The sequence below is a fragment of the Roseibium alexandrii DFL-11 genome (assembly GCF_000158095.2).
GTDB classification, from domain to species: domain Bacteria; phylum Pseudomonadota; class Alphaproteobacteria; order Rhizobiales; family Stappiaceae; genus Roseibium; species Roseibium alexandrii.
In genome coordinates this window covers 4,954,418-5,185,103 of the sequence record NZ_CM011002.1, presented here as the reverse complement: position 1 = coordinate 5,185,103, position 230,686 = coordinate 4,954,418, and the positions used below count along the sequence as shown (strand labels likewise).

216 protein-coding genes, 1 tRNA gene, 1 pseudogene and 1 riboswitch (2 of these 219 cut by a window edge) are annotated in these 230,686 nt (G+C 56.0%); of the genes and pseudogenes, 106 read left to right on the top strand and 112 right to left on the bottom strand.

The features are described from left to right. Together SADFL11_RS23935 and SADFL11_RS23930 are read left to right on the top strand one after the other, a co-directional pair. Positions 1–132, top strand: partial view of a trypsin-like serine protease gene (locus SADFL11_RS23935; protein ID WP_008191753.1) — the final stretch only. It extends 1,020 nt beyond the left edge of the window; 132 of the gene's 1,152 nt are visible here — the last part of the coding sequence; the start codon falls outside the window, past its left edge; its stop codon occupies positions 130–132. A 278-nt stretch (positions 133–410) separates the two neighbouring features. Next, complete coding sequence (locus SADFL11_RS23930) at positions 411–1,883, top strand: coiled-coil domain-containing protein (RefSeq protein ID WP_008189393.1); 1,473 nt, start codon at positions 411–413, stop codon at positions 1,881–1,883. Positions 1,884–1,971: 88 nt separating this feature from the next. On the opposite strand, the gene clpS is transcribed toward SADFL11_RS23930, so the two are convergent. Then, a complete protein-coding gene (gene clpS / locus SADFL11_RS23925; RefSeq protein ID WP_040450892.1) occupies positions 1,972–2,274 on the bottom strand; it encodes an ATP-dependent Clp protease adapter ClpS in 303 nt (100 codons plus the stop codon). Positions 2,275–2,565: 291 nt separating this feature from the next. Next, positions 2,566–4,200 (bottom strand): methyl-accepting chemotaxis protein, encoded by a 1,635-nt coding sequence (locus tag SADFL11_RS23920; RefSeq protein WP_008193579.1) that lies wholly within the window; start codon positions 4,198–4,200, stop codon positions 2,566–2,568. A 443-nt stretch (positions 4,201–4,643) separates the two neighbouring features. Between SADFL11_RS23920 and SADFL11_RS23915 the strand changes: the two genes are divergently transcribed. The 4 genes from SADFL11_RS23915 (at position 4,644) to SADFL11_RS23900 (ending at position 8,020) form a co-directional block, all read left to right on the top strand. Further along, positions 4,644–5,045, top strand: a complete 402-nt coding sequence (locus SADFL11_RS23915) for a chalcone isomerase family protein (RefSeq protein WP_209002696.1) — start codon at positions 4,644–4,646, stop codon at positions 5,043–5,045. Next, positions 5,042–6,385, top strand: a complete 1,344-nt coding sequence (locus SADFL11_RS23910) for an MFS transporter (protein ID WP_008190501.1) — start codon at positions 5,042–5,044, stop codon at positions 6,383–6,385. Before SADFL11_RS23915 ends, SADFL11_RS23910 begins: the two co-directional genes overlap by 4 nt. 33 nt (positions 6,386–6,418) lie before the next feature. Then, on the top strand, positions 6,419–6,763 hold the full coding sequence (locus tag SADFL11_RS23905) for a DUF6665 family protein (protein WP_040450893.1): 345 nt from the start codon (positions 6,419–6,421) through the stop codon (positions 6,761–6,763). Positions 6,764–7,015: 252 nt separating this feature from the next. Next, positions 7,016–8,020 (top strand): DUF1402 family protein, encoded by a 1,005-nt coding sequence (locus SADFL11_RS23900; protein ID WP_208981551.1) that lies wholly within the window; start codon positions 7,016–7,018, stop codon positions 8,018–8,020. 17 nt (positions 8,021–8,037) lie between these two features. Here SADFL11_RS23900 and SADFL11_RS23895 read toward each other — a convergent pair whose 3' ends face one another. Further along, positions 8,038–8,676, bottom strand: coding sequence for an MBL fold metallo-hydrolase (locus tag SADFL11_RS23895; RefSeq protein ID WP_040452398.1), 639 nt, complete (start codon positions 8,674–8,676; stop codon positions 8,038–8,040). A gap of 224 nt (positions 8,677–8,900) precedes the next feature. On the opposite strand from SADFL11_RS23895, the gene SADFL11_RS23890 reads away from it, so the two are divergent. The 7 genes from SADFL11_RS23890 to SADFL11_RS23855 all read left to right on the top strand — a co-directional run bounded on the left by SADFL11_RS23890 (position 8,901) and on the right by SADFL11_RS23855 (position 14,548). After that, positions 8,901–9,998, top strand: a complete 1,098-nt coding sequence (locus SADFL11_RS23890) for a DUF1176 domain-containing protein (RefSeq protein ID WP_008194408.1) — start codon at positions 8,901–8,903, stop codon at positions 9,996–9,998. Positions 9,999–10,210: 212 nt separating this feature from the next. Beyond that, entirely contained in the window at positions 10,211–11,134 is a 924-nt protein-coding gene (locus SADFL11_RS25780; RefSeq protein ID WP_008193263.1) for a cold-shock protein, read from the top strand. A gap of 151 nt (positions 11,135–11,285) precedes the next feature. Then, complete coding sequence (locus SADFL11_RS23875; protein WP_040450894.1) at positions 11,286–11,801, top strand: GNAT family N-acetyltransferase; 516 nt, start codon at positions 11,286–11,288, stop codon at positions 11,799–11,801. Further along, positions 11,798–12,646 carry a 23S rRNA (adenine(2030)-N(6))-methyltransferase RlmJ gene (locus SADFL11_RS23870; RefSeq protein WP_008197226.1) on the top strand — a complete coding sequence of 283 codons (849 nt, stop codon included), beginning with the start codon at positions 11,798–11,800 and terminating at the stop codon, positions 12,644–12,646. Before SADFL11_RS23875 ends, SADFL11_RS23870 begins: the two co-directional genes overlap by 4 nt. Before the next feature lie 87 nt (positions 12,647–12,733). Continuing rightward, positions 12,734–13,177, top strand: coding sequence for a hypothetical protein (locus SADFL11_RS23865; RefSeq protein WP_008189936.1), 444 nt, complete (start codon positions 12,734–12,736; stop codon positions 13,175–13,177). A gap of 23 nt (positions 13,178–13,200) precedes the next feature. Continuing rightward, positions 13,201–13,860 (top strand): ribonuclease T2 family protein, encoded by a 660-nt coding sequence (locus SADFL11_RS23860; protein ID WP_040450895.1) that lies wholly within the window; start codon positions 13,201–13,203, stop codon positions 13,858–13,860. A 37-nt stretch (positions 13,861–13,897) separates the two neighbouring features. Then, complete coding sequence (locus SADFL11_RS23855) at positions 13,898–14,548, top strand: glutathione S-transferase family protein (RefSeq protein WP_040450896.1); 651 nt, start codon at positions 13,898–13,900, stop codon at positions 14,546–14,548. 43 nt (positions 14,549–14,591) lie between these two features. On the opposite strand, the gene SADFL11_RS23850 is transcribed toward SADFL11_RS23855, so the two are convergent. From SADFL11_RS23850 to SADFL11_RS23810, 9 genes are all read right to left on the bottom strand, one after another. Then, positions 14,592–15,893: a multidrug effflux MFS transporter gene (locus tag SADFL11_RS23850; RefSeq protein ID WP_008193946.1), complete on the bottom strand. Its 1,302-nt coding sequence runs from the start codon at positions 15,891–15,893 to the stop codon at positions 14,592–14,594. Between the two features lie 92 nt (positions 15,894–15,985). Then, the gene (locus tag SADFL11_RS23845) at positions 15,986–16,453 is read right to left on the bottom strand and encodes a molybdenum cofactor biosynthesis protein MoaE (protein ID WP_008192233.1); all 468 of its coding nucleotides are present in this window, start codon (positions 16,451–16,453) and stop codon (positions 15,986–15,988) included. A gap of 3 nt (positions 16,454–16,456) precedes the next feature. Continuing rightward, positions 16,457–16,708 (bottom strand): molybdopterin converting factor subunit 1, encoded by a 252-nt coding sequence (moaD, locus tag SADFL11_RS23840; RefSeq protein ID WP_040452402.1) that lies wholly within the window; start codon positions 16,706–16,708, stop codon positions 16,457–16,459. Positions 16,709–16,739: 31 nt separating this feature from the next. Further along, the gene (pgsA, locus tag SADFL11_RS23835; protein WP_040452403.1) at positions 16,740–17,312 is read right to left on the bottom strand and encodes a CDP-diacylglycerol--glycerol-3-phosphate 3-phosphatidyltransferase; all 573 of its coding nucleotides are present in this window, start codon (positions 17,310–17,312) and stop codon (positions 16,740–16,742) included. A gap of 138 nt (positions 17,313–17,450) precedes the next feature. After that, positions 17,451–17,786, bottom strand: coding sequence for an HlyU family transcriptional regulator (locus tag SADFL11_RS23830; protein ID WP_008191612.1), 336 nt, complete (start codon positions 17,784–17,786; stop codon positions 17,451–17,453). A 50-nt stretch (positions 17,787–17,836) separates the two neighbouring features. Then, a complete protein-coding gene (locus SADFL11_RS23825; RefSeq protein ID WP_008194119.1) occupies positions 17,837–18,424 on the bottom strand; it encodes a thymidine kinase in 588 nt (195 codons plus the stop codon). A gap of 114 nt (positions 18,425–18,538) precedes the next feature. Then, positions 18,539–19,621, bottom strand: coding sequence for an endonuclease/exonuclease/phosphatase family protein (locus SADFL11_RS23820; protein WP_209002695.1), 1,083 nt, complete (start codon positions 19,619–19,621; stop codon positions 18,539–18,541). A gap of 189 nt (positions 19,622–19,810) precedes the next feature. Then, the gene (gene uvrC, locus SADFL11_RS23815; RefSeq protein WP_407690685.1) at positions 19,811–21,895 is read right to left on the bottom strand and encodes an excinuclease ABC subunit UvrC; all 2,085 of its coding nucleotides are present in this window, start codon (positions 21,893–21,895) and stop codon (positions 19,811–19,813) included. Further along, positions 21,849–22,853 carry a calcium/sodium antiporter gene (locus SADFL11_RS23810; protein ID WP_134853123.1) on the bottom strand — a complete coding sequence of 335 codons (1,005 nt, stop codon included), beginning with the start codon at positions 22,851–22,853 and terminating at the stop codon, positions 21,849–21,851. The genes uvrC and SADFL11_RS23810 overlap by 47 nt, the downstream gene beginning before the upstream one ends. Positions 22,854–23,176: 323 nt before the next feature. On the opposite strand from SADFL11_RS23810, the gene SADFL11_RS23805 reads away from it, so the two are divergent. Then, positions 23,177–23,842, top strand: coding sequence for an outer membrane protein (locus SADFL11_RS23805; RefSeq protein ID WP_008196153.1), 666 nt, complete (start codon positions 23,177–23,179; stop codon positions 23,840–23,842). A gap of 108 nt (positions 23,843–23,950) precedes the next feature. Here the strand turns inward: SADFL11_RS23805 and SADFL11_RS23800 are convergent, their stop codons facing one another. Beyond that, the gene (locus SADFL11_RS23800; protein WP_008190089.1) at positions 23,951–24,856 is read right to left on the bottom strand and encodes a branched-chain amino acid aminotransferase; all 906 of its coding nucleotides are present in this window, start codon (positions 24,854–24,856) and stop codon (positions 23,951–23,953) included. Positions 24,857–25,104: 248 nt separating this feature from the next. Between SADFL11_RS23800 and SADFL11_RS23795 the strand changes: the two genes are divergently transcribed. From SADFL11_RS23795 to SADFL11_RS23785, 3 genes are read left to right on the top strand one after another with little or no spacing between them, the layout of a single operon-like run. Next, complete coding sequence (locus SADFL11_RS23795) at positions 25,105–25,662, top strand: MarR family winged helix-turn-helix transcriptional regulator (protein WP_008188619.1); 558 nt, start codon at positions 25,105–25,107, stop codon at positions 25,660–25,662. Positions 25,663–25,706: 44 nt separating this feature from the next. Beyond that, positions 25,707–26,405 carry a response regulator gene (locus SADFL11_RS23790; protein WP_040450897.1) on the top strand — a complete coding sequence of 233 codons (699 nt, stop codon included), beginning with the start codon at positions 25,707–25,709 and terminating at the stop codon, positions 26,403–26,405. 10 nt (positions 26,406–26,415) lie between these two features. Beyond that, the gene (locus tag SADFL11_RS23785) at positions 26,416–27,810 is read left to right on the top strand and encodes an ATP-binding protein (RefSeq protein ID WP_008193445.1); all 1,395 of its coding nucleotides are present in this window, start codon (positions 26,416–26,418) and stop codon (positions 27,808–27,810) included. 31 nt (positions 27,811–27,841) lie between these two features. On the opposite strand, the gene SADFL11_RS23780 is transcribed toward SADFL11_RS23785, so the two are convergent. The 5 genes from SADFL11_RS23780 to SADFL11_RS23760 all read right to left on the bottom strand — a co-directional run bounded on the left by SADFL11_RS23780 (position 27,842) and on the right by SADFL11_RS23760 (position 30,956). Beyond that, positions 27,842–28,183: a tRNA-binding protein gene (locus tag SADFL11_RS23780; RefSeq protein ID WP_040450898.1), complete on the bottom strand. Its 342-nt coding sequence runs from the start codon at positions 28,181–28,183 to the stop codon at positions 27,842–27,844. 59 nt (positions 28,184–28,242) lie between these two features. Beyond that, positions 28,243–28,947 (bottom strand): TetR/AcrR family transcriptional regulator, encoded by a 705-nt coding sequence (locus tag SADFL11_RS23775; RefSeq protein WP_008196129.1) that lies wholly within the window; start codon positions 28,945–28,947, stop codon positions 28,243–28,245. An 83-nt stretch (positions 28,948–29,030) separates the two neighbouring features. Then, on the bottom strand, positions 29,031–29,849 hold the full coding sequence (proC, locus tag SADFL11_RS23770; protein WP_008193075.1) for a pyrroline-5-carboxylate reductase: 819 nt from the start codon (positions 29,847–29,849) through the stop codon (positions 29,031–29,033). Next, positions 29,846–30,346 carry a type III secretion system chaperone family protein gene (locus SADFL11_RS23765; RefSeq protein WP_008190119.1) on the bottom strand — a complete coding sequence of 167 codons (501 nt, stop codon included), beginning with the start codon at positions 30,344–30,346 and terminating at the stop codon, positions 29,846–29,848. The genes proC and SADFL11_RS23765 overlap by 4 nt, the downstream gene beginning before the upstream one ends. Before the next feature lie 343 nt (positions 30,347–30,689). Next, entirely contained in the window at positions 30,690–30,956 is a 267-nt protein-coding gene (locus tag SADFL11_RS23760) for an accessory factor UbiK family protein (protein WP_008191654.1), read from the bottom strand. Positions 30,957–31,105: 149 nt separating this feature from the next. Here SADFL11_RS23760 and lgt point away from each other — a divergent pair, with 149 nt between their 5' ends. From lgt to SADFL11_RS23735, 5 genes are all read left to right on the top strand, one after another. Continuing rightward, on the top strand, positions 31,106–31,999 hold the full coding sequence (gene lgt, locus SADFL11_RS23755; protein WP_008195434.1) for a prolipoprotein diacylglyceryl transferase: 894 nt from the start codon (positions 31,106–31,108) through the stop codon (positions 31,997–31,999). Continuing rightward, on the top strand, positions 31,996–33,084 hold the full coding sequence (locus tag SADFL11_RS23750; protein WP_008196887.1) for a class I SAM-dependent methyltransferase: 1,089 nt from the start codon (positions 31,996–31,998) through the stop codon (positions 33,082–33,084). Before lgt ends, SADFL11_RS23750 begins: the two co-directional genes overlap by 4 nt. Before the next feature lie 42 nt (positions 33,085–33,126). Beyond that, on the top strand, positions 33,127–33,894 hold the full coding sequence (gene pgeF / locus SADFL11_RS23745) for a peptidoglycan editing factor PgeF (protein ID WP_008192078.1): 768 nt from the start codon (positions 33,127–33,129) through the stop codon (positions 33,892–33,894). 228 nt (positions 33,895–34,122) lie between these two features. Next, positions 34,123–34,644 carry a hypothetical protein gene (locus SADFL11_RS23740; protein ID WP_008196910.1) on the top strand — a complete coding sequence of 174 codons (522 nt, stop codon included), beginning with the start codon at positions 34,123–34,125 and terminating at the stop codon, positions 34,642–34,644. A gap of 243 nt (positions 34,645–34,887) precedes the next feature. Further along, a complete protein-coding gene (locus SADFL11_RS23735; protein WP_040450899.1) occupies positions 34,888–35,820 on the top strand; it encodes a ribose-phosphate pyrophosphokinase in 933 nt (310 codons plus the stop codon). Between the two features lie 70 nt (positions 35,821–35,890). Here the strand turns inward: SADFL11_RS23735 and SADFL11_RS23730 are convergent, their stop codons facing one another. After that, positions 35,891–36,649: a hypothetical protein gene (locus SADFL11_RS23730; RefSeq protein ID WP_008188881.1), complete on the bottom strand. Its 759-nt coding sequence runs from the start codon at positions 36,647–36,649 to the stop codon at positions 35,891–35,893. Positions 36,650–36,736: 87 nt separating this feature from the next. Here SADFL11_RS23730 and SADFL11_RS23725 point away from each other — a divergent pair, with 87 nt between their 5' ends. After that, positions 36,737–37,297 carry a MarR family transcriptional regulator gene (locus SADFL11_RS23725; RefSeq protein ID WP_008194471.1) on the top strand — a complete coding sequence of 187 codons (561 nt, stop codon included), beginning with the start codon at positions 36,737–36,739 and terminating at the stop codon, positions 37,295–37,297. A gap of 9 nt (positions 37,298–37,306) precedes the next feature. Beyond that, the gene (locus SADFL11_RS23720; RefSeq protein ID WP_008195357.1) at positions 37,307–37,993 is read left to right on the top strand and encodes an MOSC domain-containing protein; all 687 of its coding nucleotides are present in this window, start codon (positions 37,307–37,309) and stop codon (positions 37,991–37,993) included. A 21-nt stretch (positions 37,994–38,014) separates the two neighbouring features. Here the strand turns inward: SADFL11_RS23720 and SADFL11_RS23715 are convergent, their stop codons facing one another. Together SADFL11_RS23715 and SADFL11_RS23710 are read right to left on the bottom strand one after the other, a co-directional pair. Beyond that, entirely contained in the window at positions 38,015–40,141 is a 2,127-nt protein-coding gene (locus SADFL11_RS23715; protein WP_008197017.1) for a methyl-accepting chemotaxis protein, read from the bottom strand. Positions 40,142–40,195: 54 nt separating this feature from the next. Then, positions 40,196–40,765, bottom strand: coding sequence for a PDC sensor domain-containing protein (locus SADFL11_RS23710; RefSeq protein ID WP_040450900.1), 570 nt, complete (start codon positions 40,763–40,765; stop codon positions 40,196–40,198). A 368-nt stretch (positions 40,766–41,133) separates the two neighbouring features. Between SADFL11_RS23710 and SADFL11_RS23705 the strand changes: the two genes are divergently transcribed. From SADFL11_RS23705 to SADFL11_RS23685, 5 genes are all read left to right on the top strand, one after another. Next, positions 41,134–41,757, top strand: a complete 624-nt coding sequence (locus tag SADFL11_RS23705) for a 50S ribosomal protein L25/general stress protein Ctc (protein ID WP_040450901.1) — start codon at positions 41,134–41,136, stop codon at positions 41,755–41,757. Between the two features lie 118 nt (positions 41,758–41,875). After that, positions 41,876–42,622 (top strand): aminoacyl-tRNA hydrolase, encoded by a 747-nt coding sequence (pth, locus tag SADFL11_RS23700; RefSeq protein WP_008196041.1) that lies wholly within the window; start codon positions 41,876–41,878, stop codon positions 42,620–42,622. A gap of 94 nt (positions 42,623–42,716) precedes the next feature. Continuing rightward, positions 42,717–43,733 (top strand): ribonuclease T2 family protein, encoded by a 1,017-nt coding sequence (locus SADFL11_RS23695; protein WP_040452412.1) that lies wholly within the window; start codon positions 42,717–42,719, stop codon positions 43,731–43,733. Between the two features lie 202 nt (positions 43,734–43,935). Continuing rightward, positions 43,936–45,036 carry a redox-regulated ATPase YchF gene (gene ychF, locus SADFL11_RS23690; protein ID WP_008195267.1) on the top strand — a complete coding sequence of 367 codons (1,101 nt, stop codon included), beginning with the start codon at positions 43,936–43,938 and terminating at the stop codon, positions 45,034–45,036. Positions 45,037–45,142: 106 nt separating this feature from the next. Beyond that, positions 45,143–45,829, top strand: coding sequence for a fumarylacetoacetate hydrolase family protein (locus SADFL11_RS23685; protein WP_040450902.1), 687 nt, complete (start codon positions 45,143–45,145; stop codon positions 45,827–45,829). Between the two features lie 67 nt (positions 45,830–45,896). Here SADFL11_RS23685 and SADFL11_RS25360 read toward each other — a convergent pair whose 3' ends face one another. Next, positions 45,897–46,058, bottom strand: coding sequence for a hypothetical protein (locus SADFL11_RS25360; RefSeq protein ID WP_167579029.1), 162 nt, complete (start codon positions 46,056–46,058; stop codon positions 45,897–45,899). 223 nt (positions 46,059–46,281) lie between these two features. Here SADFL11_RS25360 and SADFL11_RS23680 point away from each other — a divergent pair, with 223 nt between their 5' ends. Further along, on the top strand, positions 46,282–48,057 hold the full coding sequence (locus SADFL11_RS23680) for an SLC13 family permease (RefSeq protein ID WP_008191906.1): 1,776 nt from the start codon (positions 46,282–46,284) through the stop codon (positions 48,055–48,057). Between the two features lie 12 nt (positions 48,058–48,069). On the opposite strand, the gene SADFL11_RS23675 is transcribed toward SADFL11_RS23680, so the two are convergent. Next, a complete protein-coding gene (locus SADFL11_RS23675; RefSeq protein WP_008193995.1) occupies positions 48,070–49,353 on the bottom strand; it encodes an MFS transporter in 1,284 nt (427 codons plus the stop codon). 304 nt (positions 49,354–49,657) lie between these two features. Here SADFL11_RS23675 and SADFL11_RS23670 point away from each other — a divergent pair, with 304 nt between their 5' ends. The 3 genes from SADFL11_RS23670 to SADFL11_RS23660 all read left to right on the top strand — a co-directional run bounded on the left by SADFL11_RS23670 (position 49,658) and on the right by SADFL11_RS23660 (position 51,026). Continuing rightward, positions 49,658–50,020, top strand: coding sequence for a hypothetical protein (locus SADFL11_RS23670; protein ID WP_134853122.1), 363 nt, complete (start codon positions 49,658–49,660; stop codon positions 50,018–50,020). 71 nt (positions 50,021–50,091) lie between these two features. Continuing rightward, positions 50,092–50,550, top strand: coding sequence for a MaoC family dehydratase (locus tag SADFL11_RS23665; RefSeq protein ID WP_008189691.1), 459 nt, complete (start codon positions 50,092–50,094; stop codon positions 50,548–50,550). Beyond that, positions 50,547–51,026 carry a MaoC family dehydratase gene (locus tag SADFL11_RS23660; protein WP_008192900.1) on the top strand — a complete coding sequence of 160 codons (480 nt, stop codon included), beginning with the start codon at positions 50,547–50,549 and terminating at the stop codon, positions 51,024–51,026. Before SADFL11_RS23665 ends, SADFL11_RS23660 begins: the two co-directional genes overlap by 4 nt. Positions 51,027–51,050: 24 nt before the next feature. Here the strand turns inward: SADFL11_RS23660 and SADFL11_RS23655 are convergent, their stop codons facing one another. The 13 genes from SADFL11_RS23655 to SADFL11_RS23595 form a co-directional block, all read right to left on the bottom strand. Further along, positions 51,051–52,073 (bottom strand): methyltransferase, encoded by a 1,023-nt coding sequence (locus tag SADFL11_RS23655; protein WP_040452415.1) that lies wholly within the window; start codon positions 52,071–52,073, stop codon positions 51,051–51,053. Positions 52,074–52,246: 173 nt separating this feature from the next. Then, positions 52,247–52,726 (bottom strand): GNAT family N-acetyltransferase, encoded by a 480-nt coding sequence (locus SADFL11_RS23650; protein WP_008193891.1) that lies wholly within the window; start codon positions 52,724–52,726, stop codon positions 52,247–52,249. A gap of 60 nt (positions 52,727–52,786) precedes the next feature. After that, positions 52,787–53,449, bottom strand: coding sequence for a 5,6-dimethylbenzimidazole synthase (gene bluB, locus SADFL11_RS23645; protein WP_008191571.1), 663 nt, complete (start codon positions 53,447–53,449; stop codon positions 52,787–52,789). 6 nt (positions 53,450–53,455) lie between these two features. Further along, the gene (locus SADFL11_RS23640) at positions 53,456–54,004 is read right to left on the bottom strand and encodes an adenine phosphoribosyltransferase (protein ID WP_008190496.1); all 549 of its coding nucleotides are present in this window, start codon (positions 54,002–54,004) and stop codon (positions 53,456–53,458) included. A 121-nt stretch (positions 54,005–54,125) separates the two neighbouring features. Then, positions 54,126–55,004 carry an S-methyl-5'-thioadenosine phosphorylase gene (locus SADFL11_RS23635; protein ID WP_008196901.1) on the bottom strand — a complete coding sequence of 293 codons (879 nt, stop codon included), beginning with the start codon at positions 55,002–55,004 and terminating at the stop codon, positions 54,126–54,128. Between the two features lie 131 nt (positions 55,005–55,135). Further along, complete coding sequence (locus SADFL11_RS23630) at positions 55,136–55,975, bottom strand: cytochrome c1 (protein ID WP_008193504.1); 840 nt, start codon at positions 55,973–55,975, stop codon at positions 55,136–55,138. Between the two features lie 30 nt (positions 55,976–56,005). Further along, positions 56,006–57,271: a cytochrome b gene (locus tag SADFL11_RS23625; protein ID WP_008195181.1), complete on the bottom strand. Its 1,266-nt coding sequence runs from the start codon at positions 57,269–57,271 to the stop codon at positions 56,006–56,008. Between the two features lie 26 nt (positions 57,272–57,297). Further along, the gene (gene petA / locus SADFL11_RS23620; RefSeq protein ID WP_008191519.1) at positions 57,298–57,858 is read right to left on the bottom strand and encodes a ubiquinol-cytochrome c reductase iron-sulfur subunit; all 561 of its coding nucleotides are present in this window, start codon (positions 57,856–57,858) and stop codon (positions 57,298–57,300) included. 305 nt (positions 57,859–58,163) lie between these two features. Next, positions 58,164–60,002 (bottom strand): ABC transporter ATP-binding protein, encoded by a 1,839-nt coding sequence (locus SADFL11_RS23615; protein WP_040450904.1) that lies wholly within the window; start codon positions 60,000–60,002, stop codon positions 58,164–58,166. Next, on the bottom strand, positions 59,995–60,465 hold the full coding sequence (locus tag SADFL11_RS23610; protein ID WP_008189947.1) for a hypothetical protein: 471 nt from the start codon (positions 60,463–60,465) through the stop codon (positions 59,995–59,997). Before SADFL11_RS23610 ends, SADFL11_RS23615 begins: the two co-directional genes overlap by 8 nt. Before the next feature lie 453 nt (positions 60,466–60,918). Next, complete coding sequence (locus SADFL11_RS23605; RefSeq protein WP_134853121.1) at positions 60,919–62,238, bottom strand: methyl-accepting chemotaxis protein; 1,320 nt, start codon at positions 62,236–62,238, stop codon at positions 60,919–60,921. Positions 62,239–62,418: 180 nt separating this feature from the next. Next, positions 62,419–62,823 carry a DUF2177 family protein gene (locus SADFL11_RS23600; RefSeq protein WP_008189644.1) on the bottom strand — a complete coding sequence of 135 codons (405 nt, stop codon included), beginning with the start codon at positions 62,821–62,823 and terminating at the stop codon, positions 62,419–62,421. Between the two features lie 51 nt (positions 62,824–62,874). Then, positions 62,875–64,752 carry an ABC transporter ATP-binding protein gene (locus SADFL11_RS23595; protein ID WP_040450906.1) on the bottom strand — a complete coding sequence of 626 codons (1,878 nt, stop codon included), beginning with the start codon at positions 64,750–64,752 and terminating at the stop codon, positions 62,875–62,877. 132 nt (positions 64,753–64,884) lie between these two features. On the opposite strand from SADFL11_RS23595, the gene SADFL11_RS23590 reads away from it, so the two are divergent. Both SADFL11_RS23590 and hemF read left to right on the top strand, forming a co-directional pair. Continuing rightward, a complete protein-coding gene (locus tag SADFL11_RS23590) occupies positions 64,885–65,355 on the top strand; it encodes a tRNA (cytidine(34)-2'-O)-methyltransferase (RefSeq protein WP_008192766.1) in 471 nt (156 codons plus the stop codon). A gap of 51 nt (positions 65,356–65,406) precedes the next feature. Next, entirely contained in the window at positions 65,407–66,333 is a 927-nt protein-coding gene (gene hemF, locus SADFL11_RS23585; protein ID WP_050776136.1) for an oxygen-dependent coproporphyrinogen oxidase, read from the top strand. Between the two features lie 35 nt (positions 66,334–66,368). Here the strand turns inward: hemF and SADFL11_RS23580 are convergent, their stop codons facing one another. From SADFL11_RS23580 to SADFL11_RS23560, 5 genes are all read right to left on the bottom strand, one after another. After that, positions 66,369–67,490 (bottom strand): HD-GYP domain-containing protein, encoded by a 1,122-nt coding sequence (locus SADFL11_RS23580; RefSeq protein ID WP_008192635.1) that lies wholly within the window; start codon positions 67,488–67,490, stop codon positions 66,369–66,371. Between the two features lie 86 nt (positions 67,491–67,576). Beyond that, positions 67,577–68,824: a CCA tRNA nucleotidyltransferase gene (locus tag SADFL11_RS23575; RefSeq protein WP_008194096.1), complete on the bottom strand. Its 1,248-nt coding sequence runs from the start codon at positions 68,822–68,824 to the stop codon at positions 67,577–67,579. A 4-nt stretch (positions 68,825–68,828) separates the two neighbouring features. Beyond that, positions 68,829–69,089, bottom strand: coding sequence for a DUF6111 family protein (locus SADFL11_RS23570; RefSeq protein WP_008194232.1), 261 nt, complete (start codon positions 69,087–69,089; stop codon positions 68,829–68,831). After that, complete coding sequence (locus tag SADFL11_RS23565; protein WP_008193118.1) at positions 69,089–69,739, bottom strand: CoA pyrophosphatase; 651 nt, start codon at positions 69,737–69,739, stop codon at positions 69,089–69,091. Before SADFL11_RS23565 ends, SADFL11_RS23570 begins: the two co-directional genes overlap by 1 nt. Before the next feature lie 54 nt (positions 69,740–69,793). Further along, entirely contained in the window at positions 69,794–70,387 is a 594-nt protein-coding gene (locus SADFL11_RS23560) for a DUF1285 domain-containing protein (protein WP_008197244.1), read from the bottom strand. Positions 70,388–70,662: 275 nt separating this feature from the next. Here SADFL11_RS23560 and SADFL11_RS23555 point away from each other — a divergent pair, with 275 nt between their 5' ends. The 4 genes from SADFL11_RS23555 to SADFL11_RS23540 are packed head-to-tail and all read left to right on the top strand — an operon-like array spanning position 70,663 to position 77,548. After that, positions 70,663–71,682, top strand: a complete 1,020-nt coding sequence (locus SADFL11_RS23555; RefSeq protein ID WP_008192184.1) for an AAA family ATPase — start codon at positions 70,663–70,665, stop codon at positions 71,680–71,682. Positions 71,683–71,717: 35 nt separating this feature from the next. Beyond that, on the top strand, positions 71,718–72,641 hold the full coding sequence (locus tag SADFL11_RS23550) for a DUF58 domain-containing protein (protein WP_008189204.1): 924 nt from the start codon (positions 71,718–71,720) through the stop codon (positions 72,639–72,641). A gap of 3 nt (positions 72,642–72,644) precedes the next feature. Next, positions 72,645–75,464 (top strand): DUF4159 domain-containing protein, encoded by a 2,820-nt coding sequence (locus SADFL11_RS23545; protein ID WP_008195611.1) that lies wholly within the window; start codon positions 72,645–72,647, stop codon positions 75,462–75,464. Positions 75,465–75,472: 8 nt separating this feature from the next. Then, positions 75,473–77,548, top strand: coding sequence for a membrane protein (locus SADFL11_RS23540; protein WP_040450907.1), 2,076 nt, complete (start codon positions 75,473–75,475; stop codon positions 77,546–77,548). Positions 77,549–77,647: 99 nt separating this feature from the next. Here the strand turns inward: SADFL11_RS23540 and SADFL11_RS23535 are convergent, their stop codons facing one another. Next, positions 77,648–78,145, bottom strand: coding sequence for a GNAT family N-acetyltransferase (locus SADFL11_RS23535; protein ID WP_008196967.1), 498 nt, complete (start codon positions 78,143–78,145; stop codon positions 77,648–77,650). A gap of 379 nt (positions 78,146–78,524) precedes the next feature. Between SADFL11_RS23535 and SADFL11_RS23530 the strand changes: the two genes are divergently transcribed. From SADFL11_RS23530 to SADFL11_RS23520, 3 genes are all read left to right on the top strand, one after another. Further along, positions 78,525–79,499 (top strand): glutathione S-transferase family protein, encoded by a 975-nt coding sequence (locus tag SADFL11_RS23530; protein WP_008192238.1) that lies wholly within the window; start codon positions 78,525–78,527, stop codon positions 79,497–79,499. A 596-nt stretch (positions 79,500–80,095) separates the two neighbouring features. Next, the gene (locus tag SADFL11_RS23525) at positions 80,096–81,022 is read left to right on the top strand and encodes a metallophosphoesterase family protein (RefSeq protein ID WP_008189840.1); all 927 of its coding nucleotides are present in this window, start codon (positions 80,096–80,098) and stop codon (positions 81,020–81,022) included. 101 nt (positions 81,023–81,123) lie between these two features. Further along, positions 81,124–81,705, top strand: a complete 582-nt coding sequence (locus tag SADFL11_RS23520) for a hypothetical protein (RefSeq protein WP_040450908.1) — start codon at positions 81,124–81,126, stop codon at positions 81,703–81,705. A gap of 14 nt (positions 81,706–81,719) precedes the next feature. On the opposite strand, the gene SADFL11_RS23515 is transcribed toward SADFL11_RS23520, so the two are convergent. After that, complete coding sequence (locus tag SADFL11_RS23515; RefSeq protein WP_008192007.1) at positions 81,720–82,301, bottom strand: hypothetical protein; 582 nt, start codon at positions 82,299–82,301, stop codon at positions 81,720–81,722. A 227-nt stretch (positions 82,302–82,528) separates the two neighbouring features. Between SADFL11_RS23515 and mtnA the strand changes: the two genes are divergently transcribed. Continuing rightward, positions 82,529–83,635: an S-methyl-5-thioribose-1-phosphate isomerase gene (mtnA, locus tag SADFL11_RS23510; protein WP_040450909.1), complete on the top strand. Its 1,107-nt coding sequence runs from the start codon at positions 82,529–82,531 to the stop codon at positions 83,633–83,635. A 15-nt stretch (positions 83,636–83,650) separates the two neighbouring features. Here mtnA and SADFL11_RS23505 read toward each other — a convergent pair whose 3' ends face one another. Next, positions 83,651–84,271, bottom strand: a complete 621-nt coding sequence (locus tag SADFL11_RS23505; RefSeq protein WP_040450910.1) for a GNAT family N-acetyltransferase — start codon at positions 84,269–84,271, stop codon at positions 83,651–83,653. Positions 84,272–84,416: 145 nt separating this feature from the next. Here SADFL11_RS23505 and SADFL11_RS23500 point away from each other — a divergent pair, with 145 nt between their 5' ends. Next, the gene (locus tag SADFL11_RS23500) at positions 84,417–84,710 is read left to right on the top strand and encodes a hypothetical protein (RefSeq protein ID WP_008190017.1); all 294 of its coding nucleotides are present in this window, start codon (positions 84,417–84,419) and stop codon (positions 84,708–84,710) included. A gap of 408 nt (positions 84,711–85,118) precedes the next feature. On the opposite strand, the gene flhA is transcribed toward SADFL11_RS23500, so the two are convergent. From flhA to SADFL11_RS23455, 9 genes are all read right to left on the bottom strand, one after another. After that, complete coding sequence (flhA, locus tag SADFL11_RS23495) at positions 85,119–87,296, bottom strand: flagellar biosynthesis protein FlhA (RefSeq protein WP_008196663.1); 2,178 nt, start codon at positions 87,294–87,296, stop codon at positions 85,119–85,121. Between the two features lie 66 nt (positions 87,297–87,362). Then, positions 87,363–88,715 carry a sigma-54-dependent transcriptional regulator FlbD gene (gene flbD, locus SADFL11_RS23490; RefSeq protein WP_008190040.1) on the bottom strand — a complete coding sequence of 451 codons (1,353 nt, stop codon included), beginning with the start codon at positions 88,713–88,715 and terminating at the stop codon, positions 87,363–87,365. A gap of 12 nt (positions 88,716–88,727) precedes the next feature. Next, the gene (gene fliN, locus SADFL11_RS23485) at positions 88,728–89,063 is read right to left on the bottom strand and encodes a flagellar motor switch protein FliN (protein ID WP_008192134.1); all 336 of its coding nucleotides are present in this window, start codon (positions 89,061–89,063) and stop codon (positions 88,728–88,730) included. Beyond that, a complete protein-coding gene (locus tag SADFL11_RS23480; RefSeq protein ID WP_209002693.1) occupies positions 89,060–89,752 on the bottom strand; it encodes a FliH/SctL family protein in 693 nt (230 codons plus the stop codon). Before SADFL11_RS23480 ends, fliN begins: the two co-directional genes overlap by 4 nt. A 38-nt stretch (positions 89,753–89,790) precedes the next feature. Then, a complete protein-coding gene (gene fliG / locus SADFL11_RS23475) occupies positions 89,791–90,840 on the bottom strand; it encodes a flagellar motor switch protein FliG (protein ID WP_008195818.1) in 1,050 nt (349 codons plus the stop codon). After that, the gene (fliF, locus tag SADFL11_RS23470) at positions 90,840–92,456 is read right to left on the bottom strand and encodes a flagellar basal-body MS-ring/collar protein FliF (protein WP_008192598.1); all 1,617 of its coding nucleotides are present in this window, start codon (positions 92,454–92,456) and stop codon (positions 90,840–90,842) included. Before fliF ends, fliG begins: the two co-directional genes overlap by 1 nt. A 313-nt stretch (positions 92,457–92,769) precedes the next feature. Continuing rightward, on the bottom strand, positions 92,770–93,045 hold the full coding sequence (sciP, locus tag SADFL11_RS23465) for a CtrA inhibitor SciP (RefSeq protein WP_008194991.1): 276 nt from the start codon (positions 93,043–93,045) through the stop codon (positions 92,770–92,772). A 312-nt stretch (positions 93,046–93,357) separates the two neighbouring features. Continuing rightward, on the bottom strand, positions 93,358–94,053 hold the full coding sequence (locus tag SADFL11_RS23460) for a flagellar hook assembly protein FlgD (RefSeq protein WP_081450490.1): 696 nt from the start codon (positions 94,051–94,053) through the stop codon (positions 93,358–93,360). A 30-nt stretch (positions 94,054–94,083) separates the two neighbouring features. Continuing rightward, a complete protein-coding gene (locus SADFL11_RS23455) occupies positions 94,084–96,234 on the bottom strand; it encodes a flagellar hook-length control protein FliK (RefSeq protein WP_008197197.1) in 2,151 nt (716 codons plus the stop codon). 361 nt (positions 96,235–96,595) lie between these two features. On the opposite strand from SADFL11_RS23455, the gene mnmA reads away from it, so the two are divergent. Beyond that, positions 96,596–97,774: a tRNA 2-thiouridine(34) synthase MnmA gene (mnmA, locus tag SADFL11_RS23450; protein ID WP_040452421.1), complete on the top strand. Its 1,179-nt coding sequence runs from the start codon at positions 96,596–96,598 to the stop codon at positions 97,772–97,774. A 115-nt stretch (positions 97,775–97,889) separates the two neighbouring features. Beyond that, a tRNA-Met gene (locus tag SADFL11_RS23445) sits at positions 97,890–97,966 on the top strand. Positions 97,967–98,199: 233 nt separating this feature from the next. On the opposite strand, the gene SADFL11_RS23440 is transcribed toward SADFL11_RS23445, so the two are convergent. After that, positions 98,200–98,793 (bottom strand): VOC family protein, encoded by a 594-nt coding sequence (locus SADFL11_RS23440; protein WP_040450913.1) that lies wholly within the window; start codon positions 98,791–98,793, stop codon positions 98,200–98,202. Positions 98,794–99,117: 324 nt separating this feature from the next. Between SADFL11_RS23440 and SADFL11_RS23435 the strand changes: the two genes are divergently transcribed. Beyond that, on the top strand, positions 99,118–99,471 hold the full coding sequence (locus tag SADFL11_RS23435) for a cupin domain-containing protein (protein ID WP_081450620.1): 354 nt from the start codon (positions 99,118–99,120) through the stop codon (positions 99,469–99,471). 339 nt (positions 99,472–99,810) lie between these two features. Here the strand turns inward: SADFL11_RS23435 and SADFL11_RS23430 are convergent, their stop codons facing one another. The 5 genes from SADFL11_RS23430 to phnD all read right to left on the bottom strand — a co-directional run bounded on the left by SADFL11_RS23430 (position 99,811) and on the right by phnD (position 104,215). Continuing rightward, the gene (locus SADFL11_RS23430) at positions 99,811–100,707 is read right to left on the bottom strand and encodes a TIGR01459 family HAD-type hydrolase (protein WP_008193104.1); all 897 of its coding nucleotides are present in this window, start codon (positions 100,705–100,707) and stop codon (positions 99,811–99,813) included. 5 nt (positions 100,708–100,712) lie between these two features. Further along, entirely contained in the window at positions 100,713–101,528 is an 816-nt protein-coding gene (phnE, locus tag SADFL11_RS23425) for a phosphonate ABC transporter, permease protein PhnE (RefSeq protein ID WP_008196823.1), read from the bottom strand. Then, positions 101,528–102,340, bottom strand: a complete 813-nt coding sequence (phnE, locus tag SADFL11_RS23420) for a phosphonate ABC transporter, permease protein PhnE (RefSeq protein ID WP_008195865.1) — start codon at positions 102,338–102,340, stop codon at positions 101,528–101,530. The genes phnE (SADFL11_RS23425) and phnE (SADFL11_RS23420) overlap by 1 nt, the downstream gene beginning before the upstream one ends. Further along, a complete protein-coding gene (gene phnC / locus SADFL11_RS23415; protein WP_008188742.1) occupies positions 102,337–103,167 on the bottom strand; it encodes a phosphonate ABC transporter ATP-binding protein in 831 nt (276 codons plus the stop codon). Before phnC ends, phnE (SADFL11_RS23420) begins: the two co-directional genes overlap by 4 nt. Positions 103,168–103,240: 73 nt before the next feature. Then, on the bottom strand, positions 103,241–104,215 hold the full coding sequence (gene phnD, locus SADFL11_RS23410; RefSeq protein WP_008194079.1) for a phosphate/phosphite/phosphonate ABC transporter substrate-binding protein: 975 nt from the start codon (positions 104,213–104,215) through the stop codon (positions 103,241–103,243). A 1,184-nt stretch (positions 104,216–105,399) separates the two neighbouring features. On the opposite strand from phnD, the gene SADFL11_RS23405 reads away from it, so the two are divergent. Genes SADFL11_RS23405 through SADFL11_RS23395 form a run of 3 tightly spaced genes read left to right on the top strand, consistent with a single transcriptional unit; the run spans position 105,400 to position 109,712 of the window. After that, positions 105,400–106,425 carry an ABC transporter substrate-binding protein gene (locus tag SADFL11_RS23405; RefSeq protein WP_040450915.1) on the top strand — a complete coding sequence of 342 codons (1,026 nt, stop codon included), beginning with the start codon at positions 105,400–105,402 and terminating at the stop codon, positions 106,423–106,425. Positions 106,426–106,431: 6 nt separating this feature from the next. Next, positions 106,432–108,642 carry an ABC transporter permease gene (locus SADFL11_RS23400; protein ID WP_008195884.1) on the top strand — a complete coding sequence of 737 codons (2,211 nt, stop codon included), beginning with the start codon at positions 106,432–106,434 and terminating at the stop codon, positions 108,640–108,642. Continuing rightward, positions 108,639–109,712: an ABC transporter ATP-binding protein gene (locus SADFL11_RS23395; protein WP_008194719.1), complete on the top strand. Its 1,074-nt coding sequence runs from the start codon at positions 108,639–108,641 to the stop codon at positions 109,710–109,712. The genes SADFL11_RS23400 and SADFL11_RS23395 overlap by 4 nt, the downstream gene beginning before the upstream one ends. A 426-nt stretch (positions 109,713–110,138) precedes the next feature. On the opposite strand, the gene SADFL11_RS23390 is transcribed toward SADFL11_RS23395, so the two are convergent. From SADFL11_RS23390 to SADFL11_RS23330, 13 genes are all read right to left on the bottom strand, one after another. After that, entirely contained in the window at positions 110,139–110,477 is a 339-nt protein-coding gene (locus SADFL11_RS23390) for a RidA family protein (protein WP_008189327.1), read from the bottom strand. A 9-nt stretch (positions 110,478–110,486) separates the two neighbouring features. Next, entirely contained in the window at positions 110,487–111,431 is a 945-nt protein-coding gene (locus SADFL11_RS23385) for an FAD-dependent oxidoreductase (protein ID WP_209002690.1), read from the bottom strand. Positions 111,432–111,665: 234 nt separating this feature from the next. Then, a protein-coding gene (locus SADFL11_RS23380; RefSeq protein WP_085955866.1) for an IS3 family transposase occupies positions 111,666–112,792 on the bottom strand; the annotation gives its coding sequence in 2 pieces (ribosomal slippage) (positions 111,666–112,528 and positions 112,528–112,792; 1,128 coding nt in all). A 1,542-nt stretch (positions 112,793–114,334) separates the two neighbouring features. Then, positions 114,335–115,492 (bottom strand): Gfo/Idh/MocA family protein, encoded by a 1,158-nt coding sequence (locus SADFL11_RS23375; RefSeq protein WP_008195786.1) that lies wholly within the window; start codon positions 115,490–115,492, stop codon positions 114,335–114,337. Between the two features lie 9 nt (positions 115,493–115,501). Beyond that, on the bottom strand, positions 115,502–116,557 hold the full coding sequence (locus SADFL11_RS23370; RefSeq protein ID WP_040452429.1) for a sugar phosphate isomerase/epimerase family protein: 1,056 nt from the start codon (positions 116,555–116,557) through the stop codon (positions 115,502–115,504). Between the two features lie 50 nt (positions 116,558–116,607). Then, on the bottom strand, positions 116,608–118,245 hold the full coding sequence (locus SADFL11_RS23365) for a dihydroxyacetone kinase subunit DhaK (RefSeq protein ID WP_008193818.1): 1,638 nt from the start codon (positions 118,243–118,245) through the stop codon (positions 116,608–116,610). Positions 118,246–118,256: 11 nt separating this feature from the next. Further along, complete coding sequence (locus SADFL11_RS23360; RefSeq protein ID WP_008191362.1) at positions 118,257–119,252, bottom strand: ABC transporter ATP-binding protein; 996 nt, start codon at positions 119,250–119,252, stop codon at positions 118,257–118,259. Further along, on the bottom strand, positions 119,245–120,342 hold the full coding sequence (locus SADFL11_RS23355) for an ABC transporter ATP-binding protein (RefSeq protein WP_008194930.1): 1,098 nt from the start codon (positions 120,340–120,342) through the stop codon (positions 119,245–119,247). The genes SADFL11_RS23360 and SADFL11_RS23355 overlap by 8 nt, the downstream gene beginning before the upstream one ends. Before the next feature lie 5 nt (positions 120,343–120,347). Then, positions 120,348–120,536, bottom strand: coding sequence for a hypothetical protein (locus SADFL11_RS23350; RefSeq protein ID WP_008192188.1), 189 nt, complete (start codon positions 120,534–120,536; stop codon positions 120,348–120,350). Continuing rightward, positions 120,533–121,474: a carbohydrate ABC transporter permease gene (locus tag SADFL11_RS23345; RefSeq protein ID WP_008196227.1), complete on the bottom strand. Its 942-nt coding sequence runs from the start codon at positions 121,472–121,474 to the stop codon at positions 120,533–120,535. The genes SADFL11_RS23350 and SADFL11_RS23345 overlap by 4 nt, the downstream gene beginning before the upstream one ends. Next, on the bottom strand, positions 121,471–122,418 hold the full coding sequence (locus SADFL11_RS23340; RefSeq protein WP_040452430.1) for a carbohydrate ABC transporter permease: 948 nt from the start codon (positions 122,416–122,418) through the stop codon (positions 121,471–121,473). The genes SADFL11_RS23345 and SADFL11_RS23340 overlap by 4 nt, the downstream gene beginning before the upstream one ends. Positions 122,419–122,539: 121 nt before the next feature. Further along, positions 122,540–123,859 carry an ABC transporter substrate-binding protein gene (locus tag SADFL11_RS23335; RefSeq protein WP_008194494.1) on the bottom strand — a complete coding sequence of 440 codons (1,320 nt, stop codon included), beginning with the start codon at positions 123,857–123,859 and terminating at the stop codon, positions 122,540–122,542. Between the two features lie 218 nt (positions 123,860–124,077). Then, complete coding sequence (locus SADFL11_RS23330) at positions 124,078–125,103, bottom strand: LacI family DNA-binding transcriptional regulator (RefSeq protein ID WP_040450916.1); 1,026 nt, start codon at positions 125,101–125,103, stop codon at positions 124,078–124,080. Between the two features lie 369 nt (positions 125,104–125,472). Here SADFL11_RS23330 and SADFL11_RS23325 point away from each other — a divergent pair. Continuing rightward, positions 125,473–126,599, top strand: a protein-coding gene (locus tag SADFL11_RS23325; RefSeq protein ID WP_085955867.1) for an IS3 family transposase whose coding sequence is annotated in 2 segments (ribosomal slippage) — positions 125,473–125,737 and positions 125,737–126,599 — 1,128 coding nt in all. Because the reading frame shifts where the segments join, the coding sequence is not laid out codon by codon here. A gap of 957 nt (positions 126,600–127,556) precedes the next feature. Here the strand turns inward: SADFL11_RS23325 and SADFL11_RS23320 are convergent. The 5 genes from SADFL11_RS23320 to SADFL11_RS23300 all read right to left on the bottom strand — a co-directional run bounded on the left by SADFL11_RS23320 (position 127,557) and on the right by SADFL11_RS23300 (position 132,434). Next, positions 127,557–128,219, bottom strand: coding sequence for an aspartate/glutamate racemase family protein (locus tag SADFL11_RS23320; protein ID WP_008188811.1), 663 nt, complete (start codon positions 128,217–128,219; stop codon positions 127,557–127,559). A gap of 13 nt (positions 128,220–128,232) precedes the next feature. Further along, the gene (locus SADFL11_RS23315; RefSeq protein WP_008189885.1) at positions 128,233–129,072 is read right to left on the bottom strand and encodes an ABC transporter permease; all 840 of its coding nucleotides are present in this window, start codon (positions 129,070–129,072) and stop codon (positions 128,233–128,235) included. 3 nt (positions 129,073–129,075) lie between these two features. After that, entirely contained in the window at positions 129,076–130,011 is a 936-nt protein-coding gene (locus tag SADFL11_RS23310; RefSeq protein ID WP_008194656.1) for an ABC transporter permease, read from the bottom strand. A gap of 69 nt (positions 130,012–130,080) precedes the next feature. Continuing rightward, positions 130,081–131,373, bottom strand: a complete 1,293-nt coding sequence (locus tag SADFL11_RS23305) for an ABC transporter substrate-binding protein (RefSeq protein ID WP_008196699.1) — start codon at positions 131,371–131,373, stop codon at positions 130,081–130,083. Between the two features lie 68 nt (positions 131,374–131,441). Next, positions 131,442–132,434, bottom strand: a complete 993-nt coding sequence (locus SADFL11_RS23300; protein WP_008192570.1) for an ABC transporter ATP-binding protein — start codon at positions 132,432–132,434, stop codon at positions 131,442–131,444. Between the two features lie 249 nt (positions 132,435–132,683). Between SADFL11_RS23300 and SADFL11_RS23295 the strand changes: the two genes are divergently transcribed. After that, complete coding sequence (locus tag SADFL11_RS23295) at positions 132,684–133,421, top strand: GntR family transcriptional regulator (protein WP_008194833.1); 738 nt, start codon at positions 132,684–132,686, stop codon at positions 133,419–133,421. Positions 133,422–133,971: 550 nt separating this feature from the next. Here SADFL11_RS23295 and SADFL11_RS23290 read toward each other — a convergent pair. From SADFL11_RS23290 to SADFL11_RS23275, 4 genes are all read right to left on the bottom strand, one after another. Further along, complete coding sequence (locus tag SADFL11_RS23290; RefSeq protein ID WP_040450918.1) at positions 133,972–135,168, bottom strand: hydantoinase/carbamoylase family amidase; 1,197 nt, start codon at positions 135,166–135,168, stop codon at positions 133,972–133,974. 482 nt (positions 135,169–135,650) lie between these two features. Then, positions 135,651–137,606, bottom strand: coding sequence for a tripartite tricarboxylate transporter permease (locus SADFL11_RS23285; protein ID WP_008192082.1), 1,956 nt, complete (start codon positions 137,604–137,606; stop codon positions 135,651–135,653). A gap of 75 nt (positions 137,607–137,681) precedes the next feature. After that, positions 137,682–138,632, bottom strand: a complete 951-nt coding sequence (locus SADFL11_RS23280) for a Bug family tripartite tricarboxylate transporter substrate binding protein (protein ID WP_040450919.1) — start codon at positions 138,630–138,632, stop codon at positions 137,682–137,684. A 107-nt stretch (positions 138,633–138,739) separates the two neighbouring features. After that, positions 138,740–139,651, bottom strand: coding sequence for a hydroxyacid dehydrogenase (locus tag SADFL11_RS23275; protein WP_008191944.1), 912 nt, complete (start codon positions 139,649–139,651; stop codon positions 138,740–138,742). 148 nt (positions 139,652–139,799) lie between these two features. Here SADFL11_RS23275 and SADFL11_RS23270 point away from each other — a divergent pair, with 148 nt between their 5' ends. Next, positions 139,800–140,963: a mandelate racemase/muconate lactonizing enzyme family protein gene (locus SADFL11_RS23270; protein WP_008194301.1), complete on the top strand. Its 1,164-nt coding sequence runs from the start codon at positions 139,800–139,802 to the stop codon at positions 140,961–140,963. Positions 140,964–141,049: 86 nt separating this feature from the next. Next, complete coding sequence (locus SADFL11_RS23265) at positions 141,050–142,048, top strand: aldo/keto reductase (RefSeq protein WP_008193494.1); 999 nt, start codon at positions 141,050–141,052, stop codon at positions 142,046–142,048. A gap of 210 nt (positions 142,049–142,258) precedes the next feature. On the opposite strand, the gene SADFL11_RS23260 is transcribed toward SADFL11_RS23265, so the two are convergent. Then, the gene (locus SADFL11_RS23260) at positions 142,259–143,194 is read right to left on the bottom strand and encodes a LysR family transcriptional regulator (protein WP_008192272.1); all 936 of its coding nucleotides are present in this window, start codon (positions 143,192–143,194) and stop codon (positions 142,259–142,261) included. Positions 143,195–143,301: 107 nt separating this feature from the next. On the opposite strand from SADFL11_RS23260, the gene cuyA reads away from it, so the two are divergent. The 9 genes and pseudogenes from cuyA (at position 143,302) to SADFL11_RS25890 (ending at position 151,691) form a co-directional block, all read left to right on the top strand. Continuing rightward, entirely contained in the window at positions 143,302–144,345 is a 1,044-nt protein-coding gene (gene cuyA / locus SADFL11_RS23255) for a D-cysteate sulfo-lyase (protein ID WP_008192535.1), read from the top strand. Between the two features lie 69 nt (positions 144,346–144,414). Then, positions 144,415–145,380 carry an ABC transporter substrate-binding protein gene (locus tag SADFL11_RS23250; RefSeq protein WP_040450920.1) on the top strand — a complete coding sequence of 322 codons (966 nt, stop codon included), beginning with the start codon at positions 144,415–144,417 and terminating at the stop codon, positions 145,378–145,380. A gap of 94 nt (positions 145,381–145,474) precedes the next feature. Then, positions 145,475–146,530 (top strand): quaternary amine ABC transporter ATP-binding protein, encoded by a 1,056-nt coding sequence (locus tag SADFL11_RS23245; RefSeq protein WP_008192038.1) that lies wholly within the window; start codon positions 145,475–145,477, stop codon positions 146,528–146,530. After that, entirely contained in the window at positions 146,527–148,068 is a 1,542-nt protein-coding gene (locus tag SADFL11_RS23240) for an ABC transporter permease (RefSeq protein WP_040450921.1), read from the top strand. Before SADFL11_RS23245 ends, SADFL11_RS23240 begins: the two co-directional genes overlap by 4 nt. Continuing rightward, entirely contained in the window at positions 148,065–148,781 is a 717-nt protein-coding gene (locus SADFL11_RS23235) for an alpha/beta fold hydrolase (protein WP_040450922.1), read from the top strand. Before SADFL11_RS23240 ends, SADFL11_RS23235 begins: the two co-directional genes overlap by 4 nt. Before the next feature lie 350 nt (positions 148,782–149,131). Beyond that, positions 149,132–149,374, top strand: a complete 243-nt coding sequence (locus tag SADFL11_RS25650; protein WP_228198236.1) for a site-specific integrase — start codon at positions 149,132–149,134, stop codon at positions 149,372–149,374. A 24-nt stretch (positions 149,375–149,398) separates the two neighbouring features. After that, positions 149,399–149,893 carry a tyrosine-type recombinase/integrase gene (locus tag SADFL11_RS25645; protein WP_322962263.1) on the top strand — a complete coding sequence of 165 codons (495 nt, stop codon included), beginning with the start codon at positions 149,399–149,401 and terminating at the stop codon, positions 149,891–149,893. A 43-nt stretch (positions 149,894–149,936) separates the two neighbouring features. Next, positions 149,937–151,133, top strand: a pseudogene (locus SADFL11_RS23225) (IS91 family transposase). Positions 151,134–151,430: 297 nt separating this feature from the next. Then, on the top strand, positions 151,431–151,691 hold the full coding sequence (locus SADFL11_RS25890) for an IclR family transcriptional regulator domain-containing protein (RefSeq protein ID WP_040450923.1): 261 nt from the start codon (positions 151,431–151,433) through the stop codon (positions 151,689–151,691). 324 nt (positions 151,692–152,015) lie between these two features. Here the strand turns inward: SADFL11_RS25890 and SADFL11_RS23215 are convergent, their stop codons facing one another. Further along, positions 152,016–152,306: a hypothetical protein gene (locus tag SADFL11_RS23215; protein WP_134853118.1), complete on the bottom strand. Its 291-nt coding sequence runs from the start codon at positions 152,304–152,306 to the stop codon at positions 152,016–152,018. 209 nt (positions 152,307–152,515) lie between these two features. Between SADFL11_RS23215 and SADFL11_RS23210 the strand changes: the two genes are divergently transcribed. From SADFL11_RS23210 to SADFL11_RS23190, 5 genes are all read left to right on the top strand, one after another. Beyond that, the gene (locus SADFL11_RS23210) at positions 152,516–154,564 is read left to right on the top strand and encodes an ABC transporter substrate-binding protein (protein ID WP_008192255.1); all 2,049 of its coding nucleotides are present in this window, start codon (positions 152,516–152,518) and stop codon (positions 154,562–154,564) included. A 176-nt stretch (positions 154,565–154,740) separates the two neighbouring features. Continuing rightward, entirely contained in the window at positions 154,741–155,733 is a 993-nt protein-coding gene (locus SADFL11_RS23205) for an ABC transporter permease (RefSeq protein WP_040450924.1), read from the top strand. A 3-nt stretch (positions 155,734–155,736) separates the two neighbouring features. Continuing rightward, on the top strand, positions 155,737–156,888 hold the full coding sequence (locus SADFL11_RS23200; RefSeq protein WP_008188595.1) for an ABC transporter permease: 1,152 nt from the start codon (positions 155,737–155,739) through the stop codon (positions 156,886–156,888). An 11-nt stretch (positions 156,889–156,899) separates the two neighbouring features. After that, a complete protein-coding gene (locus SADFL11_RS23195; RefSeq protein ID WP_008189276.1) occupies positions 156,900–157,907 on the top strand; it encodes an ABC transporter ATP-binding protein in 1,008 nt (335 codons plus the stop codon). Further along, positions 157,904–158,995: an ABC transporter ATP-binding protein gene (locus tag SADFL11_RS23190; protein ID WP_008197317.1), complete on the top strand. Its 1,092-nt coding sequence runs from the start codon at positions 157,904–157,906 to the stop codon at positions 158,993–158,995. Before SADFL11_RS23195 ends, SADFL11_RS23190 begins: the two co-directional genes overlap by 4 nt. Before the next feature lie 577 nt (positions 158,996–159,572). Here SADFL11_RS23190 and SADFL11_RS23185 read toward each other — a convergent pair. From SADFL11_RS23185 to SADFL11_RS23175, 3 genes are all read right to left on the bottom strand, one after another. Further along, complete coding sequence (locus tag SADFL11_RS23185; RefSeq protein WP_040450925.1) at positions 159,573–160,361, bottom strand: ATP-binding cassette domain-containing protein; 789 nt, start codon at positions 160,359–160,361, stop codon at positions 159,573–159,575. A 1-nt stretch (position 160,362) separates the two neighbouring features. Beyond that, positions 160,363–161,484, bottom strand: a complete 1,122-nt coding sequence (locus SADFL11_RS23180; protein WP_008196292.1) for an ABC transporter permease — start codon at positions 161,482–161,484, stop codon at positions 160,363–160,365. An 81-nt stretch (positions 161,485–161,565) separates the two neighbouring features. Next, positions 161,566–162,516, bottom strand: coding sequence for a sugar ABC transporter substrate-binding protein (locus SADFL11_RS23175; RefSeq protein WP_040452434.1), 951 nt, complete (start codon positions 162,514–162,516; stop codon positions 161,566–161,568). 184 nt (positions 162,517–162,700) lie between these two features. Here SADFL11_RS23175 and SADFL11_RS23170 point away from each other — a divergent pair, with 184 nt between their 5' ends. Further along, a complete protein-coding gene (locus tag SADFL11_RS23170) occupies positions 162,701–163,702 on the top strand; it encodes a LacI family DNA-binding transcriptional regulator (protein WP_134853117.1) in 1,002 nt (333 codons plus the stop codon). 50 nt (positions 163,703–163,752) lie between these two features. Here SADFL11_RS23170 and SADFL11_RS23165 read toward each other — a convergent pair whose 3' ends face one another. Genes SADFL11_RS23165 through SADFL11_RS23155 form a run of 3 tightly spaced genes read right to left on the bottom strand, consistent with a single transcriptional unit; the run spans position 163,753 to position 166,944 of the window. After that, entirely contained in the window at positions 163,753–164,910 is a 1,158-nt protein-coding gene (locus SADFL11_RS23165; RefSeq protein ID WP_008196067.1) for a Gfo/Idh/MocA family protein, read from the bottom strand. Between the two features lie 11 nt (positions 164,911–164,921). Beyond that, a complete protein-coding gene (locus SADFL11_RS23160) occupies positions 164,922–165,815 on the bottom strand; it encodes a TIM barrel protein (RefSeq protein WP_008191034.1) in 894 nt (297 codons plus the stop codon). A 25-nt stretch (positions 165,816–165,840) separates the two neighbouring features. Continuing rightward, the gene (locus SADFL11_RS23155; protein ID WP_008197054.1) at positions 165,841–166,944 is read right to left on the bottom strand and encodes a Gfo/Idh/MocA family protein; all 1,104 of its coding nucleotides are present in this window, start codon (positions 166,942–166,944) and stop codon (positions 165,841–165,843) included. A 143-nt stretch (positions 166,945–167,087) separates the two neighbouring features. Here SADFL11_RS23155 and iolD point away from each other — a divergent pair, with 143 nt between their 5' ends. The 5 genes from iolD (at position 167,088) to iolG (ending at position 172,723) form a co-directional block, all read left to right on the top strand. Next, entirely contained in the window at positions 167,088–168,953 is a 1,866-nt protein-coding gene (gene iolD / locus SADFL11_RS23150; RefSeq protein ID WP_040450927.1) for a 3D-(3,5/4)-trihydroxycyclohexane-1,2-dione acylhydrolase (decyclizing), read from the top strand. Then, a complete protein-coding gene (iolC, locus tag SADFL11_RS23145) occupies positions 168,953–169,939 on the top strand; it encodes a 5-dehydro-2-deoxygluconokinase (protein WP_008196583.1) in 987 nt (328 codons plus the stop codon). The genes iolD and iolC overlap by 1 nt, the downstream gene beginning before the upstream one ends. Positions 169,940–170,042: 103 nt before the next feature. After that, a complete protein-coding gene (locus tag SADFL11_RS23140; RefSeq protein WP_008191223.1) occupies positions 170,043–170,885 on the top strand; it encodes a 5-deoxy-glucuronate isomerase in 843 nt (280 codons plus the stop codon). Next, positions 170,882–171,733, top strand: a complete 852-nt coding sequence (locus SADFL11_RS23135; protein WP_008189189.1) for a class II fructose-bisphosphate aldolase — start codon at positions 170,882–170,884, stop codon at positions 171,731–171,733. Before SADFL11_RS23140 ends, SADFL11_RS23135 begins: the two co-directional genes overlap by 4 nt. 3 nt (positions 171,734–171,736) lie before the next feature. After that, entirely contained in the window at positions 171,737–172,723 is a 987-nt protein-coding gene (iolG, locus tag SADFL11_RS23130) for an inositol 2-dehydrogenase (RefSeq protein WP_008195260.1), read from the top strand. 55 nt (positions 172,724–172,778) lie between these two features. Here iolG and SADFL11_RS23125 read toward each other — a convergent pair whose 3' ends face one another. Genes SADFL11_RS23125 through SADFL11_RS23105 form a run of 5 tightly spaced genes read right to left on the bottom strand, consistent with a single transcriptional unit; the run spans position 172,779 to position 177,564 of the window. Then, complete coding sequence (locus SADFL11_RS23125; protein WP_008196734.1) at positions 172,779–174,248, bottom strand: aldehyde dehydrogenase; 1,470 nt, start codon at positions 174,246–174,248, stop codon at positions 172,779–172,781. A gap of 8 nt (positions 174,249–174,256) precedes the next feature. Then, positions 174,257–175,291 (bottom strand): LLM class flavin-dependent oxidoreductase, encoded by a 1,035-nt coding sequence (locus SADFL11_RS23120; RefSeq protein ID WP_008192475.1) that lies wholly within the window; start codon positions 175,289–175,291, stop codon positions 174,257–174,259. A 2-nt stretch (positions 175,292–175,293) separates the two neighbouring features. Continuing rightward, positions 175,294–176,217 (bottom strand): flavin reductase family protein, encoded by a 924-nt coding sequence (locus SADFL11_RS23115; protein WP_040450928.1) that lies wholly within the window; start codon positions 176,215–176,217, stop codon positions 175,294–175,296. After that, positions 176,214–176,993: an alpha/beta fold hydrolase gene (locus SADFL11_RS23110; RefSeq protein WP_008196893.1), complete on the bottom strand. Its 780-nt coding sequence runs from the start codon at positions 176,991–176,993 to the stop codon at positions 176,214–176,216. Before SADFL11_RS23110 ends, SADFL11_RS23115 begins: the two co-directional genes overlap by 4 nt. Beyond that, entirely contained in the window at positions 176,965–177,564 is a 600-nt protein-coding gene (locus tag SADFL11_RS23105) for an amino acid synthesis family protein (protein ID WP_008190928.1), read from the bottom strand. Before SADFL11_RS23105 ends, SADFL11_RS23110 begins: the two co-directional genes overlap by 29 nt. Positions 177,565–177,683: 119 nt before the next feature. Between SADFL11_RS23105 and SADFL11_RS23100 the strand changes: the two genes are divergently transcribed. Beyond that, positions 177,684–178,523 (top strand): LysR family transcriptional regulator, encoded by an 840-nt coding sequence (locus SADFL11_RS23100; protein ID WP_008190203.1) that lies wholly within the window; start codon positions 177,684–177,686, stop codon positions 178,521–178,523. Positions 178,524–178,627: 104 nt separating this feature from the next. Here the strand turns inward: SADFL11_RS23100 and SADFL11_RS23095 are convergent, their stop codons facing one another. Both SADFL11_RS23095 and SADFL11_RS23090 read right to left on the bottom strand, forming a co-directional pair. Continuing rightward, positions 178,628–179,302 (bottom strand): GntR family transcriptional regulator, encoded by a 675-nt coding sequence (locus SADFL11_RS23095; protein ID WP_008197155.1) that lies wholly within the window; start codon positions 179,300–179,302, stop codon positions 178,628–178,630. Further along, entirely contained in the window at positions 179,295–180,341 is a 1,047-nt protein-coding gene (locus SADFL11_RS23090) for a Gfo/Idh/MocA family protein (RefSeq protein ID WP_040450929.1), read from the bottom strand. The genes SADFL11_RS23095 and SADFL11_RS23090 overlap by 8 nt, the downstream gene beginning before the upstream one ends. A gap of 174 nt (positions 180,342–180,515) precedes the next feature. On the opposite strand from SADFL11_RS23090, the gene SADFL11_RS23085 reads away from it, so the two are divergent. The 8 genes from SADFL11_RS23085 to SADFL11_RS23050 all read left to right on the top strand — a co-directional run bounded on the left by SADFL11_RS23085 (position 180,516) and on the right by SADFL11_RS23050 (position 187,524). Further along, positions 180,516–181,529 carry a TRAP transporter substrate-binding protein gene (locus SADFL11_RS23085; protein WP_008196134.1) on the top strand — a complete coding sequence of 338 codons (1,014 nt, stop codon included), beginning with the start codon at positions 180,516–180,518 and terminating at the stop codon, positions 181,527–181,529. A gap of 64 nt (positions 181,530–181,593) precedes the next feature. Next, positions 181,594–182,139, top strand: coding sequence for a TRAP transporter small permease (locus tag SADFL11_RS23080; RefSeq protein WP_008192628.1), 546 nt, complete (start codon positions 181,594–181,596; stop codon positions 182,137–182,139). Then, positions 182,136–183,419 (top strand): TRAP transporter large permease, encoded by a 1,284-nt coding sequence (locus tag SADFL11_RS23075; protein WP_008190067.1) that lies wholly within the window; start codon positions 182,136–182,138, stop codon positions 183,417–183,419. Before SADFL11_RS23080 ends, SADFL11_RS23075 begins: the two co-directional genes overlap by 4 nt. A 16-nt stretch (positions 183,420–183,435) precedes the next feature. Beyond that, positions 183,436–183,726 carry a putative quinol monooxygenase gene (locus SADFL11_RS23070; RefSeq protein ID WP_008195368.1) on the top strand — a complete coding sequence of 97 codons (291 nt, stop codon included), beginning with the start codon at positions 183,436–183,438 and terminating at the stop codon, positions 183,724–183,726. Then, positions 183,723–184,517, top strand: a complete 795-nt coding sequence (locus SADFL11_RS23065; protein WP_008195958.1) for an N-acyl homoserine lactonase family protein — start codon at positions 183,723–183,725, stop codon at positions 184,515–184,517. The genes SADFL11_RS23070 and SADFL11_RS23065 overlap by 4 nt, the downstream gene beginning before the upstream one ends. Then, positions 184,517–185,761: a 3-oxo-tetronate kinase gene (gene otnK, locus SADFL11_RS23060; RefSeq protein ID WP_008193785.1), complete on the top strand. Its 1,245-nt coding sequence runs from the start codon at positions 184,517–184,519 to the stop codon at positions 185,759–185,761. Before SADFL11_RS23065 ends, otnK begins: the two co-directional genes overlap by 1 nt. Continuing rightward, positions 185,758–186,405: a 3-oxo-tetronate 4-phosphate decarboxylase gene (otnC, locus tag SADFL11_RS23055; protein WP_008196749.1), complete on the top strand. Its 648-nt coding sequence runs from the start codon at positions 185,758–185,760 to the stop codon at positions 186,403–186,405. The genes otnK and otnC overlap by 4 nt, the downstream gene beginning before the upstream one ends. Before the next feature lie 12 nt (positions 186,406–186,417). Beyond that, complete coding sequence (locus SADFL11_RS23050; RefSeq protein ID WP_008194264.1) at positions 186,418–187,524, top strand: isocitrate/isopropylmalate dehydrogenase family protein; 1,107 nt, start codon at positions 186,418–186,420, stop codon at positions 187,522–187,524. Positions 187,525–187,537: 13 nt separating this feature from the next. Here SADFL11_RS23050 and SADFL11_RS23045 read toward each other — a convergent pair whose 3' ends face one another. Continuing rightward, complete coding sequence (locus SADFL11_RS23045) at positions 187,538–188,188, bottom strand: NAD(P)-dependent oxidoreductase (RefSeq protein ID WP_209002688.1); 651 nt, start codon at positions 188,186–188,188, stop codon at positions 187,538–187,540. Between the two features lie 468 nt (positions 188,189–188,656). On the opposite strand from SADFL11_RS23045, the gene SADFL11_RS23040 reads away from it, so the two are divergent. From SADFL11_RS23040 to SADFL11_RS23010, 7 genes are all read left to right on the top strand, one after another. Further along, positions 188,657–189,688, top strand: a complete 1,032-nt coding sequence (locus SADFL11_RS23040) for a LacI family DNA-binding transcriptional regulator (protein ID WP_008196054.1) — start codon at positions 188,657–188,659, stop codon at positions 189,686–189,688. Between the two features lie 90 nt (positions 189,689–189,778). Then, positions 189,779–191,083 (top strand): ABC transporter substrate-binding protein, encoded by a 1,305-nt coding sequence (locus tag SADFL11_RS23035; protein WP_008192549.1) that lies wholly within the window; start codon positions 189,779–189,781, stop codon positions 191,081–191,083. Positions 191,084–191,203: 120 nt separating this feature from the next. Further along, the gene (locus SADFL11_RS23030; RefSeq protein ID WP_040450931.1) at positions 191,204–192,082 is read left to right on the top strand and encodes a carbohydrate ABC transporter permease; all 879 of its coding nucleotides are present in this window, start codon (positions 191,204–191,206) and stop codon (positions 192,080–192,082) included. An 11-nt stretch (positions 192,083–192,093) separates the two neighbouring features. After that, positions 192,094–192,924 (top strand): carbohydrate ABC transporter permease, encoded by an 831-nt coding sequence (locus SADFL11_RS23025; protein ID WP_040450932.1) that lies wholly within the window; start codon positions 192,094–192,096, stop codon positions 192,922–192,924. 11 nt (positions 192,925–192,935) lie between these two features. Then, complete coding sequence (locus tag SADFL11_RS23020; protein ID WP_008191023.1) at positions 192,936–193,940, top strand: ABC transporter ATP-binding protein; 1,005 nt, start codon at positions 192,936–192,938, stop codon at positions 193,938–193,940. Continuing rightward, positions 193,937–194,710 (top strand): L-iditol 2-dehydrogenase, encoded by a 774-nt coding sequence (locus tag SADFL11_RS23015; protein ID WP_008189910.1) that lies wholly within the window; start codon positions 193,937–193,939, stop codon positions 194,708–194,710. Before SADFL11_RS23020 ends, SADFL11_RS23015 begins: the two co-directional genes overlap by 4 nt. Beyond that, on the top strand, positions 194,698–196,215 hold the full coding sequence (locus tag SADFL11_RS23010) for a mannitol dehydrogenase family protein (protein ID WP_040450933.1): 1,518 nt from the start codon (positions 194,698–194,700) through the stop codon (positions 196,213–196,215). Before SADFL11_RS23015 ends, SADFL11_RS23010 begins: the two co-directional genes overlap by 13 nt. Before the next feature lie 82 nt (positions 196,216–196,297). On the opposite strand, the gene SADFL11_RS23005 is transcribed toward SADFL11_RS23010, so the two are convergent. Further along, positions 196,298–197,329, bottom strand: a complete 1,032-nt coding sequence (locus SADFL11_RS23005) for a LacI family DNA-binding transcriptional regulator (protein WP_008196791.1) — start codon at positions 197,327–197,329, stop codon at positions 196,298–196,300. A gap of 202 nt (positions 197,330–197,531) precedes the next feature. On the opposite strand from SADFL11_RS23005, the gene SADFL11_RS23000 reads away from it, so the two are divergent. The 5 genes from SADFL11_RS23000 (at position 197,532) to SADFL11_RS22980 (ending at position 203,433) form a co-directional block, all read left to right on the top strand. Then, positions 197,532–199,055, top strand: a complete 1,524-nt coding sequence (locus tag SADFL11_RS23000) for a sugar ABC transporter ATP-binding protein (protein ID WP_040452436.1) — start codon at positions 197,532–197,534, stop codon at positions 199,053–199,055. A 2-nt stretch (positions 199,056–199,057) separates the two neighbouring features. Further along, positions 199,058–200,074 (top strand): ABC transporter permease, encoded by a 1,017-nt coding sequence (locus SADFL11_RS22995; protein WP_008197168.1) that lies wholly within the window; start codon positions 199,058–199,060, stop codon positions 200,072–200,074. Between the two features lie 104 nt (positions 200,075–200,178). Continuing rightward, positions 200,179–201,135, top strand: a complete 957-nt coding sequence (locus tag SADFL11_RS22990) for a substrate-binding domain-containing protein (protein ID WP_008192056.1) — start codon at positions 200,179–200,181, stop codon at positions 201,133–201,135. A gap of 75 nt (positions 201,136–201,210) precedes the next feature. Beyond that, positions 201,211–202,266 (top strand): sugar phosphate isomerase/epimerase family protein, encoded by a 1,056-nt coding sequence (locus tag SADFL11_RS22985; RefSeq protein ID WP_008189044.1) that lies wholly within the window; start codon positions 201,211–201,213, stop codon positions 202,264–202,266. Between the two features lie 9 nt (positions 202,267–202,275). Next, positions 202,276–203,433 carry a Gfo/Idh/MocA family protein gene (locus SADFL11_RS22980; RefSeq protein WP_040450934.1) on the top strand — a complete coding sequence of 386 codons (1,158 nt, stop codon included), beginning with the start codon at positions 202,276–202,278 and terminating at the stop codon, positions 203,431–203,433. Here the strand turns inward: SADFL11_RS22980 and SADFL11_RS22975 are convergent. Both SADFL11_RS22975 and SADFL11_RS22970 read right to left on the bottom strand, forming a co-directional pair. Beyond that, entirely contained in the window at positions 203,425–204,840 is a 1,416-nt protein-coding gene (locus SADFL11_RS22975; RefSeq protein WP_008190453.1) for a M20 family metallopeptidase, read from the bottom strand. The genes SADFL11_RS22980 and SADFL11_RS22975 overlap by 9 nt on opposite strands. 58 nt (positions 204,841–204,898) lie before the next feature. Continuing rightward, on the bottom strand, positions 204,899–205,810 hold the full coding sequence (locus tag SADFL11_RS22970) for a LysR family transcriptional regulator (RefSeq protein WP_040450935.1): 912 nt from the start codon (positions 205,808–205,810) through the stop codon (positions 204,899–204,901). 170 nt (positions 205,811–205,980) lie between these two features. Here SADFL11_RS22970 and SADFL11_RS22965 point away from each other — a divergent pair, with 170 nt between their 5' ends. The 6 genes from SADFL11_RS22965 to SADFL11_RS22940 all read left to right on the top strand — a co-directional run bounded on the left by SADFL11_RS22965 (position 205,981) and on the right by SADFL11_RS22940 (position 213,000). Beyond that, positions 205,981–207,564 (top strand): ABC transporter substrate-binding protein, encoded by a 1,584-nt coding sequence (locus tag SADFL11_RS22965; RefSeq protein ID WP_008191172.1) that lies wholly within the window; start codon positions 205,981–205,983, stop codon positions 207,562–207,564. Between the two features lie 61 nt (positions 207,565–207,625). Further along, on the top strand, positions 207,626–208,603 hold the full coding sequence (locus tag SADFL11_RS22960; RefSeq protein WP_008189665.1) for an ABC transporter permease: 978 nt from the start codon (positions 207,626–207,628) through the stop codon (positions 208,601–208,603). Continuing rightward, entirely contained in the window at positions 208,600–209,517 is a 918-nt protein-coding gene (locus SADFL11_RS22955) for an ABC transporter permease (protein ID WP_040450936.1), read from the top strand. The genes SADFL11_RS22960 and SADFL11_RS22955 overlap by 4 nt, the downstream gene beginning before the upstream one ends. After that, the gene (locus SADFL11_RS22950) at positions 209,514–210,488 is read left to right on the top strand and encodes an ABC transporter ATP-binding protein (protein ID WP_008194437.1); all 975 of its coding nucleotides are present in this window, start codon (positions 209,514–209,516) and stop codon (positions 210,486–210,488) included. The genes SADFL11_RS22955 and SADFL11_RS22950 overlap by 4 nt, the downstream gene beginning before the upstream one ends. Beyond that, complete coding sequence (locus tag SADFL11_RS22945) at positions 210,485–211,483, top strand: ABC transporter ATP-binding protein (RefSeq protein WP_008188746.1); 999 nt, start codon at positions 210,485–210,487, stop codon at positions 211,481–211,483. Before SADFL11_RS22950 ends, SADFL11_RS22945 begins: the two co-directional genes overlap by 4 nt. 92 nt (positions 211,484–211,575) lie before the next feature. After that, on the top strand, positions 211,576–213,000 hold the full coding sequence (locus tag SADFL11_RS22940; protein ID WP_008190517.1) for a M20 family metallopeptidase: 1,425 nt from the start codon (positions 211,576–211,578) through the stop codon (positions 212,998–213,000). A 200-nt stretch (positions 213,001–213,200) separates the two neighbouring features. Here SADFL11_RS22940 and phnE (SADFL11_RS22935) read toward each other — a convergent pair whose 3' ends face one another. The 3 genes from phnE (SADFL11_RS22935) to SADFL11_RS22925 all read right to left on the bottom strand — a co-directional run bounded on the left by phnE (SADFL11_RS22935) (position 213,201) and on the right by SADFL11_RS22925 (position 215,730). Further along, a complete protein-coding gene (gene phnE / locus SADFL11_RS22935) occupies positions 213,201–214,001 on the bottom strand; it encodes a phosphonate ABC transporter, permease protein PhnE (RefSeq protein ID WP_040450937.1) in 801 nt (266 codons plus the stop codon). Next, positions 213,998–214,774 (bottom strand): phosphonate ABC transporter ATP-binding protein, encoded by a 777-nt coding sequence (locus SADFL11_RS22930; protein ID WP_008196667.1) that lies wholly within the window; start codon positions 214,772–214,774, stop codon positions 213,998–214,000. The genes phnE (SADFL11_RS22935) and SADFL11_RS22930 overlap by 4 nt, the downstream gene beginning before the upstream one ends. Positions 214,775–214,878: 104 nt before the next feature. After that, positions 214,879–215,730, bottom strand: coding sequence for a PhnD/SsuA/transferrin family substrate-binding protein (locus SADFL11_RS22925; protein ID WP_008196855.1), 852 nt, complete (start codon positions 215,728–215,730; stop codon positions 214,879–214,881). Between the two features lie 123 nt (positions 215,731–215,853). Here SADFL11_RS22925 and SADFL11_RS22920 point away from each other — a divergent pair, with 123 nt between their 5' ends. After that, a complete protein-coding gene (locus tag SADFL11_RS22920) occupies positions 215,854–216,999 on the top strand; it encodes an alpha-D-ribose 1-methylphosphonate 5-triphosphate diphosphatase (RefSeq protein ID WP_008192989.1) in 1,146 nt (381 codons plus the stop codon). Position 217,000: 1 nt separating this feature from the next. Next, positions 217,001–217,777: a phosphonate metabolism transcriptional regulator PhnF gene (gene phnF / locus SADFL11_RS22915; RefSeq protein ID WP_008196873.1), complete on the top strand. Its 777-nt coding sequence runs from the start codon at positions 217,001–217,003 to the stop codon at positions 217,775–217,777. 56 nt (positions 217,778–217,833) lie between these two features. Here phnF and SADFL11_RS22910 read toward each other — a convergent pair whose 3' ends face one another. From SADFL11_RS22910 to SADFL11_RS22870, 9 genes are all read right to left on the bottom strand, one after another. Further along, positions 217,834–219,735, bottom strand: coding sequence for a beta-galactosidase (locus tag SADFL11_RS22910; RefSeq protein WP_040450938.1), 1,902 nt, complete (start codon positions 219,733–219,735; stop codon positions 217,834–217,836). Positions 219,736–219,743: 8 nt separating this feature from the next. Then, positions 219,744–220,586, bottom strand: a complete 843-nt coding sequence (locus SADFL11_RS22905) for an SMP-30/gluconolactonase/LRE family protein (RefSeq protein WP_008191181.1) — start codon at positions 220,584–220,586, stop codon at positions 219,744–219,746. Between the two features lie 4 nt (positions 220,587–220,590). Further along, complete coding sequence (locus SADFL11_RS22900) at positions 220,591–221,205, bottom strand: 2-dehydro-3-deoxy-6-phosphogalactonate aldolase (RefSeq protein WP_008196703.1); 615 nt, start codon at positions 221,203–221,205, stop codon at positions 220,591–220,593. After that, complete coding sequence (locus SADFL11_RS22895; RefSeq protein ID WP_008189376.1) at positions 221,202–222,122, bottom strand: 2-dehydro-3-deoxygalactonokinase; 921 nt, start codon at positions 222,120–222,122, stop codon at positions 221,202–221,204. Before SADFL11_RS22895 ends, SADFL11_RS22900 begins: the two co-directional genes overlap by 4 nt. Next, entirely contained in the window at positions 222,119–222,883 is a 765-nt protein-coding gene (locus SADFL11_RS22890; RefSeq protein ID WP_008191665.1) for an SDR family NAD(P)-dependent oxidoreductase, read from the bottom strand. The genes SADFL11_RS22895 and SADFL11_RS22890 overlap by 4 nt, the downstream gene beginning before the upstream one ends. A 46-nt stretch (positions 222,884–222,929) precedes the next feature. Then, entirely contained in the window at positions 222,930–225,011 is a 2,082-nt protein-coding gene (locus SADFL11_RS22885; RefSeq protein WP_008194734.1) for an alpha-galactosidase, read from the bottom strand. Then, positions 225,008–225,856: a carbohydrate ABC transporter permease gene (locus SADFL11_RS22880; protein WP_008195769.1), complete on the bottom strand. Its 849-nt coding sequence runs from the start codon at positions 225,854–225,856 to the stop codon at positions 225,008–225,010. Before SADFL11_RS22880 ends, SADFL11_RS22885 begins: the two co-directional genes overlap by 4 nt. A gap of 1 nt (position 225,857) precedes the next feature. Further along, the gene (locus SADFL11_RS22875) at positions 225,858–226,769 is read right to left on the bottom strand and encodes a carbohydrate ABC transporter permease (protein WP_008194045.1); all 912 of its coding nucleotides are present in this window, start codon (positions 226,767–226,769) and stop codon (positions 225,858–225,860) included. Between the two features lie 102 nt (positions 226,770–226,871). Further along, positions 226,872–228,134 (bottom strand): ABC transporter substrate-binding protein, encoded by a 1,263-nt coding sequence (locus tag SADFL11_RS22870; protein WP_008197115.1) that lies wholly within the window; start codon positions 228,132–228,134, stop codon positions 226,872–226,874. Between the two features lie 120 nt (positions 228,135–228,254). On the opposite strand from SADFL11_RS22870, the gene SADFL11_RS22865 reads away from it, so the two are divergent. From SADFL11_RS22865 to SADFL11_RS22855, 3 genes are all read left to right on the top strand, one after another. Further along, entirely contained in the window at positions 228,255–229,034 is a 780-nt protein-coding gene (locus SADFL11_RS22865; RefSeq protein WP_008195074.1) for an IclR family transcriptional regulator, read from the top strand. Between the two features lie 28 nt (positions 229,035–229,062). Beyond that, positions 229,063–230,124, top strand: a complete 1,062-nt coding sequence (locus tag SADFL11_RS22860; protein WP_008196446.1) for an ABC transporter ATP-binding protein — start codon at positions 229,063–229,065, stop codon at positions 230,122–230,124. Positions 230,125–230,267: 143 nt separating this feature from the next. After that, positions 230,268–230,481: riboswitch (cobalamin riboswitch) on the top strand. Between the two features lie 122 nt (positions 230,482–230,603). Then, a protein-coding gene (locus SADFL11_RS22855; protein WP_081450622.1) for a DUF1636 family protein crosses the window boundary here: on the top strand, positions 230,604–230,686 show its 5' end (the start). 313 nt of this gene lie beyond the right edge of the window; the window shows 83 of its 396 coding nt (coding positions 1–83); it begins with the start codon at positions 230,604–230,606; its stop codon lies off the right edge, out of view.

The following is a 230,686-nucleotide window of genomic DNA, read 5'->3' as shown; positions in this document are numbered from 1 at the left end:
GCGCTGTACCGGTTCTTCAACACCGAGACCGGCAACCATTTCTACACTGCGGTTGATGCAGAAAGAGACAGCGTCCAGACGATGGGTCAGTTCAGTTACGAAGGCATCGCCTACTACGTCGACATTGCCTGACGATCGGCGGCCTATGTAACTCTCCTTTATTTTGGCGGTGGCCTCTCGCGCTTTTCGCCCGAAATGCAAGGCGCAGCCTTGTGCGTTCGCATGTTAACCATTCGAGAACTTTGGCTAAAATGCCGGGGATATCCTTCTTTTTAAGGTAACACTGACCGGTGTAATGTGGGCTTCACCGTCTGAGTCGTTGTACGGCCCCTCCAATTGGGTTAAAAAAGGCTTAATGTATTGCGTATCCCGCGAGACCAATGACGTTCGCGGCACTTCAGGAGCACGGAATGGGCATTTTCTCGAAATCCTCGCGCCCCGGCGAAGGCCTGGACCAGAAGATCGAGACCGTAACGGAACAGATATCGGAGCAGGACACGTCTTCCAACGTGGAACAGCTGTCGCCGTTCGCCTTGAGAATGCAGGAAAAGATGAACCAGCTGGATGGCCTGAAAGGCCGTGTTGGCGGGCTCACCCAGACCTTTGACCAGATGGCCGCGTTCGCTGCGGAAAGCCAGACCAGCATCCGCATGATGGCTGAATACATCGAGAGCTCACGCGCCAGCGTTGAGACCGAGGTCCGGCTGAAATCCGAAAACGCCAAAATTTCTACCGACCTTCTGGACGCTGAGCACAAGGTGAAGACGCTCACCACCCAGCTGGAGGACGCACAGGCGGAGGTCCACTCGCTGCGCAAGCGCTCGACGGAGACCCGCACGGCGCTGGAAACGGCTCGGAACGACATCGTCACGATCCGTGACAACAACAAAAAGATCAACGAAGAGTACCGCCAGCAGAGCGCGAAACTGGTCGACGCCAATGCTCAAATTGCGGACCTCTCTGGCAAGCTGAACGATCTCAAAGCCAAGTTTGAGACCCTGGAGAAGCACTCGGAAAGCCTGAGTTCGGATCTTGAGGCCGTCAAGCACCGCGAGAAGGAACTGCAGCAGAATCTCTCCGAGAGCGCCAAGCTGTTGGAAGAGGAAATCCGCAAAAACAACCAGGCATCCAGCGAACTTGAAGCTGCCAAGCGCGAACTGATTGACTTCCGAAACGACAACATAGATCTGAAGTCGCATCTTGATGTCGCCAATCAGGAGCTTGTCTACGCCAAGTCCCGTTTGGAAGAAGAACAGCGCAAACACGACAATGAAGTCTACGCACTGAACGCCGAGATTGAGAACCTCTCCTCGCAGCGCCGGATTGGCGCCCAGTCCTTGCAGGAAATGGCCCGCGAGAATTCGACAATCAAGGAGCGCAACCGCGAACTCGTCAAGCGGATGCAGGAGATCGAGCACCTACTCGACAGTGCTCAGAAAAACCACGAAAAGGACCGCAACGAGCTTATGGCGACAACAGCCAAGCTGCGTGAGGTCAACCTGCGCTACAACTCCACGCTGACCGATTTGAACCACCAGCGGAACCAGAACCAGAAATTCGCCGACAATCTGGAAGATCTGGTCGATGAAAATAAACGCCTGCAGCGGTACAAGATACAGGTCGACACGGCCAATGAACAGATCGCGCAGCTGAAGACCGTTATTGCCAACTACCAGATGGCGATGGAGGGCCGCGGGCCAGCTGAAGAACTTGGTTTGACCGAGAGTTTTGACCCTGCAGCCGACCTTGGAATTACCGACCCGCTTCCCGTCACGGATGAGGACGATGACCTCCTTGAAAGTGCTGCAAAACCGGACGACGGGAATCCCGATGACGACGGCCCGAGCGGCGGCAACGACAAGGTTGTTAAGCTACGGGACTGATAAACAAGACTACTATCGAAAAACCCGGCATTGAGCCGGGTTTTTTGTTGATTTATTTGAAGCAACCCAGCGATCTTGCCGAAGCACTTTACTCGGGTTCAACGCTAAACTGTAGGGGATATCCAAGACGGCCAGCAGCGTCGATCGCACGGGTGGCTTTTGTTTCGGCCACGTCTTTTGGATAAACTGACACGACACACGCGCCTTTCTGATGCGCTGTCAGCATGACGACATCCGCCTGGGCGCTGTCCAACCGGAATTCACCTTTCAAGATGAGCACAACAAACTCACGGGGGGTGTAGTCGTCATTCAGCAAGACCACTTTATAGAGCTTCGGCTTCTCTGTTTTGGTCCGCTTGCTAAGGCGCAACTTCACATCAGAGTCACTCATGAAATTACCTTTTGGATAGTGTCCACCACCGCATCATATGACCGTCAGACCAGTCCAGGCAGAAGGCATGATCTCGCCCGTGTGCACGGAAGACCAAAATCTGGAACTGCTGCGTGCCCAACACACCGCATTCCACAAACTGTCAACAGTCGCGTTTTTTGCTGTCCAAGCACTATAGAACAGTACTTGCAAAAAACAATTGTGAAGCCGAACCCAGCAATCAGGCCACCAAAGAAAAAGGGCCCCACGCGAACCACGTGGGACCCTTGCCTCTGGTCTGGTTGGCGACCTTTAGGCTGCTGCCACTGTTTTCAGAAAATCGTCAATCCGGGTCGCCAATTGGCGTGTATTTTCAGCAACCTCAGAAGATGTAACAGACACCTCAGATGCCGACTCGGTGGTATCGTCAACGGCAGCTTTCACACCAGTCATGTTTTCACTGATTTCCCTGGTGCCGGAAGCAACTTCCTGGATCGAACTGCTAATTTCTTCAGTCGCAGCCCCCTGCTGTTCCAATGCTTCGGTGATGGAGTTGGTAAATTCGTTCACACGCTCCATGATGGTCGCAATCTCTTCAATTGCTGCTACCGAGTCTGCCGATGCGCCCTGGATAGCGTTGATCTGAGCAGAGATTTCTTCCGTCGCTTTCGAGGTCTGCGTTGCCAGCTCTTTGACTTCGGCCGCAACGACTGCGAAGCCCTTGCCCGCTTCACCTGCACGTGCTGCCTCAATGGTAGCATTCAATGCCAGAAGGTTTGTCTGTTCAGCAATTTCCTGGATCAGCTGCAAAACCGCGCCAATTTTCTGGGCCGACGCCGCAAGACTTGCAACCTGCTCATTGGCAGAAGTCGCTTTGTCATTGGCCGTCGAGACAACTTCGCTCGTCTCGCCGATCTGCCGGGAAATCTCCCCGATGGAGGCGGACAGTTCTTCGGAAGCCGATGCGACCGTTTGAACACTCGCGTAAGCCTGTTCGGTTGCCGCAGCGACTGAAGCTGTCCGTTCGGTATTGGTGGTCGAAAGGTCCATCAAAATCCCGGAAATATTGGCCATGCTGTCGGTGGAATGCGAGACGGGCTCCAACAGGCGCTGACTGTCGTCACGGAAGCTTGAAATCATCTCATCGAGCGCGGTCTGGCGGCGGCGCTCATTCTCGATGTTCAGTTGCTGCTCCTGTTCCAGCTCGCGCTGACGAAGGCCGTTATCCCGGAAAATCTCGACCGTACGGGCCATCTGACCCATTTCATCGACACGCTCGACATAGGGGATGGCAATATCGTAGTTGCCGCTCGAAAGCGTTCCCATTGTGTCGGACAAAGTTCCAATCTGACCGGTAATCCGGCGAATCAAAGCAACCAGCACCAAGGACACAGCAAGGATCGCAATCACTGTAATAACCAGCGCTGTCATCAACGCTTCGCTGCGTGCAGTGTTGATCGCAGAGATGTCGAACGCCACGTACATCATACCGAGCTTTTCGACGGAATCACCATCTCCGCGCGTAATCGGCTTGATACCTATTTCATAGTTGTAGTCGGAGAAGAAAGTTGTCGTTGCTGCCGCGTCTTCACCACGCAGTTCCTCAGGGATGAGACCAATCAGTTCTTCATTGACCGCCTTCTCATCTCGGATCAGTGAGGCAAAAACGTCGCCATTTTTTTCCTGCACAATAGCCCAGGAAAAATTCGGATTATCGAGGAAAGGCGAAAGCAGCGTATTGGCGAGGTCCTGATCAAAATCCCAAATCGCATTGCCCAGAGCCTGGTTGGTCAGGTTGGCACTCATGCTGATTTGCTGTTCAAAAGCTTGCTGCACAGCTGCAACACGTTGAGAGGATGTGATGTAGGCGAAGGCGATAAACGCCACCGCTACCACGGCCACGATTGGTACAGTCGTGGTGAATTTCACTGATTGCCAGAACTTCATAATCTTCCCCTATAAGGTTCGGAAGAGATATAACGGAAGACTGCAAATTTTCTCTTAATCGAACGCAGCCAAACACTCCTTCAACAAGACAAAACTCCTGCGAATATTGGGAAAATATGCAAGGGTATTGGTGGACATTGTATTGTTCTGAAGAAAAAGCTAACGGATCAAAACTACGGTCACTTCAGCAATCACCCAGCCAATTTCAGCGAATAGCCGGCAGCGGCCGGCAATCCATAATCCTACGTACTTCGTACACCGGGGGATCCAACAAGGAGGCCGGTGTGCAAATTCAGCAAAGATATCCCTGGACCAAACGTATCCTTATTGCGGTGGCTTTGTGTACCGCAATCATGTTTTCCTTCGGTTCGGGCCCAGCTCATGCAGATTTGGGCGCTGCCGCAAGGTCTGTCCCTTCGGCGAGCCTAGTTGGAGAAGGCCGCATGAAGTTTCTTGGCTTCAACGTCTTCGATGCTGAGCTTTACGCACCAAACGGGGTGTATTCTTCGTCCAATCCATTTGCTCTGCGGCTCACCTATCTGCGCAATTTCAAAGGCAAAGCAATTGCCGAAAAATCCGCAGAGGAAATGGCCAAACAGGGGGTTTCCAAGGCTCAACTGGACGGCTGGACCAAGCAGATGACAGCGATTTTCCCCAATGTGTCTTCCGGTCAGTCCATAACTGGGGTCCGCACCGCGTCTGGAAGCAGTGTTTTCTATCTCGGCAACAAAGAGATCGGCACAATCGCGGACCCAGCTTTCACAAAACATTTTTTTGACATTTGGCTTGGCAGCAACACCCAAAACCCGCGGTTGCGCGCGAAATTGGTCGGCGCCGGCTCTTGACGATCTCCGAGCAGACAGCAACCGAGACCGGGCGAACTGTGAACCTGGCGACTAGCGGACAGACTTCTGGCCGGATTACGACGCGGTCCATCCTGGTCTATGGCGCATTGGCATTCCCTCTGTCCTTCGCCGGTCTGCCGATTTATCTGCATGCGCCTGACTTCTATGCCGTCACACTGGGTCAGTCCCTTGCAAGCCTTGGCGTCGTCCTCCTGGCCCTACGGTTGATTGACGCGTTTCAAGATCCGTTCATCGGCAGCATAAGTGACCGGCTCCACTCGCACCGGCCAAAAATCCTGGCTGTGGGAACTGTAATGTTGGGCATTGGTTTCTGGATGCTGTTTCATCCACTAACCTCTGCACCACTCCCATGGTTTGCGTTATCGGTTCTTATCTGCACCACCGGATTTTCGATCGTCACGATCAACCTTCAAACCCTGGGTGGCTTATGGGAGTCGCGCCCTCAAGACCGTACACGGATCACCGGCGGGCGCGAGGCCCTTGGTCTTCTTGGATTGCTTGCAGCCGCCATCACACCAACCCTGCTGACACAATGGGCCGGGCAGGAACAGGCGTTTCATTACCTAACGGTCGCTTACTTGCCGCTTCTTGTTGTCGGCTTGTTGCTTCTGCTTTCATGGATGAAGTCGGCTGAGCTCTCCGCCCCCAAGCAAGCGCATCACCGGCCAAACTGGCTGAGCCTTCTGAAGGACCGCTGGCGGTCAGTATTCTTTTCCCTCGTTCTTTTGAATACCTTCGCCAGCGCAATTCCCGCGGTTCTTGTTCTCTTTTATGTGCGGGACCGGCTCGGCGCGGAGCCTTATACAGGACTGTTTTTGCTAATCTATTTCCTGTCCGGCACCGCATCCATGCCGCTTTGGATCAAATTGGCATCGAAGTTTGGGAAAATCCGAGCTTGGCAACTCTCGCTCGGGCTCGCGATCGTTACGTTCATATGGGCCGTTTTTCTTGGTCGCGGAGATATTGCCGCCTATGCGATTGTGTGCACGCTGTCGGGCCTGGCTCTCGGGGCAGACCTGGCCTTGCCACCTGCCATTCTTGCAGACCACATCGACGCTGATGACCGCCAGACTGATGCATCGCGCCTCTTTTCACTGATGGCGCTGCTTTCCAAGACGTCTCTTGCGGCTGCGACTGGATTGGCCCTGCCGATCCTTGGTGTTTTAGGCTATGTACCGGGGGGAGACATGACGCCGAGACTGGATTGGGTCCTAAGCCTCACATATGCAGCCCTCCCCTGCGCCTTGAAACTGGCTGCCCTCGGGGGTTTAATTTGGGCACAGGACATACTGACAAAAAACAAGTCCGCTGTGTCTTGAACCGTTCCTTGCCCCTGCTCTCAGGATTGAAACATGTCCGTACGGCCACCGCAGATCCTTCACAAACCGAAGAATGATGAAGATCCGCTGTCACAGGCCCTACAGAACGAGATTCTCAACGAGAAAGCCGCAACGCTGTTCCGGCTGCAGAAGCGGCTCGAGACTGCCTTACGAAAGCTCGACGCCGCAAGGGCGGACGCAGAATCCACAGAGGAAACAATCTCTCCCCACCTTGCCGAAGCGTGCGAGGCGCTCTGGTATGTCTCGATACAACGGGAGATGTGTGGATTGAGGAACAGCAGGGCTTATTATGATGAACTGTGCGTTCCGCCTGATGTCCGGTTACACATGGGACCAAACATTCGCAAAGGGTCTTGAGGCGGCGGCGCATGCATTACGTACGGGGGCGGACAAGCCTTTGTGATTTGTATCACTTCCTTGTTGATGGCTTGGATGTATGAGGTTCGCAGAGTTGCATCACGCCGGGAAGAGTGTTTTTTTCGCAGCCATAAAACAAAATAATATGCCGCTTTGTAACGTTGCGTAATATACACGGTTACGGACCATTGAAATCCACCACCCGCAATTCGAGGGTGCGATACATTAAGAGCGTTGGCCCCGAGCAAAAACATGAAACGCACCACTGTCGTCCATAGGGTCACCGCTCCCATTGCCATGTTCGCAGTGTTTTTCTGCCTGGGGCATTTACTACCGATCGGTAGTAACCATGGGCTAACAACTTCCGCTCATGCCCAATCGGTGCGGGTGGTCCCGGAAGGCAACCGGTACCGCTCTCAACCGAAGATCCCCTTCGCCTCATCCCGCAGGACCTCAGCCTCCAATTCGTCATACGACGCCAAATTCGAAAAGGTGCTAAGCGTTTTAAGGCGTGACCGGCGGCTCATGTCATCCATCAAACGCGTCGCGAGCCGGTATGGCATTGATCCGATTCACATTGTCGGGGCGATCGTCGGCGAACATACCTACAACTATGACACTCTCGACAGCGCACAGTCCTACTACGTGAAGGCGATGGCTTACGCCGGCATCCGGTTCGACTTTGAGCTCAATGGCGAGCAAGTCGAAACTTTTGTGGAGCGCCCGCAATTTGACAGGTGCCGCAAGGAGCACGTGCAAAAAGCGAGCGACCGGCGCTGGTCCTGTTACGAACAGGTCTGGAACAGCCGCTTTCGCGGCAAAAGCGTCGATGGCGTCCGCTATCCCCGGAAGAACTTCAACGAGGCGTTCTTCCAACCGCTCTATGCAGGCCAAAGCTTCGGTCTCGGTCAGCTGAGCCCGCTGACGGTTCTGAAGATGACCGATCGGGTGGCACGCACCAGCAATTTCCGCAAGTTGAAGTCCACAAATCCGGAAGGCGTCTACAAGGCGACCATGGATCCAAATCAGTCTTTGCACTACATGGCCGCGATCATCCGGGACGCAATCGACGCCTACAAGTCTGTCGGCAAAGTGGACATTTCAAAAAACCCCGGATTGACCGCAACGCTCTACAATCTCGGGGACCCATGGAGCCGTGCCGCCAAGTTCCGCCGCAGCGGCAACTCGTGGCCGCGCGAAAACTATTATGGCTGGCTGGTGAATGACCGGATCGATGAGCTGGAATCATTGCTCTGATCGATCCGGCCGGATGCTCAGGTCAAGAATGGATTGGTCTGGCGCTCGTGGCCGAACGTCGATGCCGGCCCATGCCCTGGCAAGAACGAGATATCGTCTCCAAGCGGAAGAAGCTTTTCAGTGATCGACTTGATCAGCGTCTCGTGACTTCCCCCCGGTAGATCGGTCCGTCCTATGGACCCGGCAAAGAGAACATCACCTGAAATCGCCAGCCGCAACTCCTTGTCGATGAAAACCAGATGGCCTGGTGAATGGCCTGGGCAATGGAGGACGTCGAATTCACGCCCCGCCATTGTCAGGACGTCCCCTTCTTGCATCCATTTGTCGGGTGACACCGGCTTGGCTTCCCCCATTCCAAACTGGGCCGCCTGGTCGGCAACCCGGTCGATCAGGGGTTGATCGGCCTCATGCGGTCCCTCGACAGGAACTGAAAGGCGTTCGGCAAGATCAGCAGCGCCGCCGATGTGATCTATGTGGCCGTGGGTCAGAACAATCTTCTCGACTTTCACGCCTTTCTCTTTGACTGCGGCCATGATGGTGTCGACATCGCCGCCCGGATCAACGACGGCGCCCACCATGGTCGCCGGGTTCCAGATCACGGAGCAGTTCTGCTGGAACCCCGTGACAGGCACAATCATGATCTGGATCGGCGGCATCTCCTCACCCTGGCCAGTCTCTCCTGCCCCGGAATCCGAATTCGACATGTCTTGCGCCACTGTTATCTCCTGGATGAAAGTTATCCTGCCCCTTGTAACAAATACGGGACAAATCGCCAGAGCTGCATGTTTGTAATGGTCCATGGGTTCACCTTGCGGCGTTGATTTCGTAAAAGGTGAGAGGCTCTTGTTGGAAGAGCTAAAGAAATCAGGTTCGGCACCGAATGACGTTACGACTGTTCAGCGCTGTCACGGCAACTCTTCTGGCCCTTGGAATTGCCGGAAGCGCCCAAGCTCAGCCAGGGCGCACAGCGCCGGTGTTCGATACTTGGCTTGTCGATTGCGCAAGCACCGGGGCCTGCTTCTCCTCATCTTTCACCCGGAACCAGTCCGTCTGGGTTGATTTGCGGATTGTCCGGGATTGGCGTGCGGATGCCCAACCGCTGCTGCGGCTGACCACAAACACTGTCCTCCCCCAGACCGGCACACTGCGCTTCGATGTCGACGGGACAACGATAGAATCCCTGCCCATCGAACAATTGCGGGAAATTCAGGCTGCAGTTACATCACCACCCGGTTTCCGGCCGCTGGGCGGCGAAGGCTTCTGGTACCCAACGGGTGCAGTCACATCCACACTGCTTACGGCACTGCAAACAGGGCAAGAACTGACCGTGCACATGCCCAGAGAAGGCAGTGCGGAAACAGTATCCGTTTCCATTCCTCTACAGGGTTTGAAGTCGGGCCTTCTCTGGCTGGACAACCGGCAAAACAGGACAGGAACGGCCTCGGCCATTGTCTCGCCCGGATCTGAGCCTCCGATCAACGCACCGCATGCGCTTCCCATTCTGGCTCCGGAGGAGCTCCCAGCCGAAGTTTCCGCGATTTGGCACGCCAACCGCCTGTGTTCTTCGATCGACCCGACCATTTTTGCCAGCCTGAATGCAGTTCGCGTTCCGCTGGAGGACGGCGCATCCCTTTATATCGTGCCGTGTGGTGCTCCGACGGCCTACAACAGCCCTTATGTCGCGATTTATGCGGGCAAGGATGGGGCTGCACGTCAGGTTCATGTCGCAAGGATGTCTGAAAGCGGTCCAATCGCCACCGATTTGATTTACAATGCCCGTTGGGTGCCAGCCGATCGTCAGTTGATCAGCTACTTTAAAGGGTCCGGCGTTGGCGAATGCGGACTGTGGAACAGATGGGTCTGGAACGGCACCGGATTGGTGTTACTCGAGGAAGCTTCGCGCAAAACGTGTGACAACACGGAGCCAGACTTGTCCAAATGGTCAAACACTTGGCCTCTAAAAAACGCGTCTAAATAACCTTTCCCCTAAGGATTTTCTTGCGATTTTCACAATCGCGCCCTTATGATGTTTCCGCAGCGGATGGAATGGGGTGCGGCAGCTCTACTTCACCCCGATCCTTGAGTTTGGTGAGTGCATCTCGATGTGCTCTCCGATTTAGGCTCGGCCGAAAAGGCGGGTGAGAATTGGCGTTAGTGCCGGAACGGCACGGAAATTAAGGTGATTACGTAATGCACGATGGGGATTCGGACCGGCGGTCGCGTGGTCGGCGCGGCGGCAAGCGCGAGTTTGGCGGTCCGCAAGACTTCGGCAGTGACTTTGGCGGAAGCGACTTCGGTGGTGATTATGGCGGCGGCCGTGATGGCGGTCACCGGGGTGGGCGCGATAATGACTTTGGCGGCGGCAGTGGCCGTGGCGGTTATGGTGGCGGCGGTGGCGGCGACCGCGGTGGTTACGGCGGCGGCCGTGATGGTGGCTATGGCGGCGGAGACCGCGGTGGTTACGGCGGCGGCGGTGGCGGCCGTGATGGCGGCGGATACGGCGGTGGTGGCCGTGGCGGCTATGGCGGCGGCGGTGGTCGTGAAGGTGGCTATGGCGGCGGAGACCGCGGTGGTTACGGCGGCGGCGGCGGCGGTGGCGGCCGTGATGGCGGCGGATACGGCGGTGGTGGCCGTGGCGGTTATGGCGGCGGCGGTAGTCGTGAAGGTGGCTATGGCGGCGGAGACCGCGGTGGTTACGGCGGCGGTGGCGGTGGTCGTGACGGTGGTTACGGCGGCGGCGGTGGCGGCCGGGGCGGATTCGGCGGTGGAAACCGTGAAGGGGGAGATCGTCCTCCACGGCGGGACTATCCGCCGGTCGAACGTGGGCCACGCCAATCCGGTGTTGTGAAATTCTTCAAGTCCGACAAAGGCTTCGGATTTATTACCCCGGATGATGGCGAGACAGATGTTTTCGTCCATATTTCTGCAGTTGAGCGGTCAGGACTCGCCTCCTTGGACAGCGGGCAACGCATTTCTTTCGAGACCGAACCGGATCGCCGGGGCAAGGGCCCAAAAGCGGTGAACCTGCAAATGCTCGAAGAAGACGGTTCGAGCGGCGGCGCTGACGACCAGCCGGTCAACGACGGCACAGGCGAGCAGCCAGATTACGAATAAGCTGCACTCTTCCGGCCTCGGCCGGAAGCCCTGCATCACACAATTCCGGGCGCATCACTGGTGCGCCCGTTGTTTTAGGTATCCAGCCTGCTTTTATTGCCGCACGCCACGCACTATAAGGCTGCCATCATGCGCATGAGAAAGGCAGCAGATGACGACAACTTCAAATCCGACCGCAAATGTCCGGCCGTTCCGCCCAGGGGATTTGAGCTGCTTGCTGCCCCTGAACAACGCTGCCGTGCCGGCTGTGAACGAGTTGTCTGCAGAAGAACTTCTGGATCTGATCGGCCAATCGCTTGTTTGCCTGGTTGCGGAGATCGACGAGGAGCCCGTGGGTTTTCTATTGTCGATCAGCGACGGTGCGGATTATGCCAGCGCGAATTATCGCTGGCTGAGCAAAAACGTCTCCAACTTTTCCTATACAGACCGCATTTGTGTCGATGAAACTCGGCGCGGTTTGAGAATTGGCGAGAAACTCTACAAGGCGCTGTTCGATCACCTGAAAGACACAGGCCGCAGCTTCGTCTGCGAGGTGAACTCGAGGCCACCAAACCCAGGCTCTTTGAGGTTCCATCAGCGGCTCGGCTTTGAAGAAATCGGCACGGCGGATCACGGCGAAAAAGCCGTTGTTTTCCTACGCAAAGACCCACTGGGCGTTGCGGAATGAACTATCGGCACGCCTACCACGCTGGCAACATTGGTGACGTTCTGAAGCATGCCGTTTTGGCGCGTCTGATCAAGTATTTCCAGCGCAAGGAAAAGGGTTTCCGGATCATCGATACCCATGCGGGCATCGGGCGCTACGATCTGATGTCGGAAGAAACCCAAAAGACGGGAGAGTGGCAACAGGGCATCGGTAAGGTGCTCGCCAGTGATATACCGGAGAGTGTTTCGGAGCTTCTGGCTCCCTGGCTTGATGTCGTGCGCGGTGAAAATGGCGACAGCACGCTGAAAACGTACCCAGGCTCTCCACTGCTTGCCCGGCGCATGCTGCGAAAACAGGACAGGTTGACCCTTACCGAGCTTCATCCGGCGGATTTTGAAACCCTTTCAAATCTGTTCGCAGGCGATCATCAGGTGAAAACGATCCATCTGGACGGCTGGCTGGCGCTTGGCAGTTTCCTTCCACCCAAGGAAAAACGCGGGCTTGTCCTGATTGACCCGGCCTTTGAAAAAACGAGCGAATTCGGCGACATGACCACAGCGGTCATCAAAAGCTGGCGGAAATGGCAAACAGGCACCTTTGCCCTTTGGTATCCGATGAAGGATGCACGGGCCATTTCACGAATGCACAAGGACTTCGAGGAGGCAGGGCTGCGCGACATCCTGGCACTGGAACTAAATGCGGGCAAAAGCGGCCCGGATACCCGTATGTTGGGTTCAGGCATGACTATGGTTAACCCGCCCTTTACCCTTTCAAGCGAAATGAATGTAGTGCTTCCGTGGCTCTGTGAAACGGTTCGGCAAGGGCCGGGAGCCGATTGGAATGTTCATCAGATTGTCGGCGAATGAGCCCATGAGCCGATTTTAACGATCCCTGCTTGACCTGCTCCTGGATGTCCCCCATCGTCAGAGCCAAGCGTTTTTGGAGGTTCGGCTATGAGTTTGTTTCGTGTTGCCCGCTTTGCCCTTCCTGTGCTGGCCCTGTCCGGTTTTATGACAGCCACTGCTGCAGCTGACGATCACCGGCTTTATTTCTCCAGTGAGCGGTCCAATCAGCTGCCTGGCTGCGACGCCTCCTCTGTTCAACGCGCCGTGCAGAATACGGTGAGCCGCGCACCGAGCTACTTCAATGGGGTCCGCATCATCCAGCTCGACAAAATCCGGGACACAACGTATCGATCAAGTATCTCCAGCGCTGTGACCCGCCGGTATTGCAGTGGGACTGCAAGCCTGTCTGACGGCAGCAGGGTCGCGGTCAAATATCTGCTGGAAGCCCACGCGGGCGCATTCGGGATCAGCTGGAATGTCGAGACATGCCTGAATCATCGCGATAAGTGGTATGTTTATGGCGGCTCATGCCGTACGCTAACAGCGCAATAATTTACACTCGGATAGATCAAATCATGAGATTGGCGAAATTTCTACAGCACGTTGCTGTGGCGGCCATCGTTGCCTTTGGATTTTCGCCAACTGTCCAAGCCGACACACCCGGTGATTTTGACTTCTATGTCCTGGCACTGTCCTGGTCCCCCGCCTACTGCCGGGAAGCTGGACCGAATGCCAGTCCCCACCAGTGTGATGCGCGGACACCGTTCCGCTTTATTGTTCATGGTCTTTGGCCACAATACGACCGCGGCTATCCGGAAAGCTGCGATACGAGCCAACGCCGCATTGATCGGCAGATCGCCTTTGATATGGACGACATCATGCCGAGTCACGGCCTGATTTTTCATCAATGGCGCAAACACGGCACTTGCTCGGGACTGACACCTGAGGATTATTTTGATCTGACCCGCGACGCATTCGAAAAGGTCCAGATCCCCAAAGCCTTCCGGACGATCAACAAACGCGGACAGGCTGCCCCCTCCAAGATCGAAGCGGCATTCTCAAGCGTCAATCCGGGACTTTCCAAGGACGGCATCGCGGTTGTTTGCGAACGCGGCGAACTTCAAGAAGTCCGTATCTGCATGTCGAAGGATCTGGAATTCCGCTCCTGTCCTTCTGTCGATCGAAACGGCTGCCGCTCCGGTACGCTCACCGTCGTCCCGCCGCTCGCCCGATAGCATCATTCATTCCCGTCTTCATGTAAGGAGTTTCACCATGATGAAATTGCGCTCGTCCCCGCCATCACCGTTTGGACGCAAAGTCAAACTGGCTATGGCAATTCTGGGTCTCAAAGACCGGATCGAAATTGTCGAGGCGAACACGGCCGATCCCTCGGATGATCTGCGCAGCCAAAACCCACTCGGAAAGATCCCGGCGCTCGTTTTGGAAAACGGCGACGTCATTTACGACAGTTCGGTTATCCTGGAGTATCTCGATTTCCTGGCGGGTGGCGGCAAGCTGTTTCCGCAAGGCGAAGCACGTTATCTGGTCCTTCGGGATCAAGCCCTTGCAAACGGAATGATGGATGCGGCGATCCTGAGGGTCTACGAGAAACGTTTCAAGGAGCCCAAATTCCGCGATCCGGCCTGGGACACCTATCAGGCTGCGAAGATGGACCGCACCCTGGCGCATTTCGAAGCCAATGCTCCAGCTGCTCCGAAATCGGCTGACGATATTGATGCGGGTACGCTCACACTGGCTTGCGCTCTCGGATATCTGGACATTCGCTACAATGGCGACTGGCGATCTGATCATCCAAAGTTGGTGGCCTGGCTGGACGCTTTCGAAACAGCCGTCCCTGCATTTGCGGACACCAAAATGCCTGCAGCTCCGGTTCCGGACAACGATCCGGCGCCCCTGCGCTGATGCAAGAAGCCGGGTACCCGCCCGGCTTTTTTCTTTCAGTGTATTATTGGTCGCCGCGCTCCAATGCGTGGAACATACGGCCACCTTCAGCAAACAAGATGCAGGCAATTGCACTTAAGCCATAACAGGCAAATGCAAGCCCAAGCGGCATTGTCGACCCGTCAAAGAGCTGGCCCATCACATAACCCAGAATAGCCCCGCCCAGCGTGCTCACAAACCCAATCACTGAAGATGCGGTGCCCGCGATATCGCCGAGCGGTTCCATCGCCATCGTGTTGAAATTCGCGCCCAAAAACCCGAAAGTCGTCATGATCAGGGTCGTCAGGATGAGGAAGAGCCACAGGCTTTCAAATCCCAACGCGGCAACGGCTGCCAAGAGTGCCCCCAACCCTGTGAAGATCAGCGCGGCGGTATGAGACAAGCGCCGCATACCGATGGCTTCCACCAGACGTGAGTTCATGAAGGATGAGATAGCCATCGCTATGGCAATCCCGGCAAAAACCACAGGGAAGTACGCACCCAGCCCGAAGACATCGACAAAAATCTGCTGCGACATGGCCAGGAACGCGAACAAGCCGCCGAAAATGAAGGACAGCCCGATCGTATATCCGAGCGTCACGCGGGTCGTGAGCGCCTTCCAGTAGGCTCCTGCGATGTTTGACATGACCATTGGCCTGCGGTGTTCCGGAGCCAGAGTTTCCGGCAAGCGCATCCAGGTCCAGACCAGCATCCCGACACCCGCTGCCAGCAACATGGTGAAGATCCAGTGCCAGCCGGCAACGAACAGGATCGCCTGCCCGACAGACGGCGCGATGATTGGCACCGCCATGAACACCATCATGACGAGAGACATGACCTTCGCCATGCGCCGCCCGGTAAAGCAGTCCCGCACGATTGAAAGGGCCGTCACCCGTGCCGCAGCGCAGCCAATCCCCTGCAGCACACGTGCCGCCAGAAACTGCGTGAGGTCATTCGTGATAATCGCCGCAATACTGGCAAGGCTATAAAGCACCAAGCCGCCGATCAGAACCTTGCGTCGGCCGAGGGAATCGGCGATCGGGCCGAAGAACAACTGGCCGCCGCCGAACCCTACCAGATAGAGCAACAAAACAGTTTGGCGGTTGTTCTCTTCCTGAATATTGAGCGCCTCCCCAATTGCCGGGAGAGCGGGCAGCATGACGTCAATTGCAAGCGCATTCAGCGCCATTAGCAGAGCGATAATTGTTACAAATTCGGCAAAGGGAATGCCCGGCTCCCGAAGGATCTCCGGTTTTGCAGCTCGGGCTGAGGACTGTGGCCGGCCGGCCGAAGAGCCGTAATCAGCGGACGTATCGTTTTCTTTCACTGGGTATTCCGATCAAACACAAAGAGCTCTCCCGGCCCATTGACCGGCAGAGCACAAAAAATTTGGCGGGCCACCTCAGAGGTAGCAAACCGTTAGGATGCGATCCACCTCTCGGCATCCGCATCGTCATCGGCTTTGGCAGCCACCCAAGTTTCAGATTTCCCGGACACGAAGTGTTCTTTTTTCCAGAACGGTGCGCGGGTCTTAAGAAAATCCATCAAAAAGTCAGCCGCCTCAAAGGCGGCACGGCGGTGGGCAGACGCGGCGACAACAAGCACAATCTGTTCACCCGGTTGTATCTTCCCATACCGATGCACCACTGTCAGACCAGTTAGTGGCCACCGTTTCAGGGCGTCGCTGGCGATCCGTTCCAATTCGGCTTCGGCCATACCAGGATAGTGTTCGAGTTCCAGCGCCGCAAGCGTTCCGGCCTCATTGCGGCATAACCCTGTGAAGGAAACAAGGGCGCCTACATCCTGCCGCCCAGCTGTCAGGGTGTCCATTTCGGATTGCGCACTGAAGTCCTCAGCCTGAACCCGGACCGTTGCCTCCACCGCCACGGCTTAGCCCCCTGTCATCGGCGGAAAAAAAGCCGCTTCCTTGGCATCACCGAGCTCCGCGTCGGCTTCCACATGCATCTGATCCAGGGCCACGCGGATGGCCTCCTCGTCTTCAAATGCAAAAGCGTGATTGTCATCAATAGTCTTGAGATGACCGATCAGGTCCGCCACGGTCACGACACTTGGCGGCAATTCAATCGTCTCTTCTTCAACCCCAACGCGCTCGCGCACCCAAGCAAAATAACGAATGTTCATTGTTCCCTCGACCGTTGACCGGTTCATCCCATTATTCCGTTATGAGGTGCCCTATCCCTGCACGGAAGTAATCGTACCCCGTATATAGGGTCAAAACGGCCGCCACCCAAAGTGCAGTCAAACCAAGCAAGGACGTGTACGTGAAGATCAGATCGCCGGCCGGCCCCGCGAGAAGAAGGCCAATCGCAACCATCTGGACCGTGGTTTTCCACTTCGCCAGTTGGGTCACTGGCACACTGACCTGCAGCTCTGCGAGAAACTCGCGCAGACCGGACACCAGGATTTCGCGGCACAAGATGATCAACGCGGCAATGATAGACCAGCCGCCGATCGTCCCATCCGCGGCAAGCATCAAAAGACATACAGATACCAGCAGCTTATCGGCAATCGGGTCTAGCATCCGGCCAAGAGCAGATTGCTGCTGCCAGGCACGCGCCAGATACCCATCAAAGAAATCGGTGATCGCTGCGAGAACAAACAGTCCCACCGCAATCCAGCGCGGCGTTGTTCCCTCGAAATAAAAACAAAACGCAACAGCCGGTACGGCCAGGATCCGGCCGTAGGTCAAGATATTCGGCAGACTGAAGGCGACGTTGTTTTTCATGTTGGCTTTCTGGTTCACCGTCTGTATCCGGCACATAAGGCCCGCGGCCCAGGACCTCTTAACGTCTCAGGCCCACGAGGATGTCGACACAACGCTGATCCAGAAGGCCATATCCCGTCAAGCGGTCAAATGGAAGGATCAGCTGAAAATGCTGTCGCCCTGCTGGTCGATCATCATCTTGGCTTTCCGGATCATTTCATTCGCGGCTTCTGTTTCCCCCGGCAAGGTGTCTGCCCGGATGAACACATGGCTTTTCAGCTCTTCACCGTCCTGCTTTTCAATCCGCCCCCGAACCTGCCACTGCCCCCCATTTTGCTGAGGCTCAGCGATGATTGTGTAGCTGTCATACTCGACCGACACGCTGTTGCCGGGCTTTTGCGGAGCATCTGATCCGCCGAACAATGACTTCAACACCTTGCCGAACATCTGGCCATCCTTCTCAAGAAGTAGATGCCGTTCTTTTAGGCCGGTCACGCGGGACCTTCAAGGTGCGGATCGGTAGAGTTCGCTCAGGAACATGAAACTTATTGCTTGTTTCCAAGATCACGGCCCGACCAGTGGCGGCGGCAAAGGGAGATGTATTTATCATTTCCGCCTATGACAACCTGATCCCCTTCATCGACGATATTGCCGTCCCCGTCCAACCGGGCAACCATCGTCGCCTTGCGGCCGCACCAGCAGATCGTCTTGATCTCCTTAAGATTGTCGGAGATCGCCAGCAAAGCAGCACTTCCCGGAAATAGTTTGCCCTGAAAATCAGTCCGCAAGCCGAAACACATCACCGGTATGCGAAGGCCATCTGCAACGCGTGCCAGTTGCCAAACCTGTTCCTCGGTCAGGAACTGGGCCTCATCGACCAATACCGCGTGGATCTCGCGCTCTTTTCGAACAGCATCCACATGCGCGTAAACGTCATCGGCGGAGGAAAAAATATCCGCAGCGGCGGCCAGCCCGATTCTGGATGCGATCCGTCCCTTGCCTGCCCGGTCATCCAAAGCCGCGATCAGCAACAGCGTGTTCATGCCACGTTCTTCATAGTTGTAAGCAGCTTGCAGCAAAGACGTGGATTTGCCCGCGTTCATGGACGAGTAGTTGAAATAGAGTTTGGCCATCGGGCTTTCTTCAGGAATCGGTCAAAAGGTTGCCGCAGTCTTTCCAATCCGATGCCTGAGCTCAATTGTTTTCTGACCCGCCGCGCAGGCTATCCCCGCCCTGTTGTGCGGAGATTAGTTTTTAGCCTGCTCAGGGAGTTGAAGCGTAACCAGAAGCGGCCGGTGATCTGACCCGATGTGCGGCCCTAGGGACACATCGACGATGCCAATATCCTTTGAGACAGCGACCTGATCGACCGGGGAGCCCAGGATCCAGCGCAAGCGATAGTCAAAGAAGTATCGCGTCACCTGTGGGATACCGTCTGGATAGGCCGTGGCAAGGTCATTGGCTTCCAGTGACCTTTGGAACCTCGCCGACCACGGAGCACTGTTCCAATCACCAATGGCGATCAGCGGTGTGGCATCACTTTCAAGCCGTTCGGCAATCACCGCGTCCATCTTATCAAAATAAGCGCGCTTGTTTTGCCAGCGACGAGCTGTGCGCGGACTGTCAGAATGGACAGAAACCAGGTCCACGGTCTGGCCTTCAATGTTTATCGAGAATGATAGGATTTCGCGATCTGCGTTGTAATGGACGCTTGCGCCTGGTGGCGTCACACCCGGGATGACCAGTGAAGAAGTGTCTTCAATTGGAAAGCGGGAAAAGATCACCAGCTCTCCAAGGTCGCCAACCAGCAGATGCTCCGGATAAACACTGGTATTTGGTCCGCCGATCGGCAAACCACGCTGATGCCACCGCCACTTTTGAAGGTTCCAGAGCGTTTCCTGAAACACGATGATGTCGGGATCGGCTTCCTTTAGGTAACCGGTCAGCACCAGATCTCCGAGAAACAGAGCTTCCAGGTTGATTGAGACAATCTTGATTTCCCGAGTATCTCCGGAAGAAGTGAGCAACGGCACCGTATTTTCAACAGTCCGCAAACCGGTCAGGACTGCCAAGGCTGTGGTGGCAACGGCCGCAATCACGACCAGCAACCGGTAAACCCCGCGGAAACTCCGGACAAACCAAAAGCCGGCAAACGCACAGAGCGTACCGCCAATCCCTCCATATAAAAACTGCCAGAGGAAAAAGCTCATGTTGTCGGACAACCAGTAGTCCGGCGCAAAAAATGACGACAAACCAAGAGACGCGGCGAACACCGCGCCCAGACCGCAGCACCAAGCCGCCAGAACGAGGAGCGGGCGGCCAAATTTCACCACCCTCTCAAACATCAGTGATCCGGCTTTTTGAGCTGTGTTGGTTCTGCTGGACGCGCAATACGGTTATGCCTTCTCAAGAACGAAGCGTGCCTTTGCCATTTACAGACTTCACCGTCAAAGCACCAGCCAGTTCAACCGTTTTGCCGAACCACTCTGCCGGGACTTATATGCCATTTGGCGGATAAATTACTCATGAAAGTGGTCGTAGACCAGACGGGCGATGGCTTCGGAGATCCCTGGCACGGCAGCAAGATCATCGACCCCGGCTTTGGAGACCGCTTTTGCGGTCCCGAAATGAGAGAGCAACGCCTTCTTTCGGGTGGGTCCAACACCGGCAATCTCGTCTAGCGGGTTCTTAGCGATGTCCTTTTTACGGCGGGCCCTGTGGGAACCGATTGCAAACCGGTGCGCTTCATCCCGAAGGCGCTGAACGAAATAAAGGACAGGATCCCGCTCCGGCAGCATAAACGACGGTTTGCCAGTGATGAAAAACTTCTCCCGGCCCGCGTCCCGGTCCGGCCCTTTTGCAATACCGACAAGCGGCACATCGGTCAGGCCAAGCTCTTCAAGTGTCTCCCGCGCAGCCGTGAGCTGTCCCTGCCCGCCATCTATCAAGACCAGATCCGGCCAAGCTGGCACATCCGTGTTGACCGGTGCATCGGCCTCTTCCGCTTCCGGTGTATCTGTGGGTTTGGACGTTTTACTGCCCTCTGGCCGGGCATGCTCTTTCATAAGCCGTGAAAACCGGCGCGTCAGGACTTCCCGCATCATGCCGTAGTCGTCGCCGGGAACCAGATCTTCCGATTTTATGTTGAACTTCCGGTAGTGCGCTTTTGCAAATCCTTCAGGGCCCGCAACGATCATGCCGCCAACAGCATTGGTCCCCATGATGTGCGAGTTGTCGTACACTTCGATACGGCGCGGAGGGGTTGCCAGGTCGAAAGCTTCCGCCACACCTTTGAGCAACCTTGCCTGACTTGAGGTTTCCGCAAGCCGCCGCCCCAAAGCTTCGCGCGCGTTCGTCATGGCGTGCAGGACGAGTTCTTTCTTCTCGCCGCGCTTGGGAACCGTCACCTCGACCTTGCGACTCATACGCTCACTCAAGGCTTCTCCCAAAAGCTCTTGCTCACCAAGCGGATGGGACAACAGGATCTGTTTGGGCGCTGGCTTGTCGTCGTAGAACTGGGCCAGGAAGCTTTCCAGAATGTCAGCCTCGTCCCAGGACTTGTCGGCCTTCGGAAAATAGGCCCGGTTGCCCCAGTTCTGTCCTGTACGGAAAAAGAACACCTGAACACAAGACTGCCCGCCCTCCTGATGGATTGCAAAGACATCTGCTTCGTCCACCGTCTGAGGATTGATGCCCTGATGCGCCTGAACATGGGAAAGTGCTGCCAAACGATCCCGGTAGATCGCCGCCCGCTCGAATTCCAAATCAGCAGAAGCGGTTTCCATTTGGGAAGCCAACTGTTCCTTGATCAGTTGGCTGCGCCCGGACAAGAACGCTTTGGCTTCTGAGACGAGGCCCGCATAGTCTTCCGGCGCGATTTCCCCCGTACACGGTCCGGCGCAGCGCTTGATCTGGTATTGGAGGCAAGGCCGTGTCCGGTTTTCATAATAGCTGTCCGAACAGGTCCGGATCAAAAAGGCCTTTTGCAGGGCATTGATCGTCCGGTCGACGGCCCCAGCCGACGCGAACGGGCCGAAATAGTCGCCCTTGCGCTTGCGAGCCCCCCGGTGTTTGACGATGGCCGCAGATTCATGATCACCGGTGACTAGAATGTAGGGGAATGACTTGTCGTCCCGCAAAAGCACATTGAAGCGCGGCCTGAACCTTTTGATCAGGTTGGCTTCAAGCAGCAGGGCTTCCGGTTCGGTGTTGGTGACGACAAATTCCATCGCGGTCGTCACAAGGATCATGCGCATGATCCGGTTCGATTGCCCCTGGAGGCGGGTGTAACTGGTCACCCGTTTCTTCAGGCTTCGCGCCTTGCCGACGTAGAGAACCTCTCCGTTTTCATCGAGCATGCGGTAAACACCTGGCCCGTTGGGCAGACGCTTGACCTCGCGGGCGATGACTTCAACACCCTTCAGAACCAGCGCATCCTCAGCGCCTTTCGAGTTTTCTGTTGAAGTATCGGTTTCGGACACGTCGCCCATGCTGGTCCTTTTGTGAGGATCGGAGAGTATTGGTCTGAAGTCATCTGAAAGGCGTGGTTCGCCTGACTCAGCCGGCATAGCCCAGCATGTAAACGCTGGCGATGTAAAGGCCATATGCGGCTGTCATGACGAATCCTGAAATCCGGCCAAGACAGACCTTGAACCCCGCCAGCGCCGTCAGCAGCACCGCACAGGCGAGCATCACCCAGATGTCGAGCTTTAGTACCTTCTTGCGGGACATCGATTGAACAACGACGGCCGTGATCCCGATAATTGCGAGAAGGTTGAAGATATTCGACCCGATGACATTGCCGATCGCCACCGCCCCATGCTGCCGGATCGCGGCCATAACAGTTGTTGCCAATTCAGGAAGGGAGGTTCCAAGCGCAATCACAGTCAGACCGATCACCGCATCGCTCACGCCCCAAGCCGATGCGATGGTGGTTGCTCCGCTGATTGTAAAATGCGCACCAAGCGGCAAACCGACAAGACCCAGGCCAATGTAGATGAGCGCGACCCAGATGGAATCAGGGACGTCATCGACGTCCTCCAGTTCATCACCAGTTTCCATGGCCTCTGCGGTAACGTCCGCGCCGGCAGCCGCAGCTTTTAGATCTTTCCGATGGCGCCTGGCTGCAATCGTAGAGCCACCAAGAAACACGGCCAACAATGCCAAAAGAAGAACGCCGTCCCACAATCCGATCGGAGTAAAAAAACAAAGCGCAATGAAAACAAGCGTCACCGCGACCATGAAGATAGCAGTCCGGGTGGCCCCCTGTTCACCGCACGGTGTTACGGCAATCAGCGCCGGCAAGCCCAAAACCAGAAGGACATTAGCGATGTTGGACCCAACCACATTACCGATTGCAATCCCGCTGGCATTGTCGAGCGCTGCCTTCAGCGAGATGACCAGTTCCGGAGCTGATGTACCGAAAGCAACAATCGTCAGACCAATGACGAGGTTGGGAATGCCAAGCCTCTGCGCGACCCCGACAGAGCCTCTGACCAAGACATCGCCGGCAATGATGAGTGCAACCAATCCACCTGCCAGGCTTAAATAGTCAAACAGCATTCTGAGTTCCGGTTCGGGTCTGAGGGTTGAAATACGGCAGATTTGGGATCGCCGTTCTTCCGACTGGGCGCGTTATACGCAATAGATTGGTGCGGGGAAAGCGTGGAACAAGGATCTTTCTTGTCCAGTCACTGCAAATCGCAACGGCCTTAATCTTCGGTTCACACTGACAGAAATTCGCCACCAATAGTCATCAAAACTCCACAATGTCTGACCCGATCCGCCACAAACAATCGCCATATCTCCAATCAGGGGGAAGGTGTGGACGCGGCATGACGCCCGTCTTGAATTGAATGAGTTAGTGTGGATCTGGAGTATTTTCAATGAACCGTCTTGCACTTGCAGGTTTTGCCCTCACCGCTAGCGCTGCAGGAGCACTGGCTGCCGACCTGCCGCAGTCACCTGCACCGGCGCCGGCATATGATGCCGTCCCGGCAGGGCAGCAAAGTATCGACTGGACCGGATTTTACGTTGGTACTCAGCTTGGCTGGGCTTTCGGTAACTTCGACAACAGCACCGGCGGCGCAAGCAGCAGCTTTAGCAACAATGGTGTCGGTGGCGGCGCTTATGCCGGATACAATTTTCAAGTCACTCCGAACGTTGTCGTCGGTCTGGAATCCGATTTCAGCCTGACTGATCTGGAAAAGAGCGGAACCGTTAACGGTCTGTCCCTCAAATCCAGCTCTGACTGGAACGCAAACTTCCGTGGCCGTCTTGGCTACGCGTTTGACCGCTACATGATCTATGGTGCGGGTGGTTTGGCAATTGCCGACCTGGAAGCAACAGCCAATGGCGTCTCCGACAGCAAAACTGCTCTCGGCTGGACGTTGGGCGCTGGTGCTGAAGCCGCGATCACGCAAAATGTCGTTGCCCGCTTCGACTACAGCTACCAGGATTTCGGCGATCAGGACTTCAACCTCGGTGGAACCGGTGTCAGCACCGAGTTCAATGACCACCAGGTTCGGGCCGGTATTGCCTACAAGTTCTAAACCTGGAATTCAGGCCAACCCAAAAGAAAACCCGGCGCAGGCGCGCCGGGTTTTCTTTGTTGCACATTCCGCGGCTGAACTCGCCGAACTCGATCTCTTTGGGAGCAATCAGCCGGTCGCTGCAGTTTTCATCTCGCCAACTTGCGGACGGACGGCCGCGTCATAGTCCTCCATCAGCGTCTTGATGATGTCACCAACGACATAGCTGTTTCCGGCGATTTCAGACACCGGCGTCACCTCGGCAGCTGTCCCGGTGACAAAACACTGCTCGAAGCTTGAAAGCTCTTCCGGCATGATCACCCGTTCAACCACCTCAATGCCGCGGTCCCTGGCAAGACCGATCACCGTCTGGCGGGTAATCCCGTTCAGGAAGCAATCTGGCGTCGGCGTATGGATCTCGCCATCTTTTACGAAAAACACGTTTGCACCAGTTGCCTCGGCAACCTGGCCGCGCCAGTCGAGCATGAGAGCATCCGTGTAGCCCTTCGCTTCGGCGGCATGTTTGGAAATCGTGCAGATCATGTAAAGACCGGCAGCCTTGGCCTTGAACGGAGCCGTTCTCGGATCCGGACGGCGATAATCCGCCATATCAAGCCGAATACCTTTCAAACGCTCTTCGGGCGCAAAATAGCTCGGCCATTCCCATGCGGCGATCGCAAGGTGAATGGTGTTCTTCTGAGCGGAAATGCCCATCATTTCACTGCCGCGCCAAGCGACGGGGCGAATATAGGCATCCGCGAGGTTCATACGTGCAAGGGTTTCTTCCTTGGCAGAATTGATCTGCTGCGCCGTCCAGGGAATTTCAAACCCAAGCTCACGGGCAGATGCCAGCAGACGCTCGGTATGCTCTTCGGACTTGAAGATACGTCCGCCATAGGCGCGTTCACCTTCGAACACGCTGCTTCCGTAGTGCAACCCGTGGCTCAACACATGCAGCTTGGCATCGGACCAGGGCACAAACGCGCCATCATACCAGATATCACCCGTCAGCTGATCAAAGGGCTGTGCAGCCATGTCTTAAACTCCCGCCCGCTCTCCTGAGCGTGTTTTCATTTTTCAGTCGCGTTTTCAATCGGCTCAGGCGTACAACGGCCCATTGAATGGCTGTATCTTTTGCACAGCACGCCAACTATCGGTATCTTGAGAAGCGCGCCGTTCCTGATTGGATTCGTTTGTCGTTAAATGCTCAAAAAAGCAACAAAACGACCAATCATTTCGCACACCGTGGTCAACAAGTAACAATCGGTCCTAAATAAGTCAATATGACTGACATAAATTTCAAAGCGTCCCTGCCCACCAAATCCAAGCTTGTGAGCCAATCCGAACCGGCAGGAGACAATGACGGAACCGCAAATGCAGTTCCCTACGATCTGATCGAACTTTTGTTTTTTGCCTATCGCGATTTTACCGGCGATCCGGATGATGTTCTGGCAGAGTATGATTTCGGCCGTGCCCATCACCGCGTTCTACATTTTGTGGAACGCAATCCGGGGATCATGGTGACCGACCTGCTGGGCATTTTGAGGATCACCAAACAAAGCCTCGGACGGGTACTGAAACAACTGGTCGACGCAGACATCATCGAGCAGCGTGAGGGGCCACACGACCGCCGCCAGCGCCTCTTGTACACGACTGAACGTGGCCAGGTGCTTGCGGACGACCTTGCCCGCCTGCAGCAAAAACGCCTTGAACGCGCCCTAATTGGACTGCCAGATGGAGCCGATGTGATTGTCCGGCAATTCTTGTTGCAAGTCATTGATCCTGAAGCCAGGAACGACATTCTCGGGCTGATCCGCAGTTCATATGAATTGAAAGACTGATCTGGCCTCCGCCGGGTTCATCGTTGGGAAGGACAAAAGCGCCGATGACTGTGACCGCTCCTGATGACAACGCTCCTCATCTCCTACTGGTCGATGACGACAGCCGGATCCGGGATCTTCTTGGACGGCTGTTGAAAGACAATGGATATCGCGTGTCTGCCGCTGCGAATGCGGCCGAAGCCCGGATTTGCCTGTCCGGGTTGGAGTTTGATCTGATCATTCTCGACGTCATGATGCCGGGTGAGACCGGAACGGAACTGGCAACTTCACTCCGGGAAACGTCACAGGTTCCAATCCTGATGCTGACGGCAAGAACTGATGCTCCCGACAGGATCGCCGGCCTGGAGGCCGGTGTCGACGATTACCTCGGCAAGCCGTTTGAACCGAAAGAATTGTTGCTCCGCATCGGTGCCATTCTGCGCCGAGGCCAATACCAGCCGCCGACGACGGTGACCGAAATCCGCTTCGGGCCGTTTTGCTACAACACGTCCCGGGGGGAACTCAAAAACGGCGACAGCTCGATCCGCCTGACCGACCGCGAGAAACAGATCCTGTCGATATTCGCAGAACAACCCGGCGCCACCGTTCCGCGGCACAAGATTGTCGGCGATGACAGTGGCCTTGGTGAACGCACGGTCGACGTCCAGATCAACAGGTTACGCCGAAAAATCGAAGACGATCCAGGCAACCCGGTCTACCTGCAAACAGTTCGGGGCATCGGCTACCGGCTTGCGTGTGACTAGGGCCTGTTGAATGGCGAGTATTGAAAGCTTTCTTCAGCGGTATGCAGCTTTTCTGCCCGTCAAGGCTGTTCATCGCGGCTATCGCCGCGTCTCCCGGTTTCTTTACCGGGTCATGCCGAAAGGCCTTTACACCCGAACCTTTCTAATCATCGTGATCCCGGTTGTCATACTGCAATCGGTGATCGCCTTCGTCTTTATGGAGCGGCACTACCAACTTGTGTCGCGACGCATGTCCGAAGCCGTGGTTCGTGAGATCGCTGCCGTGGTCTATGTTCTGGAGAACTACCCGCAAGATCCTGAGCATACCAAGATCGAAGAACTCGGCGCCCGGGCGCTTGGCATGTCCATGTCGATCCTGCCGCTGGAGCCCCTTCCGCCTCCGGCTCCAAAACCGTTTTTCGATGTCATTGATCAGGAGCTCAGTAAGGCGATCAGCCAACGGATCGGCCGGCCATTTTGGATCGATACCGTCGGCCGGTCGCGGTTTGTCGAAATCCGTATTCAGCTGCAAAACGAAGTCTTGCGGGTCTTTACGCGCCGCAGCCAGACCTTTGCATCAAACTCCCACATTTTCCTTGTGTGGATGTTTTCAACGGCCCTTGTTCTGATCATCATTGCGCTCTTGTTTTTGCGCAATCAAATGCGCCCGATCATCCGTCTTGCAAACGCGGCCGAGGCTTTCGGTAAGGGCCGCCCGGTCGGCGATTACAAGGCAAGCGGAGCTCTGGAAGTCCGGCGCGCAGGGGTCGCCTTTGCGGACATGCGCCGGCGGATCGAACGGCAGATCGACCAGCGGACAACTATGCTGGCCGGTGTGAGCCATGACCTGCGTACCATCCTGACCCGTATGCGGTTGCAGCTTGCGTTTCTTGGCGACACGCCGGAAAGCGAAGCCATGCGCAAGGACGTGGATGAAATGAGCAACATGCTGGAGGACTATCTGGCGTTTGCCAAAGGCGATGGCGATGAGGAACCGCAAGAAACCGATGTAGCCCTTCTTTTCGAAGAGCTTGAAGAAGAAAGCGAGATTTCCGGCAACGACGTCAAAGCCAGTTTCGATGGCCCCTCTGAAGTTTTGCTTCGCCGGAACTCAATGAAACGGTGCCTCTCAAACCTTGTGACCAACGGCTGCAAATACGGGCAGAGCGTGGAGCTCAATGGAACTATTGAGCATGACTGGTTGATCATCACCGTCGATGATGACGGACCCGGCATTCCCGAAGATCAGCGCGATATGGCGTTTCGCGCTTTTCACCGGCTTGATCTGGCACGCAACCAGGACAAGACCGGAAGCGGCCTTGGCCTTGCTATCGCGCGCGACATCACTCGGTCACACGGCGGCGATCTCTACCTGGAAGATAGCCCGATTGGCGGACTTCGAGCCCGCCTCAGAATCCCGGCTTAAGTAACAATGAGATTTTTTAGGGCCTGAGGACCTAATATAGCCGCCCGCCGATCGGCACGTCCTTGTCGGGGGTCATCAGGACAACTCCCCCATCCGCGTCTGGGACACCGAGCGTCAGGACCTCAGACCTGACAGGTCCAATCTGGCGCGGTGGGAAGTTGACCACCGCCATGACCAAGCGGCCAACAAGCGTATCCGTTGTGTAGTTTTTCGTGATCTGGGCAGAGGTTTTCTTGATCCCGATGTCGGGTCCGAAATCGATTCTGAGTTTATAGGCAGGTTTCCGCGCTTCGGGAAACTCCTCGGCCTCAACAACGCGACCCACTCGGACGTCAACTTTCAAAAAATCATCAAAACTTATTTGGTCACTCACGGTTCACTCCATTTTTGAGCGACCATGATCGCTAAACCAGCAGGAGTAAACCCCGGAGATCAAGCACCCTGCTCAGACGGCATCGGCGTTTCGGTGTCGGCAGCAAAATCATCTTCGTCCCGGGCCCTGTTGCGGCTCTGGCCGCGCCTGGACGCGGACTTGATGAATTTGCGCAAACCCTTTGCCATTCCTTCCAACCGGTTCAGACGCTTCATGAAGGACACGCCATTGTCGAGTTCTTTATCGAGGCGCGACATGGTCCGCGGCATGCCTTCATCCGGTTCGTCCAACCAGGTGGCTACGACCTTTGCAAACGCCATTACAAGCCCTTGGGCAACCACTGTGCCTTTCGCTCCAGACAGATCTATCCCCGCGGCCACAAGCATCCATTTCTGCGAGCGTATGGCAATGCGATTGAATTCAAGTGCCAGGCCCGGGTCTTCATCGGCTGCGGTTTTGAGAGCCCGGACGGCCTCCTTATGATCTGCCAGAGCATCGATGCGGGTCATCAGGATATCGAACAGACGGTCCCGCGCAGGTTGATCATCCATACCCTCGTCGCGCTCGTCCAAAACCGCTGCGTCAATGCTCTCCGCAAATGCTTCGACCAGAGCGAGTTTGGACGTGTACGCGCGCCGCAGGTCCGACAATTTGACTTTGGCGGTCTCGGCAATCAGCTGAAGCGAGACTTCCTCGTAGGGATGCTTTTCAAGCAACTCCAGAAAAACGGTGAGGATCTTCTGCTTTGTTTTCGCAGTTGCCATGCTCTGGTCTCCTGTTTCATTCTTCGAAGATAGGAGACCAGCGATGCGGCGAAAAGGGGTATCTCGCCGCACCCATTCCGGTTTTAGCCCGCCAGTTCCTTTGCCCGTTTCACAGCCGCGGCGACTGCCTCGGTCATGATGGGCTGGATTCCACGTTCAGACATCAGAACATCCAAAGCGGCAGCGGTCGTTCCGTTCGGGCTGGTAACGTTCTTACGCAAAATCGCCGGGTCCTCGCCAGACTGGTGCATCAATTCACCGGCTCCGCAGACCGTGGCAATGGCCAGCTGCTCCGCAAGTTCTTCCGGCAAGCCTGCAGCTGTTCCAGCTTCTTTCAGCGTTTCTGTCATGTAAAAAACATAGGCTGGCCCCGAACCGCTAACGCCGGTTACGAGGTCAATCTGGTCCTCGCTGTCCAGCCAAACGACCTTGCCAACGGCAGAAAGCAGCTGGGAGATCGTGTTCTTTTGCTCGTCGGTAACCTTTTCGGTTGGGTAAACTGCGGTAATGCCGCGTTTCACCATGGCAGGCGTGTTCGGCATGCACCGTGCCGTTGGGATGTCTCCGAAAAACTTCTGAAACTTGCGCACAGGCGTTCCGGCGGCGACGGAGAGAATAAGCGTGCTTGCGTCGCAGGCGGACACCAAACCCGGCAGCACATCATCCATCATCTGGGGTTTAACGGCCACCAGGATGATTCCGGAGACCACATCATCCGGCATCTGTGCGGCATGACCTATGCCATGTTTTTTCAAAAGCGCACCGATTTCCGGCGATAAAAAGGGGTCAACAATGAGGATGGATGCCGGATCAATTCCCTCCGCCATCCATCCAGACAACATCGCTCCACCCATCTTGCCAGCGCCGACAAGAACAAAGGGGCGCTCTTTGGAAAACGTCATGCTTCTCCTGCAGTTTCAAAAAGGGCTGTACTGAGGGCCTCCGACGCGGAGTGGCCAGCCCAGACCACAAACTGGAAGGCTTGATAGAACCGCTCGCAGTTCTCAAGCGCATTGGCCAGCATGGCCTCGATTTGCGCCGAAGTCGGCTCCGCCCCGCCTGCGAGCAGAAGGGATTGGCGGAACATGACCACGCCTTCCTTGCTCCAGAGATCGAAGTGGCCCGCCCAGAGTTGTTCATTGACGAGCGCCAAGAGCCGGACAACCTCGGTCTTTCTGAGCTCCGTCACCTTCAAGTCGAAGGCGCACGCCAGATGGAGCGCCTCAACATCTTCCATCCAGGAAAAGGAGACGTGGTAATCACACCAATTTCCAGCAATCGAAATTGTGATCTCATCGTCATCTGAGCGCTCGAACGTCCAGTCGTTCAAGGCTGCAACAGTTTCGATGGTATCCACGGGATTCTCAGGTCGCTCGAAGTCGATCTCGATGAGGCTCATATGCACTCTCCCCTTCCAGCCGGGGCCGAATACCCGATTAGGATAACCGGGTGGGCCGCCGGGGTAAGTCCCAAGCCGAGGAGCAACGCGCGTCCTTATCTGGCCCAATCGTTAGACCGGTTCCGCCTTGCTCCGACGAATCCCTGTTAGCTTTGAGTATAGGTGCAGGAAGGACTTAAGGCCTACCTACCAATTTCGAGCAGAAAGCCGAAACTTGTGGACGAGTGAGCAGAAAGTTTAGCCTTCCTGCCCAAAAACACTGCAATTCCGCCGGGTTTGACTGTTACATCACTGACATCATTGATTAACAGAAATCGGCCGAGAACAGTCGTATAACGACCGCTTAACTCTTATCGGGGGCCTTTTCACCGGTTCCTTCGAGTGCAGCGAGTCGTTCTTCCACTTCATCAAGGCGATCAAGAGCGCGGACTGCCATCTCTTTCACGGCCTCATGCTCTTCACGCGAAACAAGATCCATGTCGGAAAGAAAGCGCTCCGCCTGGGCGCGAAATGCTGTCTCAACCTCGCGGCGCGCGCCTTGGGCAACACCGGCAGCATCGGTCATCAGCTTTGCGAAATCATCCAGCAGGCGATTTGGGCCTTGGGTCATGCCCTGCTCCTTTCAAGTATTAAATGTCTACCCGACAGGTATGAGGGTTTAAGGTGAACTTCAAGCGCTTAGATCAGTGAACATCTGCCAATACGAACGATATATCAGTTTGCACCCCGAAGACGTGATGCACGGTGGCTTGACGGCCGATGCGAGATCGCGCATGCGTTGCCCACATCGGCATTTACTCCGAAACCGAGGGTCCCAGCTTGCCACCGCTTCTCGCCATTCCGTTTCCAGCGATTGATCCAGTTATCGTCGAAATAGGTCCGTTTGCCCTGCGCTGGTATGCGTTGGCCTACATCGTCGGCATTGTTTTGGCGTGGCGGTACATGAGAGCCCTTGTGCTCAACGATACTCTCTGGGGACCACGAAACCGTCCCACCCCGGTCGACTTGGACGACTTTGTCCTGTGGGGGACACTGGGCATTATTCTGGGCGGACGTCTTGGATATGTCCTTTTCTACAATCCCGCATATTACCTCGCGAACCCGGGGGAAATTCTGGCTATCTGGTCAGGTGGCATGTCGTTTCACGGCGGCTTTGCCGGGACGGTTATTGCCATGATGCTGTTTGCCTGGAAACGCGGGCTCTCGTTGTGGACCCTGTTTGACCTTGCCGGCTGTGCTGCGCCCATCGGCATTTTCTTCGGCCGGATGGCGAATTTCATCAACAGCGAGCTATGGGGACGTCCGACAGATGTCCCATGGGCCGTTGTCTTTCCAAACGCCGGACCTGAACCGCGCCACCCGAGCCAGCTTTATGAAGCCGCTCTGGAAGGCGTGATTCTGTTTCTGGTGCTCCGTCTCTTGAGCCATCGCTTCAAACTGCTACAGCGGCCAGGCTTTCTTGCCGGCGCTTTCGCTTGCGGCTACGGCGTTGGACGCTCGATCGTCGAGCTGTATCGGGTCCCTGATGCCCATATTGGATATTTGAGCGGGTTCCTGACGATGGGAATGCTCTTGTCACTTCCGATGATCCTTGCCGGGATCGCGTTGATGGTCTGGTCTGTGAAACGAACTCCGCGGGCAGCTGATCAGTGACCGAACTCAAAGAGAAGCTGCGCCAACAGATCGCAGCCGAAGGTCCTATTACTGTCGCCACCTATATGGCCCGCTGCCTCGGCGATCCGGAGTATGGGTACTATACCACCCGGGAGCCGTTCGGACGGAAAGGCGACTTCATTACGGCGCCGGAAGTCAGCCAGATGTTTGGCGAACTCATCGGCGCAGTCTGCCTCAAAGCTTATGAAACGCTGGGCGCTCCGAGCAATTTCCAGTTGGTGGAGCTCGGCCCAGGCCGCGGAACGCTCATGGCCGACTTTCTACGTGTGGCGTTTCATCGACCGGAGTTCTTGGAGGCAGCCACACTTAATCTCGTTGAGATAAGCCCGAGGTTGCGGCAGGTTCAAACGCAGACACTTCGGAACACTCAGCTTCCGCCTAACTTCCGGAACACATTTCAGGATGTGCCGGATGGCCCGTTAATCGTGATTGCAAACGAGTTTTTTGACGCGCTCCCGATCCACCAGTTCGTCAAGACAGTGAATGGTTGGAACGAACGCATGGTCGGACTTGATGCGTCAGGTAGACTGGAATTTGGCGTGGGCCCTGCACAGCTGCCAACTGACGCTATTCCCCCTGCCGCAATGAAAGCTCCGGAGGGGAGCATTCTGGAGACGCAGCCCGCGGCCAATGCAGTCGCTGAAGAAATTGCCACGCGTATTGTGGAGCATGGCGGTTTTGCGCTTTTCATTGATTACGGCTACGCCCAAACGGCGCCAGGCGATACCCTGCAAGCCCTCTACCGGCATGCTTATAATGATGTTCTAGCACATCCCGGCGAGGCAGATCTCACCGCACATGTGAATTTCGAGGCACTCGCAACTGCGGCAAGGAGGGCGGGTGCAGTACCGCTTCCACTCCTCTCTCAAGGCACATTTTTGCTTCAGTCAGGGCTTTTGGAACGCGCTGGCGCTCTTGGCGCCGGAAAATCACCAGCAGAACAGGATGCAATCCGGGATGCGGTCGAACGGCTTGCCGCTCCGGACCAGATGGGCGACCTTTTCAAAGTTCTAGCGATAGCGCCCAAGGGACATGTCTTTGCTCCTTTCGAACCGGCAAGTTAGAGGCGCCCGCAAGACCTTGCGGTGATACACGATGGAGACCGAATGAAAATCGAGGCAAACGAGCTCAATTGCGATGGGGTCACGCACGGTTTTTTCACGCGCAACGGCGGTGTATCCAGAGGCTTTTACGAGAGCTTGAACATCGGGCTGGGCTCTGATGACGAACGGCCTCTGGTCCTTGAAAATCGGAAGCGGATTGCAGAGACATTAGGCATCGCGCCGGAGTACCTTGTCTCGCCTTACCAGATCCATTCTCCGGATGTGATCACGGTCGAAGGCCCTTGGGCAGAAGGCGCAGATCGCAAAGCTGATGCGCTGGTAACAAAAACCCCGAATGTGGCTCTCGGGGTAGCGACCGCGGACTGCGGACCGATTCTCTTTGCCGATCCGGAAGCCAAGGTTATTGGTGCAGCGCATTCCGGATGGAAGGGGGCGATCTCAGGTGTCATGGAAAACACCGTTGAGGCCATGGAAAAGCTCGGCGCGAACAAACACAACATCCGCGCTGTACTCGGACCGACGATCTCACAGAACTCCTATGAGGTCGGACAGGAGTTCTTCGAACGGTTTGCAGATATGTCGCAGGCGAATGAGAGATATTTCATACCTTCGTCGCGCGCGGAACATTACATGTTCGATCTGCCTGTCTTCATTACGAACCGCCTGAAGGACCTCGGCCTTGCAAAGGTCGCTTCAATCGATGTCTGTACCTATGTGGACGAGAACCGTTTTTTTTCTTATCGGCGAACAACGCATCGCAAGGAACCGGATTACGGGCGCCAAATCAGTGCCATCATGATCGGTGCGTAAGGACAACTCCGGCTAGAAGCGGGCCGTTCTGGATCGAAAATACTGGAGTAACCTGCCTATTTCGCAGTTAATAGGACCGTAACGGTGGTTAGCTGCACCGGTTCTGCACCAAGCCTCTCGACCTACCGGACAAGTCGGGCTAAACCAGAAACCAAATCGGGGTGGGGTTCGGCAATTGCCGGGATCTGGCCCAAACGCCATTTGAGAGAATTCAGGCCAGCCGTCTAAATGCCCCATAAAACCGAATTCCCTATTTTACGGATCCTCAAAGTCGTTGGAGGACTCCTGCTGATAGGGGGCCTTGCTGCCTGTCAGGGCGCAAATCCTCCGCCAGCGGCGATCAACACGACACCGGTCGCACCAAGCTTCATCCAACCGATTGATGAACAACAGGGCACGACCTTTGCCTTTGAGCCCTTCACGGGTGCTCCCGGCAACATTGCCGATGAGCTGTCCAATGAAATTGGTCAACAGGCTGCCCTGCGCGGCCTCACGCTCGTGCGGCGCGTCGGTGCTGACGCGACCTACCGGGTGAACGGATATCTCTCAGCGACGGGCCAACCTGGCAAAGGTACGGTGTTTTATGTTTTCGACATCGTTGACCGATCAGGACGTCGCCTGAAACGCATTTCGGGTGCAGAGGAAACCGGAGGCTCTACTGGCGACCCCTGGACCGGAGCAACGTCCACGGTTCTGACCCGCATCGCAGAACGGTCTGTGGTTGAAATTTCTGCCTGGCTCAACCGATAAGGTCAACTTTAACCGGATAAATCAAAACCGGCGTCATAAAAACTAAAAAAACCGCATCTGACACCCTCAGCGCGGTTGTCGTCTGTCCGGTTGGTTGTTACAACGCCGCCGCCTGCCGAAGGTTTTCCCCCTAGAAGGCTTTGGGCAATCGGCACCTTGAACGACTTAACGCCCCAACCGCGTGTTTGCTTGGCCGATCTTGGCCCTACAAACCCGGCTCCGCACCAGAAGGACTTGCGGCTTATGAAGATCGTCGCGGGCAATTCCAACCGAGCCCTGGCCGAGGAAATCTCCCAATATTTGGATGTTCCATTGGCCAAATGTCAGGTCCGGCGCTTCGCCGACCAGGAAATCTTCGTCGAAATCCAGGAGAATGTGCGCGGTGAGGACGTCTTTGTCGTCCAGCCGACCAGCTACCCGGCCAATGACCACCTTATGGAGCTGCTCATCATAATCGATGCGCTGCGCCGGTCATCTGCCCGCAGAATCACTGCCGTTATCCCTTACTTCGGATATGCCCGCCAGGACCGCCGCGCCTCCGGCCGGACACCCGTCTCGGCCAAGCTTGTTGCCAACTTGATCACGGAAGCCGGTGCTGACCGCGTCCTGACACTGGATCTGCACGCCGGCCAAATCCAGGGTTTCTTCGATATTCCGACGGACAACCTCTTCGCCGCACCTGTCATGACCCGCGACATCAAGGAACGCTATGCGACCGACAATGTCATGGTCGTCTCGCCGGATGTCGGCGGTGTGGTTCGTGCCCGTGCCCTTGCAAAGCGCATTGAAGCTCCGCTGTCCATCGTCGACAAACGCCGCGACAAACCTGGAGAATCGGAAGTCATGAACATCATTGGTGATGTGAATGGCTGTGACTGCATCCTGGTTGATGACATCGTCGACAGTGGTGGCACGCTCTGCAATGCAGCAGATGCGCTCCTCGCCAAGGGTGCCAAATCTGTTACCGCCTATATCACCCACGGTGTTTTGTCCGGCGGTGCTGTTGCCCGTGTGACCTCCTCCAAGCTGAAGGAACTGGTGATCACCAACTCCATCGAGCCGACGGCTGCAATCACTGCCGCGCCGAACATTCGCGCGATCTCGATTGCTCCGCTGATGGGCGAAGCAATCAACCGGACAGCCTTGGAAAAATCGGTTTCCAGCTTGTTTAACTGATTGGTCCCATAGACTGTTTGAAAGCGCCGGTTTTGCCGGCGCTTTTTTGTTTGAATGAAACCATATCCGATCAGTTGAGTTTACCGGGCAGACTGAGGTCTCCAGAAGCCACATCGAATACGTCGACGACGCACAGCAGCGGGGCGTGGATGTTCTGATTGACGCGCAGTGCCGACGTCACGCCGTCGTAGGACATACCATCAGCTACTGCTGGATCATCAAAACTGACATTGATCGTGATCTCTTTGCTTTTGAGCACCGGAGAGAAACCCGGACTGTCGATGTAAATCGGCAGTCCCGGCCAAGTCGCCGGCATTTTGGGCGAGGCCCCATCCGGGATATCCTTCACTGACAGAGCCCCCGACCCGCAGGCTTCATTGGGTGTCAAAACGACCCAATGCGAATGCCATTTGGCGCCGTCATTTGTGAGATCCGCGTCCCCATCTTCATCAAACAAGGGCGTATCGTCAAAATCCGGGTGAGACGTCGCAACCAGCGCCAGGATCCCGTCTTCGCTTTCAAAACCGACAGCGTCCGGCTTCAATGACGTCGGCCAAACATAGGCTTCAACCGGAGCGCCGGCGAGTTGACCGACCGGTTCAGGCGTCGTGGCCCCGGCTATTCCCTTGAGTGTCATGTGAAAGGTCACGGCGCGGCCTGACCGGTGCACGTGCGCGGCCAGAATATCGTAGTTCTGGTCTATTTCGGCATTCTCGGGCGACAGCACTGCGCCCTTTTGATGAATGGCATGATCGCTGTGTGACCCGCCTGCCAAGGCGGCAATCGGCAAGGCAGCAAGGACAAGGCTTCCAGCTAGTGTCTTCAACATGGGTGTTCTCCTTTTCAAAAAGACACCTCCTAATTAATAGCGACTCGATACTATTGCAAGTTTAATTTCGACTCGCTATAAAAAGGCATGACCAACGACCGCGAACACCCCCGTTTCATCTCAGATCTGATTGACCGCCTCGGCAGACTAAACGCGGCCGAAGAATGGAACGGACCGCTCAACCCGTCACAATTCGCTGCACTGTCCTATCTCGCCCGGGCAAACAGGTTTTCACGGGCGCCGTCTCATGTGGCCGACTACCTGGCAACCACCAGAGGCACAGCATCTCAAACCTTGAAAGCGCTGGCCCGGAAAGAGCTAATTGCCGAATCGCGACTTGAAGAAGACAAGCGCAGCATTCGTTATGACGTGACAACTGACGGGCGCGCGTTGCTGGCCGCGCAATCTGCAATGTCGTCCGCGATTTCGGCACTTGAGGCTCCGAACGCTGCAGCGCTAAAGGACGGGCTGACGGCGCTGGTTATGAAGCTTCTGGAACAACGCGGTGCGAAGTCCTTCGGTCTTTGCAAAGAATGCCGGCACCATCAATCAACGGAATCCGGTGGGTACTGCCACCTTCTGGACGTTCCGTTGAAGCTGCAAGAAACCGAACAGATTTGCCATGAGCACACTCCCACCACAGGATGATTTTCAAAGATGAGAACCGCACAGATCTTGGGCGTATATGCCGGAAAACCTGAGGACAGATGGGGAGGGAAAGCACCCTCTTCGATCCGCAAATCTCTGATAAAGGGAGCTGTCCAGCTTACAGAAACCGGGATCGCGGAAGACCAGCAGGCGGATCTTGCCGTCCATGGCGGTCCTGAGAAAGCGCTGCACCACTATCCTTCGGAACACTACGCCAATTGGGCGGAGCGTTTTGGCACTTCCCTGTTCGCATACGAACCCGGGACATTTGGCGAAAACATCTCGTCGTCCGGCTTTACCGAAGAAGACCTTTGCATAGGCGATGTTTTTGCCGCCGGCACCGCCCGTCTTCAAATCTGCCAGGGCCGGCAGCCATGCTGGAAGCTTAACATGCACACCCAGAACCCTGCCCTTGCGGCGCATTTTCAGAAAACTGGCAAAACGGGCTGGTACTACCGGGTTCTGGAAACCGGCGTTTTCAAGGCAGGCGACAGTATGACCTTGATCGACCGGCCCTGTCCGGATTGGAACCTGAAAGACGTGATCTTTGCCCGGTTCAACCCAAAGTTGGAGAGCAGCACGGCGTCCGCACTTGCCAACCTGGCCGTACTTGCCGACCCATGGCGGGCCGCCTTCGCAAAGAAGGTCGACCCGGATTTTGTGGAAGATACATCACGACGGCTACCGGGAAGCTAGACGCTATCGAGCATGCGAACCCTAAGCAGCTTCAACAGCTTTGAGGAAACGGTCCACCGTCCCGCGAAGGTCTTCGGTTTTGTCGGCCACGTCATTGGACGCCCGCAAGACGTCGCCAGCGGACGAGCTTGTCATCTGCGACTTTTCGCTGATTGCCACCATCGATCCCGCGACCGACCGCGTTCCTTGAGCAGCTTCCTGGACGTTCGCAGAAATCTCGGTTGTCGCCTGTCCCTGCTCCTGAACTGCTGACGCGATGTTTCCGGTGTAATTGTCCACCGTTGCCATGGTTTCCGCGATTGTTCCGATCGCCGAAACGGCTTCTTTCGTTGCCGTCTGAACTTCAGACACTTGCGCCTCAATCTGCTCAGTTGCCTTGGCCGTTTGTGTCGCCAATTCCTTGACTTCGGACGCAACAACCGCAAAGCCGCGGCCCGCCTCTCCGGCGCGTGCAGCCTCAATCGTCGCATTGAGAGCCAGAAGGTTGGTCTGCTCGGCAATATCAGAGATCAGGTTCACAACGTCGCCGATGCTCTGGGCAAGCTGCGCCAGCCCGCCAATCCGCTCGTTGGTTTCCTGAGCTGAACCAAGTGCTGCCCGGATAATCTCCGTGGTGCTGTCAACTTGCCGGCCAATCTCCTGAATGGATGCAGACAGCTCTTCAGAGGCAGAGGCCACGGTCTGAACATTTGCAGACGCCTGCTCGGAGGCAGCTGATGCGTTCGTCGCCTCGCCGGATGTTTCATCCGCAATTCCGTTCAGGCCCTCGGCGGCCGCCTGCATCTGGTTGTTGTTATGAACAACCGTATCAAGCATTTGTTCGACTTCATCGCGGAAGGTTTCGATCAAGGAACTGACCCGATGGGCTTGTTCTTGTTGAGCTTGCTGGTTAGCGCTCTGCTCTGCCTCCAACCGTTCACGCTCCAAAGCATTCTCCCGGAAGACAGCGACCGTGTCGGCGATTTCCTTGATCTCATCATCGGAAGTTTGCTTGGGGACATTTACTGCCGTATCGCCTTTTGCTAGTGCGCCCATGACACCCGCCAATCCATTGATCCGGCGAGACAACTGAACAGACACCCAAAGGCCGAGTACCCCGGCGCCAAGTGCGCAGATCACCGCGATCGCCACCGTCCAATTCCGCAGCTTCGCGAGCGGAGCGAGGACTTCAGCCGCGCTCTGCACGACGACAAGAGCATAGTCTTTGCCGAGATATTCAAACGGCACTGCCGCTGCGAATGATTCTTGTCCCTGCAGATCGTCCAAAACCTGGAATTCCGGCGCGCCGCCCAGCGCATTAAGAATTGGACTGCCCTGAAGCAAATCGCTCGTCACTTCGTCGACATCGGGTGTCCGAACACTGTCGTTTTGAATGATACCGTGAGCGTTGACCAAAAACACATTCCCTGTCTCACCAAGGCCGGCATACTTGCCAAGCATGTTGCTGACACGGGAGACAGCGGTCTCATAGATAGCAACACCGATGACCTTTGATCCGACCGAAATCGGCACTGACAAGAAACCAACAGGCTTGTCTGTGGGTCCGGGATAGTGCTCTACATCGAAAACATGCGCCTGATCCGGAGCGCCTGCCAAGGCCGCCTCATAAGCCTTGGCTGCTGCCGAACCGGTCCATTCGGTTGACTTTAGATTTTGGGCAAAATCAGAATTTTTCTGAACGCTGTAAACGACGTCACCATCCAGATTAATCAGAAGGATCTCGTCAAAGCTGTTGGATTCGGCGAATGCCCGCATTGCAGGATGATGCTTGGTGTGTGCCCGGTCATAGGGCTTGCGGCCGGCCTTGACCAAATCAGCGCGTTGATCCGCCGGATGCGGATTGTCCGTGACATACACCTTGGTCAGAGTCGCCTGCGCCTTGTCTCCGTATTTCGCCCAGTTTTTATCGAAATCGGAATAGGCAGCCCTCAGTCCCTTGCCGGATGCGTGATCTGTTACAAGAGCCTGTTTAGAAGACAAATAATCTGTCAGGGCGTCCTTGCGGCTTTCAGCGAGGCCCATGAGCTTTTCTTGAGCCAGATCCCGAACAGATTGTGCTCCGGACATGTAGCTCGCAATACCGACACCAGCTGAACAGAACAATGCAATCCCGACCATGATGGCGGGAAGTTTCTGAGAGACTTTCAATGGCTTTGCTCCGCAAAGGACATGGGCAAGGCTCCCGCCTTGCCCGTTGAAATATTATAGATTTTCGACGTTCACACCGAACGTGACGGCACCGATTGGCTCATCACTATCCGGATCAACAACCGGCACACTGACCTGGCTCTGCAGAAGCTGAGTGCTGTCATCTTCTTCAAGATCACTGATGTGCACAGAGCCCGAACCCGCGCCATAGGTGTCTTGCCATTTGGCTTCATCGCCTTGCCAGTAGTCAGAGGTCACATCGCTCTGACCAACATTGAGGCCCTTGGCATCCATCACGAAGATTTCGGTAAAGAGACCATCGCTGCCGTCTTGCAGATCGGCCAGATATCCGGACAGATCGTTTTCAAGCACGGCATCGATCATCGGCTGATCAACTGCTTCTGCTTCAGCGCGCCAGGTCTTGTCGAGCTCGTCGATTTTGGCCTGATCGTGACCGGCAGTTTGTGTGTTCTGTGCCTTTACAGCTGCAATCACTTCAGAAGAGGACGCGATTTCGGCGATTTGGCCGTTCGCCAGTTCTTCCAGCTCGGCCTTAAATTCATTCGCGTTGGCGGCACCGGTTGCAAGGAGCACAAATACCGCGGACTTCAAAAACGTTTTCATGGATCGCTCTCCGTTGAGTTCCGTAACGACATTCAACGCGGCAAACCTTAATCACATATGCATAGTCGCTTATGCTTATTGATTGAATTACTTTTAACTTCAACCAAAAAGATGTATTGTAAAACCAATAATCTACACAAACCAAATAACACTCGATGGTTGATTATTTTTACTTTTGAGAACTAGCAGAATTGACGATAGTCGTGCGCCCATCGGAGCCGCTTGCTTTTCAAATGGGTTTCAGCTATATCGCGCACGCGCCTGCACCCCTGGAGGAGGCGCTCGTAGGACCGATCCCGGACAACTGATCGAACATCATTCGGTGACCCTGTTCGCCGGTCCGTTACATATACCTATAGGAGTTTGCCATGGCTTCCAGCTATGAGCTGAAGGCGTCGGCACGGGACCGTGTGGGCAAGGGGGCTGCACGGTCACTGCGTCGCGAAGGCCTTCTACCTGCCGTGATCTACGGCGACAAGAAACCGGCTTTGCCGATCACCATTCCGGTGAAAGAAACCACCCTCACCCTGCACAAGGGCGGTTTCCTGACACACATCGGAACCATCGACGTTGACGGTGAAAAGCACCAGGTCATCGCCAAGGACTTCCAGCTGCACCCAGTGCGCGACGATGTTCTCCACGTTGATTTCCTGCGTGTGTCCGGCAACACGACCCTAACGGTCGATATCCCGGTGACTTTCATCAACGAAGAAACCTGCCCGGGCCTGAAAAAAGGCGGCATGCTGAACGTCGTTCGTCATACTGTCGAACTGATCGTTCCGGCGAATGCCATCCCGGAAACACTGGTCTTCGACCTCGCGAAAGTGGACATCGGCGACACGCTGCACATCTCGGCAACCACCCTGCCGGAAGGCGCGCAGCCGACCATCACCGATCGTGACTTCACCGTCGCAACACTTGCTGCTCCTGGCGGCGGTGTACAGGACGACGACGGAGAAGCCGAAGGTGGTGAAGAAGAGACAAGCGAATAAGCTTGATCCTTCGATAAATTTGCAGAAGGCGGCATCGCCTTCTGCACTTACGGCAGCCGTTTTCGGCTGCCTTTTCGTTTCAGCACCCTGATTTTCAAAGAACGCACAGGGACAGATCATGAGACTGATTGTCGGCCTTGGAAATCCCGGCGGTAAATACGCCCGCAACCGCCATAACATTGGTTTTATGGCACTTGATGAGATCCACCGCCGTAATTCCGGTTTCCAACCTTGGCGCGCTCGGTTCCAGGGTCAAGTCTCCGAAGGACGGCTGGGCAGCGAAAAAGTGCTGTTGCTCAAGCCCTCCACCTACATGAATGAATCCGGCCGCGCTGTTGGCGAAGCCATGCGCTTTTTCAAAATCGAGCCGGAAGACATTGTCGTCATCTACGATGAACTGGATCTCCCACCTGCCAAATTCCGGATGAAGAAGGGCGGTGGCCATGGCGGCCATAACGGTCTGCGGTCAATATCGGCGCATATTGGCCAGGAGTACCGGCGTTTGCGGCTTGGGATCGGCCATCCGGGCGATAAAAAACTCGTCTCCAACTATGTCCTCGGCGACTTTTCCAAGGCGGACCAAGACTGGCTGAACCCGCTGCTTGCAGAAGTTGCTGATCAGGCTGGCCTTTTGGCGGAAGCAAAGGACAGCCAGTTTGCCAACAAGATGACATTGGCGCTCGAACCGGAAAAAGCTCAGCGCGGCAACAAGGCGGCCTCCCAAAAACCGGAAAAGGCCCCCAAGCCCAAACAGCAGAGCCATATTCGTCAGGCCCGCCAGAACAAACCCGCCGCGAAATTGCCCAAGTCAGGCCCGATGGCGGACATGCTGAAAAAGCTTTTGGGCGGTGGCGACAACACATAAAACACAATTAGGGATTTTAAATCACGCGACCGCACGTCATACTGTGGTAATCTGCATCAGGATAATGGCCCCAAGCTTGATAAAGGGGGAAATCATGCGCCGCATTGTTTTTGCATGCGTTGTTCTGGGGCTCACACTAACGCCTGCGGCTGCCTTCAAGAAACTTGAAGGCTACTTTATCGCCGAACAAGCCTGCGAAGCGTACCAAAGCAAGAACAGGCAGACCAACCCCGGCAACGTCTTAACGTCACCGCGGATTGCCTACGACATCAAGGGCATCAACAAACAAGGCGGCGATTATTTCCAGATCCAGGTTGACGATGCTCCGGTTACGCAGCTCCGCTGGGTCAGCACATCTTGCGGTGTGCATGTGATGGACGCAGGCACGGTGACTGTCGATCCTGTCGTCGACACTGGGATCACGCCTGTTACAGGTGGACAGGAATCCACAGACAATCTGCTGACCCTCAGCTGGCAGCCTGCCTTTTGTGAAATCCGGCCCGGCAAGCAGGAGTGCCAGGATCTGAATTCAGGTAATCTGCCGCACACAACCCGGCAGCTATCCATTCACGGGCTCTGGCCGCAACCGAAAGGCAACGACTATTGCGGTGTGTCAGCGTCTGTTCGAAACCTCGACAAACCGGGCAACTGGCACCTCCTCCCCGCGCCTGAGATTGACACCGAAACGGCCGACGCACTCGCCGCGTCCATGCCCGGTTTTGCAAGCTTCCTGCATTATCACGAGTGGATCAAACACGGCACCTGCTACTTTGGTGACGGCGGCGCGGACGAGTATTATGACGACACCCTTTATTTGACCGGGCTTGTAAACGATTCAGCCGTCGGCGACTTGTTCTTCAACAATGTCGGCCGTCAAGTTTCCGGCGCCCAAATTCGGGCCGCCTTTGATGACGCCTTCGGTGTTGGCACAGGCGCACGGGTCCTGATCAAGTGTACAAACGATGGCGGCCGGACGTTGATCAACGAGATTTGGCTCAGTCTGAAAGGCCAGATCACCCCTACTTCGGATCTGGGCGAACTTATGCTCGCCGCAAACGAAACTGGGATGGGCTGCACTGACGGACTGATCGATCCGACCGGGCTGCAATAAGCAGACAAGGCTTCCGTCGTCCGGCGGGGTCAGAGCGGATCCGGTAGAAGTAAATCAAGCGCCCGCACTCTAAACTGCTCCTTCTTTCAGCACTTCCATGGTGTTCGCAAGCAGCTTGGAACCGCCAAACCCTTGACCTTGCCGGTCCCCTCGGGCATGAAGCGCGGCAACAGTTTCAGACACAAACCGAAAGCGAACTCCAATGGGTTTCCAGTGCGGCATTGTCGGACTGCCGAATGTCGGCAAGTCCACGCTTTTTAATGCGCTGACCAAGACAGCTGCGGCACAGGCCGCAAACTATCCGTTCTGCACAATCGAGCCGAACACCGGCGAAGTTGCCGTGCCGGATCCGCGCCTCTATGCAATTCGCGATATTGCGCAATCCAAGGAAGTGATCCCGACGCGTATTACCTTCGTGGACATTGCAGGCCTTGTGCGCGGTGCTTCCAAGGGTGAGGGTCTCGGCAACCAGTTCCTGGCGAACATCCGCGAAGTCGATGCCATCGCGCACGTTTTGCGGTGTTTTGAAGACGATGACATCACCCACGTGGATGGTGCGATCGACCCGATCGCCGATGCCGATACGGTCGAGACCGAACTCATGGTCTCCGACATGGAAAGCCTGGAAAAGCGCATCGCGCCGCTGAAGAAAAAAGCAACTGGTGGCGACAAGGAAGCAAAGGCAGTCCTGCCGATCATGGAAGGCGCACTGGCGTTGCTGCAGGACGGCAAACCTGCCCGCATGCTGGAAACAGCGGACGCGGAAGAAGCGAAGATGCTGCAGGGCCTCAATCTTCTGACATCCAAGCCGGTTCTTTATGTCTGCAACGTTGATGAGGCGTCCGCAGGCGAAGGCAACGAACTGTCCCGGAAAGTCGCAGAAAAGGCGGCCGCGGAAGGTGCAGTTGCTGTTGTGATTTCCGCTGCGATCGAAGCTGAAATCTCTCAGCTCGACAAGGAGGAACAGGAAGAATTCCTGGAGACCATCGGACTGGAAGAACCTGGCCTCGACCGGATGATCCGGGCCGGCTACGAGCTGCTCGGCCTGATCACCTATTTCACGGCTGGGCCAAAAGAAACCCGCGCCTGGACCATCACCGACGGCACCAAGGCACCGGGTGCCGCCGGCGTCATTCACACGGACTTTGAACGCGGTTTCATTCGTGCACAGACCATTGCCTATGACGATTACACGTCGCTCGGCGGCGAGAGCGCTGCAAAGGAAGCCGGAAAGGCCCGCGACGAAGGCAAGGAGTACATCGTCAAGGACGGTGACGTTCTCCTCTTCAAGTTCAACACTTGATATGAAGTCACAGCCCGGGCGCCTGCCCGGGCTTTTTTCTTAGCGGCTGTGAGACTTCCCCAATCGCGCTCACCCAAACTCGACACTCCAGGTAGAGCCTTCGACCATGCGGACTTTCGTTTTTGCTCCTCCTGCCGTGCCTGCAGTTCCCGTTGACGGCACCAGCGACCTCTTCCCGGTCCGCCGCGTCTACTGCATTGGCCGGAATTACGCCGCCCACGCCGTGGAGATGGGGCACGACCCGGACAAGGAACCGCCGTTCTTCTTTCAGAAAAATCCGGACAATCTCAACACCTCCGGCACCTTTCCTTATCCGCCAAAATCTGACGACGTACATCACGAGATCGAACTGGCTGTCGCTTTGAAATCAGGCGGGCGCAACATTCCGGTCAACAAGGCGCTGGATCATTTATTCGGGTATGCCGTTTCGCTCGACATGACACGGCGCGATCTTCAAGGAAACGCAAAGAAGATGGGCCGCCCCTGGGAGATCGGAAAGGCGTTTGAGCAGTCCGCCCCCATCACGCCAATTGTCCCGGCAGCCGATTGTGGTCATCTTTCCGAAGGCAAGATCCAGCTCACGGTAAACGGCGATCTGCGCCAAGAAGGCGATCTCAACCAAATGATCTGGAAGGTCCCGGAAATGATCTCCTATCTTTCGGAGTATTTCGAGCTGTCGCCAGGAGATGTCATCCAAACCGGCACGCCTGCAGGCGTTGGGCCGGTTGTGCGCGGCGACAAGCTGGTTGGGTCAGTAGAGGGATTGCCTACCCTGGAAGTCACTGTGATTTAAAGCAGATAGCGCCTGCTCAAGTCCGGACAAAAAGATCCCCCGGAACATCCTGAGCCCGGGGGATCTCTCAACTTACATTCAAACCCTGCATAACCAAGGGGTTCGGACCGGCTTCATCGCGCCACTTCCGGGGCACCAAACGATGGTGCCGAGACTTTGCATAATATTCAATGCGGTCGTAGTAGTCGTTGGCTTCGCAGCGGATGGTCGTTTTTGACACTTTGCTCATTTCTGTTTTCCTTTCCAGTTGGTCTGTTCCTGCCTGGAAAAGCATGTGGTGTTTGAATGTGTCCGATAGATGTTCAGAACATTACGGGTTCCTAAATTCCGCACTCAGCATATTGATTTGCGTGCCATACGGAGCATTCCGAAAAACCGCTCGACGCTGAACGCCAATCCGGCCTAAGTTTCAGCACCTTCTAGGCGACGCGAACGGATCGGAGAATTCCAAGGTGACGCTCGATCAGATACTGCTGTTTTCACTCTTCGCAGTCGTCTTCGCCCTGCTGATTTGGGGCAAAATCCGCTTCGACCTGGTCGCCTTTGCCGCCCTGATCCTCGCAGCATTCCTGGACCTTGTCCCTTCGGATCAAGTCTTTTCCGGCTTCGGTCACCCTGCGGTCATCATCATCGCCCTTGTGTTGATCGTGTCGCGCGGACTGATGAATTCCGGGGCCGTGGAACTGGTTGCCAAGTACCTGTTCTCTGCATCCCGCAGCCTGTCTGGTCATATCGGCATCATGGCCATCGTTGGTGCCGGACTGTCCGGCATTATCAACAATGTGGCAGCTCTCGCGCTTCTGATGCCGCTGGATCTGGAAGCCGCCAAGAAAGCTGCGCGGTCTCCTGGCCTGTCGTTGATGCCTCTTTCCTTCGCAACGATCCTTGGCGGCATGATCACATTGATCGGAACACCGCCCAATATTGTGATTGCCCAGTACCGGTCAGACGCGCTCGGGTCGCCGTTTTCCATGTTCGATTTCGCCCCAGTCGGCCTTGTTGTCGCGATCAGCGGCATCGCCTTTGTGACGTTGATCGGCTGGCGGCTGTTGCCGGCGCGATTCCGGCAGGCGCCCGAAACCGACAGCATGGCCGAGGGGCTCTACAGCGCGGAATTGAAGGTCGGCAAACTGCCCGAAGACAAGGACCTCACGCTTGGCGATCTTTATCCGGTCGCGGACGAAAAAGATGTCGCGATCATCGGACTGGTGCGCCATGGCAGCCGCATCAGAGGGTTTGCCCGCCGGGAACTGATCAAGGAGAACGACTTCATTCTCGTAGAAGGCGATCCGAAGGCCATCGAAACCTTCATGGGAGCGGCAAAACTGGAGTTCGCCGGATCCGAACGCCACAAAGGCGGTTTGACGGGAGGCGCTTTGAGCCTCACCGAGGCTATTGTTCCAGATACGGCGCGCATCAATGGCTCGTCGGCCTTTCAGCTCAGGCTTCTCTACGGTCATGGCGTGACGCTGCTGGGGATTTCCCGTGCGGGGCGCCGGATCCAAAACCGTGTCCGGCATGAAACGATCCGGCCAGGTGATGTCCTCTTGCTGCTTGGTTCATCCGATCGATTGGAGATGGCAGTTCAATGGCTTGGCGTGTTTCCGCTGGAAGGCAGGACCACCGGAATGATCCAGCGCAACAAGGCTCGGCTGGCCATATTGGGCTTCGTTCTTGCGATCGCAGCAGCTGTCGCAGGGTTCGCTTACCTTCCGGTCGCGCTCGCTGCCTGCGTCGTCCTTTATGCAGCGACCGGCCTCGTCAGCGGTTCGGATGTCTACACAGCCGTCGAATGGAAAGTGATCGTGCTTCTCGGCTCGCTGATCCCTCTCGGAAAGGCGTTTGAAGCGGCAGGCAATGCTCAGATCATCGCCGATGGAATTCTGGCCCTGACGGCCGGAGCACCAGCCTGGGTGACGTTGGCGGTTTTGATGGCCGTCACCATGACCTTGTCCGATTTCCTGAATAACGTCGCGACGTGCCTGATCGCAGCCCCTATCTCGGTTCAGATCGCAAACAGTCTTGGTGTCAATCCCGACCCGTTTTTGATGGCGGTCGCGGTTGCCGGTTCCTGTGCCTTTCTGACCCCAATTGGGCACAAGAATAACACGATCATCATGGGACCCGGCGGATACCGCTTCGGCGATTACTGGCGCATCGGCCTTCCGCTGGAAGTGCTGGTTTTGGCTGTTGGCATTCCGGCGATCCTGGTGTTCTGGCCGCTTTAGAGCAGGGAGCCCTTACTCGGGCTCAACAGACATGGGCCCTGCCCGCGCGATGTGTTTCGGGATCCGCCAGATCACGATTGCAGACAGGATCGAAACGAGCACGATGTAGTAGGCTGGTGCAAACGTGTCGCCGGTTTCGTGCACAAGGTAGGTTGCCACAAAAGGCGTTGTGCCCCCGAACACCGCCAGGCAGATATTGTAGCCAATAGCTACTGTACTGCATCGCAGGTGCTGCGGCGCCATTTGTGTTAATGCGGTAATCGACAGTGCCCACCCGGCTGTACTGGCAAGCGTAAGTCCCAACTGACCGATAAAGACCAGTTCCAGCTTGGTGGACAGCATCAGCCACCAGCAGGGCAATGCCAGAACGATCGCGCTGATGGCTGCGCCCATCATAGCGGCTCTGAGGCCGACCTTGTCAGCAAGGTACCCGCAGACCGGCACAAACAAGGCCATGATGACGAGATTTACAGTCGTGATGTCCAGCGCTTCGGCGGATGTGAAGCCGGGTTCACTGCCGATGTAGGTCACGGCGTAGACGAAGATCACAAAATAGATCACGGATACCGGGATCACGAGCACCACCATCTCGAAAATGAGACCGGGAAACCGCTTCAAGGTGTGCAACACCGGTGAGCCCAATTCCCACTCTTGGGCTTTGGGAGCGGCTTCGGTCAGATGCCGCCGGAGGACGGTGCTCAAAAAAGCAATCAAACCTCCAACAACGAACGGGATCCGCCAGCCCCAGCTGTGCATCTGTTCATCGGTCAAAACGTTGCTGATCAGCGTTGGCACGGCAGACCCCAGAACACAGCCCCACATCATCGCAAACGCAATCCAGGAGCCGGTCAATGCCCGGCGGTCTGCAGGAGCTTGTTCGACGATGAGCACGCCAGATGTCGTGTATTCGCCCGCAACTGATATACCCTGGGCGATCCGGATCAGGACGAGGAGAACAGCAGCTGTAATGCCAATCTGGTCATAAGTCGGTAATGCCGCAATGGCGACTGATCCCAAACCCATCGTCATCACTGAAGCGATCAGAACAGGTTTACGGCCGAACCGGTCACCGATATGCCCAAACAGCAGGCTGCCTACCGGCCTCGCTGCATATCCGACTGCCAGCACCGCGAATGCTGACAACAGCGAAGCGACTTTGTCCTCGGAAGGAAAGAACAGAACAGCAATTGTGGAGGCCATGAAGCCGTAAACAGTGAAGTCGTACCACTCCAGAACATTTCCGCTGGCCGCGGCCAAAATGGACCGGCCACGGCTTTGCTTTATCTGTGTGGTCATATCGGTCTGAGTAAACCTCTTGGCAGGGGAACATGGGAATGCGATTAGATTGGAGGGTCTGACTACTTCAAGTGATACCAACCCGGCTGTTCTCAAAAATCGAAGTCCGGTTATGTCCCACAGTGTGCGGGGAGTTTCCTTTCGTCAAGCTGATGACTGCAGGCCAACAACAGCTCGGTCATGGGCGGCTCTGGTGAGACGTCCTGTCTGTCAGTAAAAATCCCATTTTCTCTTGAGAACCCGCCAAAAGTAACGTGTTATGCATGCGTCAGGTAAAAAAAGTCCGGCATATCAGGGGGACACCATGAAGTATTTCTTATCTGCTGCTGCAGGCGTAGGCTTTGCATTAACCGCGAGTTTTGCCTTTGCGCAAGGCACGGGCTCGGAAGGCTATTTCCAAGTTTACAACAACACTGAGGGCAACATTGCCGTCGGTTTCTACACAAATGGCGGTGATGGCTGGAGCGATAACTGGCTGGGCGATGCCTTGATGCCCGGTCAAAACGCCCAAGCAGCGTTCAATGCAGATACCGGTAATTGCGATCAGGTCTTCCAGATCGGATGGCTCGGCGCTGACGACAGCGAAGTGCTCGACGAGCCGATTGCCATCGACATTTGCGCAGCCAGCAATGTCTATCTCGATGACAATGAGATTTACTACGACTGAACAATCGGTAAGATTGCGCATCCTCATAGCGCGGCCTGCCGCGCTATGCCTCTCTAATTACACAGCTATTGATGCCAGACATATATCATTTTGAAGACTTCGAGCCCGGACAGGTTTTTGAACTGGGCAGCGTGACCGCAAGCAAAGACGAGATTATCGAGTTCGCCGAAGAGTTCGACCCGCAACCGTTTCATCTCGATGAAGAGGCCGGGAAAGCCTCCATGCTCGGCGGGCTGGCAGCATCCGGCTGGCACACCGGGTCGATGGTGATGCGTTTGCTCGCCACCAATCTCTTGAACAACTCCACCGGGCAAGGCTCGCCCGGCATAGATGAACTGAAGTGGCAAAGCCCGGTCTATCCAGGAGACACACTCACGGCAAAAGCTGAGGTTCTGGCGAGCAAGGAGCTACGATCCAAGCCCGACCTGGGGATCGTGACATTTCGCATCACGGCGACCAATCAAGATCAGAAACAGGTGATGTTTTGGGAAAATCCCATTCTGTTCCTGAAGCGGGGGGCCGCTCAATGACCAAGTATTTCGAGGAGATTGAAGTCGGTGAAAAGATCGAGTTGGGCATGCACACATTTAAAGCCGACGACATCATCCGCTTCGCTGAAAAATACGACCCTCAGCCCTTTCACCTCAGCGAAGAAGGGGCGGCCAAAACGCATTTCGGCCGATTGTGCGCCTCCGGCTGGCATACGGCGTCCGTCTTCATGAAGCTGCTGGTGGCAACCAACAAACGTTTGATTGAAGCGGCTCAAAGTGAAGGGCGCGTGCCCGCCCGTGTGGGTCCGTCTCCGGGTTTTGAAAAACTGAGGTGGATCAAACCGGTATTTGCTGGTGATACGCTGACCTATCAACGCGTCGTCACGGGCAAGACTGAAAGCCGCAGCCGGCCGGAGTGGGGCATCGTCCATTCCGACATGGTCGCACGCAATCAGAATGACGAACCGGTATTCTCTTTCAAAGCAAACGTCTTCGTGGAGCGGCGCAGGGACTGATACGGCCGCTTCCCTATGCGGAAATCATGCTGGCTTGCGCCCAAAGACCAAAGATGTCATGCCCGGGATCATCTCCTTGATAGTGACGTCCTTGAACCCCGCTGCTTCCATAAGACCCGAGACGTATGTGCTCGTAATGGACTTGGCTTCCGGGTTGAATGCGGTGTGTTGAAGCTGCCACAAAGCGGCAAGTTTCGGCCCTTCGCGGCTTTCATCGACCATGAAATCATGCACCATATAGGTGCCGCCGGGCGTCAAGGTGTCCATCGACTTCCGAACCAGACCTGGGATGGACGCACCGGGGACACCAGAGAATAGATAGGACATCAGAACCGCATCCGCTTGTGCGGGCCAAGTGTCCTTTAGTGCATTTCCAGGTTGATACGTGATCCGGTTTTCCAAGCCTTCTGCTTCAATAAAACCTTTTCCGACCTCAGCAACGTTCGGAAAGTCCAAAATTGTAGAACGCAGCCCGGGATAGGCTTTGCAAAGCGAAATGGAAAACGCGCCTGTTCCCCCCCCTATATCGAGAAGTTTTCTAACGCTTGAAAGATCGACCAACTTGGCAAGGCTGCGCCCTGGTCCTAGCGAGCCAGCATGCTGGGATTGGGAGTAAAGTTCAGCCTCTTGCGCGTCACTGAACCATTCTTCGTAGGATGCGACCTGCTCTTCTTCCAGAGTCCCCTCAAGAGCATCGTTTAACTGAGTCATAAACGGGTACATCTGACGGTCTATCTGAAACCTTAGATAGTCTCCAAAATCGTACTTTTTCCCTTTCACCAGAAAGGCTTCGGCAGCGGGTGAATTTGTAAACCCATCTCCATCGCGACGCACAAGCCCAAGCGCCGTTAAGGCTGTCAAGAGTGTCGTTGCACGCTCGGTATCCAGATTAGAACCCTCAGCAACTTCAGAAGGAAGCAAGGTTTTTTCCGACAATAATGAGAAAACATCAGAGTTGAGCGCAGAAAAGAGCGCCTTGGATCCCATAAAACCAAAGGCGATATCTGAAATATCTTCCGCGGATTCTAAACACTTGGCAGCAGACAATTTTTTACCTCCATCGTCGAAGCCGAAAATCAACGACTTGACGAACCAAAAAACATCAAAACTTGAGACTTGGGAATTATAACTATTGTGCAACGCAAAGCAAATGCGTTCCCGGCATGGACTGCATTACAGGGAAACCCATCTACTTTCGGGAAGTTCGGCGCCGCTAACGGCTATAGGCTTCGGGCGAAAAACACTTCATCGTGGATTTCAATGCCGTAATCCCCGGTCAGCGGAATACCGGGATTCTTCTCACGCTCGGCATCGATCACGCCGAACCCGATGCGCTCCAATCGGAACCCACGCCGCTGGTAGAACCGGAACGCATCCAGATTGTCGTTGGATGTCCGAACCGTCAAGCGGTGGATGTGGCTCGCTTTCGCCTCTTCCACCACGGCCTGAAGCAAACGGCTGCCAACACCGTCCCAACGGTTAAAAGAGTCGAGCGTCAGGATTTCCCACTCCTCCGGCCGCTTGATCAAGGTCACCAGTCCGACAAGCTCGCCGTCCGCGCGGGCTGTGTAGCCGGGCAGCCGCGACGCATCGATGGTTTCGTTTTCGATGATCATATCCGGCGAAGTCCACCGGTCATTCAACAGCTGCAGGACATCTGCATGATCTTCGGCTGTCGTTGCATGAATGGTCACAGACATGATGGTTCCTAACTACAAACAACACGCGGTCAGCGGCAGTCCCTCAAAGCGGCAGGTATGCTAGCGGCGAAACAAGCGCTCGTCCAATGGGCTTCGCGATTGCCAACGGGCGCGCTCAAGTTCGGGGGCGATGTGTTCTTCTTCCGGGTATCCGACACAGAGATACGCCACGAAATGCCAGTTTGGGTCAACTTTTAGAATTTCGCCGATCTTCTCCGGGTCCAGAATTGACACCCAACCAACCCCGACACCCTCGGTGCGAGCTGCAAGCCAAAAGGTGTGGATCATGCTGACGGTGGAATAGGCCAGCGTTTCGGGCATCGTCGCCCGCCCAAGTCCATGACCCTGGCCCGGATTTGGCTCGCTGAAGACCGCCAGATGGACGGGCGCTTCTTTCAACCCAGCCAATTTAAGCTGGCGGTAAAGTGCTGCCTTTTCGTCCTCGTAGGCAGAAGCAGCGTAAGCATTTTCCGCCTCGAAACTCGCAACGACGCTCGCCCGCTTCTCCGCACTCTGCACAGTCACGATGCGCCAGGGTTGGCTGTTCCCAACTGAGGGCGCCAGATCTGCCAGCTCAAGGAGATGCTTAAGCTTATCAGGATCGATCGGGTCCGTCCGGAAGCGGCGCACGTCCCGCCGCCATCTTAACAGACTCTCAAACTCAGATCGAAATTCGTCCGAAAACGCCGGTTTATCGGTTTCTCCAGATCCGCTCGCCGCCATCCGCAATCAGTGCCCTGGGAACTCAACCAGGGTCCGGACGGGGACACTCAATTCTTCCAGCTTTTTCCGGCCGCCAAGATCGGGAAGATCAACGATGAAACATGCAGCTTCAATATTTGCCCCCATGGATCTCAAGAGTTTGCAGGCCGCTTCCGCAGTGCCACCAGTCGCAATGAGATCGTCGACCAGGATCACCCGGTCGCCTGGCTGGATTGCATCCTTGTGCATTTCCATTTCATCCAGGCCATATTCCAGGGAATAGGCAATGCGCACGGTTTCGTGCGGCAGCTTGCCCTTCTTGCGGATGGGCACAAAACCTGCAGACAACTGGTGGGCAACCGCCCCACCCAGAATGAAACCGCGAGCTTCTATCCCGGCAATCTGATCAACCTTGGACCCGGCCCAAGGCTGAACCAGCGCATCGACTGCGCGCCGGAATGCCCGAGCATTGCCGAGCAGAGTGGTGATGTCGCGAAAAAGGATGCCCTCTTTGGGATAGTCCTTGATTGTTCTAACGGCACTGATCAGTTCATCACGAATTGTCTGATCGGTCATTTTGCTCTCTTTCCTGCAAAAACAATGTCGCGCAACACAATCCGCTGCACAGCCCCGACCGACGCTTATATCAAGATTACCGCGCCGGTCGAAGTCTTTTGATGGTTATGAGATGTAGGTGTCAGCTGCGATTCAAGACACGCCCTGCAACCGCATCGAGTTTGGCGACTAATTCCGGATCGCGCTTTTCCGGCGCAGTCATCAGGGCAAATTCAAGAGCAGTGTCGGAGCCGGCCGGACAGGATTGATGCTCTCTGGGAAGGTCTTTAGCAACACGGGCGACCAGTCTTTGCGCATTGGCCGCATTGTCATGCAGGACTTTCAAAATTGCCTGAATGTCGACTTCACCATGGTCCGGATGCCAGCTGTCATAGTCGGTCACCATGGCAACGGTCGCATAGGAGATTTCCGCTTCCCGCGCGAGCTTGGCCTCCGGCATGTTCGTCATGCCAATAACATCGCAATTCCAGGTCCGGTAAAGTTCACTTTCCGCAAGCGACGAAAACTGCGGACCTTCCATAGCGAGATAGGTCCCGCCCTTATGGTATTTCAGGCCTTCCGCTTCCGCCGCTGCGGCAACGGCGTCAACCAGTTTCGGGCTGACTGGAGTTGCCATGGAGACATGGGCCACACATCCGGTCCCGAAGAAGCTCTTTTCACGTGCGATTGTACGATCGATGAACTGATCGACCAGCACAAACATGCCCGGTTCATGCTCTTCTTTTAAAGAGCCGCACGCAGAGACGGATAGAAGATCCGTTACACCGCACCGCTTCATGACGTCAATATTGGCGCGGTAATTGATCGTCGTCGGCGAATAGACATGCCCCCGGCCGTGGCGCGGCAGGAATACTATCTTGAGACCGTCAATCGTCCCGATCCGAACCTGATCCGACGGCGTGCCCCATGGACTTTCGACGCTGATCCATTGCGCATCCTCAAGACCAGGAAGGTCATAGATCCCGGATCCGCCAATAATCCCCAGAACTGCGTCGCTCATTTTGCCCTCGCTGGATGAGTTCCTGAATTACCGTTTTGCTTAACAACCCGAGCCAGCAATGAACAGCGGGCAAATGAAAAAAGGCGGGCTCAATGCCCGCCTTTTTCCGAGTGCTTCTTTATGCTTGGAGCTTAGTGCTCGACGTCGCGCCAGATCTTCTTCTTGGTGAAGTAAAGCATGCCAGCGAAAACGATGAGGAACAGCATCACTCGGAAGCCGATCTTCTTGCGGTCTTCCAAATGCGGCTCAGCGGCCCACATCATGAACGCAGAAACGTCGCGCGCATAATTCTCAACAGTCATCGGTGTGCCATCGGTGTACTCAACGGCTTCCTCGAAAAGAGGCGGCGCCATCGAGATAAACTCACCAGCCAAGAAGGAATGGTTGTAGTACTGGCCAACCGGAACTTCCACGCCCTCTGGCGGATCGACGTAACCCGTCAGCAATGAGTAGATGTAGTCTGGACCGTTTTCCTGGTACTGGGTGAAGATGTCAAAAACAAACCCAGGGAAACCGCGCTGCGGCGCGCGCGCTTTCGCGAGGAGCGAAAAGTCCGGCGGATACGCCCCATTGTTGGCCGCACGCGCCGCGTTTTCATTCGGAAACGGCGACGGGAAGCGGTCAGCCAGGATTGCCGGACGATCGTACATGTCGCCGAAATCATCCGGGCCATCTACAACCGTGTAGTCTGCAGCAATTGCTTTGGCCTGGTCTTCGGTAAAGCTCGGACCGCCGTCCTCCGCCAGGTTACGGAATGCAACACGGCTCAATGCATGACAGGCTGAACAGTTTTCGACGTAGACCTTGAAGCCACGTTGCAACTGCGCACGGTCGTAGTAACCGAACGGTCCGGCAAAGGACCAATCCTGATAATCGATTTCAACCTTCGCTCCAGCGGCAAAAGCCGGGGATGCGATGGCGAGAGCCGCCACCGCTGCGAGGGAACGAACCATTGTGATCATGGTTTTCATTGTCTCAAATAACTCCCGATCCGGTTCGCGTTATTTCGTTTCCGGTGCGGCTGCTGCGCCGACCGGTGTGCCGGATCCGCCCTTGAGCACCGACTCGGAGATTGATGCCGGAAGTGGCTTCGGTTTCTCCAGGAAGCCCAACAGCGGCAGGGCGATAAGGAAGTAGGCAAAGTAGATGGTGGTGCAGATCTGGGACATGATCACGTAGATCCCTTCCGCCGGCATGGCGCCGAGGTAGCCCAGAACCACAGCGTTCGCTGCAAAGATCCAGAAGAACTGCTTGAACAGCGGACGGTAGGCACCGGAGCGGACCTTGGAAGTGTCCAGCCACGGCAGGATGAACAGCACCGCAATCGCACCAAACATCAGAACAACACCGCCGAGCTTGTCCGGAACAGCGCGCAAGATCGCGTAGAACGGCAAGAAGTACCATTCAGGAACGATGTGCGCCGGCGTGACGAGCGGGTTCGCCTCGATGTAGTTGTCGGCGTGACCCAGGTAGTTCGGCAGATAGAAGACGAAGTACGCGAAGAGGATCATGAACACGACAATCGCGAACAGGTCCTTGATCGTGTAGTACGGATGGAACGGGATCGTGTCCTGTTTGGTCTTCGGCTGGACGCCTGTCGGGTTGTTGTTGCCAGTGGTGTGGAACGCCCACACGTGCAGCAGGACAACACCGAAGATCATGAACGGCAGCAGATAGTGCAGCGAGAAGAAGCGTGTCAGCGTCGGATTGTCGACCGCAAAGCCGCCCCACAGCCAGATCACTACACTCTCACCGACAACCGGGATTGCCGAGAACAGGTTGGTGATAACAGTCGCGCCCCAGAAGGACATCTGCCCCCATGGCAGAACGTAACCCATGAATGCGGTTGCCATCATCAAAAGGAAGATGATTACACCCAGGATCCAGGAGATTTCGCGCGGAGCCTTGTATGACCCGTAATACAATCCACGGAAAATGTGAATGTATACGGCGATGAAGAACATCGACGCGCCGTTGGCGTGCAGGTAACGCAGCATCCAGCCGAAGTTCACATCGCGCATGATGTGCTCAACGCTGTCAAATGCCGCGGTTGTGCTAGCCGTGTAGTGCATCACGAGCACGATCCCTGTCAGGATCTGCGCAATGAGCACAAAGAAAAGGATCCCGCCGAAGGTCCAGAAATAATTCAGGTTCTTCGGTGTCGGAAAGTCGACGAAAGATCCGCGTACGAGCGATATGACCGGCAAACGGCTCTCAAGCCACTTTGCCGCAGCGCTCTGCGGTACATATTCAGAATGTCCAGCCATGGCTGCCTCCAGATTAACTCGTGCCGTTAGCCGATCTTGATGGTGGTCTCGCTGACCATCTCAAGCGGCGGAATGAGCAGGTTCTCAGGCGCCGGGCCCTTACGGATCCGGCCGGCGGTGTCGTAGTGCGAGCCGTGGCACGGGCAGAACCAGCCGCCGTACTCACCAGCATCACCCACTGGGACGCAGCCAAGGTGTGTGCAGATACCAACTTGAACCAGCAGCTTCTCATTGCCCTCGATGCCGCGGTTCACGTCCGTCGCTTCGGCGTCGGCAGGAAGGTTGGCGTTGCGTGCGAGCGGGTCCGGCAGATCCGAAACCGCAACAGCATTCGCGTCTTCCACTTCCGCATCCGTACGGTTGCGGATGAAGACCGGCTTACCACGCCATTTCACGCTGATAGACTGCCCCTCTTCCACGGCAGAGACGTCGACTTCAATAGAAGCCAGAGCCAAAGCGGAGGCATCCGGGTTCATCTGATCGATGAATGGCCATACCAGCGCGCCAGCGCCGACGACACCCATAGCGCCGGTCGCAATGTAGAGGAAATCTCGGCGGGTCGGTTCCGCCTGATCCGTATTTGCCAAGGTCGCGTCCTCTCGAAACCAGTTTATTCTGTACCGAAAGCCCGTCGCACGTCCGGGCCCGTCCCTGAGATCAAGGATAGGCAGACCAGTGCCGGGCTCAACGGTTGCCGGGTGCGGCAGATTTCCGCACCGGGCAAGGCGTGTGTCTTTTTGCACCGTTCAAAGCGCTTGTCCAGTTCAACAAACGCCTTAGAACGCATATGTCGCAGCCGAAACTGCGCTCGCGCCGTTTTTCTGCCGTTTTTCGGAAAATCGCAAGGCCGGAAAATATATTTCCCCGGCCTCGCGTGACGATATGGCTGGAATCAAGCCGCCTGAACCGGCGCCAGGAAACCACCGGACTGGTGCTGCCAAAGCTGAGCGTAAAGACCGTTCAGGTCCAACAGCTCCTGATGCGATCCTTCCTCGATGATTCGACCATGGTCCATGACAATGAGCCGGTCCATCGCCGCAATCGTGGACAGCCGGTGCGCAATCGCGATAACGGTTTTGCCTTCCATCAGATCGAACAGGCTTTCCTGGATTGCGATCTCGACTTCTGAATCCAGCGCCGATGTCGCCTCATCCAGGGCCAGGATCGGGGCATCTTTAAGAAGCACCCGCGCAATCGCGATCCTCTGGCGCTGACCGCCTGAGAGTTTCACCCCGCGCTCGCCGACATGCGCATCTAGTCCGACACGCCCGTTTTGATCTTCGAGACTGCGGACGAACTCGATTGCATGCGCTTTTTCCAGAGCTGCCTCGACTTCCTCGCGGCTGACGTCCGGTTTGCCATACGCAACGTTCTCGAAGATAGACCGGTGCAACAGGGACGTATCCTGGGTAACGACACCCACGTTAGCCCGGATGTCGTCCTGCAGGACCTTGGCAACGTCCTGACCATCGATCAGCACCCGTCCGCCTTCCAGATCATAGAAGCGCAGAAGCAGGTTGACCAAGGTGGACTTGCCTGCCCCCGACCGTCCGATCAGCCCGATTTTTTCGCCAGCCTTGATCTTCAAGGACAGATCCTCGATGACGCCGGCTTCCTTGCCATAGTGGAATCGGATCCGCTCGAACTCGATCTCCCCTTTGTCGACGACCAGATGCTTGGCGTTTGGAACATCCACCACATCCCGTTCGCGGGAAATCGTGTTGATGCCGTCCTGAACTGTGCCGATGTTTTCAAACAGGCCGGACACTTCCCAAAGGATCCACTGCGACATCCCCTGGAAACGCAGGACAAGGGCGACCGCCACCGCGATTTCGCCAGTGCTCACCAACCCTTGCTGCCAAAGCATAATGGACATCGCTGAGACCGCGAAGAGCAACGCCATGTTCAGCGTTGTCAGGGTGATGTTCATGCCCGTGACGAGCCGCATCTGAAGGAAGACCGTCTTCAGAAAGTCGAGCATCGACCTCTTCGCATAGTCTTCTTCGCGCGCCGCGTGGGAGAAGAGTTTCACAGTCGAGATATTGGTGTACGCATCTACCACGTGTCCCGTCATAACTGATCGCGCATCGGCCTGATCCCGGGACACGTTTTTCAAACGCGGGATAAAGACGCGCATCGTCAACAGATACCCGCCAAGCCATGCCACGAACGGAATGGCGAAATAGATGCTTGCCTCCGCAACGATGAACAGCGCGGCGACAAAATAGACAATCACATATACTAGGATGTCCGCGATCCGGGTCACCACCTCCCGAACCGCGAGTGCTGTTTGCATCAGCTTGTTCGCAATTCGCCCAGCGAAGTCATTTTGATAAAACGCCACGCTCTGCCGGAGAAGATACCGGTGAACCCGCCAACGTACGGACATGGGATAGGTGCCCATCAAGCCCTGATGGAACACTATCTCCCAGATCGCAGCGACCAGTGGCAAGAGGATCAGGATGACAAAGCCCATCCACAGAAGCTGTGGCCAATTGTCCGCAAAGAATGACTGCGCATTCTCGGTTCCAAGCCAGTTCACCAAATCGCCGAGAAAGGTAAAGATAAACACCTCAAGGATGGCGATGGCGGCCCCAAGAACCGATGCGACCGCTAGGATCGGCCACACGGGTTTTGTGTAATACCAACAGAACGCCCAGAACCCTTTCGGCGGGACATCGAGATCCGTGTTCTCAAACGGATCAATCAGGTTTTCAAACCACTTAAACATGACGAACCTTTGCATGAGTGGGATGGACAGTCTCATGACCATCTCCGCACTCGAATTTGTAGGGTTCCCTTTCATGATCACGCACGCCGAGGCGCGGAGACACAATCGCAGCCGAAGCAAAGAAACTTACCAGCGATAGAGCTACGATAAAGGAACCAATTAGAAGATTTTCAAGCCGGTCAGCGAATTGCGGCGCGGTCAGGATCTTTCCATGGACGCCAACAGTTTCGATCGCTGCAAATTCGGAAATTATGACTGGCACTGCGAACAGAACTGTCAGAACGCCAGTCGCCCCACCGAATACACCGAGAATTTTCAACAAGTTGCGCAGACGCAATAAAACTGGCGGACGCGGGCGCAAGTGCGGCTCAATGAAAACGTCCGGCCGCCGGACTGGCGGCTCCTGGACGATATCTGGACCTATGCCGGGTTGGAATGGCCCAGAGGGATCACCGAAAGACATGATGTGTCTCCGAAACGAAAGAAATTGAGAGTAACGCCCGCAGACATGCGCAAGGACGCACATGCAGCCAGAACTGATGGACGGCTTAAGCCGGACGTCGGAAAAGTGTTAGGAACTCAGGCGCGTTTTTTTAAGCAAAACGTGCGGATGATCCCGTGCGAACCAAATGGACGGCTGTCGCTGGATGCGTCGAACAATTTAGCATTTAAGCCCTCCTGGTTGCTTGGCCGGGCGGCCAAAGGGATGAAAATGTCAACCCGTCAGAGTTGAGGACTTTTTGGTACTCTGGAATCGCGGATAAGGGAAGACTGATTTCGGCCTAAAGCAACCTAAACCTAAAGCTGTGACAAATCAGCCACATGTGTGGCATGTGAGTGAGCGGTCGCAATGATTCACTCAGCCCAGGACCAGTAAGGCAGTGGAGCTTAGCCACCACAAACCAGCGACAAAGCCTTAAGCAGCGCGGACGCTTTGTAGGAACTGCGAGACCTGTGCCTGAAGTGTGTTTGACAACGTTCCAAGTTCTGCAGAGGCTTGATGCATGCCATCTGTCGCTGTCCGGCTGGCTTCCATCGCATCGTTCAAAGTCCCGACGTTGCCGGTTACCCGCTCAGAGCTAAGCAGCGCGGTCTGCGCACTGCCGTTGATCTCGCCGGTTGCAGACGTCTGGTCTTCCACGGCATCCCGTATCTTGGCGGAAATCGCGCTTACGCGTTCAATCGTATCGGCAATCGACGCGATGGCGACACCGGATTGCTGCGCGACGTCCTGTACAGCCGAAACTTGCGCAGAAATATCTTCGGTTGCCTTGGTGGTCTGCTCGGCCAACGCTTTTACCTCGCTGGCAACAACGGCAAACCCGCGCCCGGCTTCTCCAGCCCTTGCGGCCTCGATCGTTGCGTTCAAGGCAAGGAGATTGGTCTGGCTGGCAATCTGGCTTATCAACTCGACAATCTCGCCGATCGCCCGGCCCGTCTCGGAAAGCCGCCCTACGATTTCATCGGTTTTTCGTGCTTCAGTGACCGCAGCATCCGCAATGTCAGTTGCCTGATCCACATCCTCACGAACACGGGAGAGAGATTCTGACAAACGATGGGAAGCCCCGGTCACAGTCTCAACTGACTGATTGGCATCAGCCGACGCAGTGCTGACTTCAGAGACGGCGCGGAGCGAGGACTCCACAGCACGGGTCAGATCATTGGAGTTGCTCTCAACGCTGTCAGACTTTTCAAGCAGCGAAGAAACGACGCCGAGCACGGATTTCTCAAAATCGTCTGCAACATCCTGCATCAGCGCCGAGCGTTCTGCATTCAAGGCATCCTGGTGCGCCAGATCTTTTCGGGCCTGATCTTGTGCCCTTTCGGCAAGGTTTACACGAAAGTCTGTAACAGATCGGGCAATAGCACCGATCTCATCGGACCGCTCGACACCGTCGATTTCTACTTCGAGATCACCGGCAGACAACTTGCCAAGCGCTCCTTGCAAGCGGGCGAGCGGACGGGCAATGCCCAATGCCAAAACAACTGCCAGACCAAGAAACGCGAGACCGACCGGCGATACGACAAGACCGATGGTGATCATCTGATCCAGGATTAGACCATCAAGGTTCTCTGCCACATTACCCTGAAGGAATTGCTGAGCACTGTCTGCCGTTCCCAACTGAGCAATCATTGCTTGCCGGAACGTGTAGAACGCGAACGCTGTTCCACCCATCATTATGACGGCTGCAGTGACCACCATAGAAACAAATCGGCCATTTATCGAAAGCGTCACGAATATCCGGGCTCCAAACCCAATCCTGCGGGTACACTCGGAAAGCCCGCGCAGTGATCTGTGTTGGCCCTTGATATCTCAAGGCTGTAAAAAATCAGTAACTACAACAATTAAGAGTAGGCATGCAGTACCCTGCGTCACGTTCATGGAGTTTCGGTTTTTCGCAGACCTGCCGAGTTATCAGCCGAGGATCTGACGGCTTATCAGATAGCCTGCGCCAGCCGAGACCGCACCAAGCACTGTGCCCCACGCAATGTCGACAACGGCAACAATAACCGGCCAGTCTCTCAAGGTTGCGTAGTTGGTGACGTCGTACGTCGCGTAGGTGAAGAATCCGAACATGGCGCCGTACATCACGGCGTATGAAAAGCTCTCGTTTTTTAGCGCCGGACCTACGGCAAACAAAACGATCCCGACAACGTAGATGAGATAAAAGGCCGCTGCAGCACCCATATTCGGGCGCTCCATCAGCAAATGACCAATGCGATCAAAATAGAAACGCGTGGCGACTTGGGTGAGCCACACATAGTCTATCGCGAGAAACACGATCGCGGTGGTGAAATACGCTGTGATGAAATGAACCATAAGATCCTCAGGCGGTTGGCCAGCTTTCTACGCCACGCGCATTCATACAGATCAAGACACGCTCGAATTAACCCGTTCATCGGTCTGCAATCCCGCCTGAAGGAAGCCACCTGACTGCCGCCGCCAGAGCTGCGCATACAATCCGTCTTCGTTCGTCAAGAGACTGTTATGGGTCCCCTCTTGGACAATCTGTCCGCCGTCCATCACGATCAGACGGTCCAGCGCAGCAATTGTTGAAAGGCGGTGCGCAATTGCGATCACGGTCTTGCCTGCCATCAATTGCTGCAGATTTTCCTGGATCGCAGCCTCCACCTCGGAGTCGAGCGCAGATGTGGCTTCATCCAGCACCAGAATTGGGGCGTTTTTCAAAAGAACCCGGGCAATTGCGATTCGCTGACGTTGACCACCCGACAGTTTGACTCCGCGCTCTCCGGCATAGGCGTCAAAACCTTTTCGCCCGGATTTATCTTCAAGGTTTTCAATGAACTCAAGCGCGTGCGCGCGCTCCGCTGCATCGCGCAGCTCGTCTTCACTCGCCTCAGGCCGCCCATAAAGAATGTTCTCCCGGATGGATCGGTGCAGGAGGGAGGGATCCTGCGTCACCATCCCGATGGCCCGCCGGAGTGTCTCCTGTTTCACAGAACGGATATTTTGACCGTCAATCAGGATCTGCCCTGCCTCCACATCATAGAAGCGCAGAAGCAAACTGGTCAGCGTTGTCTTTCCTGCACCGGATGGTCCGACCACACCGACACGCTCTCCGGGGGCGATCGCCAGGCTCAGATCTTCAATGACACCGCCTGCTTTTCCATAATGGAAGGTGATGTTTTTGAATTCGACCGCGCCCTGGTCCACAGTCAGCGCTGGCGCATTGTCCTCATCTTGAACAGCAACGGGTTTGACAATCGTCTCCATGCTGTCCTGGACGGTCCCGAAATTCCGGAACAGACCATTGAGCTGATTGAACAACCGGTTAAGCAGAATGTTCAGGCGCAGAATCAGGCTCAGCGTAAAAGCCACATGCCCCGTGCTGATGCCGCCATCGCGCCAAATCACCAGCGCCATCCCGGCAATTGCGACGATCATCGCCCCATTGACGAGGCTCATCACGACGCGGATTGAGGTGAGCAGGCGGGTAAAGGTCTTAAGCTGACCAATAAACCGGATGAAGGCAGATCTGGAGCCCCGGTTTTCTTCTTTCAGAGAACCGAACAGCTTGACGGACTGAATGTTGCTGTAAGTGTCGACCAAGCGTCCGGAGACGCCGGAATAAGCATTGGCTGTGTCCTTTGCCGCCTTGCGCACACGCGGCACGAATACCCGTGCGGTGATGGCAAACAAGACGAGCCAGACCGCGACAATTGCCCCAAGCCGCCAGTCAAGATCGGCGACAAGCACCAACGTCGTCACGGCGTAGACCACGATAAACCAGGCGACTTGAAGAAGGTTCACCATGAAGTCACCGGCGGACATCCCGGATTGGAGAACCTTCTGGGACAGACGGCCTGCAAGATCATCTTGAAAGAACGCAATGCTTTGACGCATCACCTGCTGGTGCGCCTGCCAACGGACCAGATTGAAAAAGCCCGGAACAATGGTTTGCTCTTCCAAAAGCGCCATGAGCGTATTTGTGGCGGCCCGCACCACCAAAACAAAGAACGCCATGCCGAACAGGGTCCAGCCGTGCTCAGCAAAAAACGTTTCCCGGTCGCTGCTGTCGAGCAAATCAACGATATGGCCCAGGAAGTTGAACAGTGTGACTTCCACAAAGGCTGTCAGGCTGCCGACAATCAGCATCAGGAAGAATGGCCAGCGCGCCTGCTTCAGAAAGAACAGAAGAAATGCAACACCGCCTTTGGGCATGGCTTCAGACGGCAAAGGCCGGAACGGATCAATCCAGGATTCAAAAAGCCGGAACAAAGCAATCATTGAAATGTCCAATTGGGTGGCGGGCGATTCTTGCGTTCATACTACGCCTGGAACTGCTCAATGGGCCACGGCCCATGACAGGACGGCGTTCTCCTGTTAGGAGGCAATGAACCTTCAAGACAAGAAGCAAACATGCCCGACATCGCCCTTTACCAACCAGACATCCCGCAAAACACCGGAACCATGCTGAGGCTCGTGGCCTGCATGAGTGTGACGGTGCATTTGATCGAACCTGCGGGATTTCCGCTGTCCGACAGCGCATTGAAACGCGCAGGGATGGACTATCTGGAACGGGCTGCCCTGAAACGCCATCTCAATTTCGCGGCGTTCGACGACTGGCGCCGGACACATAATCGGCGCCTCGTGCTGCTCACCACCAAAACGGACCTCGCGTACACGGACTTTGAGTTTGCAGCAGATGACATCTTGCTTCTGGGCCGCGAAAGCACCGGGGCACCGGATGCAATCCATCAACTGGCCGATGCGCGGCTGACCATCCCGATGGCCGAGGGCATGCGATCCCTCAACGTTGCTGTGTCCTGCGGCATGGTTTTGGGAGAGGCCTTGCGGCAAACCCGGGCATTTCCTAAAAGATCAAGCTAATCCAACGCTTGTGCACCTACCGTGCGGGCTCTTCATGTCGAGGCAAATCAGATGACAGCACCCTCTCCAGAATCACGCGGCGGTCCGATCCCTGAGGGGATTGAAGACAAGAAACTGACAGCATCCGCGTGGTTCAAGGATCTCAGGGATCAGATTTGTGCCGCATTTGAAAAACTGGAAGACGATATCGGTGAGCTCAACGGACCAATAAGTGATTTGCCTGCGGGCCGGTTCGAACGTACCCCATGGGAACGGACCGACAGTTCAGGCGCGAAGGGTGGCGGCGGCGTTATGTCGATGATGCATGGCCGTGTCTTTGAAAAAGTTGGCGTCCATATTTCCACCGTCCACGGCGAGTTCTCTCCTGAATTCCGCGGTCAAATACCAGGTGCCAGCGAAGATCCCCGGTTCTGGGCCTCCGGCATCAGCCTGATTGCACACCCGCAGAACCCGAACGTTCCGGCAGTGCACATGAACACGCGGATGGTGGTTACAACCCGCCAGTGGTTCGGCGGCGGCGCGGATCTTACCCCGGTTTTGGACGACCGGCGGACACAAGATGACCCGGACACTGTTGCCTTCCATGACGCTATGAAAGCGGCGTGCGAACCGCATGCAGTCGCCGATTATCCGGCTTACAAGGACTGGTGCGATGAGTATTTCTTCCTGAAGCACCGCAACGAACCCCGCGGCATTGGCGGAATTTTCTACGACTATCTGCACAGTGGCGATTGGAACGCGGATCTCGCGTTCACCAAGGATGTCGGCCGGGCGTTCTTGAAGGTGTATCCCGAGCTCGTTCGTAAAAACTATGAAAACTCCTGGACGGATGCCCAGCGCGAAGAGCAGCTGATCCGCAGGGGTCGGTATGTGGAGTACAATCTTCTCTACGACCGCGGCACTATCTTCGGCTTGAAGACCGGCGGCAATGTCGCCTCAATCCTGTCTTCCATGCCACCAGTCGTGAAATGGCCCTAAGCAAAGCTAGTCCCAGAAAATGGTGCTTGCGCTGCTCAAGCAGCAGCGCCTCCACCTGCGGCAGAAACGGGTCTCGACAATTCTGCAAATACGCGGTCCAGAATCATGTCTGAAAACTGCCGCAGCAGGTCCTGATCGAGCTTCGGCCCCATGTTTTTCATCATGGCGATCGCCTGCCGTGGAGGCATTGGCTCCTTATAGGCGCGCTCTTCTGTCAGGGCAGTGAAGATGTCACAAATCGTCATGACGCGGACTTTTTGCGAAATGCGATCCGCTTTGAGGTGATTGGGATACCCGCTGCCGTCCAGGTACTCATGATGCTGGATAGCCATGCGCTTAATTTCGTAAGGCACCTCAAGACGCGGCTTCAATATCTCCTGACCAAACACCGGATGCTTGGCGATCAAAGAACGCTCCTCATCGGTCAAGCGCCCCGGTTTGTCCAAAATGGTCAAGGGGATGCGCATCTTGCCGATGTCATGCACGAGCCCACCGGCAACCATCTCCCGGCAATCAGCTTCTGACCATTTCAGATGCCGCGCGAACGCGCCTGCCAAGCCAGCAACCTTTAAAGAGTGGCTGTACGTCGGGCTATGATGGCTTTCAACCGCCTGCATCCATGCCAACAAGCCTTCAAGGTCAATCGCCGAAAGCGCATCCTTGGCGCTGTCTTCCATCGCCCGGATCTGTATCGACGCATCACTGACTGCAGACATGCAAAGCGTTTCCAGAAATGCATTGGCCTTGGAGAAAGCCTGCGCAGTCCGTTCGGGCGTGTCCTTTGGCAGATCCTTCAAAATATCGGTTTTCAGATATTTTTTAACCTGATGGAGAAGCAAGGCCAGGGGCGCTTCCCGATCGACAAGATCCATTTCGCCCAGCGCAGCTGCTTGGGTCATTTCCCGCCGGTCTGACTTGTCGATGATGCCAATGACTGGGATCTCCGCAATGCTGCCCCAGGATGATTTCAAAGCGGACATGCCGGGCTTGCTGGATCCAAGCAACTCGATGATCGCAACGGAGGCTTCACCGGAAGTCTTGGGAGAGACTTTGGCCATGTCGATCAGGCGCGCCCGGAAGAAAAACGGAATTTTCCGGACCGGAGAATCCATGGGCAGCGGCCCATCAGAGATCAAGATGACTTCGCTATGCGGCATTTACGCTTTCCCAACAACACGCAGGACAGGTTCATAACCCTTCGGAACCGTTGGTAGAAAACTATCTAAGGACTGTTATCAATTCGCTAAGCGCGGTTCTCCAAACGGGCAAGAAGGTCCTGTTTGCTTAGGGCGAAACCGTTTTCGCACCAGATCTTCTCCAGGGTTTTGAGAACCTTGCCAACTTGCGGGCCCGGACGATGTCCGAGCGCAATCATGTCCGCGCCTTTCAGAGGAAACACCGGCACCTCGACGGATTTAAGCTTTAAAACCGCATCTTCAAAATCAGGCTGATCCCCCAACCGCTTTTGCGCCTCAAAGGCTGCCCAGTAGGCCAGCAGCCCATCAATGGCTCCTTGGCGGCCATGGGTGTAAAGCAACGTTTTAAGATCCGGCATCTGGTCCGACTGCCGGAACGTTTTGTAAGCCTCCCAACAGATTTGCATTCGTTTGCGCTCTGCATTGGACAGCCGCAGCCGATCAGCAACCCGATCCACATCTTCGCGGACAAAACCTGACAGCACGGTCAAACCAACTTCCGGGTCCTGTGTTTCAGGCGCGAGCGCATCAAGGTGGCGGAGGCATTCAAAATCCTCAATTTTTGCCAGACCGCCGGTCGCGATTTCCCAAAGTCCGCAATCATACATCATCCGCACCGCAACCGCCGCCTTGGGGGCAGATACAAGACGGCGCATTTCATGGCCAATACGTTCGGCGGAAAGGTGCCGTAGGCCGTCCCGTTGCCGGAGACAAGCGCCGAGGCCCTCCGCATCCATGTCGCCATCGCCATAGGCCGCGTAGATCCTGAAGAAGCGGAGAATCCGAAGATAGTCCTCGCGCAGCCGCATGTCGGGATCACCGATGAACCTGACACGCCTGGCAAGGCAATCCTCCAGACCGCCCAGCGGGTCGTACAACTTCCCAAGGCTGTCCACATAAAGCGCGTTCATCGTAAAGTCGCGCCGCAGAGCATCCTTTTTCCAATCGCGTCCAAAAACCACTTTCGCCTGACGGCCATAGGTTTCGACATCCTCGCGCAGCGTCGTCACCTCGTATGGAAATCCATCGCTGATCACAGTGATGGTGCCGTGATCAATCCCCGTGCCGATGGGTTTCAGGCCGGCATCGGCTGCCCGCTGCATGACGTCCTGCGGCGTGGCAGTCGTGGCGATATCGATGTCGGGAACTGGATGTCCCAACAGCGTGTTACGAATCGCGCCACCCACAACACGCGCGCTGTCATTGTCGCGATTGAGAGCTGAAAACACAGCCTGAATGCCTGGCGACCGCAGCCAATTGGCCGCAGCGAGAATGTCTTCAGATCTGTCTTTCATGAACTTATTCGAACCGCCCAGGAATGAGTTCACCGTCGCGGAATTCTGCGGGTCTATACTGCGTACCTTCTGGTGCCCTGTTGAACTGAGCAACAGCAACAAACCCGGAGATTGTTAAAAAGAGACCTGCAACGGTCAACCAGGCGACCGGCCCGCGAGACCAGCTCTCCGGGTTATCTCCCTTTTTCGAAAGCCAGAGATAGCACGCATAACAAGCGAACGGCAGCAGAAACAGGAAGAGTTGTGTCAGGATAATGCGAAGCATCAGCGGTACACCGTGTCGTATAATGAGCGGATAATGCCTGCTGTAACGCCCCAGATGTGACGCCCGGCAAAAGGCATTGCATAAAAGTAGCGTCGTTTCCCTTGCCATTCGCGGCTCAACTTTTGATGATTGGCCGGGTTCATGAGGAACTCGAAGGGAACTTCGAAAACATCTTCGACTTCGTCAGGGTTCGGAACGAACTGAACCGGATCCCGGACCTCTGCAACGATTGGCGTGACCCGGTATCCAGATCCGGTCAAATAGGGCGCCAAATGTCCAAGCGGCTGTGCCTGGGCGGGATCCAGACCGATCTCTTCCTGCGCTTCTCTCAAAGCTGCCTCGACTGGTCCGTTGTCGTCCGGATCAATTTTGCCGCCAGGAAACGCCACCTGCCCCGCATGGGATTTGAGATGCGGTGTGCGCTGGGTCAAAACAACGCTCGGGCCGGCTGCGGTATTGCGAATACCGATCAAGACGGCAGCGTCCCTCGGCGGTCCCTTCCAAAAAGCGTAAGGCCCGACATCCGGGTTCAATATGTGGTCGCCTGTTTCCCGGTCAGTGGGCACGCTCGCTGCCAATGCAAGCCGTTCTTCCAGGTGCTGGGACCAATCGGTCAAATTGGTTGCGGATGTATCAGTTGAAGCCGTCATTGCGCTTGATATGGGGTGCTTTCGTCAAATCGGCAATTGGATAAAAAAGGGCGATCACAGAAGCTCCGGGTCAACGGCAAAAAACTGACCACCGCTCCAAATTCCTGTTTCCAAACCCTTCTCTCCTTGACGTTCGACCATGTGCTCAACCAGCTGATACATCAGGGCGCGGGTGAACAGCGCTTCAATGCGTCCACGCACAACAACATAGGGCTTTATTCCGCCGCTGTCCGGTTCCTTCTCAAAGCGCAGTGGCCGGTCGTTTCCAATGCGAACCAGATCACCGAGATTTGTGCGCACGGTGAGTTGCCGATCCGCACCTTCATTTTCCACAGCCATTTCCACAGCCAGCAGCGGAGCGTCGTCGACCGTGATACCGATTTTTTCGACCGGGGTCACAAGGTAATGCTTGCCATCTTCATCCTTGCGCAGGACAGATGCAAACAACTCGACCAATGGCTTCCGGCCAATCGGTGAACCGAGATAGAACCAGGTTCCGTCACGCGCAATCCGGATATCCAAATCGCCGCAAAAAGGCGGGTTCCACTTGTACACGGGCGGCGGCGCCTTGTCTTTCGAACCAGCGCGGCTCATCAGGGCTTTGAGGCCATCCGGTAAAGTAGCCTCTGGTTTGGCTTGCGATGTCATTTCACTCCCCGTCCCGCCGGACACCCGAACCTGTGGTCCGGATTCCTACCTAGTCCGCATCTAAACCAACGCCAATCCCCACTGGACCAACATTCGCAATTTTTGCGTTTATGCCGCAGCGAAGAAAAGAATCTTGGACCTATCCACTGTATGGCGCACAATTGTGCCTTATCTACTGAATTATATGGTGTCAGACTGGGTTAACGGAAAAAAATTGGCCGCCCACCGAGCTACCCGGCAGGCATCAGCAAGATAAGCAACAGGATAGGTGATCAATGAGCGTCGTTTCTCCCGCAAATCCCTCTGAAGAAGATCTCGCTGCTGTTGCCGAAAGCGCCGAACGGGCCGTTGAGCGCATTTTAGAAGTCAAGGCCGATATCGCAAAGATCATCTTCGGTCAGGAAAACGTCGTTGAACAGACACTCGTGACGATCCTCGCCGGCGGACATGGGCTTCTCGTTGGTGTGCCGGGACTTGCGAAAACCAAACTGGTCGAAACGCTCGGAACAGTTTTGGGACTGGATGCCAGGCGGATCCAATTTACGCCAGACCTGATGCCGTCGGATATCCTTGGCGCCGAAGTGATGGAGCAAGATACCAGCGGCGGACGGTCTTTCCGATTTATTCCTGGCCCGGTGTTCTCGCAACTGTTGATGGCCGACGAGATCAACCGCGCCAGCCCAAGAACCCAATCAGCCCTTCTGCAGGCAATGCAGGAGTATCATGTGACCGTCGCAGGTCATCCGCATGATCTCCCGCGCCCGTTCCATGTTCTTGCGACACAAAACCCGTTGGAACAGGAAGGCACATATCCATTGCCGGAGGCCCAGCTCGACCGGTTCTTGATGCAGATTGATGTGCAATATCCGGATCTGGAAGCCGAGCGCCGCATTCTCCTTGAAACCACAGGAGCAGAGCAGACCACTGCACACAGCGCGATCACTGCCCAGGAACTCATGGAATTCCAGCAACTCGTTCGCCGCATGCCGGTAGGTGAATCGGTGGTTGAGAGCATCTTGAGGCTTGTCCGGTCGGCCCGACCAGGTGATTCGGATGCAAATTCCGATCTCACAAAGCTGATTGCTTGGGGACCCGGCCCCCGCGCCAGCCAGGCCCTGATGTTGACCGTCCGGGCCCGAGCGCTCGTTGATGGCCGGCTATCCCCGTCAGTTGATGACGTTTTGGCTCTGGCGGAACCGATCCTCCAGCACCGGATGGCGCTTACCTTCGCTGCCCGAGCCGATGGGCATACCGTGAGGGACGTGATCCAGCGGGTGAAAGAAACAATCGCATAGTTCGAAATTCCATCGCGAAGGAGCTGCCCAAAATCATGGCCTCATCAACGGAGAGTGTTAAACTGGACCAGGAAAACTGGCCGAACATTATCGGTGACGCCCGTTCGGTTGCCGATGCACTCCCTGATCTTCTTGTTGAAGCAAGCCATGTAGCAAGTTCGATTATCGCAGGATGGCATGGTCGCCGGCGGGCCGGACCTGGCGAGAGCTTCTGGCAGTTCCGCCCCTTCAATATGGGTGAACCGGCCAAACGCATCGACTGGCGGCGCTCAGCAAGGGATGACCATCTTTATGTCCGTGAGCGGGAATGGGAAGCAGCCCACACCGTTTGGCTCTGGGCCGACCTTTCCTCATCCATGGAATTTCAATCCCGCCTGTCTCAGGTGACCAAACGGGACCGTTCACTGGTCATAATGCTGGCCCTGGCGGATATGCTCGCAGAGACCGGTGAGCGCATTGGATTGACCGGAGTGACACGGCCATTTTCCGATCGCAGAGCCGCTGAACGGCTTGCGGACGCGCTAACACACCTGTCCAAGCCAGTGGCCTTACCCGACCCGACTGCAGTCAAGCGCTTTGCCGACGTCGTTCTGATCTCCGATTTCCTGGATCCACTTGAGGATATTGCTGCCTGGATCGGCCAAGTTGCCGGAACAGGTGCCAAAGGGCATATCGTGCAGGTTCTGGACCCGATCGAAGAGACCTTTCCGTTCGACGGCCGGGTTGAGTTCAACGATCCGGAAGCTGGCATCCGCTTAACTGCAGGCCGCGCCGAAACCTGGCGGGAGGAATATCACAGACGGCTCGAAGCACATCGCGCGGAAATCCGTGACATGGCGCGCCGCGCGGGTTGGACATATGTCCTGCATCACACCGACCATTCAGCCGCCGAGCCCTTGCTGGTCCTGCATAGCGCGCTTTCTGGCAACCTCGATACCATGCCGCAGGGGGGCGTCTGATCCGTGTTTGCCAGTTTGCCACTGACCTTTACCGCGCCGTGGGTTTTGACCGCACTGGCTTTGCTGCCCGTGATTTGGTGGCTGTTGCGCCTGACACCACCCCGGCCACAACAGATCGCATTCCCACCGACCCGGCTTTTGCTGGACATTGATGAGCATGATGAAACGCCACAGCGCAGTCCCTGGTGGCTGACCTTGTTGCGCTTGCTCCTGGCGGCGATCCTGATCTTTGCGCTCGCGGGCCCGGTTTGGCGCGCCCAAGAACCGGTTGCAAGCCGGGACGGCGTTCTGTGGCTCCTGATCGACAACGGCTGGACATCTGCAACATCATGGGACGACCAGGTTCGAACCGCTGAAAACATTCTTACCGAGGCGGAGCAGAACGGGCAGCCGGTGATGTTTGCAGCCACGGCGGAAGGTCCGAACCAGGGCTTTGTTCCTGAAAGTCCGGCAGCTGCGCTTGAAACTCTGCGTGCACTCGACCCGCGCCCCTACCCGCCCCTGCGCAGCGAACTTGGCATCGGTCTCAGAAAGGCCGCTCAGGATACGCCTCCGGGTGCGGTCGTCTGGCTTTCAGATGGTACGGCCACCAATGATGCGTTTTTGGAAACTCTGGCGTCCCTGACAGAAGGCGTTCCGGTGACAGTGTTGACCGGCCTTCAAACACCGCTTGGGCTCAAAAGTCTGGCCAACGATACCGAAGCCTTGAGCGTCGATGTGGTCCGTCACCCTGAGAACACGACATCGGTCGTCAATGTGCGGGCTCTCGATCTCAAAGGTCTGGTGCTTGCGGAATCGACTGCGACGTTTGCAAGCGGTGATGTTGAGACCGAAGCCCGGTTCGAGCTCCCAAGCGAACTCCGCAATGACATCGCCCGTGTCGAAATTGCAGGGGAACAGGCAGCCGGGGCCGTGCAACTCGTTGACGACAGCTGGCGCCGCCGGACCGTCGGCTTGATCTCCGGACAATCCGGTGACCTTGATCAACCGCTTCTCTCACCTCTTTATTATCTCGAGCGGGCGCTCGCGCCGTTTTCCGACATCCGCCGCCCGCGAGATAGCGATATCGCAGCCGCAGTGCCATCACTGATTGATCAGGGAATTTCAGTGCTCATCCTTGCGGACGTCGGGAGGCTGCCAGACACCACCGCGATCGAACTTGGCGAGTGGGTCCAAAGCGGAGGCACTCTTGTCCGCTTCGCAGGCCCCAGAACGGCAGGCGGCACGGACGAGCTGATCCCTGTTCGCCTCAGATCTGGAGACCGGTCACTCGGCGGATCACTCTCCTGGAAACAACCTCAGCATTTGGCCCCCTTTCCGGATGCGTCTCCGTTTTCCGGCCTGAAGGTCCCAGCGGAGGTGACTGTCAACCGCCAGGTTCTTGCAGAGCCAACATCGGACCTGCCGAAGCGCACCTGGGCAATGCTGGAAGACGGCACTCCGTTGGTCACGGCAGCACAATCTGGCGACGGCAGTATCGTGCTCTTCCATGTGACAGCGGATTCCTCCTGGTCCAACCTTCCGCTCTCCGGCGTTTTCCTGAACATGTTGCGACGTATCCTTTCAGTCTCCAATGTGGCTCAAGCTTCAGAGACAGCCGAGGACGGGCAGCCGGCCCGCAGCGTTCTTCCACCGCTCCGGCTGCTTGACGGCTATGGCCGCTTCGGCGCGCCCCCTGTCGATGTCACACCGGTGAGCGCCGCCAATTTCCGGGACGCCTTTGCAAGCCGCCGCACCCCGCCGGGTCTCTATGGCAGCGAGGACGGGTTCAGAGCCCTCAATCTGATGCGCGCTGAGAACACGCTGCAATCCCTTAACATTGAGGCGCTTGGCCCAGACGCGGAAACAGCGCCTTATCCGGCGACCGACCCACTGGACTTGAGAGCGATCTTCTTCACTTTGGCCTTTTTGCTGATCATTGCGGACGCCATTGCCGTGTTTGTGCTTGCTGGCGGCCTGAACCGTCTGCGCCTGAAGACCAGGATGGCAAGTGTCATCGGTGCGGCAGCGTTGGCAACAGCGCTCCTCAGCACGGCAGGTGTTCCAGACGCATATGCGCAGTCTTCGTCTGATGACTTGAGAGCTTTGGAATCCACCCTCGAAACCCGTTTGGCCTATGTTTTGACGGGTGTCCCAGAGGTTGATGATGCAAGCGCCGCGGGCCTTGCGGGCCTGACGCAGTTTTTGTCCGAACGCACCGCACTGGAACCCGGCGCACCAGTCGCCATCGACATTGCGCGTGACGAGCTGGCCTTCTATTCGCTGCTATACTGGCCGATAGATCCTTCGGCTGACAAACCAAGTGACCAGACGATCGCCCGGATCGACACCTTCATGCGGAACGGTGGCACAATCCTCTTCGACACACGGGATCATATCAACGCGTCAACAACCGGCTTCGGATCAACACCGGCAACTTTGAAACTGCGAGAGATCCTGGAGGATCTCGACGTTCCTCCATTGGAACCAGTCCCGCCAGATCACGTGCTCACGAAAGCGTTCTATCTGCTCGACACATTCCCGGGCCGGTATTCCACCAGCCCGCTATGGGTGGAAAGCCTCGATGAAGTGACTGCCCGAGGTGACCGACCGGTTCGGGCCGGAGACGGTGTTTCCCCTCTGATGATTACCGGGAATGATTTTGCATCGGCTTGGGCGATCACGCCGACGGGGGAGTTCATGTTCCCGACGGTGCCAAACAATCCGATCCAGCGCGACTACGCCTTTCGTGCGGGCGTCAACATCGTGATGTACAGCCTGACCGGAAACTATAAGGCTGACCAGGTCCACATTCCGGCTCTGCTGGAACGGCTCGGGCAATAGGAGGTTTGATGGACTGGTCTATTTCATTCGACCCGCTCGTGCCGCAATGGGTTCTGATAACCGCCGGTGCGATTGCTGCGGTGGTTGCAGTCCTTCTCGGCATCATCAATTTGCGCGGCTGGGTGCTGCGGGCGCTTGCCATGGCATTGCTTGTGCTTGCACTCGCAAACCCGGCGGTGGAACGCGAAGACAGAGAAACCTTGTCCAGCGTCGTGGCGCTTGTTGTCGACAAAAGCCAAAGCCAGCGGCTCGCAGACCGTGAAGAAACGACTACAGCAGCAGCTGAGGAAATCCAGTCACGCATCGCGGAGCTGGAGGGATTTGACCTGCGTTTGCTCGAGGCCAGGAACTCAGGGGCCGGTGATGGGACGGAAGTCTTCCAAACCCTCGCAAACGGGCTGGCCGATGTTCCGCCAGAACGGGTCGGCGGCGCGATTATCATAACCGATGGGCAGATCCACGACATCCCGGAGAATGCAGAAGCGCTCGGCTTCGATGCCCCTGTTCACGGCCTCATCACCGGAACTGCGGACGAACGCGACCGCCGGATCGTTCTGGATACGGCTCCGCGCTTTGGCCTGGTCGGTTCGGAACAGACCATCAGCCTCACCGTTGTCGATCAAGGCTTGGGAACCGGCCCCGGAGATCAGGTGAACCTGACAATCAAACGGGACGGTGATGTCGTCACCCTGCGCACAGCGCGGACGGGCGAGAAGATCGACATCCCGGTTGAGATCGCTCATGGCGGCGACAACATCTTTGAAATCGAGGCTGAGGTCCTGCCAGGCGAACTCACCACGCTGAACAACCGGGCCGTGGTAACCGTGGACGGTATTCGCGAGAACCTGAGGGTGTTGCTCGTGTCCGGCTCTCCGCATGCCGGAGAACGCACCTGGCGCAATCTTCTGAAATCCGATGCATCTGTTGATCTCGTCCATTTCACCATTTTGCGCCCGCCCGAAAAGCAGGACGGCACGCCGATCAACCAGCTGTCCCTGATCGCCTTTCCGACCCGGGAACTGTTTTCTGTCAAGATCGATGAGTTCGATTTGATCATCTTCGACCGCTATGTCCGGCGCGGAGTGTTGCCGATGCTCTACTTCGACAACATAACGCAGTATGTGCGCGAAGGCGGTGCTGTCCTGTTGGCTGGTGGCCCTGATTATGCAGAAGGCGGCAGTCTATATAGAACGCCGCTTGCCCCCATTCTTCCGGCCCGTCCGACCGGAGCAATTCTTGAAGAGCCCTTTTATGCGACCCTTGCCAACCTTGGTGAACGGCATCCGGTGACCCGTGGCCTGCCAGGTGCCGAACAGGACCCTCCAGCCTGGAGCCGCTGGTTCCGCGCGGTCGATACGGAGTTGGACGGCGGCCAAACCTTGATGTCCGGTCCAAGCGAAACGCCACTTCTGGTCCTGAACCGCGAAGGCGAAGGCCGGGTTGCCATGTTGCTTTCAGATCATGTCTGGCTATGGGCCCGCGGTTTTGAGGGCGGCGGTCCACATGTCCCACTGCTGCGCCGCCTTGCCCATTGGCTCATGCAGGAACCGGACCTTGAAGAAGAAGCACTCAACGTGTCCCTGCGTGGCCCTGAACTGATTGTCGAAAGGCAAACACTAGGGGAAACGGTCAACGAGGTCACCGTCGTCTCCCCCACGGGAGACAACTTGGACCTCACCATGACAGAGCAAGAACCTGGTCTGTGGCGCGGCTCCTCCCCCGTGACGGAAACCGGCCTCTTTTCCGTGACAGATGGTGAGATGAATGCCCTTATTCACGTTGGCCCGCAAAATCCGAGGGAGTACACAAACGTTCTCTCTGATACCGACGTGTTGTCACCGGTGTCCGAAGCGACAGGTGGGGCGGTGCAACGGCTGAGGGATGTGGGCGGTAGTCTTGATCTCCCACGTGTCATCTCCATGCGCCAGTCGGCAAGTTACGAAGGCAACGGTTGGATCGGTCTCAAACAAACGGAAGCCAGCCTGTTAAATGGTGTCGACAGGTTCCCGCTGCTCATCGGACTGCTTGGTCTCGCCATCCTTCTGGGCGCCGTCTCGGCAACCTGGTATCGGGAAGGCCGTTAGAGCGTTTCTGGGCAAATCGATACTGGGTTCCTGACCGGAAACGCATCAAAAACGACTGCTTTGAGCACGTTGAGCGACGGAGCTTATTCGCAACGTGCTCTATGCGGCTTTTCCCTGAACTGAGCCGGTCGGCAGCGCCCCATCATGCAAGCGTGCAATCAAAAGCCTTTCCGGGTCGACCGGGCCTGGCAGAGTAATGCTGCCGAAATGCACCTGTTCAAAGCCGAACGGGCTGTAATAAGGCGCATCCCCAACCAGCAACACGTATTCGTCTCCAGCCGCCTTTGCAGCCTCAAGGGCTGTCCACATCAGCGCCTTGCCCAAACCGCGGTTCTTGAAATCCGGAGACACCGTCAACGGCCCTAAGAGCAGCGCATCGGTCTCACCGATCGTGATGGGGCTCAAACGGACAGACCCTGCAATCCTGGATCCGGACAGGCCGACAAAGGCAAGATCTTGCCTGTGGGGGACATTTTCGCGGATCCTGAAAGCGGTCCGTACAAACCGTCCAGGCCCGAAAGCTTCTGCTTGCAGGGCTTCAATTGCAGTGTCGTCGATGGCGTCTTCGAGACGAATGACCCAAGAGGTCTGTTTCATGGGATTAGTTCCAGCTGGCAAATTGTGGCGATTGCGCGCCTGCCGGTATCCCTTATTGTCGGAGTTATCGGGAATAGGTCAGCCGCGACGGTGCAGACGAGAGTTTCCTCGTCGGCTGGTTCGTCGTCGGAGCATGTGACCTGTGCTCATCAATCCCGAAATTCCTTACGCGCTGCGCAGATGGACTCTGCGCGCTGTTTCAAACAGAGGCTAGCGCCTACCACGCATAACTCCTGCCGGTCCAGAACTTTTTGACGGGAAAGACCACGTTTTTGCGCACATCCAATTGTTCACCGGACAGGGACAGTCCATTCAGTTGATTGAAATTTGCCATCACGGCACAAGCTATACTGGAGACCAAAACTCGAAGGAGACCGGTATGGGAACGCTCGTCGACGGCGTGTGGCACGATCAGTGGTATGACACCAAATCAACAGGCGGGCGATTCGTGCGCAAGGACGCCGCATTCCGGAATTTCATCACGAAAGACGGGAGGCCCGGTCCAACGGGCGACGGCGGTTTCAAGGCCGAAGCTGGACGGTATCACCTGTTTGTCTCCTATGCCTGCCCGTGGGCCCACCGGACCTTGATCTTCCGGACTCTGAAAGGCCTGAACGAGTACATTTCTGTTTCCGCTGTCCAGCCGCTCATGCTGGAAAACGGTTGGGAGTTTGGGGAAGCGGAGCCGCTCACCGACGCGAACTACGCCTGGCAGGTCTACGTCAAGGCAGACCCGACCTATTCAGGCCGGGCCACGGTCCCCATCCTTTGGGACAAACACCATCAGACCATTGTCAGCAACGAGTCGGCGGAAATCATTAGGATGTTCAACACCGAGTTCGATCACCTGACCGGTTCAACGACCGACTATTATCCGCAAGACCTGCGCCCTGAGATAGATGAGGTCAACGAGCGTATCTATCACACCGTCAACAACGGTGTTTACAAGTCCGGGTTTGCCACAACACAAGAGGCATACGAGGAAGCTGTTACAGCGCTTTTCGAAACGCTGGACGATCTGGAGGCCCGCCTGTCAAAGCAGCGCTATCTTGCAGGCGATGTCCTGACTGAAGCCGATTGGCGCCTGTTTACAACGCTCGTACGCTTTGACCCGGTCTACGTCACACATTTCAAGTGTAACATCCGGCGAATTGCGGATTACCCGAACCTCTTCAATTACTTGCGGGAACTCTATCAGTATCCGGGTGTTGCCGGGACGGTCGATATGGCGACCATCAAACACCACTATTTCGGCTCGCACGAAACAATCAATCCACACCGTATCGTGCCGGTTGGGCCGGATCTCGAATTTATGGAGCCGCATGACAGAGACCGGTTCACGGCAGCAGCTTAAGCTGGGCACGCTCTGAAGGTCAGCTCTATGCAAACTATTGTAGAATAGGCAGGACGACGCGTAGAAACCGCCGTCTTGTCCACATTTTGTAAGCCTTTGGGAACGCTTCGTTAACCCATGCAATCCTTGCAGGGCAGCCCCGAAGGAATAACGCTCCTCCTTTGTGCACCGCACGCCTATATAAAAGGCAGATTGATGACGATTAGGGCAATCGATTGCCCACCCCTAACAACTCAAAGGACAGCGTTATGTTCAAGACTCTTTTTCAGAAGCGTCGCCGGAACTACCAGTGGAAACCGGCTATCGACACCAGCAATCCGCGGATCGCTGCATCTCTGACCACGTTCCCGACCAACTGATCTAACAGTTGTCGGCCAAGTTGGATTCTGTGCCATGTTTGGATTTGTGCATGTAGTTGGAGCCAGCCTCCGCGAAGGTACCCGGACCGGTCAGACCCAGGGCTCAGCCCCTCGGCAGACAAAACCACAAACAAAATCTGCGAAGTAATCCACTCCCAACGACCATTCGCAGACTATCCGCTTGGCGCCGCTCATTTTTCCTTGACGCGGCGCTTTTTGCTTTGATGATGCGCCCCCATGTTCAAGCTTGCGCATCTCTCCGATCCCCATTTGGGTCCCCTTCCCGACCCCAAGCTCCTTCAGTTGTTTTCTAAGCGTTTGCTCGGTTATCTGAACTGGCAGCGCAACCGTTCCAAAATCATGGGCGGCAATCACCTGGAACAATTGATCGAGGATATGAAGGCACAAGCGCCGGACCACATCGCCGTCACCGGTGACCTCGTCAACATCGCGCTCCCCCTTGAAATCAGCGGCGCCCGTGCGTGGCTGGACGAGTTGGGCGCACCGGATCAGGTTTCCGTGGTCCCTGGCAATCACGATGCGTATGTCCGCGGTGCGGTCAAAAAGGCCCGAACCGCATGGTGGCCCTATATGCGCGGCGATGGCGAAGACGATGTTCCGTCTGAAAAAGTCGGTTCAGAAGCAACATTTCCTTACGTGCGCAAGCGCGGCGATATCGCGATCATCGGTGTCACCACAGGCCGGGCAACCGCGCCATGGTTTGCCTCCGGGCGCGTTGGAACAAAGCAAACCCGCCGCTTGAGGGCGATTTTGGAGGAACTCGCGGAAGAAAAGCTATTTCGCGTTGTCCTCATTCACCACCCGCCGTTCAAGAACGCAACAAAATGGCACAAACGCCTTTCTGATGCTTCCCGGCTGCGGACTGTGGTCAAGCGCGCCGGAGCCGAACTGATCCTGCACGGTCACACGCATATCGATAGTTTTGAAAATATCGAGGGGCCGAACGGTCCGGTTCCTGTCATTGGCGTGCCGTCAGCAACCAGCGCACCGGGCGGTCACAAACCGGCAGCGCGCTACAATTTGTTTTCTATTGCCCGGGAAAACGATGGCTGGACCTGCCAAATGGAAGAACACGGGTATGACGAAAGTGGCGGCCCTGTAAAACCTCTTTCGCAACGGGACATTGCTGTACCCTCAACTTAGAAACACAACTTGCGTAAGCTCGCTGGCTAAAATTTCAAAAATACTTAACCAACATATGCAACTCTAGATTTAGACAAACATAATAAAAACTAGGATTTAAGGTGAACTTCAGTTTCAGGACATTGTTGATTATCTGCCCGGTAGCCCTCTTCGTTGCAAGCGTTGGCTACAGCCACCTATCATCGGTTAGCCTATTTGGGAGCTGGGAAGAAAAATATGACAAACAAATAATAGATCAATTCTCTAGCATCGAACCAAAGAGTGTTACAACCACTTATGTACCGGGCAATGCGGGCTTCCGTTTAACGGACACAAATTACCTCGAAGGATTGAATGGTAAGCCACTCGACAAAATCTCATTTATCCTCGGGTCGTTGGCAGACGGTTTCCTCGCAGGCGATACAGCTGCAATCGAAATCAGGAAAATACTTCAAGAACCAACCAAGCTGGCAGAACAAACCTTCGAACACACAAATGATATCGAAGCGATAATAAATTATTCTTGCGATTCAAAAGTGTTTCGCAAGAGGATCCCGGAGAGCATCATCGACGAGATCGCTCAATTCATTGATTCAGCTGGATACAGATTAGCCATGACTTCTGAACACATGACAATGATGAAACGTTTGACGGAGTTAAATTTGTTCTCCGAACAATGCCTCGAAAAGTTTCAGTATCACTAGCGTTACGTCATGTGTCACAGAGGATTGGCGAACCAGGCAAAGCCGATCAGACCGACAATGCCAAGCGCGAGACCAATCCCAAATGCACCAGCGACAGGCAGCCAAGGTGTGTGGCTCTCCTTGACCCGGACCACTTTTGATTCCATCGCCACCTGACGCAAACGGTTGTTCAGCCAGTCGCCTTCAAGAGCCTTCTCGCGCTCCAGAACGCGCTCCGCGATATACTCGGTCAGGCAATCAGCCATGTCGTCGATATTGGCGGTCTCCAGAATGACGACCCGGCCGAGCCGTGTGTCTTTCAGGAACCGGTAAGTGCGGCGATCCCCTGCGACGGCTACATGGCTGGTTGCATCAATCCAGAGCCGCGGTGTCGAACCGGAAATGATCTGCAGGGAAAACTGATCGTCATCTTCCGGGATTTCCCGAAAAACATCTTTCAGCTCATCGGCCAGCATGTCGAGCCGGGCACGTTCGGTGTCCTGCAGCTCAACAACCACATCCGAGCGTTCCACTTCGCCCAGCTGCACCTTGCGGATGGCATCGCGCAGGGATCGCATGCGCGTGTGCGGAACCACGTTGTCCTGCATTTCAGCCATTGAGTACCAGCTCCAGTTTTCTCATCGGTTCGACCAAGTCTTAATCGAGTCTTAACCGCGTATGGCTTTGACGCCATTCCTCTTTGCCGTGTATCCACTGCCAATCGCGCAAAGATGGTTAACAAAGGTTAAGCGATATTTACCCTAGTGACCAGCGATCACTGGCTGGTTTGCGCCAACATGTTGCGTTATTCAAAGGGAATTCCGGTTTTTTGGGAGACACCGGCATGAATGTTGACGGAAAGAGGTACCGGACGATCTGGCTCGCAGAGGACGGTGTCACGGTCGAGATCATCGACCAAACGAAGTTTCCATTTGCCTTTGAGACCGTTCAACTGCGCACGATGGCCCAAGCAGCGCATGCGATTCGGGTCATGCAAGTGCGCGGCGCGCCGCTCATTGGCGCAACGGCTGCATATGGCGTGGCACTTGCCATGCGCGAAGACCCGTCTGATATCTCTCTGCTGGCCGCTTGCACCGTGCTTCTGGAAACACGTCCTACAGCGGTCAATCTCAACTGGGCGCTGGATCGTTGCCGCAGATCCCTGATCAAGGTCCCGTCGCAAAACAGGGCTGAAGCTGCATACGCCCTCGCAAATGAAATTTGCGATGAGGATATCGCGATCAACCTCTCGATCGGTATGCACGGCATGGCGTTGATCGCCGCACTTGCCCAGACCAAACGCACCGGCGAACCCGTCAACATCTTGACCCACTGCAATGCCGGATGGCTGGCAACGGTCGATTGGGGCACTGCGACCGCGCCGATCTACATGGCCCATGACGGCGGCATACCGGTGCATGTCTGGGTGGATGAAACCCGGCCACGGAACCAGGGGGCCTTCTTGACGGCTTGGGAACTGGGCCACCACGGGGTGCCTCACACGGTCATTGCAGACAATGCCGGCGGTCACCTGATGCAGCATGGAGAGGTCGACATTGTCATTACCGGTACAGATCGGACAACAGCCACCGGGGATGTCTGCAACAAGATCGGCACATACTTGAAGGCGCTGGCAGCCAAGGACAATAATGTGCCGTTTTACGTTGCGCTCCCCTCGCCCACCATCGACTTTTCCCTATCCGACGGCGTGCGCGATATTCCGATTGAGGAACGCAATGGGGATGAAGTCAGCTGGATTACGGGCCGCACGGCCACCGGCGCGCTGGAGACCGTCCAAATAGTTGCGGAGGGCTCCGAAGTGGGCAATCCAGCCTTCGACGTCACCCCCGCCCATCTCGTGACCGGCCTGATCACCGAACGCGGTGTTCTGGACGCAAACCGGCAGGCGATCGCCCATGCGTTTCCGGAGCGGGTCAAAAAGAGTGCTTGATCGAAGATGCAGCGATCAGTTCTGGCCCATCAGACAAGGAACATGCGGCGCGGTTTCACTGGCATATAATCCGAGCCCCCGCGGATCATCCGCCACTTCGATCGCGCGTTTGTAGGGTTTAAAACCACAGGACTGATAAAACTTCAGCGCTTGGGGACTGTCCGCCGTGCAAGTGTGCAACCACAGACGTTTTGTTTCAGGCCGCGACCAGGCCATCTCTACCGCTTGTGCCATCAGCCACCGGCCAACACCGCCACCAATAGCGCTTGGCACCAAACCAAAATAGGCGAGCTCGACATTCTCCGGATCGGCGTAGTTCAGCTCCAGCGTGCCCACCGGCTTGCCATCAAGGACAGGCAGATAGTTTTCGCGCGCGGGCTCCGCCAGAAGCGTTTCCAGATCCGCGTCCGGCTTTATCAACCGTCCAAACCAGATCCATTTCTCTCCGACTTCCCTAAACAGCGCCTTGTACTCAGCAGCCGTTGGAGACGACCAGGCCTTCAAGGACATATCAGAGCGCTGTGGAGCAAGCGCTTCCGAAGGCCTTTCGGTCATTTCCAGATAGGTGACGACAACGGCAATTTTTGTGTCCGGCACTTCTGTATAACCGTCGAGGTTCAAAATCGGATTTGGCATAAAAACTCCAATGAGCAACACTTTTCTAAGTGCATGTATCAGCTGATTAACCGTAAGCCAAGAATCGCTCGATGCCTCCGGTTTTGCATCAAACACAAGCGCTATCCGTTAACTGCTGTGAGCGCATTGCACCTTTGACGAAACGTTGGAGGCCGCAATGCCAGTCACTGGTTCAAAGTTCAAAAACAACTTCTTCCGCACACGCGATGCTCACAAAAAGGCTTGGGCGAAAAACGACCAAATCTGGAAACTGCGGCGGTCAAGGGCTATTCAAAAAAATCAGCACATCGCCACCCAACTGGTGAACTCGGTGTTGCGAATCAATCAGGCATCGAACGAGTTGCAGGCGCTCCACTTGATGAAAGTCCGGCTTTACAATCCCGATGGCGGCTACAGCACTCCGTCCGCCATCGCCACCCGCATTAACATGCAAGTTTGAGCGCCGCTGATACGACAGGAACGAATTCAGCCCCAGGTTCTTTGTATGCATTACGCATGCCGGTTAACACGCTGTTAACCATATTTTGTGAAGGTGAAAGCGTATCCAGGAGAGATGCGCAATGCCCAAGGTCGGAAATTATATCCAGCGTGACTATCATAAACGTTTCAGCTCCAAGCGTACGGCTCGCTGGAAAAGCTACAACGAGGGTTGGTCACAAAAGCGCTCAAATTCCCTCCAGAAATCGCAGAATCTGAGAACGCAGCTCACAACTTCCATTACGAACATCACAATCGCCTCGGGAACCCAGCAGGCGAGGTTTTTTCTCCAGAACAGCTCGTCCCCACAGTCCAGCTATGCCAGCCCGACCGCTGTGGCCGCACGGGTCAACGTTCTCATTTGATGGTTTTAGATTGATCCGATGGTCTTCAGTTTGATCCGGGGATGAACTTCGCCCTGGCTCATGACCGTGGTATGTGCCCGGAACCGTTCCACAATGGATCGAACGAAGGGCCGGGTCTGCGGCGAGGTCAAAAGAACAGGAACCTCGCCCTGTTGGGCCGCCTCTTCAAATGCGTCACGGACCACCCCGACGAACTCCTGCAGTTTGCTCGGCTGCATCGCCAGTTGACGGTCATCCCCTTCACCAATGATAGCCTCCAGGAACGCCTGTTCCCATTGTGGTGACATGGCAATAAGCGGAAGGTACCCACCGGCCGCGAGGTTGGCTGCACAGATCTGTCGGCCAAGCCGCGTGCGGACGTGTTCTGCAATCGTATCCGTGTTGCGCGTCATGCCGGTGGCTTCCGAGACGCCTTCCAGGATCGTGCCGAGATCGCGGACGGAAATCCGTTCGTTCAACAGGGCCTGCAGCACGCGTTGAACACCGGACACGGTGATTTGTGACGGGATCAGGTCTTCGACCAGCTTGGCTTGTTCACCCTTGAGTTCTTTCAGGAGTTTCTGGACATCACCATAGGTCAGCAATTCGCTGATGTTGTTCTTGATGGTCTCCGTCAGATGCGTCGACAACACGGTCGCCGGGTCCACAACGGTGTAACCGCGCAAAGAAGCATCTTCGCGGTACTGCGCCTCGACCCAGGTCGCAGGCAGTCCAAAGGTCGGTTCTGTGGTGTGCGTGCCCGGCAGTTTGACCTGCCCGCCAGCCGGGTCCATGACCATGAAGTGGTTTGGATAGAGAATGCCGCGCCCGGCCTCGACCTCCTTCACCTTGATAACGTAATCGTTTGCTCCAAGCTGAATATTGTCGAGGATGCGGACCGGCGGCATGATCACGCCCATGTCGCCAGCGATCTGGCGCCGCAAGGCCTTGATTTGCTCGGTCAGGACATCAGAATCGCCGCTTGCCTTGCCATTGATCAGCGGCAGCAGTGCATAGCCAAGCTCGATCCGCAGTTCATCCATCTTGAGCGCATCTGTGATTGGCGGCTCCGGCGGCGGCTGCGGCGCTTCTTCGATGGCCTTGACGACAGCGGCCTTGGCTTCCTCTTTCTTTTTGTTCGCACCGACTCTGAAGGCGAGATACCCAGCGCCGGCTGCCAGGCCCAGGAACGGGATCATCGGCATGCCCGGCAACAGGGCAAGCACCACCATGACGGCCGCCGACATGCCCAGCGCCTTCGGGTAGCCGGTAAACTGGCTTGTGAGCGCCTTGTCGGCGGCTCCATGAACCCCGGCTTTGGAAACAAGAAGGCCGGCCGCAGTAGACACGATTAGCGCCGGAATTTGGGAAACGAGACCGTCACCAATGGTCAGGAGCGTGTAGTTGTTGGCCGCTTCCGAGAAGGTCAGATCCATCTGCGCAACGCCGATGAAGATCCCGCCCAGAATGTTGATGAATGTGATCAGAAGGCCTGCGATTGCATCACCGCGGACGAACTTCGAAGCACCGTCCATCGCCCCGAAGAACGAACTTTCATCTTCCAGCGCCTTACGGCGGGCTTTGGCCTCCGATTCATCAATAAGCCCGGCAGACAGATCAGCGTCGATCGCCATCTGCTTGCCCGGCATCGCGTCCAATGTGAAACGGGCTGCGACTTCCGCGATACGGCCCGAACCCTTGGTGATGACGACGAAGTTCACGATCACCAGGATCGCGAAAACGATAATCCCGATGACGAAATTGCCGCCCATCACCAGGTTACCAAACGACTGGATGACATTTCCCGCAGCAGCCGTGCCTTCATGGCCATTTGCAAGGATCAGCCGGGTGGAGGCAATGTTCAGGCCAAGCCGCAACATGGTCGCGATCAGAAGAACCGTTGGGAAGGACGAAAACTCAAGCGGCTTTTGAATGAAGAGGCCTGTCATCAAGACGAGGACCGAGAAAATGATCGACACCGCCAGGAACATGTCCAGCATGACCGGCGGCATCGGCAGGATCAGCAGCGTCAGGATCACCAAAATACCCGTCGCAAGGCCGACATCGCCCTTTCGCAGCGTATCTATGATTTCGCGAACGGTCGGAAAACCCGAAACGGCAGCACCGGAAGGCGCTCCTGAAGTGCCCTCCTGCCCGGTATTTGGTCCGGTTGGACCGCCACCACCTGCTGCTGTGTCTGACATTTACGACTTAGATCCCATTCCAAACTGACGCGAATTCGGCTGCTTATATGTCAACCTGATACTTCATTAGCCCCGTGCCTCGCCTGGGCTTGGCACTTGAACACCCTCATCCGTGTACTGATTCAGTTTGTTGCGAAGTGTTCGGATGGAGATCCCGAGGATTTTTGCCGCATGGGTCCGGTTCCCAAGACAGTGGTCGAGCGTGTCCAAGATCAGATCCCGCTCCACGTCGGCAACGGTCCGCCCAACGAAATTCCGGGTGACAGCTTCAGCAGTTTGCGCCGCCCGTTCTGCAGGTCCTCGAGCAGCGCTCAGCGGTGTACCGTCCGGCATGCGAATGGCTTCCACACCGATCTCAGCGCCGCTTGCCAGAAGAATGGCGCGGTGCATGGTGTTTTCCAATTCACGAACGTTGCCCTGCCATTGATTGGACATCAGTGCCTGCCGCGCTTCCAGAGAAAGCTGGCGGACCGGCACGCCATTGGCTTCCGAATAGTGGGCAATGAAGAACTGCGCCAGCTCCATGATATCGGCCGGGCGTTCCCGTAAGGGCGGCAGTTTCAGATTAACGACATTCAGGCGGAAGAGCAGATCTTCCCGGAAACTTCCGGAACGAACACTCTCGGCAAGATCGCGGTTCGATGTCGCCAGAATGCGAATGTTCACGGGTACAGGACGTGTGCCACCAACCCGGTCGATGACACGTTCCTGGATCGCCCGCAGCAGTTTTGCCTGCAGCCGGACATCCATTTCAGAGATTTCGTCCAGAAGCAGCGTACCACCATCGGCTTCTTCGAATTTGCCGATCCGACGGGCTACGGCGCCTGTAAACGCGCCTTTTTCGTGTCCGAACAGCTCGGACTCAAGAAGATGTTCTGGAATAGCCGCGCAGTTGATCGAGATGAATGGTTTCGACGCACGGTTGGAGGATTTGTGCACGTGCCGGGCAATCACCTCTTTGCCGGTGCCCGATTCCCCCGTGATCAAGACCGACGCCTCCGACGGCGCCACCTGTTCCGCCAGCTTCACAACAGATGCCATTGCGTCATCACGGTAAATCAGGTCGCCCCGATCCTGGGCAACAGCAGCAAGAACGGCTGCGATCAACTCCGGGTCCGGAGGCAGCGGGATGTATTCCTTCGCCCCGGCACGAATTGCAGAGACGGCGGCTTGTGCATCTGTTTCAACACCGCAAGCAACCACAGGAACATGAACCCGTTCCGTCTGCAGCTTGGCGATCAAACCTTCGATATCGAGGTGAACCTCAACCATCAGAAGATCGGCGCCACGGCCGGACCGCAGGACTTTCAGTGCTCCTTCGACGTCATCGGCGTGCGTGACCTGAGCACCACGCTGCATAGCGATCTTCGACGCTGCAGTGAGCTGGCCGCCCAGAGTTCCGACAATCAGCAGACGCATACGATCCCTCTTTTATCGATCGGTCTTGATGATTTCCGTCATGGTCACACCGAGTTTGTCCTCAACGAGAACAACCTCTCCACGTGCCACTAGGCGATCATTCACATAAATATCGATGGCTTCCCCGACTTTACGGTCGAGTTCCAACACCGTTCCTGACGCAAGTTTCAACAGGTCCGAAACATGCATTTTCGAGTGCCCCAAGACTGCCGAGATTCTGACCGGTACATCGAATACGGCCTCAAGATCGGCAGCGGATTGAGGGTGCGGGATTTCCTCTTGTTCACCGGCTCTGTCCGGCGCTTCCAATTCATCCAGAGGGATGTTTGTGTCTTGTTCGTCACTCATGCCTCAGTGTCTTTCTCAGATGCTCCATCGGCCTTCGGAGCCGGTTTCGGAGTGCGCCCTGCTTTCAAATACGCGCGGATGCTGCCATCAATTTCAGCTTCAAGAGCTTTGCGGTCCCGCCGAATTCCGCCATCCGCCCACTCGATGTGGCAATCGCCTCTCGCAATCTCCGGCTCGCCAAGAATGACCAGGCGCCCCTCGAAACCCTTTTCATGAATGATGGGGTCGACCTTGGCCTTAAGCGCTTCCACGTCCCGCTCAGCCACGCGAATGACGAGATGGGGTGCCCGCCGCAAAGGACCCAAACACTCTGACACCAAAGCAACGGTTTCTGCCAGTGGCTGCCGGGCAATCAGATGTGCGCAGAGGCGTCTAGCCACAAGAAATGCAAGGCCGACAGCATCCTTTTCCTGATTGGCAACGGAATCGTCGATGGTTTCCAGCACCCGGCCGACGGCAGCCACCAGATGTCCGACCTCTTCCGTTAACAAAGTCTCTTGTTTCGTCTGCAGGTCCTTGAGCGCCTGAACCCGACCTTCTTCAAATGCCTGCGCCTTTGCCTTTTGAAGCTGGGCCTTGTGGTCGGCGACCGGCATCATCGGAATTTCCGGCTTCGGCGGCTCAACAACTTCGGGCTCTTCGGGCTCCGCGAAGTCAGTGTTGAACAGAAATTTAGACGGGTTCGTCATCGTGCCCAATCTCGTATATGTCCCAGCCTCGTGCCGCATTAGTAGATGATCTCTTCATCGCCCTTGGATTTCGAGATCATAATCTCACCCTTAGCAGCTAAATCCTTGGCTTGATTGACCATTCCTGTTTGCGCATCGTCTACATCGCGCAACCGGACAGGTCCCAAGGCCTCCATATCGTCCTGCAACAGCTTCGCGGCACGCGAAGACATATTGCCAAAGAAAAATTCGCGTGCTGCGTCCGTCGAGCCCTTGAGGGCGATCGCCAGCTGATCTTTCTCTACATGCCGCAACAAGGTCTGCGCACTTGCCGCGTCCAGCTTCAGCAGATCATCGAAGGTGAACATCAGGGTCTTGATGCGATCGGCCGCTTCGCGGTTGTCCTCTTCCAATGCCGCCAGGAAACGGGCTTCGGTTTGCCGGTCGAAGTTGTTGAAGATATCAGCCATCATTTCATGGCTGTCCCGGCGCGAAGTGTTGGTCAGGTTGGACATGAATTCCACGCGCAAAGTTTGCTCGACCTTCTCCAGAACTTCCTTTTGAACCGCGTCCATACGCAGCATCCGGCTGACAACTTCGAGCGCCAACTCTTCAGGCAGGATGCCCAGGACACGCGCCGCGTGATCGGAATTGATTTTCGACAGGACCACCGCAACGGTCTGCGGGTACTCGTTCTTCAAATAGTTAGCCAGAACGTTCTCCTGAACATTGGAAAGCTTTTCCCACATGTTCCGCCCCGCAGGCCCCCGGATTTCCTCCATGATGACACTGACTTTGTCACCAGAAAGGAAAGTCGACAGCAACCGCTCCGTCGCATCAACGTTGCCAGTCAGCGCGCCCTTTGAACTGATACGGCGAACAAAGTCCTTGAAGAGATCCTCCAACATTGTCGGCGTGACCGGCCCGAGGTTTGCCATGGCAGCGGACACTTGCCGGACCTCAATCTCATCCAGTTTGCTCCAGATCGGAGCGCCATGAGATTCACCGAGCGCAAGCAGCAAAACGGCAGCCCGCTCAGCGCCCCTAAGCTCACGGTCTTCCTCATCGACACTAACGGTGAGCTGTTGTTGTAGCTGATCGCTTGCCATTACGCCGCCTGCTCATCTAGCCAACCACGGACAATGTTCACCGCCTCGGTCGGATGATCCGAAATCATCTCACCAACCTTGGCGATGGAACTGGCCTGGAGAGCACCTTCTTGTTTCGCCTGCTCCAGCCACTCGATCACGAATTCGTCTTCTTCCTCTTCTTCCTTCGGCACTTCGCTATCGGCGACCAACGTACCATCTGGGCCGATCACCAACTCCTGCGGCTGCCGTTCTTCCGGTGTTACGATACGGCGCAGAAGTGGGCGGACGACGAAGAGGAGCAACAGAATTGCAATCAGGAAGAGGACCCCGAGCTCTGCAAAGCGCATGATATCCGAGCGGGTAAAATCAAAGAGCCCGTCCGGCTCCGCAATATCAAGCTCTGGCGGCAGGGCGAATTGAAGATTAATCACTTCCACAACATCGCCGCGCGCTTCATCAAACCCCACAGCTGAGCGCACCAGCACAGCAATTCGGTCGAGAGCTTCCTGGGCACGTGGGGTATAGATCGAATTGCCATCTTCATCGGTCTGGTAGGTGCCATCGACAAGCACAGCGACAGAAAGGCGGGTAATGCGTCCAGCTTCAACGACTTCCGTGCGTGTAGACCTGGAGATCTCGTAATTGACAATCTCTTCAGTCAGCGAAGACGTATCTTGCTCTTCAGCATCGTTGTTCTGATTGGCATCTGCATTTGGAAGTTCGTTTCCAACCGTGACCTGACCATCCTGGCGTGTGCTGGACGTCGCCTCTTCCTTCGACTGGGTTGAACGGACGACCTGGCCTTCCGGGTCGAAGGTCTCTGTCGTCTCCGTCAAACGATTGAAATCGATGTCGGCGTTGACGCGCACCCGGGCCCGGCCGGGTCCGACAACAGAATTCAGAATTTCCTCGACCTGATTGCGCAGGCGGCTTTCGATGGCAGTCGACCGTTCCTGCAGCCGGGCAGATACCATGCCCTCGTCATCGCTGCTTGCGCCCGATGCCAGCAAGCGGCCGGATTCATCGACAATCGACACTTTGTCGGGATCCAGTCCATCAACTGCCGTCGCCACAAGGTGCTGGACAGCACGGATTTCACCGGGCCCCAGACCTCCGCGCACATTCAAGACGATTGAAGCAGACGGCGGACGCCGGTCACGCTGGAACAGCTGGCGCTCAGGGATCACAAGATGAACCCGCGCGGAGCGGATCCGGTCGAGGGAGCTGATCGTACGCGACAGCTCGCCTTCCATTGCGCGAAGGTGATTGATGTTCTGAACGAAGCTGGTCGCTCCGAGCGTGTCGGAGCGGTCGAAAATCTCGTAACCGATGGAACCGCCTGTTGGCAGGCCTTCAGCGGCGAGTTGCATCCGCAAACGCGCGACTTGCTCCTGCGGCACCATAATGGACGCACCTTCGCGGGCTAACTTGAACTGCACACCCTGGCTTTCAAGCTGGGAGACGATCGCTGCCGAGTCTTCAAGCGTCAGCTCGTTGTAGAGCGTCGTCATCTGCGGCGCAGTCACCCGGAAGATGATAAACGCAAATACACCGACTAGGATCGCCGCAACGGCGCCCATTGCGGCAATCCGCGCTGGTCCCAGTGTTTTTATGAATTCAATAAGTCCGTTCACGAATGCCCGCCCGCATCTTTCGCCTGCCACTTGCCCTTATCGGCAGAGTCGGCAAATCACGCCATGCCTTTGATCGGCAAAATTTGCCGCCCAGAGGGTTAACAATAAGTTAACAAAACATTATCAATGCGGGTAAGTCGGCTGTTTTCTGCGAAATTCGCTAAGGCATTTTGCAACTGAAGTGGGGAAAAACTGCCTACCTCATTAACCTTTGGATAAGTTTACCGAAAAAGCGAACAACAAAAAAGGCCGGCTAAGCCGACCTCGTCGCACCGCCCCCATGCGGTCGTTTATATCTCTGGCTGTAAGGCCATCAATTCCGGTATTGCTGGATCCGCGTTGCGCGAAGCCCTGCCAATCCGTGTTTTTCGATCGAGCTCTGCCAAGACAGGAACTCTTCCACTGTCAGGGTGTACCTCTGACAGGCTTCCTCGAGGGATAAAAGGCCGCCCCGCACTGCTGCTACCACTTCCGCCTTCCGCCGGATAACCCAGCGTTTGGTAGAGGTAGGTGGAAGATCCGCAATCGTGAGCGGGCTCCCATCCGGGCCGATGACATATTTTACACGCGAACGAATTTGTTCGGTCATTGTACTCTCACACTAACCATGACCAAGGTTCATCTTGAGACTACACAATGACGCTTAACAAACGACTAAAGCAATATTTGATTTTTATTAACTATAATATCTGGAATTTGTGAATGATATTTAGGGATTGATGAATTCATTACTTCAAAAACAAGTGAAACTTATTAGGTTTTGTTAACCATAAGCCTTCCGCCGTGCAATTTGCAATGCAATGCGGTGAAACGTGCCCAAGATGCAAAAATGAAGGGCACCAGCTTTCACTGGCACCCTGCAAAACCAATAGATCCAGGCAAATTACTTAGCCAACGAGATTTAGATAGACCGTACGGACTTTACCGCGCTCACCGGAACTGAGATCTCCCCAATCCTCAGGAACGGAACAGCTCCGCCGAAATTCACTTCATCAACAACGCCCGAGACCTCGATGGATGCCGGCTCGGCAGTACCAGCACTGTCTTTAACATCCAGCTGGATGGTGTAAGCGCCCTTGGATGCCGTGCCGCCCAAATCAGTGGTCCCATCCCATGTGTAGGTGCCACCGCCCGCCTTAAGCTGGATTTCCCCAGAGTAGACCGTCTGCCCTGCATCATTCAGGATCTCAACGGTCCCGGTCGCATCCTCCAAGACATCATACTTCCAGCTCGCCTGACCGTTATCGAACATTGCCGTCCCGCCAGCGGCCGTCACTTCGGTGCCGATGTAGTTCACATAAGCCGACGACTGATTGCTCGACAGCAGACTGATCATCTCTTCCAGGTTCTTGTTCGTTTGAATAGACTGCTCAACATTCGAATACTGAACCAGCTGATTGGTGTATTCGGCAGAATCGAGCGGATCGAGAGGATCCTGATTCTGGATCTGCGTGGTCAGCATGCTGAGAAACAGCTCATAGTTTGCTGACAAGCCGGCTTCACTAGCCTGCGTGCTGGACTGGCTTGACGATTGCGCCGCTCCACTTGTGCTGCTTGTACTGTTTGTGCTGCTCGCGCTAGGTGAAAAAAAGGTCATAACACTCTCCTCAGGCACTCTTGGTGCCCATTAAATCCTTACATCCAGGCCGCCGCGCTGCTCTGCCAGCGTCATCCTGAGAAGTTGCCCGTCCATGGCCTCATCCGCTGAGGCATCCCCGCTGCCATCCGCTTCGGCATTGGCTGTGCCGGATTGTCCGTTTTGCTGCCCCCGGTCATCCTGGGACGCCAACTGCTGTCCAGACTCTTGTTTCAGCGAAAACTGCAGATCACCTGAATTGGTGTTCAGCCCGGCCGCCTCGAGCGCGCGCTCCAGACCGCGCTGATCCCGCAGGAACATGTCGAGCGTTTCGGGACGCTCAACAATCAGATGCGCCTGCACACTGCCATCCGCTGCAACCTTCATGTTGACGTCAACTCTCCCGAGCTCGGGAGGATCAAACCGCATCTGAAACCGGGTCTGCGCATTTTTCAGGTTCCGTGCCATCTCAACTGCGACCTGAGAGGCCAATTGAGAGCTTTGAGCCTGATTTGGCGTCTGCAAGGCTTCGGTGCGGGCTGCTCCTTGCATCTCACCGCCGCGCACAGTCGCAGTGAAATCAAGATCCGCACCCAGCTCTGCTTCAAAAGCCGATGCAGGGAGAATCTCATCCGCAAAGATTTCATTTGAAAGAGCAGCCGCGGGGATAGCACTCTGCTGACCAGCTCCACTGCTACTCTGCATACCCAACATCTGCGGTTGGCCGCTGCTCAGTCCCGGCAGTTGCGGCGTCGCGGAATTCACCGAAGGTGCTTTTGCCCCTGGGAATGACATCTCTCCAGACGGCCTGCGCTCCAAACGCACAGGTTCAGCGTCCACATCAACAGCAAGATCTTCAACACCCAAATCCGCACCACCCTGGTCTGCTATTGCGGGCTGCGACAAGATGGCGTTCGTCGGCCGGTTTGAAACGGCAATCGACGTCACAGGGGGCTGTATGTTTGCCGCTGGGGCCGGTTGTGCTTGAGGCATCGACGGGGTCATCGGCGCAGGTCTTGCAACCTCAAGCGCAGCCGGTTGACGGACACTTGCCTCATCCGGCGCCGCAGACACCTCTCCGGCCTGCAGAGCCACTACAGGCTGACTATTGATTGCAGCGGAAGTCCCTGTCTGTGCGTTGATTTGTGCACCAGCCTGCGCAGACGTGTTCACAGGCTTTGCAACAGGCTCCTTGGACCCGGCGGCCTGCGCTGCAGCTTGAGCCCTCGCCGCTTGTTGAAGCGGATCGAGAACTTCGCTGGAAGCATCAGCCTGAGCAACCGGTACGTTTTGCGGTGCCGTTTGAACTATGACGGACTGCGAGCGCAACTCCGGCGGCAGGCTCACCTGCCATCGCCGCTGCTTTGGCTCAATGATCGGCGCATCACTTGTCCGGCTGAGACCGTCCTCAGCGGCAGATGATGGTGATAGCGGCTTTGCCGGATCGGCAGCCTTAACCACCGTTGCTGCCGCTTTTCCCTCCTGCCCAGCCACATCACCGGCAGCGCTCTCAACCTGCGAAGCGATAGTCGGCTGACGAGTCACCGGAGGCGGGAGATCAGAGACATCCTGTGAAGAGCTGGCAGGGGCCGCCTCGGACACCCCGGCTGGAGATGGCGCACCAGCGGCACCTGTTCCAGTAGAAGCTAATGCGGACGCAAAACCAGGCTTGCTGGCAGCACCAGCCCTCGCAGCAACTGCCTCGCCCTGAACATCACCACTGCGGCTTCCAGCAGCAGTTGCATCGCCGTCAGCGGCGGGACGAACAAGCGGAAGGCCCGCCTCTTCCACCAATCCGCCATCTTCAGCAGCAGGAACAGGTCCAGCACCATTGACGACAGGGGCTTCACCAGCAGCAGCCTGCCAAGTCTCCACCAAGCTTCCAGGAATGGCAGCACCGGGGTCATCGGCCAGGACAGCACCAGCCTCCAGCGTCTCGTCACCCGCAGCAGCTTCTGCACTCACAACAGCATCGCCGGCAAGCTCCGCCGCATCTGCCTTCAGCGCATCCGGGCTCGGTGCTGACTGACTGCTGGAGCCAGCATCACCTTCTGGCGCAACACTGTCAGGCGCCAATGACTGCAGGGTCTCCTGAAGATCATCCGAAAACTGCCGAAACCCGCTTTCGGCTTTCCCCATAGGTCCAGCAGCACTCGCACCGCCACGATTGGCAGGCGATAAAGCGGCAGTCACATCGGTCATCAATCCAAAAGGCAGCACAAGAGCACCTCAATAAAATACGCCCACATTTGGGCAGACAGCGTCACGAATTGAGAAAGCAAACCTCGGGCCAATTTCAAAAACCCAAACAAGGCATTGAATCACATAGCATTTACACCCTGCACACCTGACAGTAACCGGCTGCAACGCGGCAAGCTTTGCCGCTCCGGCAATGCATGCCGGGTGCGCACGGCTCGCGATTGGCAAGCAGCGTCCATATCTGTATAGTGCGCCCCAATTGGAAATGGCCCGAGGAAACAAGCGTTTCCCGGCTGACCGGACGCGGCGCAGACTGAACGCCTGTGACCGGCAGGGCCCGAACTTTCTGAAAGTGCCTTTGAACATGTTGAACAGTCTGGATCTTCCCGGCCGCCCCGAAGACACGCGCGTGGTCGTTGCCATGTCCGGCGGCGTGGACAGTTCCGTGGTTGCCGCCATGATGCACGCCGAAGGCTATGATGTCATCGGTGTGACCTTGCAGCTCTATGACCATGGTGCCGCCGTCGCCAAAACCAAGTCATGCTGTGCTGGCGTCGACATTCATGACGCGCGCCGGGCCGCCGAAAAGATCGGCATCCCGCACTACGTGCTCGACTATGAAAGCCGTTTCAAGGAACAGGTCATGGACCGGTTTGCCGACAGCTACATTGCCGGCGAAACGCCCATTCCCTGCGTCTCCTGCAACCAGACCGTCAAATTCACCGACCTCCTGAAAACAGCGAGGGATCTTGGTGCGGACGCCTTGGCAACCGGCCACTACGTTCGCTCCGCAACGAAGGGCAACAAGCGCGCCCTTTTCCGCCCCGCAGACCTTGACCGGGATCAGAGCTACTTCCTGTTCGCCACGACGCAGGAACAGCTGGATTTCGTCCGCTTCCCGCTGGGCGGCATGCCGAAGTCTCAAGTCCGCACCCTTGCCGAAGAGTTTGGGTTGTCGGTTGCCAACAAGCCCGACAGTCAGGACATCTGTTTTGTGCCGAACGGCGACTATGCCGCGGTGATCCGAAAGCTGCGGCCGAACGCGGCCGAACCAGGTGAAATCGTTCATATGGATGGCCGGGTCCTGGGTGAACACAACGGCATCATCCACTTCACAATCGGCCAGCGCCGCGGCATTGGTGTGGCCACAGGCGAGCCTCTCTACGTCGTGCGGCTCGATGCGGACGAACGCCGGGTGATCGTTGGCCCGCGTGAGGCTTTGGCAACACGTACAATCCTGTTGCGCGAGATGAACTGGATCGGTGATCAGCCGCTTGATGAGGGAGACGAGATCGAGGTCTTCGCCAAAGTCCGTTCTACCCGCCCGCCGGCACCAGCGGCCTTGCGGATATTGAACGGCAAGGCCTTTGTCGATCTTGCCAACGGCGAGACGGGTGTAGCTCCCGGCCAGGCGTGCGTCTTCTTCGACAGCGACGACGAAACGGCCCGCGTGCTTGGGGGCGGCTGGATCCACAAGACCGAGCGCACCGGCACCTGTGCGGTGGATTTTCCACAAGCGCAAACCCCGGTTTCCGCCGCCTGATCGGCGTGCAAAAAGAATGAGCGCAGGCAAGCATTCAACGCTTGACGCCTGCGCGCAGCCTCACTATAAGCTCCCCCACATCGCAGCGCTTTGAACGAAAAGCCGCTGATCGGATGGCGGGGTAGCTCAGGTGGTTAGAGCAGCGGAATCATAATCCGCGTGTCGGGGGTTCGAGTCCCTCTCCCGCTACCACTTCTCACCTGACATAAACGGAATGCGGTCCGACTGATGGCGGACTTTCCTTGGTCAATTGGCCGCTCTCAACCGCTGATGCCAAGGATCTATCGACAGCAGATCGACACGGAATAGAAAAGCACGATTAATACGACCCGGGTCTGGCGCGTCGGGTGTGCTAGAGATTATTTCGAAAGTGTTGATGCTTCCAACCTGTGCAAGCATCGCCGAGTTGATAAGAGACCGCCGCATCAGTAGGGATTTTTCGCACTCCGGCTGAGCGACAACGATTGTTGTCGCTTCTCGACAAGCAGTTCGATCGCGTCGGCAAGGTGTTCCTTATCGATGTTGTTGGCACCGCGAGCAACCCGAATCCGGTGTGCCTCGATCATCACATCCGCGTGGCGGCACCCTTCGGGAGGCTCGAAGCGATATGAGGCAAGTTCGAGACGCAATCCCAGGGGATCGCGGAAATATATTGAATCCATAAAGCCCCGGTCTACCGGACCGGAATGCGGAACACCACGCGCGTCAAGCCGTTCCGCGACCTGCCAGAATGTTGCCTGACTGACGTTTAGGGCAAGGTGATGCAGCGAACCAGTCGCCTCCGGCACCGGTTGAGGGTCCGGCTTGCGGGCCTCATTGGTAAAAATCGTGATTAGCCGCCCGTCGCCTGGGTCGAAATAAAGATGACCTTCCTCTGGATTGTCGAGATTGGGCTGATCGAAGACAAAGGGCATTCCAAGCACACCTTCCCAAAAGTCTATAGACGTCTGCCGGTCAGCCCCGATAATCGTGATGTGATGCACACCCTGCGTCTGGATCTTTCTGAATTCGTTCGACATCTTGCACTCCCGCCAATATGCCCTTCATCTTAACTCAAATGACGTTAGACACTCTTGATTCAAGTTGGCAATTCGGTGCATCCGGATCGCAGGACCATCGCGGAGGCGGTTCGCAGCGAAGCCCTGCCAAATACCGAACCATTTCGTAGGCCCCACATTGCCCACCAGAGACGCTTGACTTAACCTGAGGGAAGTCTTCTTCTCCCTTTGGGATCAAGAAAAGGGGAAATTGACACTGTGATATCGAAACAAAGCAATGAAATTACCGAATGGCTTGGTGTCACTTATAAGACAATCCTGACGACAAAAGACACCGGTGGGAGCATGTGTATTGTTGATAGCACTTCGCCGCCAAACAGTGGACCGCCCAGGCATATACACCATCAAGAAGACGAGACCTTTGTGATACTAACCGGTAGGTGTCGCATGTGGATGGACGGTGTGGAACACGCAGCGGAAGCCGGAGAGAGCATCTTCATTCCCCGTGGAACAGAACACACGTTTAAGGTTACAGAGGACGGGCCATGTCGGCACTTGGTGATCCTGACACCCGGCGGATTTGAAGGCTTTTTCGGAGATATGGCCGCCGGGCAGTTCAAGATCCCAGAGGACATGGCCGCTATCAACGAGGCTGCAAAACGCTTCAATATGTCCTTCACAGGCCCGCCGCTTGAGTGATCGGAGCTGACGTTGCATAGACATGTTGCACACCTAGCTGTCGCAGGGTGACTAATTCATTGGGCTTTGTGTGAGGCCACGGATAGCTGCTCATCGCAAGGTTCCGGTGGCAGCGCACCGGACGTCTCGGCTATCAGTGTTGTGTTACAGTTTTTTGTTAACGCCTAATGACCCTGCTCAGGATAATTGACCAAATAGAGTGGAGTATTTCCAACCTCACGTAACCGAAACCTTTCGACTAAGACCAATGGCCATAAACTCCACAAGCGCTTATCAATCGGATCATAATCCGCGTGTCGGGGGTTCTTGTCCCTCTTCCCCTACCACCTCACTCCTGCGTCAAGGCCGTTCCAGAACAAAGTCGGGGCGTATGCCCGATTGGGCAATAGGCGCGTGAACCTCAGCGCCTGCGAAGAAACCAAAACCAGAAATTAGTGCAGACGAAATCCCTGCTGTTTGTGCGCCGAGGATGTCTGTGTGCAGGCTGTCGCCAACCATGACCACCCTGCTCCGGTCGATATCATTTTCCAGGCGCGCAAACACAAGGTCATAGATATTGGCGAACGGTTTTCCGTAAAACTTCGGCGCAATACCGGTTTTGTCGGCGAGCCGGTGTGCGTAATTTCCAGGCTCCGTTGAAAACCCGTTTTCACGCGGTGCGACAATGTCCGGATTGGCAACAAGCACCGGCCTTGGACGCTCTAGAAGGGCCTCTTCTAGCAATGCCTGCCGCTCTTGCGTCCACTCAGCCGCCCCAAGGCACAAGAAGCCGTCCACCTTTGCGTAAGGAGACCGGTCTTCTTCCAAACGCGTGAGAGTGATGTCTTCTAGATCAGCCAGGCCAGCTGCCTTGGAAACCATAGCGCCCCAATGCCGCTTTGGCTCACTGGTCAAAGCGTGCAGGAGTGTCATTCGGCTCGAAATGACACTCTCAGGTGCGAAGGTGTACCCGAGGCGGGCATACTTCGCGAGCAAGGTCGCGTTTGAATATCCGGCCGCATTTGTCACAACAAAAACGCGTTTTCCCTTGGCCTGCAGACCGGCAACCCGTTCAGGTACACCCGGAATCGCGTGCTCCCCGATATTCAGAACACCGAATGCGTCGAGCAAAAAGACATCAAACTGATCTGCAATGTCATCGAGATTTACGCACCGGGTGGACACCCCACCGTCTTGCGCTTCAGGCAAACGTGCGCGCGCGGCCTCATAGGCCGCGAACGCTTCTTCCAATGTCATATCGGTCAAATAATTGCTTCCCGTACCTTTGCCGAGACCCACTCGCTCAAGACAACCGCTGCCAGGATGACTAACAGGATCAGGCTGACCTGTGGCCAGGCCAAAACGTTGAGCGAGGAAGACAGCTGCAATCCAATTCCGCCAGCCCCGACTAGTCCAAGGACCGTTGATTCCCGGATATTGATATCCCAGCGGAACACAGCAACACCAGCAAATGCTGGAGCAATTTGTGGAACGATGCCGTAGGCCATTACCTGCCACCGGGATGCCCCTGTCGCGGTTATCGCCTCAACCTGGGTGTGATCGATCTCTTCAATCGCCTCGTAGATGAGCTTCGCACAGAAACCGATAGACCGGATCGCTATTGCGACCACTCCCGCAAGAACGCCTGGCCCGATGACCGCGATCAGGAGCAAAGCCCAGATTAGCGAATTGATGGAGCGCGTTGAGACGATGATCAAGAGTGCGATTGGGCGAATGAACGTCGCAGATGGGGTGGTGTTGCGAGCGGCAAGAAAGGCCACCGGTACTGCCAGACACAAGGCAATCAAGGTTCCAAGCGTTGCGATATTGAGCGTATCCCAGATCGGACGACCGAGCTGAGTTATGTATTCCCAGCGCGGCGGCGTTGCCCGGCTCCAGATATCTTCTGCAATGCGCGGAGCGTCCCAGACAAAGAACCATGTGGTGGATTCAGATATCTGCTGCCAGCAATAGACGAACACAGCTGTGCCCGTCAGCCAGGCCGCCCAGCGCATCAGGCTTTCACCCTGGGTCCGGCGCTGCCAGACCTTCAGGCCGTTTTTCTCAAGTACTGGCATTATTGCACCTTCGCCCGGATAATGCCGGACAGATATTCCAGCGCCATAACGATCAAGATGATGATTATCAGGATTGCAGCGGCCGTATCATATTCATACCGGTCGAACGCCGTATTGAGCGTTGCGCCGATCCCGCCAGCCCCAACGAGGCCAAGGATCGCGCTTTCACGGAAGTTGATATCGATGCGGTACATACTCAGTCCGACAAGGCGAGGCATCACCTGTGGCTGAACCCCGTAGTTGATCCATTGCAGCCAGCGCGCACCAGAGGCCTTGATCGCCTCGGCCTGGACCCGGTCCATACTTTCAATGTCTTCTGCCAGAAGTTTTGACAGAAAACCGATTGTTGCAAAACTCAAGGTCAGGAAACCCGCCAGCGGGCCGAAACCAAAAATCGCCACCAGAAGGATGGCAACGATAATTTCCTGCAGCGCCCGGCTGATGGCCACAATGCCACGACACACCAAATAGACAGGTAAAGGCGCGATATTGCGTGCAGCTCCCAGTCCTATGGGAATGGAGATCGCAATGCCGACCACCGAAGCAGCGACGGTCATGATGATGCTTTCCAGTATCCCATCCCGAATGTCGGTCGCGCGTGAGATGAAATCCGGAGACGTGAAAGCCAGGATAAAGGCCGCTCCACGGTCCAGGCCTTCGTAAACCCGGCTCCAATTGACATCGATGGTGATGAAAGCTGCAATCAGGTAGGCCACGAACCCAAGACCAAGGGTCCATCGCAGCCAGGTGCGTTTGATAAAGGGAGGTTTCTTCCACTTTCGCCCAACAAGCGCATCAAGTTCACTGCTCATAGCGCGGAAACTCCGGCCTTCTCATCGAAACCGCCATGAGGATGGTCAACTTCATCTTCGTCTTCAACCTTCTCGATTGTCGCTTCCCAGTCCTCTTCACCATAGATCGCGGTCAGGACATCTGGCGTCAGTTCTTCCGGGCGGCCATCAAACTCGATCGCGCCAAAACGCAACCCGACTACCCGCTGAACAAACATTTTTGCCAGCGCGACATCGTGGATGTTGATGATCGCTGCAAGACCCCGCTCTTCGCACAGCTCGCAAATGAGACGCATGATCTGGCGGGAGGTTTTTGGATCGAGGGACGCTGTTGGTTCATCGACCAGAAGCAGTTTCGGGTTTTGAATCAGTGCCCGGCAGATCCCAACCCTTTGGCGTTGCCCGCCGGACAATTCATCGGCGCGCTTGTCCGCCATGGCGAGAAGTCCAACGCGATCGAGCAGGCGGAAGGCTTCATCGACGCTTTCCTGAGGATAGCGACGTGTAAAACTGCGCCAGAAACCGACATATCCGAGGCGACCAGACAGGACGTTTTCCATCACCGTCAGTCGCTCAACCAACGCATATTCCTGGAAAATCATCCCCATCTCACGGCGCTTCCGGCGCAATCCGCCTGAGGAAAGACTGGTGAGTTCAGTATCCTCCAGCCACACTTCGCCACTGCTCGGCTCCACCAGCCGGTTGATGCAACGAATCAGGGTGGACTTTCCAGCCCCCGATGGCCCGATGAGGGCCAGGACCTGGCCCTGTGGGATTTCCAAGTCGACCGCTTTAAGTGCCTGGTCCCCGGTCTTGTAAGTCTTAACAAGCTTCTTCAGCCGCAGCATGCAGCACCCTACCCTTCAAAAATTCCAAAAAGAAAAACAGGCGCCCTCGATCAAAGGCCGCCTGTTATATTCGTTATTTGCAAGCGTAGCTAACGCCGTTGGCAGCATCGATCTTGCGAATAACTTCCCAGAATTCCTGGTAGGTCATCTCCAGGAACTGACCTTCATTCGACTTTTCAAATTCGGCCTGGAGGCTGGTGCCTTCCCATTCGAAGTTGAAGAAGGCGTTGCGGATCTTGTCTTGAAGATCCGGTGTGAGGTTGTGAGCGGTGCCAAAACCGGTCGTCGGGAACGTCTGTGACTTGTAGATTGAAATAACTTGGTCCGGCTTGATTACATCCCGGCTGATCATGCGCGAGAGAACAGAATTCGCAATGGACGCGGCCGGATAATCCTTGTTGGCAACACCAAGGATAGAGTTGTCATGCTTGCCGGAATAAACTGGCTCGAAATCCCGCTCTGCTTCCATGTCGAAGTCTGCTTTCAGGATTGCGGATGGCGCCTTGAAACCGGAGTTGGATGTTGGCGACGTAAACGCGAGTTGCTTGCCCTTGATGTCCTCGACTTTTTCAATACCGGACCCCGGATAGGTCAAGATTTCCATCTCGTAGCCAAAGTTTCCATCTTTCGAAGCCATGATCGTGAAGGGGCGGAAACCAGCGCAATTCACAGCCAGCGGGTTGGAGCCTGTGTTGAAACCGGCAATGTGCAGACGGCCAGAACGCATGGCTTCGATTTGAGCTGCGTTTGACTGAACCGGGAAGAAAACAACCTTCTTGCCAGTTTCTTTTTCCAAATGTGTGAGGAAGTCCGACCACGCTTCCTTGTAAACAGCCGGATCCTCCACAGGCGTATAAGCAAAGATCAGCGTATCCGGATCTACCTGCTGAGCAGGATCAGTCGGAATATCGGCAATCAGATCGCCATCAACATCGCAGAAACGCTCATCGAGATCACCCCGCGGACACTCCTGAGCCGTCGCGGCACCGGCAAATGAAAACAATGCGGCAGCAGCAGCCGATGCAAGAAGTGTTGCAATCCGTTTCATATAAATTCCTCCCAGAATTTCATTTATTTTTTCAACAGGGTGACACACCCAGTCTCGTCTTTCTCCCAAGCGGCGTACTTAGCCGCCTAAAAACTAACATTGACTGTTTGAAATCCATCAAGCAAGCGCTCTTGAAACTAAAAGACAAAAAACGAAAGATTACGAAGGTCGGGTTCGAAACCAAGTCTCGCATAACCGCCCAAATCTCGACCGATTGAACTCACGGCTCCACAACTCACTCCTCGAAAAGACCAAATGCAGTCCGGACTGGCAACCTGCATTAAGGAGCTGTTGCTTGGCACGACCGCCAAACCGGTTCTTCGCATTGACGGATCCGGCGATCTTTTCAGCGTTTCCGCCCTTTCAAATTCGTTGACTATGTCAAACATGAAGATAACCGAATAGGGATCAACAAGCGCCTCAACCGTTTTTGCCGGCGCTGCTTATTTATTTGCGAGATATACTTCGGTTGCATGCGGGCTCGAAATGGCCAAAGTCGCGGCAGCTGTAGTGACCATTGTTGCGGTTCCGGACAAGTCTCTCAGCCCTAAAACGGAACATGCAAAACAACGTAACATGACCGATTGCGCCTATCTCAGTTCAACCAAGCCTCCGGCAACAGCCCAATACCGGCTGCCATCACTCAGGTTCCAAATCGGCCGAAATTTAACAATGTTTGGTCGCGCCTCGAAACGCTTCGCGCAATTGAAATCTTTGACATTTTTGAGATGACGAAACGAACTAAGACAGCGATCGACATGACATATGTTGCAATCTGATTACTATGTCTTTCAAGCGTCCTTGCAAACGCCTCTTGGCCTTTCTCCTGGGCGAACACCAAGACAATTTCAGCTTATTTCCAGGCGCATCTTCATTTAGCCCACTAAGCAAATTTATTTCTTCCAATCAGCATTTTAAACGATTGTGATTGCATTTCTCACGAGCTGGTGCTGATATTCGGAGCCTAAACAAAGAGCCCCACATTCATGCAAAGGATCTCTGACATCTCAACTTTGCGGACAGCCGGGAAATGTTGTCAATCATGAGGCCAGCCACCTTCGTGAGCGACGCTGCTGCGAACCAAAGTGCTGATCTGATCCCCTAGAAACTTCAAAACAGAATTCCGGGATCCAACAAAAGCGCCGGTCAACCGGCTCAAGACAAACATTCAGGGAGGAACCGATATGAAAAGAACCGCCACGACCCTTGCGGGGTCACTCATGGCGCTTGCCGCTAGCGTCTCATTTGCCCAAGCTGACAAACTGACGCTTTATTGCAGCGCGCAGGAAGACTGGTGCCAGTTGATGGCACGCAGTTTCGAAGATGCGACCGGCATTGATGTCAACATGACCCGTAAGTCATCCGGTGAGACCTTCGCGCAAATACGCGCAGAATCGTCCAATCCGAAGGGTGACGTCTGGTGGGGAGGCACCGGCGATCCGCATCTTCAGGCAGCCGAAGAAGGCCTCACAGCCGAATACCTGTCTCCGATGCGGGATCAGCTTCATGATTGGGCCATCAGCCAGGCAGAAAGCGCTGGTAACCGCACCATCGGGATCTATTCCGGCGCACTTGGATACGGTTTTAACACGGACTTGCTGACAGCTAACAATTTGCCCGAGCCATCCTGCTGGAAGGACCTCTTGAAACCCGAATACAAAGGCCATGTGCAGATGGCCAATCCGAATTCATCGGGGACGGCTTACACCACGCTGGCATCCATGGTGCAGATTTTTGGCGAAGACGAAGGCTTTGATTTCATGAAGGGCCTTCATGCCAACATCAACCAATATACCAAGTCCGGCTCGGCGCCGATCAAGGCTGCTGGCCGGGGCGAAAACACCATCGGCATTGTATTCATGCACGATGCAGTAAAGCAGGCGGTGTCAGGCTTCCCGATCAAGGTGGTCGCTCCTTGTGAGGGCACGGGGTATGAAATCGGTTCGATGTCGATCATTGACGGTGCGCGGAACATGGACGAAGCCAAGAAGTTCTATGACTGGGCATTGAGCACAGACGCTCAAAACCTTGCGCTGCAGGTCAACGCGTTCCAGGTGCCGTCCAACAAGGGCGCGCAGACGTCGGAAAGCGCCCCCGACATGAGCCAGATCAAGCTGATTGACTACGATTTCAAGAAGTACGGGTCGTCAGACGAGCGGAAGCGCCTGTTGCAAAAATGGGATGAAGACGTTTCGACATTGCCTCAGTAAGTGCCTGTGAATTCGAAAAACACCGCTCCCCCGGTTCTGATCTTCTGGATCATTGCCGGGTGGGTCGGTTTCGGCCTTCTGCCGTGGTATGGCATCGAGGACGGTTTCTGGTCATTCGACTGGCTGGTCGACGGCTATCCTTTTGACGAGGACTATGCCCCTGCGGCTTTCCTGATTGCCCAAGGAGAGAAGCTTTGGCTTTCGCCATTGCTTCTTCCGCTTGGGCTTTCTGTATTCGCGTTACGCTATTCCAAGTCGGATGCCGCCTATTCCCGCCTGCTGGTTCTCGCAGGTGCCCTTGGGTTTTCCTGGATGATCATCCAAGGATTTTCCATTGGCATCCGTGGCTACAATTTCGCCTGGATGAATGACGCCTTCGGTCCGCTCGGGGACCGCCAGTACGGGATGGGTTATGGCGCGATGGTCTGCGCCTCCGCGTTCCTGTTCTTGCTGACCCAAGGGATTGCCGCACGCGGCGCGGTCAATGGCGATGTCTTTGTTGTCAGTGCCATCGGCGGCGTGATCGTGATCGTGACGGCCTTTGTGTTTTTCCCCATCGCCAAGATGCTGTTCGCTGCGTTCGTGACCGATGACGGCACCTATTCGGTGCTGGTCTTCTTCGACAAGTTCTTCGACGATCGCATCTGGGGATTGGGCTGCCTGGCGGGCTCCCGATGCGGGGCTGCCTGGAACTCTCTTTTTCTGGCCATTCTGGTAGGGTTGATCACCACCGCCCTTGGGCTCGCATTTGCCCTTGTCGTGACGCGCTCCGGCTTCCGCTACAAGCGCCTCATCCGGGCCATGACAGTGCTACCGATCATCACGCCACCATTCGTCATTGGCCTTGCCCTCATTTTGCTTTTTGGTTTGTCCGGTACGGTCACTGTATTCATTGCCGAACTGTTCGGCGTGCAACCGACAAGGTGGCTTTACGGGCTGCCCGGTGTGCTGATCGCACAGACACTCGCATTCACGCCGATTGCGTTTCTGGTTCTCATAGGCGTGGTCGAGGGCGTCTCGCCGTCCATGGAAGAGGCGGCGCAGACCCTTCGCGCTAACAGCTGGCAAACCTTTCGCACCGTGTCCCTGCCGCTCATGCGGCCGGGGCTTGCAAATGCATTTTTGCTTGGGTTCATCGAAAGTATGGCGGACTTCGGCAATCCTCTGGTTCTGGGCGGAAATTTTGATGTTCTGTCGACCGAGATCTTCTTTGCGATTGTCGGGGCACAATACGATCAGGGCCGGGCCGCGGTTCTGGCTATGGTGCTGCTGTTCTTCACACTGTCAGCCTTTTATGCCCAACGCGCCTGGCTCGGAAAGAAAAGCTATACAACGGTATCAGGCAAAGGTGACGCTGGTGTGCACCCGTTAATGCCCCAAGGCCTTGCGATCCCGGTTCTGGCCGTCGCGCTGGCCTGGGCTGTCTTTACTGCCGTGGTCTATGCAATGATCGTTTATGGCAGTGTTGTGGAGCTGTGGGGTGTCAATAACTCTCTCACCTTCAAACACTATGTTACAGCTTTTTCGGTCAGGTTCGAGGAAGAGGGTATTCGCTGGACCGGTGCTGCCTGGGACAGTTTCTGGACGACGATCACAATCGCCGCGATCGCCGCACCTCTGACGGCAGCTGTGGGGCTGGTCACCGCTTATCTGCTGACGCGACAGAGTTTTGCCGGAAAGAACGCGTTCGAGTTCGGCACCATGCTGTCCTTTGCCATTCCGGGAACGGTCATTGGCGTCAGCTATATCCTGGCCTTCAATGTTCCACCCATCGAAATCACCGGCACTGGAATCATCCTGGTCGTCAGCTTTATCTTCAGAAACATGCCGGTCGGTGTCCGCGCTGGAATTGCCAGCATGTCCCAGATCGACAAATCTCTGGACGAGAGCTCGCTGACCCTCGGAGCGAATTCCTGGCAAACCTTCAGGCGGGTCATCCTGCCGCTCTTGCGGCCAGCCATCCTAGCTGCCCTCGTTTACAGTTTCGTGCGGGCGATGACCGCGATCTCGGCGGTTATCTTCCTGGTGTCCGCAGAATATGACATGGCCACGAGCTACATCATCGGCCGGGTGGAAAACAACGACTACGGCCTTGCCATTGCCTATTCAACCACCTTGATCTTCGTCATGTTGGCGGCAGTCGGGCTCCTGCAGTTACTGGTCGGCCGGGTGCAGATCGGGCGGCGCAAGCACATCGAAATGAAAGAAGCGTCATGAGCGACACACATATTCGCAGCAAAGCCGCGCCGGTCAGGTTCGATGGCGTGTCCAAGCTGTTTGGAAAGGACGTTGTTGCCGTTGACAACATCGACTTGAATATTGAAGCGGGGAAACTCGTCACGCTTCTGGGGCCGTCCGGCTGCGGCAAGACAACGACCTTGCGCATGATTGCTGGACTGGAGATGGCGAGCTCCGGCCGCATTTTGATCGGTGACACGGACGTTACAAAACTCCCGGCAACCGATCGTGATGTCTCCATGGTCTTCCAGTCCTATGCCTTGTTCCCGCATATGAGTGTTCTGGAAAACGTCATGTATGGCCTCACCTTTTCGGGCTACGATAGGAGTTCTGCAAGGGTCAGAGCCCATGAAGGTTTGGAGCTCGTGGGACTCAAGGGCTTTGGTGCCCGCCTGCCAAGCGAATTGTCCGGAGGCCAGCAGCAGCGTGTTGCAGTCGCCCGTGCTTTGGTTCTGGAACCGCAGGTGCTTTTGTTTGATGAACCGTTGTCGAACCTTGATGCCAAGTTGCGGCGGCAGGTGCGCGAGGATATCCGAGCAATACAGCAGGATCTCGGGTTAACGGTGGTCTATGTGACACACGATCAGGAAGAAGCGCTGGCAGTGTCCGATCAGATCGTTGTCATGCGCAATGCCTCGATTGCGCAGATCGGCACGCCGCGCGAACTTTACGATCAACCGGTTGATGCCTTTGTCGCAGATTTCATCGGGGAGGCAAACCTGATCACATGTGAAGTCGTTGATGTCCAAAACGGCACAGCAAATGTGGAGATCGGCGGGTACAGCTACAATTTGGCATCCCGTGGCCTGCCCAAAGGGCCGGCCACCATCGCCGTCCGGCCATCCCGACTGGTGATCGGGAGCTCGGAGGGTATGCCAGCGAGGGTCGCAAAGGCGACCTATGTCGGTGTCCGGATGGAATACACGCTGGAAGGCGGTTTCGGTCAAGTCTTTGCGGTGCAGGACGATGTTGACAACACTCTGGAAGTCGGCGCGGAATTGAACCTGTCCTTCGCCAAATCGGGGCCCGTTCTGCTTCCCAAAGGCTGAGCAAACAGAAATCAACGGTCTATTTCAGGCGCGTTCTTCAGAGCGAAGCCTTTGTCGGAAATCAGCATGTGTTAAGTTCCACATCGCAGCCTTCCGGAGTTTGGAACAGCACAGTTGCCAACCCCATAGGGCACCCCCAAGTATGGTCGCGGTCCTTTCAGGACATCTTTTGTTGCGGGCTAATAGCCGCTTCTCGTATATGCCAGCCCCCCAAGACTGAATGTTCATCTTGGGCAGAAAGCCAAGCTTCGCAACGGGTCTCTCCAGGGCTTTTTTGAGGAGAAGGCTCACTTGTACACATGAGGCTTGCCTGGCGCCGCAATTGTTTGCACTCTAGGCACGCGTTTACTGCTGAGCAAAGGATGTATTGGGCGCTGCCCATTCTTTGGAGCGACGAGCGGACAGAGATTGCGAAGCACCCACCGTTCAATACGCCGCTGTCACAATGACTTCGACCTTAAGCTCCGCGCGCGCCAGTTTGGCCTCGCCACAGGCACGCGCAGGAGCATGTCCCTCGGGCACCCATGTGTCCCAGACGGCGTTCATCTCAGCGAAATCGGACATGTCGGCGAGCCAGATCACGACTTGCAGCATCTTTTCGCGGGATGACCCAGCCTTTTCCAGGAGGGCATCGACGCGTGAAAGGCAATCGCGGGTCTGTTCGGCGACCGTTTCCCCGTCGCCAACCTGCCCGCATAGATAGGCCACGCCGTTGTGCTTGACGATCTTGCTCATCCGCTGACTGGTTTCGAACCGTTCAATCATGTCTATCTCCTATTCCGCTGCATCGTGCGCGGTTGGTTCCATCGCCGCCAATTCGCCGAGGGTCACCGGTTTCAGCGGCGGGCGAATGCGGTAGTAGCCTGTTTCAGCCGGCATCTGGCCATTCGCCTCTGCTAGTAACGCCGTCACGGTCAACCCGCAATAGCGCCCCTGGCAAGGTCCCATGCCCGGACGTCCGAAAGCCTTAGTCTGGTTGGGACCGAGGCAGCCGAGTTTCGCATATTCGCGGATCTGTCCGGCGATAACCTCTTCGCACCGGCAGATCGTCGTGCTGTCCTTAGGCGCGAGCGCCTCGGCGCACGGCGGATAGGCCGCATCCAAAAAAGGCCGCGCAGCCAATTCACGGGACAGTGCGGCCCGCAAAGGAGCAGCGCGCTTGTCGCACTCCGGCTGTGCCAGGCGGTCTGTCTCTTCCGCGATCTTCAGCACCGCCAATCTTCCAGTGAACTCGGCCGCCCTGGCCCCGCCGATCCCCGCCCCGTCCCCGGCGATGTAGATGCCCGGGACATCGCTGTGTCCCCAGTCGTCAACAGCCGGGACAAAACAACCTTGGGCCGCGTTCCAAGAATGAGAAACACCCAGCGCCCGCGCAGCCTGTGTGTTTGGCACCACCCCGTGGTGTAGAAAGACGGTCTCACAGTCAATCCGGCGGGTGCGGCCCTGGCTGGTGAAGGTCACGGCTTCCGCCTTGCAAGTCCCCTCGATCGCGATGCCCGTTGCGCCAGTGTACCGCGGCACCCGCGCACGCCCGATCTCGGAGAGCATCTTCATGCCCTTGAGCAGATAAGACCAGCCACGCAAGGCACCGCCAATGTGCCGCATGCCTCGGAGCCGGTCACCGTGGGTCTGGGTCTCGATCATGGCCAGTGGCGGTGTGCCCGCGCGCACCATTTGCGCCGCGATGAGATAGAGCAGCGGGCCGGAGCCCACGAGCACGGCGCTGTGCGCAGTTATATCCTTATTCGCAGCGCTGACTGCGTCTTGCAAACACGTCTATTGAAACCGCGCAGATGGATCAAAGCTCAAATCTACGGGCTGGACCGAGCGTGGAAAGCCGCGAGCAACAAGAAGAGCAATCATCGAAGAACCGTAACCAAAAGATCAAAAACCATGATCTGGTTACAACCACAACGCCGTGGTGTGCCCCCATTGGGTGGTCCGGATTAATTTTTAGTGCATCGTCGGTCTCTGGTCTATCGGAACGATGCTTTCTGGCGCTGGGGGACGATATCCCAAGGCGCTGTGCGGCCTGACGGTGTTGTAGTGAATGCGCCACTTCTCGATAAGGATTTGCGCCTCTCGTAGGCTGTAGAACAGCTCACCGTTTAACAGCTCGTCCCTGAACCGTGCATTGAAGCTTTCGCAGTACCCGTTCTCCCAGGGCGAACCTGGTTCGATGTAGGCTGTCTTGGCCCCGACGGCGGCGATCCAGTCGCGTACTTTCTCGGCAATAAACTCAGGGCCATTGTCCGACCTTATGTATTGCGGAGGACCGCGCAAGATGAACAAATCTGTCAGCGCATCCAGCACGTCCGTGGAGTTGAGCTTACGATCAACGCGGATCATCAGGGCCTCCCTTGTATATTCATCGATGATGTTGAGCGTCCGATATACTCGGCCATCAGCCGTGCGATCCTGGACAAAGTCGTAGGACCAAACATGGTTTGGGCGCTCTGGCCTGAGACGCACGCATGACCCGTCATTCAGCCAAAGCCGACCTTTCTTCTTCTGTTTCTGTGGGACTTTCAGCCCTTCGCGCCGCCAGATACGTTCGACACGCTTGTGATTCACACTCCAGCCCGCATTGTTCAGCAAACCCGTCACCATGCGATACCCATAGCGCCCATATTTGTCCGCTAATTCGATGATGTCATCGGTCAGCCGCTCTTCATCGGCTCGGCCTCGTGGCACCTTACGTTGTGTGGATCGATGCTGACCAAGCGCGCGGCAGGCCCGGCGCTCAGACACGCCCAGTTCCTGCCGCACATGGCGGATGCATTTACGACGACGCGAAGGGCTCAAAAGTTTCCCTTCGCTGCTTCGCTCAAGATGAGTTTGTCCAAAGTCAGATCAGATACCGCACGTCGAAGCCGCTGGTTCTCTTTCTCCAGTTCTTTCAGTCGCGTGAGCTGTGACCGCTGCATCCCACCATAGAGCTTGCGCCACCGATAGAACGTCTGCTGCGTCACGCCGATCTGTCGAACCGCTTCGGCAATCGTTGCGCCTTGTCCTTGCAGCACTTCAACTTGCCGAAGCTTCGATACAATCTCTTCCGGCTTCTCTCTTTTCCCAGCCATCGCTGATCCTCCAATTTGTGGGATAATCTATCCCAGTTGGTGGACCACTTTCAGGGGGCTAATCCAAGCAAAGCCTAAAACTATGGCTGACCGATGGTAATTACTATATAAATAATTCACCGCCCAGTCTCTCGTTGTTTTGCCAGTCCATTGATGAAGTGAAGAAATCTCTGTCTTTAGATGCGTTCCGATTTGCAGCGCATTCTGCACAGACTGTGTACGAGCTGGAAAAGAGCAGTGCATATTCCAAGTTAACATCTTGGCGCATGATTCAAACTTACTATGCGGCCTATTTTTCCGCCCACGCAATACTCAGGTTCTTCGGTAAGTCATTCACTCACCTTGAGATTGGCCATGTTCAATTTCTCAGAGGTCGCTGCGCAAGTGAAGTAGGTTATACTCCTCGTCTACCATCGTCCTATTACCTGATTGAACTTGCCACAGATAGCCGAACTCTATCATTTAATCAGTGTAATGAGAGCCATAAAGACTTATGGAAATGCTTTCAGGCTTTGCTTCAGAGTATTTCGACCGAAACTCTAAGACTAAGAGCCTCTGAAATCCGTCGGCAAGCAGTTTCGAAAAAATTTTCTGACTTGGTCGACGCCTTAAGCGCTAGAGGAAGGCACCCAGCAGGAAACTGGTTATCGCTTATGCGAAATGATGTGAACTATAAATCTCTTCATGGAGTATGGTTCCCATTTAACAAATCGACGCCAGTGTTCGATGATCTTATGAAATACGTAAAGGGTTGGCGGGATTGTTCGACTGATTTTGGCGATCCGAATACAATAAAAAATGATCGCGAGCGCTTCTTCGTCACCGCGTTTATAGTAATAGATCTTGGTCTATCAATAGCTCAAGACTATCGTGATATCGCGGCAAAAGCTGGACGTAGATCTTCAGAATTTATACGCCTCATCAATCTCAGCGCAGCTGCTTAGCAGTCTAGGCGCTGCAGTGCTGTGCGACGCGAACGCTTTGACGTTTGCGTTGGTACGGTGTCGGTAGCGTATCCACGCTCGGCGAATGTCAGCTATGTCTGTTCGGTACACTGATAACCGGCAATGTACTGCCAGCCCAAACGACGACATCGAGCAGTCAAATCTATGTCGACCGGAAAATTCGCATAATGTGTGTTGTGGAATGTTTCGCTCCATGAGTTCCCACCTCTGCAGGCTAGCGTGGGAGCTTCGACAACAAAACCAGCAGAAGTCCGCTGAAAACACTGTGGTGCGAACTCTCACCATAGATTGCGCTTTGGTTCCCATCTTGAATTTGCGCGGTCGCTGTTTTCATTAGGTAATTTCATGTGGCGCAAAATGGACCTCCGACCTCCTGTCGTTTTGTGCCAAATGAAGTTGCGCGGCTGTTTTTGTCGTTGCCCGCTGTAAATGGCTTGTTTCCGCCAATTATCGGATAATCCCACTTAATCCCGGATATTGCCTTAGTGCCAACTGTTCTTGCGCGTTACAAATTTCGTTTGGCATGCCGATCGTCCCGGTTTTGTCCTAGCTGCTATGCTCTGGGCCAATCATTCTGTCATCCTAGCTTCACCCAAGCTGCATTTCTGGTTGACGATCTTACACAGGCGTCGACAAATTCCACGCCTGCGAGGCCCTCTTGAATGCCGGGCAAAAGCGTTGTTTGGGTTTCGCCGGTGGCATGAGCCCGGATCGCATCGGCAGCTTCCCGGTAGAGGTTGGCGAACCCTTCAAGGTAGCCTTCCGGGTGTCCGGGCGGGATCCGTGTTGTCGGCGCGATGCTCTCCAGCATACCCGCGCCGCCTCTTGTCAGGCGCTGGGCGGGTTCTCCAAACGGCGAATACTGCAGATAGTTCGGATTTTCCTGATGCCATTCAATGCCGGCCTTGTCGCCATAGACCCGGAGCTTGAGATTGTTCTCATTGCCCGGTGCGACTTGTGAACACCAGAGCATCCCGCGCGCCCCGCCGTCAAAGCGCAGCATGACGTGACCGTTGTCATCTACCTGACGGCCTGGGACGAAGGACTGCAAATCGGCGGCAAGGCTCTCGGCGCGCAGGCCGGTCACAAAGCAAGCCAGATTGTAGGCGTGGGTGCCAATGTCTCCAGTCGCGCCCCCCAATCCGGACCGGGCAGGGTCCGTGCGCCAGTCGGCTTGCTTGTTGTGCTGTTCGACCGTCAGCCAATCCTGCGGGTACTCGACCTGAATGACCCGGATTGTTCCAAGATCGCCGTTTTGGACCATCTCCCGCGCCTGACGGATCATCGGATAGCCGGTGTAATTGTGCGTGAGAATAAACAGGGCCGGCGAGGCCTCGGCCGCTTTGGCCAGCTTTTTGGCGTCTGCCAGCGTGGAGGTCATCGGCTTGTCGCAGATCACGTGAATGCCGCGTTTCAAGAATGCCTTGGCAGCTGGATAATGAACATGGTTCGGCGTCACGATGGCAACCGCTTCGACCCCGTCCTTCAGCCGTGCCTCTCGTTTGGCCATGTCCTCAAAGGAGCTGTAAATCCGGTCCGCCTTGAGGCCGAGAGCCTGCCCGGAAGAGATGGCCTTGTCCGGTGTTGAGGACAAGGCTCCTGCGACCAGTTCAAAACTGTTGTCGAGCCGTGCTGCGATCCGGTGAACCGCGCCGATGAACGCATCCTTGCCGCCGCCGACCATGCCGAGGCGGAGCGGGCGTTGGAATGTGACTTCTGTTCCTTCAATGGCCATGTTGTGCTCCTATGCAATGCCCAGCATCTTGCGGTTTGCCGCTTCGTCTGTCCCGCCGTCGGCAAAGTCATCAAAGGCTTTTTCAGTGACGCGAATGATATGGTCGGCAACAAACTGGGCACCTTCGCGGGCGCCATCTTCCGGGTGCTTCAGGCAACATTCCCATTCGACGACCGCCCAGCCGTCGAAGTCATTGGCTGCCATTTTGGAAAAGATCGCTCCAAAATCGACCTGTCCGTCGCCCAAGGACCGGAACCGCCCCGCACGGTCAACCCAGGGCTGATAGCCGCTGTAAACGCCCTGGCGGCCGGTCGGATTGAACTCGGCATCCTTGACGTGGAACATTCCGATCCGGTCCTTGTAGATGTCGATGTTGTCGAGATAGTCGAGACACTGAAGCACGTAGTGGGACGGATCATAGAGCATCTTTGCGCGGGCATGATTGTCAACGCGGTCCAGGAACATCTCGTACGTCGCGCCATCATGAAGATCCTCGCCGGGATGGATCTCGTAGCAAACATCCACGCCCATATCGTCCGCATAATCCAGAATTGGCCGCCAGCGCTTGGCAAGTTCGTCAAACGCGGTCTCAACAAGCCCAGCCGGTCGTTGCGGCCAGGGATAGATGTAAGGCCACGCCAGAGCGCCGGAAAACGTCGCATGAGCGGTGATGCCAAGATTGCGGCTGGCCGTTAACGCCTGCTTGACCTGATCAACAGCCCAGGCCTGGCGCGCGGCCGGATTGCCGCGGACTTCCGGAGCTGCAAAGCCGTCAAAGGCGGTGTCATAAGCAGGGTGGACGGCCACGAGCTGGCCTTGCAGATGGGTTGAGAGCTCCGTGATCTCAACACCGTTCTGACGGGCTTGTCCGGCAAAGTCTTCGCAGTATCCCTGCGAGCTGGCGGCTTTTTCCAGATCAATGAGCCGGCCATCCCAACTTGGAACCTGTACCCCTTTGTATCCGCAATCGGCGGCCCATTTCGTAATCGCGTCCCAGGAATTGAATGGCGCTTCATCTCCCGCAAACTGCGCAAGAAACAGCGCAGGCCCCTTAATAGTTTTCATGACGACCTCCCAAAGCATTGAGTTCACAAAGAGCCGCAAAAGGTTCTTCGTCAGCCCACCAAGGCTTCTTCGCTTGCGAGCCTCTCCAGTAGACGGGCAACGGCTTCAGCGCCCGGGTCGTTGTGTCCGGACAAGTTGGCTTCCGATACGTAACTCGCCCGACCTGCCCGTGCCCGCGTAATCCGGGATGTTGCATCAGCCCCCTGCCGGGCTTCTCTGGCTGCTGCCTCAAGCCCCTGATCCAGAACGTTCAAAGCCGGCATAAGGGCGTCGATCATTGTCCGGTCACCCGGTTCGGCTCCGCCGACTTGCATGATCCGGTCCAGCCCGGCTTTCAGGGATCCAATACCATCGCTGCCAGAGGAGGAAGCGTCACCAGCTGCGGCAAAGAAGATTGCCAGCAGTACACCTGAAGATCCCCCCATCGTCTGGCTGAGTTCCAGGCCGATTGCGCGATAGAGTTGGGTGAGATCCGCCAACGGCAATCGATCCAATGCCTGAATCAACGCACGGGCTGCGGTCGCAAGTGTGCTACCCGTATCGCCATCTCCGGACTTCGCATCGAGGGCATTCAGGTCATCCTCTGCCTCAATGAGGATGCTGCAGCATCTTTCAAGAAACTGCCGGGTTTTGTCGTTTGCCGATGGCAATGGCTGAATCGGTGCCAACCCATCCGGCAGAGGCAGTATGGACACTGGCCCGAGCGCCAGACATCCCGGCCAGACCCAGGGGGCGACTGGCGCTTGCAACAATCCTTCCTCTGCCTTACTGACCGGAAGAAGTGACACCGAAAAGCCGTGCATATCGAGCGATGTCATCATGGCCGCTGGTCCGATCAACCAACGGATTTGTCCGCCGATGCGTGAATGGGTCAGCTCCTCCGCCAGCACAGACATTTCAAGAGGTGTAGTTCCGCCCAGATTGTTCAAAAGCGCAACATGAGGCCCCGGTGCAATTGACGCCTCGAGCCGATCAACAACCATCGCCATTGCAGACTTGGCGTTGGAAAACGCGACCTGTTCCACCCCGGCCTCACCGTGAATGCCCAGGCCGAGTTCTGCCATTCCGGCCTCTATCCGCTCCTCCTTTGGAGAGCCGGGCAGCGTGCATGTGTCCAACGACATCCCGATGGAAACCGCACCGGAAATCACCTTTTGTGCCGCCTCTGTGACTGTCGAAAGATCCGCCCCCTGGTCTGCCAAGGCGCCCGCGATCTTGTGGACGAAAAGGGTTCCGGCGACGCCTCGTGCTTGGGGCAAGTCGGGCAAGGCGACATCGTCATCAACAATGACCATGTTGACCTTGAAGCCGAATGCCCTGGCCCGCTCGACCGCAAGACCGAAATTCAGCCGGTCGCCCGTGTAATTCTTGACAATCACCAGGCATCCGGCCTTGCCGGTCACGGCAAGGATACCTGCCAAAACCGCGTCAACAGATGGCGATGCAAATACCTCTCCGCAGACGGCCGCCGTCAGCATGCCCTGACCAACAAACCCCGCGTGGCTCGGCTCATGCCCGGAGCCGCCTCCCGATACGAGCGCCACCTTCGACTTGTCCCAATCGGTGCGCACAACAACCTTGATATGCGGATAACCGTCCAATCTCGCCAGTCGGCCACCCGCGGTTCTAAGCGCGCCGTCTATGGCTTCTGTTACAAGGGTTTCTTTTGAGTTGATGAACTGCTTCATGTTCCCTCTCCTCAGTTGATACGGGCGCCACTGGCGTCAAAGAAAAGCGGATTGCGAGGTTGGATCGAGATGATGTCGCCGGGCTCCAAATCCGCATGCGGATCGGTTAGCGTCACCAAATCGTGCCCCTCCAGCGTGAGATGAAGGCGAATCTGGTCACCAAGGTGCTCCACCCGTTTGACAGTCGACTCTTTGCCTTCGCCCTGCTCGATGTGCTCTGGACGCAATCCGATTTGGCGTGCGCCCGCCGGGCTGCCGGCAAACATGTCGGCCGGCAAGATATTAATGCGAGGCTGACCAAGGCGTCCGGCGACATAGAGGTTCACCGGATTTTCGTAGATTTCCCGCGGTGACCCGAATTGAACAAGCCGGCCGTTGTCCAAGACGCCAATGTGGGTCGACATTGTCATGGCTTCGACCTGATCATGGGTAACGTAAAGAAGGGTCGCTCCCAGAGTTTCCTGAATGCGTTTCAACTCGATACGAAGATCGGATCGCAATTTCGCATCCAATGAACTCAAGGGTTCATCCATCAGGTAAATACTCGGATTGCGGACCAGTGCGCGGCCTATTGAGACCCGCTGCATTTCTCCACCCGACAATTCCGTCGCCTTGTTGTTAAGCTTATGCGGAATCCTCAAAACCTCCGCAATCTCTGTCACTTTCCGATCAATCTCGTGTTCCGGCGTCTTCAAAAGAGGCGAGCGCAGGGGGAAAGCCAGATTGTCCTTCACACTGAGGTGCGGATAAAGCGAATACTGCTGGAAAACCATTGCCACGTTGCGCTGTGCCGGAGTGTCATCAACTGCGGAGCGGCCACCGATCACAACATCGCCGGCATCCGGTTGTTCCAAACCGGAGATCAGCCGCAAAATTGTGGTTTTTCCCGCCCCGGTTGGCCCCAACAACGTAACGAATGCACCATCTGGAACGGTCAAGGTCACATCTTCAACAGCAACGGTCGTTCCGAAGGATTTGGAGAGATTTCGCAGATGCACCTCAGACATGCGCCAGCACCCCCTCATTCAGCTCCGACCGGAGAGCCCGGCCCGATTGATTATCGAAAAGTGTCGCGGTCATCCCATTGAATGTCAGACCAACCTGCTCTCCAGACCGCACTGTCTGGCCGGACGGGACGCGCGCCTTCAAGTCACCGCCCGGCGTCTTGACTGTTACAATCTGGGTGGTTCCGAGATACTCGGCGGCAACAACCTCGCCGCGGCTGTCACTCTCGTCCGTCAATGAAATGTGTTCCGGCCGTATGCCGTAAACCAGGTCTCCCTCGAACGGTTCGCGCGCAGACGGGATGACGAGATCGGCATGATGCATCCGGACTGAAGACGCACCGGGATGCACCTGGCCATGAAACCGCAGAAAGTTCATGGGTGGCGAGCCAATGAAATCGGCCACAAACATACTGGCTGGTTTGTCATAAACATCCTGCGGCGTGCCGAACTGCTCGATTACCCCGTGGTTCATGACAACGATCTTGTCGCCCATTTGCATGGCTTCAAGCTGATCGTGCGTGACATAGACGGTGGTCGCCCCCATACGGTCATGCAGAGCACGGAGCTCTTCTGCCATGTGCTCGCGAAATTCAGCGTCCAGTGCTCCCAAGGGCTCATCCATCATGAACGCCTTGGGTTCGCGTACGATTGCCCGGCCCAGGGCAACCCTTTGGCGGTCACCGCCGGACAGACCGCCCACCGGGCGGTCCAGAATGTCCTCAATACCCAGGATCCGGGACACCTCGGCAACCTTTTCGGTCACTTGCCGTTTGGACATACCCTGACTGATAAGCGGATAGCTGATGTTCTTGCGCACATTCATGTGCGGGTAGAGAGCAAACATCTGAAAAACAAAGGCGATATCACGCTGGCGCGCAGGTCTCTGACCCACCTCTTGGCCGTCTATGTAAATCTCGCCAGACGTCGGAAGCTCCAAGCCCGCGATCATCCGCAGCGTTGTGGTCTTGCCGCACCCGGACGGACCGAGCAGCATGAAAAACTCGCCATCCTCGATCTTGAAGGAAGAGGACTGCACGGCCGTAAAGTCACCGAAGGTTTTCCGAAGGTTCCTGATTATGATCTCTGCCATTTGGTTCAGTCCGGAAAATGGCTGACGACAATGAACATCACAGTTCCGGTCAGCGTAACAATGAAGGAATAGGTGTAGGCCCACATGGCCAGGGGCTGCATCAGCATGATCACGCCAATCGCGATCAGGACCGATGCCAGCATTTCCCAAGGCCCACGACGGAATTTCATCAATCCATTCAGAAAAACAGTCATTTGCGGACAGCTCCGAAGGTAATGCCGCGCAGCAAGTGTTTGCGAAGCAGGATTGTGAAAACCATGACCGGCACCAGGAACAAGGTTGCCCCGGCCGCCACAGCCGGCCAGTCCTGTCCTCCCACCCCAATGATTGTCGGGATGAAGGGCGGCGCCGTTTGTGCCGTTCCGGATGTCAACAACACGGCAAACGCATATTCGTTCCAGGAAAAGATCAGACAGAAGATTGCCGTCGACGCGATGCCGGTAGCAGCCTGTGGCAGGACCACTTTGTAAAATGCCTGAAAGCGCGTGTATCCGTCGATCAGGGCCGCTTCTTCGTATTCACGCGGGATCTCGTCAATGAACCCCTTCAGCAGCCAGACCGCCAACGAAATATTCACCGCCGTATACAGCAGGATCATTCCGAGGTGAGTGTCCGACAATCCCAGTGTTCGGAACATCAAGAATATGGGAATTGCAACCGCAATCGGCGGCATCATCCGTGTCGACAAGATGAAAAAGAGAAGATCATCCTTGAGCGGCACCTTGAACCTTGAGAAGGCATAGGCGGCCAAAGTGCCTAGAAAGACGGACAGAAAGGTGGACCCAAAACCGATGATTACTGAATTGAGGAACCGCTCTCCATACCGGGACGGACCGGCGATCACCATATCCCGGTTCCGAACAACTTCCTCGTACCAGGTCTCGGGTGGCGGAAGTGCCTGCAACTGTTCAGGTGACACCCTCGTCCGGGTGGTAAACAGGTTTACATACCCTTCCAGCGAAGGTTCAAAAAGTACCTTGGGGGGATAGGCAATCGCATCAACGGGGGACTTGAACCCGGTTGTCAGGATCCAAACAAGCGGCAATAGAGTAATGACTGCATAAGCGATAACCAGCGTGCCTGCGATCCATTTCTGCGGCGCTGATGGTTCTGTGATCGAATAACTGCTCATCTTTCTTTCACCCTGTTCAGCGCCTTGACGTAAATCGACGCTAGCCCGAAGACAGTCACAAACAGGATGATCGCGTAAGCGGATGCATATCCTGTGCGCCATTTCTCAAAGGCTTCGCGCTTCAGGTTGATAGAGGTCAGCTCTGTGATGGATCCGGGCCCGCCCCCGGTCAGCTGCACCACGAGATCAAACATCTTGAAGTTCTCGATTCCGCGGAACAACACTGCCAGCATCAGGAAAGGCAGCACCATCGGGATCGTAATTGTCCAGAACTGCCGCCATTTACTGGCGCGGTCGATTTCGGCAGCCTCGTAAATGTAATCCGGGATAGATCGCAACCCGGCCAAGCAGATCAGCATGACAAACGGGGTCCACATCCAGGTGTCCACGATAACGATGGACCATGGGGCCAGCGTCACATCACCAATCATCTGAAAGGAGGACGGGTCGATGCCGGTCAGAAAGGAGATACCATAATTAAAAAGGCCGATCTGCGGCTGATAGAGGAAGGTCCAGAAATTGCCGACGACGGCGGGTGAAAGCATCATGGGCAGCACGATCAGGGTCGTCCAAAGGTCATTGCCCTTGAATTTCCGGTTGATCAGCCATGCGAGAGCAAAACCAATCAGCACCTGAAAGAAAATTGTCCAGAATAGGAAATGCGCGGTCGCCTGCATCGTCAACCAGATATCGCTGTCGGTCAGGATGCGTTCGTAGTTGCGCAGGCCAATATACTCCACCTCCCTGTTGGGCCGGTTGGCCCGGAAATTGGTGAAACTCAGATTTATGGTCCAGATCAGAGGAAATATGTTCACCGCCAGAAGCAGGAATATTGTTGGCAGGACAAAGATCCAGGCGATTGCCCGATCGCTTAGGCCCCGAATTTTGGCCGCGACAGAGGGTGGCGTGGCTTTCGCCGCGCGATTGAAAGGCGTGTCTGACATTTGGTGCTCATTCACAGAATAGGTCTGGATCAACCGGCAGGCCTGCGCCAATAGTAACCTGCCTTCCGGTAATCCTGCGTGCTATGGCTGCGCCGACTGCGCAGCCACCTGCTCCATACGCCTAGAGTTTACCTTCGTCCTCGAAGGTTTCCGTCCAGTCCTCGATCAGCTTGTCGAGGGCTTCTTGCGCGGTGCCTTGGTCGGCAACCACGTAGTCATGCAAGCGTTTTTGCATGGCCAACAGCAGCTCCGCATAAGCCGGCTCCTGCCAGAAATCCATCACGCCGTCCATGGCGAGTAGGAAATCGGAGGCAAAAGGTGCACTGTCGGCAAAACTCGGATCGTTCAGGACGCTGACGTGGCAGGAATAGCCGCCCAGATCCCACCATTTGCTTTGGACACTCGGCTGGGCAAACCACTTGATATACTCCAGAGCTGCCTCCTGCTTGTCGGAATAGGCGACAACAGAGATACCTTGGCCGCCGAGCGTGGAAGCTTCCTTTGCCTGCCCCGGATTTACGAAGAAGCCGATCTTGTCACCGCCAGTATCCGGATCCGCATAAAGCCCTGGGAAAAACGCAAACCAGTTCATCGCCATTGCGACCTGGCCGGACTTAAATGCATCCAGTGACTGCTCCATATAGCTGTCGGTGTATCCAGGAGGCGTCGCAGTCTTATAAAGCTCCTTGTAAAACTCCAGACCTGCTACTGCTTCCGGCGAATTGACGGCGCCTTCCATATCGTATTTGCCGGGCGTCATTTCATATTTGAAACCGAACGGATACATGGAACTTGTTGCACCCATGGTGATCCCTTCGGAGCCGCGCTCTGTAAAAATCGCTGCGCCATAGCGCTTTTGCCCGTCGATCTCCCGCTCCTGGAAGAATTGAGCAATTTCTAGCAGCTCCATTTGCGTCTTCGGCGGAGCCAGATCCCGGCCATGTTCAGATTTGAAGGCTTCCTGGATTTCCGGCTTCTCGAACCAGTCCTTTCGATAGAACCAGCCGTTGGCATCGCCCATCGCTGGCAGGGCGTAATAGTTCGGTGTTCCTTTCGGCCAGGTCGAATAGGCATAGACGGTTGCCGGAGCAAAATCGTCCATGCTGATGCCTTCCTTGTCAAAGAAGTCATTCAGTTTGACGTAATGGCCGTTTTCCGCGCCGCCGCCGATCCATTGACTGTCGCCAATCAATAGATCGCACAACTTGCCGCCGGAATTCAGCTCATTGAGCATGCGATCGGCGAAGTTTGGCCACGGCACAAACTCAAATTTCATCGTATGGCCGGATTGAGCCTCGAATTCCTTGGAAAGCTCGACAAGAGCGTTTGCCGGATCCCATGCGGCCCAACATAGCGTCAGCTCATCGGCTTGTGCCTGAGGCGCCAGTACTCCGCTTGCCGCCACAAGAGCGGTTGCCGCGAGAAGTTTCGCAGTTTTCATCGCTGATTTCCTCCCGAAATGGTCACGCGCCGCGCTCTAGCCCGGCAGCCGCACTCCTCCAAGTGCACGAGCACGTTATTGACGTACGTATGTCACGTCAATCAAAATTTTGACATACGTCTTTCTTTTTTGCTGATCACTAGAGATCTCGAGCAAACCACACCCAATGCCGGCCCCAAATACCGGGACGGACTTCTCGAACAACCTATAGGCAGATTTCAATAGAGATTCTGGCGCAGGATGATCTCAATCCGGATCTGCTCCTGCGCCTCATAGATGTTTGCGCCGTCGCATTTGGCCCTAAGCACGCGAAGTGCGCTGCGCGCCAAATGCCCAACGTTTTGCACGATGACAGCATCGACCTCCCGATCCAGGAGCGCCTGCCGCGTTACCGGCGTCAAATCATGCGCAACAACCACCAAGTCACACTCTTCCGCAAAAGGCCGCAGCGCGTCAAGCATTGCGGCATTCCCGGAGCCCATTGAATAAATGGCCTTGAGATCCGGATAGGCCGAAAGGGCGCGTGACAATGTGTCGGCAATCCGGTCGGGATCATCATAAAACTCGATGGTCGGCAAGGCCTTCAGATTCGTGAATTCACTCAAGAGAATTTCATCGAACCCATGCCGCCGTTCAATGCTGTCCCGCGCAACCATGGAGTTTGCTGTCACAAGAACCGAGCCGCACTCCTTACGCAAGAACTTGCCAATCAAAGCCCCGGCGGTCTGGCCGGCAGAGAAGTTGTCGGTCCCAATGAAATGATCCGATCTCGAATTTGGCAAGTCGGATACAAAGGCAACGACGTGGACACCGGCATCCTTGATATGCGCAATTGCATCCCTGACCTGAGGCGTCTCGGGCACCATCAAAGCCACACCGTCGAGCAGGTCGAGATCCAGCATCGTGAGTTTCTTGGCAACCGCGTGCGGATCCGAGACATTTACATATGCGATTTCGACATCTGCCCGATCCGTAACCTGTGCATCGGCCGCCTCACGGATCGCCTCGCCAACAGTGTCCACAAAATGATTTGGCCCCTGCGGCAGAACAAACATGAATTTGTAGCGCCGCTTCTTTGCAAGATTGGCTGCATTGGTGTCCCGGATATAGCCCAGCTTCCGGACAGCCTCCTGCACACGCTCGACGTTCTTTGGGCGAACATCAGTCCGGCCGTTCAGCACGCGATCGACGGTTGACAAGCTGACACCTGCCTCCCGGGCGATGTCATGTACAGTTGGCCTCACAGCTCCCCCTCAGGCAAAAACGCTCGCACACACCAAAAAGACATACGTCCATCAAAAGATGATCTTAAACTTCTTGTTCGCAAGAAAAAAGCGGATCTTCAGGAGACCGTGAACACCTTCCCCAAAAAAAGCACATCAAGAGCCCTGGGGAGAATAATTAATTATTACAGTTACTTGAAGATAGGTTGGGTCAAACGCAAAGCTAAGGTTCTTGAAAAGAGAACTGATGTCGCTTTCGACGGCAGCTAGAGGACGAGCATTGTTTGATTTGCCCGACGAGCTGACACCACAAAAAGGGATGCTCAAGCCACCGTGATCCTCCCCCTTTGAAGTGGTCCGCCGTTATGTTTAGGAAAACGGAGGATCAAAATGGCTACGAAACGTCACAAGCCAGAAGAAATTGTCTCGAAGTTGCGGCAGGTCGAAGTCCTTGTCGGCCAAGGCATGCCGCGTATTGATGCCATTCGGCAGGTTCGTGTCACCGAACAGACGTATTACCGGTGGCGAAAGAAATATGGTGGGATGGGAACCGATCAACTGAAAGAACTCAAACGCCTTCAGAAAGAGAACGAGCGGCTGCGCAAGGCAGTGTCTGATCTGACCCTGGACAAGTTGATCTTGTCGGAGGCCGCAAAGGGAAACTTCTGAGCCCCGCCCGTCATCGCACCTGCATCAATCACATTTGTCAGCGTCTCGGCGTGTCAGAGCGCCGAACCTGTCGTGTTCTGGGTCAGCACCGGTCCACGCAGAGGAAACGCCCAGTAGGGCGTGCTGACGAAGAACGTCTTGTGGCGGATATGATCGCACTCGCCCGTGAGTATAGCCGTTACGGCTACCGCCGGATTGCTGCTTTGCTCAAAGATGCTGGTTGGCATGTGAATGACAAGCGTGTTGAACGACTTTGGCGACGAGAGGGGCTGAAAGTGCCAATGAAACAACCAAAGAGAGGGCGGCTCTGGCTGAACGACGGATCATGTGTCCGGTTACGACCAGAGTATCCTGATCATGTCTGGAGCTATGACTTCGTGCACTGCCGAACCAATGAAGGAAAGGTCTTCCGTACGCTGAACATCCTGGACGAACATACCCGGGAGTGCCTGGCAATCCGAGTGAATCGAAAGCTGAATTCCACCGACGTGATTGATGTGCTTACGGATCTCTTCATCCTTCGAGGTGTTCCAGCCTACATCAGATCAGACAATGGGCCGGAGTTCATTGCTCAGGCCGTCAGGGACTGGATCAACGCTGTGGGTGCAAAGACAGCGTACATCGAACCAGGTTCGCCATGGGAGAACGGATACTGCGAGAGCTTCAACGCCCGCCTCCGAGATGAGCTACTCAATGGTGAAATCTTCTACAGCTTGAAGGAAGCACAAATCCTGATTGAACAATGGAGGAAACATTACAATACCATGCGCCCACACAGCGCCTTGGGCTACAGACCACCGGCACCAGAAACCATCGTCCGGATGGACCAAAGCCCAGTCATGCACTAACAATCAAAGCGGACCACTCAAGTGGGGCTGATCACGAGTAAACAGATGGAAATTTGAGGCGGAAATCAATCCAATCGTAAACCGCCTCAATGCCGCTCGTAAAATGCCAGAAAGCCTTCCGCAAGCCATAACCTCAGCACTTTCGGACTTAGCTGGATACATTTTTCTTCTACTCAATCATCTTTCGTTAAAGATGACCGATGCTTTCGAAGATCAGCCAGAGTGCGCACCGCTTATTCCAGCTCTCAAGCAGATGGCGATCCAAGACAGGCGGAGACCACAAGGTATCAGCGAGACTACAGAGGCATACATCATATTAGTCACTGATTTCTTAGAAGTCGAATTCATGAAAGCCCTATCAAAGGGTCCGATTGATATTGATTATCTCTGGAAATTATTCCGAACCTCTGAAGAACTAGCAACAATCGGCGCAGTCGTCATGGCCCCGATATTTGATGGACTTCGTAGGATGACTAGGAAACTAGACTAGCGAGTATTTTCTATAAATGGAAGCTACATAATCTTGGCAAAGGAGCATTCTCATAGCAGCAGCAACGTGCAACACCCACTATGCCTGTGCGTGGTACACAAAGGCACACTTGACTGAAAAAAAATTTCAATTTAATCAATCACTTATGAGTGAAATTTACAAATCCCTCTCCCGCTACCAACATTTTCTCATACATCGTCTTTTGCGTACCTAGGCTTTTGGCTTCGTACAACTGCGTCAAAGCGATTGATGTCGCTAAGGAATGATCTCACCCTGATCCCCCTCTCCTCGCCCTTTAATCTGGCGACGATGATCTGCCATTTTTCATTCGCCTGGAAACCAACCTCGCCCAGCATAAAGCCAGACAGGCCACAGTGCAAAGATGATGAGGGGGCTGGGGGATGGGCGAAGGTCGAGGACGGTTCGAGTGGTGACCTGTTTCAGATTTTCATCTGAGCCCCGAACACCTACCGAATAGAAATCTCCGACAGCTTCACCGCAGACGCCACGCCATCGATGACCGGAATGTTGAAGCGCTTCGACAGATTTTTGGCAAGGTCAGCCATTCCGGCGCACCCCAGTGCGATAGCGCCGATGTCATCCTCCTCCAGTGCGGTCTCTATCTCGCGTTCTATCCGATGACGGGCATCGCTATCCGGGTCTTCCAGTGCCAGAACGGGGACCTCAGAGGCCCGGACCTTCGTGCATCGATTGGCAAGCCCGAAGCGCCGGAGATTATCCTCCAGAACGGGAACAGAAACAGAAAGAGTTGTCACAACGGAGAACTTCAGCGCGGTGATGGAGGCCATGTGATAGGCGGCCTCACCGATCCCAATGACCGGTATTCGCGACTTTTTTTTCAACTCAAACAGACCGGTGTCGTCAAAACAGGCGATAATAACGGCGGTAATCTTCGGATTGGCCTGCAGTGTCCGGTCAAAGAGATCAAACAGTCCTGGCAGTGCAGCGGCGCCATCGTCTGGGCCCTGGATGACCTTTGGACCTTCCGTAGGGTTGACGGCCGTAATTCTGGTTGCTGGGGAAGCCGCTTGGCGGGCGGCGACGGCAATCTTCTGCGTCATCGAAACCGTCGTGTTCGGATTGATGACGAGTATGTGGTGATGTGTCATCGGGTCACCGCCACTAGATCATGCCTTTGCCGGCATCCGACCCGTGCCTGGATCGCCGCCGGTTGATCAGCAACACGACTGTCAAAAAGATCCCGATGATCCCGAAGGAGAACAGCGTTGTCAGCGTTCCAAGCGCGAAGATGACTGGTGTCGTCACGTTCGTCGTCATGCCATAGATTTCAAGGGGCAGTGTGTTGTAGCTGCCTGCGGTGAGAAGCGTGCGGGCAAATTCGTCGTAGGACAGGGTGAACCCAAAAAGCGCCACGCCAATGAGCATTGGGGCGATGATCGGCAACACCACGTACCGGATGGTCTGCCACGCAGACGCACCTTGATCCCGCGCAGCTTCCTCATACGATTTGTCGAAGCGGTTGAAGACCGCAAACATGATGAGCAGCCCGAACGGCAGGGTCCAGGTGAGTTGAGATCCATATCCGGAGGTCGACCAATGCACAGCCAACCCGGCTTGGGAAAAAATCAGACCGACACCAAGGGAGATCAGAATGGATGGGATCACCAGGGACGTGATGATCAAATAAAAGAGAACGCTTGAGCCGGCAAAGCGTTTGCGGAACGCCAATCCTCCCATCACCGAGACAATCACCGTCGTCACCATCACCATAAGCCCAAGGGTTATGGACCGGAAGAAGCTACCCCAGATGTCTCCGACAGCCTGCTGTTCAAACAGATCGTGGAACCAATGGATCGACACGCCCCGCATGGGAAATGTCAATCCGCCGCCGGGACCTTGAAAACTCAGAATACCTATGGTGAGCGTTGGACCATAAAGGAACACCAAGAACAGCGCAAAGAACGTGGCTAGTACATAAAAGGATCGGCTGCGTTTTTCCATGGATCACAGCTCCTTTCGAATATCGACAAAGCGCAGCAGGACGGAGATCACCAAAAGCACCGTGATGAGAAGGATCACCGCGGTAGCAGCGGCTGAAGGATACTGCAAAAGCGCGATGTCATTGGAAATAAGACGGCCAACATTGGCCTTCTGGCTGCCGGACATGAATCGCACTGTGATGAAGTCTCCCATCACAAGCGTGACTACGAAAATGGAGCCGATCATGATGCCGGGTTTGGTCAGCGGAATGATGACGTTCGTAAGGGTCTGATAACCCGACGCGCCGGCGTCCCGCGCCGCTTCGATCAGGGATGTGTCGATCCGCATCATGGTGTTGAAGATCGGCACAACCATGAAAAGCGTGTACAGGTGAACGAAGGCTAGGATCACCGAGAAATCTGAAAAGAGCAGCCATTCCAATGGCTCATCGATGACGCCCATGGAAATCAAGGTGGAGTTGGCAATCCCGTTCCGCCCCAGAAAGGGGATCCAGGAAATCATGCGGATGATGTTGGACGTCCAAAACGGGATCGTGCAGAGCAAAAACAGCACGATCTGCCAAGTTAGTGAGCGCACATGAAATGCCAGGAAGTAGGCAACGGTGAAGCCGATTACCAATGTGAAAAACCAGGTAATCAAGGCATATTTGACGGTGTTCCAGAAGACTTGATAGGTAACCGGCGATGTCAGTAGGAACTCGTAATTGTCAAACTGGAACGCTGGATAGATCGAAAACTCGGTCGCCCTCCAAAAGCTGACGACAACAATCATGCAGATTGGAAGCACCAGGAAAAAAAATAGAACAACTGTGAGCGGTAGAGAAAGCAGCCAACCAGTCAGATTGTTCGGCAAACGGCTCCATTGAAACGCCGGCTTAGCCTTTTTGCCCGCGGCCGCCGCTGTTTGGGAATGAAGAAATAGATGGCTTTGGTCCGTCATGGAGCCTTTGTCCGTTAAACATGACAGGAAGTGCCCGGGGAACCCCGGGCACCAATTTTGGAAACAGGCTTAGGACGCGATGAACTCGTTCCACTTGCGGACCATGTACTGGTTCTCGTCCATAACCGCATTCCAGCAGGCAACAGCCCCCATGCGATCGTAGAACGACCCGCCATCGCGAACTGCACCGGCCTTTTCCATGACCGTTCCAAACGGGTTGGTGATGTCGCCTTCGGCAGCCTTACCTTCAAACCAGAAGCCCCACTCGTCTTCGGACATGAAGTTCTTAGACGTTTCCGGAACTGCAGAGTAATAGCCTTGGCGCATGAGGAAGCCGCCGACCCAGCCATCGAGATACCAGTTGATGTATTCGTAGGCTGCATCAAGCTCGAGACCGCTGAGGCTCTTGGACAGACCGATGCCGCCGCCCCAGCTGCGGTAGCCTTCTTCAAGCGGCTGGTAGACACAGGGGATTCCCTGTGAGCGAACAGCCGTGATGGCCGGAGACCACATGGACTGGATGACGACTTCACCCGACGCCATAAGGTTGACGCTTTCGTCGAATGTTTTCCAGAAAGCCCGGAACTGACCATTTTTCTTGGCTTCGGTGAAGATACCAAGGGTCAGATCGATCTCTTCCTTGGTCATGTTGCCCTTGTCCGGGTATTTGTATTCCCCCATGGATTCCACAACCATTGCCATGTCCATGATGCCGATCGACGAGATATCGAGGATCGATGCCTTGCCTTTGAATTCCGGATTGAGCAGCTCAGACCAGTTTGAGATCGGCCGGCCGATCAGATCAGGACGAATGCCCAAAGTATCGGCGTTGTAGATGGTCGGGATCAGCGTCATCCAGCCACTTTCGTTATCGACGAACGTTTTGCCGTCAACACCTTCCACAAAACCGACCGTATGCGGCGCCGTGCCTTGCGCGATCGTGCTTTCCGGTGTCAGTTTCCCGTTTCGGAAAATGCCGACGATTTTGTCGTAGTTTTTGATTTTCGACGTATCCATCGCCTGCAGGTTGCCGGTCGGCCAGACCTTTTTGCAGATCCAGTATTCAATATCGGCGATGTCGAAGCTGTCTGGCTGTGTGGCCGCACGCTGGGTGACGGCATCACTGTCAAGCGCCGTCATTTCCAGTGTGAAACCGAGGTCTTCCTTAACTTTTGCAGCAACCTCGTTGAGGTTGGATACGCCGGTTCCGAACTGGCGGAGCGTGACGTCCTTGATGTTCTGTGCCCAAATGGTTGGGAACCCGGTGATCGCTCCAGAGCCAAGCGCCGCGCCTGTTGCGGCCGCGCCCCCTTTGAGAATGCTCCGCCGGCTGATGCCTTTTTTGTCCAGTCTGTCTGTCATGGTCCTACTCCTGTTACCCCTCTTGGAGTCGTGTTGGCCCTTTGCAAGAAGGGCGTCATCGGCAACCGTCAGGCGGCCAATTGGTGAACATCTTCCGGCTTCCATTTGAGAAAGACGGTTGTCCCGATTTCGATAGGGTCTTGAAAGAACGTTTCTTCGCTGAGAGCGGCCGTCAGATCTCCGGCACCGTCTGCATCGAGCGCCAGATTGACGGTTGATCCGAGATACTCGACATCCACTACGCTGGCTGTGAGGTGATCAGCTGCTTGCGGTGCCGATTTGAGGACCTGTAACCTGTCCGCCCTCAAGGCGACACGTGCATTCTGGTGCTGAAGCACGTTGTGTCCACCGATAAACCGGGCGACGAATTCCGTGGTCGGCGCATTGAAGACAACCCGTGGACTGCCTGCTTGTTCGATCCTGCCGTTGTTCATGACGATAATGTCATCGGCAAGCGCAAGCGCCTCGTCCTGACTGTGGGTGACATGAATGAAGGAAATTCCGAGCTCACGCTGCAGCCGTTTCAGCTCAAGCCGCATCTTGATCCTCAAAAACGGATCAAGCGCTGACAAAGGCTCATCGAGCAGAAGAACCGAGGGCTCGGTGATGAGCGCGCGGGCAAGGGCAACCCGCTGCTGCTGCCCGCCAGACAACTGAGCTGGCAAGCGCACTGCATAATCGGCCATATCGACCAGTTCCAGCAACTGGAGAGCCTTCTTGTTGCGGTCGGCCAGACCTACGCCGCGCATCTTTTGGGAAAAACCGACATTGTCCAGGACCGACAAATGCGGGAAAAGCGCATAGTTCTGAAACATCATAGCCGTGCCCCGCTTTGCCGGAGGCAGGTCGGTGATATTCGAACCACCAAATATGATATCGCCGGCAGAGACCCCTTCATGGCCGGCGATCATGCGCAGCGTTGACGACTTTCCGCATCCGGATGGGCCAAGCAGGCACGAGTAGGACCCCGCGGAAAACCTGTGGTCAATGGCATCAACCGCAATCGTGGCACCATAGGCCTTGGTGACGGCTGCCAGTTCCAGCTCCAGGGATTGTACCATTTGCGAGGGCCTCCTTCACTCATTGCGATTTGAGACACTTCACGCAAACGGCGTGCCAAGGATAGATATCAGCGGATTTCTGAGGTTTCTGTCATGTTTTGACCGCGAGAGGATAAAGCGGCATTAATTATGTGCACAATTATCAGTCAAATAAAATACGTTATGACTAAATATTGTATACAGTCTGCGATTGCTGTGTCCGACCTGAACAGGTAAGGTCAACCAAATGCCGCACCGGGCAACATAAACATGACGATTTCTGTGACCGCATCCGATCCATCACAAACCACCCTGCATGAGGTATTTGCGCTCCCCCCGGGACGGACACTGGAGATTTGCCTCAACATTCAGGCTGCAATTTTGGAGCACAAGCTGGCTCCTGGCGTAAAACTGTCTGAAGATGAGGTCGGCGAAATCTACGGGGCAAGCCGCACTGTCGTCAGGGCGGCTCTTCAAGCCTTGGCGCATTCCGGTCTGATCAGCATGATCAAGAACCGGGGCGCTTACGTTGCTAAACCGACCATACGGGAAGCCCACGAAGTGTTTCAGGCTAGGGCCCTGATCGAGCCTGCAGTTGCGCGCCTTGCCGCCGATGCAATTACGGAAACACAGTTGGCAGATCTGAAAGCACATCTGGACGCGGAACACGCAGCCATCCACGCCTCGGATATGGGTCGTGCGCTGATGCTGTCCGGTTCGTTTCATACTGCAATAGCAGAAATCGCCGATCACCGGATATTCACTGGCATGGTTCGGTCACTGATTTCCCGGTCGTCACTTATCATTGCGCTTTATTGGAAGAGGTCAGACACCGCCTGTGAAAGCCATTCACATCATGCCCTCTTGGACGCATTTGAAAAACGGGACGGGGCCGAGGCCGAACAGGTCCAGAAAAGCCACATCATCGATTTGCACTCTGGTTTGGACCTGCGTGGAGAACAGGTTTTGAACCGATCCTTGCGCGATGCACTCGGGCCACGCAAGTAAGCTCGAGATTTCATGCAGAGGTCGAAGCAGAGCGCAACATGTGACATTGCAATTCTTAAAACCACGGTGAAAGTCGCTCCCTCTACAACCCGTCCACCGGCGACCTGCCGGTGTTCATGCACACGAAAACCGAGTTGGCCAAAAAGACGTCAAGTAGACCAACCGGGGCGCAGGTAATGGAGATGCTGGAGGACCGGTTCGTATATGGAACTCTTATGAACTCCAGAGTTCTGGCGGAGGGAGGTGAGCAGTCGAAAGAAACACGCGAAGCACATCGCAACCTCCCGCTTCTGGGAGTTCCAAACCCACAAACAACACTTTACGTTATGTTTGAGCGTACAAGATCGGGGTCGTGTTATGAGGACACCCCGATCTCTTGCTTGAGCAGTCCACGGAAAACGGGCACGGTTTTCGAACGCTCAAGACACAGATTACAATGGTCCGTGACATAGATGCTTAGACCGACTGCAGACTAAATCGATGATTGAAGGGTACACTTTACTCGAAAAAGCGATATCCGTGGACTGAATTCGGTTATTTGATGACTGTTTCAGCTTAGTCGGCTGACGGCATCCGCCAGAACGCGCAGGCCGATGATCAAGTCAGCCTCGTTCGTGTCTTCGGCAAAATCGTGGCTGATCCCTCCGATCGACGGGACAAACACCATGGCCGCCGGCATCAAACAGGCCATGTTTGAGGCATCGTGCAAGGCGCCGGACGGCATCTCGCGCCATTTGCCGGAAGCCTGTGCCTCAGCTCCGGCGCACAGGGCCGCGCGTAAGGTTGCATCCATCGGCACTGGTTGAAGTGCCTTGATGGGAACGATCTCCGCCGTCATCCCATGTTCTTCTGCGATCCCAGAAACAAGATCGCGAATGAGGGTTTCCATCCGGGCAAGCCGATCGTCATCAACATCGCGCCATTGCACGTCGAACACCACTTCACCTGGCACGATGGAAGGAGCATTGGGCCGCAAATGTACCCGTCCAATCGTCCAGACAGTGCGGGGCGTTACAATGTTTCGAAGACGGTCGTTGATCGCGGTGTTGAACGCCGACAGTGCTTGAAACGCATCCTTTCGCTGATGCATGAGTGTCGTTCCGGCATGGTTTTGCTGACCGGTCAGGGTCACTTGCAGCTGCCTGGACCCAACGATGTCCGTAACAACGCCAATCGCCTCCCCTGCCTCGTCCAGCGTGCTGCCCTGTTCGATATGCAATTCGATGAACCCAGTGAATTGGGCGTGCGGTATGAGCTCACCCGTAAGATCCGCCATCGCAGACCGTGCCTCACGGAAGGAAACCCCGTTCACGTCGGTGAAAGTGTCAGCCTCGGCCAGTGTGGTCTTGCCTGAATAAATGCTGGATCCTGTCAGAACCCCGAAGCGCCCCTCCTCGTCCTGAAAGTTCACGATGGAAACTGGAGGACCACCTGTTTCTTTTGCAGCCCGCGCAATCTCCAAAGCGGCAATGACACCCAAGGCCCCGTCCAGCCAGCCACCTTCAGTTTGCGTGTCGCTGTGAGACCCCAAAAGAATGGATGGTTCATCAGCCAGGCCAAAAACGTTGCCCGCCGGGTCCACATGCGGGGCAAGACTGGCCGCCGCCAACTGGTCGAACAGCCACGTCCGGGCCGCGACGTCTGGGTCCGAAAAGGCCGGGCGCACCACGCCCTTGCCCACACCACTCGCGCCGAAGGATCGTAAGGTGTGAAGATCTTGCAAAAACCTATCTGGCTGAACCTGCATCCTGACCTTTCCAAACTCAAAAAAAACGAAAGCCCGAGACTTTCCGCATTTCAACAATCTTTGTCGATGCTGCAACCCAATTGCGCGTCGTTCAAGGCAACTCATTCATGAGTTAACCGGAAGGCTATATCGTCAAACGGAGCCTCGCTCCTTTGTTCCTACTGTCCATTCAGCTGCGCCGGCTGGTGCTCGCCTAAAAGCTACAAACAAATGCTCCCGTTCGCCATAGCCGGTTCGAAGCGCATTGCGATCGTTGTGAGGGCGATCACCTGATACTTCCCTCCAGTCTTCACATAACTTGCATAAAAGATCCGTTGTCCGGTGTACGCGCCAAATCGGTTCTTCGCGTTGACCGAGCCGCAGGTTTTTCACAGCCGTACCGCCCTCGATTTCATTCACCAAGTCGAACGTGAACACGGCTGAATAGGGATCGACGAGCATCTCAGCCGTTTTTGTCCTTACAGCCTGCTCAAATGCAGGACCTATGGCAAAGGCACAGACAAAACTTCGCTAAACAGCAGCGTGCAGGCGACAATTACAGCGGTCACGCTCAGGAGCAGGATTGCCCAGTTTTTCAGTGAAAATCGGTCATGCTGTGCAACAACGGTCAAAACGAGACCCAGGAGAACTGCTGTTGGTCCAAACCCGAGAACCGGAAACAAAAAAACTGCGCCCAGCATAACCAAAGGCAGCGCTGTCATGCGGATCCATGATCCTTCCACCGCAAACTCCGTCACATGCCTGGTCGCCACCAACCTTAAAAGGGCCAGGCCGACAACGACAGCCATTGCCATCGCGATCGTCCGGGGAAACACTGCGGCTTCAGGGTTCAGGCCAGCCGATTGCTGCAGAGCCAGCAGCGCAATACCACCGGCAATCAGCAGCCCAAGCAGATCTCTCAGGATAGCGGGTTTGGACGCGCGTTCGCGTTCATCTGCCGGCGTCACGGTGCTCTTGGAAACAAGCTGTTTCAAACGCGGCAGGAACGGATAGAAAAAGGTCAGAAGCGTCAGTGCAATGATGGCCATTGACAGCGGCCGTCCAAAGAATTGCCCCCAAAGATTTCCAATCGCGTCACCAATCGTCCAGCTTTGGACAAAGCCTTGCTCTGCAATCCGGCCGAGGATCAATCCAAGGACGATGGGCGACACTGAAAACCCACGCTTGCCGGCAACCCAGCCGACAATGCCAAGCACAATCATGATTGCGATATCGGACAAGCTGTTGCGGATCGCAAACGTGCCGATCACCGTCATGAACGCCACGATCGGGACGAGTGCAGCTTTCGGCGCGCGCACGATGGCACCATAAGCGAAGCGGCCAATCATCAATCCGACGGGCAACATCAGGACAGTGGCAAGTAAAAGGCCGAAGATGAAGGTGTAAACGATGTTGGCACCATCGGCGAAGAGGCTTGGCCCCGTCCGCACACCTTGAACCAGCAACGCCCCCAAGATAACCGCATCCGGCGGGGTCCCCGGAATGCCTAGGACAAGGGTGGGAATAAAGCCACCGCCAACCGTGGCATTGTTTGCGGATTCCGTCGCGATGATCCCCCCCGGGTTACCCTCGCCATAGGGCGGTTTGCCCTTGTTGGTGCGCCGTGCCTCTGAATACGCAACCAGGCCCGCGATCGAGCCACCTGCGCCTGGAAGTGCTCCAACCATCGTGCCAATGACAGAGCTGCGCATCACATTGATTTTGTTCTTCAAGAGGAGGCCAAATGCTTCTGGGAGCCGGAATCCCCGTGTTTGCTCCGGCGCCTTGAGGTGTCTGTCCGGAGTTGCCACCAGGTCAATGAGCACCGGTATGCAGTAGAGACCAATCAGGGCCGATACTGTCTCAACTCCGCCCAAAAGCACATTTGACCCAAATGTGAAACGAACCTCCGCACTCGTTTCGGAAATTCCAATCATCGCCAGCAACAGCCCGAAGCAGGCTCCGATCACGCCTTTCAAAAAATCCCCTGTCGACAGCGCTGCAATCAGCGAAAGTCCAAAGACTGCCAGCCAGAAATACTCCACAGGACCGAATGCCAGGGCGGCTTCTGCCAATGGTGGCGCCAAGAACAAGAGCGCCAAAGCACCGACGAGCCCGCCGATGACCGAGGAGATACATGCGACCGATACAGCTAAATCACCATCGCCACGTTTTGCCATCGGATAACCGTCGAAGGTGGTCGCAATCGCCGACGGTGTTCCGGGCGTGTTCAACAAGATGGCGGCATAAGCGCCGCCATAAATCGCCCCGGTATAAATCGCCCCCATGAGAATGAGAGCGCTGTCCGCCGACATCGTGAACGTCAGCGGCACAAGCACGGCGACTGCCATGGTCGCAGTCAGTCCTGGAATGGAACCGATGATCGTTCCTGCAGCCACGCCCAATAGGGCAAGCAGCAGGTTCAGCGGTGACAAAGCACCGATGATAAACTCGAGCATGAATTCCTCCCGGGAGAGACGCGGAACGTCACAGGTGTGAGGATGAAGGCGCAAACAGCGCCTTCATCAATTTTATCATTCGATAATGCCAGCCGAACGCGCGGCGTTAAGATATCCTTCGGCCTTATCCGAGATGAAGGCGTCCATTTCAGCCCCGTAGCCAACGTCTACAAGCGCAAAGCCACCATCGAGCATCTGTTTTTGGAAATCCGGATCTGCATTGATGGCCTTGATTGCATCAGAAACCTGCGTCCGGACCTCTTCGGAAGCAGAGTTCGGCACAGCTATGCCGCGGTAGGCACCGGACACCATGTCGTAGCCCAGCTCGCGAAAGGTCGGGACATCAGGGAACGCCGGGTGGCGGTCTTCCATCGCAACAGCCAGCAAGCGGACCTTGTCTCCCTGTGCAGCACCAACTGTGGTGTAACCCCAAGCCGCCTTCACCTGCTTGCCAAGAAGAGCAGTTACAGACGCCCCCGTGCCTTTAAACGAGACGTATGTGCTCTCCATTCCTGCCATCTCATCAAACTGGACTTGCGCCAGATGGTTGGCAGTCCCTTTGCCTGAGCCGGAGAAGATTACCTGTTTCGGGTTGGCCTTGGCGTCGTCGATCAGATCCTGAAGCGTCAAGTATGGGCTGTCCGCCGTAACCACGATGGCATCCGGCGTGTAGTGGAACATATAGACGGCAGCCAGGTCCTCTGTTTGAAACCCGACATCACCTTGTTTTGGCTTGATAATAATATGGGGAAGGTTGATCCCCATAATGACGGATCCGTCGCCCGCCATGTTGTTCAGTTGCGACCAGCCGACGGCACCGCCACCACCAGGCTGGTAATTGACAACCATTTGTTCGCCGTAGAGCTTCTCAAAGAATGGCTGCTGGAAACGCGCCGTTATGTCGGATTCTCCACCCGGGCCAAAAGGAATGATGTAATCAACACTTCCGCTTGGAAATTCTTCCGCAGATGCTGCGCCGGCGAACACCGCCAGTGTCGCCGCCAATAAGGCAGACTTAAGTTTCATGCTTATTTCCTCCCTGTTGAAATGCATGTATTTTCGATCTTTTTTTTGATCTTAGGCATTCAACATCGCTCTCGTCACGCGTTTTTACGTAAGGGAGCCGGAAAAACTCACACACCTTCTTTGGCCAAAACTTTCAATACGTTTTCTACCGTCACATGACTGACACGCACATTCGCCTGCCTTGTGACACCTGCAATATGCGGTGTCAGAATGAGATTTGGACAGTCCTTGAAGACGGCGGCTGCGGCATGATCGAGGGGCTCCTTTGCAAATACATCTATTGCGGCCCCAGTTAATCGACCGGATTTGAGCGCGCTGACGAGCGCAGGTTCGTCCACAATTTCACCTCGCGCCGTGTTGATGAGCAATGCACTGGATTTCATCTTTGAGAGCTCGCTCGCACCAATCAGCCCAGCCGTGGCATCGGTAAACGGAACGTGCAGCGACATGACATCTGCTCTTGCGAGAAGGTCCTCAAGACCGCAGGATTGGACGTGGGTCCACGCAGGGTCCGTATCGGCCAGGTAAGGATCGAAGGCGATGATTTTCATGCCAAATGCAAGCCCAACCTGAGCCACCGCCTGAGCAATTTCCCCATACCCAAGAAGACCAAGCGTCAGCCCCTGGACTTCGCCGCCTGCGCCAAGTGCAGTGCGAGGCCAATTCCCATCCAGCATTTCCTGGTTTGAGGTGTAGGCTCCGCGCCGCAAAACCAGCATAGCCCCCAAAACATATTCCACGACTGATTGCGTGTTGGCACCGGTCGCGGGTCTAACACTGACACCTCTTTTGGCGCATGCACCGAGATCAATGTTCTCCAGACCCACGCCCAGCCGACCAATCACACGCAAATTTGGCGCCGCATCCAGGAGGCGAGCGCCGACCTGCGTCCGGTTCCGCACGATCAATGCATCTGCATCAGCAAGTTTTTGAAACAGCCTTTCTTCATCATCAACCAACGACGGATCGTAGATAACCTGGAATGCAGGCCCGAATTTCTGAAGGGCGGCTTCATCCATGAACTCTGAAACAACAACTTTTTTTTCCAATTGCGCTTCCCTCCTCATCCCCCGCATTGGCGACCGACCCATATAAGCCGATACATCCGAGGCGACCAAGGCCAGGCCGGCCAGTTCACCCGTAGAATTCAATACAAGGAGATCTCAATTGCGCATCGTCGATATAAGGGAAGTGACCAAGCCAATCTCTTCGCCGATCAGAAATGCTTACATTGATTTCAGCAAAATGACCGCGAGCCTTGTAGCCGTCATCACAGATGTCGAGCGGAATGGCAGACGCGTCGTCGGATATGGTTTCAATTCAAATGGCCGTTATGGACAGGGCGGGCTTATCCGCGAGCGCTTCCGCAGCCGCATTCTTGACGCTGACCCGAAACAACTCCTCAACCAAGCTGGCAGCAACTTCGATCCTCACGCCATCTGGGGAACGATGATGCAAAATGAAAAGCCGGGAGGCCATGGAGAAAGATCTGTTGCTGTCGGCACGATCGATATGGCGGTTTGGGACGCGGTTGCAAAGATCGAGGACAAGCCGCTGTTCCGCTTGCTCGCAGATAAAAAAGGGCTTCAGGCCAATCCAAAGGTCTTCGTTTATGCAGCGGGTGGATATTACTATCCCGGAAAGGATGATGCTGCGTTGCGCGCGGAAATGCGCAGCTACGTTGATCGGGGTTATACGGTCGTAAAAATGAAAATCGGCGGCGCGTCGATTGAAGAAGACCAGCGCCGGATCGAGTCCGTGCTCAACGAGATTAATGGCGATGCCCAACTCGCCGTTGACGCGAACGGCCGGTTCGATCTGGAAACGGCGATTGCCTACGCCAAAATGCTGCGGCGCTATCCGCTGTTCTGGTTTGAAGAGATCGGTGATCCATTGGACTACCAGCTTCAGGCGGCGATGACAGAGTTTTACCCGGCACCGATGGCAACCGGAGAGAACCTGTTCTCCCACCTGGATGCTCGCAACCTGCTGCGATATGGCGGCATGCGCCCTGACCGTGACTGGCTGCAATTCGATTGCGCGTTGTCCTATGGCCTCGTGGAATATCTTCGCACGCTGGACGTATTGCATGAACACGGCTGGTCGCCAACCCGATGCATCCCCCATGGCGGACATCAGATGTCGCTGAACATCGCGGCAGGACTGGGTCTTGGCGGTAACGAAAGTTACCCGGATCTCTTTCAACCCTACGGCGGATTTCCAGATGGAGTTGATGTGATTGATGGGCATATCATCATGCCTGAACTGCCCGGCATCGGATTTGAGGGCAAGTCAGATCTGATCACGGTTATGCGGGATCTCGCTGAATGAGCTCCCGACCAGAATCCAGATGTTTGATATTTCAAGACAAGAGCTTAAAAAGGCCATGTCGGGGTTTAGAGTGGGGATAGGCAAAAGTGAAAAAACGGAAACTGGGAGCCAATGGGCCGGAGGTAGGCGCGATCGGCTTTGGAGCCATGTCGTTCTCCGACATGTACGGACCAACGAATGAAACAGAAAGCCACGCCATTCTCGACGCCTGCCGTGACCTCGGAGTAACTCACCTGGACACCGCAAATGTCTACGGCATGGGGAAATCGGAGACGGCGATTGGCACTTATCTGAAAGCCAATCCCGGTACGCGGGACGAATTTGTTATCGCAACAAAAGCCAGCATCACCCGCGATCCTGAAGGGAACCGGAGTTTCGACAACTCGGCAGAGCACTTGGAAAGTGAACTGGACAAGTCTCTGGAACGGCTCGGTCTGGAGTACGTGGACCTGTTCTACGCCCATCGCCGTGATCCGCGCTTCAGCCCGGAAGAAACGGCTGCCAATCTTGGCCGGCTGGTAAAAAAGGGCAAAGCCCGCGCAATCGGCTTGTCGGAAGTGGCACCTTCGACCCTTCGGCGCGCCATGAAAGCCTTTCCAATTGCCGCCGTTCAGTCGGAGTATTCCCTTTCGACCCGGTTTCCAGACCTCGGACTGGTTCAAACCTGCGCTGAACTCGGGGTGACCATGGTCGCGTTTTCTCCGGTTGGCCGTTCGCTGTTGACCGACAACCCGATCCCAAGCGACCGCATTCCAAAACTGCCATTTCTCGCCGGAAACCCGCGCTTTGTGGAGCCGAACCTATCAGAAAATCTACGAATATTGGGAGCATTTCGGAGACTCGCATCTGAGATGGGGACAACCGCTGCGGGGCTGGCAAATGCCTGGCTGTTGACACGCGGACAGCATGTGATCCCGATCCCGGGCACGCGGTCGGTGGGTCACTTGAAAGAATGTATATCCGGGGCAACTCTCGATCTTTCAACTGCCGATCTGGATCGTATCGAGTCGGTTTTGCCAGTTGGCTGGGCCCATGGTGATCGGTATTCAGACGCCCAGTGGATCGGACCAGAACGATATTGTTGAAAAAGGACGGCTTCGGCAAATGCCTAAGGATCTAATGAAGATCAAAGTTATAGAAGTATGGCAGTCAGAGCTCGCCGCCCTCGGCAAAACAATAAGTTTAGAGTGCAATTCCATAGGTACCCTTATGTCGGATGCTGTGACAGATGGGATACTCTAAGAAGCCGCAGCCTTCCGTGCTTTATAGACATAAGAAGTGGCTGCAAGAAGCCACTACATAATCGGATTTCGCGTCTCCAAGAAAGACCAGATTGAGCGGGTCAATCGATTGGTGTGCTTGTCGTTCCGGAACAACGTGATTTCCAATGGAACAGACCATTCAGGCCGCCCGGTCTGCACCAGTGCTCCGGACCGGATATCCTGCGCGACAAGGGTTTCAGGCAACCAGGCGACACCCATCCCGTCGCGCGCGCGGATCCTCAATGCCCCTGCCATGGCATTTTCATAAACGACCCGCAAACGCTCCTGGATTTTTTCTTGCTCAAACAGAGACCCAAGATGCTGACCGATTGGCGCCTCATCACCAAAGCGCAGAAACGGCAACTCCAAAAGGCCTGAATTCAAATCAAAGAGCGGGGCACCGTCAGGCGTCGGTTTCGACACTGGGATCAAAGTGTCCTGGCCGATTTTTAGGGTTTCAAGCGGCAGTGCGTTGCTGCGCGCCATTCGGCGTCCGGTGTCACAATAGCGGACGTGCGCACTCTCATAAGCGATTACAAAATCGACATCACCATTTTGCAGATCCCGTAAGCAGTTTGGCAAATCGTCTGCCCGGAGGCGTGACAAGATGGGACCGTAGGTTTCCTCAAAACTCTGAAGCCACGTGGGATAAAACCGCCACCCGATGGAATGCTGGGCACCGAAAGTCACCACATACTTGTCAGGCAAGGATTGGGCCTCAAGCAACTGGCTCCGTTCGTGCTCAACCCGGTCCAGCGCCTGTGTGCCCGCTTCCAGCATTTGCAAGCCAGCCGGTGTTAGGCGCACAGGCTGACGGGATCTATCGACCAATGTCACGCCGACCCAGGCTTCAAGCGAACGAATGCGTCGGCTGAATGCTGACTGACTCAGATTGCACAGTTGCGCGGCCTGGGAGAAGTTACCCGTCTGGCTCAGGCGAAGAAGGTCCCGGAAAAGATAGAGATCCATACTCAGATTATGCAAATATTGCATAATGTAATGCAACCATAAAATTGGACGGCCCTTTTTTATTGCCTCATTCTTGGTCGTGAGGAAAAACTAAGCAGATCGAGCCAATGTCCGTTGCAACAATAAATTTCAAGACCAAGCCACGTATTGATTTGGAGCCGTTTCCACGCATTAGCCTATGCCACCAACCAACGCCGATCGAGGAGATGCCACGCCTGACGGCGCATCTGAATGGGCCCAAACTGTTCATCAAACGAGATGATTGCACCGGACTTGCAACAGGGGGCAACAAAACTCGCAAGCTCGAGTTCTTGATGGGAGATGCTCTGCGTGTAAACGCCGACATGGTCGTTACTCAAGGTGCAGTCCAATCCAATCATGTCCGCCAAACCGCTGCCGCCGCGTGCCGATTGGGCCTGGATTGCCACGTTCTTTTGGAGCGCCGCGTCCCAGACCGGGATCCCGCCTACGAGGAGACAGGCAATGTCTTTCTCGACAAGCTGTTTGGCGTCACCTACGAGTTTCGCCCCGACGGCCTTGACATGAACGCGGAAGCAGAAGCCGTCACACAGCGCCTTCGTGCAGAAGGTCGGCAGCCTTACTTCATCCCCGGTGGAGGATCGAATGCCATTGGCGCTTTGGGTTATGCCAACTGTGCCCAGGAAATCGCGGACCAGTGCGCAGAAACGGGCCAAACCTTCCAATGGCTGGTCATGGGCACCGGCAGTTCGGGCACACAAGCAGGACTGGTCGCAGGATTTCACGTTCTGGGATACGACCTCCCCGTTATGGGCGTCAGTGTGCGCCAACCGCACGATCGGCAAGTTGCTGCCGTGTATGCCACAACGGAAAAAACACTCAAAAAACTGGGAGGCACATCCATCGAAAAGGGGAAGATCCTCGTCGATGATGGGTATGTCGGAGAAGGCTACGGCCTGCCAGCTGAAACCACCCTTGAAGCCATTCACCTGACAGCGCGTCAGGAAGGGATTCTTCTCGATCCGGTCTATTCGGCCAAGGGCATGGCCGGCCTGATCGGCCTTATCAGGAAGGGCTTCTTCTCATCTGATGACAATGTCCTCTTTTTGCATACAGGCGGATCAACATCCCTGTTTGCCTATGAAGATCAGATACTTGGGAGCATGGGATAACCGGACAAACCGGAGCCCGATGAACAAAAAGCCGCAAAATACCGGCACCTTTCACCAGAGGAGTTGAACATGAACACGAGTTTGAAAAGCATAACACTAGCCACGGCAATCAGCGCAATGACGCTGCCCGCGTTTGCTGCCGAGGAAGTGAAGATCGGTGTCCCGAGTTGGACCGGGGCGCAAGCGATAGCGCACCTTTTGGGCGCTGTGGTGGAGATGCGGATTGGCGGCAAGGCGGAAATGATCCCGGGCAACAACGCGACCATTTTCCAGGCCATGGACCAAGGCAAGGGAGACATTGACGTTCACCCGGATGTCTGGCTGCCAAATCAGGAAAGCTTTACCAAGAAATACGTGGATGAAGCGGGAACGGTGACCCTGTCTTCAAACCCTTACGAGGGCAATCAGGGCTTCTGCGTTTCCAAGGATTTTGGTGAGGCCAACAACATCACGGATATTGCCGACCTTGGCCGACCAGACGTTGCAGCAATGATGGACAGTGATGGCAACGGCAAAGGAGAAATGTGGATCGGCGCACCCGGCTGGGCTTCTGCGAATGTGAATGAAGTCAAGGTGCGCGACTATGGCCTGATGGACTTCATCGAGCCAATCCGAGCAGAAGAGAGCGTCAAGACTGCACGGGTCAAGGATTCTATTGCAAAGGGCGAAGGCTATGCTTTCTATTGCTATAAGCCTCACGCCATCTGGTACATGTTTGACGTCAAGATGCTGACAGAACCGGCTTACGACCCGGAGAAATATGTCATGGTTCAACCCTCCGATGACGCGGACTGGTTCAGCAAGTCGAATGTGGCCACCAAAGATGCCTTGAAGAAGGTCCAAATTGCCTGGTCGAACTCCCTAGCGGACAGATCCCCGGCGATAGCCGAGTTTTTTGCGAACTTTTCGTTGAGTGCCGACGATGTCAGCAATTTCGCATATGAGATCAGCGGCAAGGGCCGGGAGCCAGCAGAAGTTGCGAAGGAATGGGTCGAGGCAAACCCGGACCGGGTTGATGAATGGCTGGGTCTTTGAACCGCCAAGCTTGATATTCTTGGTGCCGGCTCAGCCGGCACCATTTGCTTTCTAGCATCGCAATTGGCGTCAACAATTCAGGACCTGACCAGATATGAACGGCGACACCGTTATTGAAATCTCCAATGTCTGGAAAATCTTCGGTGCGAACTCGGACGCCGCCCTGTCCGCGGTCCGCGATGAAGGATTGTCTAAAGCCGAGGTTTTGGATCGGTGGAACGCGGTTGTGGGTGTTGCGGATGTTAGCCTGTCAGTCAATCGGGGTGAGATTTTCTGCATCATGGGTTTGTCGGGCAGCGGCAAGTCAACCTTGGTTCGGCACTTCAATCGCCTTCTGGAACCGACCGATGGGAAAATACTGATCGAGGGAACAGATGTCGTCGGGCTTGCACCGGCAGACTTGCAGTCGTTCCGTAACCGGAAGATCGGCATGGTTTTTCAAAACTTTGCCCTGATGCCGCACCGCTCAGTACTCGACAATGTTGCCATGCCGCTTGAAATCCGTGGTGTTCCCAAGAACGAGCGGATGCGCCAGGCAGCTTCCTTTCTTGATATCGTTGAGCTCAGCGCATGGGGCGCAAAATATGCCCATGAGCTCTCAGGAGGAATGCAACAGCGGGTAGGACTGGCGCGGGCCCTGGCGGCAAATCCGGATGTGCTTCTGATGGATGAGCCGTTCAGCGCCCTGGATCCACTTATCCGGCGGCAACTGCAAGACGAATTCATCAGGCTAAGCAAGATCTTGAAGAAAACGACGGTGTTCATCACCCATGACTTGGATGAAGCCGTGCGCATCGGGGACCGTATTGCGATCATGCGGGACGGCCGCGTCGTGCAAATGGGCACAGCCGAGGACATTGTGATGCATCCGGCCGATGATTATGTGGCCGACTTTGTCGCCGGCATTTCAAGGCTGAAGGTGGTCCGCGCGCACGCTGTGATGCGGCCAATCTCTGAATACGAAACCGACCATGGGCCGGTACCGGAAGGCGCGCCGCGCGTTGATGAGGGTGAAACTCTCAGTACGCTGATCAACATGGCTATCGATACGGGCGATGCCATTCTGGTTGAGGACCAAGGCACACTTGTTGGGGTAATCACACGAGCCGACATTTTGAGGACGGTGATCGAGGGGACGGAGGTATCATGATGGATCAGCTCAACACCTCGATAGAAGATGCCGAAGCCGAAGCGGCCCGGATCTATGATGAAGAACGGCGACAAAACATTGCCAAGTTCGTCCGAACCAACCCTGACTATTACTTAGAGAATTTCAACCGGATCGGCGCCCGATCCCGCTTCACCCCAACCTTGAACCTTATGGCTGGATTATTTGGGCCGGTGTGGTTCGGCGCTCGCGGGCTGTGGTCATGGGCGCTGCCGTTCCTGATCCTTGAAACGGTCGCGATTGTTCAAATCGCGCGGGGTCTTTTTGGAGACCTTGCTGCCGAGGCCATGGCACGGATCGCGTCTATCGAGGGGACGCTGGAGCTGCGCCGCAAACAGCTTGCCGCGGCGATTGAAAGCGGATCTGACAAGATGGAGGTCTATCAGCGCACAGTCGCGTCTTTGGAAGCCAACATCGGCGGCATTCGGGCAGAAGCCCAAGCACTGGCAGACCAGGGGATCTGGATCGCCCTTGCTGGCGTGGTACTTCTCATTCTGGTGAAGGCATTCGAAGCCGTGGTCGCGAACTCGGCACTGGAATCCAGGTTCTCTGAATGGCTGTCTGACAGTACTATCCGGTCCGGGATGCCCGGCTCGCAGATCGCGTTCAGCGCTGTCTTCATGTTTGTCATCGTGCTGGCGTCTGTCCTGCACTACAGTTTTCCAGATCGCTTTTCACTGTTGTCCGCCTTCCCGACCGACCCGGATATTCGCCTTGTCAGCATTGATGCCGTGGAAAGGTTCTTTGCCTTTTGTGTCGCTAACGGGGAGGCCCTCTTTGACGCCATTACCTATGGAATTCGATTGCTGCTCGACACTCTCGAGCTTGTCTTTGTCAGCACCCCCTGGATTGTGGTTGCAAGCCTGATCATCCTCCTCACATGGCTGACAGCTGGCGCCCGCGCGGCCATCTGGTCCGGTGCGTTTCTCGCCTACATGGGTCTCCTCGGATTTTGGGACAAGGCGATGACCACATTGGCCTTGCTCGGCACCGCAGCCTGCCTGTCGATTGCGATCGGGATCCCGCTCGGGATGTTTGCGGCACGCCGGCCACGTTTTTATGCCGTGATCCAGCCGATAATGGATTTCATGCAGACCATGCCGGCCTTTGTGTTCATGATCCCGGTAATCGCTTTTTTTGGGACAGGCAAACCCGCGGCAGTCGTCACCACCATGATTTTTGGCGGCACGCCAGTTGTGCGTTTGACGGTGCTGGGTCTGCGCGGCGTTCCGGAGAGTGTGCGTGAGGCAGCGATCGCCTTTGGTGCCAACAAGTGGTACTTGCTCACGAAAGTGGACCTTCCCCTAGCGAGCCCATCGATCCGGGCTGGCATCAACCAGACGATCATGCTGTCCTTGGCCATGGTGGTGGTTGCGTCTCTGATCGGCGCAAAGGGTCTTGGAGAAGACGTTCTGGAGGCACTGCAGTACGCAAACGTTGGACAGGGTATTTTGGCCGGTTTCTCCATCCTGTTTTGCGCCATGATCCTGGACCGCATCGTACAAGGGGCCCGCAAATGATCCCCTTGGTTCTTGTCCATGGTTTCATGGGCGGGAGTGATCAATGGGAACCACAGGCCCCGTTAAAAAGCACGGTTCCGTTGATCGCAGTCGATCTTCCCGGCTTCGGTAAAAACGCGCACCTGGACCCAATAAACTCCATCGAGAAATTGGCGCGCTGGGTTCTTAACGAGCTGACGGAACAGGGCGTTGAGCGATTTCTACTGCTTGGGCATTCCATGGGAGGCATGGTGGTGCAGGACATGATCCGGCAGGCACCTGATCGCGTGTCGCGGTTGGTGCTTTACAGCACCGGTGCCCTTGGCCTTTTACCAGGCCGGTTTGAATCGATCGAAACGTCTATGCAGCGGGCGAAAGACGACGGCGCCAAAGCCACAGCGCGCCGGATTGCTGCGACCTGGTTCCTGCAACGCGAAAATGCTGAAGCCTATCCCGCGTGCGCAGCAATCGCCGAATGCAGCAGCCCTGATGCAATCCAGGCAGGCCTTGAAGCTATGCGCGATTGGTCCGGAGAAACCTCCCTAAGCTCCATAAGCGCCCCAACACTGGTCATCTGGGGTGATCAGGACCGTACCTATCCCTGGCCACAAATACAGACCCTTTGGCAATCGGTGCCCGAAAGCAGTCTGGCTGTTGTTCCCGGATGCGCGCATGCGGTTCATCTCGAGGAATCCGTAACTTTCAATCACTTGATCGGGCGTTTTGTTTCTTGAAAAACTTCTATCATCCGTGAACAAGATTGAACTTGAACCGAGTGCAACAAAAACCGTCAGTCATAAGCAGCATTCACCATTGCCCCGATCTTCCAGGGTTTGGCACGGCCCTGCGGCCGACCCCTGAAGTCAATCCCCAAGCGTTGTTTATGATATTCTAGGACTTCGCTTTCGGTGCCGGGCCGAGCGAGGCTATCTAAAAGATGAAAGCATAGGACGGATGGACTAAGCCGCTCGCGCGGCAATAGCGCTCGTGTCGGGCGATTGGGATGATCTTCACGGCGCGATTTGAGGATAGGCGGTTCTGGCCGACGATTGGAGTGTTCTCAATCATCAGACAGGAGGTTCCCATGACGGAGGAGAGAACCACGCCACTGCGCGAGCGAATGATCGAAGACATGCACATTCGTGGCATAGGCGAGAAGGCTCGGCAGAGCCATATCCGGGCCATCAAGGATTTTGCATCTTACCTTGGCCGTCCACCCGATACGGCGACTCCGGAAGAGCTGCGCAGCTATCAATTGCACATGACGAATGCGGGGGTGTCGCCTTCGACATTCTATGTCCGGATCGTTGCCCTTAGGTTCTTTTGAGGCGTGACCTGCGGGCGCGAGGACATGAAGCGGCATATGCAGTTTCAGCGCAAGCCGCGGCCACTGCCCATTGTGCTGAGCGTGGAGGAAGTCGTGGAGCTGATCCATGTCGATCAGGGCAAGGGCTGCAAGGATCACAAGGCCATGCTGTCGCCCGATCTTTTGGACGTGTTGCGCGATTACTGGCGTGAGGCACGGCCCCACGGCCGGCTGTTTCCAGGCAGGCCGAAGGTCAACCCGATCTCGCCGGGCCTGCTGACCCGGACCTTCACCTCGGCAAAGCGCATGGCAGCCTTCTCCAAACCCGCCACACTGCATACGCTCCGCCACAGCTTCGCCACCCATCTTCTGGAGGCGAATACCGATGTGCGGATCATCCAGGTGCTGCTCGGCCATACCAAGCTGACAACGACGGCCCGCTACACCCATGTCGCCACCAGGACGATCCGCGATACGGTCAGTCCCTTCGAGCGGCTGAAGCAGCTACAGCATCAGACGCTGAGGCACGGGCCGGAATAACCCGCACAGAGTGTCCCCCTTTCGTCGATTGCGGTGCAATCGACTGCCGGGCAGCAGGCATAGGCTGGAGATAGCGGACATCTTCCGGACTCATGCTCCCACGTGGCGGCGGACCAATGCCGGGCATGTCAGCTTGAACCAGCTCAAGGTCATGTCCGGCCATCGAGACCTGCCGGACGGAGGCGCTTGGCGGGCATGTGGCAGCCTGCGCTAAGTGCCGCCACCAGCATGTCGCCTACAATTCCTGCAAGAACCGGCATTGCCCAAAATGCCAGGGACCGGCAGCGCGGGACTGGATGGCGGCGCGGGCCGAAGATATGCTACTGGTGGCGTATTTCCACATGGTCTTCACCCTGTAGGCGGAGATCGCAAGGATCGCCTACTGGAACAAGAAGGCGGTCTATGGCCTGTTGTTCCGCGCTTCAGCCGAGACACTGACTACCATCGCAAGCGATCCCCGGCACCTGGGCGCGCATCGGCATGACCAGCGTCTTGCATACCTGGGGCTCGGCACTCACCCATCATCCGCATGTCCACATCATTGTCACCGGCGGAGGCCTGTCTCCGGATGGCACGCGATGGATCTCTCGCCGTCCAGGGTTTTTCCTGCCGGTCAGGGTCCTGTCCCGATTGTTCCGGCGTTTGTTTCTGCAGGGGTTGATGGTTCTGCATCGTGCACTTTATCTGGTCTTCTTCGGTGATCTGGCAGGGCTGGCCGAAGGTGACGTCTTCACGGCATGGCTCGCGCCCCTGCGCAGAGCCGAATGGGTGGTCTACGCCAAACCGCCCTTCGGTGACCCAAAGGCCGTGCTGGCCTATCTCAGCCGCTACACCCACCGGGTGGCCCTCTCGAACCGCCGCCTGATCAGCGCCGATGCCCGGACGGTCACGTTCCGCTGGACGGACTACACGCCCAAGCATCGCAACGGCCAGAAGGTTATGCGTCTGGCAGTTGCGAGTTCATCCGCCGGTTCCTGATCCACGTGCTGCCCGACGGCTTCCACCGCATCCGCCATTACGGTCTTCTGGCCAGCGCAGGCCGCAAGACCAATGTCGCAAAGATCTGCGCTCCGCTCGGAGCGAGGACAGTCAAACAGGATAAGCCATCAGGCGCAGAGATCGTTCCGCTCACGCTGATAGAGCATGCCCGGACTGCGGCGGCCCGATCCGCATTGTCGAGATATTCCAACGCGGCCATAAGCCCCGGTCCCGTGCACCACCAAGACAGGAGGCAGCTTGACGACCTGCCCGGCACAGTGCCAACAGCCCATCCGGAAAGACACTGCATTCCGGGAGCGCATCGGTGTGCGCCAAATGCCGTTGAACACCGCAAAATCTTCGAAACTGACAGAGAGAGACTGCCCGATCTGCTTCCGATCAACCCGTCCTAAACCATCTGGCCCGCACGTTTGCTCCTGCCAACGGCGCACAACAACACAATAGAAACCCGCAGCGTGCCTCTTTCCCATAGACGCTTCGTCAAGGCCCCGCGGGTTCCTCCTTCCGAGGTTTGTCAACGCGGACCGACGCCCGCTTCGTGGCAATCGCCACGCAACGGCCCGCATCGAAAAACCTTCAGGATATAGGACTTTCGCTGCGGTTTAATGAAGGTCCGTATTGCGGGACAAAGGGTGAATTCGCTGCGATTGCAGTGCCCCTGAAGGATAGCGAAGGACGATTGCTTACAACGCTTTCCATACACGCACCCGTACAACGTTTGTCCTTTGAAAATCTTATATCGGTGTTGCCGGCTTTGCGGGAGGCAGCCGCCAAGATCGAGGAACTCGCGCTAAACTGATCCACGCCCACACAAAAGTTGGTTTCTGCGCAGTCGAATTAAAGTCTGGGTGCCCATTTCCCGCGAACGCGCCGGCAAGTAACTTCAGCCGAAGCAGGTCACCTCTTGTTGGGGGCGGGGAAAGGCCCTCACCCGCCTCTAACTCTCAAAAAAACCCAACGTTCTGCAAATGTAAGCCATCAAAGATTTTGCAGTTGCGTGAACTCAATCGATGTTACTTCGGACAAGCCTCGCGCTATACGGCAATCGATCTACAGATCCTTCTGCTCCCTGATCGCCAAAAGCGTCTTCTTCATCAAGCCCCCCAACGAGCCGTACAAACTCTTAGGCGCTTGCGAACTTGTTATGATTGAGGGTCGTGGGATCTTCCACTTCGGTCAGATCGATAACGGTTACACTCAGTTTTGCAAGGTCATCCGCCGAGCGCTTACGTGTGGTCGAGACATAGACGGTCCGAAGCGTGGTTCCCTCGACCGTTGCAGCCGGCGTTGCCGGGGTGTCGACCCCGATAACGTTGCGAATGGGTTCTGAACACGCCGAGATCACCAATAGCGTTGACAATAGAAAACACCATCGCACAATACGTGGCGTGTTACCTCTGACAACACCGCTCATGGTCGGCCCTTCTTACTCCAAAATGACGCTCCCAGATTGTTAGAGCGCAGCTCAGTTCGCGCACCTAGGGCTCCCAAGAAATCATTCTCTAAAGGTTAAATGTCACTATCAAGTTCATAATAAAAAACTATACAATAATTAATTTCATCAAACTGTCTTGAAAAACCGGTGTTACAGGCGCTGCCAATCTACTCCTCAAGGAGCCTGTAATGACCTTCAAATCTTTCCTTCTTTCGGGTGCCGCCCTGGCCGTTCTGGCCACTCCGGCGCTTGCCAACTGCCCGGCAGTGACTGTTTCCGACATGAAAGGCCTCACTGCTGATTACCCCCAGCAGTTTGAACTGGCCGAGTTCGAGGAAAAGGGTTCCTGCGCCCTCACTTTCTCCCAGAACCCGGCCATCAATGACCTGAACAGCAAGATCCAGGGCAATGGCGATCTCGCCAACGTCGCCGAGCGCCTGCCAGCTGAACCACTGGTCGTGGCTCCTTACGAAGCGATCGGGACCTATGGCGGCACGCTGACCGGTCTGTCCCGTGGCACCGAGTCCGGCACTTCCGATCTCCTGTCGATCCGTCACGTGAACCTGGTCCGCTACTCTGACGACCTGCAAACGATTGTTCCAAACGTTGCTAAATCATGGTCCTGGAACGACGATTTTACCGAGCTGACGTTCAAGCTCCGTGATGGCCACAAGTGGTCTGACGGCGCTCCATTCACCGCCGAAGACGTTGCCTTCTGGTACAATGACGTTCTGATGAACCCTAATGTCATCGAAAAGGCTCCGGGTCGGTGGCTGTTTGACGGCAAGCCTGCAACGGTCGAAGCCGTCGATCCGACAACCGTAAAGTTCACTTTCCCAGTCGCACAGCCGAACCTCCTGAACCGTTGGGCGATTGACTACGGCCAAACCTTTCTGCCGAAACATTTCCTTGGCCGTTATCTGGACAAGTACAATGAGAACGCTGCAGACCTGCGCACAGCCGACGGTTTTGCGAACCAAGCGGAAGCTGTCAACTTCTTCTACGGCAACTCCGACTGGACTGACGTTCCGTCCCCGCTAATGAAGGACGCCGAAAAGGTCAAAAACATCGGTGTTGCCGTCAAGCCGACGCTGGAATCCCACATCCTGGTTGAGGAAAACACGGAAGGCCGCAAGCTCGTTGCCAACCCGTATTTCCACATGGTCGATACGGCCGGAAACCAACTGCCGTACATCTCTGAAATCAACGAAGAGTATGTCCCGGAACGCGAAGTGGTGAACCTGCGTATTATAAATGGCGACGTCACCTGGAAGCAGCAGGCCATGCAGTTGAATGACTTCCCGCTGCTGAAAGAAAACGAAGCCAAAGGCAACTACACCGCGGCGTTGGCACCGACGCTCGGTCAATCTCCGTTCTACAGCTTCAACCGCACTCATAAAGATCCGGTCCTGCGCGAAATCTTCTCCGATCCGCGTTTCAGCCAGGCTCTGTCCATGGGCTTGAACCGTGATGAGATCAACGAAATCGTCTATCTCGGTCAAGGCAAGCCGCTTCAAACAGCTGCTGCTGAACATGTCACAGTGCCTTTCCTCTCCGAAGAAGACCTGTCAATTTTCATCGACTACGACCCGGCAAAGGCCAACGCGTTGCTCGATGAAATGGGTCTGGCAAAGGCCAGCGACGGTGTCCGCCAGCGCCCGGACGGCAAGCCGCTTGCGATCCGCATCGTGTTTGCCAGCCAGGGCACTGCGTCCCAGCTTCACGAGCTGACCGCCGGATACTGGTCGGATCTTGGTTTGCAAGTCGATGTCCGTGAAGTCACTTCGGACGAATACCGTGCAGCTGCAAACGCCAACGACGTCGACGTGATGACCTGGAAGAACGATGGCGTATCCGGTCCGAACATCAGCCAGGATGCGACTGACGCGCTGTTCCCGGGCGATCCGTTCAACCCGAAAGGCCATGCCGACTGGGCGACGTGGATCGAAACAAACGGCGCTCAAGGTGTTGAACCGCCGGCAGACATCCGGCGTCTGTTTGCAGCAGCAGCGGAATTTACGCAGCATCCGCTCGGCACCGACAAGAGTAATGAACTTGGTGCTGAAATAATGAAGATCCACCTGGACAACATGATCAAGATAGGTGTGGTTGCGGAAATTCCGGAGCCGTATGTCTACACGAACGCTCTGAAGAACGTTCCGCCGCTGACGGCGAAAGCCTACGACTACTACTGGACTTACCCGTACCGGGCCCAGCAGTGGTTCCTGGCCCAGTAAGTCCAAATTCCTGAAGCTACTCCGGGGCAGTTATGTCCCGGAGTTCTCATGCTCTGCGCCCGACAGTCTTTCTGAAAAGACCAAGAAACATCTCGTCCGGCCAGACGGGGCTTAAGCAGGCACAAGTTTAATATGCCGTGAGGTGGGGCAGCGCGTTTGCCCGGGGGAGAAGTCCTATGCTGCGGTTCACTATTGAGCGTCTGGTGGGGATGACCGTCACGATGCTTCTTGTGTCGATGATGGTTTTTATCATCATGGAGCTGCCACCGGGCGACTACGCGGACCGCTACGCCTTTCGCAAATACTCCGGCACGGGCGTCTCTGTGACCGAAGCTGACATTCAGGCGATCAGAGTCGAACTCGGCCTCGATAAGCCAATGGTCCTGCGCTATTTCGATTGGATTGGAAACATCGTCCTGCGCGGCGACTTCGGACAGGCTTTTGCGTTTGAAACGTCGGTCGTCAAGGTCATGGGCGACAAGGTTTGGCTCACGCTGGCGATCCTCTTTACGACGCTCATCATTACCTATGTCGTTTCGATCCCCATCGGGATCTACGCCGCCGTTAAGCGGGGCTCTGCAGCCGATTACGGTTTGACAATTTTTTCCTATCTCGGCCTTGCTCTGCCGAATTTTCTGCTTGCACTGATCCTTCTTTATTTCGCCAATCGATGGTTTGGAGCGGATATCGGCGGGCTGTTTTCAGCCGAATACAAGAACGCGCCGTGGTCGCTCGCCAAGGCATGGGATCTCATCAAGCATTTGTGGTTGCCCGCAGTTGTCCTGGCCTGGTCCGCTGTCGCCTATCAGATCCAAACCATGCGCGCGACCATGTCTGATGAGCTGAACCGGCTTTCAGTAACGGCCGCGCGGGCGCGCGGAGTGCCGGAAGGCAAGCTTCTTATCAAGTATCCGGCACGGCTTGCCATCAACCCGATCGTCTCGACCATCGGCTTCGATGTGAACCGCATCTTTTCAGAGCTTCCCATCGTGGCCGCCGTTCTCGGTCTGACAGAACTCGGTGAGCTTCTTTTGAAAGCTTATCTCGATCTCGACATGTATGTGGCTGGCGCGATCCTCCTGCTCCTCACCTTCATGATCGTGTTCATGAATTTTCTGTCTGATATCTTGTTGGCGTGGCTCGACCCGCGCATCAAACTGGGAGCCTGATCCATGACCGATGCGACCGCAGGCAAACTAAGTGCGCAAGAGGAAAAGGAACGTCAGAAGCGGCTGAAATACTATTCAGCCTCTCAATGGACTTTGATCTGGTGGCGGTTCAAACGGCACAGGGCGGCCATGATTGCCAGTATCATTCTTGGTCTGATGGCCTTGATGGGCATCTTCGCGGAGTTTGTCGCGCCATACGGCCCGACGACCCGCGATACAAAATACATCGACGGAGCCCCGCAAATTCCAATGTTCTGCGATCAGAACGGGTGTTCTATCCAACCGTTCATCCATGGTGTTTCCACAAAACGTGACCCGGTCACCTTGCGTGCCATCTCAATCCCCGACCCGGAAAAGCGCGTCTATGTGACCTTCTTCGCCAAGGGCGAGGAGACTCGGGTGCTTGGCTTCATTCCAACCAACCGGCATTTGTTCGGTTTGTCGGACGCGGAGGCAAAGTTGCACCTGTGGGGCACAGACAGTCTCGGCCGAGACGTCTTCTCCCGCACCATGTACGCCACCCGCACCTCGCTCTCCATTGGCGTGATCGGCGTTCTGATTTCTTTTGTTATGGCCCTGCTGATCGGAGGTATTGCTGGCTATGCGGGAGGCATGACAGACAATGTCATTCAGCGTGTTACGGAAGTTGTCCGGGTCGTCCCCATCATCCCACTCTACATGGGCCTTGCAGCCGCCATGCCGAAGGAATGGTCGACCACGCAGGTCTATTTTGCCATGACCCTGATCCTGGGTTTCTTCGGCTGGCCAACTTTGGCGCGCCGCATCCGCTCCCAGCTCCTCTCGATCCGCAATGAGGACTACGTTGTCGCCGCAAGGCTCGCCGGTGCCCGTCCCGGCAGGATTATTGGCCAGCACATGCTCCCGAGTTTCACCAGCTTCATCATCGTCGATATGGTGATTTCCTTCCCCTACATGATCCTGGCTGAAACCGCCCTGTCCTTTGTCGGCCTCGGATTGCGCCCCCCGACGGTATCCTGGGGCGTATTGCTGCAGCAAGCGCAGTCGGTTCGCGTCATTGAACAAACACCTTGGCTGTTTATCCCCGCTCTCTTTGTGGTGGTCGCGGTACTCGCGTTCACGGTCATCGGCGACGGTCTGCGCGACGCAGCCGATCCTTACAGCGAAGCCCGGTGAGGAGAGAACTCATGCTTAACGTTGAAAACCTCTCCATTTCATTTGGCACTGACGAAGGCTTGATCACACCGGTGCAGGGTGTCAGTTTTTGGGTGGAGGCTGGCAAAACACTTGGCCTTGTCGGCGAAAGCGGCTCAGGCAAATCGATCACCACCAAGGCCCTGATGCGCCTTCTGCCAGGCAATGCGCATCTGTCGCCGGAAACACGGATCACTTACCGCTCGAAGAACGGCAAGGAAATCGAGGTCGAAAAAATCAAGCCCCGTTCCAGAGAGCTGCGAGCCTTGCGGGGCGGCGAAATCGGCATGATTTTTCAGGAGCCTATGGCAAGCTTCTCGCCGGTCTATTCCATCGGCAACCAAATGATCGAGGCAATCCGCCTTCACCGCGGCTGCGGAAAACGTGAAGCACGCGAGCTTGCCGTTGAGATGTTGCAAAAGGTCGGCATTTCGAACGCCGCGGTCCGGATTGACCAATATCCGCATGAAATGTCCGGCGGCATGCGTCAGCGCGCCATGATCGCGCTCGCCCTGTCCGCAGGTCCCGCCCTTCTGATTGCCGATGAACCAACAACAGCGCTGGATGTCACCATTCAGGCACAGGTTCTGGACCTGATGCGCGAGCTTCAGCGAGACCTTGGCATGGCCATGATCTTCATCACACATGATCTCGGTGTGATTGCACAAATCGCTGATGAGGTTGCGGTGATGTATCTCGGCACCATCGTTGAGCGCGGTGCCACTCGTGATGTCATCCGAGATCCCAAGCACCCCTATACCCAAGGTCTTTTAAAGGCGATCCCGAGCCTTGAGACTTTGCATGATCGTTTATCCCCCGTCCCCGGCGATATCCCGAGCCCGACAGAACGGCCATCCGGCTGTCCTTTCCATACCCGCTGCCCGGACGCAATCAACAATATCTGCAACGTCAGGACGCCTGTGGAACTCACCCCCGCCCCCGGTCGCGCTGTTCGCTGCTGGCTGCATGATGAACCTAAAAGCGGAAGGAGCGCAGCATGACCACGGGCAACGTTCTGATCGAAGTCCGGGATCTTGAAGTCCATTTCCCGATCCAAAAAAAGAAGCTGTTCTCCTCAGAGGTGCAAACGCTGCGCGCTGTCGACGGTGTCAGTTTCAATATCAATCGCGGTGAAACAGTCGGACTGGTCGGAGAATCCGGGTCCGGCAAAACAACCGTTGGCCGCGCGATCCTGAGGGCTATCGACCCGTCCTACGGAGATGTCTTCTTTCATACAATCGATGACGATGTTGATTTGGCGAATGCTGAGGGAGAAGAACTTCGTAAATTCCGCAAACATATGAATATGGTGTTTTCCGAAGGTCCGGTTCAGCTCTCTTCGCTTGCTGCTGAGCGGCTGCGTCTGTTCCGTTCCAAAATGAGCCTTGTTTTTCAGGATCCCTACTCGTCGCTCAATCCGCGCATGACGGTTCGCGATATCATTGCGGAGCCCTTGATCGCATCCGGTATGATGAAAGATCGCGATGCAATTGATGCCCGTGTGCGAGAGATCGCCAGTCGCTGTAAACTCAATCTGGAACATCTGCGCCGGTTCCCGCACGCTTTCTCCGGCGGACAACGGCAACGTATCTGTATTGCCCGCGCGCTTGTCTCCAAACCGGATTTTGTTGTCTGTGATGAAAGCGTATCAGCTCTGGACGTTTCCATTCAGGCCGAGATCGTCAATCTATTGAAGGATCTGCAGGAAGAGATGGGCGTTGCCTTTCTTTTCATAGCGCACGATCTGTCGGTCGTTGCCCAGATGAGTCACAAGGTCGCCGTGATGTATGTTGGCAAATTTGTTGAGTATGGGCCGACCGAAAATCTATTCTTCAACCCAAAACATCCCTACACCCACGCGCTCCTGTCCGCCATTCCGCAGGCTGATCCCGATGCAGAGTTCAATCCGATCAAACTGACCGGCGAAATCCCGAACCCGCTCGATGCGCCCGAGGGTTGCCGGTTCAACACTCGCTGCCCTTTCGCCAATGACCGCTGCGCCACCAAAGCGCCCGAATGGCGGGAATTGGAACCCGAACACTATGTCGCGTGCCATTATTCCGAAACGTTCGACTTTTCCAGAGGGTAAGCTCGGGAAAATAAGACCCACCGCTATTTCTTGAAAATAGTGGACAATGTACCGACGGGTCGAGTTCCTCGCCCGCCGAACTTCTGAAAGACAAAGCTTAGCTGCTGATAACTCAAGCGAAACTATCATGAAGCCGTGATGCCGACTATACTGTCAGTCTGTTGCGAAGGGTCTAGAAACACCCGTCGGATAATCTATCTGCTGTTCAAGTATAGGCAGAGCATTTTCGGACTTCATGGCAGAGCCGTCTCAAGCGAACATCTCGAGGCAGCTCATCCGCAAAAGCACATAGCGCTACGAGCAAATGCTCCCATTCGCCATGGATGGGTCAAAATGCATTGCGATCTTCTTGACGGCGATCAGTAGCCATTACCATTCCTCATATAACTTGCATAAAGAAACCGTTACCCGGTTTAGGCAATTGGTCTGTTCTCGGCGCTATTAGAACTTTCCAGCCGTACGCCCTCGAATTCGTTGACTACGTCGAACGTAAACACAGCAGTATAAGGATCAGCAAGCGTCTCCGCCGCCTACGATTACTCAATACCGCCCCTGTCGATCACCGGGACTGCATCTACTAAACTGTTCCCCCTAAAGAATCCTCCAAGGCAACCAGCTCCTGACCGCCGGCCATCATGTCCTGGAGCTCGTCCGGTGTGATCTGGCCGCGCTGCGCCGTTCCAAGCGTTTGACCGCGGTTCAGCACCGTGAACCGATCTCCAACGGCAAGCGCATGCCGGACATTGTGGGTGATGAAAACAACCGCGATGTCCTGCTTGCGCACCTTGTCGATGGTTGCAAGGACGTTGGCCGTCTGACGGACACCGAGCGCTGAAGTCGGTTCATCAAGGATCAGGACCTTGGCTCCGAAATGAACTGCGCGCGCGATGGCAACGGTCTGGCGCTCACCGCCGGACAAGGTTCCAACTGCCTGATCCGGACCGCGCAGATTGATGCCCATCTTGCGCATCTCCTCCATCGTCACCCGGTTTGCATAATCATGATCGAAGAGCTTCAGCGGACCGAGACGACGGATTGGCTCGTTGCCCATAAAGAAATTCCGGCTGACAGACATCAGCGGGATCATCGCAAGGTCCTGATACACCGTCGCGATACCGGCAGAGATCGCATCCCTTGGATCGGAGAAATGCATCGGCCGTCCTTCAAACAGGATTTCTCCCTTGGTCGGCTTGTGGACTCCGGACATGGTTTTGATGAAAGTCGATTTACCGGCACCGTTGTCGCCGAGAAGACAATGACATTCGCCCGGATAAATGTCGACCGAAACACCGGCAAGCGCGATCACCGAACCGAAATGCTTCTCAATCCCCTGCATTTGAATGATGGGAGCGTGCGTGGACGTCATCTTATCTCTCCCCTGTGATGATGCGGCGGATGTAGGTGTTCAGGATCACCGCAAAGAGCAGAATCACGCCGAGAAAAACCCGGAAGAGGGAACTCTCCACGCCTGCAAAGAAGAGCCCTTGCTGGACCACGCCAAAAATCAAGGCGCCCAGCGCGGCTCCGATCACCGAGCCGTACCCGCCAGTGAGCAGCGCTCCGCCGATGACAACAGCGATGATCGCTTCGAATTCCTTGAGCAACCCGCGGTCAGCCCCGGCCGACCCGAACTCCATGACCTGGCACGTTGCAAAGACAGTGGCGCAAAAGGCCGTGAACATAAACATCAGGATTTTGACGCGGTTGACCGGAACTCCCACATAGCGCGCTGCTTGCGCATCGCCGCCCGCTGCAAAGATCCAGTTTCCGAATTGGGTGCGGGTCAAAATAATGTGGCCAACGATGACCAATGCGATCGCCCAGACGATCAGCATTGGGATGCCTTCGACCACCGGCTGCCCAGCGCGAGAGCCGCGCTCAAACACATCGATGATGCCAGCGTCGCCCATCCAAGCGAAGAAACCGGTCAGGATCTTGCCGCCGAACAGGGATGCGAACCAGTCGCCCTCGGCCGCACGGTCAACCCCGCCAATGATGGTCTTGCGCTCAATAATTTGTGGCAGGTAGATGGTGAAGCCACGTAAGATAAACAGGAATGCGAGTGTCACGATGAAGCTCGGCAGTCCAGTGCGCACCACGATGTAACCGTTCAACGCACCGATCGCGAGCGCCATGACAAAGGTTGCAAGGATCGCCTGCCAAACAGGCCACTCGAGCGTCACCGTAAAGATGGCGATCATCATCCCGGAAAAGCCGATCATGGACCCGACAGACAGGTCAAATTCACCCGCAATCATCAAAAGACAGGCACCCACGGCAATGATCATGAATTGCGCGGAGACGGTCGACCAGTTCATCATCCCTTGAGCGCTGAACATACCGCTGTCGCCGGCAAAAATCAGAAACAAGGCAAATACGATAATTGTGCCGCACATCCCGCCGAGCTCCGGGCGGATAAGAGCTTTTTGCAAGTTGGATTGCTGCTTCACCCGCTCATCAGCGGACGCTGCCACGTTGGCCTCGGTCATGTGGCCCTCCCCGGCTCAATTTTTTTGATTTGATATTCGTGAAAAAGGGCGGCGCAACGCGCCACCCTATACCTATGGAAATCAGCGGTATTCGCCCGCAAACTTCTCCACCAGGGTCAGCCCGTCCTTGGTCACGAAACCAGGGCCCGAGTTGATGTTGTTGCCCGGCAGAACGCCATAGCGATGGTAATTGGTCAGGACCACGACCGGCAGGTAAGCCTGCAGGAACGGTTGCTGATCGATCCCCCAGTTGATGACACCGCTTTTGATGCCCTCAACGATGTTCTCACCAAGGTCAAACGTCCCGAAGTAGATGTCGCCGGCCATGCCGTTCTCATCCAGCGCCAGCAAGGTCGGATCTGCACTGGTCGGACCAAGCGTCAAAACGGCATCGGTATCCGGGTTAGCATTGAGGTAAGCGAGAACACGGTTCTTGATTTCAGCCGGATCCTGACCGCTGTCGATCATTTGATCACCCAGCTCCACACCAAGACCGTCTGCAAACCCCTTGCAGCGCTCAGTCGATGACGGGGAGCTGATGTAGTGGTTCACACACAGGAAGCTTGTCACGCCATCTCCCTTGGCGCGCAGACCCGCCGCATGGCCGGCGTCATATTCCGGCTGACCGACATACATCAAGGCTCCGACTTCGCGGGCTTGGTCCGGTGTGCCGGAATTCATGATGATAACGTCAATGCCGGATGCCACAGCATCCTTGATTGGCCCGGACAAAACGTCCGGATCGGACAATGTCGTGATGATGCCGTTCGGTCCCGAAGCCGCGGCCTGTTCGATGATGCGCGCCATGTCCGCAAGGTCACCGGTCGGTGGATTGCGGTATTCGACGTCAACACCCATCTGGTCGCCGGCAAGGGCGATGCCGTTCTTGATCGTGTTCCACCAACTGTCGCTGTCCGGCGCATGGCTGACGAGAATATACTTCTCGCCTTCGGCTGATGCGACTTGAGCCCCGGCGAGCGGGGCAGCAATGACCGCTGCGGCAAGCAGCAGCGACTTAAGAGTTGATCTCATTCCGTCCTCCCAAGGATTGCCATTTTCATGGTCAAAGAGCGGCCCTTGGCCCTCTCTCCGCATCAGAAAAACATGATCTGATCCATTTTGCAACCGGTTGCAAAATGGAAAACGAAAATTCATACTGCTCGCAGAGGAATGTTAAGGTAAGACACCTTATCTAACTGTTTGGAATGATGGACCGATGACCGTTACCTTGAAAGAAGTTGCCGAACTTGCAGGCGTGTCGCGCTCTGCCGTTTCGCGCACCTTCACTGACGGCGCATCCGTTTCAGACAAGACCCGCCGCAAAGTTGAGAAAGCGGCCACAAAGCTTGGCTATACGCCGAATATTCTGGCCCGTGGACTGACCACCAGACGCACGAAACTGATAGGCCTGGTTTCCAACAACTTTCACAATCCGATCTTTCTGGAAGTTTTCGACCAGTTTACGCGCAAGCTTCAGGGCGTGGGGTTGCGGCCGCTTCTGGTAAATCTGTCTGATGAGACCGACCCGGAAGCATCCGTGCGCATGCTCCGGCAGTACTCAGTCGACGGCGTGGTTGTTGCCTCGTCCACCCTGCCGCCCGGCTTTTCCAAGGCATTCAAGGATGCCGGAGTGCCTGTGGTAAACAGCTTCGGACGGTACTCGACCGCGCCAGAATTCCATGTGGTCGGCATCGACAACGTGGAATGCGGCCGGATGGCGGCACTGGAGCTCGCCAAACGTGGCTACAAGCACGTCGCGTTTCTTGGCGGCCCAGACACAGCCACATCCACGCAGGACCGATTCAAGGGGTTTTCAGAAGAGATTTCGCGGCATCCAGACATGGAGATGACTGTCAGCTACGCGAAGGCCTACTCCTTTGAGGCAGGCCGGGAGGAAATGCAGCGCCTTCTTGGTATCCGCCCACTCGCCGAAGCCTATTTTTGCGGCGATGATGTTCTGTCGATTGGGGTCTTGAGCGCGATTGAGGATGCCGGCCTAAATATTCCAGGCGATATCGGCATCATTGGCCTGAACGACATGGAAATGGCAGGTTGGCAGAACATCAATCTGACGACGATCCGCCAACCGGTTCAACAGATCATCAATTCCTCTGTGGAACTGATTGTCTCAATAAACTTAAAGGTGTTTAGGTATACGCCCGCCCGCCCATGTTCAGGTAGGCTGATAGGACCCGCGTTTCTGCGCCCGGTGTCCTAGAGCGTTTCACGCTCTAGGACACCGGGCGCAGAAACGCGGGTCCTATCAGCCTACCTGAACATGGGCGGGCGGGCGTCTACCCAAACACCCTCACGTTTTCCGCTGTCCGCGACCGCAAAGACCGCCGCCATTGAACGCAAGCCGTCTTCGGCCCGCGGGTAAAGATCTGCCGCCGGATCCATAGTCCTACCGCTCTTGCGCGCCTGAATGGCTTCGGCGAGGTCGGTGTAAATGTTGGCAAATGCCAGCGGCATTCCTTCCGCATGCCCGATCGTGACCCGCGACGTCCGGTCGGCCTCAGGGGACAACCCCCCTTCGCCGCGCTCAATGATCTCCAGGCGTCCGTTGAGCGGCATCCAGTAGAGCTGGTTGGGCTGCTCCTGGGACCACCGCAATCCGCCCTTTTCGCCAAAGATCTGAAGGGTCAATCCGTGTTGCCGACCAATCGCGACAGAGGACGTCCAGAGCCGGCCAACCGCTCCGCCATCCATTCGGAAATTCACCATGGCATCATCTTCAAGCTCACGGCTTGAGATGCAGGAAACAGTATCCGCGGACAGGCGTTTAACTTCCTGCCCCGTCACAAACGACGCCATGTGAAGCGCATGAATGCCGCAATCGGCGAATTGCGCCGAAACCCCGGCCTGGGCCGGGTCATACCGCCACCGGACCCGCGGGTTGTCGGCATCGGCTGCGTCAGCGTGGTGCCCGTGTGCAAATTCCGCCTTGACCAAGCGTATCTTTCCAAGATCGCCACGCGCGACCATCGCTTTCATGTGCCGGACAAGAGAATAGCCGGTGTAGCCATAGTTGACCGCGCAGATGTTCCCGGTTTCCCTGGAAATCCGGACGATTTCCTCACCCTCCTCGACCGTCATGGTCATCGGCTTTTCGCAAAGGACATGAAACCCGTTCTCAAGGAAAGCCTTGGTGATTTCGAAATGGGTAGCGTTAGGCGTTGCCACTGTGACCAGATCGACCCGGTCCTCGCGCCCCTTTTCGCCGTCCAGCATTTCCCGCCAGTCGCCATAGGCACGATTAGCCGCCAAGCCCAACCGTTGGCCATATTCCCGGCCCGCTTCAGGCCGATGATCCAACGCGCCCGCAACAAAGGAAAACGCTCCATCAAGACCGGCGCCAAGCCGGTGCGCCGGCCCGATCTGGCTGCCTTCACCGCCGCCAATCATGCCCCAATTCAATCGTGCCATTGGTCCTGCCCTTATTTGAAACCGATGGATTCCAGATACTCACGGTTAGCCCGTGCATCGTCGATCGGCGACACATCCAGCGTCGGGTCACAGTCCTGCTCCACCGTGCACCATCCTTGGAACCCGTTGTCGAGAAGGATCTGCCGCACCTTTGGAAAGTCGACATCCCCGTCGCCGAGATTACAGAAGATTCCCTGCCCGCAGGCATCGTAGAAACCTGTCCGATTGGCGACCACATCGGCCTTAACTTTCGGGTCGACGTCCTTGAAGTGCATGTAGGAGATCCGCCCGATGTTGCGTTCCATGAAGGCGACAGGGTCAAAACCGGCATAAGAATGGTGGCCGGTGTCAAAACAGATCTTCAGATACTTCTCATCGACCTCGTTCAAAAGCCGTTCAAGCTCCGGCTCGAATTCCATGAAGCCAGCTGCGTGCGCATGAATTCCGACTGTCAGACCATAATTTTCGGTACCGATTTTTGCAGCCTCAGCAATACGGTCCCGGTATGCCGTCCATTCGGAAGCATTCATCTGCTCAGCTTCTTCAGGCCGCCCAGCGGTTGGGGCGCGGCGGAGTGAAATGGAATCGATCAGCACCATGTGCTGGGCACCATGTGCCACCAAAGCCTTGGCCGTCCGGTGCGTGCCGTCCAACACGTTCTCCCAGGCGTCCGGGTCATGAAACGGCCGGAAAACGACACCACCAATTAATTCCAGGTCATATTGCGCAAGGGCTTCCGAAAGGACCGCAGGGTCTTCCGGCATGAAGCCGACAGGTCCAAGTTCAATGCCCTTGTATCCTGCTCCCGAGCACTCTTGCAGGACAGTCCTCCAGGCCGGATTGCGTGGATCGTCAGGAAACTCAACGCCCCATGAACACGGCGCATTGCCAATTCTAATGCTCATCTTGCAAGTCTTTCAAACAGTGCTGTTAGGTTGATTTCAGAGGTTGCCAGCTCTTGGTCCGTGAGGATTCCATGGCCGCTTCCACAATGTGTTTGACGGCAAGACCATCCCGGAAAGTCGGCCAGATCGACGCCCCCGAATGGATTGCCTCCAGGAAATCCTTGGCCTCAATAATGATCTGGTCCTGATAACCGGTCCCGTGGCCAGGTCCTTGGCAAAATGGCAAATAATCGGGATGCGCGGGGCCTGTCAGGATTTTCCGGAAACCTCGGTCCGCCTCCTTGTCATCCATTAGATAGAGCCATAGGGCGTTCTGGTCTTCCTGATCGAACCGGATAGCGCCTTTTGTTCCTGTGATTTCGTAGGCGTATCCCATCTTCCGGCCAGTCGCGATCCGGCTGAAGTACATGTGTCCCATCGCTCCGTTTTCGAAGCGTGTCATCATCTGACCATGGTCGTCATTGGTCACCTTGCCGCCAGGCCGATTCTCGTGAACCCGTTCGATCTCAGCCATAACGCTGCGCACCGGGCCAACCAGCGCAAGCGCCGCGTTGATCATGTGCGGCGCAAGATCGCCCATGGTCCCGTTCGCATCGCCATCCGTGCGCCAGGACGCCGGAGCCATCGGGTCAGCGAAGAAGTCTTCCGTATGCTCACCTCGAAACCATGTGATGTTGCCAATGACACCATCTGCGATAAGTTTTCGGGCGTACTGGCTCGCTGGTGTGCGTATATAGTTGTAGGCGACCATGTTCACGCAACCGCTATTTTCCGCAGCTGCGACCATGGCCTCCGAATCCTCCAGGCTTGCGCCCATCGGCTTTTCGCAGAGGACCGGCTTGTTCCAAGAAAATGCGGCTTCGGCAATATCCCGGTGAGTAGATTGTGGGGATGCGATAACGATCGCCTCGACCCTTGGATCTTCGACGAGTTCTTGCCAATTGGCTGCAGCGCGGTTGAAACCGAAGGCATCACGATACTTTTCAGCAGACGCAAGTGAACTTGCACACACCATTTCAAGCCGTGGCCGCAACGCGGTATTGAAAACAGCACCGACGGCAGACATGGCAACGGCATGCGCCTTGCCCATGTAGCCTCCGCCGAGGATACCGATCCCGATTTCCGCCATGCCTCACTCCCGTTTCCGGTTTTCGTTTTGCCTCTTTCGAAAAAGATTTGCAACCGGTTGCAAAATTTGTATCTTGAGAACCAACAACGCGCAAGCACCAATCGATTGCCTTGCGAGAAAACACGTTACAGGGAGAGACCTGGATGAGCTCCAAGACGGTGCAGCTCACAACTGCACAGGCCATTATCCGCTACCTGGCAAATCAGTTTATCGAAGTCGATGGCAAGGAAATACGTATTTGCGGCGGCGGCTTTGGCATTTTCGGCCACGGCAATGTGACCTGCCTTGGTGAGGCCCTTTACAATCACCAGGGAGAGCTGCCCCTTTATCGTGGACAAAACGAACAGAGCATGGGATTTGCTGCAGCCGCATATGCCAAGCAGTGGCTGCGGCAGCGGTTCATGCTCTGCACGGCCAGCGCTGGCCCTGGCACGTCGAACCTTTTGAGTTCTGCTGCTCTGGCCCATGCTAACCGGCTACCCATGCTGATGTTGTGCGGTGATTCCTTTCTCACCCGTCTGCCCGACCCGGTCCTGCAACAGCTTGAGCACTTCAACAACCCGACACTCGGCGTCAATGATGCGTTCAAGGCGGTGACCCGCTATTGGGACCGGATCACGCATCCGGCGCAGGTCATTCAGTCGCTCCCCGCAGCCCTTGCGACGATGCTGGACCCGAGCGACTGCGGACCTGCATTTCTGGGCCTTCCCCAGGATGTGCAAGGCTGGACCTGTGACTACCCAGAAAGCTTCTTTGAGCGCCGGGTACATCGCATTCGCCGGAGTTCCCCTGATGAAAGGGAAATTGCAGATGCGGCGGCACTGCTGAAGACGGCCAACCGCCCCCTGATCATTGCCGGTGGCGGTGTCCAATACAGTGGCGCGGTCAACGAACTCACGGCCTTTGCGGACAAACACCAGATCCCGGTGGTCGAAACGATCGCAGGCCGCGCCAATCTCCTGGCAACGCATCCCTTGAACGCGGGCCCGATCGGCGTAACAGGGTCGAACAGCGCCAACAATCTGGCGGAACAAGCAGATGTCATTCTTGCGGTCGGCACCCGCCTGCAGGATTTTACAACCGGATCCTGGACCGCATTTTCCCATGAGGCTCGTTTCATTTCGATCAACGCCGCCCGCCATGATGCCGGCAAACACATGTCGACCCCTGTTGTCGGCGACGCAAAACTCGGCCTGTTGGCTTTAGGTGAGGCTTGTACGGACTACAGGACACCTTTGGACTGGACAGGGGTAGCAAGCGAAGAACGGAAAGCCTGGGACACATACGTTGCCGACAATGTATCCTACGGCAATCGTCCGAACTCCTATGCTCGGGCGATTGGCGTGGTCAACGAACTCTGCGATCCACGGGACCGCGTCGTTGCCGCGGCCGGTGGCCTGCCAGCGGAAGTGACGGCCAATTGGAGAACCCTCGACATTGGTACCGTTGATGTCGAATTTGGCTATTCCTGCATGGGATACGAGATCGCCGGTGGCTGGGGCGCACGCATTGCCCAGTCCGAACGCGAACCGGACAAAGACACGATCGTCTTCACCGGGGACGGCTCCTATCTCCTGATGAACTCGGATATTTACTCGTCCGTCCTGACAGGCAAGAAGTTGATTGTTCTGGTGCTCGACAATGGCGGGTTTGCGGTAATCAACAAACTGCAAAACAACACCGGCAATGAGAGCTTCAACAATCTCATTGCGGATTGTCCAACCGTTCCAGAACCGTTTGCTGTCGATTTTGAGGCCCACGCCGCATCGATGGGCGCGCACGCGGAAACGGTGTCCAACCCGGCAGAACTTGGCGAGGCCTTCAAGCGGGCCAAGGCGGCCAATAAAACCTACGTCATTTGCATGAAGGTTGATGCCTATGAAGGCTGGACAGCCGAAGGACATGCTTGGTGGGAGGTTGGAACCCCGCATGTGACCTCGAGCGACAAGGTCCGGGTTGCGCACGAGGACTGGGAGTCCACGCGCCCGAAACAGCGCCGGGGGGTCTGATGCTTCTTGAAGCGATTGCCCGGAACAATTTCGTTGTGGTGGGACGCGCCGGGATCGACTTTTTCACCGACGCCGGGGTGCGGGCTGAGGATGCTGAGCGGCTCGGGGTCGGTCTCGGCGGATCAGCCGCCAACATAGGCGCCGGCATCTGCAAGCTTGGCGGCAAGGCTGCTCTGGTCACACGGGTTTCGGACGACAGTGTAGGCAGCTACTGCGTTGGTCAGCTGAAGCACTATGGCGTCGATACGGAGCACGTCACGCCTGTTGGCGGTGAATACCGCAATTCGCTTGCTTTCTACGAGTCTGTGGTCGAGGGGCACCGCAATGTCATCTACCGCAACGGCGCAGCCGACTTTCAGATGGATGAGCACGACGTTGCCCGCGTCGACTACGGCAAATATGGCGCGCTGATAACCGCCGGCACTGTCTTTGCGGCTGAGCCTTCGCGAAGCGCAACCTTCAAGGCCTTTGATCTTGCCAAGGCTGTAAACCTGCCCCTGATCTTTGATGTCGATTACCGGCCCTACTCCTGGCCATCGGCGGAAGTCGCCGCCGATGTTCTGTCCCGCGCTGCGGCACAGTGCGACATGATTGTCGGCAATGACGAGGAATTCGGCTTCATGGCCGGAGACTATGACAAGGGGCTTGAGAAAGCCCGCGAACTCGTAAGCACAACAGCTGAGCTGGTGATCTACAAGATGGGCGAAGCTGGAGCGATCACCATTACCCGCGATGGCGAGTTCAGAACGGGTATTTATCCGGTTGAGGCTCTCAAACCGAATGGCGCAGGTGACAGTTTCATGAGCGGCCTCATGACGTCCATCGCCGATGGTTTTGTGCTCAAGGAAGCCATTCTCCGCGGGTCCGCCTGTGCATCCATTGTTGTTGCCAAACCCGGTTGCGCTCCCGCAATGCCAGACAAAACCGAGTTGGAGGCGTTCTTGGCCTCGCATCCCGGCCCGACACAAGAGCATCGGACGTTTTGATGATAACCCTCAAAGATGCTCGACCACTTTAAGAGCGATCAGCTTCCGGCATGATTTCGATCCCGATTTCTCGCCCGCTGATCCAGTCTGAAAGGACCATTCCATGCATATCGCGCCTCATGACAACCAGAACAAGCCGATCGTGGACATCGACGATCCGACCGTTCCGCTGAACTATTTTAACATCGTCAAGCTCCAGAAGGGCGAGGCCTTCCACTTTCAGGTCCCTGGTTATGAAACTTGCATCGTGCCTGCGACCGGCACGGTGACCGTTGAGGTTGAGGGCATCACATTCGACAAGCTCGGCAACCGCGGCGACGATGTCTGGGACGGGGAGCCTGAGGGCGTCTACATCCCTGTTGGGGCAAAGGTGACGATCATCTGCACATCAGATGAAACGGAGACGTTCATCGCTGGCGCAAGGTACGACAAAGTTCTGGAGCCGTTCGATGTGCGGGTCGATGGCATCGACCTTGTTCAATACGGGTCGGACGACACCAAGACGCACCGCAAGATCAAGCACATCCTTGGACAAAAACAGCACGGCAAGGTGGGCCGTTTGCTGGTCAGTGAGCTCTTCACAGTTGGCCAGGGCGGGTGGTCCGGCTTTCCGGCCCACAAACACGACACCGACCGTCTGCCGCATGAAACCCGGCATGATGAGACCTACAACTTCCGCTTCCGGCCGAAACACGGCTCTGGTGTCCAGATCCTTCAGCGCGAAGAGGGTGTTCCCGGAGAAGCCTATCAGCTGATGGATGGCTCGACCTTCATGATTGACAAGGGCTACCACCCTTGCGCCGTCATGCCCGGTTACGAGATGTATTACTTCACCATTCTGGGTGGGCTCAGCCAGCGATCACTGGTGCAGTATTTCCAGCCGACCCATGCCTATCAGATCGAGACGATCCCCGGGATCAAGGATATGGTGGCCAAATTCAAATGACACTGGCAACACTTAGCCAAGTCCTTCAACCGGCCTTGAAAGACGGTTATGCCGTCGCCGGTCTGGTCACGCTCGGCTGGGAAGACATGCGCGCCTATGTGGCCGCTGCCGAAGAAGAAGGTGTTCCGGTGATCTTGCAGGCGGGCCCCTCCTGCCGCAAGCACACACCTCTTCCCGTTCTTGGCGCGATGTTCCGGCACCTCGCGGAAGGCTCAACCGTCCCTGTGGTGGCGCATCTTGATCACGGCTACACATTCGAGGAATGCCAGCAAGCGCTCGACAGCGGGTTCACATCGCTGATGTATGACGGGTCGCGCAAACCGCTTTCCCAGAACATCGATGAAACTGCGCGGATCGCAGAACTTGCGCATTCCGCTGGGATATCATGCGAAGGTGAAATCGGCTTTGTCGGATATGCGCATGGGGCTGCCTCTGAAGGCACGGACCCGGTGGATGCTGAAAAATTCGCAGCAGACAGCGGCGTGGACGCCATGGCGATTTCGGTTGGCAATGTTCATCTTCAGGAGAACAAGGAAGGCGGGCTTGATGAGGCCCGCATCAGCGCGATCCAGGCGCGAACCACAGTCCCGCTGGTCATCCATGGGGGCTCCGGTGTCCCTGTCGAGCAGCGGCAGAAGCTCGCCAGAACTACGAACATCTGCAAATTCAATATCGGAACCGAGCTGCGCAAGGCCTTCGGAACTGTGATGCGGGACGCGGTCAATAGCGATCCGGACCGGTTTGACCGGGTGACGATCTTATCAGAAACACATGATCCGATGGTCGCAGCGACCCGCACTGTTCTCAAGGCCTTCGGTGGCCCATCCAGAAACGAACCCAAGGAATAGGAAATGGTGAGATTTGGACTGCTCGGATGCGGACGCATCGGTCAGGTGCACGCCCGTGCCATTCAGGCGTCTCCTGACGCGAAGCTGGTGGCGGTCGCCGATGCGTTCGATGCACCCGCTCAGGCGCTTGCGGCGGGAACCGATGCAGAGGTGCGTAAGGCCGCGGACATCATCGAAGGTGATGACATTGACGCCGTCCTCATCGGCACGCCAACGACGACCCACTACGACCTGATCCATCAGGCTGCACGGGCAAAGAAGGCGATTTTCTGCGAAAAGCCGGTCGACCTGTCCTCTGAACGGGTGCGGGACTGCGTTGAAGTGGTCAATCAAAATGGCGTCATGTTCCTGACCGCCTTCAATCGCCGGTTCGACCCCAACTTTGCAAACCTGCAAAACCGGATTGCGGGCGGAGACATTGGGGATGTCGAGCTGGTCACCATTTTGTCGCGCGACCCCTCCCCGCCGCCGATCAACTACATCAGAACATCCGGGGGACTGTTCCGGGACATGATGATCCACGACCTCGACATGGCCCGGTTTATCCTTGGCGAAGAACCCGTCACGGTCTTCGCGGTTGGCTCCTCCCTGGTCGATCCGGAAATTGGCAAGGCGGGTGATGTGGACACCGCGGCGGTGACGCTGACAACGGGAAGCGGAAAGATCTGCCAGATTTCAAACTCGCGGCGGGCGGCATACGGCTATGACCAGCGGCTGGAAGTGCACGGTTCGAAAGGCATGCTGAGGGCAGAAAACATCCTGGAAAACACGGTCGAGATGGCCACCCAAACTGGCTTTGCAAGAGCTCCCGCCCAGCATTTCTTTCTAGAGCGCTATGAAGCGGCTTATCTAGCGGAAATCACGCATTTCATTGACTGCCTGAAGAACGGTACAAATCCATCTCCACACATTGAGGACGGACTGCGCGCGCAGATCCTGGCAGATGCAGCGGCAAAGTCACAAGAAACCGGCATGCCAGTGTCAGTTTGACACTCGATTGCCTGCTGCGGCTCTCATCACACCAGTAATTGGTCGGTTTGTGCCGTCAACGCATGACGAATGGATTGGCCATCGGTTCGCCGGAGGTGTTGATCCAGACGGTCTTTGTACGGGTGTAGTCCAGAACGGCCTCGATGCCCGCTTCGCGTCCGTATCCGGATTGATTAAACCCACCGAATGGGGCGATTGGTGAAATCGCTCTATAGGTGTTGATCCAGCAGATCCCCGCCCGCAGTCTGGATGACACGCGGTGCGCGCGTGCAACGTCCCGCGTGAAGATGCCCGAGGCGAGACCATACGGCGTGTCATTTGCAAGCGCGATGGCCTCGTCTTCAGTGTCGAACGCCAAAAGCGACATGACCGGCCCGAACATTTCCACCTTCAATGTTTCGATGTCGCGGTGCGGGCAAGCAACGAGCGTCGGCGCCATATAATTTCCCGAGCACTCAAGCGGCGCACCGCCAAGGCGGATTTCCGCGCCTTGTTCGATCGCTTTGTTCAGCGTGACCTTGATCTTATCTATCTGAGCGGATGTGCAAAGAGGCCCCACATGAGTTGTGGCCTCAAGAGGATCTCCAACCGAGATACGAGCTGCTTTTTCCGTGATCTTGTCGATCAGTTCTTCAAACACCGTCCGTTGGATAAGAGCACGGGATCCGGCAACGCAGCTTTGACCCGATGCACCAAAATTTCCGGCAATCAAGCCGTTTGCGGCGCCATCAAGATCCGCATCGTCAAACACCAGAACCGGAGACTTGCCGCCAAGCTCCAGACTTGTGACCGCAAAACTCTCAGCTGAGTTTCGTACCACATGCCGGGCTGTCTCCGGCCCGCCGGTAAAGGCGATCCGGTCGACATCCGGGTGCCGGGTCAAGGGGATGGCGCAGTTTTCTGCATCGCCGGTAATGACCGAAACGACCCCCGGCGGAAATCCTGCCTGATTGATCAGTGAGGCAAATTCCAGCATGGGTATGGGCGCGATTTCCGAAGCCTTCAAAACCACGGTGCAACCTGCAGCAAGTGCCGGCCCCAGCTTGGTTGCCGTCAGAAACATCTGGGCGTTCCAGGGGACGACAGCTGCAACGACCCCAACCGGCTCCCGTTTGGTGAACACATGCATGTCCGGTTTATCGATAGGAAGCACCGATCCTTCGATCTTGTCCGCGAGCCCTGCATAGTACCGATAAAAATCGCCGACATACTGTGTCTGCGAGAGGGTTTCGGCGAGCAGTTTTCCGCTGTCGGTTGTTTCCAGCCTCCCGAGTTCTTCAGCGTGGGCCTCGACCAATTCCGCCAGTCTGAACAGCAACTTGCCGCGCTGTGTCTGGGTGAGATCGCGCCATGCAGGGTCCTCGAGAGCTCTCCGGGCAGCTGCAACGGCCCGGTTCACATCCCTTGGATCCGCACAGGCGAACGATGCCCACGTGTCACCCGTCGCCGGATTTTCAGTATGCAGGATTTGACCGCCGGAGCCCTCACAGCGCCCGCCATCGATAAAAAGCTGATAGTGCTGCATCTTTTCTCCTAACCGAACGCTGGCATGACGTCGTCAATGAACCTGCGCAGCGAGGCTTGCTTGCGTTCAAAACTCATGCCGCTGTCGATCCAGAACGAATACTCGTCGTACCCCAGATCTTCGTAGCGCTTGATGCGGTCGATGACGTCCTGCGCCGTACCGATTGTCAAATCCCGGGCCATGTTCTCCGGGGCCATCATCTTGTTTGCGGCCAATTCGTCTTCAGACAGGTTTTCAATCAATCCTTGAGAAACAGCACGTTTGTTCTGAAACCAGGCACCAAAATAGCAGTAGAACCGCGAGAGTTCCTTGGCGGCCAGAACCGCATCATCAGAATCGGACGCAACATAACTGTGGTGCAACAACATGATCTTGGGCCTCGGGCCATGATGACTAACGCACGCTTCATTGAAGCGGCCCATCAGGGTTTCAATTTCTTCCATGCCCTGCCAAAGCGGGGTCACCTGAATATTGAAGCCTTGGTGGACACCGAACTCATGGCTGTTCGGGTCTCTCGCGGCAATCCAGATTGGCGGGCCGTTATCTTGCAGCGGCTTTGGAGCCGACGTGGTCGCGGGAAACGAGTAGTAACCGCCGTCATGCGCGCAATCCCCTTGCCACAAGGGACGAAGCAGCGGGGCGGTCTCCCGCATGCGTTGGCCTGCCTCCCAGGGCTCGAGCCCCGGCATCAAGCGCTCATATTCATAGGAATAGGCGCCCCGAGCAATTCCAAGTTCAATCCGGCCCCCGGTCATCACGTCGGCCGCGGCGGCCTCCCCAGCCAGTTTGATCGGGTGCCAAAACGGCGCAATAACGGTTCCGGTTCCAAGGCGTGCATTCTTCGTATGATGCGCCAGGTCCACGAGCGTCAAAAATGGGTTGGGCGCAATCGTAAATTCCATCCCATGGTGCTCACCGGTCCAGATGGCGCGCATCCCGCCCTCATCCGCCAGTTTGCATAGAGACACAAACTCCTCATAGAGGATCTCATGCGGCTGTTGCGGCGTAAGCCGCTCCATATGAGCAAACAGGGAAAACTCCATGGTTAAACTCCCTCCGAAAGCGTGTGAATTTCTCCGGTCATGGTGTCCCCGAGATAACAATTGAGATTGCCTGTTGCGCATTCCCGATCGTAACGGGCCATCATGCTGGCAAGCGTCGGACTGGCATACGTCAGAGTAGCCAACTCTTCGGGAGGCACCGCAGTGAGTTTCGTGTCTGGAGCGACATGGGTTGCCTGCGCCAGAAGATAGGCAAAATGCGTCGACGCATCCGCATCATCAAAAACGGAGTAGACGGCGCCAAAGCTTGCCGTAATGCCGTTGTCTTGAAGAACGGTCTGAAGAGATTTTCGAAGACCGGTCTTATCTGGAACGGAACATTCCGGCAGCCGGTAACCGTCTGGTGTCTTTTCAAGCAAGACCCTGCCCTCATGGCGGATAAGTGCCCCGGCGATATTCACTTTCGCCGCCGGATCGCGCGCGCTGCGCTCCCGGGCAAGACTGAAGAACTGACCGTCGGCGTATCCAAGCCCTTGACCGGGCCTTTGCGCAAAACCGATGACCTCACCAATCAGGACCACATGGTCGCCGGCCGGAACCGTTTGGTGGGTTTTGCATGAAAATCGCGCAAGTGCGCCTACCGGAAAGGGTATGCCGTCGGCATCAAATTCATGCGGTGTTTTGGCAAACCGGTCTCCCTTATATCCGGCAAAGGTGTTTGCAACGTCCGTCTGGCCGTCCTCAAGAATACTGACGCAAAACTGATCGCACTCCGCAAATGCATCGTAACTTGAAAGGAACTTGCCAGGGCAAACAAGCAGCAATGGCGGGTCCAGCGACACGGATGTGAAGGAGTTCGCGGTGAACCCGACAGGCGTTCCGTCAGCCCTGCGGGTAGTCACCACCGTAACCCCGGTCATGAAACGGCCAAAGGCGCCGCGCAGTTCTTTCGGGTCGATCGGTTTCATGAATGGCACTCCGTTGCAAAAGCCATCAAAGCCCGGGTCACCTCCTCATGGTGCGTTATCGGCATCATGTGGGCCGCGTTTTCAATCACGTGTACCCGTCCATTGGGGGTTAAGGCGGCCATGGCCTGTGACATCGCGGGTGTGGAATTTGGCTCAAGGCCACCGGTCATGAAAAATGCCGGACACTTGAGGGACATGAGTGCCCGATCAGATAGCCCATCTTCCCTGGCAAACACCTCATATGCTGTCCGGTAACCGTGAAGATCGGCACCTTTCAGCCAGGCCTCGCAAGCGCTGCGGGCCTCCGATGGTTCTAACCCGAACCAGCGATCAAGTGTCGGTTCCGGATTTGGAACGGCTTCAGACCCAAGGCTTTCCGCACGATGCAGAACTGATTGTTTGGCGGCATCAGAGCGCCGGTAAATCGCATTCAGCGCCGCCACACCTTCGATCATGTCTGGATAACGCGCAGCAATGTCGAGAGCGATCATGGCCCCCATGGAATGTCCGACCACCACAGTCGGCCCGTCCAACAATCGGGCAACTGCGTCTGAATAGGCTGACAAACTGGCTGGTCCTGCCAAATGGGTACTTTGACCGTGGCCCGGCATATCGGGTGCGATCACCATAAAACGAGCCGCCAGGTGCAGCACCTGAGCCGCCCAGGCATCAGCCTGCAACCCGACACCGTGGAGGAGTAGGACACAAGAGCCTTCGCCTTCCTTGATGAAGGCCAGGCCTCCCTGATCAAACCGCGGCCGGGTTGTCCAGGCCACGGCCCATCTCCTTCAAATCCTGATACCGGTCACCGATACGGTGGAACGGCCGGCCCGACGTCGCCCCCCCAAGCGCCACAACAACTTCGTCGGCGCGCGGAGCATCGGGAATAGAAAACTGGATTGTCAGATAGTGGGACCGCCTACCGGCATCATTCTTGTCCATGAGCGGGATCATGATGGGAGCGTTTGCCGGGCCCCGGGTGTTGCTGAAAGCGAGATAGGACTTGGCTCCGACAGCTTCCCGATAAAAATTGCCGAACCTCAACGTATGGATCAGCCCGGATGCATGCTCAATTTCACCGTCTAGACCCACAACAGCCGCCTTGCCGTAAGCTTCAATCGCCTCGCCGTTGCCGCCGAGCTTTAAAATCCGGTCTGTAAGCAACTCACCAAGCACGGGGCCAAATGCCAGAATTTCCGGTTTTAGATCCTCAACGAAACGGCCTGACCACGGGTTTTTGACCACTGCGGCAGCAGCGAATACGTGCCATGGCTGTTCTGTCACTCTGAAGCCCTCGATCAGGATCTCTTCTTCGTAAGCAACGATTTTCCGGATTTCCGGCTGCATTCAAGGCCCTCCCTTCCACACTTGTGGTGGTGAGCCCGGAGTATCCTGATGCTTGACAATCGGCACAAACGAATGATTTTGAGGCTTAGATATTAGTTAAACTTATGGATTTGTTATACATGGCCTCTGCACTGCCGCCGCTGAACTGGTTTCGCGCATTTGAAGCTGCAGCCCGGCATCTGAGTTTTACGGCTGCAGGCAACGAAATCGGCATGACCCAATCCGCTGTCAGTCAACAAATCAAGGCGCTGGAAACCAAGTTGGGTGTGCCGTTGTTCGAACGAAAAGCTAGGGGATTGGCACTGACTGATGATGGCCGTCGGTTGCTTCCCCAGGTCGACGCGGCTCTGGACACGTTAACGGCCGCCACCCGATCCTTCATACCCGATCAACCGAAGAAGCTCTTGACGATTTCCGTTTCCGTCAGTGTGCTTCAATGGGTGATTGGCCCAACGCTCCCCGCCTTCCGTGCGAAACATCCGGATATAACTTTGCGGTTTATCGGGGCCATTTGGCCGGATGAATTCAGCCGCTCGCTTGCGGATGTCATCATCAGTTTCGGCTCACGGAAACAGGCGGGCTCCAATGCCGCCCTGCTTGGCAGCGACAAACTGACTGCACTCGCGCCAAGGGACATGATCTCATCATTGGATACGTGCCCGGTCATCGGCACAGTCGGAATTTCGGGCGGTTGGTCAAAGTGGATGGCGGCAACCGGGATAAGCTGTGCAGACCCGACCATTTATGTGGATTCCTACGGCGCAGCTCTGGATCTTGCCAGCAACGGAAACGGGATATGTCTCGTAAACGAAACCCTCGCTCAGCACGCTGTTCAATCCGGGTCTGTGGAACTTGTCAGCCCAATCACAATCGATGCCAATGAGGCCTACTTCGTCGAGACAAACCCCGCATCACAAGATGCAGATACGTTCAGGAAATGGCTCGAAAGCACCGTCTAAGACGGCGATTAGTCTTGGTGGCTCAAACGCAAACCTAACATGCAATCCAACCAGACTTGGTCGGAGACCAGAACTGGAAGAAATTCACGTCTTTGCCTTGAGGTTTAAAGCTGGAAGAGTCGATGCCTTTTCAAGAGATCGATCAAGACTTCTCGTGCGTGGCGCCGGTGGAGGCGGTGCTGTTCACGGGCGCTCGCAGCGTCGCCTGTCCGGATCGCATCATAGACAGCCCTGTGGTCCTGGTTAGACTTGATCGGAAGTGGCCGGATATAAAGCGTCATCGCCCGCGCCCGGCGCACCTGGTTCGCCATCATCGAAACGATGTTCTGCACCCGGGAATTCCCGCCTAAACGCACAAGCTCTGTATGGAAGGCGTCATCCGCTTCGGCCCAGGCATCACGATCCTCATCGTTCAAGGCCCTGTCCATCGCCTCAATCGACGCTTTCAAGTCGGCCAGATCCGCCTTGGAGTAGTGCTTCCTTGCAGCTTCTTCAGCCGCAAGGCTCTCCAGCTCCGTCAAAACCGCATAGATCTCTTCCATATCTGTCAGCGACAGGGTCGCGATTCGGACCCCCTTTCTCGGCCGCACCTCCAGTAGTCCTTGCTGCGCAAGCATCAAGGTGGCTTCCCGAACCGGCGTCCGAGACATCCCCAAACGGCCTGCCAACTCACTTTCCAGGTGATCGGATCCTGCAGCCAACTCGCCGTCGAAGATCAATTGACGGATCTTCTCCATAGCCTGAGTGGTGATGGTTTTCGGTTTCGATGGGTCAAGCATATGCAACTTCTCGGATTTTTCGGCCCTGGCGATCAGCCTCGTAGATCATCTTTTCGAGCGCAATCACCTTTAGGTAGTCTCTCGCCTCGTTTTCAAGTGGTTTTCCGTCGAGCACCCCGTCAACCACATGGGTGATCAGGTTCTTAACGCAATCCCCGCCAAACCCTTTCCAAGACTGCGGTTGAAGAAGAACCGTTTCCGTCACATTGCCAAACGGGCGGAGTGTCACACTGCCGTCTCCAGACAGAGTGATTGATCCAGCCGTGCCCTCAAGGCTAGCGTCGCCGAGCGTTGTACGGCAATTTTCAGCGGCGTGATCCAGCAGGCGATTGCCATCAAACAATGCCCGCACTCCGCCCGGATAGTCGAACACGAAATATCCGGCATCTTCTCCCTTGATGACGGGATTAAGCCGCCGCAGGTCAGCATAAACCGCCTCCGGTTCGCCAAGCAAATAGCGGAAAGTGTCGACCCAGTGGACACCTGTCTCGTGGATCAAGAGCTGAGGCATATCCTGAAAATATGGCTGCCGGTCCAGATAGGCGCGCGGCCCTTGTCCATCTCCTGTCCGAAGGCGGAAGGTCAGCTGCAAGACGTCACCAAGCACCCCGCTGTCCAAGGCATGTTTGAACGTCCTGTACCACGGCTGAAAACGAAAATTCTCATGAATGACAAGCACCACTCCGGCCTTTTCTGCAAGCCGGGTTGCCTCATCAGCCTCTTCAAGTGAGGTACAAAACGGTTTTTGGCAGATAATTGCACGCACGCCTTGTGAAATTCCTGCCTTGATGGCCGACAAATGGGTGGGAGGCGGTGTGATGATATCCAGAAGGTCCGGACACGACATTTTGAGCATCACAGCGAGATCTTCAAACGCTGCAAGCCCGGTTGCCTTCGCCTTTTCCAAGTCCTGATCGCAAGCACCGACAAGAACAACGCGACCTGTGCGACGCCAGGCATCGTAGTGAAATTGCGCGAAGTACCCGGCACCCAGGCAAGCGACCCGTAGGGGCTGCGTCTGTTTTTTCTGTTGGTTCATTGTCATTCCGCTCCGCCCAGCACGACTGAAACGTTGACGCCTGAATGCGTCCCCTCCGCCACACTGTATTTTTGATAGTCGACACGAGCGAAGTTGACAAGGGATTGCATTACGTATACGCAAATCAATGTGCAAACCAATACGGCTTGAAGAGAGCCGCGGGAGGAGACCGAAATGTTGGAAAAGAAATTCTTGAGCCGGCTTATGGCAGGCGTTGCAGTTGCAGCCGTCGGATTGAGCAGCGCACATGCTGCAGAAAAGCTGCGCTTCAGCCACACCGATAACCCTGGCGGATCTCGTCAGGCCGCCGCAGAACTGTTTGCCGAGAAAGTCGCGGAATACACCGATGGCCGTTACGAAGTGCAGATTTACCCGTCCGGGCAGCTCGCAAACGACCCGAAAGCTATCGAGCTGCTTCAGCTCGGCGGCATTGACTTCACGGTGTCGGCAACAGGCAGTTACGCAACCCATTTGCCCAGCCTGAACCTTACGGCCATGCCGTTCCTTGTCGACACATACGAACAGGGTTGGGAGCTCTATGACAATTCAGAGTGGCTTCAAGGCGAGTTCCAAAAACTGCCGGAAAAGGGGTTCCGTGTATTATCGACATGGGAAGCTGGCTTCCGTAGCTTTACGACAAATGAACCCCTGACATCTCCGAAAGATGCCGAATCCATGAAAATGCGGGTCTTTCCGAACGACATGATCCGCTGGTCCATGGAAGCCATCGGTTTCCAGACCGTTGTGATGCCAATCACCGATGTTTACCTCGCAATTCAGCAGGGCATTGTGAACGGCCAGGAAAACCCGGTGGACACCATCAGATCACTCCGGTTCTATGAAGTGGCACCAAACATCACCTTGACCCGTCACGTTTACAGCCCGCTTCCGCTGACTGTTGCCGAAAAGACTTGGCAATCGTTCTCTGAAGAAGATCAGGCAGCGGTCCTAAAAGCTGCCACGGAATCTGCCACCTTCAGCCGGCAACTCGTCCAAAGCTCGGTCGACAGTCAATTGACGGAAATGCAGGAAGCAGGTGCCGTCGTAAGTGTGCCGGAAATCGGCCCGTTCCGTGAGGCGGTACAATCCGTTTATGCCAAGGCCAAGGACGTCTACGGCGCAGAAGCCGTCGATAACATTCTTGGCGATGCAGCAGCCATCCGCGAAGCCCTTCCCGCCCAAAACTGATCAAGCGTTTGGGTGTCAACTGGCCGGAGCTTGAAGCACACGTTGCTTCGGTTCCGGCGCTCTCTTGAAAGACTTTGCCTTGGACTACCGAGATCATTATCCGGCTGTGCTGCGCTGGCTCAGCCATATGGTGGACTTTTTTCTGGCGCTTGCCGGTTTTGCCATCGTCACCCTGGTCTTTTGCAACGCCTCTTTGCGTGGGTTTGCAGGCTTCGACCTTGCCTGGTCGTTGGAAGTGACAAGCTTTCTGCTGCTTTGGAGCACCTTTATCGGATGCGCCGCGGCGATTGCGCGCGGTGCGCACATGCGCGTTACAGAAATCGTTGAAAACCTGTTGCCTGTGCATTTGCAACGGGTTTTGTCGATCGGGATTGATGTAATCATCACGTGCCTCCTGATCAGCCTGATCTATACCGGCTACAACATCTCCATCCATACATGGGCGCAAAAAACAACCGTGCTCTACTGGCCGGTTGGCTTGCTTTACGCCTCCATGCCGGTCGGCATGTTGCTGACGCTGATCTTCCATCTGTTTAACATGGTGTTCGACATCCGGAATCCGGTCGTGCCCCACTCCACCCATTCTGACGGCGGCGAGGCCTTGCTATGATCCTGTTGTTTGTCGTCGCGGTTTTTCTAAGCACCGTGTTTCTTGGAATTCCCCTTGTCTGGGCCATCCTGATAACGGCTGTCCTACCAATAATCGTGTTTGATCTCGGATATCCGCTTCAGGCACTGTTCTTGAACTTCATTGGCGGCGTGGAGCCGAACCATTTCCTGGCAATCCCTCTCTTCATTGTTGCGGGCGAAATGATGAGCCGCGGCGGTGTCGGGCTGAGAATCATTGGATTTGCAAGAGCTGCCTTCGGGTTCATGGCGGGTGGCCTCGGCATGGTGGTTGTCGGTGCTTCAATGATCTTTGGCGGCATTTCAGGTTCTGCCATCGCAGATTCAGCGGCTATCGGCTCGGTGATGATCAAGAACATGTCCCGAGAGGGTTACGACAAAGCGTTCGCTGCCGGTCTCGTCGCGGCGGCTGGAACTATCGGGATCATCATTCCACCCTCCATCCCAATGCTTATTTACGGCTTCGTCGGAAATGTCTCGGTCGCCGACCTTTTCATTGGCGGTATGGTGCCAGGCATTCTGTTCGGCGCGTCCTTCATGGGCGTCTGCTATTACGTCGGAAAAACAACAAATTGCGACCCGGGCGGCCGGACGACAACCCTGAAGGAGCTGACCTCCTCATTCATCGGGACCGCCCCTGCCTTGTTTATGCCCGTGCTGATCCTGGGGGGCATTTTCACCGGCTGGGTCACGCCGACTGAGTCTGCGGCGTTAGCTGTAATCTATGGGCTCATCGTCACAACGGTCGTCTACCAGGATTTCAACATCAAGGACCTACCGCGACTACTGATCGACTCCTTCGTTACCAGTTCCGTTGTGATGGTTGTTATCGGAGCCACAACAGTACTCGGCTGGCTGATCACTTTGGAGCAAATGCCTCAAATACTGGTTGGTTTCGTGCAGGAGTTTTCAACGGGCCCATGGATGTTCCTTCTGCTGGTGAACATCGTTTTGCTTGTCCTTGGACTGGTCCTCGATCCTGTCCCGGCGATCTTGCTGACCGCTCCTCTGTTCCTGCCAACCGCTAAGATCTTTGGGGTCGATCCGGTGCACCTTGGAGTGATCATGACCTGTAACGTGGCCGTCGGGCTCTTTACACCGCCAGTTGGGGCAACACTTTATGTAGCATCCCGCATATCCGGCGTAGGTGTCCTGTCCATCGCGCGCCGCATGCTTCACCTTTATCTGGCTGCTATTTTTGCGCTTCTGCTAGTCACCTATTTCCCGATCTTCACCATGGGTATGGTTGGGTTGTTCAGGTAATTGCAAGGACCAATCGATGTTTGTTGTGACAGTCACATTTCAGATCAAACCGGATCAGTTCGAGGCGTTCTTGCCGTTGATGGTCCAAAATGCGCAGGCCTCACTCACAAAAGAGGATGGATGCCGGCAGTTTGATGTCTGCACCGACGAAAACCGCCCCGAAGAGGTTTTCCTGTACGAGGTCTATGAGGATGAAGCGGCGTTCCAAGTACATTTGACAACACCGCATTTTCTGAAATTTGACGCTGAAGTGGCAGAAATGATTAGAGAAAAAACCGTCAAGACTTACAAAGGGGTCTCGCAATGAGCCCTTGGGAAGTCTACGCCGTCAAATATGCAGAGCGAAACGTCAGGACTCGCCGGGACAGTTTCCTGTTTGATGACAATCATGACCAGCCGCATGACATGGACTATTTCATCTGGGTTCTGCGCCGGGGTGATGAGCTCATTCTGGTCGATACCGGATATGATCATGAAGAGGCAGATCGGCGTGGCCGACCGGTGTTGAAAGACCCGCGAGAAGCTCTTCTCCCGCTCGGCATCTCCCCAGATAAGGTCACGACCATCATTGTGACGCACCTTCACTATGACCATGCTGGCGGGCTGAAACACTTCCCAAATGCGACCATCCATCTGCAAGCGGCAGAAATGGCATACGCAACAGGTCCCTGCATGTGCCACCCGGTTTTGAAGGCCCCCTTCACAGGCGAACACGTCTGTGAAGCTGTCCTCAGACTTTATTCAGGTCGTACTACGTTTCATGAAGGCGATGGCGAGGTCGCCGAAGGGGTGACCGTTCACCGGATTGGCGGCCACAGCAAAGGCTTACAAGCGGTCCGGGTGCTAACCAGTGCCGGTTGGCTGTGTCTGGCATCGGATGCGGCGCATTACTATGAAAATTTTCTCAAGGAAAAACCATTTCCGATCGTCGTAGACTTGCACGAAATGCTCAATGGATTCAGGCGCATCCGCACCCTTGCGAGCGACGACAGACTGGTCATTCCGGGCCACGACCCTTTGGTTCGCAAACGGTTCCCAATTTTTGGCGCGGATCACATCTTGCGCCTCGACCGGGGACCATCTGAGGAGGCCGGCTAATGAAACTTGGCGTCATCGCAGATGATTTCACAGGGGCGTCTGATATCGCACTGATGCTCTCTGAGGCCGGCATGCAAACGGCACAGTTTGTCGGTGTACCCAGTTCAACGGAGGCTAGCGGCTCTGGCACAAACTGTGATGCTGGCGTCATCAGCCTAAAATCACGGACGGAGCCCGCCGTAGACGCGATCCGGCAATCGCTGGCCGCATCGGACTGGCTGCTCTCGCAAGGATGCGAGCAAATCGTTTTCAAGGTTTGCTCAACGTTCGATTCAACGGATGAAGGCAACATTGGCCCAGTGACCCAAGCTCTCGCCGAACGGCTCGGCGAACAAACAGTCCTCGTTTGCCCGGCTTTTCCAGAGAATGGACGTACGGTCTATCAGGGACATTTGTTCGTCGGGGAAACGCTCTTGAATGAAAGCGGAATGCAGAACCATCCGCTCACCCCGATGCGAGACCCGGATATTCGACGGGTTCTTTCAAGGCAAACGACTTGGCCTGTTTCGCATATTGCACACAGGACCGTTCGGCAGGGGGCGGAATCTATTGGTGACGCGATCAATGCCAAAACGGGCTCGATGGCGATCCTCGATGCAATCACCGACGAGGATCTCATTGCGATCGGAAAGGCAGCGGCTGGCCGCCGTCTTGTTACCGGAGGATCCGGGATCGCAATCGGCCTACCGGCGAATTTCGGCATCACCCCACATCAGCATAGCTGGACAGGCATAGGCGGCAAAGCGGTAGTGTTGTCCGGATCTTGTTCGACGGCAACACGCGGCCAAGTGAGCCACTACAGGCAAAAAGCCCCCAGCCGGGAAATCATGGTCGAGGATGTAATCGGGGGATGGGTATCGATAGACGAATTGGTTGAATGGACCATCAGCCAAGACGAACCGCCACTTCTTTTTTCTTCGGCAGACCCTGAAACCGTCAGTCAGGTCCAGCAACGGTTCGGTCGCGACAAGAGTGCATCTGCCATAGAAAACCTGTTTTACGATCTTGCCGCAGCTCTCGTTGGCGCTGGAGTTGAACGCATCGTGGTCGCAGGCGGGGAAACGTCAGGCGCTGTCGTATCCGGGATCAAGGCATCCACTTTTGAAATTGGCCCTCGGATCGCTCCTGGCGTCCCTGCTTTGAGTGTCGCGGGCCAGCCGTTGGCACTCGCCCTCAAATCCGGCAACTTTGGGGGACCAAACTTTTTCGAAGACGCTCTTCACGTTCTGCGGGCAGGCTCATGAGCGCTATTACCAAAGCCCGCGAGCAAATCACCGTGATGGCCAAATCTCTTTATGACCGCGGCCTGACCCATGGATCGACCGGCAACATCTCTATGCGTCTGGATGACGGCACCTATCTGGTCACACCAACAGGTTCATCCATGGGCTTTCTTGATCCGGCCCGCATTAGCCATCTGTCGGAGACTTGGGCGTTGCTGTCTGGAGATGTGCCAACAAAAGAAATTCCGTTGCATACGGCGTTTTATGAAACCCGAGGAGCGACCGGTGCCGTTGTGCATCTGCATTCATGCCATTCAGTGGCATTATCTTTACTGCCGGAAATCGATCAGGACAGTGTCCTGCCTCCCCTCACAGCTTACGGGATCATGCTGCTTGGCAAAGTGAAGCTGCTGCCGTTTTTTGTGCCTGGCGATACAGCCATGGGCAGCGCCATACGCGGGCTGGCCGGCAAACGATCAGCAGTCATTCTTGCCAATCATGGCCCCTGCGTCGCGGCCAAGAACCTTGAGGCTGCCGTCTACGCTATGGAAGAGCTGGAGGCTACAGCAAAGCTGGCTCTGTTGCTGCGCGGGACCTCTCCGTCTCTTCTGGCCCCGGAACAGATATCACAAATCGTCACTCGTTTTGATGTTGATTGGACGTAAGGAACCGTACTCATGAAAATTGCGCTTATCAGAGGAGACGGGATAGGCATCGACGTCGCGGACGCTGCAATGGCTGTGCTCGAGGCTACACTTCAAAAAACCGGACAGCCGAAACCTGAGCTGGACGAAATTCATGCCGGCGCAGCGTATTTCCAGGAAACTGGCCAGGATATAGAGGCAGACGGAGAAGAAAGGGCTGAAGCCGCGGATGCCATCTTCCTGGGAGCCATTGGACTACCATCCATTCGGCACGCGGATGGAACGGAAATCTCTCCGCATTTAAGGCTGCGCGATCGCTTTGGTCTTTATGCTGGTGTACGCCCGGTCAAAGCCTATCCCAATGCCCCGCAACGGCTTGCCGATCCGCGGGCCGCAGAGATTGATCTCATCATCTTGCGCGAGTCCACCGAAGGTCTGTTTTATTCTGCAGCAGCACACAAACGCTCGCTCGTTGTGAACGATGACGAAGTCCAAGACATTCTGCGGATCACACGAAAGACCACGACTAAGCTGCACCGGTTTGCCTTCGATCTTGCCCGGAAACGCCAGAATAAAGGATTTCAAGGACGCCTCACTTGCGTCGACAAGGCCAATGTTTTTACCTCCCTCGCCTTTTTTCGCCAGATCTTCGATGAGGTGAAAACGGACTATCCGGATGTTCTGATCGGCTACAATTATGTCGACGCCCAGGCTCTAGACCTCGTCCGCAAGCCCTGGGACTTTGATGTGCTGGTGACCGAAAACATGTTTGGAGACATTCTTTCCGACCTCGCCGGTGGGCTTGTTGGCGGAATGGGGATGGCCGCGTGTGCGGAGATCGGCGACCATACTGGACTGTTCCAGCCGGCCCATGGCAGCGCGCCGGACATCATGGGACAGGACAAGGCCAATCCGCTGGCGGCGATCCTTAGTGGTGCTTTGATGCTCGATTACCTCGCCGAAAAACTGGGCAATCCGCACCTCTCTGACGCTGCCGATCTCATTAACCAGGCAGTTGATGATGGGTTCCGCAACAACCGTCTGCGGCCTATAGAGTTCGGCGGCGACATGGGAACCCGCGCGATCACAAAGGCGATCACGGATACCGTATCCGAAAGCCGCCAGATCGCCGCGCAATAATCACCTAAAGTGATCATAAGTTTGCTGACGGCGCATAGGCTTCAGAGTTTATCATATGAATTGGTTTGCCAGCAGCGTAGGCGTTGACCTGATCGAAAATATCCGAGAATTGCAGATCGAACTCGTCTTCGGTGACATAACCGACATGCGGTGTCGGCAACACGTTTGGATGAGTCAGAAGCCCGTTATCCCGATCGCGTAGTGGCTCCTGGTCGAAGACATCAACGGCCGCAAATATCCGCCCACAGGCGACTTCTGCTTCAAGAACGCCTGTTGCGATAAGGCCGGACCGTGAGGTATTCACCAGGAGCGCGCGGGATTGCATGTTCGCAAGGTCGGCCTCCGTAATGATGCCGCACGTTTCTGGCTTCAAGCGAACATGCAAGCTTACAATATCTGAGGAGTTGAAAAACACCTCCCGGCTTTCGGCAACCCTTGCGCCTTCCTTGATCGCACGCTCGCGGCCAGCGTCAGATGCCCACCATTGGACGTTCATTCCGATGGCTTCAGCATAGCCTGCAACGGCTTTGGCAATCCGGCCATAGCCATAGAGCCCGAGCGTTCGGCCCCGCAGAGTACGTCCGACACCCATTTGCCATTCTCCGGCACGGATCGACGCCACCTGCTGTGGGATCTGGCGATAACTTGCCAAAATCAGCGCCAAAGTCATCTCTCTGCAGCAGCGTAAGACGGTGTCCCGGAATGCATGTTGGAACATAGGAGAACGCCGTTGGCAGTGCAGGCCTTGGAATGGCGCTACCGCCAAGATACGGGATGTATTCTGGATTTGAAAATTGCCTTGCGTAGCTGTGCAGCAGATCTGAGGCGGTTACCTTAACCGGAGCAGCAACATGTTCGCTCCCGTTCAAACATAGCGGTGATGCTCCAAGCGCCTACAAACACCTGTCCAGCCTCACCCTAAGATGGGTCATTGTTCATGCTGTTTTAGTGACCGGGTGTCTCCTTTATCAAAACATCGAGTTCATTGTGAGACGTTGTGTTGTCAGTAGCTTGACCAATTTCAGCTACGCAAACTAATGTAATGTCAAAAATTGTCGCGCGGAAACATAGACAAGTGTATTTTTCCAAAAAATGCGGCTCATGATGCGGATGCACCGGAAAGGCAGAACAAGTGGTTGAGCGGAAGCTGAAGAATATGGAGGAGTTTGCAGCGGTCAGCGGCATCTCCCGGCCAACGCTCTCAAAATACTTCAACAATCCCGAGAGCGTCCGCCAAACGACAAGGTTGCGAATCGAAGACGCTCTGCAAAAATACGATTACCGGCCAAACATTTTTGCAATGAACCAGAACCGCAAGCTGACCAAGAATGTCGGCATTGTCGTCCCCTATCTTGCCGATCCATTCTTCACAGAAATTGCAAGGAAGATGGAGCAACGCTGTTTGGAGGCCGGGTTTCACCCAACCCTTTACAGCGCCCACGGCCAACAACAGCTCGAGAATGAGATCCTTGATAGTCTGCGGTCTCTGAAGCCAGCCGGGGTCCTGCTCGCACCGCTCGGCCGGGCTTCCGACAAATTGTCCGTTGAGAAATTCTGCCAGGATGTCCCAACTGTTCTGTTTGACAGCAACATTGCAGGCATCGGGGAAGCCTTTGTGGGATCTGATAACTTCAGCTTTGTCTCCCAAACTGTCGACTATCTCACCCGAACGGGCGAACCACCAAGTTTCTTTGAAATGCGCACACCTGCCAACCCAAACGCAAACAAACGGCGGGCTGCCTATGAACAGCTGATGGCCGAGCGCAACCTCGAACCGCGTATTCTGAAGATTGAGGGCGAGGGCTGGGCGTTTGAACAAATCGGGCGCGACGGTGCGCTTCGCATCCTGGAAACCGGCGGCTTTCCCACCAACACCGTGTTGTGCAGCAACGATCGGCTGGCGATCGGCTTGCTATCCGCCTGTTATGAGAAAGGCTTGCGGGTCGGGCGCGGTGCTGGCTGCGCCATGAGGGTCGCGTCCCATGACGACCACCCATTTTCAAAATTCACCTGCCCGTCTCTAACAACAGCAGCCCACGACTACGACAGCGTGTCGGACCACGCATTTAAAACCCTCAACAACCTCATAGAAGCTGGTGGGCGATTTGCCCGCCGTGAAGAAACCGTCTTCTCAGCGCGCCTGGTTTTACGCAGTTCTGCGTAGATTAAATTTTACGCGCGTTAATTTTTAGTTGACTCGCCGTTACGGTAGCGCATATGGTTTGCCCAACATCCAGCCAAGGGAGGAGATCGGATGTACATAAAGAACGCACTTTGTGCGACGACCGCGTTTGTCGTGATGACTGCAGTTGCAGCACAGGCAGAAACACTTACCATCGCAACTGTGAACAACGGTGACATGATCCGAATGCAGGGTTACACCGACGCTTTCACAGCAAAGACCGGCCACACCGTCGAGTGGGTCACGTTGGAGGAGAACGTACTGCGTCAGCGCGTGACGACGGACATCTCCACCAAGGGTGGCGCTTTCGACATTATGACCATTGGAATGTACGAAACGCCGATCTGGGGTGCAAACGGCTGGCTCGTTCCACTAAACGATCTCTCCGATGAATATGATGCCGGTGACATTTTGCCTGCCATGGCCGGCGGACTGAGCCACGACGGAACGCTTTATGCTGCTCCTTTTTATGGCGAAAGCTCCATGATCATGTACCGCACCGACCTCATGGCTAAAGCCGGGTTGGAAATGCCGGACGCGCCGACTTGGGACTTTGTCAAGGAAGCCGCTGCGGCGATGACCGACCGTGACAACGAGATCAACGGCATCTGCCTCCGCGGCAAGGCTGGTTGGGGTGAAGGCGGCGCATTCATCACCGCGATGTCGAACTCGTTCGGTGCACGTTGGTTTGACATGGACTGGAACGCTCAGTTCGACACTGAACAATGGGCCAACACGCTGAACTTCTATAAAGACATGATGGACGCTTCTGGCCCTCCGGGATACGCGACCAACGGTTTCAATGAAAACCTGTCGCTCTTCCAGCAAGGCAAATGCGGCATGTGGATTGATGCCACTGTTGCAGCGTCCTTTGTGACAAACCCCAACGACTCGACCGTTGCTGAATCAGTTGGCTTCGCGCTCGCGCCCGATGCCGGTCTCGGCAAACGTTCGAACTGGCTGTGGGCCTGGGCACTGGCAATTCCTGCCGGGACTCAAAAAGAAGCAGCAGCGAAAGAATTCATCGAGTGGGCCACATCCAAGTCCTACATCGAACTCGTAGCTGCCAAAGAAGGCTGGGCCAATGTTCCTCCAGGTGCGCGGACATCTCTGTACGAGACCCCAGAGTATCAGGCCGTACCGTTCGCCAAGATGACCTTGGACTCAATCCTGTCGGCTGATCCGAATAACTCGACAGTCGAACCAAGCCCATACGTTGGCATCCAGTTCGCTGCCATCCCGGAGTTTGCCGGTATCGCAACTGAAGTGAGCCAGGAGTTCTCGGCTGCCTATGCAGGTCAACAGACCGTAGAAGAGGCATTGGCCAAAGCTCAAGCTCTGACCAACGATGCAATGGAAGCCGCCGGCTACCGATAAGCTCGCGCTAACTTCCAGTTCCGGAGGGCGGGTTCGCCCGTCCTTCGGCCTCCTTCTGCCATTTCATTTTAAAGATATATTTCGAGATGGACCCGCGTCCGTCAACAGAGGAGATGTGTCATGGCCACTCAGCAATCACGTTCTGCCGCCCGGATGATGATGGCACCAGCAGTCGTTCTGCTCTTGGGCTGGATGCTTATCCCGCTGTGCATGACGCTGTTCTTTTCCTTCAAGAAATACCTGCCACTGCGCGGCGACTCCATGGCCAACGGGTTAGAGTGGGTCGGATTTACCAACTATGTCAGGTTCGTGAGTTCAAGCTCGTTTTGGCCCAGCATTCAGACCACGTTGATCATTGTCGGGGGCGTTCTGGTCATCACCATCGCCTTGGGAATTGCACTGGCGATCTTGCTGGATCAGCCAATGTGGGGTCAGGGAGTTGTCCGAATTCTGGTTATTGCGCCTTTTTTCGTGATGCCCACAGTATCCGCGCTGGTCTGGAAGAACATGTTCATGGATCCGGTCAACGGCATTCTGGCGCATCTCTGGAAGTTTTTTGGGGCCGAGCCGATACAATGGTTGAGCCAGGCGTCACTGCCATCGCTGGTGATGATCGTCTCCTGGCAGTGGCTGCCGTTCGCGACGCTAATCTTGCTGACCGCTATCCAGTCTCTCGATAGTGAGCAGCTGGAGGCAGCTGAAATGGACGGCGCCCCTGTCCACAAGCGTTTCTTTTTCATCGTTCTTCCGCATCTGGCGCGGGCAATCACCATCGTGACCTTGATCCAGACAATCTTTCTGCTGGCGATTTTCGCGGAAATTTTCGTCACCACCGGCGGTGCCTTTGGCACCAAGACACTGTCTTATCTGATCTTCCAGCGCGTGCTGGAAAGCCAGAACGTTGGCCTCGGCTCTGCAGGTGGTGTCTACGCCATTATCCTCGCCAATATCGTTGCGATCTTCCTGATGCGCATCGTCGGCAAAAACCTTGACGCGTGAGGAGTAATCAAATGGCCCGCGCAGTTTCAAACAACCGGAAAATGATCAACACAGCCGTCGCCTGGTTGATAGGTTTACTGATTTTCTTTCCAATCCTCTGGACGATTCTCACAAGCTTCAAGACTGAAGCGCAAGCAATCGCCGATCCACCAATATTTCTGTTCTTTGATTGGACGCTGGAGAACTATTCGGTGGTGCAGGAGCGGTCGGACTACATGCGCTTCCTATGGAACTCCATATTCCTGGCTGGCGGCTCCACGATCTTGGGACTTATCATCGCAGTTCCGGCCGCTTGGTCGATGGCCTTCGTGCCTTCAAAACGCACCAAGGACATCCTGCTGTGGATGCTGTCCACAAAGATGTTGCCCGCAGTTGGCGTGCTTTACCCGATCTACCTGCTGTTCATCCAGTTGGGCCTTCTTGACAGCCGCATCGGACTGACGATCGTCCTAATGTTGATCAACCTGCCGATAATAGTCTGGATGCTCTACACGTATTTCAGGGAGATTCCGGGCGAGATTCTGGAAGCCGCCCGGATGGATGGCGCGGGACTTAAGGAAGAGCTCCTCTACATTCTCACACCGATGGCCATACCGGGCATCGCCTCAACCATGTTGTTGAACTTCATCCTGGCCTGGAACGAAGCTTTCTGGACGCTGAACCTGACGGCCGTCAACGCGGCACCATTGACGGCGTTTATCGCCAGCTATTCGAGCCCCGAGGGCCTGTTTTTCGCCAAACTTAGCGCGGCCTCGACCATGGCAATTGCCCCCATCCTGATCCTTGGCTGGTTCAGTCAAAAACAACTCGTTCGCGGCCTGACATTCGGCGCGGTTAAGTAGGGAACACTGTCATGGGACAAATCACACTCAAGCAGGTGACCAAGAGGTTCGGCAACGTTGAAGTCATTCCCTCGCTCGATCTCGAAATCGGGGACGGAGAATTCACGGTCTTTGTCGGCCCATCCGGATGTGGCAAGTCCACATTGCTCCGGCTGATTGCCGGTCTGGAAGACATTACTTCCGGACAGATTCTGATCGATGGACAGGATGCGACCAGCGTCCCACCGGCCAAACGGGGTCTGGCTATGGTCTTCCAATCCTATGCGCTTTATCCGCATATGTCGGTACGCAAGAACATCGCGTTTCCCCTGCGCATGGCAAAGCTCGACAAGGTCGAACAAGACCGCAGGGTCGAACAGGCCGCTGCTGTCCTGAACCTCACCGACTATCTCGACCGGCGCCCCGGACAACTCTCCGGTGGTCAGCGCCAGCGCGTTGCAATCGGCCGGGCAATTGTCCGCGAGCCATCCGCCTTCCTCTTCGACGAACCGTTGTCAAACCTTGATGCGGCCCTGCGGGTCGGCATGCGGCTGGAGATTTCAGAGCTTCACGAACGCCTTAAGACCACGATGATCTACGTGACCCATGATCAGGTTGAAGCCATGACCATGGCGGACAAAATTGTTGTCCTGCGTGCAGGCAACATCGAGCAGGTAGGATCGCCACTGGAACTCTACAAAAACCCACGCAACAAGTTCGTCGCCGGGTTTATCGGATCACCGAAGATGAACTTCATTGAAGGCGCAGAAGCCGCTGAGCATGGCGCGCACACAATCGGTATTCGCCCTGAACACATCACTGTTTCTGAAACTGAAGGGCAATGGTCGGGCGTTGTCAGCGTTTCGGAACACCTGGGCTCCGACACGTTCTTCCACGTGCACGAATCCGGGCTTGCTGAAACCCTCACTGTTCGAGCTGGTGGTGAAGTCGGCTTCCGGCATGGCGACAAGATCTACATGACGCCGCGCACTGATGTCATTCACAAATTCGATGTCAACGGTCTGAGGATGGCATGAAACGGCTCGAAGGAAAATCGGCGCTGATTACCGGGGCAGCGCGCGGTATCGGCCTTGCGTTTGCCCGGGCCTACATCGCCGAGGGGGCAAAAGTGGCAATCGCCGATATTGATGGCGCACGCGCAAACCAAACAGCTGACGATCTCGGCCCGGCAGCCATTGCCGTTGAAATGGACGTCACGCGGCAGGACAGCATCGACCAGGCGGTCGAGACGACGGTCTCAGCGCTCGGGCAGATCGACATTTTGATCAATAACGCAGCGATATTTACTGCAGCGCCGATTGTCGAGATCGAGCGCGCTGATTTCGCCCGTACCTTAGATATCAATGTCGCTGGTACCTTGTTCACGATGCAGGCAGTCGCCCGCCACATGATCGAACGTGGCGGCGGTGGCAAAATCATAAACATGGCAAGCCAGGCCGGCCGCCGGGGGGAACCGCTTGTTGCGGTTTATTGCGCCACCAAGGCCGCGGTCATCAGCTTGACCCAGTCGGCTGCCCTCAACCTGATCGAGCACGGCATCAATGTGAATGCCATCGCGCCCGGTGTGGTCGACGGTGAACATTGGGATGGCGTCGACGCCTTCTTTGCAAAGTATGAAAACAAGGCTCCGGGCCAGAAGAAAAGGGAAGTCGGCGAAGCCGTGCCTTTCGGGCGCATGGGCACAGCCGACGATCTGACTGGAATGGCGGTTTTCCTGGCCTCCAGCGATGCCGATTACATTCTCGCCCAAACCTACAATGTGGATGGCGGACAATGGATGAGCTGATACCTCTTTCAGATGCGACCTTGTCTACAATTCCTTCCAGAGTCACCAAGCCAAGATATGATCGCTCTGCTCTGACACCTGGAATTGTCCATATCGGTGTCGGCAATTTCCATCGGGCTCATCAGGCCTGGTATCTGCATCGGTTGATGCAGGACGGGCATGCCCATGATTGGGCCATCATAGGCGCCGGCGTACGGCCATATGATGCTGCCATGCGGGACAAACTCGTCGCGCAAGATTGCCTGACGACGCTGGTTGAATTGAACCCTTCGAAAACAAGTGCAGAAATCGTCGGTTCCATGACCGGCTACCTGCCAATCGCAGCGGACAATGCCCCCCTCATTCAGCAAATGGCCGATCCTGCCATTCGCATCGTCGCCTTAACGGTCACAGAGGGCGGCTACTACATAGATCCGGTCACGAAGGAATTCGATAGACGGCACGCTGACATCCAGCACGATGCGCAGCACCCAGAAACGCCAAAAACCGCGTTCGGTGCCATGGTCGCAGGATTAAAGCTGCGCCGTGATCAAGGACACGGCCCCTTTACCGGACTGAGTTGCGACAATCTTTTGGCCAATGGCCAGATCCTGCGTCAAACCGTCCTTGGCCTCGCCCGTCTTTCGGATCCGAATCTGGCGGACTGGATTGACGCAAACTGCACCTTTCCCAACTCCATGGTCGATTGCATTGTCCCAGCAACCGGTTCTCGGGAGATCGCACTTGCCCGCGAATTCGGTCTGGATGACAAGGCACCCGTCTCTCACGAAACCTTCCGTCAGTGGGTTTTGGAAGACAGGTTTTGTGCTGGCCGCCCCGAATGGGAGAAGGTTGGGGCGACGTTTACCGACAATGTCCACGGTTACGAGATGATGAAGTTGCGGCTGCTGAATGCGGGGCATCAGGTCATCGCAAACGCCGGAGAGATCCTGTCACTGAGCACCATTGCTGACTGCATGGCGCATCCTCTAATTTCGGCTATGTTCTCAAAAGTCCTGAAAGACGAAATTGTTCCGCATGTTTCTGCGGTTCCGAAAATGACCCCTGCCCAGTATGTCGACCTTATTCGGAGCCGTTTTTCAAACCCGGCCGTCTTGGACACCACGCGGCGCGTTGCCTTTGACGGGTCTTCCCGGCACACAGGCTTTGTGCTGCCGGCTATAGAAGATGGTCTTGAGAACGGCACGCCAATCGAGGGATTGGCCCTCGTGGAAGCCCTTTGGGCCAGAATGTGCGAAGGCTCGAGAGAAGATGGGTCTCGGATAGAAACCAACGACCCCTATTGGTCACAGCGCACGGACGCGGCGCAAAACGCGCGCTTAAGACCGCTCGCGTGGCTGGAGCAGTCCGACGTCTATGGCGACCTCGCCGCAAACGCACGGTTTGCCACTGCATTCGAACACTGGCTTGGGCGCATCTGGTCAGACGGTTGCGAGACCGCACTGCGCGAGTATCTACAAATTGCCCAGACCGCGACCGCGAGGTCTGCGAGCAACCCTGGCTAAATCCAGGCACCCATCTGATACGGTTAAAATGGGGCATGACTCACTGGTTCGAAGGGGCAACCGGTTCTGTCCCGACAAGATGTTAGCGGTCCTTTCGAACGCCCGCGCAGCTTTCCCGAACGATCAGATCGCCGTGCAGAAGATGCGTTTGAACCGAGAGTGTCCGGTTGGCCAGTTTATCCAGCAGGAGTGACATCGCCATCTCCCCAATATGTTGACGGGGCTGGCGGATCGTGGTCAGGCCCGGTGTGAAGTTGTTGGCAAAAGGAATGTCGTCGAACCCAAGTACCGAGAAATCTACCGGTACGCGGTAACCCCGCATTTGAAGTGCCGATATGACACCGATCGCCGTATTGTCGTTAAAACAGAAAAACGCGGTAGGAAGATCATCCTTGATGAAAAGGCGCTCGACCGCAGCGCGGCCACTTTCCGCCGAACCATCCCCTTCCAGCCGCCAGTCGCGCAGGGTCACTGCGGATTCCATCAAGCCCTTCTGGTAGCCCGAATGCCTCAGGTCGCTGCGGACATCCGCGGGACCGCCTGAAATGAAAACGATCCTGCGGTGACCGAGTGAAATGAGGTATTCGGTTGCCATCTTTGCACTCGCGACATCGTCAACACCCACATAACTGATATCGGCCCGATCTACAGGCCGTTCGGTGGCAATGATAGGCGGGAGGGCTGTAAGAGGCGTCTGCGGTTCTCCGGCAACTGGAATGTGCCCCGTCAGCAAAATCAGGCCGTCCGCCATGCCGGTTGACAAGAAGCGAAGGTAGTTTTGCTCCAATCCGGTTGTCCCCTCGGTATTGCCTATCAGAACGCCATAGCCGCGGTCATTGGCGGCTTTTTCCAATCCCGTGAGAATGCCGGCAAAATTCGGATCGGCAATGGCTGAGGCCAGCACCAGGACCATCTGCGAGCGCTGCATCCGAAGATTTTGAGCCATTGCGTTGGCTGTGTAGCCGGTCCGAGCAATGGCAGCCGTTACCTTCTTGCGAGTGCTCTCGGCGACTTTCTCCGGGGAACGAAGGGCACGGCTGACAGTCGCGATAGACACGCCCGCAAGCTTTGCGACGTCTTCAATGGTCGCCGGCCGGCTGCCCGGATCATCCATTTTTTTACCCCGGTTTTGTTGCGGTGCGCCACTTCATTAACCTCATGAAATTCCACACCTCTCTACGCTGTATAGGTTCTTCCACGCCCTTTGAAAAGGTTTACAATACAGTATGTAAAGGTTTACATCATGCGTGAAAACGTTTACATGAGGTCTTGGCAACAGTGTGGAAGAGGGCACTGATGTCTGGGAGGACTACCAAATGCAACACCATTCGCCCCAGCTGGAGGCGGTGATTGAGGCCGTCAACATCAGCAAATCCTTTGGGCCGGTGCCTGTGCTGTTCAGCGTCAGCATGGACATTCGGGCGGGTGAGGTTCATGCCCTGATCGGAGAGAATGGCGCGGGCAAGTCGACCTTGATGAAAATCCTGTCCGGTTTCCACGACCCGACGACCGGTCACATCAAGCTCGACGGCACGACGACCGAACTCCCTCCCAATGGCGCCGCCGAAAAACTTGGCATCGTTCTGATCCACCAGGAACTCAATCTAGCGGAACAGATGACGGTTGAGGAAAACGTCTTTCTGGGACGGGAACTGAAATCAAGGGGATTTCTGGACCGGGCGGGCATGAGATCCCTTGTGCAAAAGTATTTGGATGATGTCGGTCTCGACATCTCCCCTTCTGACCGAATTTCAGATCTCACCATTGCACAAAAGCAAATGGTTGAAATCGTCAAAGCCGTCAGCAGAAACGCACGTATCCTCATTATGGACGAGCCGACAGCCGTATTGACGGAAGAGGAAACGGAAATCTTCTTTCGGCAAGTTCAGAAGTTGAAACAAACTGGCGTCGGCATTGTGTTTGTGTCGCACAAGCTGAATGAAGTTAAAGCTATTGCGGACCGGGTGACCGTCCTGCGCGACGGGCAATGGATCGACACCCGCCTGGCAAACGAACTGACCCCGGACGCCATGGCCCAGATGATGGTAGGCCGGGAACTTTCTGACCTTTATCCGCCGATGCACGAAGCGGATGTAGACGCAGACTTGGTCCTGGAGGTTCAAAACCTCTCAACGCCCGGCGCTCACAATGTCAGCTTCAATCTGCGCAAAGGCGAAATCCTGGGGTTTTCGGGACTGATCGGGTCAGGCCGAACAGCGGTCTTTGAGGCCATTTGTGGATTGGCGCCTGTCGAGGGCGGCAGGGTCCGGCTTTTTGGAACCGAAGTCAGCGCCCTATCCGTTGCCGCAGCAAGAGACGCAGGGCTTGCCTACCTTACGAAGGACAGGAAGGAGAAAGGGTTGCTTCTGGACAAGAAGATGCAGCCCAATCTAACCCTGTTTGCCTTGCCGAAATTCATCAAAAACTTCACCCTCGACAGTACCGCTGAAGCCAATGCGCTTGAGCGCGCCATCCGGCGTTTCGATGTCCGGGCACGGGACCAGGATATCGTTGTCGGAAAGCTCTCCGGCGGCAACCAGCAGAAATTGCTGCTCGCGAAAATCATGGAATGCGATCCGAAGATCGTTGTCATTGATGAACCCACCCGCGGGATCGATGTCGGCACCAAACAACAGATTTATCATTTCATCGCTGCGCTGGCAGCGGAAGGCGTTTCGGTCGTGGTGATATCCTCGGAGATGCCGGAAATCATCGGAATTTGCCACCGTGTTGTGGTCATGCGGGAAGGCCAGATCACCGGAGTACTGACCGGAGATCACATCAACGAAAACGAAATCATGCGCTATGCCGCCGGGCTGAAACGGGAGGAACTCCATTGACCATGACAAGCGTATCGGAAAACAACGCAGACAAGGCATCAAAGCGCTTTGCGATAGACCTCAAAACGCTTGGACCAGCTTTGGCTCTACTCCTGTTGTGCGTGATCGGGTTCCTGCTCAATCCCGCCTTCGTGAGTGAAGGCAACCTGACCAACTTGCTGACGCGGTCGGCGTTTATCGGCATCATTGCCGTAGGCGCGACCTTCGTCATCACCGCTGGCGGGATCGACTTGTCGGTGGGCTCTATGGCAGCGGCCATTTCCGGCGTGATGATAATTGTCATGAACAATGCCGTTGAAACGCTCGGGACCGGTGTGCCGACCGTCCTGTTTGGGTGTGGTTTGGCGATCCTCCTCGGCATCGGCGCAGGCTGGATCAATGGAGCGCTGACCACCAAGGGGAAGATAGAGGCGTTTATAGTGACGCTAGGCACCATGGGGATCTACCGGTCTTTGGTGACCTATTTCGCAGACGGCGGCACGCTGTCCCTCAACTTCGACATTCGCGGCACCTACCGACCGGTCTACTATGACAGTTTTTTGGGACTGCCGATCCCGGTCTGGGTCTTCATTGCCGTTGCTATCTGTGGCTGGCTGCTTTTAAACCGGACAGCGTTCGGACGCTACTGCACGGCCATCGGATCAAATGAAGCCGTCGCCAAGTACTCGGCAATCAATGTCGATCGGGTCAAGACGCTGACATACATCATCCAAGGCCTCTGCGTGTCCTTCGCGACCATCATTTATGTCCCCCGCCTCGGCTCTGCCTCAGCATCGACAGGCGTACTATGGGAATTGGAAGCGATCGCGGCCGTGATCATCGGCGGCACCGTTCTGAAAGGCGGTTATGGCAGAATTGGGGGCACGATCCTGGGCGCGCTCATTCTGACCACCATCGGTAACATCCTGAACTTCACGGACATGATCTCAAACTACCTGAACGGAACCATGCAGGGGTTGATCATTATCGTTGCTGTGCTGCTGCAGCGCAGCGACTGGAAACTCAAAAAGAACGGCTGAGCACGGCCCATTAGATCCATGGAATAGGGACCCGTCCCCAATTTGAACCGGTTCGCACCGGACGGGAGAGGTGCGCCTTGAGGAAAGCATCGGAGGAGGAAACAATGCTTGGAAGAAAAACACTGGGTGCGATGGCACTGACAGGGCTAATCGCCCTCAGCGGGACGGCAGTCGCGGAAGAAAAGATCAAGATCGGCGTCAGCTACCCGACACCGACCCATGCCTGGGCAGCGGGCATGAACTGGCACGCGGAGCAGGCCGAAAAACGTCTGGAGGCTCTTTATCCGGACGTGGATCTGATCCTTGTGAACTCGCCGGATCCAGGCGCGCAGGCAAGTGCGCTGGAAGACCTCGTATCGGTCCATCAGATTGATGCACTCGTCGTTCTGCCGTTTGAGTCCGAACCGCTTACCGATCCGGTCTTGAATGTCAAGAAATCTGGCGCCTGGATCACCGTCGTCGATCGTGGTCTCAGCCAGCCGGGGATCGAAGACCTTTACGTTGCCGGCAACAATCCGGAGCTTGGCCGCGTATCGGCGCAATACATGAAGGGACGCCTTAAGGACGGCGACAACATCGTTGTGTTGCGCGGTATCCCGACCGTGATCGACAACGAACGCTTTGATGCGTTCATGGCCGAAATCGAAGGCTCGGGTATCAACGTCCTGGATCACAAGCACGCCAACTGGAACCGCGACGACGGTTTTGAAGTGATGCAGGATTTCCTGTCCCGCTTCCCGGACATTGATGCGGTCTGGGCTCAAGACGACGATATCGCAATCGGCGTGGTCGCTGCTTTGAAACAGGCAGGCCGTGAGGGCAACGGCATGTTCGTTGTCGGAGGTGCTGGCATGAAGGAAATCATCAAAGGCATCATGGATGGCGATGAGCTGATCCCTGTAAATGTCCTTTACCCGCCGGCAATGATTGCAACCGCGATGGATGCAACGGTCAACGCTTTCAAGTCGAATGGCCCGGTGGCCGGCCGGTACATTCTCGGGGCAACACTGATCACCCGTGAAAACGCTGAAAGCTACTACTTCCCAGAGTCGCCATTCTAAGAAGTGACTTTGCGTGGGCCGGGGTTAAGTCACGGATCCCGGCCCCAAAAACTCTATTTCATTCAAGAGGTCGTCATGAAAACGATAAAGGGGCCTGCGCTGTTTCTTGCTCAGTTTGCGGGAGATGAAGCGCCATTCAATTCCTGGGACGCGATTACGAAATGGGCCGCCGATTGCGGATACAAAGGGGTACAGGTTCCAAGTTGGGATGGCCGGCTCATTGATCTGGAAAAAGCCGCCAGCTCGAAGGGATACTGCGAAGACTTTGCCGGACAAGCCCGTCAGAACGGTGTTGAGATCACGGAGCTCTCAACCCATCTGCAAGGCCAGCTCGTGGCCGTCCACCCTGCTTATGACACCGCCTTTGACGGCTTTGCAGCTCCGGAAGTCCGCGGCAATCCGGCCGCGCGCCAGGCCTGGGCTGTTGATCAGGTCAAGCAGGCGTTAACGGCCAGCCGCAATCTTGGCATCACCGCTCATGCGACGTTTTCCGGCGCTCTGGCGTGGCCTTACATCTATCCCTGGCCGCAACGACCGGCTGGGCTTGTTGAGACCGCGTTTGACGAACTTGCCAAGCGCTGGCGGCCAATTCTGGATTATGCGGACGATATGGGCGTGGATGTTTGCTACGAGATCCATCCCGGCGAGGATCTTCATGATGGCGCGACGTACGAGATGTTCCTGGACCGCGTTGACAATCATGCCCGCGCAAAGATGCTCTATGATCCGTCCCACTACGTGCTTCAGTGTCTCGACTATCTCGACAACATCGACATCTACAAGGACCGGATCGGAATGTTCCACGTCAAGGATGCCGAGTTCAATCCGACCGGCCGCCAGGGCGTTTACAGCGGCTATCAGCCCTGGGTTGACCGTGCGGGGCGGTTCCGGTCCTTGGGCGACGGACAGGTCGATTTTGGAGCGATCTTTTCCAAAATGGCAGCCAATGACTTCGACGGCTGGGCGGTCGTCGAATGGGAATGTTGCCTGAAGCACCCGGAAGATGGCGCCCGCGAAGGTGCCCAGTTTGTTGCCGACCATATCATTCGCGTCACTGAAAAAGCCTTTGATGACTTTGCCGACGGCGGGACAGACGAAGCGGCAAACCGCAAGATGCTGGGCATTGCATAGGAGCACAACATGGCCATTGAAGGAACAGAAGTCACATTCCAACGCCCGCTCCGCCTCGGCATGGTCGGCGGCGGCAAGGATGCGTTCATCGGCGCGGTTCACCGGATCGCAGCACGGCTCGACAACAGTTTTGAACTGGTCGCAGGAGCCTTGTCCTCAACACCGGACAAGGCCATCTCTTCCGGGCAGGCTCTCGGCCTCAAGGCGGACCGGATTTACAGCTCCTTTGAGGACATGGCCAAACGAGAGGCACGGCTGAAGGACGGGGTCGAAGCGGTTGCCATCGTGACGCCGAACCATGTTCATTATCCAGCTGCCAAGGCATTCTTGAAACGCGGCATTCACGTGATCTGCGACAAGCCGATGACCTCCACGCTGGCAGACGCCAAAAAGCTGGCCAAAGCGGCCGAGGCCTCGCCGGCCCTGTTTATTCTCACGCACAATTACACCGGCTATCCGATGATCCGTCAGGCGCGGGAGATGGTCCAAAACGGCGATCTTGGAACAATCCGGGTCATTCAGGTCGAGTACCCGCAGGATTGGCTGACGGTCGAACAGCACAACAAGCAAGCCGACTGGCGCACGGACCCTGCCCGGTCCGGATTGGGGGGCGCGACTGGAGACATTGGCACCCACGCCTACAATCTGGCTTGCTTTGTGACCGGCCTGCGCGCCGAGAGCCTTGCCGCCGATTTGCAGTCCTTCGTCCCAGGCCGTCAGGTAGATGACAACGGTCACGTCATGCTGCGCTTTGACGGCGGGGCGCGCGGGATGCTCTGGTGTTCACAAGTCGCACCGGGCAATGAGAACAATCTCAAGCTCCGGGTCTATGGCGACAAGGCCGGCATTGAATGGCATCAGGAAAATCCGAACTATCTGCAGTATTCGCCGTTTGGAGAACCCGCCCAGCGCCTGACAAGAGGCGGCGCGGGTATGCTGGAGAGCATCGCGCCGACAACACGGATCCCGCCCGGACACCCGGAAGGCTACCTTGAAGGGTTCGCCAACCTCTACCGGGAAGCTGCCGATGCGATCCGGGTTCATGCCACCGGCGAAACCCAAACAACGCTTTTGCCCGGCATTCAAGAGGGCCTCGCAGGCGTGGAATTTGTCGACGCCTGTGTAAGATCGTCAACCAGAAATGCAGCTTGGGTGAAGCTAGGATGACCTCTGTTCTTTAGGAAACCCGTCGCCCAGATCCCAGAACAAGCCTGTCATCATCTCCAATCCTTCTTTCATCAGATGCGGCAGGACGTGTTCGTTGGGGGCGTGCTGGGAACAGCCGGTGTAACTGTGCGGAACCCAGAGCGTTGGCATGCCGATGGTGTTGAGAAAGATGTCGTTTGGCAGGGAACCACCGGCATTGGGGATAACGGTGACCGGTTTTCCAGTCGTCTTTTCAACTGATGTGACAGCCCAGGCAACGGCCGGATGTTCCGGATCGAGCCGTGAAGCGCGCAGCATCGACATCCGGGCCGGTTCCACAGTGATGCCATCAAACCCGTTGTCCTTCAGATGCTGGCGGATCAGAGGCAGGAAGGTGTCGGGGTCCGTATCCACCACAAAGCGGATCTGGCAGATGGCTTCGGCAAGGGGGGGAACAGCGTTTTGCGGATTTTCCGGGTCCCCCGCAATGAAGGAAAGGACTTCAAATGTGTTCCAACCGAAGACTTTCTCAGCGGCGCTCAAGCCAGGCTCTCCCCACCAGGGATCAATCTCCGGATCATCCGGTCCGGATGTAACCGTCACCTTGGCAAGCGCGTCGCGCACGGAATTCTTGATATGGGCAGGTTTCAGGCCGGGATGAAGGATCTCGCCGGTTCGGCTGACCAGGGTCGTGAGCGCATGCATGAGCACGATGGCCGGATTGGCAAGCAGTCCTCCCCAGTTGCCAGAATGGTGGCCACCTTCCCGGTATTCCAGACGGAACCTCAGGTTCAGACCGCCTCGCGTACCAAGCTTGATATCCGGCGCATCTGTCGAAAAACGCGGACCGTCGGATGCAATCAGCAGATCGGCTGCCAGCATATCCCGGTTGTCCCGGCAGAATTCATAGAGCCCAGGCGAGCCCATTTCTTCTGCCATCTCGATCAGGAACGTGGCGTTGTAACCAAGACGGCCACGGGTATCGATCACATGGCGCATGGCTTCCATATTGATGGCATGCTGCGCCTTGTTGTCTGCGGTGCCGCGGCCATACCAGCGGGGACCAGACTGTGTTTGCGCGACATCCAGCGTCCAGGGATCCCGATCCTCGCTCCAGCGGCCTTCTTCTCCGGGCACCGTATCCCCGTGCCCGTAGCAAAACAGTGTGGGCAGGCTTGGATCCTCGATCCGCTTGGCAACGAGAAAAGGCGCCCGGTCGAGTATGTCATTTGGATGGATATCGACCGTAAAACCCATCGCTTCGAACCGCTCGCGCATCTCAGTATCCAGATAGCGCATCAGGTCGGACCGGTGCTCCTCCTCCCGGCTGGACGTCTTTACGGCCACCAGCTCAGTTAAATCCTTTTGAAAACTGCCATCTCCGAAACTCTTCGCTGCCGCCTCAATCGCTGCGCTCCGTTTTGTCATGCCTAATCCCTTGTTTGTATCTTTTTGTCTGCAATTGTTTGCCGTGGCTGATCGCCGGTCAAACGGCCTCTGAGTAGTCATCGGCCGGCGTGGTCGACTTGATGTACTCCATGAACTGCTGAGCAAGCTCTGACGGTTGGCGCCCCGCAGGAAGCACAAAGCTGGTGTCATAAGTGATGTGTGCATCGAATGGCCGGACGGAGATGTTCGGTACACCAACAGAAAGTACGGGAAAGGGGTTCAGCACCGTGACGCCAAGCCCCTCGCGGACCAACTCAAGAGCAGCCATGTTCGTCGCCGTTTCCGCAACCGTCCGGGGTTTGACACCAGAGCGGGCAAACAGCTGTTCGGTGATCGCGCGGGTGCCGAGCCGCCTTAGAAACTCGATCAACTCCACGCCCTCCAGATCGGCCGGAGTGACGATTTCCTTTGCCTCAAGGGGATGTCCTTTGGGCATTGCGCAGACTACATGAGAACGGAGCCACGGCACGAGAGTGACACCGGAGCGCTGAATCATCGCACTGGTCAGACCAAGGTCATAGCGCAGATCCAGGATACCGGAGACCAGCACATCCGTTGCCTGAATATCCAGCTGCAGGTTCTTGCCAGGGTTCTGTTTCAGGAATGCAGCCACTCTTGTGATGATGAAGTTATGGGCAAGCGTGGGGGGAACAATGAGGCGCAGAGGTTCTTCATCGGCCTGCGCCCATTCAGCGCCTTCAATCAGAGCGAGCGTTTCAAAAAGCGGATCAAGCTGTTCGTTGAGCCTGAGCGCCGCGGCGGTCGGTTCGATCTTGCCGGCGCTCCGCAAAAACAGAGTACGGCCAACCCGCTGCTCCAATTGCCCTAACGCCCGGCTGACAGAGGACTGCGAAACACCGAGCCGCCGCGCGGCGCCAATGGTCGTGCCGGTGGTCACAAGCGCCCGGAGCGCTTCCATTTCCCTCAGTCTGTGCCGTGGCTCTGCCATAGGTTGAGATCTGCCTTATAAATAGTCATGCCTACAAGATGAATTAGTCTATGCAAAAATGGATTAATTTCTCTGTTGGCAATGAATTTTCTGCAAGCTACCATCCTTTTTAGCGTGCGGCAAAAGTCCGGCAAAAAGGACACCGCGCCTTCCGAGGGAGTTATATTGTCATGAGAAAACTTACTGCTGCAGCCGCAGTGTCTGTAAGCGTGTTTGCCTTGTTTACCGGGGCAGCGTCCGCAGAAAAGCTGACCATTGGGTTGGCGTCCGAACCAACAGCGATGGATCCACATTTCCACAATCTGGGTCCGAACAACGCAATCTCGTATCACCTGTTTGATCGCCTGATTGCACAAGACGAAAAGCAACGACTGTCACCGGGCCTCGCCGTATCCTGGCAACCGATCGATGAGCTGACATGGGAGTTCAAACTTCGCGAAGGCGTGAAATTCCATGACGGCAGCGACTTCAATGCGGACGACGTCATTTGCACCATGGAGCGGGCTCCGGATGTCCCGAATTCCCCATCTGGCTTCGGCACTTATTTGAAGGGCAAAACCTTCAAGAAAATCGACGACTATACGGTCCACATTTCCACGGAAACGCCATACCCGTTGATGGCGAACGACATTTCCACGATCCCTGTGATCTCGGACAGCGCCGGATGTCGCGCGGCGACAGAAGACTTCAACGCTGGCACCGCGGCGATTGGCACCGGCCCGTTCAAGTTTGGAAGCTACAAGCCCGGCGAGAGCATCACTATGGTGCGCAACGATGACTACTGGGGCGACGCTCCAATCTGGACTGAAGTTGACTTCCGCCCGATCAAGTCAGGTCCGAGCCGTGTCGCTGCTCTGCTTGCAGGTGATGTCGACATGATCGCCAGCGTTCCGACAACAGATATCGGCGTGCTTGAAGGCAAGGACGAGATCCAGCTGAGCCAAGGTGTTTCCAACCGCGTCATCTACCTCCATTTGGACCAGTTCCGTGAGAACTCCCCCTTTGTGAAGGGCACTGACGGCAGCGACATCAAAAATCCGCTTCTGGACCAGCGTGTCCGTCTGGCAATCTCCAAGGCGATCAACCGGAATGCGATTGTCGACCGGGTGATGGAAGGCGTGGCACTGCCGGCCGGCCAGCTGTTGCCGGAAGGTTTCTTCGGCGTGTCGGAGAACTTGCAGCCGATTGATTACGACCCGAACGGTGCCAAGGAACTGTTGGCAGAAGCCGGATACCCGGACGGCTTCCAATTGACCATTCATGGCCCGAACGATCGCTACATCAACGATGCGAAAATCGCCGAGGCGATCGGTCAGATGCTGACACGTGTTGGCATCAAGACTGCGGTCGAAACAATGCCGCGTTCCGTTTATTTCGGCCGCGCATCCCGCGGCGGTGCCGATGGTCAGCCGGAGTTCAGCTTCATCCTGGTGGGCTGGGGTGCCGGTTCGGGCGAAGCTTCTTCTCCGCTGAAGTCCTTGATCCACACTTACGACAAGGACAAGGGCTTCGGGTCATCGAACCGCGGACGTCACTCCAATGCGGAAATCGATGCGAAGATCGAAGAAGCATTGCGCACCGTTGATGATGAAAAGCGTCAGGACCTGCTCGCGGAAGCCACGGAAATGGCGATCGGTGATGTCGCAATCATCCCGACCCACTTCCAGGTCAACACCTGGGCGGCCAAAAAGGGCCTGACGTATATTCCCCGCACCGACGAGTACACGCTCGCCATGGGTGTCGTGAAGGAATAACCAGCGATTTCCGGGCCGCTGATCTCAGCGGTCCGGAACGTCCCTGAACCGAGAACTCCTTATGTCTGTTTTTGTAATCCGCCGGCTGATGCAGGCGCTCCTCGTCGTGTTTCTCATGTCGGTGATCGTCTTCTTCGGTGTGAACATCGTTGGCGACCCGGTCTATATGCTGGTGAGCCCTGACGCAGATCAGGCCGACATCGAGGCCGCAATCCGCCGGCTGGGTCTCGACCGACCGATCTGGGACCAATATCTGCTGTTCCTGAAGGGGGCAGCCCAGGGCAATCTGGGCGATTCCTTTATCTTCGGCGAACCGGCCCTGAAGCTGATCTTGCACCACATGCCGGCCACTTTGGAACTTGCGTTCAGTGCATTGATGCTTGCCATTGTCATTGGCATCCCGCTTGGTCTGTTTTCCGGGCTTTATCCGGACAACCCGATTTCCAAGGGCATCATGGCGGGATCCATTCTCGGGTTTTCCCTGCCGACATTCTGGGTCGGCTTGATGCTCATATTGCTGTTCGCCGTTGAACTCGGATGGCTACCCTCAACAGGGCGAGGCGACACAGCAACGATCTTCGGGATTGAGACCAGTCTGGCGACCTGGGACGGTCTGCGGCACATTTTCTTGCCCGCGCTTAACCTGGCACTTCTAAAAATCTCGCTTGCCATCCGCTTGACGCGAGCCGGTGTACGGGAAGCGATGAGTCAGGACTATGTGAAATACGCAAGGGCCAAGGGCATTTCGACCAGCCGGATCATTCTTGTCCATGTGATGAAGAACATCATGATCCCGGTCGTTACAGTCATGGGCCTGGAGTTCGGCAGCCTCATCGGGTTTTCGGTCGTCACGGAAACGATCTTTGCCTGGCCGGGCATGGGCAAGCTGCTGATCGATGCCATCCTTCAGCTCGACCGGCCGGTGGTCGTTGCCTACCTGATGATCATGGTGCTGTTCTTTGTGGTCATCAATCTGGTCGTTGACATTCTTTATTCAATTCTGGACCCGCGTGTCCGGCTGCAGGATCAGGGCGCATGACCGATTCAACACTGCACTCTTCAGCGCCCTCCAAAGTGAAGGTGGAGACCCCGTTTCAGCGTTTCCGGGCGGAGTTTTTCGAAAGCCGAATCGCGGCAACGGCGTTCTTTGTCCTCCTGATCATCATGGTCCTGGCCATACTGGCTCCCTGGATCACGCCTCAAAACCCTTATGATCTGGCGCAGGTCGATGTTCTGGATGGGCGGCTCGCCCCCGGATCGGAAGCATTTGCCGGATATACCATGTGGCTTGGCTCCGATGGCGCAGGCCGGGATCTTTATTCAGCCATTCTTTATGGGCTCAGGATTTCCATCTCCGTGGGCTTGGCGTCCGGCGTAATCGCGTTGTTTGTCGGGATGGTCGTTGGTCTGATCGCTGCTTATTCCGGCGGCAGGACAGAAGCCGTCATTATGCGGGTTGTCGACCTTCAATTGTCGTTCCCGGCAGCCTTGGTGGCCTTGATGCTGGTTGCAGCCTTGGGCAAGGGCATCGACAAGATCATCCTTGCGCTTGTTGTAGCCCAATGGGCCTATTACGCGCGGACCGTTCGCGCCACGGCCTTGGTTGAGCGCGGAAAGGAATACGTTGAAGCAGCTCAATGTCTCGGGCTTTCCAAGACGAGGGTTGTCTTTCGCCACATCTTGCCGAACTGTCTCGCCCCCTTGATCGTGGTTGGGACAGTGCAGACAGCCCATGCGGTTTCGCTGGAGGCAACACTCTCTTTCCTTGGGGTGGGTCTACCGCAAACCGAACCATCACTTGGCGTTCTGATTGCCAACGGTTTTGAGTACATGCTGTCCGGCCGGTATTGGATCTCTGTGTTTCCCGGGATTGCGCTTCTACTGACCGTGGCTTCGATCAATCTAGTCGGCGATCAGCTACGCGACGTTCTCAATCCGAGGATGAAGAAATGACGGCGGTTCTCGAAGTTGCCGGGCTGAAGACGCATTTCTTCACCCACGCGGGTGTTGTCAAAGCCGTCGATGGCGTTGATTTCACCGTCAACAAGGGCGAGGTCATGGGTCTGGTCGGGGAATCGGGGTCCGGCAAGTCCATCACCGGGTTCTCTATTCTGGGCTTGATCGATCAGCCGGGCCGGATCGTCGAAGGTTCGATCCGGTTCAACGGCGATGAGATCGCCAATGCGCCGGAGGGGAAGCTGAAGTCCATCCGCGGCAATCGGATATCGATGATCTTTCAGGATCCGATGATGACACTGAACCCGGTCCTGCGCATCGATTCCCAAATGATGGAAGCGATCTTCGCCCATGAAAAAGTGTCAAAAAAAGAAGCCTGGGAACGGTCGCGGGATGCACTCGGCCTTGTCGGCATCCCCTCCCCTGAAGAGCGGCTAAAGGCCTATCCCCACCAGCTGTCCGGTGGCATGCGCCAACGTGTATCGATCGCGATCGCATTCCTCAACAAACCGGATTTGATCATCGCCGACGAACCGACGACGGCACTGGATGTCACGATCCAGGCACAGATCATTCATGAAGCGCAGAAGCTGACGCGCCAGACGGGCACTGCGATGATCTGGATCACCCACGACCTCGCCGTCGTTGCGGGCCTCGCAGACCGGATCTCTGTCATGTATGCAGGGCGGATCGTCGAGCAGGGTCTGACCGACGATGTCATCGACCGCCCGTTGCATCCCTATACGATCGGGCTCCTCGGATCTGTTCCGACAGCAAACAAACGCGGCGAAAGGCTGTTCCAGATCGAGGGCATGACGCCAAACATGCTGGCGCTCCCCGAAGGCTGTGCCTTCGCGCCGCGGTGCCGATCGGCAAGTGCTGCATGCAAGACCCAGCCCCCGATTACACATGTCGCGAACCGGGATATCCGCTGTTTCAATCCTCAGGCACAGGCTGCAGCCGAATGAACGCGCCACTTGTTGAGATCAAAGACGTCTCGAAACGTTTTGCCAAACGCCTCGATATTGCCGAAAAAGTCGCGCAAAAACTGGGTGCTGGCATCCGGGAAGAAATCGTACACGCCGTCGATGAAGTGAACCTCTCCGTCAAGGAAGGCGAGGTGCTGGGTCTTGTGGGCGAATCTGGCTGCGGCAAATCCACCCTTGGCCGTGTCGTTGCGGGCATTCATGCCCCAAGCTCCGGACAGCTTCTGTTTCAGGGCAAGGATGTCGCCGCGATGTCGCGCGCTGACAAGAAAGCGGCAACACTCGCCATTCAGATGATTTTTCAGGATCCCTTCGCCAGCCTCAATCCACGCATGCGTGTGGAAGACATCATTGGCGAAGCACCACAAGTCCACGGTGTCGTCTCAAGATCAGAAGCCTCTGACTACGTCGACGACATCATGAAGAAGGTTGGACTGGATCCATCTTTGAAACGGCGATATGCGCACCAGTTTTCTGGTGGCCAGCGTCAGCGCATCGGCATTGCGCGGGCACTTGCGGTCAAACCGAAATTCCTCGTCTGCGACGAGGCGATTGCTGCCCTGGACGTGTCGATCCAGGCTCAGGTTATCAACCTCTTCATGGATCTGCGAGAAGAGTTTGGCCTGACCTATCTCTTCATCAGCCACGATCTCAGCGTTGTCGAACACATCGCGGACCGGGTCGCGATCATGTATCTCGGCCGGATCGTCGAAAGCGCCTCGACCGAAGAGATCTTCAGCGCGCCGAAACACCCCTACACAAAGGCCTTGCTTGCAGAAGCACCCCGGCTGGATCAGCGAAAGCGCGACTTTGCCCCTATCGAAGGCGAAATCCCGTCTCCACTGGATCCGCCAAAGGGCTGTTTCTTCAACCCGCGCTGTCCACAGGCGCAGGACCTCTGCCGCCAGGAGCAGCCGGACCTTGAGACTTTCGGCGGCGGCCATTCGGTCGCCTGCCACTACTGGAAGACGCTCTGATCCCGGCAGTCGGGATTGCCGATACGAAGACCTGCCCCGTGCCGCACCGTTGCGACGCGACGGGGTTCTGCTGACATTTTTGGGAGGACACAATGAAAAATACGGATCGCGTCTGGGATCTGGTCGATAGCCGCCGGGAGGATTATATCGGCCTCTCCGACCGTGTCTTTGACCTGCCGGAAATCGCCTACACCGAATTCAAGTCTGTTGCCGAACACAAAAAGATGCTGGAACAGGAAGGGTTCAGGATAACCGAAGGTGTCGCAGGAATACCGACCGCGATTGTGGGTGAAGCCGGCGATGAAGGCCCTGTCATTGCCATCCTCGGTGAGTTCGATGCCCTTCCCGAACTTGGCCAGGTTGCCGGTACTGCCGAACATCAGCCGGTCGAGGCCGGCGGCCCCGGGCATGGGTGCGGCCACAACCTTCTCGGCTCCGCGGCCTTGATGGCGGCCTCTGCTGTGAAGGACTACCTGGCAGAGCGTGGGCTCAAGGGGCGTGTGCGCTACTACGGCTGCCCCGCCGAGGAAGGTGGCGCTGCCAAAACCTTCATGGTCCGCGCGGGTCTGTTCGACGACGTCGATGCAGCAATCTCCTGGCACCCGGCAACCTTCACCGGGGTCAACGAAGCCAAGTCCCTTGCAAACACGCGGATCGATTTCACCTTCCACGGCCGCGCGGCGCATGCGGCCGGTGCCCCTGAACTTGGCCGCAGCGCTCTCGATGCAATCGAGCTGATGAACGTTGGCGTAAATTACATGCGCGAACACATGCCGGACGACGCCAGGGTGCATTACGCCTATCTGGATGCCGGTGGGATTGCGCCCAATGTCGTCCAGTCCAAGGCCACCGTACGCCAGCTGGTGCGGGCGCGGAACCTCAAAGAACTGCGCGATCTGATCGGCCGGGTCCACAAGATTGCTGAAGGCGCAGCGCTGATGACCGAGACAACGGTCGAGAGCAGCGTCGTCAGCGGCGTGTCCAATCTGCTTGGCAACCGTCCTTTGGAAGAAACCATGCAGCGCAACCTCAACCGTTTGGGCGCCCCTAATTTCGATGAAACGGACCGCATCTTTGCAAACAAGATCCGTGAGACGCTCAGCGAGGATAATATTCACGTCTCGTTCCGGCGCATCGGGGCTGAGGTTGATCCGGATCTCGCGCTTTGTGATTTTGTGGCTCCTTTGGACCGGAAAAGTGAGGGCGGAGAAGGGTCAACCGATGTGGGCGATGTCAGCTGGGCTGTGCCGACCGTTCAGGCACGTGTTGCCACTTGTGCAGTTGGCACTCCATTCCACACATGGCAGCTGACCGCACAAGGAAAGGCCCCGGCTGCGCACAAGGGCATGGTCCAAGCTGCAAAGATCATGGCAGGCACAGCGGTTGATCTCTTTGAGGACACAGGCGTCTTGAACCAGGCTGTCGATGCACACAAGGCAACCCTTGCCAAAGACCCGTATGCCTGCCCGATCCCGGAAGAGGTTGCCCCTCCCTTAAAGGCCATGAGCAACCAGTAGGTTTGATCGGATAATCTGATAGCGCTGGCCAGGAATTGTCGTGCTTCAATGCGAAACATGTCCGGTCAGCCACAATTAACAACAATAACGCTGGTGAAGATCAGTCTCGTTATATGGGGTGCAAACAGCAAGATCATGCTTCCGAGCTGTTTGCACTTGGCACCCAAGGTGCGCTCGAGCGCCGCTGGAGTACGGCGGATCTATTGCAGTTTGGTGCGCAACCAGTCGGTGATGAACTCCATCACGAGCACGATCACAAAGATCACCAGGATAATCGCGGACGCATTCTTGTACTGGAAGAGGTCGAAGGCCGCCTTCAGCTCCTGGCCGATCCCGCCCGCACCAACAAGACCAAGAACCACCGACGACCGGACAGCCTTTTCCAACGCAAACAGCGCGGTGTTTATCATTGATGGTGCAGCGTCCGGCAAAATTCCACCCATGAGGATGGACACCTTGTTCGCGCCAATTGCTGAGAGCGCTTCCTGCGGCTCCTTGTCGGCGTCTTCCATGGCTTCCGCGAAAAATCGACCGCAAAACCCGATCGTATCCACAACGATCGTCATGGTGCCCGCAACGGCCCCAAGACCGACAGTCACCACGAACAGAAGCGCCCAAACCAGGTCTGGAATGGTTCGAAGGAGAGAAATGATGGCCTTTACCAGCCAGGATGCCGGACCGATGGGAGACACTTTTTTCGCAGCCAACCATCCAATCGGAAGACTGAGAGCAATCCCGATGGCAGCACCCGCCAAGGCGATCTGAAATGTCTCGACGAGGCGCATTCCCACACGTGTGAGGAAACTGGCTTCCGTATTGGGCGGCCACATTCGATCGAGCAGATTGACCATACTCGGCAGCCCATTCGCCAATTGACCAACGGAAGGCGCAACAGAGTTGATCGAGCTCAAAATAATTGCAGCAACAACGATGATCAGAACGAAGTTGATCGATGACATTCCCGAAAAACGGGACCGGAAGTCCGGGGCGACACCACTCATTGGAAAGTGTCCCTTAGATCCTGGTCACAAACCTCACACGACGCCTTGTCAAACAGGATTTGTCCGTCTTTCAACGCCACGGTCCGATCCGAATAAGCGGCAGCGTGTTCCATGTCATGGCTGGTAAAGAGCAACGTAATCCCGTGCACCTGGGCAAGTTCGGAAAACAGGCGCATGACCTCGGTGCCAGCCACAGGATCGAGGCTGGCCGCCGGTTCATCAGCAATGATCAGCCGCGGCCCACGCACAATTGCGCGCGCGATTGCAACGCGCTGTTGCTGCCCTCCTGACAAAGCATCCGCACGGCTGCGCGCCTTGTCGGCCAGATTTACATCGTCCAGGGCAGACATGGCCTTCGCGCGCCAACTGGACGGGGCCGTCGCCTGAGTGAACGCGCGCCAACTGCCGGGCAAGCCCAGCATGCCGTGGACAACGTTGCTCAGAACAGAATGCCGTTTCACCAGACAGTGTTTTTGGAAGACAAAACCGGTCTGTTTGCGCAATTGCGCACGCTGCGCAGCGGTCGGAATGGAGCCAAAGGTTTCACCCAGTGTCTGGACCGATCCCTCATTCACAGCATGCAGTCCGATAAGGCACTTCAACAAAGTGGATTTGCCGCTGCCGTTGGAGCCAATCAATGCGACACGCTCGCCATGGCGAATGGTCAAGTCGACGCCCTTCAGGACCGGAACCTGACCATTCTTGTACTGTTTCTTAAGTGCAGATGTCGCAATAGCAACATCCTTGGTATCGGCGGGAGGCGTGTGAAGCACCGCGCAGTCCTCAGAGTTTTATGGCGCTTGTTTCCGGGCAAGACACTGCGGAAGCACCGGCAAGGAGCGCGATCACCCGCGCTCCCGATGGGTTGAAGACAGGGTTAGTCACCAACGAATGAAGAGGTGTCGACACCAATGGTCTGATACATGTCGCGAACGTAGTTGTAGTTCTCATCGTTCACGCCCGTCAGGAAAAAGCCACCACCATATTTCTGGTTGTCTTCGCCCTTCAGAACTGCAGCCATCAGCGTTCCGCTGTTTTCCAGGAACGCTGTCTTGATTTTTTCCAGAGCAACACGATCCATGTCCGGACGAGCAACGAGGATGTCGTTCGGAAGATCACGGCCCCGGGCAATGACCTTGAAGGCTTCGCCTGGAAACGCATCACGGATGCGGCGCAAGTGGCCGTCGTTCATGCCAACGGCCTGAACATCGCCGCGGATCAGGGCCTCGATGGCCACGTTGCGGGAAATGATCTGCGCAGTGTAGTCAGTGCCATAAGCAAGACCGAAATCTGCCAGAACCTGCGCCGGGCCAAGGTGTTGGGACGTCGAACCGACACTGCCAAAGGTAACAGTTTTGCCTTTGAGGTCCTGCGGCCCGTCAATCTCGCCTTCTGCCATAACGACGATCTGGGCGAAGTAGTTCGGGCGCTGCCAAGCAACAACGATTTCCGCGTTGGTCAGTTCCTTCATTACGACATATTCAGCTGGACCTGTCAGAACCAGATCGACCTTGTTCTGGTTCATGGATTCAACGGCTGACGTACGGGAGCTGACTGGAAACAGTTCGATGTCCAAGCCTGTTGTGTCTTCCAGAGCCTTTTCAAAGGCAGAAAATTCCTGCTGCAGGGCTTCAAGGCCCTCGATGTCGGTGACCGCAAGACGAACAGGTTCAGCGGCAACAGGGAGCGCGAAAATCATTGCAGCTGCAGCAATGGCAGAACGAAGCATGTTGAATTCTCCAATGGCTATTCCTGTGTACACAGGAGTGTCATACAGCCTCCCTATAGATCTCCGTCGATAACGGTTTCATGACGCAGCCGCTCTATTGTTAAAATATTCGAGGAACCGAAATTGAATTCGATAAGTATTTCTGGCGGCGACGCTTTGAAGAGTGATGAATTCACTCGTAAGCCGGTTAACATATACTCGGGCGTATTCGTTGATTCATCAAATGAATTTGGGGAAACAGTTGACGCCTCGGACTGTTATGTTCTCCCGGGGATCATAGATGTACACGGTGATGCTTTTGAACGTTCCATACAGCCTCGGCCGAATGTCGACTTCCCGCTTTCACTTGCGCTGGCGGATGTTGACCGCCAACTGATCGCCAATGGCATCACCACCGCTTATCATGGACTGACTGTTTCCTGGGAACCGGGCTTGCGCAGCTATGAGGCCGCGGCCAATTTCCGGGCGGACCTAAAGGCCCTGCGAGGAACTTTTTCCTCGGATATGCATTTGAACATCCGGTGGGAGACATTCGCACTGAACCATGTCCACGACATGATTGACTGGGTCCAAGACGATACCAAATCCATTCTCTCGCTCAACGATCACACGACCGCCTATCTCGACCTGCCAAAATCCTCATCGAAAATCAGCCGGATGGCCGGTAGATCCGGCCTTACAGAAGGCCAGTGCAAGGACCTGATCAACGACGTCTGGGAACGGCGAAACGAGGTCCCAGCTGCGATTGAAGCCATCTGTGCAGGTGCGCGGGATGCTGGCTGCTCCGTCTTCGCACATGACGAGTTAACCCCGGAAAACCGCGTAGAACATCGCCGCCTGGGCGTCTCCGTTTCCGAGTTTCCAATGACCATTGCAACCGCCAAAAGCGCGGTCGAAGACGGCGAACACGTTGTCTTGGGCGCCCCCAACATTGTGCGTGGCGGCTCCCAGAACAACGCCATCGATGCAAAAGAAAGTGTGGCGTCCGGCCACTGCACCGTTCTGGCATCAGACTACTATTACCCAGCTCCGTTGGCAGCTGCGTTTAAACTGGTTGATGACGGTGTTCTTCCACTGGAGAGGGCATGGAACCTGATCTCCAAAAACGCGGCAGCGGCGGCAAAACTGGCAGATCGTGGCGAGATTGCAGAAGGAATGCGGGCGGATTGCATTCTCGTGGACAAAAAGACCCGCAGCATCCGGATGGTGATTGCCAACGGCGAGGTGAAATATACCTTCAATTCAGGTAATCAAAGCCACCGGGTGTGACGTGACCGATCTGGAACTGTTTCGAACTCTCGCGCGCGAGCCCTACCAGGCCAAAGGCGAAAAAGCCATTTGGCTGCAGATATGTGACCGTCTTCAACTCGCCTACGAAAACGGCGTGCTCGCACCTGGCATCAAGCTTCCCGGGGAGGTTCATCTCGCAGAAGTCTTTCAGGTCAGCCGGATCACCATCCGCCGGGCACTTTCGAAATTGCAGCAGGAAGGTCATCTTCACGCCAGAAAAGGTGTCGGCATCTTTGTCCGTCAGAGACCTGAACGGTACGAAGTTGAAAGCAACATGAGATTTGCTGATGGCTTCAAAGTCGCCCGTGATCGGGTGACCACCGAGACATTGAACCTCATGCGCGGAGATGTTTCTTTTGAAGGCGGAGTTGCCCTTGCACTGCCGACCGGGAGCCAAGTCATCAAGCTGCTCAGGCGTCGCATTCTGGATGGCGAACCGATTTATCTGACGGCCAAAGAGTTCCCGGCAGCGAGGTTTCCGGACTTCGAAGCCGTCTACAACAAAACGGGCTCAGTTACAGAGGTTTACAAAGCGCACGGTGTCGAACGCTACGAGCGCGCCGAAACAAGAATTGCGGGCGGATTTGCAACGGCGCGGCAAGCGGATGGGCTAAACCTCAGTCCGCGCACGCCCGTTTTGGAAGTGGTTGCGATCAATTGCGATCCAACCGGCACTCCAATCGAATACAATGCTGGCTGCTGGCCACTCTCTAGCGTCGAAATTGTGTTTCCAGGCGCGGCACCCACCAGGGCTTGATTGTATTGGCAATCTCTAGACGGTCGGGTTAGCGATCAGCTGCGAGCAATAGTTTGCTACAACTTTTCAAACAGAACCCCTGCAGCCGCGATTGGACCGGCGGGCGTTTCCGCAGCCTTTGAACCATAGTTGATCCAGATGCGCGTGCCTTCGGTGTCACGGCACCGGACGCCATCCTTCAAATCTAAAGTCGGTATGTCCGCCTTTGCGCAAAGGTGCTCAAAAAGTCGGCGCCAGGCCACATCATCACACCACCCGCCAACGTATGTGAGATGATCAGAGCTGACAGCAGCCGGTTCCCCGGTGTCCAGTTCGAACAATGTTTCGACAGCGCTTTCCAGTTCCTCGCGGTACCCGGTAAAGGCGCCGCCCCCCTTGAGGGGCATTGGCATATCCGGACGCAGGCTTTCCACCCGTGCAACGGTGACATCCAGACCCGGCATGTCCGGCGGCAGGGGAACCGGTATGACCATATCCGCGTCTCGTGCTGCGGTCCGGGGACCAAGAACCACTTCCGCATCATACTCTGCCAAGGAGGATTTCAGATCGTTCGGCATGGTGATCATGCCGGGCGCGGCGACGATTTTGAAGCCGCTGAAATCGCGTGTTTCCGGGCGCAGTATATCTATGGACAGCCCGAGCTTGCGCAGTGCCTTGTAGGCATCGAACACCAGCTGGAAATAGCTGAGGCCGGCACCATGCGGCTGGGTGGCCCAGGCAAAGTCGGCGTCATAGTCGAAGATCAGGGCAACCGGCGCTTGGCGCACAGACACATCCGGTGCGGCACGCAACTCGTCCGCGACCTGCCGGACCTCGATCAGGGCGGGAGCGTCGGCATTGTCCGGCCGCAACATGCCTGCGTGCATCTGCTCCTGGGCAAACGGGGCCTGCCGCCAGCGGAAGTAACACACGGCTTCTGCGCCATGGGCGTAGGCTTCCCAGGCCCAAAGCCGCATCATGCCGGGCAGTGGCGCCGGATTGTAAGGCGCCCAGCTCACCGGTCCCGGCTGCTGTTCCATGACCCACCAGCGGCCCTTGCCGACGGCGCGGTAAAGGTCGTGGTGAAAGGCCTGAAAGTCGGGATCGCCCTGACGCGCATAGGCGCGCTGATGCTCGGCCGATGCTCCGACCCGGTCCTCAAGGAACCCGAGCGGGTAACTGTCCCAGGCGGCAATTTCCAGATCGTCCCCCACCTTGAAGTGATCGAAATCCGTGATCCGGCCCATATAGTTGTGGCTGATCGGAGCATCGGAATTCGCCCGGATGATCTCAACCTGCCGCTTGTTGAAACTGACTACCTGGTCCGACGAAAACCGCCGGAACGCAAGCGCATGAGACGGGTTCGGCTCGGTGACTGTCAGGTTCGGCAGATTGATCTCGGCAAAAGTGCTGTACTCCATGGACCAAAAGACATTGCCCCAGGCGCGGTTGAGCGCACCGATGGTGCCATAACGTTGTTCCAGCCACACCCGGAATGCATCACGGGCAGCGACGGAATAGGAAATCGTGGTGTTGTGACAGCCGTATTCATTGTCGGTTTGCCAGGCGGCGACATGCGGGTTTCGGCCATAGCGCTCGACAACCAGTGTGACGATCCGGTCGCTTTCGGCCCGGAAGCCCTCATGGGAAAAGCAATAGTGACGCCGGGAGCCGAACTTGCGCGGCTGACCGCTTGCGTCAATGGCGATCATGTCCGGATACTTGTCGACAACCCAGCGGGGCGGGGTCGCAGTCGGTGTCCCAAGAACGACCTTCAAGCCGGCAGATCCGAGTGTGTCGATAGCCCGGTCCAGCCAGTCGAACTGAAGGTCCCCCGGTGAGGGTTCAAGCCGCGACCAGGCGAATTCACCGATGCGAACCCACGTCAGGCCCGCATCTTTCATCCGGCGGGCATCGGCCTCCCAGATTTCCTCAGGCCAGTGTTCCGGATAATAACAAGTGCCAAGTGTGCGTTTCATGATTTGCTCTAAAGCCGGACGCGGTGTTCCGCTTGACCCCTGGTCCATGTCTCAGCGGCAAAGGTCTTGCCGTCGCTGTCACCAGTTAGCCCGCCTTCGGTCGCGGTTGTTACGAAAAGAGTTTTCAGTTCGGCACCACCGAAGGCCGGACAGGAGATCTGTTCAGCGGGAAAATCAATTGCTTCGATGAAGGATCCGTCCGGCGCATACCGAGCGACCCGGTGAGCGCCCCATTGTGCATTCCAAAGATATCCGTCCGCATCGACGACCGAACCGTCCGGGTTCAGCTCCTCGTTTCTAAGATCGACAAAGACGGTTGGCTCGCCCACCGGCCAGCCATAAGGGTCGAGCGCGGTTTTATGAATGATGCCCGTTGCCGTGTCGGTGAAATAGGCGGTTTCGCCGTCCGGGGAAAAGCAGATCGAATTGGTGATCGTCAAATCGGAATACAGCTGACGCAACTCTCCGCGAAAGTACCGGTAGATACTGCCTGCACCAGTTTCAGCACGTTTTCCCATGGTTCCGATCCAAAACCCGCCATAGGGGTCTGCGCGGCCGTCATTGGACCGGGTAACCGGATTGTCTGCCTCCAGCGGGCACAACATCTGCTCGGCCCCGGTTTCCAGGTCAAACAAAAAGAGCTTGCTCTCACTGGCGATCACCAGGGCATGTTCACTGATCCACCCCGCGGCAGAAACATGTTCCGGAAATTGCCATGAGAGTTCTTCATGGCCTTTCCGGCTCAGCAGTTTTTTGTTCAAAATGTCGAACCAAAACAGCTGCTGGCGCTCCGGGTGCCAGATCGGCCCTTCCCCCAAAAGGCATTGCCTATGATCGTAGATCGACGTCATGGCCCTACTCATTCGATGTTTCGGCAGCATCATAGGCAGTGACTATGGCTTCAGCCCGGGCTTTGATCTCATCAACCGTATATCCCGGCTTGAACAGTGCCGTCCCAATACCAAAACCGGTCGCGCCAGCTTTTAGCCAATGATCGAAATTGTCCGGCCCGGCTCCTCCAACTGCATAGGTCTTCGTTCCCTTCGGCAATACGGCAAGCATGGCCTTGAGCCCATCAGGGCCAATCAGGGTGGCCGGGAAAAACTTCAAACCATCAGCTCCGTTGCGGAGCGCGCTGAAACATTCGGTGGGTGTCATCACACCCGGAAAGGAGGACATGCCTTCCGCTTTGGTGATGCGGATGACGTCCGGATTGCAATCCGGCGAGACGATCAATGTGCCACCGGCGGTTTTGACCTGATGAACCTGCTCAGCCTCCAGAACTGTTCCTGCGCCAATTTCTGCTTTACCGGAAAAGCCCCTCGCCATTGCCTCAATACTTTTCAAAGGCTCCGGCGAGTTCAGAGGAACCTCGATTTTGGTGATGCCGGCCTCTATCAAAACTTCTGTAACCGGCAAGGCCTCAGAGGGCGTAAGTCCACGCAGGATCGCGATGATGTGTCGGCTCATTTTGTTTCTTTCAAATGCGCTTCATAGGCCAGTGTCAGACCCTTGACCGTATAACTTTCAGCGTCCAGCAACGCGCTCTGGTGCCCAAGGATACCAAGCGCTGCTCCATAAACTCGGGAGAGCTGATCCTTGCCCAAAATCGCAGTGTTCTGAAGATCGAACTCTGACGCGACTGCGGCAAGTTCAGCTCCGATAAGCAGACCTGAAAGGCGACCAGTCGCGGCTTCCGGAGTTTGCCCTGCAATCAGACTGGAGGCGCGAATGCCGAAGAGCTCACTTGTCAGACGCTCAGGAGACCTTGTGATCTCTTTGACAGCTGCCTCAAAGCTTGTGTCGCAATACCCCTCTTGCGCCAGACTATGCTGCAGGACGGATTTGTTTTTCAAAAGGGCAAAGACTTCGCCCGTCATACACGTGCGAAACCGGGTGATGATCCCCTCCTCCAACACCACCCACTTGGTATGGGTCCCCGGCAAGCAGATTAGACCAGTGTATGAATGATGATCAGACAGAAAACCGGCAATCTGGGTTTCTTCGCCGCGCATCACATCTGCCGGTGCCGTCTGTTTGATGCCGGGAAGGATGTAGACTGAGAGACGTGGATCGACCGGCTCCATGATTGTGGCGTTGCCGACACCGGGAGGCGCGCAAGGTGTCTCCCTATAAGGCGCTTCCCGCCATCCTTGCCGCGACCCCGCCATACCGCAAATGATGACAGGAGTTGTTCGGTTCTCGGACAGGCACTCGTCGATCAGCTCCAGAAGAGCAGCCTCAAATTCATCCGGCGCGAGTGTGCTCATTCCTCTGGCCGACGCTTTGTGCAAAACCGTAGTGTTTGCAGCGTCGAGCGCCCAAATCCGCAGATTGGTCGTTCCCCAATCAGCAGCAATCCAGGCAATGTGATCCTGTCCACTCATCCGGTCACCACAACCCCACCATCGACCACGAGAGACTGGCCGGTCATTGCCTTGCTGGCTTTTGAGGCAAGGAACAGCACCGGATCGACCATGTCTTCAGGCGCCAACTCCTCCTTGAGACACTGGCGGTCGATATGTGCAGCAAGGCCTTCCGGAGTGACCCAAATGTCCTTTTGCTTCTGGGTGAGAACCCAGCCGGGAGCTACAGCATTGACGCGAATACGGTCCGGACCAAACTCCCGCGCCAGGCTCCGGGTCAATCCGTTGATGCCAGAGTTGGCTGTCGTGTAGGCAGGGTATCCGGCGTTGCCCATCATGTAGGAGATCGACGTGAAATTTACGATCGATCCACCGCCCGCTGCCCGCATGCCGCCGACGACATGTTGGCAGGCAAAGAAATAGGCCTTCAGGTTGATCGCCTGGGACCAATCCCAAAAGTCCTCGTCAACCTCTTCCGTGGTGTGGCGCTTGTCATTGGCCGCGTTGTTGACCAGGACGGTGATCGACCCGTTCGCCTTCACAGCTTCATCCATTGAGGCCTTGAGCGCACTCATGTCGGTGATATCGCACGGCAAAAACACCGGCCGGGTGCCATGTTTTTCTTCCATTTCATCGCAAAAAGCCGTCGCATCGGACCGCTGCACGAAGGCAACCTTGGCCCCTTGCGCCAAGAAACCATCCGTCAGAGAGGCGCCGATGCCGGACCCACCGCCGGTGATGAAAACCGAGCTGTCTTTGAGATCCGGAAAATTCGCGTACATCAGTGGGTCCCTTGTGTTAGTGGCTCAAATTACCGAAGTGTTTTTCTCAATTTGGCAGACGCTGGCCTTCGATAACGCAGATTGTCTCCGGGAATCGCCATGGCAGTGTCAGGCCATGCGACATCAAATACCGACCGCTGACTGTTAGATCTTGATATTTCAAAAGCGGCGCGCCACGGGACAAGCCGGGCGTCTCGTCCCGGTTCGTCAGCGTTATCTTGTAGACAGCATCCGGGTCCAGACCCGTCAAACGGATCGGATGTGGCAGGATCTGGTCGGAAGGCCGGGTCAGGGCGGCGAAAGCTGCGAACCGGTCCCCAGTTTCCGCCACCTGTATCTCCGCAATGATTGCCGGATCGATCGTATCGAGACGCAGGATGTCCGCCTGCATCAACCAGTCCCGGTTGGCCTTCCACCAGTCGGTCACGGCCTTCAGCATCCGTGCTTCGTCATCGGTCAGCTCGCGCGGGTCCATTTCAAAACCCAGGTGCCGCTGGGCTGCGGTCCAGGCGCGCATCGACATGCCGATCACCCGGCCGGAGGTGTGACAGTGGCGCGGGCCGACATGGGATCCGGTCACGGACGCGGGCAGGAAGAGCGCGGCGTCATGCTGAATGCGTTGACGCTCCAGAGCGTCGTTGCTGTCGGATAGCCAGACCCGTTGCGTGCGCTCCAGAATGCCAAAATCGATCCGGCCGCCACCGGAAGAGCAGCTCTCAAATTCAACGTGCGGGAAGGCTCTGCGCAGCTGATCAAAGAGGGTGTAGACACCCTCAGTCTGCGCCGCATCGACAATGGGTAGAACCCGGTTGTGATCCCATTTGACATAGCCAACGGCATGGGTGCCAAGAACGCCTGACATCTGGTCAAAGAGATAGGCGCGCACGTCCTCACGGGCCATGTCGAGCACCAGCTGCTGGCGGCCGCGTGTCTGGTCTTCAGGCCCCAGGATCCAGTCCGGATGAGCGCGGTAGAGATCGCTGTCCTCATTGACCATTTCCGGCTCGTACCAGATGCCGAATTCCATGCCCAAAGACGTGATGTGGTCAATGAGCGGGGTGAGGCCATCCGGGTATTTGCGGGGATCGATGGTCCAGTCGCCGAGCGATGACGTGTCATCGTCGCGTTTGCCGAACCAGCCGTCGTCAAGAACGAAACGTTCCGCACCAAGCTCCGCGGCCCGGTCGGCGATGGCTTTCAGCTCAGCGAGCTTGTGGTCGAAATAGACGGCTTCCCAACAATTGTAGTGCACCGGGCGCGGCGTCCGCGCGTCCTTGACGATCTGCATGCGGACATGCCGTTGAAACCGGACAGCAGCCCCATTTAAGCCATCGGCAGAATAGGTGGCATAAAGCGGGGCGGTCGCAAACGATGTGCCCTTGCGAAGGCTGGCCGAGGCGTGTCCGAACTGGACTTGACGCCGACCATCCGCCAGTTCCTCTACGACCATCCTGTGACCACCGGACCAGACATAGTGAAAGGCAAAGGCTTCACCCGCGGTGTTTGAGGTTGTCGGATTGCAGACGATGAGACCTGGAAAGTGGGCATGATCGGTCCGGCCCGTCCGGTTGTCACGGACACGTGCGCCGGGGGCAAAGGGCAGGCGATTGGTCAGGAATTCCGAGCACCAGCGGCCGGAAAACTCGATCATCTCGTCGGCGTACGCAGGAACCGGCAGGACAGGCGCTGCCAGCCAGTCGACAACGATGTCTTCCTGACTTTGCAATTGGGCTTTGAGTTTGAATAGCGATGTCGCCTCGGTGAGGCTGAGATCAAACCGAAGAGATAAACCGCAGCTTTCATCAGAGTAAACCAGTGACAACTCATTGCCAGCCCGCTCTTCCGATTGAAAGCTGAAGCGTGGGGCCAGAACCTTCCCCGCAGCGTCCCGTGCCGACAGACCGGTTTGACCCGGAAAGGTTCTTGAAGCTTCCGGGTTCAAACTGATTGGAGCATTTTCATCCACCATGCCGCCGGTCACATCCATGACCGCAGCTTTCGCCAGAACCTGCAGGTTTTCGCTCTCCGGCAGGGCCGGACCCCAGTAGACAACCTCCGGCAGACCAGCATTGCGGCATGCCAGGACCAGACTTTGATGCCGGTCGCCAAGATGCCAGGTCCTGATCATTTCACGGCCCCAAGCGTCAAACCGGCGATGAAGTGCTTTTGCATCATGAAAAACATCGCGACTGGTGGCAGAGCTGCAACGATGGAGCCCGCGCTCATCAGGTGATAGGCGGCCCGGTACTGGGCATTGAACGAGGTGATCCCCGCGGTGACCGGCTGGCTTTCTACGCCTTGGGTCAGTACAATCGCCCAGAAATAGTCGTTCCAGATGAAGGTGAAGATCAGCACTGAGAGCGCGGCGATCGCCGGCTTCATCAGCGGCAGGACGACAAACCAGAAGATCCGCCATTCTGCAACGCCTTCCACCCTTGCCGCTTCGATCAGCTCAAACGGCAGGGCTCGGATGAAATTACGCATGAAAAGCGTACAGAACCCGGTCTGGAACGCGATGTGGAACAGCACCAGTCCGGTGATCGTGTTGTAGAGCCCCAACTGCAACGTGAGATCCCGGACCGGGACCATCAGGATCTGGAACGGCACAAAGTTGCCGGCCACGAACATGAAGAAGATCCAGATGTTGGCTCTGAACTTATAGATACCGAGTGCAAACCCCGTCATGCAGGACAGAGCGACCGCACCGATCACGGTCGGGATCGTGATTTTGAAGGAGTTCAAGAGATATTGCGGCATATCCGATCCGGTGAAGACCAGACCGTAATTGGTGAAACCCTCAAAAGACGAGGGCCACCCCCAATAGTTGGCATTGGCAAAGTCGGCATCAGGTTTGACCGAGAAAATTGCGACGGCAATCAGGGGCAGCAGCCAGAGGATCAGGGCAAGCGGCAGCAAGGTCTGATAAGTGATCTGCCAGGAGCGCGGTGTACGTTCGATGGGTGTTGGGAACATCTCAGCGCGCCTTTTCTTCCTTGTACATCGACCACAGGAAGTAGGCGATGAACATCAGCATGATGAGGAACAAGACCACGGCAATCGCCGCGCCATATCCCATCCGGAAGCCGTATTCGGACAGGGCGACCTCGAACATGTAGAAGCTGAGCACCCGGCTTGCGCCAAACGGTCCGCCGTTGGTCATGATCGAAATTAGATCAAAGGACCGCAGCGCACCGATAATGGTCACGACGAAGGCAATGAAGGTCGCCGGACGAAGCTGCGGAATGATGATGTACCAAAGCATCCGCCAGCCTTTGGCACCATCAAGACGCCCTGCCTCGATCTGTTCCGGGTCAACTGCATTCAATCCCGTCAGATAAAGGATCATGCAATACGCCGTCTGCGGCCAAAGCCCGGCAACGATGATCCCGATGGTCACCCAATTCTCATCCCCGAGAACATTGACAGGCGGGAGACCGACAGATCCGAGCAAGACGTTCAAGATCCCGAACGTTGGGTCGTAGAACCAGGTAAAGACCAGTCCGACGACCACTTGAGAAATCACGAAGGGAAAGAAAAACAGCGACTTGTAAAGTCGGATACCTGTGACCGTCTGGTTTAAAAACAACGCAATGAAAAGGCCGGCAGGGATCGCAGCCAGATAGAGAACAAGCCAAATCACATTGTTTTTGAGGGACGTATAAAACGCGTCATCCCAGTAGAGCTCTTCGTAATTGTAAAGGCCAACGAACTCCGCTTCTCCAAGTCCATCCCACTCGTAAAGCGACAAGTTGAAGGACTGGAAGATTGGAAAGATGACGTAAAACAGAAAAAACAGGATACCCGGGGCCAGAAAGAGCCAAGGCGTCAACTGTTGCTGGTTCCTGTGCCACCACGATGTCTGGTGGCCGTCCGTCGTGTAGGCCATTTGGAAACTCGTTGGAAGAGATCGTCTCTGGCTCTGCCGGCTGGCAGAACAGGAGGTTAAGGCAGGGTGCCGAAACACCCTGCCCGTTTCATCAGATCGGACTTAGTCCTTGTAGATGCGCTTGGCCGACCGGTCCAATCGGGCCAGGATCTTGTCCAGATTGTCCGGTTTGACCATGAACTCCTGCATTCCTTCCATGGCAACTTTTGCCATTTCAGCCGGTGCATCCCGATCGAAGAACTGCGCGACTCCACCCGGCGAGTTTGTCGACAGCATTTCAAATCCCTGTTCCAGGAACTTGTCCTGATCGACGGACGATTTGGCGTTCACCGGAAGCTGCCCAAGGTTCTTGCCGTCGTTGATCCATGTCTGGACGTCAGGAGACACTACATACTTCAGGAACTCGCGGGCATTGTCCTTGTTCTGCGCGTTGGCCGGGATGTGGAAGGTATCGGTTGGCGCATCTTCGGCCATTTCAATACCCGGAGTGATTTCGACGAACTGATAGAAGTCGAGCTGATCGTCGGTGAGACCGGCATCGCGGAGCGGCGCAACAGCGAAGTTGCCCATAAGGTACGCCGCAGCATCACCCTTGACTATGAACGGCAGCGCTTCCTGCCAGCTGTAGGTCTGGTGGTTGTCGATGAAGGCGCCCATGTCGATGAGCTCGCGCCAATTGGCGAATGTCGCACGAACCTTTTCAGAATCCCACTTTTCCTTGCCCTGCAGCAGGTCCATGTGAAAATCGAAGCCATTGGTGCGCATGTTCAGGTAGTCGAACCAGCCACCAGCCGTCCAAAGGAACTTGGTGCCGATCGTGTAGCACTTTTTGCCAGCATCAATGATCTTCTGGCAGTTGGCTTTTTCCTCTTCCCAAGTGGTCGGCTCAGAAAGGCCCAGCTCGTCGAAGATGTCTTTGCGGTAGTAAACACCCCATTGATAGTAGGTGTAAGGCACACCCCACTGCTTGCCATCAATGGTCAGCGCACCTTTTGTGGATGCAAGGTTTTCACCGATTTCGGTGCCATCCCACAGGTCGGACACATCTTCGAACAGCCCAGCTTCGACATAGGGGCGCATCCGGTTTGCCGCATACCAGGTTGCAACATCCGGAGCGTTCGCCGTCAGAAAGTTGCGGATCTGGGTCTTGTAAGCTTCCCGGTCAATCACTGTAGTCTCAATGTTGAGATCCGGATTTTCTGCCTGAAAATCGGCAATCATCTTTTCCATCGTCGCCCGAGGAGCCGGGTTGGATGTATCCAAGAAGATTTTGAGATCACCGGTCAGGCCGTCAGCAAATGCGCCGCCGGTCGCCGTTGCAAAAAATGCAAGAGCTGCCGCGGACGTCTTCAACATGGAACGCATGGTTTCCTCCCTTAAGGTTCCATTATTTGAAACTTAGTTTTGTATATTGATACCTTGCGGGTGAGCGGTTACGTTGTCAACAGGCTCGACGATAAGAAACGGGTCAAGAGGAGAGCTCACATGAACAAACACGCCACCGGAGATGGGACGGTCGGCAAAGCACTTGATGTTCTGGAGATGGTGTCAGCCAAGGGCCGGCCGGTCCGGTTTTCCGAATTGCTCAATGAAAGCCCCCTGCCCAAGGCAACCCTCTACCGGCTGCTGCAAACCCTGGTGAGCCAAGGCATGCTCTCCTACGGCGATGAGCAGCAGACCTATGCGTTGGGTATCCGCCTTGTGCGGCTTGCCCATCAGGCCTGGCGCCAAAGTTCCATTGCACCAATTGCGCGGCCCATCGTTTCCGCTTTGTCAGAAACCGTCGGTGAAACGGTGCACCTTGCGCAACTGGACAACGGGCAAGTGCTTTATGTCGACAAACGCAACGCAAAAGATCCGATCGACATGTATTCCCAAGCGGGAAAGGTCGGCCCTGGATACTGCACGGGGGTCGGCAAGGCCCTGATGGCGTTTCTCGAGCCAGGTGAACTCGATCAGGTGATCGCCAAACAATCCTTCTATCGCTACACCCCGGCAACGCTGGCCGACGAAGCCTCTCTGCGCGCTGATTTGGATACTATCCGCCAAGAGGGCATTGCTTACGACCGGGAAGAGCATGAACCGGAAATCATCTGTATCGCAGCACCGATCTTGTCACCAAAGGGCCGTCCGATTGGCGCGCTTTCGGTGACAACATCAACCCGGCGCAAAAGCCTTGATGAATTGAAAGAAGCAAAGCCTGAGCTCTTGAAGGCTGCATCTGAAATTGCCGCAGCTGTCTCGGACTGGCAGTTTCCAGGATAATTGTTCCCAGGGAGGGGAGAAGAACTTCATGTCTGGTGTCACCTTAGACGGAGCCGTTAAAAAATACGGTGAGGTTCAGGTCATTCACGGTGTCGATCTTCAGATTGAACATGGTGAGTTCTGTGTATTTGTCGGACCGTCCGGCTGCGGAAAATCCACGCTCTTGCGCATGATTGCCGGCCTTGAGGAAACCACCGGCGGAAAAATTTCCATCGGGAAGAGGGACGTGACCAAATCCGATCCGGCCGAACGCGGTGTCGCGATGGTGTTCCAGACCTACGCCCTTTATCCGCATATGTCGGTCGAGGAAAACATGGGCTTCGGCCTCAAAATGAACGGGCACCCGAAGGCCGAGATCAAGGAGAAGGTCGGCGAAGCGGCGCGTATCTTGAAACTCGAGCCTTATTTGGCGCGCAAACCAAAGGCCCTTTCAGGCGGCCAACGCCAGCGTGTTGCCATCGGACGCGCCATTGTTCGCGGACCGGAAGTCTTCCTGTTCGATGAGCCGCTGTCGAACCTAGATGCGGAGCTGCGCGTTGATATGCGGGTCGAGATTGCCCGGCTGCACAAGGACATCGGCGCCACCATGATCTATGTGACCCACGATCAAGTCGAGGCTATGACCCTGGCCGACAAGATCGTGGTTCTGCGCGCCGGGCGGATTGAGCAGGTCGGCTCCCCAATGACGCTCTACTCCGATCCGGACAACAAGTTCGTCGCCGGTTTCATTGGCTCACCGTCGATGAATTTCGTTGAGGGGATTGTGCAAGATGGCAGCGTCACCATTCCCGCATTTGGTGGTTTGACGGTCGAGCCATCCGTTGCACTTCCTAAAAATGGCGAAAAGGTTCTCGTCGGCCTCCGCCCACAGCAGGTGATGATCAGCCAGGCGGACGAAGGCGCGAAGGTTGATCTTTCCGAACAACTGGGCGGTGTTGCCTACTCCTATCTCGTGTGCCCGACGGGAGAACGCGTGATCATTGAAACGAAGGGTGAAGACGTCCCGAGACCGGACAGCACCGTTGCAATCACATTCGATCCAGCCAACGCTTTTTTCTTTGATGCCAAGACCGAACAGCGGCTCCGTTAAGAGCCGATTTCGCAATTTGGTTTATTGCTCATATGGAAGACGCCATGCCACAGCGGATTTTGAGACAAGGCGTCAAACTGAAAATTTGCTTGTGATCACAAGCTTCAAGTCACTCTTTTTGAGTTGACCGCTCGACGGCCATCGGCTTTTTTAGCGATGATGGTTCTTAGACGCCCAAGGCTGACGAGATGAAAAGGGAACACGGTGCGGCGTAGCCAGTAGGCACCAAATCCGTGACTGCCCCCGCAACTGTGAGCGGTGAGCGACCCCGAAAACACCACTGGGCATATCGTCCGGGAAGGTTCGGGAGAGTTACGACCCGCGAGTCAGGAGACCTGCCATCACCGGCGCAGATGCTGCTCCGGATCTTCAACTTGATGCGGGCGGGGCGCCCGGCTCGGAGCATATGATGGCAAAGCGGTCCCCACCGCCACCACGTCGTTTTGTTTGGCGCGCCCTTTTTCATGGCGGAGGGCCAAATGAACCATCGTATAACTGTTTGCACATCCTGCCGGCGAAAGGGTACGGAAACACGGCCCGGTTTTGAGCTGATTGAGCGGCT

Bases quoted from the DNA above. Each gene is read 5' to 3' on its own strand.
- SADFL11_RS23435 (WP_081450620.1), top strand. From the start codon at position 99,118: ATGTGTATTGTTGATAGCACTTCGCCGCCAAACAGTGGACCGCCCAGG.
- SADFL11_RS23005 (WP_008196791.1), bottom strand. From the start codon at position 197,329: ATGGATGATCCGGGCAGCCGGCCGGCGACCATTGAAGACGTCGCAAAG.
- SADFL11_RS23660 (WP_008192900.1), top strand. From the start codon at position 50,547: ATGACCAAGTATTTCGAGGAGATTGAAGTCGGTGAAAAGATCGAGTTG.
- clpS (WP_040450892.1), bottom strand. From the start codon at position 2,274: ATGAGTGACTCTGATGTGAAGTTGCGCCTTAGCAAGCGGACCAAAACA.
- SADFL11_RS23280 (WP_040450919.1), bottom strand. From the start codon at position 138,632: ATGAAACTTAAGTCTGCCTTATTGGCGGCGACACTGGCGGTGTTCGCC.
- SADFL11_RS23695 (WP_040452412.1), top strand. From the start codon at position 42,717: ATGCGCCGCATTGTTTTTGCATGCGTTGTTCTGGGGCTCACACTAACG.
- SADFL11_RS23535 (WP_008196967.1), bottom strand. From the start codon at position 78,145: ATGAAACAGACCTCTTGGGTCATTCGTCTCGAAGACGCCATCGACGAC.
- SADFL11_RS23570 (WP_008194232.1), bottom strand. From the start codon at position 69,089: ATGCTTCGCATTATCCTGACACAACTCTTCCTGTTTCTGCTGCCGTTC.
- fliG (WP_008195818.1), bottom strand. From the start codon at position 90,840: ATGGCAAGCGATCAGCTACAACAACAGCTCACCGTTAGTGTCGATGAG.
- SADFL11_RS23365 (WP_008193818.1), bottom strand. From the start codon at position 118,245: ATGAAGCAGTTCATCAACTCAAAAGAAACCCTTGTAACAGAAGCCATA.
- SADFL11_RS23580 (WP_008192635.1), bottom strand. From the start codon at position 67,490: ATGCCGCATAGCGAAGTCATCTTGATCTCTGATGGGCCGCTGCCCATG.
- SADFL11_RS22990 (WP_008192056.1), top strand. From the start codon at position 200,179: ATGCTTGGAAGAAAAACACTGGGTGCGATGGCACTGACAGGGCTAATC.
- SADFL11_RS22865 (WP_008195074.1), top strand. From the start codon at position 228,255: ATGAACAAACACGCCACCGGAGATGGGACGGTCGGCAAAGCACTTGAT.
- SADFL11_RS23555 (WP_008192184.1), top strand. From the start codon at position 70,663: ATGAGCGTCGTTTCTCCCGCAAATCCCTCTGAAGAAGATCTCGCTGCT.
- SADFL11_RS22925 (WP_008196855.1), bottom strand. From the start codon at position 215,730: ATGCTTCGTTCTGCCATTGCTGCAGCTGCAATGATTTTCGCGCTCCCT.
- SADFL11_RS25650 (WP_228198236.1), top strand. From the start codon at position 149,132: ATGACGGAGGAGAGAACCACGCCACTGCGCGAGCGAATGATCGAAGAC.
- hemF (WP_050776136.1), top strand. From the start codon at position 65,407: ATGACAGCACCCTCTCCAGAATCACGCGGCGGTCCGATCCCTGAGGGG.
- SADFL11_RS23260 (WP_008192272.1), bottom strand. From the start codon at position 143,194: ATGGATCTCTATCTTTTCCGGGACCTTCTTCGCCTGAGCCAGACGGGT.
- SADFL11_RS23075 (WP_008190067.1), top strand. From the start codon at position 182,136: ATGATCCTGTTGTTTGTCGTCGCGGTTTTTCTAAGCACCGTGTTTCTT.
- SADFL11_RS23440 (WP_040450913.1), bottom strand. From the start codon at position 98,793: ATGTCGAACGAATTCAGAAAGATCCAGACGCAGGGTGTGCATCACATC.
- SADFL11_RS23315 (WP_008189885.1), bottom strand. From the start codon at position 129,072: ATGGAAAAACGCAGCCGATCCTTTTATGTACTAGCCACGTTCTTTGCG.
- SADFL11_RS23765 (WP_008190119.1), bottom strand. From the start codon at position 30,346: ATGAGCCTCATCGAGATCGACTTCGAGCGACCTGAGAATCCCGTGGAT.
- SADFL11_RS23390 (WP_008189327.1), bottom strand. From the start codon at position 110,477: ATGATTGAACGGTTCGAAACCAGTCAGCGGATGAGCAAGATCGTCAAG.
- SADFL11_RS23760 (WP_008191654.1), bottom strand. From the start codon at position 30,956: ATGACCCAAGGCCCAAATCGCCTGCTGGATGATTTCGCAAAGCTGATG.
- SADFL11_RS23100 (WP_008190203.1), top strand. From the start codon at position 177,684: ATGGCCTCTGCACTGCCGCCGCTGAACTGGTTTCGCGCATTTGAAGCT.
- SADFL11_RS23640 (WP_008190496.1), bottom strand. From the start codon at position 54,004: ATGACCGATCAGACAATTCGTGATGAACTGATCAGTGCCGTTAGAACA.
- SADFL11_RS25645 (WP_322962263.1), top strand. From the start codon at position 149,399: ATGAAGCGGCATATGCAGTTTCAGCGCAAGCCGCGGCCACTGCCCATT.
- SADFL11_RS23015 (WP_008189910.1), top strand. From the start codon at position 193,937: ATGAAACGGCTCGAAGGAAAATCGGCGCTGATTACCGGGGCAGCGCGC.
- phnE (WP_040450937.1), bottom strand. From the start codon at position 214,001: ATGAGTGGTGTCGCCCCGGACTTCCGGTCCCGTTTTTCGGGAATGTCA.
- SADFL11_RS22910 (WP_040450938.1), bottom strand. From the start codon at position 219,735: ATGAAACGCACACTTGGCACTTGTTATTATCCGGAACACTGGCCTGAG.
- bluB (WP_008191571.1), bottom strand. From the start codon at position 53,449: ATGGCGGCGAGCGGATCTGGAGAAACCGATAAACCGGCGTTTTCGGAC.
- SADFL11_RS23795 (WP_008188619.1), top strand. From the start codon at position 25,105: ATGACTGACATAAATTTCAAAGCGTCCCTGCCCACCAAATCCAAGCTT.
- SADFL11_RS23920 (WP_008193579.1), bottom strand. From the start codon at position 4,200: ATGAAGTTCTGGCAATCAGTGAAATTCACCACGACTGTACCAATCGTG.
- fliN (WP_008192134.1), bottom strand. From the start codon at position 89,063: ATGAGTGACGAACAAGACACAAACATCCCTCTGGATGAATTGGAAGCG.
- SADFL11_RS23740 (WP_008196910.1), top strand. From the start codon at position 34,123: ATGCCCCATAAAACCGAATTCCCTATTTTACGGATCCTCAAAGTCGTT.
- SADFL11_RS23160 (WP_008191034.1), bottom strand. From the start codon at position 165,815: ATGAGCATTAGAATTGGCAATGCGCCGTGTTCATGGGGCGTTGAGTTT.
- SADFL11_RS23295 (WP_008194833.1), top strand. From the start codon at position 132,684: ATGACGATTTCTGTGACCGCATCCGATCCATCACAAACCACCCTGCAT.
- SADFL11_RS23170 (WP_134853117.1), top strand. From the start codon at position 162,701: ATGACCGTTACCTTGAAAGAAGTTGCCGAACTTGCAGGCGTGTCGCGC.
- SADFL11_RS23480 (WP_209002693.1), bottom strand. From the start codon at position 89,752: ATGACGAACCCGTCTAAATTTCTGTTCAACACTGACTTCGCGGAGCCC.
- SADFL11_RS23155 (WP_008197054.1), bottom strand. From the start codon at position 166,944: ATGGCGGAAATCGGGATCGGTATCCTCGGCGGAGGCTACATGGGCAAG.
- phnE (WP_008195865.1), bottom strand. From the start codon at position 102,340: ATGAGCAGTGAACTTGATGCGCTTGTTGGGCGAAAGTGGAAGAAACCT.
- SADFL11_RS22875 (WP_008194045.1), bottom strand. From the start codon at position 226,769: ATGGCCTACACGACGGACGGCCACCAGACATCGTGGTGGCACAGGAAC.
- SADFL11_RS23890 (WP_008194408.1), top strand. From the start codon at position 8,901: ATGACGTTACGACTGTTCAGCGCTGTCACGGCAACTCTTCTGGCCCTT.
- SADFL11_RS22890 (WP_008191665.1), bottom strand. From the start codon at position 222,883: ATGTACGCGAATTTTCCGGATCTCAAAGACAGCTCGGTTTTCATCACC.
- SADFL11_RS23010 (WP_040450933.1), top strand. From the start codon at position 194,698: ATGGATGAGCTGATACCTCTTTCAGATGCGACCTTGTCTACAATTCCT.
- SADFL11_RS23290 (WP_040450918.1), bottom strand. From the start codon at position 135,168: ATGCAGGTTCAGCCAGATAGGTTTTTGCAAGATCTTCACACCTTACGA.
- SADFL11_RS22895 (WP_008189376.1), bottom strand. From the start codon at position 222,122: ATGAGTGGACAGGATCACATTGCCTGGATTGCTGCTGATTGGGGAACG.
- SADFL11_RS23000 (WP_040452436.1), top strand. From the start codon at position 197,532: ATGCAACACCATTCGCCCCAGCTGGAGGCGGTGATTGAGGCCGTCAAC.
- SADFL11_RS23030 (WP_040450931.1), top strand. From the start codon at position 191,204: ATGGCCACTCAGCAATCACGTTCTGCCGCCCGGATGATGATGGCACCA.
- SADFL11_RS22995 (WP_008197168.1), top strand. From the start codon at position 199,058: ATGACAAGCGTATCGGAAAACAACGCAGACAAGGCATCAAAGCGCTTT.
- SADFL11_RS23320 (WP_008188811.1), bottom strand. From the start codon at position 128,219: ATGACACATCACCACATACTCGTCATCAATCCGAACACGACGGTTTCG.
- SADFL11_RS23600 (WP_008189644.1), bottom strand. From the start codon at position 62,823: ATGGTTCATTTCATCACAGCGTATTTCACCACCGCGATCGTGTTTCTC.
- SADFL11_RS23810 (WP_134853123.1), bottom strand. From the start codon at position 22,853: ATGCTGTTTGACTATTTAAGCCTGGCAGGTGGATTGGTTGCACTCATC.
- SADFL11_RS23185 (WP_040450925.1), bottom strand. From the start codon at position 160,361: ATGACGTCCACGCACGCTCCCATCATTCAAATGCAGGGGATTGAGAAG.
- SADFL11_RS22880 (WP_008195769.1), bottom strand. From the start codon at position 225,856: ATGTTCCCAACACCCATCGAACGTACACCGCGCTCCTGGCAGATCACT.
- SADFL11_RS22860 (WP_008196446.1), top strand. From the start codon at position 229,063: ATGTCTGGTGTCACCTTAGACGGAGCCGTTAAAAAATACGGTGAGGTT.
- SADFL11_RS23595 (WP_040450906.1), bottom strand. From the start codon at position 64,752: ATGATTGCTTTGTTCCGGCTTTTTGAATCCTGGATTGATCCGTTCCGG.
- SADFL11_RS23800 (WP_008190089.1), bottom strand. From the start codon at position 24,856: ATGGCTGCACAGCCCTTTGATCAGCTGACGGGTGATATCTGGTATGAT.
- SADFL11_RS22970 (WP_040450935.1), bottom strand. From the start codon at position 205,810: ATGGCAGAGCCACGGCACAGACTGAGGGAAATGGAAGCGCTCCGGGCG.
- SADFL11_RS23565 (WP_008193118.1), bottom strand. From the start codon at position 69,739: ATGACGGCTTCAACTGATACATCCGCAACCAATTTGACCGATTGGTCC.
- SADFL11_RS23350 (WP_008192188.1), bottom strand. From the start codon at position 120,536: ATGACTGTTTTTCTGAATGGATTGATGAAATTCCGTCGTGGGCCTTGG.
- SADFL11_RS23050 (WP_008194264.1), top strand. From the start codon at position 186,418: ATGAAAATTGCGCTTATCAGAGGAGACGGGATAGGCATCGACGTCGCG.
- SADFL11_RS23525 (WP_008189840.1), top strand. From the start codon at position 80,096: ATGTTCAAGCTTGCGCATCTCTCCGATCCCCATTTGGGTCCCCTTCCC.
- SADFL11_RS23070 (WP_008195368.1), top strand. From the start codon at position 183,436: ATGTTTGTTGTGACAGTCACATTTCAGATCAAACCGGATCAGTTCGAG.
- flbD (WP_008190040.1), bottom strand. From the start codon at position 88,715: ATGCGTCTGCTGATTGTCGGAACTCTGGGCGGCCAGCTCACTGCAGCG.
- cuyA (WP_008192535.1), top strand. From the start codon at position 143,302: ATGTCCGTTGCAACAATAAATTTCAAGACCAAGCCACGTATTGATTTG.
- SADFL11_RS23035 (WP_008192549.1), top strand. From the start codon at position 189,779: ATGTACATAAAGAACGCACTTTGTGCGACGACCGCGTTTGTCGTGATG.
- mnmA (WP_040452421.1), top strand. From the start codon at position 96,596: ATGTTGAACAGTCTGGATCTTCCCGGCCGCCCCGAAGACACGCGCGTG.
- SADFL11_RS23020 (WP_008191023.1), top strand. From the start codon at position 192,936: ATGGGACAAATCACACTCAAGCAGGTGACCAAGAGGTTCGGCAACGTT.
- SADFL11_RS23105 (WP_008190928.1), bottom strand. From the start codon at position 177,564: ATGCAGCCGGAAATCCGGAAAATCGTTGCTTACGAAGAAGAGATCCTG.
- SADFL11_RS22945 (WP_008188746.1), top strand. From the start codon at position 210,485: ATGAACGCGCCACTTGTTGAGATCAAAGACGTCTCGAAACGTTTTGCC.
- SADFL11_RS23370 (WP_040452429.1), bottom strand. From the start codon at position 116,557: ATGAAAACTATTAAGGGGCCTGCGCTGTTTCTTGCGCAGTTTGCGGGA.
- SADFL11_RS23675 (WP_008193995.1), bottom strand. From the start codon at position 49,353: ATGACCACACAGATAAAGCAAAGCCGTGGCCGGTCCATTTTGGCCGCG.
- SADFL11_RS22975 (WP_008190453.1), bottom strand. From the start codon at position 204,840: ATGACAAAACGGAGCGCAGCGATTGAGGCGGCAGCGAAGAGTTTCGGA.
- lgt (WP_008195434.1), top strand. From the start codon at position 31,106: ATGCGAGATCGCGCATGCGTTGCCCACATCGGCATTTACTCCGAAACC.
- SADFL11_RS23615 (WP_040450904.1), bottom strand. From the start codon at position 60,002: ATGTTTAAGTGGTTTGAAAACCTGATTGATCCGTTTGAGAACACGGAT.
- SADFL11_RS23240 (WP_040450921.1), top strand. From the start codon at position 146,527: ATGATGGATCAGCTCAACACCTCGATAGAAGATGCCGAAGCCGAAGCG.
- SADFL11_RS23345 (WP_008196227.1), bottom strand. From the start codon at position 121,474: ATGAGCAGTTATTCGATCACAGAACCATCAGCGCCGCAGAAATGGATC.
- pth (WP_008196041.1), top strand. From the start codon at position 41,876: ATGAGACTGATTGTCGGCCTTGGAAATCCCGGCGGTAAATACGCCCGC.
- SADFL11_RS23120 (WP_008192475.1), bottom strand. From the start codon at position 175,291: ATGGAGTTTTCCCTGTTTGCTCATATGGAGCGGCTTACGCCGCAACAG.
- SADFL11_RS23685 (WP_040450902.1), top strand. From the start codon at position 45,143: ATGCGGACTTTCGTTTTTGCTCCTCCTGCCGTGCCTGCAGTTCCCGTT.
- SADFL11_RS23300 (WP_008192570.1), bottom strand. From the start codon at position 132,434: ATGGTACAATCCCTGGAGCTGGAACTGGCAGCCGTCACCAAGGCCTAT.
- SADFL11_RS23900 (WP_208981551.1), top strand. From the start codon at position 7,016: ATGAAACGCACCACTGTCGTCCATAGGGTCACCGCTCCCATTGCCATG.
- SADFL11_RS23905 (WP_040450893.1), top strand. From the start codon at position 6,419: ATGTCCGTACGGCCACCGCAGATCCTTCACAAACCGAAGAATGATGAA.
- SADFL11_RS23710 (WP_040450900.1), bottom strand. From the start codon at position 40,765: ATGAAAACGTTTTTGAAGTCCGCGGTATTTGTGCTCCTTGCAACCGGT.
- SADFL11_RS23095 (WP_008197155.1), bottom strand. From the start codon at position 179,302: ATGCTTGACCCATCGAAACCGAAAACCATCACCACTCAGGCTATGGAG.
- SADFL11_RS23730 (WP_008188881.1), bottom strand. From the start codon at position 36,649: ATGTTGAAGACACTAGCTGGAAGCCTTGTCCTTGCTGCCTTGCCGATT.
- phnD (WP_008194079.1), bottom strand. From the start codon at position 104,215: ATGAAACGGATTGCAACACTTCTTGCATCGGCTGCTGCTGCCGCATTG.
- SADFL11_RS23430 (WP_008193104.1), bottom strand. From the start codon at position 100,707: ATGACATTGGAAGAAGCGTTCGCGGCCTATGAGGCCGCGCGCGCACGT.
- SADFL11_RS23665 (WP_008189691.1), top strand. From the start codon at position 50,092: ATGCCAGACATATATCATTTTGAAGACTTCGAGCCCGGACAGGTTTTT.
- SADFL11_RS23930 (WP_008189393.1), top strand. From the start codon at position 411: ATGGGCATTTTCTCGAAATCCTCGCGCCCCGGCGAAGGCCTGGACCAG.
- SADFL11_RS23215 (WP_134853118.1), bottom strand. From the start codon at position 152,306: ATGAGCGGTGTTGTCAGAGGTAACACGCCACGTATTGTGCGATGGTGT.
- otnC (WP_008196749.1), top strand. From the start codon at position 185,758: ATGAGCGCTATTACCAAAGCCCGCGAGCAAATCACCGTGATGGCCAAA.
- SADFL11_RS23360 (WP_008191362.1), bottom strand. From the start codon at position 119,252: ATGTCTGAGGTGCATCTGCGAAATCTCTCCAAATCCTTCGGAACGACC.
- SADFL11_RS23785 (WP_008193445.1), top strand. From the start codon at position 26,416: ATGGCGAGTATTGAAAGCTTTCTTCAGCGGTATGCAGCTTTTCTGCCC.
- SADFL11_RS23340 (WP_040452430.1), bottom strand. From the start codon at position 122,418: ATGTCAGACACGCCTTTCAATCGCGCGGCGAAAGCCACGCCACCCTCT.
- sciP (WP_008194991.1), bottom strand. From the start codon at position 93,045: ATGACCGAACAAATTCGTTCGCGTGTAAAATATGTCATCGGCCCGGAT.
- SADFL11_RS23735 (WP_040450899.1), top strand. From the start codon at position 34,888: ATGAAGATCGTCGCGGGCAATTCCAACCGAGCCCTGGCCGAGGAAATC.
- SADFL11_RS23530 (WP_008192238.1), top strand. From the start codon at position 78,525: ATGGGAACGCTCGTCGACGGCGTGTGGCACGATCAGTGGTATGACACC.
- uvrC (WP_407690685.1), bottom strand. From the start codon at position 21,895: ATGGCCTTTACATCGCCAGCGTTTACATGCTGGGCTATGCCGGCTGAG.
- SADFL11_RS23725 (WP_008194471.1), top strand. From the start codon at position 36,737: ATGACCAACGACCGCGAACACCCCCGTTTCATCTCAGATCTGATTGAC.
- SADFL11_RS23670 (WP_134853122.1), top strand. From the start codon at position 49,658: ATGAAGTATTTCTTATCTGCTGCTGCAGGCGTAGGCTTTGCATTAACC.
- SADFL11_RS22940 (WP_008190517.1), top strand. From the start codon at position 211,576: ATGAAAAATACGGATCGCGTCTGGGATCTGGTCGATAGCCGCCGGGAG.
- SADFL11_RS23180 (WP_008196292.1), bottom strand. From the start codon at position 161,484: ATGACCGAGGCCAACGTGGCAGCGTCCGCTGATGAGCGGGTGAAGCAG.
- SADFL11_RS23115 (WP_040450928.1), bottom strand. From the start codon at position 176,217: ATGAAACCGATCGACCCGAAAGAACTGCGCGGCGCCTTTGGCCGTTTC.
- otnK (WP_008193785.1), top strand. From the start codon at position 184,517: ATGAAACTTGGCGTCATCGCAGATGATTTCACAGGGGCGTCTGATATC.
- SADFL11_RS22870 (WP_008197115.1), bottom strand. From the start codon at position 228,134: ATGCGTTCCATGTTGAAGACGTCCGCGGCAGCTCTTGCATTTTTTGCA.
- SADFL11_RS23590 (WP_008192766.1), top strand. From the start codon at position 64,885: ATGCCCGACATCGCCCTTTACCAACCAGACATCCCGCAAAACACCGGA.
- SADFL11_RS23140 (WP_008191223.1), top strand. From the start codon at position 170,043: ATGCATATCGCGCCTCATGACAACCAGAACAAGCCGATCGTGGACATC.
- SADFL11_RS23065 (WP_008195958.1), top strand. From the start codon at position 183,723: ATGAGCCCTTGGGAAGTCTACGCCGTCAAATATGCAGAGCGAAACGTC.
- ychF (WP_008195267.1), top strand. From the start codon at position 43,936: ATGGGTTTCCAGTGCGGCATTGTCGGACTGCCGAATGTCGGCAAGTCC.
- SADFL11_RS23195 (WP_008189276.1), top strand. From the start codon at position 156,900: ATGCTTAACGTTGAAAACCTCTCCATTTCATTTGGCACTGACGAAGGC.
- SADFL11_RS23610 (WP_008189947.1), bottom strand. From the start codon at position 60,465: ATGTCTTTCGGTGATCCCTCTGGGCCATTCCAACCCGGCATAGGTCCA.
- SADFL11_RS22965 (WP_008191172.1), top strand. From the start codon at position 205,981: ATGAGAAAACTTACTGCTGCAGCCGCAGTGTCTGTAAGCGTGTTTGCC.
- SADFL11_RS23175 (WP_040452434.1), bottom strand. From the start codon at position 162,516: ATGAGATCAACTCTTAAGTCGCTGCTGCTTGCCGCAGCGGTCATTGCT.
- SADFL11_RS22900 (WP_008196703.1), bottom strand. From the start codon at position 221,205: ATGAGCCGACACATCATCGCGATCCTGCGTGGACTTACGCCCTCTGAG.
- SADFL11_RS23200 (WP_008188595.1), top strand. From the start codon at position 155,737: ATGACCGATGCGACCGCAGGCAAACTAAGTGCGCAAGAGGAAAAGGAA.
- SADFL11_RS23805 (WP_008196153.1), top strand. From the start codon at position 23,177: ATGAACCGTCTTGCACTTGCAGGTTTTGCCCTCACCGCTAGCGCTGCA.
- SADFL11_RS22955 (WP_040450936.1), top strand. From the start codon at position 208,600: ATGACCGATTCAACACTGCACTCTTCAGCGCCCTCCAAAGTGAAGGTG.
- SADFL11_RS23515 (WP_008192007.1), bottom strand. From the start codon at position 82,301: ATGGCTGAAATGCAGGACAACGTGGTTCCGCACACGCGCATGCGATCC.
- SADFL11_RS23405 (WP_040450915.1), top strand. From the start codon at position 105,400: ATGAAAAGAACCGCCACGACCCTTGCGGGGTCACTCATGGCGCTTGCC.
- moaD (WP_040452402.1), bottom strand. From the start codon at position 16,708: ATGAACATTCGTTATTTTGCTTGGGTGCGCGAGCGCGTTGGGGTTGAA.
- phnE (WP_008196823.1), bottom strand. From the start codon at position 101,528: ATGCCAGTACTTGAGAAAAACGGCCTGAAGGTCTGGCAGCGCCGGACC.
- SADFL11_RS23305 (WP_008196699.1), bottom strand. From the start codon at position 131,373: ATGACAGACAGACTGGACAAAAAAGGCATCAGCCGGCGGAGCATTCTC.
- SADFL11_RS23205 (WP_040450924.1), top strand. From the start codon at position 154,741: ATGCTGCGGTTCACTATTGAGCGTCTGGTGGGGATGACCGTCACGATG.
- pgeF (WP_008192078.1), top strand. From the start codon at position 33,127: ATGAAAATCGAGGCAAACGAGCTCAATTGCGATGGGGTCACGCACGGT.
- SADFL11_RS23560 (WP_008197244.1), bottom strand. From the start codon at position 70,387: ATGACATCGCAAGCCAAACCAGAGGCTACTTTACCGGATGGCCTCAAA.
- mtnA (WP_040450909.1), top strand. From the start codon at position 82,529: ATGAATGTTGACGGAAAGAGGTACCGGACGATCTGGCTCGCAGAGGAC.
- SADFL11_RS23865 (WP_008189936.1), top strand. From the start codon at position 12,734: ATGAGTTTGTTTCGTGTTGCCCGCTTTGCCCTTCCTGTGCTGGCCCTG.
- SADFL11_RS23550 (WP_008189204.1), top strand. From the start codon at position 71,718: ATGGCCTCATCAACGGAGAGTGTTAAACTGGACCAGGAAAACTGGCCG.
- SADFL11_RS23575 (WP_008194096.1), bottom strand. From the start codon at position 68,824: ATGAAAGACAGATCTGAAGACATTCTCGCTGCGGCCAATTGGCTGCGG.
- SADFL11_RS23505 (WP_040450910.1), bottom strand. From the start codon at position 84,271: ATGCCAAATCCGATTTTGAACCTCGACGGTTATACAGAAGTGCCGGAC.
- SADFL11_RS23895 (WP_040452398.1), bottom strand. From the start codon at position 8,676: ATGCCGCCGATCCAGATCATGATTGTGCCTGTCACGGGGTTCCAGCAG.
- SADFL11_RS25360 (WP_167579029.1), bottom strand. From the start codon at position 46,058: ATGAGCAAAGTGTCAAAAACGACCATCCGCTGCGAAGCCAACGACTAC.
- SADFL11_RS23455 (WP_008197197.1), bottom strand. From the start codon at position 96,234: ATGACCGATGTGACTGCCGCTTTATCGCCTGCCAATCGTGGCGGTGCG.
- SADFL11_RS22960 (WP_008189665.1), top strand. From the start codon at position 207,626: ATGTCTGTTTTTGTAATCCGCCGGCTGATGCAGGCGCTCCTCGTCGTG.
- SADFL11_RS23775 (WP_008196129.1), bottom strand. From the start codon at position 28,947: ATGGCAACTGCGAAAACAAAGCAGAAGATCCTCACCGTTTTTCTGGAG.
- SADFL11_RS23235 (WP_040450922.1), top strand. From the start codon at position 148,065: ATGATCCCCTTGGTTCTTGTCCATGGTTTCATGGGCGGGAGTGATCAA.
- SADFL11_RS23460 (WP_081450490.1), bottom strand. From the start codon at position 94,053: ATGACCTTTTTTTCACCTAGCGCGAGCAGCACAAACAGTACAAGCAGC.
- SADFL11_RS23855 (WP_040450896.1), top strand. From the start codon at position 13,898: ATGATGAAATTGCGCTCGTCCCCGCCATCACCGTTTGGACGCAAAGTC.
- SADFL11_RS23275 (WP_008191944.1), bottom strand. From the start codon at position 139,651: ATGGATGAAGCCGCCCTTCAGAAATTCGGGCCTGCATTCCAGGTTATC.
- SADFL11_RS23250 (WP_040450920.1), top strand. From the start codon at position 144,415: ATGAACACGAGTTTGAAAAGCATAACACTAGCCACGGCAATCAGCGCA.
- SADFL11_RS23625 (WP_008195181.1), bottom strand. From the start codon at position 57,271: ATGGCTGGACATTCTGAATATGTACCGCAGAGCGCTGCGGCAAAGTGG.
- iolG (WP_008195260.1), top strand. From the start codon at position 171,737: ATGGTGAGATTTGGACTGCTCGGATGCGGACGCATCGGTCAGGTGCAC.
- SADFL11_RS23790 (WP_040450897.1), top strand. From the start codon at position 25,707: ATGACTGTGACCGCTCCTGATGACAACGCTCCTCATCTCCTACTGGTC.
- SADFL11_RS23635 (WP_008196901.1), bottom strand. From the start codon at position 55,004: ATGAGCGACGCAGTTCTGGGGATTATTGGCGGATCCGGGATCTATGAC.
- SADFL11_RS23870 (WP_008197226.1), top strand. From the start codon at position 11,798: ATGAACTATCGGCACGCCTACCACGCTGGCAACATTGGTGACGTTCTG.
- SADFL11_RS23915 (WP_209002696.1), top strand. From the start codon at position 4,644: ATGAAGTTTCTTGGCTTCAACGTCTTCGATGCTGAGCTTTACGCACCA.
- SADFL11_RS23825 (WP_008194119.1), bottom strand. From the start codon at position 18,424: ATGGCCAAACTCTATTTCAACTACTCGTCCATGAACGCGGGCAAATCC.
- SADFL11_RS23025 (WP_040450932.1), top strand. From the start codon at position 192,094: ATGGCCCGCGCAGTTTCAAACAACCGGAAAATGATCAACACAGCCGTC.
- phnC (WP_008188742.1), bottom strand. From the start codon at position 103,167: ATGCTGCGGCTGAAGAAGCTTGTTAAGACTTACAAGACCGGGGACCAG.
- SADFL11_RS23125 (WP_008196734.1), bottom strand. From the start codon at position 174,248: ATGCAGCACTATCAGCTTTTTATCGATGGCGGGCGCTGTGAGGGCTCC.
- SADFL11_RS23090 (WP_040450929.1), bottom strand. From the start codon at position 180,341: ATGAACCAACAGAAAAAACAGACGCAGCCCCTACGGGTCGCTTGCCTG.
- SADFL11_RS23860 (WP_040450895.1), top strand. From the start codon at position 13,201: ATGAGATTGGCGAAATTTCTACAGCACGTTGCTGTGGCGGCCATCGTT.
- SADFL11_RS23650 (WP_008193891.1), bottom strand. From the start codon at position 52,726: ATGTCTGTGACCATTCATGCAACGACAGCCGAAGATCATGCAGATGTC.
- SADFL11_RS22985 (WP_008189044.1), top strand. From the start codon at position 201,211: ATGAAAACGATAAAGGGGCCTGCGCTGTTTCTTGCTCAGTTTGCGGGA.
- SADFL11_RS23355 (WP_008194930.1), bottom strand. From the start codon at position 120,342: ATGGCAGAGATCATAATCAGGAACCTTCGGAAAACCTTCGGTGACTTT.
- SADFL11_RS23210 (WP_008192255.1), top strand. From the start codon at position 152,516: ATGACCTTCAAATCTTTCCTTCTTTCGGGTGCCGCCCTGGCCGTTCTG.
- proC (WP_008193075.1), bottom strand. From the start codon at position 29,849: ATGACGTTTTCCAAAGAGCGCCCCTTTGTTCTTGTCGGCGCTGGCAAG.
- iolC (WP_008196583.1), top strand. From the start codon at position 168,953: ATGCTTCTTGAAGCGATTGCCCGGAACAATTTCGTTGTGGTGGGACGC.
- SADFL11_RS23875 (WP_040450894.1), top strand. From the start codon at position 11,286: ATGACGACAACTTCAAATCCGACCGCAAATGTCCGGCCGTTCCGCCCA.
- SADFL11_RS23335 (WP_008194494.1), bottom strand. From the start codon at position 123,859: ATGAAAACTGCGAAACTTCTCGCGGCAACCGCTCTTGTGGCGGCAAGC.
- SADFL11_RS22980 (WP_040450934.1), top strand. From the start codon at position 202,276: ATGGCCATTGAAGGAACAGAAGTCACATTCCAACGCCCGCTCCGCCTC.
- SADFL11_RS23720 (WP_008195357.1), top strand. From the start codon at position 37,307: ATGAGAACCGCACAGATCTTGGGCGTATATGCCGGAAAACCTGAGGAC.
- flhA (WP_008196663.1), bottom strand. From the start codon at position 87,296: ATGTCAGACACAGCAGCAGGTGGTGGCGGTCCAACCGGACCAAATACC.
- SADFL11_RS23085 (WP_008196134.1), top strand. From the start codon at position 180,516: ATGTTGGAAAAGAAATTCTTGAGCCGGCTTATGGCAGGCGTTGCAGTT.
- SADFL11_RS23375 (WP_008195786.1), bottom strand. From the start codon at position 115,492: ATGGCCATTGAAGGAACAGAAGTCACATTCCAACGCCCGCTCCGCCTC.
- SADFL11_RS23630 (WP_008193504.1), bottom strand. From the start codon at position 55,975: ATGAAAACCATGATCACAATGGTTCGTTCCCTCGCAGCGGTGGCGGCT.
- pgsA (WP_040452403.1), bottom strand. From the start codon at position 17,312: ATGAAAAACAACGTCGCCTTCAGTCTGCCGAATATCTTGACCTACGGC.
- SADFL11_RS23310 (WP_008194656.1), bottom strand. From the start codon at position 130,011: ATGACGGACCAAAGCCATCTATTTCTTCATTCCCAAACAGCGGCGGCC.
- SADFL11_RS23190 (WP_008197317.1), top strand. From the start codon at position 157,904: ATGACCACGGGCAACGTTCTGATCGAAGTCCGGGATCTTGAAGTCCAT.
- SADFL11_RS23705 (WP_040450901.1), top strand. From the start codon at position 41,134: ATGGCTTCCAGCTATGAGCTGAAGGCGTCGGCACGGGACCGTGTGGGC.
- SADFL11_RS23245 (WP_008192038.1), top strand. From the start codon at position 145,475: ATGAACGGCGACACCGTTATTGAAATCTCCAATGTCTGGAAAATCTTC.
- SADFL11_RS23395 (WP_008194719.1), top strand. From the start codon at position 108,639: ATGAGCGACACACATATTCGCAGCAAAGCCGCGCCGGTCAGGTTCGAT.
- SADFL11_RS22950 (WP_008194437.1), top strand. From the start codon at position 209,514: ATGACGGCGGTTCTCGAAGTTGCCGGGCTGAAGACGCATTTCTTCACC.
- SADFL11_RS23165 (WP_008196067.1), bottom strand. From the start codon at position 164,910: ATGGCACGATTGAATTGGGGCATGATTGGCGGCGGTGAAGGCAGCCAG.
- SADFL11_RS22885 (WP_008194734.1), bottom strand. From the start codon at position 225,011: ATGATCAGGACCTGGCATCTTGGCGACCGGCATCAAAGTCTGGTCCTG.
- SADFL11_RS23135 (WP_008189189.1), top strand. From the start codon at position 170,882: ATGACACTGGCAACACTTAGCCAAGTCCTTCAACCGGCCTTGAAAGAC.
- iolD (WP_040450927.1), top strand. From the start codon at position 167,088: ATGAGCTCCAAGACGGTGCAGCTCACAACTGCACAGGCCATTATCCGC.
- SADFL11_RS23285 (WP_008192082.1), bottom strand. From the start codon at position 137,606: ATGCTCGAGTTTATCATCGGTGCTTTGTCACCGCTGAACCTGCTGCTT.
- SADFL11_RS25780 (WP_008193263.1), top strand. From the start codon at position 10,211: ATGCACGATGGGGATTCGGACCGGCGGTCGCGTGGTCGGCGCGGCGGC.
- SADFL11_RS22905 (WP_008191181.1), bottom strand. From the start codon at position 220,586: ATGACGTCGATCTACGATCATAGGCAATGCCTTTTGGGGGAAGGGCCG.
- SADFL11_RS23540 (WP_040450907.1), top strand. From the start codon at position 75,473: ATGGACTGGTCTATTTCATTCGACCCGCTCGTGCCGCAATGGGTTCTG.